Below are 230,686 nucleotides of genomic sequence, written 5' to 3' on the forward strand. Positions count from 1 at the left end.
AAAAAGGAAAGACCATTCAGTATTATCAAAATTGGGTTAAATACCGATAGAGCTGTTTTGTACAACAGAATTAATGAGCGGGTAGATAAAATGGTGGAAAATGGTTTATTGGAAGAAGTAGCCACTTTAACCCCTTTTAAACAGTTTAATGCCTTAAATACCGTAGGATATAGTGAAATTTTTGATTATTTTGATGGGAAAGTATCGCTAGAGGAAGCAATAACTGCTATTAAACAAAATACCCGCCGCTTTGCAAAACGCCAGCTTACCTGGTTTAGGAGGGATGAAGAAATTAAATGGTTTGAGCCTGATGAAAGTGCTCAAATTATTGATTTTATAGAACCCCAAATGAGCAACAAATAAAAGAGGTTGCATCAAAAATTTGATCGCAACTCAGAAGTTATCTTATTGATACAACCTCTCTTTAATTATTTCGTGTCAGGAAATTTTACTCCCGTATATTGTGTAATATCCACTGTCGGGACGGTAGAACCATACTTTGCATTAATTGCATCAATAAATACATTGGCAATTACCGCATTTCCACGTGGCGTTAAATGTATCCCATCCAAAAAGAAAAAGCACCACCCGAAAGAAAAGCAGAATTAGTACCAATACCCTGGATATTCATTCGGACTTTAACCTGGTTAAAATAAGTATAAGTATCAGCTATGGCCAAACCTTCACTTGTAGCTAAAGATTTAATACTGTCCTGTTGTAACTGTTTACGTAATCTTTCACTTTTATAACCTCATCTTTATCCAGTACCCAGTTACTGGTAATTGGATTTAGTGGGTGTAAGCCATAAGGAATAGCACCCTGACCAAACAAACCAGCTGTTTGAAATGGCAAACGGATTAAATCTTCAGCAGTTGCAGCCGTAACTGCACCTGTTCCGGTTTGGCTATAAATTGCTGCTGCCGCAGGATTCATTGCTTTGGCTGCATTTAATAAAGCTGCTACCGTTACTGTATTAAAATAAGGAATCGCAGTCACATCTGGTATCGTACCAACTATACCTTTTTGCCCACCTGCAGATAAAGCATTTACCAAATTAGCATATAATGATGAAAAAGTAACCTTATCTGTTAAAACCGTAGTTGGATCTCCGTTAACGGTAACCGCTCCATCAAAGCATACCCCAACACATCATTATTGCCCAACCAAAGTGAGAAAAAGGTGTGGTTTCTGCCCTGTATGTACTGAAAGTAATTCGTTTTACCAACTTGCGCATCAGTTAATAAACGCTCGAAATAAGGATTAGCCGCACTAAAAGTTAAAGATGGATCAAAAGATAAATCGACACGCATGCTGGGATACCTAAGTTTTGAATCTCAGTGGTGTATTTGGCTAAATGCTTTGCCGCATCAATGTAAGCCAATTTATCTGTTACCGGAGTTAAAGTTGGCGTACCATTAACCAATGCTGTTAATGCAACATACCCCGAACCATTAGCTTGTGCATCTGTAAAAAAAGGAGAAGTAAAGCTACCACCACCTACTGTAGCCATTTTGGCCGCAATTAGATTTGGATAAGCTACTTTTTGTCCCTCTAAATATAAGCCACCATCAGCAAAACCTGAAGGTTAAAGAGTTACCTACGGCAATGTATTTGCTAAAATTAGCTCTGGCCTGCTGTAGTACCCGCCGGTGTTTCAATTTCTGGTTTACAAGCCGCTGTAAAAAGAATGGCAGCAGCTACGAAACTATTTAATATATATTTTTTCATTTGTAATTTCTCCTACCATTTATAAGTTAACGAAAGCCCTGGTGCATAAACCAAAGTTTTAAAAGTACCATCTAAGCCTGTTTCAAGGTTTTTCTGTTTACGCGATTTTACATCTTCAAAGAAGAATGAGGCATTAACTTCGAAATGACTGGTTGGCGTATACCCTAAACCAGCACTTAAAATATAACGGTCGGCATCTGGTGCCTCAGGAGTTACGTAACCATCCTGTACCGGAGAAAAAGCATAACCTACGCCAGCTCTTAATGCTAATTTTTCAGAAGCCTGGTGATTAATTCCCAATTTGAATGAAGATCCATCCCGATAATTACGGGCTGATTTCGTATCGGCCAGCGAAGGCGTATTTGTTGCATAATCAAAAGATAAATCCTGATAAATATGCCATTGTACCCAACTTGCATCAAATGCTAAAACTGTACTTTTTGAAAGTGGAATACCAACTCCCAAACTGGTGGTAGCCGGTAAAGGCAGTTCAGCATTAAATGTATTTCCGGCTGGGAAAGATGAAGTTAAAGAACCTGGAACCTGGAAATCGGCTGTTCCACCATCAAGTTTGGTAATCACTTTAGATTTGTGAACCAACGCAAACGATATATTGCTTAAGGTTTTAATGTACAAACCTGCATTCCAACCATAACCCTTACCTGTACCATCCAAGGTAACATGGCCTGAGCGACTGTCGGGATAATTTACCGGTAATGCCCGCTGAAGATTTACATCGCCATGGTTATAAACAAAACCTGCACCAATACCAATACGATCTGTAATTTTAACGCTCAATGTTGGCTGGAAATAAATTGCTTTTAAATTTAACGAAGTTAAGGCATACTTACCAGACCAGTTATCACCCCAATCTACCAAACCACCAAATGGTGTATAAACACCTAAACCTAATTTCCATTTGTTAGATTTTGGACCCCAAACGGCATAAAATTCGAAAGGTGGAGCAACTTTGTCTTTTTACATTTTCTGTAATGTTGGAACCGCTTTGTTTGAAAGCTGATTTAAACAATAATGGGTTTACTCCTGCTGAAACTGAGTTTTTCTCTAAGAAAGTTACTGCACCGGGATTGTAAAATACGGAAGCCTCATCTAAAGCCAATGCAGAACCTGCACCTGCCATACCAATTTGTTTCTGACCTTGTAAATTAACCTGGAAACCCTGCCCCAAAACCCATAGAGGGGCAGAAAGTAATGCGCTCAATAAAATTTTTTTCATTTATAAATGGTTATATCACAAATATATACTATGCCAACATAGTAAACAAATATTTGTTTGTAAGAATTTTGATTGGCTTACGCCTGGGCAGTAGGCCCGCCAAAGCCCATCGGAAAAGGTGGCTCTTCCTGTGTTTTGATTCTTCCATTTACAGCTTCAAATTTCTGAATGTTATCTTCCAGTGCCGCCAATAAGCGTTTAGCATGTTCTGGCGTCAAAATAATTCTTGATTTTACCTTGGCCTTTGGTATTCCGGGCATTACACGAATAAAATCCAGTACAAATTCGGTATTTGAATGGGTAATGATGGCCAGGTTAGAAAAAATTCCTTCAGCAATTTCTTCTGATAACTCTATATTTAATTGATTTTCGTTTTGTTGTTCTTCCATAATGGCTCAAAATAAAAAATTCCGCTGCTTAATGGCGGAATTTAATATATAATGTTCGAAATAAAATTAATTATTGGTAGATCAAGCTTTGCTATTTCTCAACGAAATCAAGCTCGGCAATGGCTAAGGCTTTTTTATTTCCTGCTATTCCGGTTGCTTTTATCCGTATATATTGTGCGTTTATACTATTTTTAAAATAATGTGTTCTCGGCGTAGGGTCGTTAATCAGGTTACCAAATTCAAAAGTTTCAACATCTTGCCAGTTTTTACCATCACTACTGGTTTGTAGTATTCCTTTTTCAAGCATTCCATCAGCGAAATGAGTTGGTGGAGTATAAATAAAGCCTTTTAAATTGTAGATGTTACCCAAATTTATCGCAATATAATGCAAATTTTCAGTTGAGTTAGAAAGCCAGTAAGTTTGCTTATCGGCATCAAAGGCCATGGTGGCATTATGCTTTGCATCTTCACTATCCATATTCAGTAACTTCCAATCTTGCTTTACTATTCCAAATGTTTCAGCAGCTAAAGCACCTTTTTCCTTATCGGTTATCGCAATTGCCTTTACTTCTCCTTTCGCAATCTGTATCGGCCCTTTATATTTTTTAGCGGTTGCAGTAGGCAAACTGCCATCGGTAGTATAATAAATTTCTATGCCTTTATTCAGGTTGGCAGTTGCATTTTCTCCGTGTGGTTTCCAACCAAATTCATGTGTTTTAGGCGATATGGTGGTTAAACCATTTACATCTCTGTTGAACTGCAATTGAGGCGGGCGGGTACGGTAGTAGTGTGCAGAAATGGTCGCGATTGCAGGATTAGCCCTGGATGATAAAATGGTTAATCTGATTTTCGATGTCGTAATTTCAGGAAAACGTAATATTCTTTTGTAACTGATATTGCTTGCTTCGGGAATTCTTTATGCCATTTATTTCCAATCCAGGCGTCTAATTGATGTTGTACCACGCGTTCACTATGGCCTGCAATATCTTCCTGAACAACAATCCGGTTTACAGTAACCGGCTTTATTGTAGAAATTACAATACTTTTTTTGTTTATCAGCAAGTAAAACATAAGTATTCAAATCATTATCAAGCACTTGCTTTATTCCCCTGGCGCCCAAAAATAGATTTTTGCCATACGTTTCGTTAATGCGTTTCCCCACCTCCAGTTAATACGCTTACATCTTCTTTTGCAAAATTTTCCATCACGATTGGGCGGAATATTCAGCAAAAAAGTGGAGTTTCCCCCTACCGAACGTTGCATAAAATATCAAAAACATCATCAGCACTACGAACTTTTTGTTTATCATCATCGCGGTAAAACCAGCCCTCTCTTATTGAAGTATTGGTTTCTGCCTGTTGATAATGCAAGTATTTGGCGTTGTAAAGTTCATTATTGCTCCCTAAATCTTTAGCTGTTAAATCTGGAAAATGAGTAGCAGTATCCGGGTTTTCGCTATAAGGAAGTACATTCCATTCTGTTTCGCGGGTTCCTCCAGCTTCATTTCCGCACCAACGGATATCTTCTTTACCGAAAATAACGGCTTTTGGAGCCAATGTATGAATCAGCTTTTTCCAGGCAATATAATTATATTTTTGGCCGCCTTTGGTTTTAGGGTGTGCGCCATCAAACCACACTTCATCTACCGTACCATATTCTGTTAAAACTTCGAAAAGCTGGTTTAAGAAATATTCGTTATAGTCGTCAACTTCGAAATTAAATTTAGTTTTGTTTGCAAACGGTCGGCCGGCCACTTCGCGAGGTATGGTCCTGGTTGTTACTTTACTTAAATTCCCATACAAGCCTTCAGGATTTTCGATCTGATATAAATCTGCCGGAGATAAGTAAATGCCCAATTTTAGTCCGTACTTTTTGCAGGATGCAGACAGATTTTTTAAAATATCACCTTTACCATTTTCAAAACCTGTTGACATGATACCGTGGTTGGTGTACCTACTCTGCCAAAGTACAAACCCATCATGGTGTTTTACCGGTGATGATAACCATTGTCATCCCAGCCGATTTCATAGACTGGCACCATTGGTCGGTATGTAATTCTTTCAGGTCAAAAACTTTAGGATCTTCTTTACCGTTCCCCACTCCATCCTAGTAAAAGTATTAGGTCCGATGTGGATAAACGCGATAAATTCATTTTTTAAAGCACTTAACTGGTTTGAAGTGGGTACTACATGGCTTGCTTTTGCAATAATGGTGGCTTTGCTATCATCCGCTGCAACTGCAATGGTATTTTGCGGTTTTATACCATCACTTTGTGCAAAGGCATTTGCAATAAATGAAGCCATAATGGCCGATGTAAATATTAATTTTCTCATTTGTTTGTTTGGATGCTTAATTATATTTGATTTAAAATGGTTATGTAGTTATTAGCTATATTTAGATTACTAGCTTAACCGGAGTACAATCAATTATTTTTTTACCGCTAATATTTTGTTGATTATTTTCTCGTAGGCATCTGCATATTGCATCATGCCAAAATCGTTAGGATGGGTGCCATCAATGGTGCTGTCGTCAGTAAATCCAATTTCTTTAGCAGTTAAGATATAAAGATCTTTAATGCCTGATTTTTTAAGTTTTTGATAAGTATTGTTTAACACTTTAGAGGTCCAACTGTAATTACCTGTTAATACGCTATCCAGATTAACCTGATCCAAACCTGAGCTGTGTTCAACCAATAAAATAGGTGTATTGGGGTGTTTTGCCTTTAAACCTTGCACTGAACTGGTAATTCGCTTTTCAATTTCTTCAGCCGGATAAACTTTTTTATCAGTTAAATTAGGCTGACAGTCGAGCACAAATAACTTAGCATCTGTTTGATTCATTAAATCGATAAGGGGGCTTTCTAAACGGCCGTTACCCGAAAACCCAAGGTTAATAACGGGCTGAGCCAATTTTCTGCCCAAAATATTTAACCAGGCCATACCAGGGCGGCCAGCACTTGCACCTTGCATTATAGATGTACCGTAAAATACAAGAGGTGCTTTTTCGTTAGCTTCTTCAACCTTAAGCTCTGCATTAGTGTTCACGCCTAATTTTAACCATTTAGGGGCATTATACAAAGGCAAATACAAACGGAACCGCTTAATTTTTACGGATTGGTTGAAATTTCCATAAGCATAAGTAATAGTGTCTTTATAGCTGTAGTTGGCTTTGATCCAATGCCATTTATTTTGAAAATCCTGTGCATATAAATCTAATCCGCTTACCCCTAAAGTTGGCATGTTTTCTAAATTTTTACCCGCTTTCAATTGGTATTTTACTACGATTTGTTGCGCTGTGGTATAAAAATCTATATACTCACCTGCGGTATTTTTGGCCAGATCCCAAACTTCTTTACGAACATTTTTTTCGGCTTCAGTGGGTAAACGGTTAAAATAGTTAAGGCTGTCGGGGTTTTGCCAGGCTTTCCCCTTTAATGTCGGATAACTGTTCTCCATTGGATTAAACCACTTAATATTGTCGACACCCTGTGCGCAAATAGATTTACAAAAAGCCAAAGAGAAAAGTAAAGAGAGCAAAAAAAGATTAGGTTTCATTTTAGTTATTTATTTAATAATTGTTTCACGTTTTGTAAGGTTTCATCTGCTGTTATCGTTGATAAAGATTTGATTTCGAATTTCATTAAAGCTGTGTTCAACTCATTTAGAGATGCTGCATTTTTGGTTTTAATATAAAATAATTGAAGCTGTTTAATCTTTTCGAAATCCTGGGCACCCTCAATCAATTTTTCGAACCTTACCGAAGTTAATGGCCCTGGATAAACCTGATAAGTGTCGCCAGCTGGCCAAGCGGTGAAACGGGTATCTGTTAAAGGATTTTTCGTCCAGCTGTTATATGCCCACCTTACGTAACCATCCATATTTTTATATGCGGTATACCAGCCCATCCATACTTGTTCTGCAGGCGACGAAAAACTAAATGCATTGGGATAAGGCTCTGTACAACAGGTATACCAGGTGCTAATTTTACCTTCCTTGGTTCTTTTCTGTAATATTTCTGCCGGGAATTCCCATTTTGATGCGATGCAATAATTATCAATATCTTTTTCTATCTCCTGATGATATTCTCCAGCTAGTGCGATTTTCCAGTTCGGATCAATGCTTTTCAATAATTTTATTACTGCTTGCATCGCTTTCATCGGGCGTTCATCCATAGCAATGTATGTTTTAGCAAACCAGTTTTTTGTTTTTAAGTGTTTGGTAAAATCAGTAAGCATGGTTTTCCAAAATGCATCATAAGCAGGTGTACCAATGGCATCAGTAAAAACAGCTTCTTTTTGAGTAGCTTCATCCCAATAGTTAAAAGCGATTTTCCAAGGAACCATGCTATAACAATTAATGCGCTGGTTGATACCCGTAGTCATTACAAATGAGATATATTTATCAAACAAAGCATAATCATAGCTCCAGGAGCCATCTTTTTTCTTAGTCCAATTGATTAAACTCGGGTAATCATCATATGTTTGATGGCCCCATGCTTCGTTCACAATACTTGCAGTAATGGTTTTTTGCCCGGCATTGGCCAACATTTCATAATAGGGTTTCATTAGTGCGAAATGTTCATTACTCCACAACTTTACTTTATGCACCCTGGCAATAGCTGCAGGGTGCTGCCATAAGTCTAAGTCATATTTCCACTCATTTGGCGGTGGAAGTACTTTATCTATCACCTTAATTTCAATAGGTAATTTATATTCTTTTTCGGCAGTAATTTTAACTGTTCCGGAATAGGTACCGGCTTGAATATTTGAAGGAATTTTTATACTCAGCCAAACAGGTTGCGTATTTTGGGCTTTAACAGTAATATTATTGTTTTTTGTGTCGATCAGGTCAGCTACATAAGATGAATCAAAATCTGCAGCTTTGCGGTAACCACAGCCATCTCTAAACTCATCTGTAATGACATATTTTATTAAACCCGCGCTAAGATTTTCTTTCTTGATATGGTTTCCTGTTTGATCTTTAAGGTCTGAGAGCTGGATATTTATATGATCTAGATTGTTTTTGGTCCAAAGCAGTAATTGGGTATGTATCTTTTCGCCCTTCCAGGCTGAGGTGTTCCATGAATTTTGGATTGCAATCTGCGGCGGTAATTCTTTTGGATATCTTATATTGCTGTTGGCAAAACTAATATTTAATGAATTAATGATGCGCTGCCAATTATTATTTATGTTTTCTTTACTTGGCAGTATTGGTTTTTGGAGTGCCAAACTAACATCCTGGGCAGCACTGGTTAAGCCAAAACCCAGCAATAATATTACTGATAAAAACTTCATAAACCTAAGTTAATGAAACCGATCAGTATAAGGTTAAGAGATTACAGAGCGGGCTTTACGCAAACGTTTGATGGACTGTAACAAAATTGATAGCTTAACTATTCTAAGATTAGACCATTAACTTTCAAAAGTAAATAGATCTTAAATACTAATATGGGTTTTTAAGAATTATATAGTAAAGGAAATATTAAGTCTAATAACCCGATTATTTAATCATGAAGTTCACAATACCTATTACTGAACCAATGATAGCCAGGAACTGAATCAAACCAACAACATAAATGGTTTTCTGCATACCGGCAATATCTTCTTTGGTAGCTAAAACCTCACGCTTATTTTCAAATTCAGATTTAACTTCTGATTTAACAAAAGAAACCAACTGTTCTGCTTCCTGTTCGCCAAGCTTAGCTTTTAAGATCTGGAAAAGTTGAATTTCTGTAACACTCATGTATTTATTTTTTTATTAAAGTTACAAAATCTATTCCAAACAAAAAACTCCCTCACTAAGGTGAGGGAGTTTAAAATAAATATTAGAAAATACTAAGCTTCTACTTCTTCTTGTTTAGAAGCCAATAATTTATCGTATTCTTCTTGAGAACCAACAATGATTCTTTCGTAACCACGTACACCAGTACCTGAAGGGATTAAGTGACCAACGATCACGTTTTCTTTCAAGCCTAACATATTATCGCGTTTACCTGCAATTGCTGCCTCATTTAATACTTTCGTAGTTTCCTGGAACGAAGCCGCAGAAATGAACGATTTAGTACCTAATGATGCACGTGTAATACCTTGTAAGATAGAACTTGCAGTTGCTGGTCTGGCATCTCTAACCGTGATCTGTTTTAAATCCTTACGTTTCAATTGAGAATTTTCGTCTCTTAATCTACGTAATGAAACAATTTGACCTGGTTTTAAGTCTGTAGAATCACCTGCATCTTCAACAACTTTCTTGTCGTACATTGCATCGTTCTCGTCAGCAAAATCCCAACGGTCAACAGCATTGTTTTCTAAGAAAATAGTATCACCTGGATCTTCAATGTGAACTTTCTGCATCATTTGGTGAACAATTACCTCAAAGTGCTTATCGTTAATTTTCACACCTTGTAAACGGTAAACCTCTTGAATACCATTTACTAAGTATTCTTGAACCGCTGCAGGGCCTTTAATTGATAAGATATCTGCTGGAGAAATTGAACCATCTGATAAAGGCATACCTGCTTTCACAAAGTCGTTATCCTGTACAAGAATGTGTTTCGACAATGGAACTAGGTATTTTTTAACTTCACCATCTTTCGATTCGATTGTGATTTCACGGTTACCACGTTTAACGCCACCTAAAGTTACCACACCATCAATCTCAGTTACTACAGCTGGGTTAGATGGGTTACGTGCTTCAAATAATTCCGTTACACGAGGCAAACCACCTGTAATATCTCGGGTTTTACCAGTTGCACGAGGAATTTTAGCGATAATCTGACCAGTTTGGATAGCTTCACCTTCATCAACTGAAACGTGAGCACCTACCGGAATGTTATAACCTTTGATAAATTCACCTTTCTTATCAACAATTTGAACAGAAGGGTTTTTAGTTTTATCACGTGTATCGATAATTACTTTTTCACGGTGACCAGTTTGCTCATCTGATTCTTCACGGAAGGTTACACCTTCAATAATTGCATCAAATTGTGCTTTACCGGCAAATTCTGAAAGAATAACCGCGTTATACGGATCCCATGAACAGATTTTATCACCTTTTGAAAGTTTATCCCCTTCTTTAACGAATAAGAATGCACCGTAAGGAATGTTGTTGGTTACAATGATACGTCCGGTTCCTGGTTCAACAATTTTGAACTCGCCTGAACGACCCAATACTACCTGAACTGTTCCTTCTTCTGTTTGTGTATCAACAGTACGGATATTTTCGAATTCGATTACACCATCAAACTTAGCTACGATATTAGATTCTGCAGCAATGTTTGATGCAGTACCACCCACGTGGAAAGTACGAAGTGTTAACTGTGTACCCGGCTCACCGATTGATTGTGCTGCAATTACACCAACTGCCTCACCTCTCTGAACACGTTTACCAGATGCCAAGTTACGGCCATAACATAATGCACAAACACCACGTTTTGATTCGCAAGTTAATACTGAACGGATCTCGATGCCCTCTAAAGGAGATTCTTCGATCAATTTAGCAACATCTTCATTAATATCTTCACCAGCACCTACCAATAAAGTGTTATCCAAAGGATTGTACACATCATGTAGTGAAGTACGGCCTAAAATCCTGTCGTATAATGGCTCAACAATATCTTCCTGATCTTTTAAAGCGGTAGTATACATACCTCTTAAAGTACCACAGTCGTTATCATTAACAATCATATCCTGCGCCACATCATGTAAACGACGGGTTAAGTAACCCGCATCCGCCGTTTTTAACGCCGTATCTGCCAAACCTTTACGCGCACCGTGAGTAGAGATAAAGTACTCTAATACCGATAAACCTTCTTTAAAGTTTGATAAGATCGGGTTTTCAATGATATCACCACCTGAACCAGATTTTTGAGGTTTCGCCATCAAACCACGCATTCCGCAAAGCTGACGAATCTGCTCTTTAGATCCACGTGCACCAGAATCAAGCATCATGTAAACTGAGTTAAAACCTTGGTTATCGCTAGATAACTGAGTCATAACGAAAGTAGTTAACCTGTTGTTGATACGGGTCCAGATATCGATAATCTGGTTGTAACGTTCGTTGTTGGTAATGAAACCCATGTTATAGTTGTTTCTTACCTCTTCAACCTCAGCAGCTGCCTGCCTCTAATAAAGTATGTTTTTCTACCGGAATGTTTACGTCTTGTAAGTTGAACGATAAACCTCCCTGGAATGCCATTCTGAAACCTAATTCTTTGATATCATCCAAGAATTGTGAAGCACGGGCCATACCAGTCATTTTCACTACTTCACCAATAATATCCCTTAAAGATTTTTTGGTTAATAGTTCATTGATGTAACCTACTTCTTCAGGAACCATCTGGTTAAACAATACCCTACCTACAGTAGTTTCAGTTAATTTATTAACGATAGAACCGTCAGCTTGTTTAACATTTACCCTTACTTTGATAAATGCGTGCAAGTCTAATTCTTTTTCGTTATAAGCAATAATAACTTCTTCCGGAGAATAGAAATTTGAATCCTGTCCTTTTACAACTCTCGAATCATCAGTTCTGCGGCCTTTAGTAATATAATAAAGACCCAAAACCATATCCTGAGAAGGTACTGTAATTGGTGTACCGTTAGCAGGGTTTAAGATATTGTGTGCTGCAAGCATCAAAACCTGGGCTTCCAAAATTGCTGCATTACCTAGAGGTAAATGCACGGCCATCTGGTCACCATCAAAATCGGCGTTGAATGCAGTACAAACTAACGGGTGTAACTGGATTGCTTTTCCTTCAATTAATTTTGGCTGGAAAGCCTGAATACCTAGTCTGTGTAAGGTAGGTGCACGGTTTAATAATACCGGGTGACCTTTTAATACATTTTCTAAAATATCCCAAACTAGAGGATCTTTTCTATCAACGATTTTCTTAGCAGATTTAACTGTTTTTACAACACCACGCTCAATCATCTTACGGATAATGAATGGTTTGTAAAGTTCAGCAGCCATATCTTTAGGAATACCGCACTCGTGTAATTTAAGGCTAGGCCCTACAACAATTACCGAACGAGCTGAATAATCCACACGTTTACCCAATAAATTCTGACGGAAACGACCTTGTTTACCTTTCAAGATATCTGAAAGTGATTTCAAAGCACGGTTACCTTCAGTTTTTACCGCGTTAACTTTACGTGAGTTATCGAATAACGAATCTACAGCTTCCTGCAACATACGTTTTTCGTTACGTAAAATTACCTCTGGTGCTTTAATCTCGATCAAACGTTTTAAACGGTTGTTACGGATAATTACACGACGGTATAAATCATTTAAATCTGAAGTTGCGAAACGGCCACCTTCTAATGGAACTAAAGGACGTAACTCTGGTGGAATAACCGGAACAATTTTAACAATCATCCACTCAGGGCGATTCTCAATACGTGTATTAGCACCACGGAAAGCTTCAACAACCTGAAGACGTTTTAAAGCCTCATTTTTACGTTGTTGAGAAGTTTCGTTAGCAGCCTGGTGACGTAAATCATAAGATAAAGTATCTAAATCAATACGTTTTAATAAATCTTCTAATGCTTCAGCACCCATTTTGGCGATGAATTTATTAGGATCTTTATCATCTAAATATTGGTTTTCTTTAGGTAATTTATCTAAGATATCTAAATATTCTTCTTCCGTTAAGAAGTCCATATAGTTGATACCTTCTTCAGCCATTAAGCCTGATTGAATAACTACGTAACGCTCATAGTAGATAATTAAATCTAATTTTTTAGTAGGTAAACCTAATAAATAACCGATTTTGTTTGGTAAAGAGCGGAAGTACCAGATGTGTGCAACAGGAACCACTAAAGCAATGTGTCCCATACGCTCACGACGTACTTTTTTCTCAGTTACTTCAACACCACAACGATCGCAAACAATACCTTTATAACGGATACGTTTGTATTTACCGCAATGACATTCGTAATCTTTTACCGGACCAAAAATACGCTCACAGAACAAACCATCACGCTCAGGTTTGTAAGTACGGTAATTAATGGTTTCTGGTTTCAACACCTCACCGCTTGAACGTTCCAAAATAATTTCTGGAGACGATAAGCTAATCGTGATTGATGTGAAATTGCTTTTTAATTTATTATCCTTTTTGTAAGACATACTTATGTAAGGTTAAAGCGGAAAGCTTAAAGACCAAAGCTGCTTTGAGCTTTAGTCTTTAGTCTTCGGCTTAATTAATCTAATGTAATATCTAAACCTAAACCGCGTAACTCATGTACCAATACGTTAAACGATTCTGGTACACCTGGCGTTGGTAGGTTTTCACCTTTAACAATGGCTTCGTAAGTTTTGGCCCTTCCGATTACATCATCCGATTTAACGGTTAAGATCTCCTGAAGAATATTAGCTGCACCAAATGCCTCTAATGCCCAAACCTCCATCTCACCAAAACGCTGACCACCGAATTGAGCTTTACCACCCAATGGTTGTTGTGTAATTAATGAGTACGGTCCGATTGAACGGGCGTGCATTTTATCATCAACCATGTGACCTAATTTCAACATGTAGATAATACCTACAGTTGTAGTCTGATCAGAAGCGCTCACCTGTTAAACCATTATATAAGTAAGTTTTTCCTGAAGCAGGAACGCCAGCTTTAGCAATCCACTCTTCCACTTCATCATGAGTAGCACCATCAAAAATCGGAGTTGCAAATTTAACACCCAATTCCTGGCCAGCCCAAGCTAAAATAGTTTCGTAGATCTGACCAAGGTTCATACGTGATGGTACACCCAGTGGGTTCAACACAATATCAACCGGACTACCATCAGCTAAGAAAGGCATATCTTCATCACGTACAATACGTGCAACAATACCTTTGTTACCGTGGCGACCTGCCATTTTATCACCTACTTTTAATTTACGTTTTTTAGCAACATAAACTTTTGCCATCTGTACGATACCTGAAGGAAGCTCATCACCTACACTGATCGCGAATTTATCACGTTTGTAAGCACCAAGTTCTTCGTTAACACGGATACCGTAGTTGTGAAGCAACATTTTAATCAACTCGTTTTTATCATCATCAGTAGTCCATTTGTTAGGGCTAATGTGGTTATAATCAAGTTCTGCTAAAATTTTCTGAGTAAATTTAGCGCCTTTGGCAACCAATAATTCTTTGTAAATGTTAAATACACCTTGAGATGTTTTTCCGTTTACGATAGTGAATAATTTGTCAACAAGTTCTGCTTTTAATTTCTCAGTAATGTTGTTATATCCTTTGTCTAATTTCTCAATTGCCGATTTTTCTTCAGCTTTTGTAGTTTTCTTAGCACGGCTGAATAATTTAGTATCAATTACCACACCTTGGATTGAAGGAGGAGTTTTTAAAGACGCATCTTTAACATCACCTGCTTTATCACCAAAAATTGCACGTAGTAATTTCTCTTCAGGTGAAGGATCAGATTCTCCTTTTGGAGTGATCTTACCAATTAAAATATCACCTTCTTTTACATCAGCACCAATACGGATAATACCATTTTCATCAAGGTCTTTAGTTGCCTCTTCAGAAACGTTAGGGATATCTGGTGTTAATTCCTCTTCTCCACGTTTAGTATCACGTACTTCTAATTCAAACTCTTCAATATGCAGTGAAGTGAAAACGTCATCACGAACAATACGCTCGTTGATTACAATCGCATCCTCAAAGTTGAAACCTTGCCAAGGCATGAATGCCACTTTCAAGTTTCTACCTAAGGCCAATTCACCGTTTTGAGTTGCATAACCTTCGCAAAGTACCTGTCCTTTAGTAACTTTCTGACCTTTCTTAACGATTGGTTTTAAGTTGATACAAGTATTCTGGTTGGTTTTTTTGAATTTAATTAAACGATAAGTTTTGCTATCACCTTCAAATGAAACCAAACGATCATCTTCGTTACGCTCGTATTTAATGGTAATTTCGTTAGCATCTACATATTCTACAACACCGTCACCTTCAGCATTGATCAAAGTTCTTGAATCACGTGCCACGCGACCTTCTAAACCTGTACCAACAATTGGTGCTTCAGGACGTAACAATGGTACGGCCTGGCGTTGCATGTTCGATCCCATCAAAGCCCTGTTTGCATCATCATGTTCTAAGAACGGAATCAACGAAGCAGCAATTGAAGTAATCTGGTTAGGCGCAACGTCCATTAAGTCTAATTTCTCAGGCTCAATAATCGGGAAGTCACCTTCATAACGCGCTTTAACACGTGGTGTTGTAAAGTTACCTTTATCATCATATTCTGCATTTGCCTGAGCGATGGTTTTACCATCTTCATCTTCTGCAGATAAGTAAATCACGTCTGAATCTACAACTACTTTACCATCTTCAACACGTTTGTATGGTGTTTCAATGAAACCTAGATTATTGATTTTTGCATGCACACAAAGTGATGAAATCAAACCAATATTCGGTCCCTCTGGAGTTTCAATAGTACATAAACGACCATAGTGAGTATAGTGAACGTCACGCACCTCGAAACCGGCACGCTCACGTGATAAACCACCTGGACCTAAAGCCGATAAACGGCGTTTGTGCGTAATCTCGGCCAATGGATTGGTTTGATCCATAAACTGAGATAACTGGTTAGTACCAAAGAACGAGTTGATAACCGATGATAACGTACGGGCGTTAATCAAATCAGTTGGCGTAAACACCTCGTTATCGCGAATGTTCATACGCTCACGGATTGTTCTGGCCATACGGGCTAAACCAACACCAAATTGTGCGTACAATTGCTCACCTACCGTACGTACACGACGGTTAGACAAGTGATCGATATCATCTACCTCCTCTTTTGAGTTGATCAATTTGATCAGGTATTTCACAATTGCAATAATATCTGCTTTTGTTAATACTTTAACCTCATCAGGCGTATTCATTTTCAATTTACGGTTGATGCGGTAACGACCAACATCACCTAAATCGTAACGTTTATCCGAGAAGAATAAACGATCAATGATACCACGAGCAGTTTCCTCATCAGGTGGTTCTGCGTTACGCAAAGCACGATAGATGTTTTCTACTGCCTCTTTTTCTGAGTTTGATGTATCTTTCTGTAATGTATTATATATAATGGTATAATCAGCCTGACTTGCGCCATCTTCTTTTGATAAGATGATGCTTTTTACGCCAGCCTCGATAACCATATCAATGTGTTCGTCTTCTAAAACGGTTTCTCTTTCAAGAATCACTTCATTACGGTCGATAGAAACTACCTCACCAGTATCTTCATCAACAAAATCTTCAACCCATTTTTTCAATACCCTTGCAGCCAGTTTACGACCGATGTATTTCTTTAAACCAGATTTACTAACTTTTACTTCGTCAGCAAGATCAAAAAGTTCTAAGATATCTTTATCAGAATCGTAACCGATAGCACGTAATAAAGTGGTAACCGGGAATTTTTTCTTACGATCGATGTAAGCGTACATTACGTTATTAACGTCTGTAGCGAACTCGATCCATGAACCTTTGAAAGGAATTACACGTGCAGAATACAGCTTGGTTCCATTAGTGTGACGGCTTTGGCCGAAAAACACACCTGGAGAACGGTGTAATTGCGAAACGATAACACGTTCTGCACCGTTGATAACAAACGTACCTTTTGGTGTCATATACGGGATTGTACCTAAATACACATCCTGGATAATGGTTTCAAAATCTTCATGTTCTACATCATTACAAGAAAGCTTAAGCTTTGCTTTTAATGGAACATTGTAGGTTAATCCACGCTCAATACACTCGTGTATATCGTAACGTGGCGGATCAACAAAATAATCAAGAAACTCTAATACGAAGATATTTCTTGAATCTGTTATTGGAAAGTTTTCAGCAAACACTTTAAACAAACCTTCGCTAGAGCGATCGTCTGATGTGGTATCTATCTGGAAAAATTCTCTGAATGATTGCAATTGCACATCCAGAAAATCCGGATAGTCTATAATGTGCTTACTAGTTGCAAAATTTACTCTTTGTTCGACTGTCTTTGCCAATGGACTAAAAGATTTTAGTTTAAGAATAAACTATTTGTTTGGTTTCGGTTTCAAGCATTCTCATTAACCAAACAAAATGAGATGTTTATAAACAGGTAAAGACACCGACATTTTCAGTCGGTGTCTAATACATTTTTAGCTTAGCTAAGTTAAGTGATTACTTAATCTCAACTACTGCTCCAGCTTCTTCTAATTGTTTTTTAAGAGCTTCAGCTTCGTCTTTAGATACACCAGCTTTTAATTCTTTTGGTGCTCCGTCTACTAAGTCTTTTGCTTCTTTCAAACCAAGGCCAGTTAAGTCTTTAACAAGTTTCACAACTGCTAATTTAGCGCCACCAGCTTCTTTTAAGATAACATCAAATGATGTTTTTTCTGCAGCAGCAGCAGGTGCATCACCACCAGCAGCAGGACCAGCAACTACAGCAGCAGCTGCAGGCTCGATACCATACTCGTCTTTTAAGATTTGAGCTAATTCGTTAACTTCTTTAACGGTTAAGTTTACTAATTGCTCAGCAAACGATTTTAAATCTGCCATTTTATTAAGATTTTAAAAATTTACGTAAAAATAATTTTGTTTTATTGCGAACTTAAGGTGTTCGTTAACCTTCTCTCTCTTGTAGAGTTTTAACAATTCCTGCAATTTTGCCTCCGCTTGATTTAAGCGCAGATATAACATTCTTAGCTGGTGATTGTAATAATCCAACGATATCTCCGATAAGCTCTTCTCTTGATTTCAAGCTTACTAAGTTATTCAATTGGTCATCGCCAACATAAACTGATGAATCTATAAATGCTGCTTTAAGCAATGGTTTATCAGATGTTCTTCTCAAAGCTTTAATCAACTTAGCCGGAGCGTTTGCTGTTTTTGAGAATAATAATGATGATGAACCTTTAAGGGCTTCGTATATCTCAGAAGCGTCGCCGTCTAAACCTTCAATCGCTTTGCGAATTAAAGAGTTTTTAGCAACTTTCATGATGATATCACCTTCAAAACATTTGCGACGGATGTTATTAATCTGCTCAACAGAAAGGCTAGAAGTATCAGCAATATAAAAATTGCCATACTCTTGCATTTGTCCTTGTAGTTCTAAAACTACTTCGTTTTTTTCTTCTCTGTTCATGATTAAATCCCCGCTACTGATTTTGTTTCAATTGCAATTCCAGGACTCATTGTAGAAGACACGTGAATGCTCTTAAAATAAGTTCCTTTAGCAGCAGATGGTTTTAATTTTGAAATTACCTGAATGATTTCAAGTGCATTCTCATAAATTTTATCTGCTGGGAATGATACTTTCCCTATTGAAGCGTGTATAATACCGCTTTTGTCTACTTTAAAATCAATCTTACCTGCTTTAACCTCTGTTACAGCTTTACCAACTTCGTTAGTTACTGTACCAGATTTTGGGTTTGGCATTAAGTTCCTTGGACCTAAAACGCGGCCCAATTTACCTACTTTTGCCATACAAGCTGGTGTTGTGATAATAATGTCTACATCGGTCCAACCACCTTCAATTTTAGCCACATATTCGTCTAAACCTACGAAGTCTGCGCCGGCTGCTTTTGCTTCTTCTTCCTTATCAGGAGTTACTAAAGCTAAAACACGAACAGTTTTACCTGTACCGTGTGGTAAAGTAGCAATACCACGTACCATTTGATTCGCTTTACGCGGATCAACACCTAAAGATACATCAATATCAACTGATGCGTCAAATTTAGTGGTAGTGATTTCTTTTACCAAAGCAGCAGCAGCCTGTAAAGTATAAGCTTTACCAGCTTCTATTTTAGCGTGTGCCTTTTTTTGATTTTTAGTTAATTTCGCCACTGTTGTAAACTGTTTTTTAATTAATTGTTCCAGGGTGCGTCACCAGAAACGGTGATTCCCATACTGCGTGCTGTACCAGCAACCATACTCATTGCAGATTCGATTGTAAATGCATTTAAATCAGGCATTTTATCTTCAGCAATAACTTTAATGGACTCAGGTCACCGATCCAACTTTTTTACGGTTAGGCTCAGCAGAACCACTCTGTAATTTAGTAGCATCTTTTAATTGGATAGCTACAGGAGGGGTTTTGATGATGAAATCGAATGACTTATCAGCATAAACAGTAATTACAACTGGCAATACTTTACCTGCTTTATCTTGGGTACGAGCGTTGTACTGTTTGCAAAACTCCATAATGTTCACCCCTTTAGCACCTAATGCAGGTCCTACTGGTGGCGATGGATTTGCCGCTCCGCCTTTGATCTGTAATTTGATCATTGCACTGACTTCTTTTGCCATTTTGTGTTTTTTGTTTATTTAAAAACTCAATGTTAAATATTGGAAGCATGTAACATTTAATTCCTTATAGCTCCTATAAAGCTTAAAGGACTGCAAAGATATGGATAATCTTACAGTCCCACAATAGTTTGAGAAAAATATATTTATTTTGTATTCAACATATCCAAAACTTCCTTATGCCTTCCAACTATTTCATTATTTGATAATGCGGTGGAAGCATTCGGTCTTAATATAGCCTTTATCAATTTGTGATCATAAAGGTAATATCTGGTTTCGAACGTATTTTTAACTTTAGAATCCTTCAGGTACATCGGCTTATCGTAAAATGTTTCCTATCTGTAAAGAAAATATAAACCATTACCATTAACATAGTAATCTTCTTCTGTTTTTCCCATTTCGCCATAAAAGATACAATGGATCTTTTTTAGCGTTTGTTTATCGTAGTAACCTATTACCTCCCCACCTTCTGCCGACATCGATGAAGCGTTTTTAACTTTCTTTTTATAAAATCTTAAACGATTATTAATTGTAGAATAATCTGCTTGTATTTTCTTAAGGATAACCGCCGTATCAACTAACGGTGTAATTAAATAACGATCTGAACTAAAACCAGCTACAGCAAAGCAAAATATACAAATCAAAAATACAAGGAATCCTTTCAATGCTATCTGGATTATATTTTATTAAAGATATAAAAAACAACGAATCATAATTTTCTAAAGTATCTCAAATAAAAAAGCCTTAGAAAACAATTCTAAGGCTTTATATATTTTAAAATAAAATTTTACTCTTTTTCCACTTGCATGTAGTTAAGCTCAAGCGGTGTTTTACGTCCAAAAATCTTAACCATAACTTTCAGTTTTTTCTTCTCTTCGTTTACCTCTTCGATAATACCTGAGAAACCATTGAAAGGTCCATCCATTACTTTAATGCCTTCGCCAACATAATAAGGAACATTCATGGTTTCACCTTGTTCGCTCATTTCATCAACCACACCTAAAATACGGTTAACTTCTGCCTGGCGCATTGGAATTGGATTACCAGCTTTATCACCAAGGAAACCAATAACGCTATTAATTCCTTTAATGATGTGCTCTAACTCTCCGTCTAATGTAGCTTCGATTAAAACATAACCAGGGTAAAAGTTACGTTCTTTGGCAATTTTTTTACCATCTTTCATCTGGTAATATTTTTCCATCGGGATTAATACCTGCGGAACCAAATGAGAGAAACCTAAACGGCTGATCTCAGCATCTATGTACTGTTTTACTTTCTTCTCTTTTCCGCTAACAGCCCTTACAACGTACCACTTTAGATCGCTCATTAGTAAATATTAATTAGAAAGTGATTTATAAAAAGTATCTAACACAAATGTAGATCCTTTATCCATTGCAAAAATAACCAATGCAATAATTAAAGAAGCCACCAATACAAGAATTGCAGAACTCTGCAGTTCACCCCAAGTAGGCCATGTAACCTTATTGGTCATTTCATCGTACGATTCTTTTATAAACTCAACTACTTTAGCCATATTATAATGATTAAATGATTGAGTTAGTGAGCGAAAGAATGAAAAAACATTCAATCATTAAAACATTCACTAATTCAATCATTAATTTGAGCACGGGAACAAGGATTCGAACCCTGATCAAAGGTTTTGGAGACCTCTATTCTACCGTTGAACTATTCCCGTAATTAGAAAGCAAAGTGCTTAAGCGTGCTCAAACACTTTGCTTTTCTTATTTTTTTAAGTTCCGATAAATCGGAATTTAAAATTTATTTTAAAATTTCAGTTACCTGACCAGCACCTACTGTTCTACCACCTTCACGGATAGCGAAACGTAGACCTTTTTCCATTGCGATAGCGTTGATCAACTTTACAGTGATTGTAACGTTATCACCTGGCATTACCATCTCAGTACCTTCAGCTAGTGAAATCTCACCAGTAACATCTGTGGTACGGAAATAGAATTGAGGACGGTATTTGTTGAAGAATGGAGTGTGACGACCACCTTCTGCTTTTGATAATACATAGATCTCAGCTTTGAAATCTGTGTGAGGAGTTACTGAACCTGGTTTACAGATTACCATACCACGACGGATATCAGTTTTCTCAATACCACGTAACAATAAACCTACGTTATCACCTGCTTCACCATAATCTAAGATCTTACGGAACATCTCAACACCAGTTACTGTAGATTTTAAGTTCTCAGCACCCATACCTAAGATTTCAACCGGATCTCCAGAGTTGATTACACCACGCTCAATACGACCAGTTGCTACAGTACCACGACCAGTGATCGAGAATACATCTTCAACAGGCATCAAGAATGGAAGCTCAGTTAAACGTGGAGGAATTGGAATGTAGCTATCAACAGCATCCATTAATTCCATAATTTTTGCTACCCATTTAGCATCTCCGTTCAAACCACCTAAAGCAGAACCTTGAATAACAGGAATATCATCACCAGGGAAATCGTAGAACGATAATAATTCACGAACTTCCATTTCTACTAATTCTAATAATTCAGGATCATCAACCATATCCACTTTGTTCATGAATACAACCAATGAAGGTACACCAACCTGACGAGCCAATAGGATGTGCTCACGAGTTTGTGGCATTGGACCATCAGTAGCAGCAACAACGATAATAGCACCATCCATTTGAGCCGCACCTGTAACCATGTTTTTAACATAATCCGCGTGACCTGGACAATCTACGTGTGCGTAGTGACGGTTTGCAGTTGAATATTCAACGTGCGCAGTATTAATTGTAATACCTCTTTCTTTTTCCTCAGGAGCTGAGTCAATTGAATCGAATGAACGTGCCTCAGATAAACCTGCATCAGCTAAAACTTTTGTAATAGCTGCTGTTAAAGTTGTTTTACCGTGATCGACGTGACCGATTGTACCGATGTTTAAGTGCGGTTTACTACGGTCAAATTTTTCTTTTGCCATTTTATTTATAACTAATTAGTAGGTTAACTTTTTATTAATTTTTATTTATTGTTTTGATGCAATGCAACACAAAAAACCTTGTCTACACTGCATATTAAACAGATTTAACAAAGCTTTATTATCCTGAGCCAACTATGGGAATTGAACCCATGACCTCTTCCTTACCAAGGAAGTGCTCTACCGCTGAGCTAAGTCGGCTTTTTAGTTTCCAGTTCCAGCCTTTTAGTTTTAACCAAATTAAAACTGTAACCAATAACTGCCCACTTTTCTAATCTTATTGGAGCGGAAGACGAGGTTCGAACTCGCGACCTATAGCTTGGAAGGCTATCGCTCTACCAACTGAGCTACTTCCGCTTTTAAAAACTAGTGATTGATTGAATGAAAGAATGAGAGATTTATTCTATCATTAAAACATTTGGTCATTCATTTAAAGTGTGGGGAGAGAAGGATTCGAACCTTCGAAATCTTGCGATAACAGAGTTACAGTCTGTCCCATTTGGCCGCTCTGGAATCTCCCCATTTTCTACTTCAAAATGCTAACACTTTAAAATAAAAAGAGCCTCCTATCGGAATCGAACCAATGACCTACTGATTACAAGTCAGTTGCTCTACCAGCTGAGCTAAGGAGGCTTTAAATTTTGTGCAATGATACGAAAAATCTTCATTTTTCATACTATTAACGTGTTTTTTTAAAACTTTTATCTTTTTAAAGAACAACCCTTTTCTGATTGGCTTAACACCGTTTCCGAAAGGGAATGCAAATATACACACTTATATTTCACTTCAAAATAAATTTGAAAAAAAATAGAGAACTTTTTTAGTGTTTTAACCCAAAAGCCGCGATTTACAATAATAGATACTTCATAATCAGCCCCTTTGCTATTGTATAAAAATTTATTATTATTTTTAACTTTTAATACGTTTTAAGCAATGTGAATCGGTTTTTAGCCTTAACCCTTATTTTACGCTTTTACCTACTTGGTTAAAACATGCGTACATACTTACCTGATTAATTCAAATAGTATAAATATCTTAAAAAACTTCAAAACATTACTTAGCAAATCATTTTTCTGATTGATCATTATAACGGAGAAAATGTTTACCATGAAAATGTATTTTAATAAAAAAACGGCAACACCATGATGAATGATGTTGCCGTTTTATTTATAAAACCAGACTATGTTAGTAGTCAGCAGCTTCGCTTTCGGTTAAAATTGCTTTATGCTCGCTTAATTTTGCGCGCGTTTTATCTTTATGTTTAGTGATCTGCTTTCTTAAAGATTCGATCGCAAGATCTGTGGCTTCTTCAAATGATTTACATTGTTCCTTTGCAAAGAGGGTACCACCTGGTACAATGAGTTTTATCTCACTGATTTTATTGGCCTCGTCTTCTACGTTCTCTAACTTTAAATACACTTCTCCGCTAATGATCTGGTCGAAAAACTGATCTAGCTTGTTCGCTTTCTTCTGTATAAAATCTAACAACTTACTGTCTGCACTGAAGTGGATTGATTGAACTCCGATTTTCATTTTTCCTCCTTTTTTACGCCTTTGGATGGGCTTGTTTATAAATTGTTTTTAATCTTTCGATCGAATTGTGGGTGTAAACCTGGGTTGCTGCTAAACTTGCGTGGCCCAAAAGTTCTTTGATTGCATTTAAATCTGCTCCTGCATTTAGCAGACTTGTTGCATAGCTATGCCGTAGCACGTGGGGACTTTTCTTTTCATTGGTTGATATGTGGTTTAGATATGAGGTAACAATGCGGTATATTAATTTTGGATATGCCGCCGCACCTGTATTGGTAACGATTAAGATAAGCAAATTGTTATTAAAGTTTTGCAACTTTTTTAGGTTAATATAGGTATCAACCTGATTGATAAGCTGTTTATTTACAGGTATAATTCTTTCCTTATTTCTTTTACCCAATACCTTGATTGTTCCCGAATACACATCAATATCTGTTTCTTTTAACTGAAGTAACTCAGTTAAACGCATACCGGTACCAAAAAGCAGTTCAATTACCAGATGATCGCGTACTGAAGGAAAACTTTCATTGAAATAATTTTCAGAATCCAACAATTGATCCATCTTTTGCGAATCAATAAACACTGGAAGCCGTTTGGGAATTTTAGGGGCTTTAATTAATACAGTCGGATTTTGGTCAATCTTTCCGGCCCTTAATAAAAATTTGTAAAAGCTTCTTAAAGCTGAAATTTTGCGGTTGATGGTATTTTCGGATACTTCCTGCTCCATCAATTCTACCATATAACTTCTTAGATGTATATGCTTAACTTCAAGGAAGCTGAGTGTGAAACTATCATTGATGTATGCCTCAAACTGATCTAAATCTGTTTGATAAGCGCCGATGGTATGTTGAGAATAGCGCTTCTCGTGAGTTAAATATGTGATAAAACTTTTTAGCAACATTCAATATCTTTTTACGGGCATTGATATGAAGTTACAAATAGTTTTGATATAAAGAAATCATTAATTAATTGTTTATTGTAAAGTTTTGGATTCCTTTTAAAACAAAAAAGTCCTTCCGATTTTAATCAGAAGGACTTTTTATATTTATATCGTAAACAACTATGAAGTTGTATCTAGATTCATGTTCTGAATGTAAACAGCATGTTTAATTTCAGTACGGCGAGCAACGGATTTTTTCTCGTATGCTTGGCGACTACGTAGTTCTCTCAATACACCAGTTTTTTCAAACTTTTTCTTGAAACGTTTAAGGGCTTTATCTAATGATTCGCCGTCTTTAATGTTGATAATGATCATAACGCTGAAATACCTCCTCTCGTGGTTTTTAAATTCTTCCCCTGTTATCGGGGATGCAAATGTAAGCAAAAGATTGAAAATTAGAAAGATTTAGAAAAAAGAAATTTAATTTAAATCATTAAGCAAACTCATCTGTTGATTACCTACATTTATATATACATTATTATTTATGACTACAGGCAAAAAAGTTACCTCAATTATTGCAGTAATAATTGTTATTGCATTAATTGCAATTTGTTACTACCGTTATTTCTTTGTTTTTGGCGAAGGCGTTAAAGCAGGCGAATTAAATTATGTGGTAAAAAAGGGTTATGTGTTTAAAACCTACGAAGGAAAATTGATTCAAAGCGGTATAAAATCCAGACAAACAGGAACTTTACAGAATAATGAATTTGAATTTTCTATCGCAAATAAGGAAATAGCAGATAAAATGATGGCCAATAGTGGTAAGTTTTACGAATTACACTATAAAGAATACAAAAATTCGCTACCGTGGCGTGGATTTAGTGTATATGTAGTGGATAGTATTTTAACATCCAAAGATATACCGCAATAAGCTGAACATGAGCAGAAAGCGAAAAGCCCAAAGACTAAAGCTTAAAGATGTGGGAAGATAGTTTACTCACCTTGCCTATTCGCTTTGGTTTTTCGGCTTTAAGCTTTTAACCTTTCTTCGGCACCTTAGCTCCTTCTTTTCTTGCTTCTGATAATCCGATGGCAACTGCTTGCTTTTTGGATGTTACTTTTTTACCGGAGCCGCTTTTTAACTTGCCCTCTTTCATTTCGTGCATGGTTTTCTCAACTTTATCACCAGCTTTTTCTGAATACTTTGCCATATTTTAATTCATTAGTCAATGGTTCATTAATTTATCGGTTAATTGTTAAAATCGATTAAGTGACCTCTAGACATACTCAATTAACCTTTAATGTTAGTAAAACAAGGGCAATAAAGGGTTGGTTTGGGAAAATTGAACAAAAAAAATCCGGAGGAGGTTAAGCCGTCCGGATTGCTCATAATATATTTGGTTTGTTGTTTCTAAGGTTGAAGGTGTAGGGCGTAAGGTTTAGGGTGATCAACATTAGCCTTAAACCCTAAACCTTATACCTTTCTACCCTTGCAATATTTCTCGGGCAATTACAATTTTCTGTATTTCGGATGTGCCCTCACCTATGGTACATAATTTACTATCGCGATAAAATTTCTCAACTGGGAAATCTTTGGTGTAACCATAACCGCCAAATATCTGTACGGCATCGGTGGCCACTCTTACCGAAACTTCTGATGCAAAATATTTTGCCATTGCCGATTCTTTGGTCATAGGTAAATGCCTGTTTTTTAAATCGGCGGCCTGGCGGATCAATAATTCAGCGGCTTCAATTTCGGTAGCCATATCGGCAAGTTTAAAACTAATGCCCTGGAAGCTTGAAATAGGCTGCCCGAACTGCTGGCGCTGTTTCGAATAGGCTACTGCCGCATCAAAAGCACCTTTGGCAATGCCCAGGGCTAATGCTGCGATCGAGATTCTTCCACCATCCAAAACTTTCATGGCCTGTTTGAAACCTTCACCTACATTTCCCAATAAATTGGCTTTAGGTACCCGGCAGTTATCAAAAATCATTTCCGTAGTTTCCGACGCCCTCATACCCAGTTTATTCTCTTTTTTACCTGCTGTAAAACCAGGTGTACCCCGTTCAACAACAATGGCAGAAATCCCTTTCGAGCTCCCCTGCTCACCTGTTCTTACCATTACTACAGCGATATCGCCGCTTTTACCATGGGTAATCCAGTTTTTTGCTCCATTTATAATATAATCGTCGCCATCTTCAACAGCAGTGGTCATCATTCTAAGCGCGTCTGATCCTGTGTTGGCTTCGGTTAAACCCCAGGCACCAATCCATTCGGCTGTTGCAAGCTTTGGCAGCCATTTCTGTTTTTGTTCTTCATTGGCAAATGCTAAAATATGCCCTGTACACAAGGAGTTGTGTGCGGCCAGCGAAAGGCCAATTGAACCACAAACCCTGGCAACTTCTACAATCACATCAACATATTCCTGATAACCCAATCCGGAGCCACCATACGTTTCAGGTACCAAAACGCCCATTAAACCCAATTCTCCTAGTTGCTTAAACAGTTCTATCGGGAAATGCTGTGCCTCATCCCATTCCATGATATTCGGACGAATGTTTTTCTCAGCAAAATCGCGGACCATGGCCTTAACATTCTGCTGAGTTTCTGTTTCTGAAAAATCGAAGCTTACGCTCATTAAATTATATTTTAAGTTAGTTAAAGGCAATTATAAACATTTATTTCATAGTTAATTACCATAAAATATTTGTGCAGTTACAGAATGAAATGGTATTCGGTTCAATTAGTATATCGGTTAATTTTAAGCCCCGAAATTACCCGAAAAAGTTTTTTATATTTTTTCACACTATTGGGGAATAAACCGGTAATAAGATTTTGTTGATGAGAATAATTGCTTTCACCTTGTTGGGCTATGCGTATATATAAATTGAAAGATATACATCTCAATTAATTAACAGTCGAATGCTTGTGAAAAGCAATTAAGAGATTAATTAATCAACGTTTAAAAGGAAATATAAGGTAGAATCTTATCAATTACCTCTTGATTTAAGATTACGATCTTTTTTAAATCTGTTGAACCGGCATAACCACCGTGTTGATTTTCGATACTGGCGAATGGCGTCGATTTGTGTTGTATGATAAATAGGGATTTGCTTTTAAATCGTTAAAAGTTGCGGTATTGATATTGACTTGCTTTAAAGGTATGGCACTCATCGAAACTTGACTTTCTATTGCTGCATATTTATTAGCATCCAAACCATAAACCTCCATTAATTGCTCTTTTTTATAAAATCCGCCGAGTCGATTACGGTATTTAACAATTCTGCTTGCAAAAGCTCCCCCTATTCCTTTTATCTCGTCTACATTTTGCAGAATCAGCCAGATTTATATCCACAATAACTGCGGCTCTTTTTCACATATTCCTTTTTTTCAAATGGTGTAAACTTTTTTGAAAAATTACCTTGCTGATCAGCAATGTTTACATACGGCAACAGTTTTCCATACATTTTTGAAGAAATGGTATACATTTTCTTCAAATCTTCGGCTTTGTAAAATCTGCCACCTTTTTGGGTATAATTTACTATGGCTTGTGCCTGTTTAGGCGATAAACCTAAATGCTGCCAGCCAGTTGCATCCAAAGTATTAGGGTCGAACTTAAAAAGTTTACTTTTATCTTCCCGGTCAGGATTTTCAATCCGATCGCGGATCTCAGAAGCATATTTTTCGTCGGCTATGGTTATATTCTGTATCCTGCTCAACAGATTTGGATCATCTTTTTCAATGGGTTTATAGGCACTATATAATAAAGGTATAGCCTTTAATAATAAAATAATGGATACTAAAAACAGCAAGCCATTAAATTCTCCTTTGCTAAAACCAAAATTTTTATTGAGCCAAATTCTCATTGATGTGATATGACATGTGTATTATAAATATAAATCTTATTTTTGGGATTGCAAAACTGGAGGCAGGTTTTGCTTATCAACGCCATAAGAATTATATATGAAGATCATAACTACGTCTGAGTTTGCGAAAGCGACAAAGATAGATAAGCTAGGTGTACCAGGTTTAGCGGGTTTGATGATGGAGATCATGAAACTGAATGACATCAATGATGTATTCGCTCAAAATCAACACTTTAAAGGTTTAGAGTTTGTAGATAAGATACTGGAAACCATTGGCGTTTCTATCGAATTTGATGACGACGATTTAAATAGCATCCCAAAAACAGGTCCATTCATTGCCATTGCAAACCATCCTTATGGTGGTGTAGAAGGTTTGGCTCTTGTTAAAACTTTTATGCACCGTTAGGCCGGATGCAAAAGTGATGGTAAACTTTATTTTAAAGAAAATCCCAAATCTGGATGAGTTTTTTGTTGCCGTAAACCCTTTCGAAAATGTTCAGCACTCCTCAAGCATCAGTGGTTTAAAAACTACTTTCGATTTGCTGAGAAATGGCATTCCGATAGGAATTTTCCCTGCCGGAGAGGTTTCTACCTTTAAATTGGATGCGCAGCAGGTAACCGACAGAATGTGGCATCCGGTTGTTGGTAAGCTTATTGCCAAAGCCAAAGTTCCGGTTGTACCTATTTATTTTCATGGTAATAATGGTGTTTTCTTTAACATTTTAAGCTTCATCCACCCTACTTTGCGCACGGCAAAACTTCCTTCGGAGTTTTTAAATAAACATGGTCGCACCATTAAGGTAAGAATTGGTAAGCCCATTGCGATTTCAGAAATTTCGCACATGAACAGCAGCAATAAGTTGATGGACTTTTTAAGGGCCCGTACTTATGCGCTTGGAATTGGACTGGATACGGGAGAAAAAACTCTTCAATCCATTAAACTTATTTAAAATTAAAAAGAAACCTGCTGAGGTTATTGAAGAAACTTCGCGGTTATTGATTAAAAGTGAGGTTGAAAAGTTGGAGGATTTTAAGGTTTGGACGGAGAAAAACTATGAAGTTTATATTGTTCCGACACTAAAGATTCCTAATATTTTAAGGGAAATTGGCCGTTTGCGGGAAATTACCTTCCGCGAAGTGGGTGAAGGAACAAACAAAAAAATAGACCTTGATAACTACGATATTTACTATAACCATTTATTTATTTGGGATAGGGATTTAGAAAATATTGTAGGTGCGTACAGAATTGGTAAGGGCGACGAAATTTTAGAAAGCATGGGCCGCCGTGGGTTTTACCTTTCTGAACTCTTTAAAATGAAAGATCAGTTTTACCCAATGCTGCGCCAAGGGATAGAACTTGGCAGATCGTGGATCAGGAAAGAATACCAGGGCAAGCCACTTCCTTTATTTTTGCTTTGGAAAGGCATTTTAAAATACCTGATTGATAACCCACAGTACCGCTATATGTTCGGGCCGGTAAGTATCAGCAACAATTTTTCTAAATTTAGTAAAGCTTTAATTGTTGATTACATTACAAAAAACCATTTCGATTATGAGATGGCCAAATATGTTAAACCAAGAAACAAATTTAAAGCTGATCTTTTACCAATTTCTACTGATACACTGGTTGACAGTAGTGAATCATTTAAGGATTTAGACAGTATTATTGGTGACATTGAAAATTCGCACATTAAAATCCCTGTATTGTTAAGGCAGTATATGAATTTGAATGCAAAGATTATTTCATTCAATATCGATCCTAAATTTTCTGATTGCCTGGATGGGTTTTTAGTTGTAGATACACACAATATTCCACCAGAAATGCTGGAAAAACTTGGCAAGAACTTATAATTTCATTCAATAAAAAAACCCAGACATCCATCTGGGTTTTTTATTATCAACTAACCTAAACTTTATAAATACTAACCAAATATTTATGCCACAAAAGTATAGTGAGCTTGTTAAGTTGATATTAATGAAATGTTATTTATAGAATTAATTACAATACAATTTGTTAACGAATAAATACGCAGTTGTTCATATTATTCCGTTATCTTTAGCTACTCTGTATGAGCTATGATGAACATTCGACTTTGAAAAACAGGATGTTTCCCTCCCTTATATTTAGCTCAACTAAATAATCTTTTATTAGGTTGGTTTTCGAATAGAAATCAATCTTGAATTCTCATTATGACGGTCATTTCTAAAGAAAATTTTTCAAAAGCAACAGGTATTTGTAAAATTCCCATCCCTGGTTTGGCTTCCTTTTTAATGCGTTTTTTTAAAGATTAATGAATTTAACGGAATTATTAAAGATGCCGATACTTTAGAAGGTGAAAAATTTGCAAACCATATCCTTAAAGTTTTAGGTGTTACCATTCAGATCAGTGATGAAGACTTGGCCAACATCCCGAAAGAAGGCGCATTTATAGCTATTGCAAACCACCCTTATGGTGCAATTGAATCGCTTGCATTGTTGAGCACACTAGCCAATCAGCGTGCCGATACCATGTTTATGGGAAACTTTCTATTAAAGAAAATCCCGAACCTGGAAAAATGCATTATCGCCGTCAATCCCTTCGAAAAAGTTCAGGATGCATCAAGCATTAGTGGATTAAAAACAACTTTAAAAGTTCTAAAAGACGGGAGCCCTGTTGCTATTTTCCCCGCTGGTGAAGTTTCTTCTTATAAATTCAGAAAAAATCAGATTACAGACCGAGAGTGGCATCCTGTCGGTTGGAAAAATCATCTCAAAAGCCAATGTACCCATTCTTCCAGTCTATTTTCATGGCAATAACGGGATTTTTTTCAGTTTGCTAAAATTCATACATCCGTCATTACAAACGGCCAAATTGATTTCAGAATTATTCAATAAAAATGGCCATCAATTAAAAATCAGTATTGGTAAACCCATTCATTTAAAGGAGAATCGCCTGCAAAGATTGTAATACTTCTCTTTTGAAACACTTAAGAAAAGATCTTTACGCATTAAAAAACGATTAGGTTGGTTTTTAAAATTCAATGTTAATTCACGGTTAGCTAATGCGCCTCCTGTTAACATAAAGAAATTGTTGCTTTAACGTTAATAATAAGTAAATTTAATGTAACCAAATATGTTGTGGTTTGATACGAGGGATTTACATATTATTTTCGAGCATTATTTTATTTGCTTCTATAGTGATGAATAGCAACATCGCGATGGGGCAAAACTATTCGTTTGATTTTTATAACGGTACTTTCAATTTCAAACTGGATTCTACAACCGTAATACCCACAGCAAATACAGCTAGTGCTGCCGAAGTTTCGAAATTCTACAGCAGCATTTCTTCAGGTGATTATGAACCGCTTCTTTCTTCATTAAAAGAATATCAGAAAAAATACGACTTAAATGACTGGATTTATTACCAACTGATCCGTAAAACTGCTGAGCAGATCAGTCCTAAAGCAAACAATTATTTCAGGTATACCTTATATAAATGGTTTTTGCTCAGCAAATGTGGTTATGATGCCAGGCTGGCAGTTGGGAATAATCAGGTGATCTTTTATGTACGAAATGATGAAGATATTAGTGATATCCCCTTTTTTATGGTCGACGGTAAAAAGTTTGTCTGCTTAAATTACCACGATTACGGAAAACTATTTAAACAGACTGATACTTATAAGCCGGTTAAAATTTCCGTTCCGGAAGCAAAAAACGCCTTCTCTTATAAAGTAACGCGTATGCCCGATTTTAAACCGGATAGTTATCAGGAGAAAGATATCGCGTTTAGTTATCGACAAAAAGTACAGCATTTTAAACTTAAAGTGAATGAAAATGTACAAACCATTTTCAAAAACTATCCGGTAGTCGACTTTGAAAGTTATTTTAACATCCCACTGAGTAGAGAAACCTATAGTTCGCTCATTCCAACATTAAAAGAAAATTTGAAACACCTGGATAAGAAAAAAGGTGTTGATTATTTGATGAAGTTTACCCGATATAGTTTTTTATACGAAGATGATAGTGAGAATTATGGTGAAGAAAAACGTTTCTCGCCTGAGCAAACTTTATTAAGCACTTATAGTGATTGTGATGACCGGGCTGCCCTGTTTTTCTATCTGGTAAAGGAAATATACGATTTACCCATGATCGCTTTATTGTATCCTAAGCACCTTACCATTGCCGTACAATTTGATACACCTATAGGAAAGGCGATTACCTATAAGGGCAAAAAATATTCTTATTGTGAGCCTACACCACAGGCACAGAATTTAAAAATCGGACAGCTTTCTGCCAACCTGAAAGACAGTAAATACCAGGTAGTTTATGCTTATGAACCTATAAGGCGATAACAGCCTTATGGACTAATTCAATGTTAATTTAATATTTATTTAATGTTATCTTATCAATAACAAGCTGAATCATCAGCTAATAACAGTACTTTTATTTTTGAACTGATGTTTAAATTTAATTTGTCTTTATGTCTGCAACAATATATACCATTTTAAAAGAATTTTTTGTTGAGGCAAACGGCCATGCCATTAAGGCCAGAATTATGTCGCCAATTAATGATGAGAATATTTTTGTGTTCCAAATTAATTCTTTTTATAAAAGTAAAACCGACGCCGATGCTTACGAACCTGCATCTACATTTACCTCTTATGCAAATGCCGAGCGACATTTATTACAATACCTGGAGGGTTTTCAAAATACTTTAGATCTTGGTGGAGCCATTGCACCAGGCCATAACTTTTAGTTATTTTCGCTATTGTTTCTTCAGGATTGATCTCTGATGAGATTACATTTACATCAGTATTCGTTTTTCCTTTTGATTGCCAATAAGAATTAGCAGTTAAATAATCAAAAAAAACTTTAATGAAAATTGGACAAGTCAGGCTTTCCTGACTCCAAACGTCCTGATTTAAAATAAGTTAAAACAAATATTTTACATGTTAAGCGGGCAACCGACTGTTAACATAATGATAATATTAATTTAACTTTCCGATTCTCTATCTTTGAAAATACCCATTAATTTTAGATGAAAAAGAATAAATCGAAGTCGAAAAATCATTCGACAAGCAAAAAGTTACGTAAAGAATTAGAATCCAAATTAGTACTTGCATTTACAGATCTTCTTGATCAATATGGCAAAGCAAAAAAAACAGATAAGGTAATTGAGAAGTTTGCAAAGCAATTAGCAAAGAAAGTTACTTTCAGAATACAAGATGATTCTATAGCTCCATTTACAAAAGAAGAAATCACCAGTGCTGAACCTGCAAAAGCAAAAACAGCTAAACCGGTTGTAATAAAAAAAGCAAAAGTAATTGTTAAGGAAGAGGTTGAAGCGAAATAAATAAAAAAGGCCTTGTTGGTAACCCAACAAGGCTTTCTTAATGTGTAAATAAAAGCTTATCGTAAAACTCCTCTGATCTTCTGTAGATAATCGACTGCTAAAATTTAAAGTCGTTATTCAAAAATCTACCGGGTAGAGCCGCTCGCATTTTTAATATTTGTTTCAAAAAAAATAAGTATATTGGCTGTGTTAATTAAATAAACCGTTAACGAACCATTATAATCTGCCCGGATAAACTTAGCTTATCCTTAGCGGCAATAAAACTCATCCCATTTATTTTATTGGTAAATACGCAAGTTGATTAGGTAAATCAAGGTTGTGGCAATTTTCTGTGCTACCGCCCTGATTAAACCAGCCATTTCAAATTGTGTTTAGGTTGAAATTATTTTTTCAATTAAATAACATATAATCTATGAGTTTAAACAACAAAATCTCAGCAGAAATTACTGCCGAGCAAATGGCAAAAGTTACCGCACAATTACAGGAAGCAAGAACTACGCTTAAAGATGTGTTGATTTTTAACCTTTCGGCAGACGAGCGCCAGACCATGCTAAAGATGGGAGACAGAACGTTGGCCTTTGTAGGCAGGGCAATTACACACGCAAAACAATCGCCCAATTTGGTACCCTCTTTTTTAGATGTGACCGAAACCCAAAAAGACTATAAACTTGCAGCCGACCTGTATGAAATTTACCTCGAAGCAAGTAAGTTTTTACGAGCGGTAGATGACTGTATGATGGTAGCTGGTGGCGAAGCCTATGAATCAGCATTGGTTTTTTACAACGCTGTTAAAGGTGCAAATAAATCAAATATTGCAGGTACGCAAGATATTTATGATGACTTAAAGCAGCAATTCCCAAGAAACAAAAAGAACACCGAAACAAATATATAACAAAACGGTATTGGCAATGATTTTCGATTATTGCCAATACTTTTCTTTTTGTGCCAGTTAATTAAACCTGCTTACAGCAGTTATTGATAAATTAAAAACACCTGATTATACGTTCAACACATATATTATTTAACCAAAAACCTATAATTATTTGTTAGGAACATATACTATTTAAACCATAACCTATAATTATAGCTTCAGAACATATATTGTTTAGCCAATAACCTATAATTATAGCTTCGGAACATATATTGTTTAATCAAAAGCATATAATTATGGGTTTGGAACATATATTGTGTTTAGCCAAAAGCATATTTTAACCTAAGACATAATAAAGAGCCTGCTCATCTTTTTGAAAAATGAATCGAAAAGTTCGCAAAGCAATTAACTAAAAAAGTTACTTTCGTTACTCAAGATGATTTTATAGCTCCATATACAAAAGAAGATCAAGCTACATCTGCGGCTCTAAAAAGAAAAAGGTTAAACCGGTTGCAGAAAAAAGGCAAAAGTAATTATTAAGAAAGAGGTTGAAGTGAAATAAATTCCATAAAAAAAGGTCTCGATTTAAGAAATCGAGACCTTTTTTTATTACTTTAATTTAAGGATTATTTAACTGCTCCTGGAGTAGTATAAGCTAAAGATTGAGGATCAAAATGAGCCCAACCAGCAGCCCAGTTTTCAGAACCAAATGCACCTTTAAAGGCTACGCTGGTAAATCCAGTGGCTAACTTAGCATTGGTAAATGCCGCACCAGATGCTGCAGCTGAATTCGCTACAACTGTAAAGTTTGGAATTCCTACTCTTGCTGCTGCAACTAAATCTGCAGAATATTTGTATGGATCAGTAAAAATGCTTGCAGCTAATGCAGCACCATCAAATGTATTTACGGCAGTTAATAACGGAGTTATTACACCCAAAGCAGTTGTATTAGAGGCTTTTATTTGATTGCTTTTGCTATTGCTGTTATAAATTAAGTTGTTAGCAAAAACAGATGCAGTTGATGAAAGATTACCTGAGGCTGCATTTCCACCTGCTGGTAACGCATCATCATAGAAAACACCTTCTGTATAACCAACAATCACAGAATTAAATAAACTCATTGCAGAATTACGACGAATTTGTGCACCATGTTGGAAGTTAGCATTAATACTGCTACCACCTGAACCTACTGGCCCTAATATTGTCATATTTGAGAAAACAGCTGAGGTTTTAGGAGCATTAGAACTACCAGCAGCGTCATTGTCTGATTCGAATCCATTTGATCCAGAAACATCGGCAGTTACTGCTAAACGTTGTGCTAGACCAAACTGAACTTTACCAGAGAAACCGTTATCAGTATCAAAATCATCATCCCAACTATCAATTGCCAATAAGTGCGAACAGTTAACAGCACCGCCAAACCACTCAAAAGCATCGTCACCTGAACGATAAATTTCAACATAATCGACTACAGTACCAGAACCAACTGAACCAAAAGTTAAACCATTGATTTCGTTATCAGGACTTAAAGCAATACCTGCATATTCAATACGTACATATTTAATTACACCTGAATTATCTGCATTGTCTGTACCGCCATGTTTACCTTTATCTGTTGCATCAGAAATACCTTCAATAGCAACTGAAGTACCAACATTATTTACTGCTTTACCTAATACAATAACACCACCCCAATCGCCTTCTTTACGTGCACCAGCTGCAACACTAGAAGTAAATACAATCGGCTTATCAGCAGTACCCGTTGCGTTAATTTTAGCACCTCTTGTAATAATTAAAGCTCCTTTAGTTGCTTTATCACCTTTGATAATTGTACCTGGCTGAATCGTTAATGTAGCATTATTTGTAACAAAAACATTTCCTTTTAAAAGATATATTTTATCTGCGCTCCATGTTGTGCCTGCAGCTATATCACCAGAAACCTCAACAGTATTAGCTGCTACTGGCGGGTTAATTTCTTCATCAACAGTGTTCTTTGAACAACTTGCTAAGAAAACCAATACGCTCATTGCGCAAATTAATAATTGTTTTTTCATTTTATTTTTTTGTTTTACTTTTTTCAAATTTATTATCTAAATGTAACAGTGGGGTTAAGCAACGTTTAAGCTATTGTTAACTATTTAATTTTATTACTCGTATTAGAATGTGTAAGAAAATGATAATGAATAATTACCTCCTGGTTTATAGCTGGAAATTGTTTCATCTATCGTTGTGCTATCAAACTTCTTGTTTAAATCTCTATCATAGTATTGAGTAATACGCTTATTCGATATGTCTCCAGCATTAAATTTAATTTCTCCTTTGTTTTTAATTACTTTTAATGCCACTTGCAAATCAAGCACGTCTCTTGGAACATCCCAAATTTCTGGGAATAAAGCACCTCCAGCTACGATCAATCTACGGCCTACCCTATTATACAATGCATTAAAACTTAACCTATCATTTAAGAAACTATGTTGCAATCCTGCATTGATAATATAAGGGGCCTGCCCAACCATTGGCCTATCGGTATTTAATAGATTAATACCACTATTTGCAACTTTTACTTTTGATTTAATGATAGATAAATTAGTATAAAATGTTGTTTTCTTTAAGAAATCTGTATTTGAAATAAAGTCTAAACTTTTACGGAACTCAAATTCTACACCGTATACATTTACCTCATCAGTATTAATGTAAGTTACTATCCTGCTGGATCCAGAATCCTGATTATAAGATTCAATTGCATTGTGGAATTTTTTATAAAAACCTGATATGGAAATTATCTGACCTGCTTGCGGATAAAATTCGAAGCGAATATCGCCATTATCGATTTTTGCTTCTTTTAGATTTGGATTACCTTGTTGCAATGATAACAACTCATAATCATAAATTGAAGTCGAAGATAATTCTCTAAATTCTGGACGAGCTAAGGTACGGTAATATGATGCTCTTAAATTTACTTTAGGGGTTAGGCTATATGTATAGTTTGCCGATGGCAAAAAATCAATATAATTATCATCCACAGATGTTTGAGGTGAAGGGATTTTTGCATCCAAAACCACATTAAATTGTTCTACCCTTAAACCCCATACCAATCTAGATTTTTCACCAAATTTATTATCTAACATCAAATAACCGGCATTAGTCATTGAATGGGCGTCGTAAGAGTCAGCATCAGCAGATATATCAGATAAATAATATGCACCACTATTAATGGCGTCAGCTCCATAAAGTGTACTCAAAGATCTCCTGGCAATTTCATCTGCGTTAGCTGCTCCAGTGTTAGCAACTAACCCAACAAATCTAGCGTCGAAAGATCTGTTACGATAGATTGAGCTTAAACCAGTTTTAAAAGTAGCTATCTGCCCTAACATTTTAAATGGCAAAGTATAATTTGCGCTTCCACTATAGTTGTTCTCATTTAATTTTGAAAATAAAGTAGAGTTTTCTTTACTTAATGTCCCAGTACTTGCTACATATACATAATCAGCCGAACCGATATCTGACGGATTTCTTTGATAAGAAACTTTCTTTTGATCGGGTTGATCATTTAAGATATTAGCATAACTTACAGACCAATTAATTTTAGAATTATTTTCACCTAATGCATGATTACCTTCAATAGTAGATTTGAACAAAGATTTCTGCATTAAATCAAAAGCAAAATATTTCGTATCGCGATTTCTATCCTTATTGAAACCATTTCTCTCTAAATATGAATCATCATAGTTTCTATTATATATATTTTTGAAAGTGATCTTACTTTTTCCGTAGGTATAGGCAAAATTTGCCAATGCACCCAAGCTAGTAGAAAACCTATAAATATTATCATGATAATCAACATTCACGTAATCACGAATTACATCATTGTTTATTGTTTGCGAATTTCTATATGTTAGTGCAAATAAAGATCCAAACCTATTAGTACTATTTTTAAAACTTTTAACTCTACCTAACGTGAATTGATAGTTCTGAGTAGGTAATGCTGTATTATTATACACATTCCAGTTTCTAGGTAATGCTTTCATACCCGCCGCTTCCTCCGTAGGAGTTAAGCCATTATTAAATTTATTTCTTGAAGGGAAATTACTTGGCAGTGCTCTATCTCCATTGTCAAAAGCAAGGTAGTCAGTAAAGTTTCTTGCTCCACTTTTAAAATCCTTAAAAGTAGATTCTGAATTATAACCGGCACCAATTCCTAAACTTATAAAGTTACTATCAGGAATATCTTTAGTTAGAATTTGAATCGAACCACCTGTAAAATCTGCAGGCAAATCTGGAGTGGCAGTTTTGCTGATAATCAAGTTATCAACCAAATTTGAAGGTACAATATCAAATGAGAAAGCTTTTCGATTTGGCTCAGTACTTGGAAGTGATCCACCATCAAGCGACGCATTATTATATCTATCGCTTAAGCCTCTTATTACAACAAACTTATTGTCTTGAACCGTAGCACCGCTTACCCGCTTTAAAACGTCAGAAGTATTTCTATCAGGAGATTTTTTAATTTGATCGCTAGATACGCCATCAGAAATTACTGCACTATTTTTCTGCTTGGCATAAAGTGAATTTATTGATTCTTGTTTAAAACTAGCCTTAACTACAACCTCACCAAGATTTTGACCTCCGGCTTCATTAAGCACAACATTTAAACTGGTAACTGATGGCGATTTAACATCGATAGCGGATACCTCTTTAGTTTGGTAGCCAACATACGAAAACTCAAGTGTATATTGGCCGTTGGCCATAGCCTGTAGCAAATATTTTCCATCAACATCAGTAGATACACCCTTAGTTGTACCTTTAATTTTAACCGTAACCCCGATTAAGGTCTCGCCCGTTTTTTTATCGGTAACTGTTCCAGAAATTTTTCCAGTTTGCGCATACGAAAGTATGCTGATCGTTAAAGCGAACACTGTAAGTGCCGCTCTTTTAAAAGAGTTTTGTAAATCCAATTTGCCTTTATTTGATAAGGGCAAAAGTATTACCACAGTGTTAACTGTAGATTAGGTATTAATTAATGTTACTTTACCTTAAGGTTAATTACAGGTTAACAACTTTTATAACTCAGTACCTGATACCTGTTTTTTTGCAAATAAAGTGCAATAACCAGATCGGGCCTATTAACAAAAATTTAACATCATCAAGAAAAGATGGCTTTTTCCCTTCAATTTTATGCCCTATAAACTGACCTGCCCAGGCAGCCACAAATATTGCAGCATAAATGGCATAAGCAGTTCCACTCCCTAAACCTACGGCCTGTTCAATTTTAACAATGATGTAACTCATCAGGCCTACCACCCAAATCATCATAAAAAACAGTACAGGTGATAAAGTAAAGTAATAATACAGGCTAAATGCCAGCAGGAAAGATGCCCAGTTGAAAAAACCGTTATAGCTACCCAGAAAGCCAAGGTGCGGAAAAGGAATCTGCCAGATTAACCCCAATAAGCTAAATACAATTAATGGAACACAGATCCAATGCACCAGTTTGTTGGTTGGATTTTGGTGACTTTCGGCATACTTATCAAAAAGTACATCTACAGGCCGTTTCGGTTCTATTGTTATGGATTGCTTGCTCATTATGTAAAAATAAAAAAAAGCGATGGAATATCCATCGCTTAATATTTTGTTTGTTAAACCGTTCGTGATGCTGAATTTATTTTATCAGCAGTTTTTATCGTTTTAAAGGTCAGATAGCTACTTCGTGGTCAGCATCTTTTCTATGACTAAGATCCTGAAACGAGTTCAGGATGACGATTAACTTATTTAGCAAATGCTACTGAACGGGTTTCTCTGATTACCGTAACCTTGATCTGACCAGGGTAAGTCATTTCGGTTTGGATACGGGTAGAAATATCAGCAGCTAAAAGTTCTGCCTGTGCATCGGTGATGCGTTCGCTTTCTACAATCACACGTAATTCTCTACCTGCCTGGATAGCAAAAGTTTTCTCCACACCTGGATAAGATAAAGCCAGTTCTTCTAAATCCTTCAATCGTTTAATATAACTTTCTACCACCTCACGGCGTGCACCCGGACGGGCACCAGAAATCGCATCACATGCCTGGATAATTGGAGAAATCATTGAAGTCATCTCAATTTCATCGTGGTGGGCACCAATTGCATTGCAAATTTCAGGATGTTCTTTATATTTTTCGGCCAGTTGCATCCCTAAAATAGCGTGTGGCAATTCGGGATTATCATCAGGCACTTTACCGATATCGTGTAATAAACCTGCGCGTTTGGCCATTTTAGCATTTAAACCTAATTCTGCAGCCATTGTAGCACAGAAATTTGCAACCTCGCGCGAGTGATGTAACAAATTTTGACCATAAGATGAACGGTAACGCATACGGCCAACCATACGGATCAGCTCAGGATGCAAGCCATGGATACCTAAATCGATTACAGTACGCTCACCAATTTCAACGATTTCATCTTCAATCTGTTTTTTGGTTTTTGCAACAATCTCTTCAATACGTGCCGGGTGGATACGTCCGTCGGTTACCAAACGGTGTAAGGCCAAACGTGCAATTTCTCTTCTTACAGGATCAAAACCTGATAAAATAATAGCTTCCGGGGTATCGTCTACAATAATCTCAATACCGGTAGCAGCCTCTAAAGCACGGATATTTCTACCTTCTCTACCAATAACACGTCCTTTTATCTCGTCACTTTCGATATGGAAAATGGATACTGAGTTTTCAATAGCAGCTTCGGTAGCGGTACGTTGAATGGTTTGAATAACCACTTTTTTAGCTTCTTTACTTGCGGTAAGTTTTGCTTCGTCTACAATATCCTTTATCTGGATCATTGCTTGTGTACGGGCAACTTCTTTCAGGTTTTCTACCAACTGGTTTTTAGCTTCATCTGCTGATAAACCTGCAATGGTTTCCAATTGTGTTAAATGCTGATTTTTTAGCACCTCAACTTCTTCTTGCTTTTTAACGGCAATTTCAGTCTGTTTTTCGAGGTTAACTTTTTGTTTATCGAGTTCCTGCTCTTTTTTATTGAAATTTTCCATGCGCTGATTTACCGATTGCTCTTTCTGCTTCATGGTATTTTCGCGTTGGTTAATGTTGTTGTTTTTAGCATTCACTTCTTGCTCATGCTCAGCTTTCATTTGCAAAAACTTCTCTTTTGCTTCTAAAAGTTTATTCTTTTTTAAAATTTCTGCATTGTTCTCTGCATCTTTTAAAATCTTTTTCACTTTGTTCTGTGCAGCAACTTCCTGCTGTTTAAGCAAGTTGCGCAGGAGGAATCTTCCTACCACTACTCCGATAGCAATACCCGCTATAACGGCAAATACGTATCCTAATATTTCAACTATTTCCATTTTGTTTTTTAAGTAAAAAAAAACCGCAACTAATTTTTAAAGTCTCATACATTTTAAACCTCAACTAAGCATAATTAGGGTTTAAGCCATTTTCAGGTGCCATAGCAGATGAAATACGCCCTCTTAACCCTATAGATATTGAAGTGTTAAGTTTTATAAAATTTGAAACTCAAAAACTAGCTGCGGCTATGTTTTTATGCTAAATATTGGCCCCGTCATCCCGAACATATTTCAGGATCTTATAAATTTAGGCTCTGAAACGAGTTCAGAGTGACGAATTGCCGAAAGAACGAACCTTATTTTGAAAAGAAATTATTGAGTAAAACATCCAATTCTTCAACTTTATCAGCAACAGCAGTATCCTGATTTTGTACTTTATTTTCTGTTCTTAATACGGCGGTTGCATAATGCAAAACTGCCATAGAAAGAAGGTCCTGCTTATCTCTAACCGCATAATTATCCTGGTAATCTTTTATGCGCTCATTGATCATTTTTGCTGCCCGTCTCACAATTTCTTCCTCTTCCATATTCACCTTTAACGGATAAATACGGTCGGAAATGGTTATTTTAATCGAGATTTCTCCCATTGTTTAGCTTAGTTTCTGATTTCTTTGCATCATTTATTTTTTTAATAATGCAATACTTTTATCAATCTCACGCACAAAATCGTTAATTTTTTGTTTAATATCAAGCGACTTTTCACTTGTTCCCTCAATACTTTTTGCCAATTTTGTAACCCTCAGTTTTTCGTCGAGTTCTACATTTTTGCCTTTAGCCGTATCAAGTGCAACTTTTAACGATTGATTTTCAAGCTTTAATAAATCATTTTCTTCCTGTAGCGCATTACATAACTCAATTACCCGAGCCGTTTTTTGTAATACTTTATCTAATTGATCTGCAACAGAAGTCATGAATTTATTTCTAAAAATACGAATTTATATTTTATTTCCTAATTTCTGCACCAGCTTGTGCCGTTAAATTGGCAATTAGCTTTTGCATTGTATTTTCAATCTGCTTATCGGTTAAGGTTTGTTCCTCATCCTGCAAAATGAAATTTAAGGCATATGATTTTTTACCTTCAGGCAGTTTATCGCCAACATACACATCAAATACACCAACTTCTTTAATTAATTTTTTGTCAGTTTTGAAAGCAATTCCTTTCAAAGTATCAAACGTTACGTTTTGATCTATCAACAAAGAAAGATCACGACGTACCTGCGGGTATTTTGAAACTTCTTTATTTATGATTCTGTTTTTCTTCACAATATCCAACAAAGCAGCCCAGTCAAAATCTGCATAAAAAACTTCAGCATTTACATCCGCCACCTTACGGTCGGCTTTTGATGCAGCTCCGAAACTCACCAGCGTTTTATCTCCACGGAAATATTTAATGCCATATGCAAAATTTTCATCATTTAAAGTATCTGTCTGGTAGCTTGCAATGCCCAAACGGGAAATGATCGCATCTACAGCCGACTTTAAATTGTAAAAAGTAGATGATTTGGTATTATGGTTCCACTGCTCGCTTTGCTTTGCACCAGAAATTAACAACATTAACCTGGGCGCTCTACATACTTCTCATTAATTAAATGGTAGGTTTTACCGAACTCATAAAATTTAACATCAGCATTTTTACGGTTTTGATTATAAGCAACACTTTCTAAAGCAGGCATCAATAAATTTTGGCGCATTACATTTAAATCGCTGCTTAAAGGATTTAAAATAAATACAGCCTCATCTAAATTTTTAGAGTAGGTAGATTTTGTTAAAGAGTTACACATAATTTCTGCATAACCGTTAGCAGTTAGCATATCGGCAATTACATTGTGTGTATTTTCTTTTTCGGGCTTGGTACTGTATGAAAGTGATGCATTTACCTTTGCCGGAATTTCGATATTGTTATAGCCGTAAATACGCAATACTTCTTCTGTAATATCGCACTCACGGGTAACATCAACTTTAAATGAGGGTACTCTTAAGGCCAGGGTATCATCTGAGGTATTGGTTGCCGAAATACCCAAAGCAGTAATGATGTGTTTAATTTCTGCTGAAGGGATATTTGCGCCGATTAATTTATTAATATTGGTGTAACTCACCTCAAACTCAAACGGCTTGATGTGGCTTGGGTAGATATCAGAAATTGAAGATGAAATTTCGCCACCAGCAAGTTCTTTAATTAATAATGCGGCATATTTTAATGCTGTAACCGTAATTTCAGGATCGGTACCACGTTCGTAACGGAAAGAAGCATCGGTTTTTAAGCCATGCCTTTTAGAAGTTTTACGTACAGAAACTGAATTGAAATACGCACTTTCTAAGAAAATATTTTTTGTATTGTCATCAACTCCTGATGATTTACCACCAAAAACACCTGCAATACACATTGGTACTTCAGTATTACAGATCATTAAATCATCGGCACTTAACTTACGCTCAACACCATCAAGTGTTATAAAAGGTGTGCCTTCGGCAACTTTTTTTACGAGTACTTTTCCACCGGCAATTTTATCGGCATCGAAAGCATGTAGCGGCTGGCCTAAACCATGTAATATATAATTGGTAATATCAACCACATTATTAATCGGGCGTAAACCGATAACTTTCAATTTATCTTTTAACCACTCTGGTGATTCTTTTACTGTAACTCCAGAAATTGTAACACTACTATAACGCGGACAAGCAGCTAAATCTTCTACCTCTACCGGAATAACAAGATTTTCGTTGTCTGTTTTGAAAGCAGATAGATCCGGCATTTCATATTCGCTTCTGAAATAAGCTGCTAAATCTCTCGCCACACCTAAATGCGAAGCCGCATCGGCACGGTTTGGCGTTAATCCGATTTCGAAAACATAATCATCATCCATTTTAAAATGATCTTTTGCACGGATACCTACCTCAGTATCTGCCTCAAGAATCATAATTCCATCGTGAGATTTGCCTAAACCGATTTCATCTTCGGCACAGATCATGCCCTGCGAAAGTTCTCCCCTGATTTTAGATTCTTTGATTTTAAAAGGTTCGCCTTCCAAAGGATAAACAGTTGTACCAACAGTGGCCACAACCACTTTCTGACCAGCGCCTACGTTTGGTGCACCACAAACAATCTGAAGATTTTCGTTACCGCCAACATTTACGGTGGTAATGCGCAAACGATCGGCATTGGGATGCTGAACACAGGTTAAAACTTCGCCGATTACCAAACCCTCAAGGCCGCCAACTACAGGCTGCACTTTTTCTACACTTTCTACTTCCAAACCTACATTGGTAAGGATTAATGAAAGCTCCTGAGGTGTTTTATCAATTTGTACGAATTGTTTTAACCAGTTATATGATATTTTCATTTAATGAGATTTGAGATTCCAGACAGGAGATTTGAGACTTAGAAGGCCTGTAATCTTCAATCTGGATTTATAAAATGCAAAGATATTATTTAAAGCTTAAAGGAGAAAGCTAAATTATTGAGATTTGAGATTCCAGACATGAGATTGGAGACTTACGATGGCTAAAACCCTGATTCAGGCACACAATATAAATGATTAATGGTTAATATGCAGATTGGAAAGAATGACTGCGCATGCCCCTGCACCAATAACCAACATAATTACGGAGGCAATTACCAGTTTAAGGCCTGGTTTAACCGGCTGATTTTTTACTGCCTTAATGATGATCTGGATGATACCAACCACAAAAAGCAACACAGCAACTACCCAATAAACGATAAAAATTCCCATAATACTTAAGCTGGATATTAACTGTTGGCAAGCAATACGGCACAGGCCCCAAAACCGATTACCACCATAATCACTGAGATGATAATTAACTTTAATCCGGCTTTTACAGGCTCATTTCTCGATGATTTTACGATGATCTGGATAATGCCAACAATAAAAAGAACAATTGCGGTTAAACAATAAATTACAAATAAGCCGAACAAACCACCCATATCAATTCATATTTAATTTTTCCCTGATTAAATCTATTTTATTATCGCGATAAAAAATATTCATGGTTTCAAATGGAACTATTTTGTATTTATCGCTTACAATGTGCACACAGGATTTTTTAACTGCACGTACATCAAAATCCAAAGGATCCATAAAGTTCATAATGATGATGCGGAATAAATTATCATAACTCAAATTATCCGATTTCACTCTTGGCAAACAGCACATCAGCTCGCCAAAAGTATCTTCTGCACAATCTACCGAAACGCCTGTGCTAAAAAGATTAAGCATATGCGCTTTCAGTTTTTCATCATGTTCAAAAACGATTGTATTTTTTGAATTGTTCAATAAATCTTCCGGATTGATCAAATGTGTCATCGGAATTACTTCATCACCGATTTTTAAAGCGTAAGCCATGCAGAGCGCATCAGGGTTGCAAGGCACCGGAATTAAATCCTGTGGTGTAAAAGTTGGGTACTGCTCATAAATTTTTCTTCGTACCTCTGTCAGGGTAATCCTTCCCTGCTGATCGTTATAATCATCATTTCTACCTGCTACTTGTGTAGGCTGAAAAGTTACGCCACGCACGCATTTCTGCTTTAGTGCGTAATCCAGTATATCACCAATTTCGTGGTCGTTTAAACCGTTTTGCAAGGTAACCACCAGAGTTGTTGATACATTGAACTGGTTTAAATGATCAATGGCTTTTCTCCTTACCTCGGTTAGATCCTCACCTCTTAGCTTGGTTAATACTTCGGCACTAAAACTATCAAACTGGAGATATATTTCGAAATCGGGCATGTAACTGGCTAATTTCTCAACGAAGTTAATGTCTTTCGCAATTCTGATCCCATTGGTATTTACCATTAAATGTTTAATGGGTTTGGTTTTGGCAAGATCAAGGATCTTAAAAAATTCGGGATGAACAGTTGGCTCTCCTCCTGAAAGCTGAACCACATCCGGCTCGCCCTCATTGGCCACTACAACATCCATCATGCGTTCAATCTCTTCAAGCGTGCGGTGCCTGCCATAACTTGGAGATGACATGGCATAACAGGTTGGGCATGCAAGGTTACAGCGATCTGTTACTTCGATAACGGTTAAACAGGAATGCTGCTCATGATCGGTACATAAACCACAATCGTACGGACAACCATAATGCACTTTGGTATTAAACTTAAGTGGCATTTCGGATTGCTTATTGTAATTTCTGATCTGCTTATAATAATCTACATCATCGGCAATCATCACTTTGCTATCGCCGTGGGTTCTGCAGTTTTTCAGCATAAATACTTTTGCATCCTGAAAAACAATTTTGGCATCGCAAAGCTGTAAGCATTCCGGACAAAGACTTTTGGTGTAATCGTAGTATATATAATCCCTGGTATTGGCCATATTGCTTACTGCTGATGTATAATCTGTTTGGAAATTCTGATAATGAATTTATAATAATACATAAAAATAAACAATGCAGACCAATGAATACTGCTTAAATTTAAAAATAATGATTGGTAGGGTTTAAGAAATTCTATTAAAAAACGAAACAGGAAATAGAGTACCATGAGCAGCTTAAAGCGATCTCCGTTAATCATTTCGACCTTTTTTAACCTGTTGAAAAGTAAAATTAACAGCACAAGATAAATCATTTCATAGAGCATTATCGGGTGCCTGAGGATGCCGTCGCCCAAATCCATGCCCATAAAAAAATGAGTGGGAATTCCATAGGTTGGTTCGTCGATCCCCATAGAAAAGCAACCAATTCGGCCAATAATCAGCGCAACCAAAATGGGAATAACATAAATATCTCCTGAAGCTATATCAACACCGATTATCTTTTTAATCAGTTCTACACCGAAAAGGCCTCCCAACAAACCACCAATAATGGTTTTACTTTGATAAAGGATTGAAAAAGTAAGGTGATGGACAACTTCGGGCGTTTCGAGCACGGCAACCACCCTTGATCCGATTAATGCTCCAAGCATTGCTCCAAGCATAATCCATAACCTGTTTTCATCGGAAATTGGATCTACAATTCCTTTTTTATAGAAATAATAAAGCCTAACGCCAACAATAAAGGCAAGTGTTTCGAAAATATAATGATAATGGTACTCATTTCCGAAAAGTTCGAACTTAAAAGGAAATAATGATAGTGCTGTCAATACCATTTATTAAAAGAAGAGCTTACAATAAACAGGCAAATGATCTGAATAATATCTTTTATCCTTACTATCTGTAAGTACGGCAAACTTTTGCACTTTAAATCCTTTATTTACAAATACATAGTCGATTCTATCCTTCAAATCACTATCGAAATGAAAACCATTAAAGGTGCCGGCAGGCCCATATGGAGGTTCTACAGAAACCTCTTTTGCATCAATAAGAAAAGATTTAATTGTTGCAATGGCTTCAGTTTCTGGAGTTACGTTTAAATCGCCAGTAAAAACAACGGGTAAGGTTGGCGCAATTTCCTGTATTTTCCTTTTAAGCAATTTTGCCGATTCTATCCTGGCCTGCACGCCCATATGATCGTAATGGGTATTAAACACGATAAACGCTTTCTTATTTAATTTATCATACAGTTTAACCCAGCTACACACGCGGTTTAGTGCCGCATCCCACCCTTTAGAAGGCACATTAGGCGTTTCGGAAAGCCAAAAAGTGCCACCGTCTTTTTTAACAAATCTATCTTTATCAAAATACACTGCGGAAAATTCTCCTTTTCTTTTACCATCATCGCGACCAACGCCAACCACATCAAAATTTGAATTTTCCAACAAGGCATCAAACTGTTCAGGCAAAGCTTCCTGTACACAGAGGATGTCGGCATCATGAAATTTCACTAATGCTTTTACATTGTCTTTTCGGTTTGGCCAGGCATTAATACCATCTGAGGCCACATTTAAGCGGATATTGTAAGTTATAATATTGATTGGCACATTCGTTTTTTGAGCGAAGGCCATTACAGTTAGTAAAAGAAAAACTGGGATAATTTTTAAAGTATTCATATTGACTATTAATTTTGACATACCACAATTGGTAGCGTAAATAAAGTGCGATTATAACAATTTAAGCTTAATTACCCTTTAACAAGGAAATATCTTTAAATTAAATCTTCATCTTTATAACTATAATAACGGTTGTTGGCAAAAATGAGGTGATCTACTACGAACATACTAAGGAGATTTCCGGAAGAAACCATATTCCTGGTTAATATATCGTCGCTTTCGCTTGGCCTAACATTACCAGAAGGGTGGTTATGTGCCAATACAATATTTGCTGCATTATTTTCTAAAGCGGTTTTAAAGATAATTTTTGGATCAGCAACTGTTCCGGCTTGTCCGCCTTTACTGATTAAAAATTTCCCGATAATCCGGTTGGATCTATTGAGCAATAAAATCCAGAATTCTTCATGATTGAGATTGGCAAAGGTTTGATGTAGGTATTTATACACATCATTAGAGGTTGTAACCTGAGTAATGATCTCTTCGGTAATATCTTTTCGCCTTAAGCCAAGCTCTAAGGCAGCAATAATGGTTAAGGCTTTAGCTTCACCAATCCCTTTAAATTTTGAGAGCTCCTGAATGGATGCCCGACCAAGCTTGGCTAAACTATTGTCGTAAAAAGCTAAAATTTTCTTACTTAAATCTACAGCTGTTTCGTTTTTACTTCCCGAGCCGATTAAAATTGCAATCAGCTCGGCATCGGTTAAATGCCTTCGGCCATGCAGCAGAAGTTTTTCTGGGGCCGATCTTTCTTCTGCCCACAGTTTTATGCCAAGTTTTTGAACGTAGTTTTCCATTTTTAGATAAAAAAAAGGCATCCCAACTTTTGGTTGGGATGCCTTTACTAATATCGTAAAATAATTGGTTTATTTTAAACCGTTAACGAATTTCGTTAATTTTGATTTATTATTAGCCGCTTTGTTTTTGTGGATAATGTTCTTTTTAGCTAAACGATCTAACATAGAGATTACTTTAGGCAATAAATCAGATGCAGATTTTTTATCTTCTGCAGCACGTAATCTTTTAATAAAGGTACGTGTAGTTTTTGCCTGATATCTGTTACGTAAACGTTTTGTTGCGTTTGCTCTAATTACTTTTTAATGAAGATTTATGATTTGCCATTTCTATTTAGCCTTTTATTTTTCTTATTCGTTTCCTATAATTCGGGTTGCAAATATAGGATTAATGTTTTTAAATTACAAAACACTTTAAACTTTTTTTTTATTAAAGTTTAGCCCTATTTAGCAACCACAAAAATACGTTAAATTTATTCATTAATAATACTTTAACTTAATTGAATAAAATTTCTTTTCAATTGAAAAAACAGGCTTAAAAATACTATTTTTGGACAAAACGATTTTTGAGTGAAAAAACGAATAGCCATCTTTGCATCAGGTTCTGGCTCCAATGCCCAAAAACTGATGGAGCATTTTAAGCGGAGTAATGAAATAGAAATCTCTTTGGTGTTAACCAACAACGCCGATGCCTATGTACTACAAAGGGCTGATAATTTTGAAATCCCCACTCATGTTTTCGATAAAAACGAGTTTTATAAAACCGAAGAAGTAATCGATTTACTCAAAAACCTGGAAATAGATTTCATTGTGCTTGCGGGTTTCCTCTGGCTAATTCCTAAAAGCCTGATCAATGCTTACCCAGGTAGAATTGTGAATATACATCCGGCACTTCTCCCTAAATTTGGTGGCAAAGGCATGTACGGCGATCATGTACACAACGCTGTTATGGCTGCCGGTGAAGCAGAAGGCGGTATTACCATACATTATGTTGATGAAAACTATGATGAAGGCGAATACATTTATCAGGCCCGGTACAGAATCGATAAAAATGACAACCTGGAAATGGTTAAGTTTAAAGGGCAACAGCTCGAACACCAACACTATCCCAGGGTGGTAGAGACCATTGTAAAAAAGATAAAGAAGTAACCGGGATTTTTATACTAATCAATCTTAAAAATTTCGGATCTGTTTTAGCACATAATAACATTAAAGTATCTCCAATTTGTAAATCAGAGTTTCTGTTAATCACTTCCTGTGTCCAGATTTTATTATTTAATTTATAAGTAAATATAGCGTAGGGTGTTTTACTGCTTTTACTTCTTCTTAAGTATAAATCAGTTACTATTCCCTGAGCATGCACGCCATGGTTGGCCAATTGTTTTTCCGTAAAAGCTTTATGCATTTTAATCACAAAAAAACCTATCGGCCCGCCAACAAACAGCAAAAATAGAAAAGACTTCAGTTTATCCCACCTTCCCCTATCTCCTAACCATAAATCCCCTAAATAAAACAGCGCCAACATCGCTGAAATGCTTAGCCACATTATCCAGTTAAACCCAAAATAACGATGTGAATGGTAAATTCCAACGTAACAACATATAATAAGAAACACAACAACTATATAGGACCAAGTTGCTTTACGATTTGACTGAAACATTACTCTCCCTCGTGATAATTAATAACAATTTTTTGATGGCCTAAATTAGCAAAATTGAAATACCATTAGTAAATTTTAAAGCCTCACAGATTAATTCTGCTCAACCAGGTAAATATTACATATAATAATTAGAATGTGTAGAAAGTGAATATTTCCGCTTGCAATATGGAGATATAAGCATCTTTAAAATCTCATAGTAAAACAAAAAACACCCTGTTGAGAAAGATATAAGACTAATTTCATTTTTATTGATTTTATCCCCTTAATAAATGCCCCTGTTTTACTACCTTTGCGGCTCAAAATTTTCAGTAGAATGAGTCAATCCATTAAAATCAAAAACGCTTTAATCTCAGTATATTATAAAGATGGTTTGGAGCCATTGGTGAAATTATTAGCTGCACAAGGTGTACAGTTATTTTCTACCGGTGGTACAGAACAATTTATAAAAGATTTAAACCTTCCTGTTACGGCAGTTGAAGATTTAACAGGTTACCCATCTATTTTAGGCGGACGTGTTAAAACTTTACACCCGAAAGTATTTGGTGGAATTTTGAACCGTAGGGCTATAACTGGCGACCAGGAACAGATTGCTGAATATGAAATTCCTGAAATTGACCTGGTTATTGTTGATTTATACCCTTTTGAAGAAACTGTAAAAGCAGGTGGAACACCAGATGAAATTATCGAAAAAATCGACATTGGTGGTATTTCTTTAATCCGTGCTGCTGCAAAAAACTTTAACGATGTTGTAATCATTGCCTCAAAAAATGACTACCCTACTTTACAGGCTCAATTAGAGGCGCAAAACGGAGAAACTACTTTAGCACAACGTAAATCTTTCGCTAAAACAGCTTTCCATACTTCTTCTCATTACGATACTGCAATTTTTAATTACTTTAATACTGAAGAACCGCTTGATGTTTTTAAACAAAGTGTAACGCAAGCCAAAACTTTACGTTATGGCGAAAATCCTCATCAAGGTGGTGTATTTTACGGTGATTTAGATGCCATGTTTACTAAACTGAACGGCAAAGAGCTATCTTACAACAACTTGGTTGATGTGGATGCAGCTGTTGCGCTGATCGATGAATTTCAGGATCCAACTTTTGCGATCTTAAAACATACAAATGCTTGTGGTATTGCATCACGCGCTACCGTAAAACAAGCCTGGATAGATGCTTTGGCCTGCTGATCCTGTTTCTGCTTTCGGTGGTGTACTCATTACCAATGTTGAAGTGGATTTAGAAACGGCACAGGAGATTAACAACCTTTTCTTCGAAGTATTAATCGCACCTTCTTATCAGCAAGAAGCGGTAGAATTGTTCAGTAAAAAGAAAAACCGTGTTATTTTACAACGTAACGAGGTTGAATTAAGCAAAAAACAATTTAAAACATTATTAAACGGTGTAATTGAGCAGGATAAAGATTTAATTATCGAAGGGCCTGAACAAATGACAACCGTTACCGATAAAGCACCGACTGAACAAGAGTTAAAAGACTTGTTTTTCGCTAATAAAATTGTAAAACACACTAAATCAAATACCATTGTATTGGTAAAAGATGATGTTTTAATTGCAAGTGGTGTTGGGCAAACCTCACGTGTTGATGCTTTAAGGCAAGCGATTGAAAAAGCGGCTTCATTTGGATTCAGCGTTAAAGGTGCAGCAATGGCTTCTGATGCTTTCTTCCCTTTTCCTGATTGTGTTGAAATTGCTGCTGAAGCTGGAATTACAGCTGTGCTACAACCTGGCGGATCAATAAAAGATGCTGATTCTGTTGCAAAAGCAAACGAAAAAGGTATTGCAATGGTAACCACCGGGGTAAGACACTTTAAACACTAATTAAGCATAAAGTAGAAAGACTAAAGCAGAAGGACTAAAGCTTAAAGTAGAAAGACTAAAGTAGAAGGACTAAAGCTTAAAGTAGAAAGAATAAAGCTAAAAGCAGAAAGACTAAAGCTAAAAGCAGAAGGACTAAAGCTTAAAGCGGATATCTTATCTCCTTAGCGCACTCAAACTTTGGTCTTGTAACTTTGGTCTTTTAGCTTTTTTATTTTCTAAACATTTTAATTGCCTTAAAAACAATGGAATGAATGAAGAAAATAAAACTTAAAACAATAAAAAAGCTATTTTTACATTAGGAATAGTATAGATTTGACAAAATAAAGAAAACATACCTTATACATGGGATTATTTAACTGGTTTACGCAAGAAGTTGCCATTGATTTAGGCACTGCGAATACCCTGATTATACATAACGACAAAGTAGTTGTAGATGAGCCATCTATCGTTGCTTTCGATCGTACAACAAACAAAGTAATTGCCATTGGTAGGCAAGCCATGCAAATGGAGGGTAAAACCCACGATAATATTAAAACTGTACGTCCGCTAAAAGATGGTGTTATTGCCGATTTCAACGCGGCTGAAGCGATGATTAAAGGCATGATCCGCATGCTGAATGGCGGTAAAGGCTGGATGTTTCCATCATTGCGTATGGTAATCTGTATTCCTTCTGGTATTACTGAGGTAGAAAAACGTGCAGTACGCGATTCGGCAGAGATTGCCGGTGCAAAAGAAGTATATTTAATCCACGAGCCAATGGCTGCAGCTGTAGGTATTGGTATTGATGTAGAAGAACCTATGGGTAATATGATTATCGATATAGGTGGTGGCACAACAGAAATTGCGGTAATCGCATTATCTGGTATTGTTTGCGATCAGTCAATCCGCGTTGCCGGTGATAACTTCGACTCAGATATTGTAAACTACATCCGCCGTCAACACAACATTATGATTGGCGACCGTACGGCAGAAAAAATTAAAATTGAGGTTGGTGCAGCTTTACCTGAACTTCAGGATGCTCCTGCTGATTTTGCCGTTCAAGGGCGTGATTTAATGACGGGTGTACCCAAACAGATTACGGTTTCTTATACCGAAATTGCACATTGCCTGGATAAATCGATCTCTAAAATTGAAGAAGCGATTTTAAAAGCTTTAGAGATTACTCCACCAGAACTTTCTGCAGATATTTACCAAACCGGGATTTATTTAACGGGTGGTGGTGCATTGTTAAGGGGTTTAGATAAACGCGTAGCAGCTAAAACTAAATTACCTGTTCACGTGGCCGAAGATCCTCTTCGCGCGGTAGTACGTGGAACCGGCATCGCCCTTAAAAATATTGGTGGATATAAATTCTTAATGCAATAACATTCAGCTCGGAGTTTGGGGTTGTTGATTTGGTTTTTCCAATCATGCGCCAAACTATTACTCTTAACTCCGAACTTTTAACTCCAAACTCAAATGCGTAACCTTTGGATTTTTATCAGTAGATACAACGCATTTTTCTTATTTATCATTTTTTTCACCATTGGGATTTACCTAACGGTTAAAAACAATTCCTACCAGCGTAGCGTAACCCTAAACTCAACAAATGAGGTTGTGGGCACAGCGTACGAACGGTTAAATGTTTTTAAAAGATACCTAAACCTGGGCATGGTAAACGATAGCCTTGCTGCAGAAAATGCCAAACTTAAAAGTCAATTACTTGGATTAACCACTGTAGATACGGCTAAAGATGTTAGGGTTGTGGATACGGTAACCAATCAGGATTACACCTATCTTGCGGCCAAAGTGGTTAAAAATTCCATTACGCTGCGCAACAACATCATGACGATTAATAAAGGTACCGTTGATGGCATACAAAGCGGGATGGCCGTTATTGCACCACAAAAAGGTGTTGTAGGTTTCATTCGTGATGTTTCTGCGCATTTGGCCACTATACAATCACTATTACATAAAGATACCCGGATTAGTGTAACGCTGAAAAAAAACAATGCACTGGGTTCTTTGGTTTGGGGTGATGGAAATTTCGATATCAAAAAGGCGTTTATCAAAGAAGTTCCCAACCACATTAAAATGTACGTGGGCGATACCGTAGTAACTTCTGGCTTTGCCTCTTTCCCTGCCGGAATTTTAGTTGGAAAAATTACTAAACCCAATGTAGCCACCAATGATAATTTCTTATCGGGCGAATTGAATTTATTTACAGATTTTAGCACATTGCAATATGTATATGTGGTAAAAAATAAAAAAGCTGAAGAACAAAAAGCTTTGGAAAGCTTAGCTAAACCAAATGAATAGTAGAATCATTATAGTAAATGTGATCAGGTGGTTTTTACTACTTTTTGTGCAGATATTTCTGCTCAAGAATATGGGCTTTTATGACCTTTCTACGCCATTTATTTATGTGCTGTTTTTGCTCTTACTGCCATTTGGCATACCAAATATTCTATTATATGTTCTAGCATTCGCTACAGGCTTAACACTCGATGCCTTTTATGATACCATGGGCGTACATGCTACCGCTTGTGTTGTGCTGGCTTTTGTAAGAATCTCATTTATATCAATAAGCTTAAACCGCGACGCAATTGATGACCCTGAACCATCGTTAAGTTATATGGGTTTTCAATGGTTTTCTCTTTATGCTTTTCTTTGCGTTATTGCACACCATTTGGTGTTGTTTTTCTTAGAAACATTCAGGTTAACCGAAATTGGTTATACCTTAATGAGATGCGGCTTAAGTTGTATCTTTACACTGCTTATTATTTTATTGGTAGAGTTTATATTCTATAGAAGAACACCACGTTAATGGATCAATTATTTAATCGAAAATATATCGTTCAAGGATTATTTATTGTAATCGCCCTGATTTTATTAGGAAAGTTATTTTATATCCAGGTAATTAGCGATAAGGCCTTTGTTTCTGCAGAAAGTAACGTTTTAAGGAAAATCTACAAATATCCTGCCCGTGGAGCAATCTTAGATCGCAACATGAAGGTAATTGTGCAGAACGAACCTGTTTACGATTTGATGGTTACTCCAAACGAGGTGAAACCCTTTGATACTTTGGCACTGGCAAAGGCACTGGACATTAGTTTTGAAGATGTAAGGAAAAATCTCCGTAAAGCAAGAGGCAAATCATCATATCAGGCTACTCCTTTTCTCAAACAGATTTCTGTTCAGAGTTATGCCCGCCTACAGGAAACACTTTACCGCTTTCCAGGCTTCAGAACACAGGATAGAACCATCAGGCATTATCCTGATAGTGTTGGAGGGCAATTATTTGGCTATGTGAAAGAAGTTAGTCCGCTTGACATAGAAAAATCTGAAGGATTTTATAAACCCGGGGATTACAAAGGTAAAAGTGGATTGGAGTTTTCATATGAAGAAACTTTACGGGGTGAAAAAGGTGTAATCAATACCGTTTACGATGCCCATAATACTCCTCAGGGAAGTTATGCTGATGGAAAATATGATATAAATGCTGTTTCTGGAGAAAGATGGATTTCAGGAATTGATATGCGGATCCAAAAACTTGGAGAAGAATTAATGAAAAATAAAGTTGGTGCAATTGTGGCAATTGAACCTTCTTCAGGAGAAATTCTTTCTTTGGTAAGTAGTCCCGGATATGATCCTAATCTTTTGGTAGGACGAAACCAGGGTAATAATTACATGGAATTTATCGTTGGTAATCCTTACAGGCCATCTTTGGTAAGACCAATAATGGGTTATTATCCGCCAGGATCATCTTTTAAGCCGGTTGATGCATTAATTGCATTACAGGAAGGCGTAATTGACCCGAATACCACGTTTTTTTGTCCCCACTACTATCAGGCCGGTAATAGAAAAATAAAATGTGAGCACTTTGATGGTTCAATTGCATTGCGAAGAGGTATAGCACGCTCTTGTAACACTTATTTTTGCTATGTTTTTCAAAAGTTAATCACTAAAAATGGAATGAAAAACCAAAGGCAAACTTATCAGGAATGGCGGGATAAAGTGGCAAAGTTTGGATTTGGCTCAAAACTCGATATTGATATGCCTTACGAGCGGAAGGGATATTTTTATACAGCCGATCATTACGATAAAATTTATGGTAAAAGATGGGGATATACCAATGTGATTTCACAAGCCATTGGGCAGGGAGAAATTACCGCAACGCCCCTACAAATGGCAAATGCGATGGCTATTATTGCTAACCGTGGTTATTATATAAAACCGCATTTAATAAAAGGAATTGGCGATAAAAACCTGGTTAAAAAGGAATATGTGGTTAAAAATTATGTAGGTGTAGATGCCCAACATTTTGAACCCGTGATAGATGGTATGCAAGATGCGGTTAATAGCAGCTGGGGAACTGCAATTTTATCTCAGATCCCAGATATTTTACTTTGTGGAAAAACAGGAACCGTGCAAAACCCTCACGGCAAAAACCACTCTGTTTTTATTGGTTTTGCACCAAGAGACAACCCAAAAATTGCGATTGCTGTAATTGTGGAAAATGCTGGCTTTGGCAGTACATATGCTGCTCCTATAGCAAGTTATATGATCGAAAAATACCTGAAAGGAACTGTTACCGGAGCAAGGGCAGCACAAGCTGAATGGATGAAAAACCAAAACCTGCTGCCCGTATTAAAGGATAAAACAGCGGCAGTAAAACTTACAAAGGCAGATAGTTTGCTGATTAAAAAAGCAGATTCGACTAAAAGAATTAAAGATAGCTTGCGCATTAAATCGGCCATAATTAAACAAACGGTAACAACAAAACCTAAAGAATTGAAAACAGTTGTGATCGATAAACCTGTAACACAGAAATAAAATGCAGCAGCAACAGGGAAACCGTTTTTTTTTCAATGTAGACTGGATTACTGTTTTAATCTACATTGCTTTATGCGCTATTGGCTTTACCAATATTTATGCATCGATTTATAATCCTGATAAAGCCGGAGTATTCGATTTTACAAGCAGCTATGGCAAGCAGTTGATATATGTTATTACGGGTCTTATTTTAGGCTTATCGATTTTATTATTTGATGGCAGGTTATTTAACGTTTTTGCGCCTTTTATTTATGGCATGACAATACTTTTATTAATAGTGGTGTTGTTTGTAGGTAGAAATGTAGGTGGAAACCAGGCCTGGATTCCCATTGGCTCCTTTCGTTTACAGCCTTCTGAATTTGCTAAATTTGGTACAGCATTACTTTTAGCCCGGTATGTAAGTACGTTTAATCCCAAATTCCGGGATATAAAATCGATCTTGATTGCGGCCGCAATTGTACTTGCACCACTACTGCTTATTATGCTACAGCCGGATACCGGCTCTGCACTGGTGTTTCTTGCATTCATGTTTCCATTGTATCGCGAAGGTTTATCAGGTTATTTTCTGCTGATTTTTTTAGGAATGATTGTGCTCTTTATTGCAGACTTTTTAGTTCCAACTTACATTTTAATATTGATTATAACCATAATTGCAGGTTTATTTATTTACAATAACAGAAGAAAACAGAAAGTAATTTTTTCTACGGTTCTTGTTACAGTAATAGCGATAGCCTATTTATTTGTAGTAAAAATTGCTTACGAAAAAGTACTGGCACCACATCAACGCAGCCGTATTGAGTTGATGCTGGGACTAAAAACCGATAATAAAGGTGCGGGTTACAATGTAATCCAATCACAAATTGCCATTGGATCGGGGCAGGCAACTGGCAGAGGTTTTTTACAGGGAACCCAAACTAAATACGGTTATGTGCCTGAACAGAGTACCGATTTTATTTTCTCTACCATTGGTGAAGAATGGGGATTTATGGGCTGTTCGGTTGTAATTGGCTTGTATATATTTTTACTGCTTAGATTGATTAACCTGGCGGAAAGACAGCGGTCTACCTTTTCGAGGGTTTATGGTTATAGCGTAGCCTGTATTCTCTTTTTTCACGTTTTCATCAATATCGGAATGACTATTGGTATTATTCCTGTTATTGGTATTCCTTTGCCTTTAATTAGTTATGGAGGTTCGTCTCTCTGGAGTTTTACAATCCTGCTATTTATCTTTTTAAAACTGGGACTCTAACCGGATGGGATTTATTTAGGCCCAGTTTGGACTCGGCGTGCTGAAATAAATTCAGCAAGACGCATATGCTTGAGGTAATCGTCTTCCTCAAGAATTACGTCTTCCTGAACTTGTTTCAGGATCTTTTACTTAAGTTATTTTTATAAGAATAGATGCTGAAATAAATTCAGCAGGACGCATGGGGTTGAGGTAATCGTTTTCTTTCGGAATTTCAGCAGGACGCATGGGGTTGAGACATTCAGTACGATGAATTATGAATTAACTCTAACGCTTTACGCTAAACGCCTTACACATCCTGCCCCTACTTACTAAATCTTCTGTTCAGCAACTCATAAAACTGATCTACAGTAGCCTGTTTATTGGCCCAGTTATTTTTTGCGGCATAATTATTCTGAAGGAAGCTATCGGCAGCTTCGAAACTGTTCATTTTATTGATGATATCAAGCGCTTCTGAATAAGCCAGGTTATAGCCATTAAAAAGATCTTTAATAAAAAGCAATTTTTCATTCAAACTGATCGCCTGTTTTAAATCGGCAATTGGTGCTTTAACAGGCTCCTCTGCTTTACCATTGGTTCTGGCCAACAGATCATTCAAACTAGGGGCTGGTTTTGACGCTACTGGTTCTGGAAATGGTTTTACCGGAACTGCTTCGGGGGTAAATAAAGGACGTTCCTGCTCAACCGGTGGTGAAATTACAGGATCATCAAATTTTACATCCCTTAGGGCTTCAATCGGTTCGCTTGGCGCAGCAACTGTTGCTTCATTAAATTTAACTTCTTCTTCTTTTTCTTCTGCAATTACCGATGGTTCGTACTCTTCTTCTTTAGGAATTAAGAAAGGTTCAGGGCCAATTTCATCTTCTTCAGCAGGTATAACTTCTGGCTGAACAGCTAAAGCCTCTTCTTTCTCATGTATTTTCTTTTTCTGCGCTAAAATTTCTGCTTCTTCTTTACTCAAAGGACGGTCGAAAATTTCTTCTACAGATTTTGCCTCGTAATCAAACTGATCGCTTTCATCATGTGTACCCAATACAAATTCGAAAGTATGATCGTCTTGATCTGGTTTAAAAAAATCCTTATTTAAAATTGATTCAGCCTTTTCGAACTCAATGGTTTCATCATCCAAAATTTCTTGTTCCGGTTGTACATCCACACGCTCTTCTTCCTCCTGGGCTCTAGCAACTTCTTCCAGTTCTGGTGGATCAAAACAATCATCATCCTCTACATAACTTTTTTCAATTTCAGGGAGGATAATGGTATTTTGTTCGGCTAATAAGGCATGATTACCAGCTTCAGCAGATTTATCTTCTACAATGGTATTTAATTTTTTAACGATATTGACATGATCAGATAGGAAATGGGCATTTGCCAGAAAAAGCTCCAGCTCCAGATCGTTTAATTGTTGAGGATTTTGAGCTAAAAACTGATATTGCTCATTTAATTCTGTTAAAATATTGCCGATCTTTTTGAAAATATCCTGTTGGTTCATCATAAAATTAAAACGAATTTTTAGTCGATTTATGTTGGTAACTATGTGTTCAAAAATAACACATAATTCTCATATTTGTTCGGTTTAAAAATTATAGAACGGACATAGGGGCATAAAAAATCGGGCATGTTATTTAGCGAACAAAATTTTAGAAGAAGAGGCGAATTTTCGGGAAGTATAGAAGTGGTATGCGGTTCTATGTTTTCGGGAAAAACCGAGGAGCTCATCAGAAGATTAAAAAGAGCGCAGATTGCTAAATTAAATGTCGAAATTTTTAAGCCCCGTACGGATACACGCTACCATGAAACTGCTGTGGTATCGCACGATTTAAACTCCATCAATTCTACCCCTGTTGATAGTGCATCGGCCATTTTATTGTTAGGTACCAACACCCAGGTTGTTGGTATTGATGAGGCGCAGTTTTTCGATAATGAACTGCCAGAGGTTTGTAATAAGCTTGCGCTTAAAGGTATACGTGTGATTGTAGCCGGTTTGGATATGGATTTTACAGGTAAGCCTTTTGGCCCAATGCCTGCCCTAATGGCCATTGCCGAGCATGTAACCAAAGTAAATGCAGTTTGTGTTTGCTGTGGCAATCCGGCGTTATATAGCTTCCGAACAGCGGCAGATGAAGCAACTGTTTTATTGGGCGAAAAAGAAAGTTATGAGCCCCGTTGCAGGGCTTGCTATAATTTAGGAAAAGGATAAAGCGGTTTAATGGGTTAATTAAATGGCTCCAGTGTCAAACTGAAATTAATCAACTTTAACTGAAAATTGCAATCTACAAACTGATAATGGTTTCCCAACATCATCGCCTTGCGCTAAACACATATCATGAAAAAAAATAACATATCAATATTAGGCTGTGGTTGGTTTGGGTTGGCATTGGCAAAAAAACTGATCAGTTTAAATTATGCTGTTAAAGGCTCTACAACCAGCCGGGAGAAATTAGCTTTGTTAGAAGCAGCAAATATACAGCCTTATCTGGTCAATTTTACTGCTGATGAAATAGTAGCTGATGATGCATTTTTCGAAGCAGATGTGCTGTTTATCTGTATTCCACCAAAGCGGAATTCGACTGAACTGCTTGATTATCCGCAAAAAATCAATTCAATTTTAACAGCGGCAAAAGATAAATCGAAAAATATAATTTTGATCAGTTCTACGAGTGTTTATGCTGATGAGAACAAAATAGTAAACGAAACCAGTGAGACAAATCCGGATACTGATTCGGGAAAGGTGGTTTTAGCTGCTGAAATACTGTTTAAAGAACTTAATCCGGAAACTTTTACCATCGTTCGGTTTGCAGGATTAATTGGCCCTGATCGTAACCCGGGAAGATTCTTTGCCGGAAAAAGCAACGTCCCAAATGGCCTGGCTCCGGTAAATTTGATCCACCAGGCAGATGCGGTAGGCATTTCGCTTAAAATATTAGAGAAAAACGCCTTCGGCAGAATCTACAATGCCTGCTCGCCAAACCATCCTGCAAAAATGGATTTTTATATCAATGCAGCAACAACCACAGGACTTGCAGTGCCCAGTTTTATTGCAGAAAAAAAGGATTGGAAAATTGTAGAGAGTGTTAATGTACCAGAGTTTTTGGATTATACGTTTGAGGTTGGGATTTAGCTATACTTTCTTATGTCATTTTTACCGAAGCTAACTCAACAAGCCCAGTAACTCCTTCTTAGTTAAATGCTTAAATAAACTTCCATCAGTCTGGATCAAATCTTTTACCAGATCTTTCTTAGTGGCCTGAAGTTTCATAATTTTTTCTTCAATGGTATCAGGGCAGATTAAACGCACGGCCATTACATTTTTATGCTGGCCAATCCGATAAGCCCGATCTATGGCCTGGTTTTCTACAGCAGGGTTCCACCATGGATCGACGAGGTAAACATAATCGGCCTCGGTTAAATTCAGCCCGGTTCCGCCGGCCTTCAGGCTGATCAGGAAAACCGGTATATCAGCATTCTGCTGAAAAGAATTAACTGCTTCTTCCCTTTTACGGGTTTGCCCGGTTAAGTATGCGTATTTAATTCTCCGGTTTTCCAATTGCTTTTTTATGAGATCAAGCATCGTTACAAATTGAGAAAAAACAAGGATTTTGTGTTTTCCTGCCTTACATTCTATCTGTTCCATCAAAACATCAATTTTTGAAGAAGCCTGTAAATAAGATTTTCCATCGGCCAATAGTGCAGCCGAATTACAGATCTGCCTTAAGGTGGTAATGCTTTTCAACACATGCATTGAACTTTTTGGCAACTCGTCTTCCTGTTTACCTAAAATAAAATCCTGAATTTCCTTCTTGTTTGCTTCGTATACTTCGCGCTGTTCTTCGCCCATTTCGCAATACAGTACAATTTCTGTTTTATCGGGAAGTTCTTTAGCCACCTGTTCTTTTGTTCTGCGCAGAATAAACGGTCTGATTTTTTTCTGAAGCTCCTCTGCCCTCTTACTATCTTTAAACTGATCAATCGGGGTAGAGTATAAATCGGCAAACTGCTGCTTGCTGCCAAATAAACCCGGACAGGCAAAAGAAAGCTGTCCGTACAAATCAAAGGTATTATTCTCTATCGGTGTACCTGTCATAACTACCTTATTTCTTGATTGCAATATCCTTACTGCCTTATAACGCTGCGAATCAGGATTTTTAATCAGCTGTGATTCATCTAAAAAGATGTAATTAAAGCGGTAATCTTTTAAGAAACGGATATCAGAAAGCAGTGTTCCGTAAGAGGTTAAAATAATTTCGTAATCATCAAAAGTATCAGTTGTTTTGGTTCTTTGGCCTGCATAAATGGTTTTCACTTTTATTGAGGGCGCAAATTTTTCTACTTCTGTTTTCCAGTTAAAAATTAATGAGGCCGGAACAACTACTAAATTTGTATTGTGGGCTACTTTTTCGCGTTGAGATAATATGAAGGCCAAAACTTGTATGGTTTTACCCAATCCCATATCATCTGCCAAGCAAGCTCCGAAATTAAAATCATCTAAGAAGTTAAGCCAGTTTAAACCATCTTGCTGATAATGGCGCAATGTTGCAGTTAAACCTTTAGGCACTTCAACCTCCTGAATTGCATTAGTGCCTTCAAACTTCTGTTTGTAAAGTTTAAGCTCATTCTTTACCTCTCCATCCAGTAAAGCATCTTCGTAAAGTTCGTTTAATGATGCAAACTTAAGTTTTGGTGTAAGGATGGCATCTTCCGTTATTTCTCCTGCATTAAAATAGGCAGCAAATTTTTCGATCCACTCATGTGGCAATATGCCCTGAGTGCCATCATCGAGCGTTACAAACTTGCTTTTATTCCTGATGGATTTATGAAGATGCTTTAATGCAACCTGTTGCCTGCCAAATTTCACTTTAACTTTGGTTTCAAACCAATCGGTGCCACTCAAAACCTCAATATTGATTTTAGCTTGAAATTCGTTCAGTTTATTGTTTTTAAGCTGGTTGAAACCTAAAATATGAATGCCTTTGTTGCGCCATACTTCAAAGGCCTCTAGGAACCAGGCTTCTTCCAGAAACCGTTTACGGTGGAGGTAAAAAGAATCATTGGTTTCCTGATCATAAAAATAAGGATGCTGTTTTAATACGTTTCCGATAAACTGCAGTTCGGCATTTTCATCGCGGTGTAAAGTAAAAAGGTTGCCTAGTTTATCCTGTGCCTGAATCTGCTTTTTAGATAGGACAGGAATTTCTAAGTTTCCATAGCGCATTACGGGCGTTAGGAGAATATAATCTTCTGATTCTGACAGATAGATCAACTGTTCGTTTTCGAGATCAAACCCTTTTTCTTCTATCTGATTTTTGGTAGCGGGTTTTAAATAAGAATAATCTACGTGAATACTGCCCTCTAAAGGAACCAGAATGGCTTTTTGAAATGCCGGATACTTTGTTTTATGAAGGATTAATCTATTGCTTTGTTTTATAAAAAAACCGATTACGCGTAAAAAATCCAGCCTGCCAATTAAATAAAGCTGATCTTTTAGTTTAATGAAATACTGGTGTACCAAAAAAAGATTATCCAGTTCATAAGATTTTCCTTCGATGATCAGCCTACCTGTAATTTCGAAATAATCATCGCGCTGATTTACAGAAAGACGGAGATCTACTGCCAATAAATGAACCTGAACAGCTGTAATGCCCGAAGCCTGAATGGCAGCAGATTGCTTACTATCCTGCAGGAAAAATGGAAGCTGCTGAGGATTTTTTACGATTGCTTTTAAGGCTTCTATCTCTGCTTCGCTTTGATCGTTATTGTAATTTTGCTGAAAAGTTGTAATGCCACTAAAAAATTTAACCAAATCGTTATCATCAGTTTTAAAGAGCAAATCAGCTGGATTAATTGCTTTTATCGGGTTTTTAACCTTGCCGCTTTTGGTTGTTTCGGCTTCGAATAATGATACGGTTAAATTATTGTAATAACGATGCTGACCAAAAACCAGGATCATTTTACCCTGATCATTCTTGATTTTAATTTTTGATTTGGATGGAGGAACTGGTAATAAGAGTTCTTCTAAATTTTGCTGAGTTTCTTTATTAAATGGCTGTAGAGCGTCCATTTTTGGACGGATAACTACCTGACCATTTTCATAACGGAGGTTAAAGAGCAGATCAAGGTTTTCTTCTTTTTCCAATCCATAATCGACCGCTATTTTTAAAAGCTTTTGTTTCCGCAGGTTTGCATCAAAGAAAATCAGTAAATCCTGCCGCTGTAGAATGTTGTACAAAACCCTTGCCTGGTGCTCACATAATTTATTTTTGAGTGTGGCGCAACGACAAGAGAGTTTTACCGAATTTTCATGCTGTTGTATCTGAACAATGGGAAATTGCAATCCAGATGCATCATCGCTAAAGGCTGCGAAATCGATTTCAATCTGCTCAGGGTAAAGCTGAAAAAACCCTTTAACATCAGTGTGAACATGTGCGCTCAAATGTTTAAGGATCACGATTTGACTCAGATTTTTCAGGTTAAAATCTTTTAAGATATAATCATATGGATTTTGTTCTGATACCGGTTGCGTGCTTACCTGCTCACTCATTTAAACTAAAATAGCTAAGTGATAAAAGTAATGATTAATAAGTTTTCGCTAAAATGACTTGGTAGGTTTTTATGCACAATGGGTAATTTATTCTCAGAAAAAATTCAGAAAGTAGCTCATAAAATTATATAAATACGATCCGTCAGCCTGAATTTATTCAGGGTTTTTCTGGCTTAAAAAATGCTGAAATAAATTCAGCATGACGATTTAACTATAAAATTTTACTTACTATAACGACTTCCGCAAGTTCAAATAAAAAGGAACCTCCACTTTTTCTGTTTTTCCGTTTAATATAAATTCGGCAGCTTGTACTCCAAGTTGATTAAAATCAGTGGATATTGTAGTAATCCCATCTAAAATGATTCTTTTTAATGGTGTTTCGTTGTAAGAAATTACGCCAACATCTTTCCCTATTTTAAGCTTTTGGGCAATTAAACGTTCGATAAGCATCACCAGATCATCTTCCATCAGGTTAATGTAGACCTCGCCAGGATTAATTTCTTCATCTTTGATGTTGTGGATCACTTTGTGATCAAAAGCATATTGCTGGCAAAAACGGTAAAAGCCTGTTAATATCTCGTGCGGGAAATAGCTGTTTTTTGGAAAGATAATTTTTAGGGTTCGATAACTGGAAAGCCGATCCAATGCCTGTTCCAAAGCAGCATAAATATCCTGAGCAAAGTTTTCGTAAGCCGCAGCATAATCGCCTGTTACTCCCGGCAATAATTTATCAAGAATAACCAGCTTTTCTTTTGGGATGGTGTTGATGATTTCGTGTGCATTTTCTCCGCCTTCTAAAAAATGTGGTACAATCACAAAGTGCGAATAATCATCCCGTTTGGCCACGATCATTTTCTTAAACAATGCATAATCGTTGTTGTAAATATAAAAATCGATTGCTGCACGCTCTCCCAATGTTTTGGTAAACGAATCGTATATGATTTTTTTGTGTGTACTAAGCTTATTAAACAGTAAACAAACCTTTAACTTGCGCGAAAAATCGGTGTTGATAATAAAATAACCCTTACCCGGTACCGAATCTACTACTCCAAGCTTACGCAGGTTACGGTAACCTTTTTCGGCGGTATCTCTCGACATTTCCAAACTGAAACTCAGTTCGTTAATAGATGGCAATAAACTATTTTTGAGAAGTTTACCACTTTCAATAGCGGCCAAAATGGCATTGGTTAATTGCTTGTATTTTGGCGTTGATGAATACTCATCAACATTAAGATAGGGAATTAAATCTTCTGGTTTCAAAATGGTTTTATAGTCTAGGGATTTCGAATATAAGGAAATTCCTAAAAATCTAACGTACGTTGTATGGCTGAATAGTATTTTAACTGAATCATATCCGTTGGTGCAGGGTTTTCATTCCAGGCATCATTTATTGCTAAAGCGGTGCCTATTGCGGTTGCCTGCGATACTGAAGAGGCATAAACCTCAATATCAGGAATAGAAGTTGCGAGCAAATGCATATAAATCGCATTTTTACCAAAACCACCATCTACAAAAATTCTTTTCACACCTGAATTTAAAATCAGCCTTAATGAATAAATCTGCTGTTTGATCAGGTCGAAAATCAATTGGTGATAGGCTTCTTCTGCGGTTTGAAAAAGATTCAAATCTCGTTCAGGAAAGGTAGAATTTGCCGAAAAACCTTGCTGTTCCTGTTGGTTTTCGGGTATTTTATTGGCCAGTTTCAAAATCATTGAAGGGTTAAACTTCAAATGTTTAAACAGATAGGCAGCACGATCGAAATGTTCGGCAATCCGTTTAAGCTGTACCTCGTGTTCGTAACCTGCAAAAATACGCGAAGCTTTAACGGCTTTACCTTTGAAATGCATGTAACAAAGGCAATCTTGCTTAAGCTCATCGGCTGTTAACGGCTCTTGATTAAAAGGGTTTAAACTGATGCACCAGGTACCGGTTGAAATGAGTACAAATGGTGTATTAAAATTAGCAAGATAAGGGATTAATGCGGCTGAACTATCGTGCAAACCAACACCAACCTTTATACTGTTGCCTTCGAAATTAGTTGTAAGACTCGAATCTGCGGGGGTAAAAGTACCAAACTTACCCTCAATTTGCTCAGTAGTAACCCAATTGTGGTATTCACTTTTATTAAAATCCCAAAGCTGCGTATGGCAACCGATGCTGGTAATATCGGCCACGGCCTTACCCGTAATTAAATAACTTAAATATTGCGGCAGGTGTAAAGCCCACTTCACCTTTTTAAATATTTCGGGTTTTTCGTGCTTTAGGCGGTACAATTGCATGCCTGAGTTTAAGCTGCCCAAAATTGGTGAGGCTGTTTCCAATGAAATCTTCTCCTCACCACCATACTTGTTGTAAAAAGCTTTTTTAAGTGCTTCGGGGTATTCTTTTAAATAATTATAAAGTGGTGTTAAAGGTTCTCCATTTTCATCCAAATAAACAAAACTGGCACCATAAGTAGAAAAATTTATGGCCTTAACATCGAACTCTTTTAACTGCAAAACCTGATGCAGGGAATCGTAAACGGAAGAACGCAGGCTTTCGAGATTTTCGCATGGCTCTCCATCTTCATCAACTGTTTCTACAAAACGTGCAGACCGCTCGTAAACGATGCTGTAATTTTCGTCGATCAGAAACAGTTTTTTATTCGTTTTTCCTACATCAAATATGGCAACAACAGGTTTAGGCATTTCTATTTCTCTAATTATAAACCTGTGGCAACGGTATTTCCGCGGTGATTAACTAATTGATTTCTAACACCTAAATCACGGTATAATGCAATTGGTGATAATGCTGCTCCTGCCCTCAACCTGGCTTCGGCTACTAAAGCCCTTAAATCGCTACGGAAAGTATGTTGTAAAATTTCTTGGGCTTTGGCTACATCATTGTTGTTCTGCGCTTCGTTTAATGCTTTTCTATCTACCAGTAAAGCTTGTGCATAGGCAATCATAATGGCCTCTACCGATTGCAATAAATCTTCTAAAGGATCTTTTACATTGTGCGAAGCATCGATCATCCAACCCAGATCTTTTGCATGGTTCATTCCTTTAGCATCCATACCTTCTACCAGTTCATTAAATATCAAAAATAACTGGTAAGGCTTAATGCTTCCTGCGGTTAAATCATCATCGCCATACTTGGAATCGTTAAAGTGGAAACCACCCAGTTTTCCTTCCATTAAAAGTAACGCAACAATCTGCTCAATGTTTGCATTAGGCAAATGGTGACCCAAATCTACCAATGTATAGGCTTTTTTACCCAATTTACTCGCATACAGTAAAGACTGTCCCCAATCTCCAACCGTAGTAGAATAAAAGTTAGGTTCGAAAGCTTTATACTCCACAAATATCTTCCAATCTTCTGGCAGGGCGGAATAGATTTCGTGTAAACTTTCTAAAGTGTTTTCGAAAGCTTTACGGAAATTTAGTTGTCCGGGGAAACAAGAACCATCGGCAAGCCAAACGGTTAAAGCATCAGATCCCAGTGCAATACCATGTTTAATTACTTCTATATTGTGCTCAATTGCTTGCTTGCGGATATCTTTATTAACATTTTGCAATGAACCAAATTTATAGCTGTGTGCAGCACCTTTCTGATCCTGAAAAGTGTTGGAGTTCATGGCATCGAATTTTAAACCGTAGCCAGCAGCCAAAGTTTTTAAAGCTTCTGCATTTTGAGGGATATCCCATGGAATGTGAAGTGAAATTGCTCCACTGGCACCGTTCAGTGCATGCAACAAACCAACATCTTCAATTTTTTCTTCAATTGTACGCGGTTCCCCACCGGTAATGGCAAAACGGCCAAAACGTGTTCCGCCTGTGCCTAATGCCCAGCTTGGAATTGCAATTTGAAAATCGACCAGTTTCTGGATTACGCTTTCGACATCAACATGTGCCCAATCTTCTTTCAAAAAAGAAAGCTTACGCTGATGAGGGGTTAAAAGGGAGTCGTTATGTTTTTCTATTTGGTTCTGCTCGATATTCATAAGAATATTTGGTTTTTATTAGGTTAATTATTGTGGCGATACAATCGCCTTTCTCATTCATCCTCGTTATAAACGAGGACGATTATAAAAATTTAAAGTCATTTTCGGTCTGTGATTGAACACAGACCGGTTAAACAACTTACTAAAACTGATTTTAAAACTATTACATCGTGGGCTATGTCTTCGTAGAACACTATTTTATTTTGTTTTTCGGTCTGTGAGGACACAGACCGAGGTTTTTTTTCATTATTATTATCCATGGTCTGTTATCCATGGTCTGTGTCTCAACAGATCATTTACTTACTTCTTTTTCAGTCTGTGAGGACAAAGACCGAAGATTTTATTTCATTATTATTATCCATGGTCTGTTATCCATGATCTGTGTCTCCACAGACCATTTGCTTACTTTTTTTTCGGTCTGTGAGGACACAGACCGAGGAATTATTTTATTCTAATTATCCATGGTCTGTTGTCCATGGTCTGTGTCCTCACAGACCATTTACGTACATCTTTTTTAGTCTACGAGGACAAAGACCGAGGATTTTATTTCACTATTATTATCCATGGTCTGTGTCCCCACAGACCATTTACTTATTTCTTTTTAACCACCATTACCTCACAAATGCCATGGCTACCCCGCCATCAACATTTAGAACATTTCCGGTTGATTTATGCAGCAAGCCACCTACAAAAGCGAAGCAAGCATTAGCAATATCATCTGGTAAGATAATCTGATTTAACAATGTACGTTTTGCATAATAAGCCGGTAACTCTGCTACGGTAATTCCGTAAGCTTTCGCACGGCCTTCTGCCCAGCCCCCTGCCCAGATATTGCTATCGCTGATTACTGCATCAGGGTTAACCACATTTACGCGGATATTATCGGCTCCGAGTTCGGCAGCGTTTAATCTGCTTAAGTGCAATTGTGCTGCTTTTGCACTTCCATAACCGGCATTGTTTGGCCCGCTTACCAAGGCATTCTTGCTTACAATATTAATGATATCGCCACCAATATTTTGCTTTTGCATCGTATTTGTTGCAGCTTGGGTAATAAAAAACTGGCCTTTTACCAAAACATCATATAACAAATCCCAATCTTTCTCTGTATGATCGGCAATGGTTTTAGAAATTGATAATCCTGCGTTGTTTACAATAATATCTACCCCGCCAAAAGCGAGAGCGGCAGAATCAAAAGCAGCTTTAATATCAGTTTCGCTGGTTACATTTAAAACGGCTGTACTGTAAGAATCCTTACCATAAAGGCCTGCAAATTCGTTACCTGCTTCTTCTAAACGCTCAGCATTCATATCATTCAAAATCACCACTCCACCTTCAGCCACAAACTTCTTGGCAATTGCTTTGCCTATGCCGCCTGCACTGCCAGTTATCAGGGCAATTTTTCCTGTTAAAGGTTTTGGCTTAGGCATGCGTTGTAATTTTGCTTCTTCCAACAACCAATATTCAATATTAAATGCTTCCTGGTGTGGCAATGAAGTATATTGAGAAACGGCTTCAGCACCTTTCATTACGTTAATGGCATTGATATAAAATTCTGCAGCCACTCTTGCCGTTTGTTTATCTTTAGAAAAAGTAAACATTCCGATACCGGGATATAAAATTACTACTGGATTGGTATCCCGGATAGCAGGGCTGTTTGGATGTTTACAGGCTTCGTAATAAGCAGTATACATTGCTCGGTATGCTTCGAAAGCAGGTGTTAGTGTTTCTTTTAACGCTTTAACATCTGATAAATCGGCATTACTTTCCAATGTTAAAACCAGCGGACTGATTTTGGTTCTTAAAAAGTGATCGGGACAGCTGGTACCCATCGGTGCAAGACGATCAAGATCATTAGAATTGATGAACTCCAAAACACGGCTATCATCGGTAAAATGACCAATCATATGCTGTTTAGATGAACATAAACCACGTAAAACAGGCGCTAAAGCTGCTGCTTGTTTTTTACGTTGGTCTGCAGCTGCACTTTCAATTCTCTGTCCGCCAAAAACAGGACCTTTTTTACCATAATTCTGCTCAAGGTATTCAGAACAGATTTCGATTACTTCTAAGGTATTGAGGTAACTTTCGTAAGCGGTATCGCCCCAGGTAAACAAACCATGTGAACCTAACATGATGCCACGGATGCCCGGATTTTCATCTAAACATTGTTTTAATTGCAAGCCCAGTTCAAAACCTGGTTTTTTCCATTCTACCCAACCAATTGTTCCTCCGAATAGTTCTTCAGTAATCTTTTTACCATCTTTAGCAGCCGCAATTGCAATGGCAGCATCCGGATGCAAGTGATCAATATGTGCAAATGGCAAAAAACCATGCAAAGGTGTATCAATTGATGGTGCTTTGGAGCTTAAATCGAAAATACAGTGGTTAAACAATTCAACCATTTCATCTTCATAAGCTACGCCACGGTAAATATTTTTAAGGCTACGTAAACGGTCAACATATAATGCTGCAAGGCCACTTTTCTTTAGTGTACCCAAATCGCCACCTGATCCTTTTACCCACATTACTTCGGTTTCCAAACCTGTAAGCGGATCTTTTTCCGATAATTTGCATGAGGTATTGCCACCTCCGTAATTGGTTAAGCGTAAATCTGCTCCCAATAAATTAGAGCGATAAATTAAGAGGGCAACTTCATCTCCCGCAAGTTTTGCGGCTTCCTCTTCATCCCACAGATAGCTTACATGCTTATAACTTTTCGTATCGATTGACATTCTAATTTTATATTTAAATTTTATTATTATCCTTTAATTGAATTACCATAACCTACAATGAGTACTGAAATGATAATGGTTAAAATTCCTGCTAAAACGGTCATCAGGGTTTTTCTTGAAACGCCTTTCCATTCTTTTAACACTAGCCCCCAGATGTTGGCAATTAAGATGATAAAAGCCATGTGCAATATCCACGAACTGGCACCATTACCCATTTTGCTTTCGCCCATGCCATAGAAAAAGAACTGTAAAAACCAGGTTGTACCGGCCAGTGCAGAAAATATATAGTTTTTTAACAGTGGTGTTTTTGCATTGGTATAATCGCCAAATGTTTTGTTGCGGGCATTTAAAACCATACACCAGATAAAGTTTGTGGTTAAACCGCCCCAAAGTACAATGATGTAGGTTACGTTATTTGAGAATAGAAAGTTGCCCGCTTCAGCAGGGTTTGCAGCTTTCCAGATGGCGTTTGCAGCATCGGCCATAGGCTTACCAGCTTCGATACCGAAATTGAAACAAGCACTTAAAACACCTGAAACAATACCTACAAATAAACCCAAACCGAACTTGTATTCTGTTTTCACCTCCAGTCCGTGCGGATCGGTAACACCAGATTTTGTTTCCTTTTCTTTCATCATACCTGCCTTACCGCAGATTACAATACCGAAAATACAAACCAATAAACCAAGCAATACCATACGGCCCCAATCGGTATGCAGAAACATGGTAAATGTATCTTTACCGGCCTGAGGAAAAAAATCAAAATATATGGATGGCAGAATTGAACCCAGCACCATGCAAAGCCCTAAAATAATACTGCTCCCTAATGATACACCCAGATAACGAACGCCTAAACCATAGGTTAAACCGCCAATGCCCCAAAGAATACCAAAGAAATACGTTAACCATAAAATATTGCCATGTGTTGCAGTGATAATTGCACCAAAATTAGGAACGGTTAAATAAGCTGCTAATGGCGGAACGATTAACCAGGAGAAGATTCCTCCAACAATCCAATAACTTTCCCAGGCCCAGCCTTTAACTTTTTTGTATGGAATATAAAAACTTCCAGAGGCGAAACCACCGAAGAAATGAAAAATTACACCTAGAATTGCTTGCATGCGTGATTAATATATTTGGTTGGTCTAAAATAGAATTTACAGTAATTTTAACTGTTATGCACTGTTATGGATGAAAGGTAATTTGAAGTTTGGAGACGGGAAACGGAGGTAGGAAGAAAAAGTGTAAAATTAAGAGTGGCCTTTTGGTACTATCGGGGAATTGTTTTCCCGCATATTGAAGAAGATTTACGCAGAATTTTATGTAAGGTTGGATGGGAAACTTATTAGGAGCTTTAATGATTGCTTCACACTTGGCACATTCCTAAGCCTTCAGTTCGAAATAACGGTTTTTCATAAAATTACTTTGAAACCTTCCTGCCGTGGGCAGCGATAGATCATAGTTACTTTGAAACCTTCCTGCCGTGGGCAGCGATAGATCATAGTTACTTTGAAACCTTCCTGCCGTGGGCAGCGATAGATCATAGTTACTTTGAAACCTTCCTGCCGTGGGCAGCGGCAAATTATATAAAAATTGATTAATTAGTTCAAGGCTTCTACTTTGCAAACAATATCTTCGATTACCTCTACAGATTTGAGGATTTTATAATGTCCAACCTCTTCAAATGATTTTGTGCTGATGGCAGGGTATTTATCCAGGAATTCTTTAAGGTAAGTATAGGGCGAAATGTGGTCAGCAGGATCGTAAGCTAGAAAATGATCTAAATCAGGGCTTAACTGATAAAGGTTGGTAAGATTAAAATGGCTGGCTTTAACCGGGAACTCTTTGGCAAAATTGCTAAAAAATATTTCCTGATGTGCAGTTCCGATGCTTACAGTATCTAAACTTTGTTCGAAGTTTTCTTTAAGTCTGATTAATGGCGCAATGCTGATCAGCAAATCAGGTGTTAAACCCAGCTCCTGTAAAGCAATTACATTGGCCATGCCGCCTAATGAATGCCCGATTAATACATTGGGCTGTACATAATTTAAGGCAATTGCTTTTACTGAATCGGCATAAAGCATCAGGTTGGAAAATTCTGAAACTGAACTTCCATTTCCGGGTGCATCAAAGGCTATGATCTCCAGCTCTTCATTTTTTTGAAGTGCTACAATCAATTCATAAAAATCTAAAGCTTTTGATGCCCAACCATGGGTAAGCAGCACTTTGCGTTTGCCACTACCCCAGCTAAAACAGTTAACGGTTACTTCGGCATTGGTAAAATAAGTATCAAAAACACTCAAACTGAACTGTTTTGATTCGGCAATAAGCTGTTCCTGGTGCAAGCGTAAAGGCATTTTAGGGGAGTAAAAAATGAATTCACGCATTAAAGCTAAATCAGGATCTGCCTGTGTTAACCTAAGCTCGTTTACAATCTGTTTCAGCCTTTTCAATTCGAACTTATTTTATCGTTAAACCAAGTGAGATTTTAAATCTGCAGGAGAATAGTTGATCGATTTTAAGGTTTTGTCGTCCGATTTCCTGAATACGAGGAACAGTCCGTCTATTTCTTTGTAATAAGATTCTGTTTGATCTTTATCTAAATAAAACTGGATCGTTTGTTCTGCTTCTTCTATCGTTTTGCAGGCTTTGCTCATGTTTGAGCGGTGAACTTCATCAAACAAAGTCTTAAACTTTCCACCTAAACCAAATTCGTGGATGGCACCGGCAAGCACATATTGCAAATCGCAAAGCGCGTCAGCAACCTCTACCAAGTCATTATTTTCTACCGCTTCCTGTAGTTCTTTCAACTCTTCAGCTAAGAGTGAAATGCGGAGATTGGCCCGCTGCTTTGAAGGAATAACCGGGTTATCTAAAATGGGATGTTTAAAGGTAGTGTGAAATTCTGCAACCTGGTTAAGCGAATTGGTTTCTTGCATGGTAATAACTGATTTAATCTTTATGCAGCAAACTTAAAAAAAACGGGAGATATAATGGGGAGAATTTATGCACAATGGTGGTGGGTGGGGTTATTTTAATCGGATAGCTATCGGATTTATTTAAGGATTTTTGTGCTGATGTGTGCCAAGGAAACACGGATTGGACGGAATTAATTTTTTACCATTAAGGAGTTAAGAAGATTAAGAACGCGCATGTTTAACAACATAACAATTAACCAATCGATTAATTAGCCGTTTTTCTTGCCTTCCCTTACTACTTTGAAAAACTCTTCTTTATAGGTTTCGCCAATTGGAATCGCCTGGTCGTTAATGTAAACGGTATTACCATCAATCATTTTGATTTTTTCAATAGAGATGATGTACGATTTATGAATGCGGTAAAATGGTGGCTGAGGCAGTTCGGTTTCGAGCTCGCGCAGTGCCTGGTAAGTGATAATTCTTTGGCTGGCGGTATAAACCGAAACATAGTTTTTCAGTCCTTCAATGTACAGGATGTCTTCGTAATCTACCTTGATAAATTTATTCTTGGTATCGCCTTTGATGAAAATAAAATCATTTCCTTGTGCAACTTGCTGAACAATCGTTTCCTGCTGTACAGGTACCACAGGTGCTAAAATTTGCTGCGCCTTGGTGGCTGCCTTGTAAAAACGTTCGTAAGATATTGGTTTAAGCAGGTAATCCACCACGTCCAGATCAAAACCTTCCAATGCATATTCGGGATAAGCTGTGGTTAAGATTACCTTACACTTGCCTCCGCAGATTTTCAGGAACTGAATCCCCGTCAATTCAGGCATCTGGATATCTAAAAAACAAGATCTACTTTTCCTTCCTGAACCAGGTTAAGTGCTTCAAAAGCATTGGTAGTGGTTCCAACCAATTCTAAAAATGGTGTTTTATTGATAAAAGCAGCAATAATATCTGAAGCGTAAGCTTCATCATCAACAGCAAGGCAACGGATCATATTAGGGAGTTATGGTTTGGCGATTAGCAGTAATTAAACTTATATAACGATACAAATTATCATTTACAGATTTAAAATCAAAGTGCTTTTATAAGTATTGCTATTGTTAGAAATCAGTAACTCATGTTTATCAGGATAAATCAGATCCAATCTCCGGTGAATATTCACCATCCCTACCCCACTTGAATGGTCTTTTTGTGCATGGCTGATCTTATTGCTTACCTCAAAACTTAAACGTTTGTTTTGCACCTTTAATTTAATGCGCACTGGCTGGGTTTCATCATTTACCACGCCATGCTTAAAGGCATTTTCTACAAATGGAATTAATATCAGAGATGCAATTTTTTGATCGGTAATGCCTTCGGTAATAAAATCGACATAAAATTTTGGTTCGAAACGCATTCTGAAAAGGGCCACGTAACTTTCCAGATATTCAACCTCTTTATCTAAACTTACCTTCCCATCCGGACTATCGTTCAGGGTGTAGCGCATCAAATCAGACAAACGCAATACTGCATTGGCCAGTTTATCCGAAACGGGAATAGCCAATGAATACACATAGTTTAAGGTATTATACAGAAAATGAGGATTGATCTGCGATTTAAGAAACGACAGTTCTGCTTTAACCACTTCTTCTTTAAGTTTTCGGTTAACCTGCTCTGATTTAAAACTCTGTTCAATTCCATAAGCGGCGGCGGGGGTTACAATGAAACCTAAACTCCAATAAATATTATCAGAAATGTAGGCCCAGGCAGTTGTGCGGTCGTCGTAATTATGAAAACCAAACCATTTTAAATAAAGCACTTCTTCTATTAAGTACCTTAAGGCAATAAAAACCCCGATGGTAAGTATAATGCCTCCGATTAACTGGGGAACTTTATTTTTCTTTAAAAACCTTGGATATACCCATAGGTAGCAGATGTAGAACTCTATCAGTTGTATAAAATTCATAGAGATACTAAAGGCCGATTTGTTAAAAGTAATGCCATCAATTAAGTATCCTCCATAAAAATAACCCAATACAAGTACCCAGCACAGAATATGGATAGAAATGATTTTTATTGTTTTCATGTTCTAAAACTATGCAAAGCTTTTTTAACTGCCTATTTTCTTATTCCAAACCTGTAAATAATTATCCCAACCTCTACATTTTAAGGATCAACACCGTTTAGCAGTGAAAAAAGCATTGGGATAATATTTTAAGGGGTTGGGATTATATAATTTTCGGGCTGATGCAACCTCTTCATCTTTGAAACGTCAATTATAAAACAAACACGATGATGAATATTTTATTTAAAACTGCTCTTTTTCTATCCCTTATTTTCACTCTGCAATCTACCTTCGCTCAAAACATCAAAGTAAGCGGAACGGTTACCGATAAAAGCAATAAAGCACTCGATTATGCTTCTGTTGCTCTCATCCATTTACCAGATTCGGTTTCAATTGCTTTGCAGGCAACCAACCAACAAGGCTTGTACGAGTTTAATCATGTTAAAAGTGGCCGGTACCTGATAAAAGCGTTAATGATGGGTTACGGTAAAAATGAATCTGCTGTTTTTGAAGTAAAAGATTTGGCGGTTAAAGTGCCTTCAATTGTACTCACAGATCGTTCAGAAAATTTGAAAGAGGTAAATATTAGTTCCAAAATGCCTGTAATCGATCAAAAAGCGGATCGGGTTATTGTAAATGTGGAGCAAATGAATACTGCTGGCGATAATGCTTTGGAAGTAATCAGCAGATCGCCGGGTGTTAAACTGGATAAGGATGATAACATTGTGCTTAAAGGTAAAAAGGGTATTAACGTAATGATTGATGGCAAATTGAGCTACATGTCGGGCATGGAGTTAACCACCTACTTAAAATCTTTACCAGGTTCGGTGCTAAGCAAAATAGAGCTGATTTCTAACCCTCCATCTTCTTTTGATGCTGCCGGAACCGGAGGTATTATCAACATTAAACTGAAAAGAAATAAAATGCAGGGCTTTAACGGAAACGCAAATTTAGGCGGCGGTTATGGCCGTTACGAAAAAGTTTACGCAGGCACCAACCTTAATTATAACATTGGCAAAGTAAGCACTTATGTACGTTTAAATGCAGGCCACTATAACTCATTTAACAGGTTAACACTAAACCGTACCATCGGCGATGAGCAATACAACCAGGTAAATTTCTGGCACCCGGTAACAAACAGTTTAAATTACTCTACAGGTGCCGATTATTTCATCAATGAAAAACATACGCTAGGCGTTATGGTAAAAGGTTTCACTGCGCCTGAAGAAACCAAAGTAAACAGCAATTCGGTAAATTATAATGCAGCCGGGGCAAAAATGGGTGGAACATCAATGTTCAACCCGCAAAGCAACACCGAAAAAAACCATGCATTTAATTTAAATTACCGTTTTAAAACAGATACACTGGGTGGCGAACTGGGTTTTGATGCCGATTATGTTCAATACGATAACAGTAAAAACGAAACCTTTACCAACAATTACCTCAATGCCAATGATCAGTTAATTGGCAACCCGGTTGATCTCCGCAACAATGGCATGGGCAAGGTATCCATCTATTCGGTTAAGGCAGATTACAGCTTAAACTTTAACAAAACATTAAAAATGGAAACGGGTTGGAAAAGCAGCTGGGTAAAATCGCAGAGCGATGTGCGTTTTGATTCGTTAAAAACCGCTGGCTGGATTAACGATCCCCGCCGTACCAATTTGTTTTTGTATAATGAAAACATAAATGCGGGTTACCTTTCGCTTGATCAGAGTTTTAAAAACGTACAGATCAAAGCCGGCTTGCGTGCTGAGCAAACCTTGGGCGATGGCAGCTCATCAGGCACCAATACCACAATAGAACGAAAATACTGGAAGCTTTTTCCAACACTTTTTGTTTCATACAAAATCGATTCGAACAACCTGGTTACCGGAGCCTACCGCAAAAGCATTAACCGCCCTTCATACAGCAGTTTAAATCCTTTTACCTTTTATACCGATCCTTATACCGCATTACAGGGTAACCCACTGCTACAACCCTCTTATGCAAACAGCCTTGAATTTAATTATTCATTAAAAAATTTCAGGGTACTTACATTAAGTTATTCGGTTGGCAGCGAATCCATTTCGGAGGTGATTTACCAGAACAATACCACTAAAGAAAGTATCTCCAGACCAGAAAACCTTAACCGTACGGTAAGTTTTTATGTAGCCACAGGAAGCCCATTTGATGTAACAAAATGGTGGAACAACAATACAGAGGTTTCTGCCGCTTACAACAGTACTTCTTCGCCGGTACAGGGGGCAGGATACAATGCATCGTCATGGAGCTGGGGTTTTAGTACCGATAACACCATTACCCTACCCAAAAACTATAGTATTTCGGTTTTTGGTTTTTACGAATCGCCTTCGGTATCCGGATTGTTCCACAGTTTAGAAAGTTATCAGATTAATTTAGGTGCTAAAAAAACCTTTTGGAAAAAGAATGCAACGGTTTCATTTAAGGTGAATGATGTTTTTAACACGAGCAAGTTCAGGGCAAACCTGGCGTACAACAATATCAATACTTTTTGGCAGAACGAGTGGGAAAGCCGCAAGGTAAGCCTGAGTTTTACCTATAAATTTGGTAACATGAAAATAAAAACTGCCCGCAACAGAAGAACCGGAACAGCCGATGAAGAGAACAGGGTTGGTAAGAATTAAATCAGGTAGGTTTGGTATTGTCGCCATTCCGGCGCAGGCGCGAATATTAATGCAAAATGCTTTAAAATTCCCAACCCGATAGCTATCGGGTTGGGAAATGATGAATCACTCCAAATATCCTAAAGCTTAACTTTCACAAAATACAATCTGTTCCGATCAACTGAATTGGTTAATGGCAGAATTTTCTGTGCAAAACCACTAGCGCCATTATCTACCACACCAAAATCATCATCGTTAGAAATTACAAGGATATTGCCCGGTAATAAAGCCAGTCCTTCTGCTTTATCGTGGGGATAAACTGAAGGCAGGTCTTTTAAAAGGTCTAAAACAACAGTTTTACTAACAGGAGTTATGCCTGCGCCACTTAAACCGGCAGCATTATTTAACTCTTCTACCGTTTTGCCTCCATATAGTTTACCTGTAGCACCATTCGCAGCATCAGAAATATCGGTAGCTCCACTAATGTCAATTTTAAAAACCTTTTTAAATGCTGCCGGATTGGAAGCCGCACCACCATACAACCCATCACGCTCGATAGTTAAAAAAGTTGTACTGTTAACGGCCACAATATCGCTTACACCTGTTAAAGAAACATTATCCATTAGGTAAGCATATTGTTTAGTTGCTCCGCTTGCAATATCGAAAGTCAGAATCCTTAATACAACTGAATTGGCAACAGCATTTTTTGAAGGATTGTACATTGGCGACTGCATCATACCCACTAATGTTTTCCCATCAGGAGTAATGGCAAGGCCTTCCATACCACGGTTTGCTCTTCTATTGGCAAATACTGCCGGAATTCTTCGTCCACCTGTACCAGTTCCGAAGGGATTAATACGTTCTATGGTTTTGCCGGTAGCATCAAAATGTGCAATATGAGGACCATACTCATCACTGATCCAAAATGACCCGTCAGCAGCCCTTACCAAACCTTCAGAATCGATACCATCGGCACTTGGTGCAATTACCTGTCCGTTTAAGTCGTAGGCCGTTTCTCCCGAAGCACCCATTCCGGCGGGATTCGGAAGTCCGTTTAGTTTATCGCCACTGGCATTTTTCAGGTATATGGTTTCTTCAAGAATTAGTTTACCGTCTTTCAATCTGAATTTTCCGATCTGAGGATCAAAATCCGGCTTGCCGATGATGATTGAGTTTGCAATCTGCCCGGCAACATTCGAACCCCTATCGGTTAACATATAAAAAACATCAGGCGAATTGGGATCAGCAGCTACCGCCGAACCAAAGCCACCATTGTACACCTTTACGCCAGCAGCGGTAGTGAAAAGTACCGGAGGATCGGCAACTTCTGCTACATTGGGATAAGTGAGTGCTGTTGGGGTTTCTTCGTGGTTCTTTTTACAAGATACCATACCGATAGATGCCGCAGTAATTAGGGCAAGTAAATCTCTTTTCATTTAAATGGAATAATTTTTAAACAAAGCAAGGATGTAAATATGAAGGCAATGTTAAGTGAATAACAAGAATTGATGTGTATGCTTGTTACATTGGCAAGAAAAATTAATCTGTATTTCCGTGGCAAAAAACCAAAAAAGCCGTCAGTAATTCACATAATGTTCTTCAAAACTGCCATCATCGTATAAATCTATCAATCCATAACCTGGTGCGGTTTCTCTCCGGTTACCTTCCCACCAGGCACCAGATACTGCACCGTTGCAGAGATAGGTTACATTGTTGTAAACCACTTTATCGCGCATGTGCAAATGCCCGCTTAAACATAACTTTACATTTGGATGCTGATAAAACAGGTTGATGATTTTAGCGGTATCGGTGTGCATGTCGCCACCCAACATGGTCCATTTATTTACAATATTGTCTTCTATCATCAGGAGCGCAGTAAGTATAGGGATATGCGACATCACCATTACTGGCATACCTGCACTCGTTGTATCAAGTTCATTTTTTAACCACAGCAATTGTTCTTCGCCCAGCTTACCAATGTACCAGGTATTGTCGATATCAAGATGAGTACTGTCTAGCACAATAATTTTCCAGCCATTTTGCACCATACTATAATAAGGCTTGGCCAGCTGCAACTTATCCATGGCATATTTTTTTCCGTAAAAAGCATCACCTTTTGTGTTTTCATTCCACCAGATATCGTGGTTGCCCAAACAGTAGCGTACAGGCAAGCTACATTCGTTTTTCATCGTGTCGCCTACCAGTTTCCATTGATCGTTTATGGTAGCGATATTTTCTTTATTCATATCAAAAACGATATCACCTCCATTTAATACCAAATCTACTCTTGGCGATTGATTTTGCAGGTGGTGCAGGCATTTAATAAATTTTGCAGGTGCATTAAATTGGTTTTTCAGGTGTACATCCGTAATATGCGCTACCCTAAGCACGGGCTTTTTATAAGCTGCTGAGGAAATTGCGGGCAGCGTAGGCAACAAAAATAGCCCACCAATATTTTTGAGTGCAGATCTTCTTTCCATTATATTTTTTTATTGCTTCAAAATTAGCATTGCAATGTTGCCTTAACATTAAGCTAAAAAAAAGCGGTGCATGCCATTATACACATGCACCGCTTGGCTGATCTTACCAATTATTACCTGGCCAGATGATAAGCGTTTATGATTTTATGAAAAATCGTATTATTAGGGTAAACGCCGTTAAAATATTGCGACCCTGGTCCGTAGGCAAACACCGGAACCATTATACCCGTATGGTCATTGGTACTAAATTCGCCGCGGATCATCCCTTTTTCTGCTGAACCATCCAAAAGTGTCAACCCTCCGGTTTCATGGTCGGCGGTAACAATTACCAATGTTTCACCATCCTCATCAGCAAAGCGCAGTGCTTCGGCAATTGTGCGGTCAAAATCGTGCAGTTCTGTAACCAGGTAAGGTAAATCATTTGCATGCCCTCCGTAATCAATTTGTGCTCCTTCTGCCATAATGAAGAAACCGCGTTTGTTTTTTGCTAAAATTTCAATTGTATGCAAAAGTGATTGTTTCAGCATATCTCCTCTGCCTTTAATCACCGGTCGGGTAGCAGAATCAGCAAGCAATACCAACTGTTTACCCTGGTTTTGCTTTTTAAAATCAGTCAGATTATCTGACAACTGATAACCCTTTGTTTTAAGCTGCGGCAAAAGCTGAGCATTTTTATTCTGCTCAAAAGCTTTACGGTTGGAACCGACCAAAACGTCGGCTTTGCTGGTTAAGAGGTCGTTTGCAATAGCACCATTAAAAGCACGATCGAGCTGATGCGCATAAAAAGCCGCTGGCGTGGCATCTGTAAGATCGCCTGAGCTAATGATGCCACATTTTATTCCAAAACCGGCCAAAGTATCTACTAAATTCGTCTTTTTCTGATCATCAGGCCCCATTCCGATGTAGCGGTTATTGGTTTTAACACCTGTAGCCATTGCGGTACCACCCGCAGCCGAATCGGTGTTGCCGGCATCGGCCGCAGCAGTTTCTGAAAACCCGATTGCATGGAACTTTGCCATATTTAAATCACCATGGTTGGCAATTAACCCTGCGTGTATGGCTGCAAGGCCCATTCCATCTCCGATTAATAAAATGATGTTTTTGGCTGGCTTATCTGCTCCGTCGGTTTTGTAGGTTGGCGTATAGGGTTTGTAAGGAGTTTGATTGGTATAGCTTAACTTATCCTGATGAAGATAAAAATCTTTCAGTTTATTTGGGTTATCGGTATTAATCCAGTCTGCACCAAACCTTTCGAGCACAATCCAGGTATTTGGACTATCCTGAGTGGCCCAAAACCTGAAAGGCTTTCCTTTGCGGTGTGCCTGCATTATAGCTGCTTTCATCCTGGCCTCGTCGGTTTTGGTGGGGTTGCCTTTGCCATTCCATGTGGTATGGTTTTTAAGGTCATCACTGATCATTGCTACCCTGGCCAGTTGTGCCTCGGTATAAATGGTTGTCGGCCTTCCATCGAATGATAATTTCTCATCATAGTTTTTAAAATCTGCCGGAAGGGGCATATCACCGCTAATTACAATCTTTATGGCATCAGCATTGCTTTTCACATCAAATACCGCGGCATAATCATCTAATTCTTTCAGCAATACAGGCAAAACATGTTTATAATCTTCCTTCACATCAATAACAAGTTGCAGTTTCGAGGCTGCATTTGCATAAGGATGATTCCCATTTGCTTTAAAGCGTTGCGCCAGCGGATCGAGATAGATTTTTTTCAGTGTAAAATCAGGCTTAATTTCCGAAACTTCATGCGCTACATAGAGTGCTCCATCTTTTAAAAATACATCTGCTTCGATAGAGCCCATTCCGGCATAATATGCTGTTAAAAGGGGGATATCTTGTTTGTAATCATTGTGGCTATGTCCACGGTTTGCATCAAGTTTAAGCTGTGCAGATGCGCCCTGCAGCCCCAATAGTATTGCCAGGGCTGCAAGGTTTATCCATAATTTATTTACCATCCCGGGTTCTGTTTAATTACGCCAGCACTGTTGTCAATTTCTCTTTGTGGTACTGCCCAAACATCATGAACCTGTGGATTAAAGGTTCGGGCCGGCCAGATTACAGTTCCATCAAAATCGTGTAATGGTTTAGCATAAGTGGATTGCGCATCGCCCCACCTTACTAAATCGCGGTGACGATCTGCCCATTCGCCTGCCAGTTCGTTACGGCGTTCGCGTTTAAGATCTTCGATTGTCATTCCTGTTTTAGCACTTAAACCTGCACGCAGCCTGATTTTGTTCAGTTCAGCATCGCCTGCTCCAGCGCCACTAAGGTTAATTGCGGCTTCTGCTTTAATTAATAAGACCTCTGCATAACGCATTAGGGGTACATTTAAATCTGTTGTTCCGTTATCGCCATTCGGATTAACGTGTGTTGGAACTGGGTTGGCATAAGAAAACGGCTCCATGTACTTTTTAAACTGGTAGTTTGATGTTGCTCCTGCATCTTTGGTAAAACTGCGTTCGGCACCGAAAAACATAAATTTATCGCCAGGTTTTAAAATGGTGGCTTCACGGCGTTGATCGCCCGCTTCGTATGAATCGTAAAGCTCTTTGGTTGGCAGATAATAACCCCAGCCATTGTAAATTCCCCAGGCTTTGTTGGTTAGCATAACACCCGGAAGCTTGCTTCCCCAGCCTGTACCGCCACCACTTGGCGTACAAACCACCGACCAGATATATTCTTTAGACCAATTGTTTGAGGCTTTAAATACATCTGCAAAATTAGTTTTTACTAAATCATGCTGACCTGAAGTAATTACCATATCGGCATATTTTGCTGCATTGGTATAATCTTTTTTGTACAGATACACTTTAGCAAGGTAAGCCCAGGCTGCGGTTTTATGTGCTTTGCCATAATCGGCTGCTTTCATTGCTGAAAATAAAGGAAGGTTATCTGCTGCTTTTAATAAAAGCGAGATGATGTAGTCGTAATTTTCATTTACGTTTTTTGCACGGGCAATTGGTTTGGCAGCGTCGGTATCTGGCGTAACGATTGGCACCCCTGCTTTATCATTTCCATAGTTTGCAGCCAGCTGAAAATAAACCAAACCAGCATTAAAATAGGCATCGCCAATGATCTGTTTTTTTAGGCTTTCATCCATTGTAATGCCAGGCACATTGGTAATGATATCGTTGGCGCGTTTAATAATGGCATAACGCATACTCCACTGGGTTTCGGTATAACCTCCGCCAACATAGGTACGATTAAAGTTTTTAATGTTATCAGCCTCTGGTTTATTACGTCCGGTAACCATATCATCGCTGGCATTGATAAACCAGAACATTCCTCGACCGTAAAAATCTTCTGCATTATAGTTTTCATACATGCCGCCTTCAGCTTTCAGTGCATCTTCTTTTGTTTTCCAGAAATTCTGCGCTGAAGGAGATCCTTCTGGTACAATATCTAGTTCTTTTGTGCATGAAGAAAAAACAGCAAGTGCTGCAAATGCTATATATTTTAAATTCTTTTTCATTATTGTTGTGATTATAGATTTACACTTAAACCAAGGATAAAGCTTCGGGCCTGCGGATAGCGGCCAACATCTACCCCGTTATTGTCCATTCCGATTTCTGGATCAAAGCCTGAATAATTGGTGATGGTGAAAAGATTGTTTGCTGTAGCATAAATTCTTACTCCACCTGTTTTTAATTTGCCAGCAATAGATTTTGGCAAACTGTAACCAAGTGTTACGTTGCGGATACGCAGATATGAGCCGTTTTCTACATAAAAATCCGAAGCTGCAAAGTTTCCGTTGGCATCACTGGTTGATATTATCGGCACTTTGCCTCCTGGGTTTTCCGGCGACCAAGCATCCAAAATTCCTACCAGTTTGTTATAAGATGGTCCGGCAGCACTGTAAGTTGTACGCTTTACAGCATTAAACAACTTATTGCCCTGTACGCCCTGTGCAAAAATGTTGAAATCGAAGTTTTTATAGCTTGCATTAAAGCTCAAGCCATAAGAAAAATCCGGGTAAGCACTGCCTGCAAAATAACGGTCGTTACCATCAATTGATCCATCGCCATTAATATCTACGAATTTAAAATCACCTGCTTTTGCATTAGGCTGGATTTTAGTTCCCTTTGCATTTTTATAGTTATCAGCTTCTGCCTGACTTTGGAAAATGCCATCTGTTTTTAACACAAAATAACTATATAGCGGCTGGCCCACCCTATTGGTAAGTGGTGCAACCTCATTGCGGAAATTGGTAGCAACTACCTGGTTTTCTATACCGGGAATAAGTTCTTCTATTTTGTTGTTTATTTTTGTTAAGGTAGCATTTACCGAGTAGGTGAATGCTGCATTTTTATCACTGTTGTAAGTTAAACCCAGTTCGATACCTTTATCTCTTACTTTACCTGCATTAATAATTTGCGTATTTAAACCTGCGGTTCCGGGTAAAGTTCTGGTTAGGATCATTTTATCGATTTCTTTAATAAAATAATCTGCAGAAAGGTTTAAACGGCCCAATACGGCTACATCAACACCAAGATTGGTTTGTTTGGATTCTGCCCAGGCAATGTTAACATTGGCCAAAACGTTTTGAACATAACCATTTTGCAAAGTTGGCGTTTGCCCGAAGTAACTTTGTGTTGGTGCCAATAACGGGTTAACCGCATCGGAAGTTAGCGAGGCTAAATTGCCAAGAAAACCGTAGCTGCCCCTTAATTTCAGTTCATTTAACCAACTCACATTTTTAAGAAAATCTTCTTTGCTGATGATCCATCCGGCTGAAGCTGAACCATAATTCCTGGTTCTGTTATTTTGGGTAAGTAAAGATGAACCATCGCGGCGACCGATTAACGATACCAGATATTTTTCGCGGTAGTTATAATTTGCACGTAAAAATAAGGATGATAAGGCCTGCGCGGTATAACCGCTTGAGGATGGCTGTATTACTGTGGCATTCATTAAATACCTGTACTGCGGCGATTCATCATCAAAACCGGCACCTGAAGCGAATAAACTTCTATACTGTGTTTTTTGAAATGAATAACCTCCGGTAACATCCAGCTGGTGGTTACCAAAAGTATTTTTATAATTTAATACTTGTTCGGTTAAGAAATCATTATTGCGGTTACTGCTTTCCTGCAAACTATTGCTCAATACCGGCTTTCCTACTTCTGGCCTTTTAGGTGTAAAACTTTTAAAAGAAGCATCTGTTTTGGTAATGCTTAAGTTAGACCTAAATGTTAAACCTTTGGCCAGTTTAATATTTGCATAAGGATTAATTACCAATACATTTATAGGGTTATTGATATCGATGCGATTTAACTCTGCTACAGGGTTAACAATATCACCATAATCTCCGGCATATGGCCCTGGCAAACCGGCAAAGCTGCCATCGGCATTATACGGTGTTCCGTTGGTTGGATAATAAATTGCAGAAAGTAAGGCCCCCGTATAATCGCTGCTGGTGTTGGCACCATTTCCGTTGGTACTGCTGTAAGAGAGGTTTTCGCCAACTTTTAACCAATTGGTAACCTCATGCTCGGTATTAATTCTAAAGTTATAGCGTTTGCTTTTGGTATTTAATACAATCCCTTCTGCATTGCGGTAATTGAAGCTTAGGTAATAGTTGGATTTTTCGCTTCCACCGTTTATAGCAGCATTGTAATCCTGCAATAAACCTTCTCTAAATACTTCATCCATCCAGTTGGTGCGGGTAATCTGCCCATCGGGATATTTCGTAGCATCAAAGGCAGGCAAAATGGTGGTTCCGCCGTTTTTAGCAGCTGTTGCGGCCACTTGTGCACGTTGCTGTGCATTTAAAGGTTCTAGTTTTTTCCAGGCATTTTGCCAACCAACCTTTGCATCAAAACTGATCTGCATTTTGCCGCTTTTGCCCTTTTTGGTGGTAATTAATATTACGCCTCCCGAAGCTCTTGCCCCATAAATTGCTGCAGATCCGTCTTTTTAATACCGAAATGGATTCAATATCATTGGGATTTAGCTGTGGTGTACCTGTAAAAATAGATCCATCGATTACATAAAGTGCATTTTCACCGTTGATACCGCCAGAGCCACGAACGTTGATACGCGGCATAGATGTTGGATCACCACCCTCATTGGTAACAATTACACCTGGGGTTTTTCCGGCAAGTACCTCCCCTACACTGTTCAGCGATCGGGAAGAAAGTTTATCCATCCCTACAATGCTGATTGCGCCCGTTAACGTTTCTTTTTTCTGCGTTCCGTAACCCACTACCACTACATCGGCAAGTGTAGATCGTTCTTCACTTAAAACCATGTTAATCACCTGGCTTTCGCCCACTTTTATTTCTTTAGTACGGTACCCGATCATCGAAAATGAGAGTACGGCATCTGCCCCCACCTCAATGCGGTAAGCACCGTTGCCATCGGTTATGGTGCCGCTTTGTGTACCCAATACTTTAACTGAAACGCCAGGTAAAGAAATACCTGTAGAATCTTTTACTATCCCGGTAATTACTCTGTCGGGTTTATTAAATACTGCATTATTGAGTATGATGTAGTCGCCTTTTTCTAAAACCTGTAAACCAAGTCTATCAAGTAACGATCTTACGGGCTCAGTGGTAAAATCGCCGCTTACATACGTGTTTTTCTGCTGCAACTGGTCAGGGTTGTACACAAAACTCAATCCCGTCCGCAATTCGATTTCTTTGATAATTTCGGTCATCTTACGGCCTTTGCCAATCGTAATGCCCACCGTTGTTTGCGCTAACTTTTGCGCCATACCTGCCGAAGCCAGTATTGAGCTGCAAAATATGCAGAGAATTGAAAATGTTAAACATGAGTATTTCATGATCTTATGAAGCGCTGGAGTCCTCTTAGGGGAGGTTGTTTTCATTGTTTAATTTGTTTGATTTTATTTATTTGTAAAGCTTTAATTGTGCTGACTTTTTCTGCCAGAAAGAAAGATTACGGTGGCCGATCTGATCGGTACCGCAGATGATTGTTGTATCATATCCTTATCTCATCTGTATATATTAAATGTTTTATGGTTTTTGGATGCATTGAATTTTAGGTGGTGCAAACTGCAGATGATATCCAGAATTTCTTCGGGCGATTGCCTGCTGCTAAAAACGGCCGTAGTTTTAAGTTTATTCAAAGCGGTATCACTCAAAGAGATTTTAATGCTGTACACATATTGGAGTTTGTTGATCACCTGCCCCAACGTTGCGCCTTCAAAAGCAAGTTCTACAAAGGCTGCCGCTTTAAACTTGTGGATTGATGCACGGCCGCCATCTTTATCGTAGGTTAAAAATTCATCTTTAATCAGCGTGCCCAGATTTCCATTTTTGTTGCTTACCGAAACTTTTCCGGTAACTACAGCAACCTCGATGTGTTTACTGGCCTGATAGGATTTCACTTTGAACGAGGTACCCAACACCCTGATATCAACACCCGATGTGGTATGCACCGTAAATGGTCTTTGCTCTTGGTGGGCAATGTCGAAAAAAGCTTCGCCCTCTTTTAGTATGATGTGGCGACTGTTTGAAGAAAATATTTTTGGGTAGATAATTTTTGCTGAAGGGCCCAGCATAACCACCGAACCATCGGATAAGGTAATGCGTTTCTGCTCTTTACTCCCCGTAATTACGGTAAGTTGGTTTCCGTTTGAACTTACCGGTAAACTGCTTTTCCAAATGCTTAAACCAACTGTAATGATAATGAGTGCGGCTGCTGCAATCCTGACAAAAAATTTAAGCTTAAATACTTTGTGATGCTGAGTTTCATTACGCATTGCCGCCTTAAGGTTAACGAGTAGCTGCGCTCCAATTGCTGCTTTACGGTCGGCAGCCACTTCAACTTTTTGCTGATCGAGCGCGGCATACCATTCTTCAACTTTTTTTTGTTCTTCCGGATTTGCCTGCTTATCGAGGAATTTCTGCAGCAGCTCTTTTGCCTGTTCTTCTGTCATTTAAATACATGTCAGTTGAAAAGCAGATCGGTACTAACCAAAAATGTTATGGATACATTAACTTTATGTTAAACCAATCAGCATGGCGATTAACAGGATAAAGGAAAGGCTTTTTTTGAGCAGTTTTAAGGCTGCAGAGATTTGATTTTTCACCGTTTGTACAGAAACGTCAAGTTCTGAAGCTATTTCTTTTATGGATTTTTCCTGTTTCCTGCTCATCGAGAATACCAGTTGCATTTTCTCCGGGAGGAGCGCAATAGCGGCATCAACTTCTAAATGGAGCTCTTTTAAAATCAGTTTATCATCCGCAGCGGCTGTATGCTGTTTATCCATGAGCATGGAAAGTGCATTTTGATGCTGCGCTTTAGCACTGCCCGATCTGAAATAATTAATCACTTTATATTTTACTGCGCCATGCAGGTAGGCGCCTAAACTCGCTGTAAGGTTTAAGGAAGTGCGGTTTTCCCATAGGGAGATGAAAATTTCCTGTGTAATATCCTGTGCGAGTGCTTCATCACCGGTTTTTTTGAGGGCAGCATCAAAAACATCTTCCCAATAAACCTGGTAAATTTCTTCCATGGCCTGATGGCTTCCGCACTGTAAAGATGAAAGTAGGATTTCGCTCAAGGGATGCTGCTTTATTCGCAGCAAAGCTAGCGGCCTTATATTCCCTTATTATTAATAAATCTTAAAGTGTAGATGTTATTGATGGAAAATCTTCGATGGAGAATGAAAAGGATTCTGTGTTCACCCTAAATATCTGCGGGGGACTTTAGGCGATCGAGGTTGCCAAAGATTCAAGAAGTTGCCGCAGCTTCTCAATGGGTTTTATTCTGTGCCCTCTGTGATCTTTCTCTGTGAACTCGGTGGTTAATGGCGGAAAATGCACATTGAAAAGTATCCTGCGCTCAACCTTAATATCTAGATCATTAGGCGATCGAGGTTGCCAAAGATTCAAGAAGTTGTCGCAGCTTCTCAATGGGTTTTATTCTGTGCCCTCTGTGATCTTTCTCTGTGAACTAGGTGGTTAATGGAGCAAAATAACGACCTTTCTTTTACCCAAATAATGCTGCAAATATTTTATTCGAATGCAATTTTGCCTGATGATCGTAAATATGCGAGGTACTCATAATCTCATTTACACCATACTTTGTAACAAAAGCCTCTAAATTTTCTTTAATCGTTTCTGCACTGCCTATAAAAGAGTAATACAGCATTTGCTCTACTGCTTCTTTTTCCATGCGGTCCCAATATTGATTGATATCATCTATCGCTGGTTTTAACAACTCTCTTTTGCCTGTAATCACACCCAAAAACATGCGCTTTACCGAGCTTGATAAACGGTCTGCTTCCTCATCAGTATCGGCAGCCACAACATTTACACAAGCCATTACATATGGTTCCTGCAAAAATACAGAGGGCTTAAAATTATTTCTATAAATAGAGATGGCCTGTTCAAAATAAGTTGGCGCAAAATGACTCGCAAAGGCATAAGGCAACCCTTTTTCAGCTGCTAAACGCGCACTATCGGTACTAGAACCTAAAATCCATATCGGAATATTCAATCCTTCCCCAGGAATAGCCCTAACGCTTGCGCGGCTATTGCTGGCAGAAAACAATTGCTGCAATCTTTCTACATCTCTGGGAAAATTATGGGCCGCGTTAAAGTTTTCGCCACGGATAGCCATTGCAGTAACCTGATCGGTACCTGGTGCCCTGCCCAAACCTAAATCAATCCGGTTTGGATAAAGCGAAGCCAACGTACCAAACTGCTCGGCTACAATTAGAGGCGCATGGTTAGGCAGCATAATCCCGCCAGAACCCACACGGATACTTTCCGTTCCGCCTGCAATATAGCCGATGAGTATTGCCGTTGCAGAACTGGCTACACCAGCCATATTATGGTGCTCGGCAAACCAATAGCGTGTATAGCCTAAACTTTCAGCTTGTTTGGCCAGATCAAGACTGGTTTTAAAAGTATCAGCAGCAGTATAACCATCTAAAACAGTTGCAAGATCGAGTACAGAGTAAGGTATATTTTTTAATAAGTGATCAGCCATAACTTAAAAGGGATAAATGTAGATTGCAAAAATATCCTTAATTAAACCAACTCACCACCATCTTAATTATAAATGACGTTGAGCCAACACTAAAACATTGCAATGATAAATCAGACCTTATTGAGTTAGCTAGAGTACCAATAACATCCAAACATTGCAGGCAAAATGCCCCGAATTGCCCAAAGGAGCCGATAGCTTTTTGAAACCTGTTTTTTCATACATGGCAATAGCAGTGGTGAGTTCGGGAAACGATTCGAGATAAATTTCATTATAACCAAAATGCTGTGCAGACTCAATGCTCTTCTCCATTAGCATTTTACCAACGCCTTTTCCCCGTGAAGCTGCCGATGTGTATAACTTTACAAGTTCCACGCAGCCCGCAGGCAACCCTTCGGTAGGATAAATACCGCATCCGCCGATAATTTCACCATCTTCTTCTGCAAGCCAATAGGCCGATCCCGGATGTTCAAAAAGGAGGGATAACCGATCAGTTGTAGGGTCAGTATAAACCGTACCTGGTTTATCGATCTTAAATTCCTCTAAAATTGTCCTGATCATTGCTGCAGTAGCCACATTGTCTGCTGCTGTTATCTTTCTGATGTTAACGGCCATATTGTTTGATTTTTTTCGGTAAAGTTAAAAAATGAGACAAATGCTTCATAAAAATAGCAAACAAAATACACCTGGATTTGATTTATTAATATAAACAGATTTATACCATGGAAAACGAACAAGAAAAAACAACGGCCGAAAACAACGGTAACCATCCAAAACCCACTGATGATGTACAAATGAACATAGAAACGGTTATCCCCTCTACAGAAAAGGCGGTTAAAACTGAAAATGATGCTGAAGAAAATAATGATGAACAAACAGAAACAGGCAGCGATAACCAGCAAGAGGGGAATCAAAGTGATGATGGTAATGTAGAAACTGTTACGCCTGAAGCCTAACTTATTTTGTTAAAGCAGCAATGCAGCTGAAATAGTTTTACTATTTTGGCGTTATGAATAGCATGAAAGAAAAATTATTGCTTTTCCTGGTAGCCATCAGCATTTTTGGATGTGGGGTAAACAGGCAGGCACAGCAAATAAAAGCCCTTGAAAATTGCACCTATAAAATTACAGGTGTACAACAGGTAAGCGTTGCAGGCACAGATGTAAAAAAGTTAATGGACCAGCAGAGTTTTAGTTTAACCAGTTTACCGGGTGTGGCCTTGGGTTTATTGAGAAAAGACATACCGTTAAGGGCAAACCTTAATTTAGAGATCACCAATCCATCTGCTAACCTGGCGGCGATTAACCAGTTCGAATACAAAATACTGGTAAATAACACCGACCTGGCAGAAGGAACAGTAAACCAAAATGTAAGCATTGCACAGGGACAAACCGTTACGGTACCTGTTCAATTGGTGAGCAATATTTATGGATTGGTATCAAATGGAAATGTATTTAACGACATCATTAAAGCAGCCCAAAAAGGATCATCTTCTAAAGATGAGAAACTGGGTTTATTAACCATCAAAATAAAGCCCACTTTTATGTTAGGCAATACACCGGTTAAATATCCTGGATATATCACCATCAATAAAGACATTAGCAGTAAGATATTATTGTAATAAATAGCCAATTTAGCTATTAATTAAATGGGTCAGGTTTTAAAAAACTTGACCCATTTTGTTTGCCGTTACAATCAAACTTCCAGACGCTGAAGCTGAAAGTATTGAAATATTTTAGAAATACTCATCTTAAAAATTGGGGAAAAATTTCCCCACAAAACCTATTTGGGGAAAAAAGTTTAACCAGTTTACCGGGTGTGGCCTTGGGTTTATTGAGAAAAGACATACCGTTAAGGGCAAACCTTAATTTAGAGATCACCAATCCATCTGCTAACCTGGCGGCGATTAACCAGTTCGAATACAAAATACTGGTAAATAACACCGACCTGGCAGAAGGAACAGTAAACCAAAATGTAAGCATTGCACAGGGACAAACCGTTACGGTACCTGTTCAATTGGTGAGCAATATTTATGGATTGGTATCAAATGGAAATGTATTTAACGACATCATTAAAGCAGCCCAAAAAGGATCATCTTCTAAAGATGAGAAACTGGGTTTATTAACCATCAAAATAAAGCCCACTTTTATGTTAGGCAATACACCGGTTAAATATCCTGGATATATCACCATCAATAAAGACATTAGCAGTAAGATATTATTGTAATAAATAGCCAATTTAGCTATTAATTAAATGGGTCAGGTTTTAAAAAACTTGACCCATTTTGTTTGCCGTTACAATCAAACTTCCAGACGCTGAAGCTGAAAGTATTGAAATATTTTAGAAATACTCATCTTAAAAATTGGGGAAAAATTTCCCCACAAAACCTATTTGGGGAAAAAATTCAACACATTATTACTGATCTATTAACACCTATTTTAAAAATAAAAATTTTAAAATAATCTTTTTTAGTATCATTCAGCTGCGCTACGCTATATAAACACCTCAAAGTAAAGGAGATTACGAATTGGCAGCACCACGGTAAAATGTATGGTTTAACTTTTGTCTAGTTGATTAATGTCAGGCATGCAATCAAATCTTTTGGTTGTTTTAAATGGCAAAATTTCATGATCTAACTTTTAGACTTATTAAACATATTCAAAAATGAATTGGAGTACAGATCCTGAACCGGTTGACAGGCAAGAAAATGCCATAGATGATGATACTGATGAAATGGCTACATCAAAAGATCCTTTTGTACAAAAGGCAGAAGAGGCATCGGCAAAATGGTGAAATTACCGAATTGCTGGTGTGCCATGGTGCAAAATGCACTTGTGATAAGGCAGTAGATCCAAGCCCGAAACAATTAAAGGTTCTTAGTCATAACAAATATGTAATTAACGATAACGGGGAAAATAAATTAATCGCAACCACTTTAGAAAACAAGGTATTAAACATCAATTTCGGGCAATGCAAAGTACCTGATCCCAGTAAACCAGTGCCCTGTACAGCCCGTTTACAATGGAAAGATTTTTATGAAAAGGTAGAGCTGCCAAATGGAGCATATGTATTAACCGATAAAAGCACGGCTCTGTGCACGGCAAAAGGTGGAAATGTAAAAATTGTTCAACATGGTCAACAGGCACTTGTTACCCAGCAGGAACTGGAAAATGCAAAAGCAGGCAGTTGGTCTGCAGATGGTCCCCTGCTTACCGAAGAGCTTATTTATACCCAGCAGGAAGCCAAAGATGAAGATTTAGATGGTGCTACAGTGAAGTCAATATCACCATTGACTTACGGCGCACAACAGCCAATAAACACACCAATTACCTTTAAAGCAGATTTCGAAGGCGAACCAACAAAGGCCAATAAACAAGGTGTAAACTGGGTAGTTTACGATGTTAACGGCACACCCTTGCAATTGCGCAATGATGCGGGTGAAACACTGACAATAACTTTTAAAAAGGCAGGGGTTTACCTCATTGAAGCCTCTGGAAAAACAAATGGTGATAAAAAAGTAACCAGGCCTTTTACGGTTAAAGAAAATGAGATTGAAACCGTAACCACACTTGATGGGAGAACTAAAGTAAGGGTAAATATACCAGTAGAATTCAGACTTAAAAGCCTTTTCCAATCAGTTGTACTTGCGGGCGATATCAGTACCATCACCTGGTCGGTAACCAAAACCGGAGGTGTAGGCATTCCAAATCTGTTAATCCAAACCGGGAACCTCACCAGGGTTAGCTGTAATGATGAATGCAGTTATGTTGTATCGGCCTTTTTTAATGGTGTTGCTAAACAGTCTGAACAAATTTGGGCGCTAAAAAACGGGATTACATCGGTTGATACTTCCATTAACAGTACAAGAATAAAAGAAAATGTAGTTTTCAGTGTAAAACACCACTTTAAAATACAACCTGCATTACCACAGGAAATTGCCGCAATAAAATGGATCTGCAAAGATGGAGAAGGCAAGTTAGTCGAAGCTTTTAAATCTAAAACCGGTGAAACAATTTCGCATCAGTTTGACGAACCCGGAGAATATACCGTGCAGGCTTATATGGTTCAACCCAGCGCAAAAGCAGCTGTTAAAGTTATTGTAGCACAGCCCGAGATGATACTGGCGCAATGGGAATATCCCGAAGGCGGTAAAAAAACAAAAACAGGATGGGGAGAACCAAATCACGCATTTATTAAATTTAAAGCAGCAGATGGTATTACCGTTAATTTAGAATATGGTTATATAGATCACACAGGAAAAGCGATTGCCATACACATAATTTCAGGTTTTAAAATACACAACGACGAAATACCCGATCTTGCTAAATACCATTTTATCCCTAGTGCCGATCGATACAGGAAATTGTTAAAAGAAGGGACAGCGTTTTATTTCAAAGTATATTCTGCAGATAAAAAATACGAAATCTTAAACGGTAATTTTCCTCAGCCGCTGCAAAAACTGAAACTGGTAACCGGCGAAGAAATCGTCAGCATTGAGTTTTTGACAGACAATAGGCAGGTTATACAAGCATTGTATGGCAGTAAAATGAAATGCCGCATTCGCACGCGAAACCTAAGCGCAAAAAATGTTTCAGTTAAAATATATCGAAAAGAGAGTCGGTTAGGGCTTGATAACCTCAGAAAAGACGCATTAGTACATCATAAAGAGTATCCAATAAGTGCAGGCGGTGTAATCGAATTTGATTTTACACTGGCCAAAAGCTGGGAAAAAAGCTATAGCGAAAAACTGCACCGTTTTTATGCCGTAATAGATGAAATGGAATTTATGGGCATTAGCAATACTTTAATGGCCTTTAAAAATGATGTGCCTGCAAACGGCGGAAAAGCGTTAGTGGGGATTGGGCGACAGGAAGGAATTACCCATAGCAACTGTCCGAGATGTAACAGGGATATTACTACTGCCGAACTCAAGCAGATTTTTAAAGATGCAGATGCTGTTACACTCTCAACTGTTGCTGAAACTTATAACAAATATATGTCCGATCTGGGTATGAATACTTGTTGGGTTAAAGCACATTTTTTCGCCCAAATAAGGGTAGAATCAGGTTCCAAACTCCATGTAAAAAACGGAGAAGATATGAATTATAGCGCAGATACCCTTCTAAATGGCAACCTGAATAAGAATACAGGAAAAAGAGACAAACCACCTTTCTCCTATTTCACAAAACATCCTGAAGACGCCTATAAATACGGAAGAACCAAAACACAGGCTGCAAATCAACAAATGATCGCTAATCTCGCTTATGCAGATAAAAATCGAAATGTAAATAACAGGATCGGTAATACACAGGAAGGAGACGGATGGAATTTTAGAGGCAAAGGATTGATCCAACTCACAGGAAGAGAAAATTACAGCAAGGCAAATGCATATACTTTAAAATATGAAAAAGTAGACATTCTCAAAAACTCTGATCTTGTTGCCAAAGACATTAAAATTGCAGTACTAACCTCGATGGCATTTTATAAATGGAATGGGCTGATTGCGATGAGTAATGGTAAGATGAAAAATTTGAAAATTTCTAAAGGAGTAGGTAATAATGTTGGCGATAGTAATATTCAAAAAGCAAAATGCATTTAACGATTTTACTTCAAAAATATTTAACATCAGTAAATGCTCTTGGGGTAACACAATAAGTTTAAAGTCAACTGGAAAAAGGGCTCCTTGGATGATTTTTGCATTGAATGAGGTTGGTCAGAGAGCAATTAAAGGAACCGAAAATAATAAAAGAATATCAGAATACTTTAATTCATCAAGCAATGGAAAAGGTTCAGATGAGGGAACAAACTGGTGTGGGGCATTTGTTAGCTGGTGTTTTAAAAATGCAGGATATAATCCTCCTTCATTATCATGTAGAGCTTCTATGTGGCAGTTTTGGAAACAGTCTAAACCAATTTATGGAGCCGCTGCAGTAATCGATTGGGGTGCTAATGGTTTAGCAAAGCGAAACGGACAGAATTTTGCCGTAGGTGGTGATGGGCATATAACCTTCGTTATAGGCATTAGCAAAGATGAAAAATATTACTATTGTATAGGTGGAAATCAAGGTGGGGTAAAAGGGGCCCGAGAAGTCAGTATTTCGAAGTATCCAAAAACGGTAATTGATTGGTTTGTTATACCACCTGATTACTCACCCGAAAAAGAAGAATATAATTTAAAAATAATGAACAATGCGACGGATATAGGAACTGAATCAACAACTAGAACAATAAAATGAAAAGTGTAATAAAAAAAACAGCCATATACATAATCATAGTTATAATATCTTCTTGTCAAAATGAGAGGAAATCTTCCTTCAAAAAATTTAATAAGTTAACTATGGAAATTTTAAAGAAACAGATTGAGGCAGGAGCTTCTGCCGAGAAATTCGAAACCGACTTTCCATATTACAAATATTCAGAACAGGATCTTCTAGCTACTATTCCAATTTTAAAGGAAAAAATGAAATCTTCAGGATTTACCTTCCTAAATGAAAAAGAATTTAACTTGAGAATAAAAGAAATTTTTGGAGAAACAATTAATCAAATTTCTGATCATTCCATCCGTATTTTAAATTCAGAGAATATATGCAATAAAAAATTAATTTTTAGCAGAAACGATCTTTCAATCGAATCTACTCCTTATGTGTTTTATATTATTAAAGAAGATAAGATGTTAACTGAACTATATGCACTTCCTGAAATCCTGAACTATCAAAAGACTTTACCCGAGATATCTTCATTAGAGAATTCGTTACCTTTAATAAAAACTGATACAGATGGCGAAAAAATCAAAATATATCTATGGAAAGATGTTGAATTAATTAATTCAAAAAGAGAAAGTAATCTTCAGAGATTTGTGCACCGCAATAAATATCTTTTTAACAATGATAAAGCTAGTTTAGCTTGGTTATTAAATAATGATCAAGCTTTCTTAAAGATCCTACTTCTTAATTTTGGTTATGATAAAGAATCGAAGGTAAATAAAGTAGTGCTCTCATCTTTACTGGCTGAAAATAACAATTCTACAGAAATTATAGGTCAATTCTTTTTTAAGAAAGATTGTAATAATATACTGCAAATTAAAAGAGGATTATTAAAATATGTTGAAGATAATACAAGTTCGAATGATAATAAATTGATTTATGCGTTAGGTTACTTTATGGATGCTTTATATTCTGATGACTTAGATAAAATCTTCGAAGAAGATCCTTCAAAAAAATTCACTCCTTTAGAAAAAGCAGAAATTGTAGCCAACATTGCCAATATAGAAAACCCTGCAATAGAAAAATACAAATCTGTAGAATCATCGCTAGTATGGAACAAGGCTGGTTCTTCCTTATACAATCTATCCGTTTCGCACCCTGAAGTGATCAAATTAATAGAAGATAACAATTATTTTGGTTTGCCTAAGATGAAAGAAATCATAGCAAAACTTCAAGATGAAGCACCACCAACAGGCGCAGATCCCGAATAGATAAAAAAAATGCCCTAAAAGGGCATTTTTCATTAAAAAAGTAGTTAAAATCTTTTATCAGGTGTCATTATCATACCTTTAAATCCTTTAGGATCTAATTTCTCGTCCACAGCTTTTAATTCTGCTACCGATAATTTTGATGGCATTACTGTTGCAGTAGCACTTAAACTTGCAGTTTTAGCTCCCGTGGTTACAAAATTCCCTGTTTTTGCGTACAGTAATGCATAGGCCAATAAGGTTTCTGTTTCATCACCCCAGGCTTTTGTTAAATCTTCAGAAGATTCTTTATCAACAGTTAAACCCGAATAATAACCACCAACACCAAGCTTATTTTTTGTTTCAAACTCAGGGATATACATATCTAACTTATCTATTCTTATCGGAAAGAAACCAACCGGTTTTCCATAGGTTGTTCTGCCAATAAGTTTAACATCCATTACAGGTTTTAGGCTATTAATCGTTAATTCGCTTGCAGATGCTGTAGACCCAGATACAATAAAATAAATTCTGTTTAAAGCCAGTGATCCTGATTTAGCAAATTTCTCAATATTATCTGCCGATGTGGGAGAATAATTTAAATCCGCATAAGTGGCATACTTTCCATTTACACCAGTAGTAAAAGTTTGTAGTTTACCCGCATCATCAAGCAAAGGCTGGTGTGCCAATATCGAAGCTTTCCGCTGTGCAGTGGTAATCGATTGCAAATAGTTATTGTAATAGGAAGTAAACATTGTATTACCTGTTTCACCTGCAGGGGCAGCTAAATTAATCATTTGGGTTGCAGTAGAAACGTACCCTCCGCCATTATAGCGCAAATCAACAACCAATTCTGTTACGCCCTGTGTTGCAAAACTTGCGAAAGTGGTATTTATTGCTGCCGAAACATTATTGGTAAAACTATTGAAAACGATATAGCCCACCTTTTTTGCATCTACAGTATAAACATGGGTATACAAAATTGGATTGACCGTATAAAATGAACTGGACACAACAGCTGTTTTTGGATTGCCGTTTATATCATTGAACGCCAGCGTAATACTCGGATTTGTACCAAATATAGCAGTATTTAAAAAATTAATTGCATTAGGATAGCTCAGGTCTGTTCGTCCATTAACACCAGTTAACCTGCAACCGCGTGTTAAACCCTGCTGTGCTGCTGGCGAATTTGGATAAACATATTTTACACGCAAATCTGTTTCATTGTTGTACTGTACAGAAAAACCGTAATCATTTGCCGAACCATTTACATCTGCTTTAAGCGCACCCGTTTTACCAGTAGTTGCAGCGCTATAATCAAAAAACGAATACTTGGGCTCCGCAGAATTGCTCACAAATTCATATGGCTTTCCTGTTGATGGATCCGTAGAATATTGTGTCATAGCATACAGCTCCGTTTCGTTTGAGCTGAAGCTGCGCGGTTTAAATACATCATAAGCTGGAAGTGAAGTGTTCCAATAATAAAGTTCCTTACCATATAAAAAGATCGAATCCTTTGTCGAGCTCATCCCTTGTTCCAGATAGAGTAGGCGTTGTAGGAACTACGGGAGCTTCTGGCTCAGGCTCAATACTGCTTTTTTTACAAGCCGTAACCGCAACCAAGCTTAAAAAGCCCAGCATAGCCAAAAGGGTAAATTTATTATTTCTCATAGATTTTTTGTAGTAGTATTATTATTGATATATACGCATTAGCCAACGCTAAAGTTGTTAATCATTCGTATTTGTTTACCAACAAACTAAATTTAATTCAAAATATTGTGTAGTTGAACATATGTAACGTTCAACTAGGTAAATCTACCGATTAAATTACTTTATTCTGAGATAATTATGTTAAAAAACATTAAATTCAAAAAGTCCATATGCCCCCATAACTTGCCGCTTTTACACCCCTCAATTCAATCAAATCATCCGCAAATTTGAAATATAAAATACAGGTTATGAGCATTGCCAAAGTCAATACCTTTATGGATCAGTTGGATCATCCTTTAAAGAAGGAAATGGAAAAGGTGATCAATATCATTACAACTGCTAATCCGGAAATCGAATGCGATATTAAATGGGGCGGACCAAGCTTCAAGTTTAAAGAAGATATGGCCACTGTAAACCCAAAAATAAAAAACTATGTGGTAGTCATTTTTCATAAAGCGTCTTTATTAAATGATGATTTCGGATTTCTCGAAGAACAAACAAAAGGAAAGGCTTACGCTAAGTTTTATTCAATGGCCGATGTGGAGAAACACGAAACTGCTTTGAAAAAAGCTGTAAATGCCTGGGTTAGTTTAATGGAAAACTGATAAAAAAATAAAATCATGGAAAAGATTGAATTCAAAATCACAATTAACGCCACAGCGAAAAAAGTTTGGGAAGTTCTTTTTGGCGCAATAACCTATCCTAAATGGACCGCCGTTTTTGCAGAGGGATCACAGGTAAAAACCGATTGGCAAAAAGGAAGTACAGCACTGTTTCATGATAGTAAGGGGGATGGAATGGTAGCCATTATAGAAGAAAATATCCCCGATAAATATATGTCTATAAAGCACATCGGCGAAATAATGGACGGTAAACAGAAGCTGCATGACTGGGGTGAGTCGCTGGAGAATTACACATTAAATGAAAGAGAAGCTAAAACGGAGCTGATCATTGATATGGGAATCAACAAGGAATGGCTTGAATATTTCGAAAAAACATGGCCAAAAGCATTAGATAAAGTCAAAGAATTAGCCGAAAAACCGGATGACCATATCGAAACTTAAAAAATAACAGGTCCTTTAATAAATGGAAACTTCCTTTTAAGAATAATCCATAAACCAAAAAAGCCTTACATTGCTGTAAGGCTTTTTGAAGTGGTGCCACCTGGATTCGAACCAGGGACACAAGGATTTTCAGTCCTTTGCTCTACCGACTGAGCTATGGCACCCCCTTTTGGGAATGCAAATGTAGTATTCTTTTCATCAAATCCAAAAAAAGCATATCGGTTTTTTTCTTAAAAACAACCGTCAAAGACGCATCTTTTTGACATGCAATAAGATGCGTTGAAAAATATTTTTCTCCATAAATTAATTGGGACAAAAAAAAATTTCTTTACGCATTATGCCTGTATTAATGTAAACGAGAAAAAATTAACTGATCGGTTTAAGCTGTTTTGAACACTATAATCTTAAAAAAAGCCAACAAACCAAAAAAGCCTTACATTTCTGTAAGGCTTTTGGAAGTGGTGCCACCTGGATTCGAACCAGGGACACAAGGATTTTCAGTCCTTTGCTCTACCGACTGAGCTATGGCACCATCCGTTTGGGATTGCAAATGTAGTGTTCTTTTTTCAAAAGCAAAACTTTTTTTCAATTATTTCATTCTGATACTGATTATCAATTAATTAATTTTTTATCATACTAAAAATATGCCTTAACCAATGCTTAGAATGAGTCCAAACAAATAATTTTATATATTTTTTTATGCATGCATAGCAATTTATTTAGATTAATATCCTAATTTAGCGTAAACAATCTAATATTGCATGGTGGCACAGATCCTCTTTCTAGTACTTACACTTGCAGCAATTGCGCTGTTTACAGTAAACCTGCGTAAAATAATTCGCAATATCCGCTTAGGCAAACCGGTCGATCGCAATGATCAGCCACAAAAAAGGCTAATCACAATGCTTCGTGTAGCCTTTGGACAATCAAAAATGGTAGTGCGCCCCATCCCTGCTTTTCTACACTTTTTTGTTTACATCGGCTTTGTAATCATTAACCTTGAAGTGCTTGAAATTATGATCGATGGACTTTTTGGCACACACCGCATTTTTAATGGGTTAGGCGGTTTATATAACTTTTTAATCGGTTCTTTCGAAATACTTGCCTTTACCGTTTGGGTTTCCTGCGTTATTTTCCTGATCCGCAGAAATATCATTAAACTTAAGCGCTTTAGTGGTGTAGAGATGAAAAGCTGGCCAAAATCTGATGCGAATTACATTTTAATTACTGAGATTTTATTAATGAGTGCGTTTTTGCTCATGAATGCGGCAGATGCCAAACTGCAACTCCTTGGAGCCAGCCATTATATTAGCGCAGGTGCCTTTCCGGTGAGTCAGTATTTAATGAACATCCTGCCTTCAACTGAAAGTGCATTGATCATTGTGGAACGCAGCTGTTGGTGGTTTCACATCATCGGAATTTTAGCATTCTTAAACTATCTTCCCTACTCCAAACATTTTCACATCCTGTTCGCTTTCCCGAATACGTATTTTTCCAATTTGGAACCTAAAGGTGAATTTACCAATATGGCTTCAGTTACCAATGAGGTGAAAGCGATGCTCGATCCATCTTTTGTTCCGGCAGAAACTGAGCCTGGTAAATTCGGTGCAAAGGATGTAACCGATTTAAGCTGGGTAAATTTAATGAATGCTTATACCTGTACCGAATGTGGTAGATGTACATCTGTATGCCCTGCAAACATCACTGGCAAACTTTTATCGCCAAGGAAAATCATGATGGATACCCGCGACCGCATTACAGAAGTTGGCAAAAACATTGACAAACACGGGACTGAACATCAGGATGGAAAATCTTTATTGGACGATTACATCAGCAGAGAGGAAATATGGGCTTGTACCAGCTGTAATGCATGCGTAGAAGCCTGCCCGGTAAATATAGATCCTTTACAAATAATAATGGAGCTTCGCCGCTTTGCAGTGATGGAAGAATCGCAGGCACCTGCAAGCATCAATGCCATGTTGGGGAATATAGAAAATAACCAGGCACCCTGGAAATACTCACCGGCCGACCGCTTTAACTGGGCACAGGAAAGTTAACAAAAACAGTTTTCAGTTGGCATTGAATTAAAATAATAATTACATCAGGCTTAAACCTGATACTAGATAATACAACAATGGAATTTAAAGTACCTACAATGGCCGAATTAATGGCCGCAGGTGAAGAACCGGAAATATTATTTTGGGTTGGATGTGCAGGAAGTTACGATGAACGGGCGCAGAAAATTACCCGCGACATTTGTAAAATCCTTCATCATGTAGGTATAAAATATGCTGTTTTAGGAACCGAAGAGAGCTGTACTGGCGATCCCGCGAAAAGAGCAGGGAACGAATTTCTTTTCCAGATGCAGGCCATGACGAACATTGAGGTTTTGAATGCCTATAACATTAAAAAAATAGTAACCGGCTGTCCGCATTGCTTCAATACCATCAAAAATGAATACCCCGGCTTAGGTGGCTCTTACCAGGTGATTCATCATACGCAATTGATACAGGATTTAATTAACCAAGGAAAGCTTAAAGCCGAGGGTGGCGAAAGCTTCAAAGGTAAAAAAATCACCTATCACGATCCATGTTATTTAGGTCGCGGGAACGGAATTTATGAAGCTCCACGGAAAGCCCTGGAAGTTTTGGATGCACAGCTTGTAGAAATGAAACGTTGCAAAAGCAACGGTTTATGCTGTGGTGCAGGTGGCGCACAAATGTTTAAAGAACCGGAAAAAGGAAAAAAAGATATCAATGTTGAACGTATCGATGAAGCTTTAGAAACCAATCCACAGTTTATTGCAGCAGGATGCCCATTTTGCATGACCATGCTGAGCGACGGTATCAAATTAAAAGATAAGGAACAGGAAGTTAAGGTACTGGATATTGCAGAAATTACCGCACGGGCAAATGGGTTGTAAATAATTTTTCACTAAAATTCCTCTATGGTTTCGTCGTTTTGAGCGGAGTGGAAGGTAGTCGAAGAATCTCCATTAGGCGATGGCCACAGTTGAGAGGATGATTAGCCGCAATTAATCATCAGATTTTACTTCTGCTTTAGACACTTCAGCCGGCGGTAGCTTTGTAATATTTTCCAGGTTATTACGAATCTGATTCAATTCTTCCGCTTCCATATTTTTTACCGGTATAATGATCTGCGTAGCCATCGAATCTACATCACCTCCCCTATCTTTATAGGTCTGCACAATCACATCGTCTCCTTTGGTACGGATATACAGTTTACCTGAATTTGTTGTTCCATAATAATCCATATCTTTAAACTTAGCGAGCTTGAACGCGAAATATTCAGTTTTACCGTTATTAAAATAACGCTTATAACGGCAAAACCCATTGTTGGTAACATTAAGTTCATAACGTTTTACCTGGCTATTTTCCTGACTGGTATCGTAGTGATCGGTAAATGATTTTTGTAGAAAACTGGTGTATTGCTCCATAGAAGCCGGATCGGAAAAAGCACATAAAAACACACAAAAAGCCGAAATAAGGGATATTTTCAAGCAGAGTGTAAACTTTTTCATCAGGTTGGCGTTTTAAACACACCAATTTAATTAAAATCATAAATTTGTATATGAGTTTTTCTCCACAATCAAGAGTTTGGATATACCAAAGCGATCGAAAGTTTACTTCAACCGAAGAAAATGAGATCATAAACAAGTTATCATCTTTTACCAACCAATGGAAGGCGCATGGTAATGAACTGCTGGCTAAAGCAGAAATCCGTTATGGTTTTTTTATTATCCTGATTGTTGACGAAAGCAAGGCCGGTGTTACAGGTTGCTCTATCGATAGCTCTGTAAAGTTGATCAAAGAAATTGAGCAGGAATATCATGTCGATCTTTTTAACCGTTTCAATATGGCTTATAAAGTAAATGGCGAGGTTGTGGTTAACAGTAAAGAGGATTTTGAAACCTTGGTGAATATTAAACAGGTTACTCCAGAAACAATTGTATTTAACAATATGGTTCAAAATTTGGCAGAACTTGAAAGCAAGTGGGAAGTTCCATTTCAAAACAGTTGGCATGCTACTGTTTTTGCACATTTACTTTAATAATTATGTTCATTGTAGACCTTAAATATATCGTTCCACTTGAAGAGTTGGATGAACACATGAAAGCCCATGTGCAATATTTAAAGAAGTATTATGATAAAAACATTTTTATGGCTTCCGGCCGCAAAGTGCCACGGACCGGTGGCATAATCTTAGCCCTCGCTAAAGATGAAGATGCATTAAAAAAAATTCTGATGGAAGATCCCTTTTACAAGCACCGATTGGCCGATTTTACCATTACCCAGTTTTTAACCTCGCAATACCATCCTGATCTTGAAAGCCTCTTGGGCTAACCAATCGTAAAACGTATAGTGCTAATGCAGATTATTTTTAGTTCAGCACCAAACAATTAGCGCGCAAAAAACATTATATTGGTTAACTCAACTAATGTGTATGAAGCGCTGGCTCAAAATCTCTTTAAAAATCCTATCGGTTTTTGTTATCCTGATTATATTGACCTGGTTGGCAGGCGCATTTTACATTAGCAGAAATAAAAAGGAAGTACTCGCCTCCATCCTATCCCAGCTGAATAAAAACCTGAACGGAAAAATTACCGCAACGAGTATGGAACCCACGCTTTTGAAAAGTTTTCCGGGAGTTTCGGTATCATTAAACGGGGTTTTATTGAGAGACAGTTTATGGGCACAACATAAGCACGATCTATTGAAAGCGCAGGATATAGATGTATCCTTAAATGTACTTTCGCTTATTGTAGGCAACATTAACATTAAACAGATAGCCATCAACAATGCGGATATATACATCTACACTGATACTACAGGGTATAGCAATACCAGTATTTTTAAAAGTAAACCCAAAACAGAAGAGAAATCAAGCTCCAAATCATCTGCACTGGAAATCAAGAAAATAGATTTTAATAAAGTAAACCTGGTATTGGATAACAAAAAACGCTTTAAACTCTTTAATTTCAACATCGATCAGATCCAGGGTAGAATGGAGTATCCGGATAGCGGCTGGACAGGTAAAATTAAACTGTCCACGAAGGTAAATAGTTTCGCATTTAATACACGAAAGGGCAGCTTTTTGAAAGATAAAACCTTAAGCGGAACGCTCAAGGCACATTATAGTCGTGATTTGGATGCTGTTATATTGAGCCCTGAAATCCTGAATATAGACAACCATCCTTTCAAAATCGGTGCTAAAATTGAACTTGACAAGTCTGCATTCGCAATCAGCATCGCTGTGGATGATATATTGTTCAAAGACGTTGCTTTACTTTTATCCCCTAATATTTCTTCTAAATTGTTGAAATTCGGAATCGAAAAACCGGTAAACATCCGAGGCAATATTGTTGATGACGGTTCAGGGAAATATGGCGATCCTTTGATTAAGGTGGGGATAACAGTGCGGAATAATATCGTTTCAATTCCAGCGGGTAAATTAACAGACTGCAATTTTGATGGATCTTTTACCAACAGGGATACCGTTGGTGGTGTTATCGGGGATGAAAACTCGTCCATTAAGTTTCACAGGCTTACCGCAAAATACTTTAATGCACCGCTCAAAATCGATACTTTTACCGTTAATAATCTCTCGCGACCAATTGCCACCGGATTGGTTACTTCACAGTTTCCACTATCGAACCTTAACAATTCACTGGGTACGAATGACTTTGAATTTAAAAACGGAACCGCAAACCTAAGGTTATATTGCAAAGCCGATATTGATAATTTCAGGTTTACAAAGCCTGTTGTTTCAGGAAAAATAGCAATTGCAGATGCTGATATATTGTATATTCCCAGAAAGCTCCATTTGGTAAAAAGTGCCCTGAATATTAATTTCAACCAAAATGATTTATCAATACAGAACGGGCATTTCCAGCTGGGCAAAAGCGAGCTGAATGTAAGCTGTAGTATTGCCAATTTTGCCAACCTTTATTACACTGCTCCTGAAAAAATATTGGTTAACCTGAAAATGTCGAGTCCACAATTGTACCTGAAAGAATTTTTACCTTTTTTAGGTCCAAGAACTGCAAAAAAAACACAGTCAGGTGGAAATAAAAAGGTGGTTTCCAAAGAACTGAGCAATGTACTCGAAGTTTCGAAAATGAATATCCGCTTAACGGTCGATAAAGCCATTTACAATAATTTCCTAGCTAAAAACCTCGATGCAGACATCTCTTTACGTGGTGGCGGCATATTCTTTAATAAGATAAGTGTGGCCCATGCCGGCGGACAACTATCTTTAGACGGGAATATTATGCAGGAATCTGCCTCAAATAGTTTTAAGATCAATTCAAAGATTAGCCATGTGAGCGTTAAAGACTTCTTCTATTCCTTTGATAATTTCGGACAGAATACCATCACAAACAAAAATTTAAAAGGTTACCTGTCCTCGCTGGTTAACATTTCCGGCAAAATATCCCATACCGGAAAAATTCTTCCCAGATCAATCAATGGCAAAGTGGTTTTCAATCTGAACAACGCAGCACTGGTTAATTTTGATCCAATGGTTAAAGTTGGAAAGTTTGCTTTTGCAAACCGGAATTTATCAAATGTTGAAATTAAAAACCTGGATGGAACACTCACTATTAAAGGCGATAAAGTAGAAATCAGTCCGATGCTGGTAAATTCCAGCGCATTAAATTTTAATGTAAAAGGTACATATGCGCTGGGCGTGGGTACAAACGTAGCCATGGATATTCCGCTGAGAAACCCTAAAGGAGATGAAAATCTGACCAAAGCAGAAAAACGGGAAGCCCGAATGCGCGGTATCGTACTGCATTTAAAAGCTGTTGATGATGATAAAGGCGGAATAAAGATCAGATGGAATAAAGACCACGATTAATCAATTATTCACTGATTCACAATTCAATCATTAAAAATCAAGCGGTCCGAGCCTGTTCATATTTCTAAGAATGAGATACTGGCGGTGCCTGATGTACGGAGTTGCATTCTTTGGTGTCCACCTTCTTGGGTTTGGAAAACAGGAAGCGATTAATGCAGCTTGCTTTTTGGTTAATTTGGTACACGATTTACCATAATACTCCTGTGCAGCAGCCTCGGCACCGTAAATGCCATCGCCCATCTCGATAACATTTAAGTAAACCTCTAAAATTCTTTCTTTACTCCAAAAAATCTCGATCAATAGCGTAAAATAGGCTTCAAATCCTTTCCTGATCCATGATCTGCCAGGCCATAAAAAAACATTTTTAGCAGTTTGTTGTGAAATAGTACTTCCACCCTTTACTTTTTTACCTTTTGCGTTGCTGGCGAAAGCTTTTTCGATGGCCTTCATATCAAAACCGATATGCTTTAAAAAGAGTTGATCTTCTGCTGATACCGCTGCCCGTTTCATGTTATCAGACATATCCTCGAACTTTACCCACTTTTTTTCAGTTTTAAACGGCTTTCCGTCGGCCTTGCGCTCAATGTTGCGCAATACCATTAAAAGCGTAATTGGCGGATTGATAAAACGCAACGCAATTACCCAAAATACAGAAACCAGCAAAAAATATAAAAATACCTTTGTGGCAATGTTGGTAATCCTTTTAAGGAGGGGATGTTTTGTCTTATTTTTGGTTTTGCTTGTCCGGGTTTTCGCCATGGGGCAAAGGTAATTAAAGCGGTGGAAGATGGGAAGTACCGGAGCGGTGAATGATAAAAAAAATATTTAAAGCAACCAGAAATAAAACGCTCCTGCAAAATTATCGTTGTAAACCCTTAATTCAAATTAAAATCACTTTGTTTATGTATTTTGTGATTCAGATTTTCAAACTGACCCCAAAAAAAAATCAACCAAATGAAAAAACTATTTTACCTCATTCTTGCTGTTACTTTATGGAGCTGCAGTACAAGCAAAAATATCACCAACAGATCAGAAAAATGGATAACACTTTTTAACGGAAAAGACATTAAAGACTGGAATGTAAAAATTCACCACCACGATTACAACGTAAATTTTGGAAATACTTTTAGGGTGGAAAACGGAATAATACAGGTTCGTTATGATCAATACGGTGATTTTAACGATCAGTTCGGCCATCTTTATTATAAAACACCTTTTTCATATTATCACCTCAAATTAAAATACCGTTTTGTTGGCGAACTGCAAAAAGGTGCTCCAAGTTATACTTTACGCAACAGCGGGCTAATGTTTCACTCCCAAGATCCGAAAACAATGCCCAAGGAGCAGGATTGGCCAATTTCGATTGAAATGCAGTTTTTAGGAGGTTTGAGTGATGGAAGGCCCCGCCCTACCGGAAACATGTGCTCACCTGGAACTGATATTTTTTATCAGGGTAAATTATACGACGGCCATTGCCTTGATTCAAAATCCAAAACCTATGACGGCGATCAGTGGGTATCAGCAGAGCTAATTGTTATGGGCGATTCTCTGGTTACACACATTATCAACGGAGATACTGTTTTACAATACAGCAAACCTCAAATTGGCGGAGGTGTGGCCAACCGTTACGATCCTAAAATAAAGATTGATGGTAAAGCGCTTAAGCAGGGTTTCATTGCCTTGCAAAGTGAAGGTCAGCCTGTCGATTTTAAGGATATCCAGATTATGGAACTTCCTCACCAGGGCAACAAAAAATCTAATTAAACATTTTTCGATATCATACGTTACAAGAGCATGAAAGTTGCACTAATTACAGGAGGAAGTAAGGGAATCGGTTTTGGTATTGCCGAAGCCCTCCTAAAAAACGGTTACAAGGTAGCCATAACCAGCAGAACAATTGCAAGCGCAAATGAAGCCGCATCTCATCTTGTAGCTCATGGCGATGTATTGGCCATTGAGGCAGATGTTGCCAATTTCACTTCTCAGCAGGAAGCAGTTAACCTAATTCTGGAAAAATGGGGCCAGTTAGATGTACTCATCGCCAATGCTGGTATAGGTCATTTTGCGCCTATTGATGAATTAAGTATTGATTTATGGAAGGAAACCATTGATACGAACCTAACAGGTGTTTTTTACAGCATCAAGGCTACGGTTGATGAAATTAAAAGAACAAACGGACATATCTTTACCATTTCAAGCTTGGCAGGAACAAACTTTTTTGCCGGTGGATCGGCCTACAATGCCAGTAAGTTTGGTTTAACAGGTTTTACCCAATCGGTGATGCTTGATTTAAGGAAATATGGTGTAAAGGTAAGTACAATTATGCCGGGTTCGGTAGCAAGCCATTTCAATGATCATCAACCCGATTCAGAAAACGACGCCTGGAAAATTCAGCCGGAGGATATGGGCAAACTTATTGTTGATTTATTGGCTATGCCAGCCCGAACATTGCCTAGTAAGGTAGAAATCAGGCCAACAACGCCTAAAGGCTAACTGAAGGATAATTTTCTATACAGCTTATTCATTGAACTTGCGGGGATTTATTATTTCCGCAAGTTATTGTTTTCATTACTGCATCAATTTAATATTGACTTAAGTTTTGCAAATTCCATCAACTCAACATCAAATGCCCTGACTTTGTTACAAGATTAAAGCAAATATGCCCTGACTTTGTTACAAGATTTGTTAAAATATGCCCTGACTTTGTTACAAAAAAACTATATATTTGGGTTGACTTTGTTACAAAACATAAATAATGGCGTTTAAACGATCCCTTGAAGAAAATTTAATTCAATGGAAAAGGAGCACAAAAAGGAAACCTCTAATTATTCGAGGGGCACGTCAGGTAGGAAAAACTACACTGATAAAAAATTTTGCAAAAAACTATCCTAATGCTATTTTTCTTAATCTAGAGAAACCTGCGCACCGTCAATTTTTTGATGATTTTGACGATGTTCAAAGTATTGTTGAAGCACTACTCCTGGGGCATGGGATTCAATCGGATAAGGTTGCTGACACTTTGCTCTTTATTGATGAAATTCAGGAATGTGCAAAAGCAATACAAATGCTCAGATATTTTTACGAAGAAATCCCTGAACTGCATGTAATAAGTGCAGGGTCGCTTTTGGAGTTTGTATTGCATAAGGTAAAAAGTTTTCCGGTTGGCAGGGTTGAATTTTTATATTTATATCCGTTAAATTTTCAAGAATATCTTCAAGCTAACCAAAAAGATGATTTGTTGAAATATCTCTTTCAAACACCTGTAAAAGCAGTTGCGCATAAATTATTATTAAAAGCTTTTCATAGATATGCCATTATTGGAGGTATGCCAGAAATAATAAAAACCGATTTGGAAGAACATAATCTCTCAGATCTGCCTGTCGTTTATGAAAGCATCTGGGCAACTTACCAAAATGATATAGAAAAATACACGCAAAACGACACAGCGAGAAGAACGATTAATCACATCATGGGAACAGCCCACTTTTTTCTGGATAAACGTATTATTTTTCAAGGTTTCGGCAACTCAAATTATAAATCGAGAGAAGTTGGAGAAGCTTTTAGAATATTAGACGATGCAAAAATTATCCGGTTGATATATCCATCTACCAATACTGAAGTTCCAATCATTCCTGATTTAAAAAAATCACCAAGACTACAATTTTTAGATACAGGATTAGTCAACTATACTTTGGGTATTCAGGGAGAAATGCTTGCTTTAGATGATTTAAGTTCAGCGTATAAAGGTGCTGTTATTCCACATTTGTTTACTCAGGAACTGATATCAGTAGAACGAATATCTTCTCATAAACCTAACTTTTGGGTAAGAGAGAAAAAACAGTCTGATGCAGAGGTTGATTTAATTTATGCCTATAAAAAAATTGTAATACCGATTGAAATAAAATCGGGAAGTACAGGAAGCTTACGATCTCTTCATCAATTCATCGATATTTCAGATCATCCATTTGCCATTAGGGTGTATGGAGGTGACTTTAAGCTAGAAAAAACAATTACGCCTGCAGGTAAGCCGTATCTTTTGTTAAACCTTCCATACTATCTTGGTACACGTATAGGAGAATATGTTTCTTGGCTAACAGAACAAACCTTATAACACCATCCTAAATTCTATTTATTAGATCATAAAAAAAGTCCCGATTTGCATCGGGACTTTTAATTGATTCGTTAAAGAATGCTTATTCAGCAATTACTTCGAAAGGAACCTGAACTTTAACTTCTTTGTGTAAGTTTAAGTTAGCAACATATTCGCCAACAAATTTTGGTTCAGTTTCGAAAGTAATACGACGACGGTCTACATCAAAGCCTTGTGCTTTTAATGCTTCAGCAATCTGGATGGTATTAACCGCTCCAAAGATTTTTCCGCTTTCGCCAGCTTTAGCACCGATAGAAAGTTTAACATCAGTTAAACGCTCAGCAACACCTTCAGCATCTTTCTTAATTTTATCTTGTTTGAAAGCAGCTTGCTTTAAGTTTTCTGCTAAAACTTTTTTAGCAGAAGAAGTAGCCAATGCTCCAAATCCTTGAGGGATTAAATAGTTACGGCCATAACCTGGCTTTACTGTAACTACATCATCTTTCTCACCAAGGCCTTTAATATCTTGTTTTAAAATAATTTCCATATCTCTAGCCTCCTATTTTAATTGATCAGCAACGAAAGGTAACAAACCGATATGACGGGCACGTTTAACTGCCTGAGCCACTTTACGTTGGAATTTTAACGAAGTACCAGTTAAACGGCGTGGTAATAATTTACCTTGATCGTTAATAAATTTCAACAAGAAATTTGCATCCTTGTAATCGATGTATTTAATTCCGTTTTTCTTGAAACGGCAATATTTTTTACGGTTATCCTCTACTTTAGGGGCGGTTACGTATTGTATTTGTTCTCTTGCCATTACGCTGCAACCTCCTTAGTTTTTTTGTTAAAAGCACCACTACGCTTTTTCTCATTGTAAGCAATAGCGTGTTTGTCTAAACGGATTGTTAAGAAACGTAATACACGCTCATCGCGTTTTAATTCAAGCTCTAATTTTGCGATCAACTCACCTGAAGATTTGTATTCAGTTAAGCTGAAGAATCCGTTTGATTTTTTCTCAATTGGATACGCTAATTTTCTCAAACCCCAATTATCCTCTTGGACAATTTCGGCTCCATTATCAACAAGAACTGCTTTATATTTGGCTAATGCCTCTTTAGCAACTTCTTCTGATAACAAAGGGGTTAGAACGATAACAGTTTCGTACTGATTCATTGTTATAAATTATGTTTTTAATTTTTTAATCCCGAGGTATATTACGGGGATGCAAAAGTAACAATATATTTCTTAAAATCAAATGATTAATAAGATTTTATACCGAAAGAAATACTATTGGCCAGGAATGATGAGAGATAACCTAAGCGAATAGGTAAATTAAAGAATCGCAGTTGAGATATGTTAATATACAATGTCTCAAATCTTACATTCAACCACCTTAAATAAAAAAAGGGAGACTATCTATCCGACAATCTCCCAACATCAATTAGCTGTATTGTTTAATAAGTTTGAATCGTTTTAACAAAACTTTCATCTTTAAACTTAACCACAAAGGTTAATTCTTTTGAATCTGTTTTACTGATATTGAATTTTTTGGTCAACTGTGCTTTGTCTTTAAACACTTCGTTGTAAACCTCATCATTGTACTCGTTGTATACTTTAACTTCGATCGGGTTTTTATCCAGGTTATCCAGGTTAAGCGTAATCACCTGATCATTTTGAGTGTAAACAGGTTTAAAGATATTTGATAATTTTGGCTCAGATACAATTGCCTCACCATTTTTAATTGTTACTGTGTATTTGGCCAATTTTACATCCGACTCTACTTTAAGCACGTAGTTTCCGTCAGGAAGCGCATTTAAATCATAAATTTTGCTTGAAGCAGCCGAAGCATGAATCTTTTCTTCAAACAGAACTTCTTCATCTGAACCAATAAGTGATAAATTTACATCCTCTGCTTTATCTACAGAAAAACGGATATATTTATCTTTTTCACCTTTTACTTTTAAAGTAAAATTATCATCGTTAGCGTGAACACCCGTAGCAGTAAAAAATAAGGCTGCTATTAAACCGATTTTTAAGAACTTTTTCATAACCAATATTTTTAAAGAGTTAATCATTATATGATGGTACTAAGGTATAGAGGCAACTGAAATATAGATGATTGCATATTTTCCACTTTCTATGCTATATTACCCGCAATACATCACTATTTTGCCATAAATTAGAATGAAGCATATTTTTTCCTTATTTTAGTAAGATAAATTATAAAACAATGAAGCCAAGTTTCGAAGTGGTAGAGCCTTCTTTCGGAAGTTCGTTCTACTATTCTAAATATGTAGAAAATGCCAACAACATGGCGCATCTCTGGCATTACCATCCCGAAATAGAAATGGTTTTTGTAAATGGCGGGGCCGGGAAGCGGCAGATCGGTAGCCATGTTTCATACTATACAGAGGGTGACCTGATTTTAATCGGCAGCAACCTTCCTCATTGTGGTTTTACCGATACCAATACCGGGAACAAAAACGAAACCGTAATCCAGATGAAACCTGATTTTTTGGGCTCCGCTTTTTTAGGTCTGCAAGAAATTAAGGGAATCCAGGAATTGTTTGACAAATCAAAGGCGGGCATTGCTTTTGGCAGCGGTACCAAAAGTGCAGTTGGGGATAAAATTGAATTGATGGACGACCGAGTTCCATTTGAAAGGCTTTTAACGCTGCTGAGTGTATTAAAGGAACTTGAAAACGCCAAAGACTATAAAATTTTAAATGCCGATGGGTTCTCCATGGAAATGCAGGTGCAGGATAATGACCGCATTAATATGATTTTCAATTATGTAAAAGATCATTTTCAAGACCAGATCAGTTTACAGCACGTTGCCGAAATGTCGAGCATGACAGTGCCATCATTTTGCCGCTATTTTAAAAAAATTACCAAAAAAACCTTCACGCATTTTGTAAACGAGTACCGTGTGGTGCATGCTTCTAAGCTTCTGGCTGAAAAACCCATTAGCATTGCAAATATTTCTTACGAGAGCGGTTTTAACAATTTTAGTCATTTTAATAAATTGTTTAAAGAGTTCACCGGTAAAAGTGCATCAGAATACAGACATGAATTAAAATCAGTAATCAAATAAATAAAATATGAAAACGCTCTTTTTATTGTTATTATCTAATCTAATCGGCATAACGTTATATGCCCAATATGTAGAAATCAATCTGGTAAACTGCAAAATAAGTGATTCGGAACAGAAGAAAATAGAAAAACTGATTGCTTACGAGCGGATGTTCTGCAACGAAATTTTCGAAACCAGAGAAAATATCTCGGTACCGGTTAAAATAAATCTCTATGGAAAATCAAAGGATTACCGTGTAGAAAAAAGCAAGTACAATGCACCGTCAACCACTGGTTTTTATATTCCGGCAATAAACCAGGCCTTTATTATGAAAAGTGGCGATTTTATCCCCGTGGCATTGCATGAGGCCAGTCATAGTATTTTCCAGTATAATTATCAAAAAGCACCTAAATGGTTAAATGAAGGACTTGCCGAGTTTTTTGAAACCCTGGATTTTGACAGTGAAGGAAATTTATATTCTTACCCGCAGAGCAACCGGATTAAAGTATAAAGTCGGGTTTAGCTTATAAGGATACCGAGCGGTTAAAAACGTTTTTCAGGATTTATGATGGTGCTTTTTACGGGCATGGGATTGATGACAACTACAATACCGCATACAGTATGATCTATTATTTTGTTAAAAATAAAAGAACTGCAGCATTAAAAAACATCATTAAGTTAACTTCACAGGGTTATGATACCGAAAAAGCGATAGCACTCACTTACGGGAGTTTTGATGCATTTGATGCAAGCTATAAACAGTTTTATAACTTGCATTATTAAAAAAATCAGTATTGCTTAACCTTTATACGGTAGTTACCCTTATAATATTCTTTCATTTTAATCACCTCTTTCGATTTTTCGGTTAGCCAGAAAATGGCATAGCTGTCTTTACTGTAATTAATTTTAAGCAGCCAGCAATTAACTGATGCATCTGCATTCAATTTTAAATTATCCTTACCAGTTACTACATAGCGATGATAAGTTGCTGATTTTTCGTTGGGGTCAAAAAAGGAAATATCAAATTGCTGGCCAACTTTTTTAATTGGCAATAACGCATAAGTTTCTAAATCCTGCTCCCACGAAATGATCGGAATATCCAATTTAACAGGCCCTTTCTTAATTGCATCATTATTTTTCACGGTATCAGATGGCTGCATTATGCCAGTTTTATAATCGTAGGCAAAAACACCTCTGCGTTTATAATTGGCATAATGATAAATTGGCGCAAGCGTCTTTTTATCACAGATATTGGTTATTGTGGCCAAAAGTGAATCACCATGAAGCCATTTCCAACCAAATTCTACAACTTCATTTTTATCTCTCTTTTTAAAAGCAATTGTTCTTTCCCATAAATCTCCAACAGTACGTTTGGTTTCTAAAGAATCAGCCATATAAACCAGGTAGCTGTTTTTTCCTTCTTTCAGATTGCTCATCACCAGTTTATGGTTTTGAGCATTTATGGTGTCAACCTGTGCCATCAAAGTGCCCGAAAAAGACAACAACATTGCGCTAATAAAAATTAATATTCTCATTTATAAAGTTTTACGGCTAGATTAATTTTAGCCTTGAATGTTACGCAATCTTTTGTAAATCATTTCAGTATTCCAACTTTTCCACATTCCAACTTTTCAATCTTACAACACCTAAATTTTTCCTATTTTCGTGCCGATGGAAAATTTTATTGTTTCTGCCCGTAAATACCGCCCAGCCACCTTCGAAACCGTAGTTGGCCAGCAGCATATTACAGGTACGCTGAAAAATGCCATCAAAAACAATCAGCTTGCGCCAGGCATTTTTATTTTGCGGTCCGCGTGGTGTGGGTAAAACAACCTGTGCCCGTATCCTGGCAAAAACCATAAACTGTACCAACCCTACAGCAGAGATGGAAGCATGCGGGCAATGCGACAACTGTCTTTCTTTCCAGAACGGACATTCTTTCAATGTGCACGAATTAGATGCGGCATCAAACAACTCTGTTGATGATATCCGTAGTTTAATTGAGGCAGGTACGCATACCGCCACAAGCGGGGAAATATAAAATCTATATTATTGACGAGGTTCACATGTTATCGCAAAGTGCATTTAATGCCTTTCTGAAAACTTTGGAAGAACCGCCTTCTTATGCCATTTTTATATTGGCTACTACGGAGAAACATAAAATCCTGCCGACTATTTTATCGCGTTGTCAGATTTTTGATTTCAACCGTATTCAGGTAGAAGATATTGCCAATCACCTATCAACCATTGCCCAGCGCGAAAATATCGCATTTGAAAGTGATGGTTTACATATCATTGCTCAAAAAGCAGATGGCGGTTTGCGTGATGCACTTTCGATGTTTGATCAGATTGCCAGTTATGCCAATAAGAATATTACTTATAAGGCGGTAATCGATAACCTGAACATTCTTGATTACGATTACTTTTTTAAACTTACCTCTTATTTAACCGCCGCAGAAGTTAGCCAAACCTTACTTTTGTTTGATGAGATTCTGAATAACGGTTTTGATGGTAATAATTTTATCAATGGCCTGGCTTCTCACTTCCGTAATTTATTGGTGGGTAAAGATGCATCAACCATTAAACTTTTAGAGGTTAGCGAAAATATTAAGCAAAAATATCTTGATCAGTGCCGGCAAACAGAACTTTCGTTCCTTTTAACTGCCTTAAACCTGGCCAATACCTGCGATTTAAATTATAAAAACTCTAAAAACCAACGTTTACAGGTAGAACTGGCATTAATTAAAATGTGCCATATCCGGTCTGTCGTCAATTTAGCACAACAACCTTTAAATACGAGTAACACAGCAACTGACGGAGATCAGGATAAAAAAAAACTAATGTCGTAGCCGGGCAGGTTGAAACACCAAAGCCAAAAGCAGAAGGCGAAACCATTGCTGCTACGCCTACTCCAATAGCTAAAAATCCGGTTGCAGCCAGCATTGCTATAGCAGATAAAGCGAAAGAAACACCAAGGGTTAGTCCTCCACCATCTGCCACCTCCATTAGCATTAATATCCCAAAGGCAAATGCGATAAGCTCACTTATTCCTTCATTAAATGATCTGGAACGTGTAGCCCAGGGTGATGATGATGACGGACCTAAAAAAGTTACCGGCGATGCCAGAGAACCATTCAGTTACGACCGTTTACTGGAAGTTTGGAATGCCTTTACCCAAAAGATGAAGGCTACCGATCGGATTAATCTATTTACCATTTTAAATAATTTTGCCCCAACGCTTTTAAACCCCGAACTGATCGAAATTTCTGTTGAAAGCAAAACTCAGGAACACCTTGTGCAGCAAGAATCTGTAGAGCTGTTAAATTTCTTGAGGAATGAACTCCGCAATTTCGGTGTAGAAGTTACTTACAAACTAATGGAACGCAAAATTGAAAACAGGCTTTACGGTAATCGCGAAAAGTACGATTACCTGGTAAATAAAAACCCTAAGCTTGATGAATTGCGCAGAAGGTTTAATCTAGATATTAATCCGTAGTCAATTTTGCGTTATCAGCTTTAATTCCTAAGAGAATTTAGTTTAAATATTGATATGCCTAGTTAATTTCAGGGGTATCGTTAATAGGATAACCTTCCTCATCCAAATCATCGCGGTTATCTTCAGGTGTGCGGGCAAGAATTTCATCTTCAGGACTTAATTTTACACTTTCGCCATTATCCACATGCATACCCAACTCTTCTAAATTATCTTCAGCAACTTCTTCATCGCGTGCGTATTCATCACCAATGTAAGGGTTAGCTTCATCATAAGTAGAATCGTCATCTTTGGCACCAGCTGCTACCGTTTCATATCCCATCGGATGATCGTAATCTTCATCCGTACCTTTCACATCAAGTTCGTAACTCTGTTTATTCTCATCGTAAGAAAGGTTTTCCTTATTTATTTCGCTGTTTTCTGTAGTGCTGTGTATTTTATCCTGCGATCCTTTATTCTCGTTAATTTCCATGATATATATCTCCTTTAATTTATAGTGATATAACAAAAGGATTTAGATAAGGTTTGTTTGGCAATTAACAATACTAAAATTAAGGTGAATGCTACATGAAACTTGTCGATCTTAATCTGGCTGTGGAGGTTTTAGATTGTTTTTGAAGTACTTCTTTAGTTTAGATGGATAGATTTATTAATTGTTATATCATTTGGGCGTGCCCCAAGCTGCGCAAGGGTCGGGCTATACACTACAAGTCCTCGCCCGATGAATCCCGATTTAATATCGGGAGGGCTGTGGGCTTTCCGTTGCTATCCCTCACGCAGCAAAGCGTCTAAAAATTACTATCTTGAAAGTACATCATTCTGCTATCGGTCTGTGGGGAAACAGACCGAGGGATACGTCAACGCAAATAGTACCTTCTGGGCCAATCCACCTAAACCCGATCAAAGCGGGATGCTCCCGATTCTTCATCGGAAGCAGAAGCGGGACTGCTGCAACCCAAATGCTTCTGTATCCGCTTTCCAAATGCAATCAACTCGCTAACAAATAGCTATTAAAGCTGAAAAACCCATCATAAAAAAAGCGCCCTGATTTTTAAATCAGGACGCTAAATATTTCAAGAGTTGTCAAGCTTCCATGCCAGAAGCATATTAAAGTTGACGACTCAGCTTATAAACTAGCCAAAGAAGTATTTAAGGTTTCACTAGGGCGCATTGCCTTGCTTGCCAATTCATCATTAGGGTTGTAATAACCGCCAATGTTTTGAGGCTTACCTTGCGAACCGATTAATTCTTCATTGATTTTCGCTTCGTTTTCCAATAGCGTTTTAGCCAATGGCGCAAATCTAGCTTGTAAATCAGCATCCTTGGTTTGCGCTGCTAATGCTTCAGCCCAGTATAAAGCCAAATAGAAATGAGAACCACGGTTATCGATAGTACCTAACTTTCTGCCCGGAGATTTATCTGTTGCCAAGAATTTTGCATTAGCCTCATCTAAAGCATCGGCCAATACCTGCGCTTTTGCATTATTTTGTGTTTGAGACAAGTGCTCTAAAGAAGCCTGAAGGGCAAGGAATTCTCCTAACGAATCCCAACGTAAATAACCTTCTTCAATAAACTGCTCAATATGTTTTGGGGCAGAACCACCGGCACCGGTTTCAAACAAACCACCGCCATTCATTAAAGGAACAATAGAGAGCATTTTAGCAGATGTTCCCAGCTCTAAAATCGGAAATAAATCTGTCAAATAATCACGCAGTACGTTACCTGTAACCGAAATGGTATCCAAACCTTTACGGATACGCTCCAAAGTAAATTTGGTAGCTTCTATCGGTGCAAGAATACGGATATCTAAACCAGTAGTATCATGATCTTTTAAGTAAGTATTTACTTTAGCGATGATTTCTCTGTCGTGCGCTCTATTTTCATCTAACCAGAAAACGGCCGGAGTTTCAGATAAACGTGCCCTGTTAACAGCCAGTTTAACCCAATCCTGAATTGGAGCATCTTTGGTTTGGCACATGCGGAAAATATCGCCTTTTTCTACCTTTTGATCAAAAAATACTTTACCATCAGCATCAGTTACACGGATTGTTCCTGAACCAGCTGCCTGAAAAGTTTTATCATGCGAACCATATTCTTCAGCTTTCTGGGCCATTAAACCAACATTTGGCACCGATCCTATTGTGGTTACATCAAAAGCACCATGCGCTTTACAATCATCAATGGTTGCGGTATAAACACCAGCGTAAGAACGGTCTGGAATTAATGCGATGGTATCCTGCGCTTTACCTTCTTTGTTCCACATCTGACCCGAGGTACGGATCATTGCCGGCATAGATGCATCAACAATCACATCACTTGGTACATGCAGGTTGGTAATTCCCTTATCAGAGTTTACCATCGCTAAAGCCGGTCCGTTTGCAATAGCCTGCGCTAAAGCAGCTTCAACTTCTGCCTGTTTTTCGTTACCGGCAATTTTTGCATAAACATCACCTAAGCCGTTACGGGTATCAATGTTTAGTGCTGCGAAAAGATCAGCATATTTAGCAAAAACATCTGCAAAGTAAACTTCTACAATGGCTCCGAAAATTATCGGATCAGAAACTTTCATCATCGTAGCCTTTAAGTGTGCAGATAATAAAACGCCTTCAGCTTTTGCTTCAGCAATTTCTTTTGTTACAAAAGTTTTTAATGCCGATAAACTCAATGCAGAGCTATCAATCACCTCTCCTGCTTTTAATGGCGATAAACCTTTTAATTCGGTTACCATACCATCTTCAGCTACAAACTCAATTTTAAACTGACCTGCTTCTGCAACTGTTGTAGATTTTTCTGAACCATAAAAATCTCCTTCAGTCATACTGGCCACTTTCGTTTTCGAATCAGCCGACCATTTACCCATTGAATGTGGGTTTTGTTTAGCGTAATTTTTAACTGCTTTAGGTGCTCTACGGTCTGAGTTACCCTCACGTAAAACTGGGTTTACAGCCGAGCCTAAAACTTTTGCATATTTAGTTTTAATTGCTTTTTCTTCGTCGCTCTGCGCATTATCAGGATAATTTGGAATAGCAAAACCCTGTGCTTGTAATTCTGTAATGGCACCAACCAATTGTGGAATGGAAGCCGAGATATTTGGTAATTTAATAATGTTTGCTTCCGGAGTGGTAGCCAATGCACCAAGCTCTCCCAAAGCGTCACCAATTTTTTGATCGTCTTTTAAATACTCAGGAAAGTTTGCCAAAATTCTTCCTGCTAAAGAAATATCTCTGGTTTCTACATCAATACCAGCTGATGCGGTAAAAGCTTGTACGATAGGTAAAAGTGAATAGGTTGCCAACATTGGCGCCTCATCGGTTTTGGTGTAGATAATTTTTGATGTATTTGACATATTATATTGATTTTGCTTATTAAGGTTAACTATTCAACCGGTTTTAAAGTTTGCAAACCGGTATTTTTAAAATCGCCTAAAGATAAAATAATCGAATGAATTAAGGAACATCACAATGTTATTTATGATAAGCATAGTAGCAGAAAAATGATCCAGATAGAAACTAACCGATGCAATACCACAATTACTCACAAAAAATAAGAAAAGATCATATCCTATTGTGATTACAACAGAAATTGATTCATTAATATGATTTTTAGCTGCCCATGGCAGGAAGCTATTATGACCCTCATGATTTGTCGCTGCCCACGGCAGGAAGCTTTCCTGACCCTCATGATCTGCCGCTGCCCACGGCAGGGAGCTTTCATGACCCTCATGATCTGCCGCTGCCCATGGCGCGAAACTTTCATGACTTCATTATCTGTTGCCACCTATGGCGCGAAGTTTTCAGCATAAACAGACCTTACCCGCTTCATATTTTGGCTAAACTTTTGTAGGATCAAAAGCTTACATATCTATCTATTTTAAATTTTTTACTTGAAATGACCGAACCTACCCTAGATCAGCAGTTAAACGCCCGCAAATTCGAAGAGGCAAAAACACTGATGCAAAACGGCGAAAAGCTCCCTAAAAACATCCAAGAACATCAAAAATCATCTATTTTGGATAACCTCTTAAGAGAGAAACAATACGAAATCCTCAACATGATGGTAAAAGATAAAACCATCGAAACCGATATCTACGAATTCGATAATTTTGACAAAAGTGTTTTCCAGAGTATCGTCCGCAATCTAGGTGATAACGAAGATGATATCACATTTTTTAACGAATTTATTACGCATTTCGATAATTTAAATGATGAAGTAAATGCCAAAACATTATTAGGTTATCTGCTCGAAAATGGTGTAAGTTTAGCTGTAATTAAAGCGGCAATCAATGCGGGTTGTAGTACAGGTTTTAAAAATAATGCAGAAGAAAATTATCTCCATCAGGTAGTGAAAAGCAGCATTCGCAGGTACAACCTTAGTGATGAACAAATCACCGATCTACTAAAAGGTTATATTGATATCCTGATTAATGAAGGTGTAGACATTAATGAAGGCAATGTGGTACAGGAAACACCACTGATTGCTGCTATAAAATTTAACAAGAAAAATTTAATTGAACATTTGCTCGAAAATGGTGCCGATCCTAACCATACCGATAACGATGGTAATTCTGCTTTCTTTTATGCGGTGGCCCATTCGCAAAGCGAAAATATTTATGATATGCTACGAAATTCCGCTTCACCGGATTTCGACCAGATCAATAAAAATGGAGTAAGCCTGCTGTTCGAATATACAAGGATGATAGCGAACAGTGAAAGCAGTATTAATTTTCTAAAAAAACTGGTTGAGGATGGTGCAGATTTATACCAAACCAGTAAATGGTACAGCGCAGATAAAACACCATTGGATTTAATTGCCGAAAAACAGGCAGATGTATTGCAAGTTTTATTGGGAACCGGCCAGATAGATGTAAATAGAAGAGATGACCAGGGCAATACGCTACTGCATAAAGTTTGCGCCTATAATGTAAATTACGAAGCGGAAAAAGCCAGGGAAACGTACCGGAAAGTAAAGCTCCTAATTGAAAACGGTGCGGATGTTACTTTATCAAACGACAAGGATGAAACGGCTTTAATGCTTGCATCTGATGATAACCTGAAAATAAAAACTGTTGAACTGCTCATGAAACAATCTTAATATATGTCGATGTCATTTATAATTGCCTGCGAAAGCGGTAAGCGAAAAATTGCCGAACTTTTACTGGCAAATGGAGAAGTAGAAATTGGTTATACAGACGAAAAAGGCAGAACCGCACTCCATTATGCGGCCCATCGCGGTTATTTAGATCTTGTACAAATTTTAATCGACCGTGGAGCCGACCTGGATTATGAAGACCATGCCGGGGAAACACCTTTATATTTTGCCTGTTTACAAAAACAGAAACAAACTGCAATTTATTTAATTGATAAAGGCGCCAGGGTTAACATTAAAGACTTAAAGGGAAATAGCCTTTTGCATTTAACAGCGCAAAGCGGACAAATAGAAGTACTTGAAAAACTGCTTAACAAAGGGCTTGAGGTTGATGGCGAAAATAATGAAGCAGAAACACCATTACTTGTCGCCTCAGCATGGAGAAACAAAGAAATTGTGCAAAAGCTACTGGAATTTGGCGCCAATATTAACACCACTAACAAACATGGAGATTCTCCATTAATTTTTGCCGTAAAATCCAAAAATACACCAATGGTAGAGCTCATTCTGGATAAAGGGGCCAACATTAACCACATTAACCACGCGGGCGAATCGGCATTATTACTTGCCTGTTACGATGCCAACAGGATGCTTACCAAGATATTGGTAGAAAAAGGTGCAGATGTATTTGTTTCTTCTAAAGATGGCCTTTCGCCAATTTGGTATGCCTGTGCAAATAATCAAAAAGAAATCGTCGATTTATTTTTAGCCAACGGGGTTGATGTAAATTACGCAAAACCACTTTCGGGCAAAGATGATTCGATGTATTCGTATCTTGAATGGGTAGAAACCGCAAATAACATATCCATTTCAGCAAGTTTTTCTTTTGAAAACAGTTACAGTTACGGCGGCGAAAGCATGTTACATGTAGCAGCAAAAAGTGGCCATTTGAGTATGCTGAAAATGTTGATTGAAAAAGGTGCAAATGTGAACATTCAGGATGAAAGTGGTAATACTGCGCTACATTATGCCGCAGCCAATGGGAAAAAGGATGCCGTAAAATTTCTGCTCGAACAATTAGCAGATCCAGGCATCGTTAACGTAAAAGAACAAAAAGCAATCGATTATTCAAACATCAAAGGTTTTAACGAAATTACTGAACTTTTGTTAAACGCAGGGCCAAAAGGCGATCTGCATGCGCCTTTAAAAACGGTACCCGTAGAAAATGAAGTTCTGCCAATAAAAAATGATATATCAGCAAAAAAGCAAGCCCTTTTTGATTTGAAAGAACTACTGGATGCCGGAATATTATCGCAGGAAGAATTTGATGCCGAAAAAGCCAAAATATTAAACGGATAGCAGGTTTAGTGCGACAAATATTTGATTAAATTTTTAAGCTTAAATATTTAGTTATAAATTTATCATTAAGAATTTTCCTGGCCGGTGCTAACTCCGGTCAGGAAAGTTTGACATTAATGCTCCCAAAATGAAATCTACTACCAAAACACAGCTGCAATTATTTATCCTGCTTTTACTTTCAGTGTTGATCTACAGCTGCTCACCTAAGCTTTATGTGGATGAAGACAAGCGTTATCAAGCCGGAACATTAACAGATGCACAAGTAGATTCTCTCCATTTTTACCTGAAAGAGAACCAAAGATTAACGCTTAAAGATACGATCATCATCAAATATGACTTCAACAGGGATGACTGCTGGAAGGATTTAAGTTATCAGAATGCAGAATTTTTAAATAATGTAAGGTGGACATTCCAAAAAAACATCCTCGAAAAGGCAGAAGCCAGACCTAAAGTTGCCATTTACCAATACCGTGAAGTAGGCGAAAGTTTCAGTCCCATAAAATCAAAAGGCCTGGAAATAGAAACCGACTCCGGCTTTTTAAAAAAACTGTTGTTCAAAGAAAACACCTCATGTGGTACTTCGGCAATTATCCTTCCTAACGGCAAATTTTTATTGGTAAAATCAGATCCGCAATTTTCTGCGCTGCTTTTAAACGCGAAGGATATCGAAAAAAAACTGCTTGAAAACCTGGTGAAGTAAACCAGATAACGTATTTTTCTATAACAATCTAAAGTGGTTTAAAAAACCCTACTAAATGTTTTGTTGTGCCGTAATTTGGTTTCACTAACCGTCTATGAATCAAAATACAACTTTAAGCAAGTTATGTAGGGTACTTTCCTTTTATCTTTTATGGTTGTAGCAATTATGGTCTGACTGAAAACATCTAATTGATTTTCATGTTATATTTTTCGAAGATTAATTTAATCAAAACCGGTTAATATGAAAAATAAGATTTTTTACGCCTCAATGCTCTCAACCGCAGTAATTTTCGGTTGCCAATCGAAGTCGAATTCGCAAAAACAGGGAGAAGATACCACGCTTACAACTAAAACAGGCGCAATTAATTTACCAGCGCCCGATACCAATGCGGCAAAAAGCAAGTTTAGTAAAGTAATTGGCTGGCCCGAAGGTAAAACGCCTATCGCTCCAGAAGGGTTTGTGGTAACCAAATTTGCATCCAATATCAAAAGTCCGCGCAATACCTATATTGCCCCAAATGGCGATGTACTGGTTGCACTTTCAAATTCGGAAAGAAGCACTACTGAAAGCATTGCAAATACGGTATCAGGTAAAGCTAAATCTGAAGTTCCAGGAAAAAGTGCCAATACCATTTTACTTTACCGCGATGATAACAAAGATGGCAAACCAGAAACGGTTACTACATTTTTAAACGGCCTGAATCAACCTTTCGGGATGCTGATTATTGGCAACTCGTTTTATGTAGCCAATACAGATGGTTTATGGCAGTACCCATATAAAACTGGCGATACCAAGATTACCGCTACAGGGAAAAAGATTTTAAGTTTGCCTGCGGGAGGTTATAACAACCATTGGACAAGAAATCTGATTGCAAATGCAGATCAAAGCAAAATATATATTACTGTAGGTTCGGGCAGTAATGTTGGTGAAAATGGAATGGAAAATGAAGTTCGAAGAGCGAATATCCTGGAAATAAATCCTGATGGAAGTGGAGAAAAAATTTACGCCAGCGGTTTAAGAAATCCTGTTGGAATAGATTGGGCACCTTCAAGCAAGGTACTTTGGACAGCCGTTAATGAACGGGATGGATTGGGCGACGACCTTGTACCCGATTACATTACCAGTGTAAAACAAGGTGCTTTTTATGGATGGCCATTTTCATATTATGGTCAGAATGAAGACCCTCGTTTAAAAGGTAAAAACCCGGAGATGGTTAAAAAAGCAATAGCACCCGATGTAGCAGTTGGTGCCCATACTGCATCATTAGGATTGGCGTTTTATAAAGACACAAAATTTCCTCAAAAATACCAGGGAGGAGCATTTATAGGTCAGCACGGCTCATGGAACAGGTCGGCAATTTCAGGTTACAAAGTTGCTTTCGTGCCTTTTAAAGATGGAAAACCAGCAGGTAAACCTGAAGATTTTTTAACTGGCTTTGTAGCAGATGTTGATAAGGCCGATGTATATGGCCGCCCGGTTGGCGTTACCCTAACACCCGATGGCGCTTTATTGGTTGCCGACGATGTTAGCGGCGTAATTTGGAGAGTTGCTGCAAAATAATTAATACAATAGCCACAGATTCACAGAATACGTTAAATTTATCTGCCAAATCTGTGGCTAAACTTCCAATCCTTATCCTCTTGAAACCAAACCTTACCCTATTATTTACCCTAATTTCTGTTAGCTGCTTAGCACAAACCATCAAACCCGATTCAGTAAAAAAGCTTAGCGAGATTACAGTAAAAGGTTATTACAATCACCAACCCCTTCTAAGATCGGTATCTGCAGTAAATCTGATCGACAGCAGCGTAATCAGGAATCAACAGAGCAGTTCACTGGTGAGTACACTGAATTCCATTTCAGGTGTAAGAATGGAAGAACGTTCACCAGGCAGTTACCGCTTATCGCTTCGTGGCAGCTTATTACGTTCACCTTTTGGCATCAGGAATATTAAAATCTATATCGATGATTTGCCTTTAACCGATGCTGGTGGTAACACTTATTTAAATGCGTTGGATATGGCCGCCATCGGCAACATAGAAATCTATAAAGGACCGGAGGCCAGTATATTTGGAGCAAATACAGGAGGTGCCGTTTTAATTAGTCCACCAAATTTTGACAGAAATGAAATCAGTGTTTCTGCCATAACTGGTTCATACGGACTTTTCCACCAAACGGCCGCTATCAATCATCAATTTAAGAATTACAGCTTTAATTTTACAGAGGGTTATCAAAAAAGTGATGGTTTCCGCCAGAATAGTGCCATGGAAAGAAAGTATTTCCAAACGGCACACCAGTGGAATTATAGTACTGCCGGAAGTTTAAAAGCCTTTGCATTTTATAGTGACCTTGGATATCACACACCCGGAGGCTTAACCGCTGCTCAATTGGAACAAGATCCTAAATTGGCACGCCCTGCAACAGCCACCCTACCTGGTGCCATTGCACAACAGGCCGCCATTTATAATAAAACTATTTTCGGCGGGATATCCAACTCTTATCAGATCAATCCTCATTTTAAACATGTTATTGCGTTCTTTACATCATATACCGATTTCAAAAATCCATTTATCACCAATTATGAAAAACGTTATGAAAGTACATTGGGCTTGCGTACATTTTTAGATTATGAAAAGGAATATGACGATTTTAAATTTAATGCACAGGTTGGTTTAGAAAGTTCAGCAACCAAAAGCGAAATCAATAATTTTAACAACAACGGTGGTGAAGCAACTTCCATGCAAGCTTCTGATCGTTTAAAAGCAAGCCAGGATTTTGCCTATTTAAGATTAAACTTCGATATCAACAGAAAGTTGCTGATTGAACTTGCTTCAAGTCTTAATTTCTACAAGTATAAATACGAAAGTTATTTTCCTGTAGTGATCGCTTCACAACAACGAAAATTTGATCCACAATTTATGCCAAAGGTTACGCTATCTTATTTAATAACAAACGATTTTTCTGCCAGGGCTTCAGTAAGTAGAGGCTATTCGCCACCCACTATTGCAGAGGTAAGGTCATCAGATAATAACATCAACAATAATTTGCAGGCAGAATCTGGCTGGAATTACGAACTCGGCTTGCGTTACAAAACAAAAAACAACCGCTTTTATGCCAATGCAAACCTATTCAGCTACCAGCTTCAGGATGCAATTGTAAGAAGGCTGAACCAAAATGACACTGAATATTTTATCAATGCCGGCGGAACAAAGCAGAAAGGCATTGAACTTGAAACAGCCATTTGGATTATCAGAAACCCTGCTTCTTTTTTAAGCGGGTTACAATTTAAAAGCAATTATACTTTTAGTCATTTCAGATTTAAAGATTTTGTAAGCGGTAATACAACTTATAGCGGCAATAAACTGACTGGTGTTCCGGCAAATATCTTAATTAACAGTTTGGAATTTAACTTTCCAAAAGAATGTTACCTTTTCATGCAGCACAATTACACTTCTACCATACCATTAAATGATGCAAATACTGTTTTTACCAAAAGATACCACCTTGTAGAGGCAAAAGCCGGCATCCGTAATGTAAAGCTGAGTAAAATCCATTTCGAAGTATATGCAGGGGTAAATAATTTATTCAATGCTAATTATAGCCTGGGTAATGACTTAAATGCTGCAAACGGAAGATATTTTAATCCAGCGGCAGGAATCAATTTTTATACTGGCCTGGCTATAAAACTTTAACAATAAGAATTCCCACCAATAACTATTGTTATATGGTGGGAATCAGTGATGCTAAAATGCAGCAACTTTTTCGTTCGCTCTGATCACAAGGTCGTTGACAACGATATTAGTATTATAATGTCTTTTGCCATCCTTACCATCGTACGAAACTGCTTCCAGCCTACCCTCGATAGTCAAACCGGTACCTTTTTTAATTTGGTTGGCCAGTTCAGCTTTCGCATTCCAAAATGTTAGGGTAAACCAATTCACTTTTTTAATTTCAACGCCATTCGCGTCTTTGTACGATTCGTTTACAGCCATGTTAACTTTGGCAATTTTGTAATCTCCAACAATTTTAACATCGGCATCTGCCCCTGCAAATCCACTTAATACTACTTTGTTAGCTGCACTTTCCATAATCTTGAATTTTTATAAGTTTCTTAATGTTTAACGAACAGTCATCATAATCGATAACCGACAGGACAAAAGTGCAAGTAGATTCAGAAATTAGTCGGATTGTAAATATTTATAGTCGTTTATAAACGTTTATATTCGGATAAACCGTTCCTATAAGCTCAAATAAGGTTTTTTATTTTTTTTCTTTCGACCATTTTATTTTATAATTTAGAACATCATCCCATAATAAAAAGAAATTATTATGGAACGTTTATGTTTAGATTGCGGAACCCTCGTAAAAGGGAGAACGGATAAAAAATTTTGCAATGATTCTTGTCGCAACAATTACAACAATCATTTAAAGATTAAAGACGATCTTGTTCTCAAACGGATTAACAGCATTTTAAAAAAGAACCGCAATATCCTGATGCAACTTAACCCAAGTGGTAAGGCAAAGGTTACACGAAAAGAATTACTTGCTGCTGGCTTTAATTTTGATTACCATACTTATAGCTATACGGCTCAAAATGGAAATGTCTATATTTTCTGTTATGAATATGGGTACCTTGTTTTAAATGATGAGCGGTATCTGTTGGTAAAAAGAGAAGAAAAACTTTGGTTAGCTTAATTGGTTCAAATTACAGAACAAAAATTGCGGTATTTTTTATTTAAGCTTCAGATGTTTACATTTAACAGCTTATGATAAATTACAACAACAAAGTTTTCAAACCCGTTAGCAATACCGAAAATGGCGAAACTTCAGATGAAACTGTTTTTACCTATCAACAGACAGGAAATATTCTTACTGCCGGATATACTGGTGGAAAAATTGTCTCTGGACATTTAATCGGTCTTGTGGATGAGGCATGGCAATATCGAAATGAGGTATCACCAGGTAAATAATAAAGGAGAATTAATGACCGGAATTTGCCAGTCGGTACCAGAACATTTGCCGAATGGCAAAATCAGACTTCATGAAACCTGGCAGTGGACATCGGGTGACAGATCAAAAGGTAAATCTATTATTGAGGAACAATAAGGTTTCATGTGTCTGTACTATGATTACCACACCAGGTCGAGTAAAAATGCTACCAAACTTAATTTTGATCAGCAGCCAGCCATCCAGATTTTGAATAAACATGTCAATAACAGAAAGTCCGATTATACATTTGCCTCCTTTGCTAAAAACTGCTGCCAATTTGATATTCGATCCCTTAGGTTATCAAATCATTAACCTAAAAATGGAAAGCGAAAGTCAGGAATATTCAGCCTGCAGCTTCGAATTAAACAGTTTAAAAATTATCTACCGTATTTCAAAAATCACCCCTACTAAAACCGGGCAGTTTGTAACCATATGGAAACGGAATAAGACTGGGATTACTATTCCGTTTGATGAACAGGATGATTTTGACCTGATGATCATCACTGCAATAAGCGAGCACAACTTCGGTCAGTTTATTTTTCCGAAGAACACATTGGCACAACAAAAAATTATTACCAAAAATGGCGTGGGCGGAAAAAGAGGAATCAGAATTTATCCTCCATGGGATACCGTAACCAATAAACAGGCAGAGAAAACCCAGCAGTGGCAACTTGCATATTTTTTCCCTATTAATCTAAACCAATCTACCGATTTAGCATTGGCAAAGAAATTAATTAATACCTAGATTAAAATTAAACACAGCAAGTTTCGGGTAGGTTGCCCCATCACTAACGACTACTTTTGGTTATAATTTTTTTAAGACCATGAAAGCACAAGAAGATATTAATTTCAACAGGATAGCCGAGGCCATCAGTTACATCAGGGCCAACTTTAAAACGCAACCCGGCTTGGAAGAAATTGCAGAACAGGTAAATTTAAGTCCTTTTCATTTTCAAAGGTTATTTAGTGAATGGGCCGGTACCACACCCAAACGTTTTTTGCAATACATCAGTATCGGTTATGCCAAAGAAATGTTAAAAGGTAACCAGAGTTTATTTGATACCGCCCTCGAAACCGGATTATCAGGAACCAGCCGTTTACACGATCTTTTTGTAAATATTGAAGGCATGACGCCTGGAGAATATAAAAATGGTGGCGAAAATCTCCATATTAACTACAGCTTCGCAGAAAGCCCGTTCGGAAACATCATAGTAGCAAGTACACCCAAAGGAATCTGTCATATCGCATTTTATGAAGATGAAAATATTGCGTTTACCAATTTGCAAATGCAGTTTCCATCAGCCCTTTACCAACAGTTATTGGATAAGGAGCAACAGAACGCTTTGTATATTTTCAGTCACGATTGGAGCAAACTGCACAAGGTTAAGCTACATTTAAAAGGGACCGATTTTCAGTTAAAAGTTTGGGAAGCTTTGCTAAAAATACCAATGGGTAAATTGGCCACCTATGGTAACATTGCCAAACAATTGCGAAACCCAAATGCATCAAGAGCTGTTGGAACTGCAATAGGAGATAATCCGGTAGCTTTTCTTATTCCCTGCCATCGGGTAATTCAATCGAGCGGTGCTTTAGGGGGTTATCATTGGGGTACGGATCGAAAAACGGCTATAATAGGATGGGAAGCAGCACAAGCCAACAAGCAAAAATATGAGGAACAATAGCCTAAACACAATGGATTTATTCAGCACCACAATAGATACCAACAAGAACCTGCTACCTTACGGCGGAACCGTAAACTATTACGGAAAATTATTCACCTCATCAGAAGCTGACCATTATTTTAATATCCTGATGAATACCATAGAGTGGAAAAACGATGAAGCTTTTATTATGGGTAAACACATCATCACCAAAAGAAAAGTAGCCTGGTATGGCGATGAATCTTATTCGTATACTTACTCCAATAAATCGAAATTGGCTCTCCCCTGGACAAAAGAACTGCTGGAATTAAAAAAACTCTCGGAAGCGCAAACCGGCACTACATTTAATTCCTGTTTACTCAACTTATACCACAATGGTGATGAAGGAATGGCCTACCACAGTGATGACGAAAAAGCATTGGCTAAAGATTCGGCTATTGCATCTTTAAGTTTCGGTGCCGAAAGAAGATTTTTATTTAAACACAAACAGACCAAAGAAACGGTTGCTTTATTTTTGGAAAATGGAAGTTTACTGGTAATGAAGGATGAAACACAAACAAACTGGCTGCACCGTTTGCCTCCTACTAAAAAAGTAAATCAGCCAAGGGTAAACCTAACTTTTAGGACGATGGTGGTTTAGCTTGCTAACTTAAAATTAGTTAATTTTATGCTCAACCAAATAACAAATGAGCGCATAATCTTTAAAAGAATTATAGTTTAGTTTTTTGAAAAGTATGGTTCATCTCATTATAAAGGATGGATAATTTATTGAAATCTTAGAATTTCAGCCATTATTCATCATTTTGGTAAAATTTCTAAAAAATCTTTGAAGCAGTGAGCTTTCTTCAGTAATGATTTCAGCATCTGCCTGCATTCCATTCTTTAATATGATTTTGTGATCTTTATCTTTGTTCTCAAAATTAACAAAGCTTACCTTAGCAATAAACACACTGTCCCGATAAGCAACATCAGAAATATAAGTGAGCTTTCCCCTGATCATCCCGTACTGCTCGTAAGGATAACTGCGCATTTTCACAAGTGTACTTGCCCCCTTTTTAATTTTCCCCATGTTATACTGTGGTATCTGGATCTCGCCAAAAAAATCCGTATTCCCAGGATTTACAACAAACACTTCCTGACCTGACTGCAAATTTTGGTTTTCCTGGACGATGCCTGCAAAGCTTACCTTGCCGGCAACTGGAGCAACTAAAATATGCTGCATCATCCAGGTATTACTTTCGGTAATGCATTGATTTAATGCCTGAACAAATTTGGCCTGTTCTTCCGATATCGTATGGCGCAAATCTAAAAGCTCTTTCTCTTTGGCGCTGTAAGTCCCGGAATTATTAACGATGGCCGTTTCGCTCTGCTGTAAAGGATATTTTGAAGCTAAATATTTGTTTTCCTGTTGTGCAAATTCGCTTCTTGAAATTACTTTGTTTTTATACAGTTTTTGATAGGCTTTATATTCCTCTTCTTGATTTGCATATTCCAGTTGTTGTATTTTTTGCTGATGCATTATATGGCTATTCAACTTCTTGATATTGCCAAGGTCTTTTTCGAGAAATGACATACGGATAAGATAATAGCCATTTTTGGTGGTAGCCTGATACTGCAGGTACTGTTGGTAGAAATTCTGGTAACTACCTTGTATTTCACCGAGGTTCAGCCCTTCCGATAAAACGATCGCTTCGGCGTTACGCTTCATGACCTTTGATTGTACAGACTTTAGCTCACGGTTTAACTTTAATACGTCCTTGGCACTTGCAGTACTCTCAAAGTAGGCCAAGGGCTGTCCGGCCGCTACAGCTTGTCCTTCTGAAACAAGTAGGGTAGTCAGCTTTCCAGTTTGTCTGGCGAGGACCGGCTTTGGGGCGTTAAGGCAATTAACCTTCAGACTAGTTTTAACTATGTCAGGATAATTGATAGATGATGATAGCAAAATTATACTCCCCAAAATACAGAATATCAAGGTAATTCCCCACCGCAAAATCCACGATGGTACCGCTGTAATAATTTCATGTACTTCTTCACTATTAACCTCTCGTTCTGATATGTTCTCTGGCATAGTTTAAAAATTTAGTTTCCTAGCTCCAGCTGGTTTTTGACCAACTTATAATATTCACCCTTGCTCTTAGTCAATTCTGCATGTGTGCCCTGCTCTATAATCATACCTTTATCAAGTACTACGATATTATCGGCATTTTTGACCGTACTTAAACGGTGTGCAACTACAACAACCGTCCGCCCCTTAAAAAAGCCTTCCAGGTTTTCCATAATCACTTTTTCGTTAATGGCATCAAGTGCGTTAGTGGCTTCATCAAAGAAGATATAGCTAGGGTCCTTATAAATGGCCCGGGCAATCAAAATCCGTTGACGCTGGCCCTGGCTGATACCATTACCTTCGACACCGATTTTCGTGTTTAAACCCAAAGGCAAGTTTTCTATGAAGTCAGTGATGTTGGCCATTTCAATGGCGTGTTTAAGTTTTTTTAAATCCGGATATTCGTCTCCCGCAGCAATATTTTTGGCAATGCTGTCCGAAAAGATAAAGCCATCCTGCATGACTACGCCACATAGTCCACGCCAATAACGAAAACTGATCTGGTTGAGATAACTGTTCCCGACTTTTATGTCTCCTTTTCCCGGATCATAAAAACGGAGTAAGAGTTTCAAGATGGTTGTTTTACCGCTGCCGCTCATCCCTACTATAGCCGTTGTTTTTCCTTCTGGTATGTTAAGGTCAATTTTGGATAAAACGGGCTCATTGCCTGCACCTGGATAAGTAAAGGTTAAATTCTGAAGGGAAATGCTCTTACCAAAAGGCAATTCTTTAATGAAAGTTTTGCTAACTGGTTCTTCATCATCCATTTCCCGGATCTCATTGAGTCGTTCCAAAGAAATCTTTGCATCCTGTAGTTGTTGTATAAAACCGAGCATCTGTTCAATGGGGCTGTTTAGCTGACCAATGATATACTGCACCGCCATCATGGCCCCTAGCGTTAACTGGCCGTCTATTACAGATTTGGCCACCAAGAATGTAATGAGGATATTTTTACCTTCGTTGATAAAAAAGGTTCCTGCCTGTTGGTACTGGCTCAACTTCAGGCTCTTGATATTGAAACGAAAGAGACCGGCCTGTAACCGTTCCCATTCCCACCGTTTCTGTTGCTCACAGTTGTTTAGCTTGATCTCCTGCATCCCATTTATAAGCTGTACGATAGAACTCTGGTTCTTCGATGAAATATCAAACCGTTTAAAATCCAAGGTTCGGCGCTTTCTTAAAAAAAGGATTACCCAAAGGCTGTACAGCATACTGCTTACAATAAAAATAATAAAGATGCTTACATTATAATATGCCAGTACAACACCAAATACAATGAGATTAAACAATGAAAAAACCACAGTAAGTGTAGATCCCGTCAGGAAATTTTCAATCCTTTTCTGGTCGCTCATCCGCTGCATGATATCACCGGTCATCTTGCTATCAAAGAAGCTCATCGGCAATTTCATCAGCTTAATCAAAAAGTCGGTTAAAATAGAAATATTGATTCGGGTACTGATGTGCAATAGTATCCATGAACGGATAAAGTCTACACTCATCCTGCCGACAAACAACATACTCTGAGCGATAAGAATGATGTAAATAAAGTTCAGGTTCCGTGTATTGATCCCGATATCTACCACAGACTGGGTTAGAAATGGCAAGACAAGCTGTAGCAGGCTGCCTACCCCCAGCCCTACAAAAAGCTGGACGATAAGTTGTTTATACCTGTATAGGTATTTAAGGAGGTAACTTAGGTTTAGGTCGACATTTTTATCTCCTTCCGTAGTATAAAAATCAGGAGTAGGAGAAAGCATCAGTAGAATACCTTTGTTCCGATCTTCTCCTGTACCAGTTGCCCAGCCTCTGGTAAATTCCTCTTCTGTATATTTTATCCGTCCTTTTGAGGGATCTGAAACATAATAGAAACGCCGTGCTTTTTTGGAACTCACTGCTTTAACCTTGTAGAGTACCACAAAATGATTATGGTTCCAGTGGGCAATAACCGGTAATTCAATATCCCTAAGCTGGTCAATATCAATCTGGGCTCCTGTAGTCCTGAAACCTACTTTTTCAGCTGCTTCACTAAGTCCAAGTAAAGTGACACCTTCACGGTTGATACCACTAATATCCCGGAGTCGCTGTAAGCTGAAATTTTTACCATAGTATTTGGCTATCATGCGTAGCGACGTAGGCCCACAATCAGCCTGATCGGGTTGCGTATAATGAGGAAAGGTTTTCAATGAATATTCTTCTAAATTTCTGCGACACTAAGGGTAAAACTTTAACCTCCTAATTCTTTAACAATTTTTCAATTTCTAGCTTTAGTTTGGCATCACTCGGTCGTGGAGCGTCTAGGCAAAACAATTTTACCGGACTTACTGATAGTAGATAACGGGGAATTGAAGTGACTTTAAGATCACGCGCCAGTTTGGCTTCAAAATCACCTTCAGCCAGATAGCTGTTTCCTTCCGGAAGTTTCAGGCTGGCTGCACTGCTTTTCCAATCTGCTTGTTTCTCATCAAGCGATAAGTAAATAAAAGTAATGGCCTTATTGGCATATTGCTTTCTTAACAGGTGTGATGCAGGCATTTCCGCTTTGCATGGGGCACACCAACTGGCCCATAAATCAACATAAACTACTTTTCCCTTGTTCTTGGTGATCAGGTTTGCCCAGGTAGACTTATTGCCTTTAGTGTTGATCAGTACAGTGGCCGTGTTAGTGGATGCGTTTTTAACAGCTACCCCGTTTTGATAATATTCTGATAACTTGGTTTTATAAATACCTTGCGGGAAATTGTTATTATATGCTTTTACATATTCTCCTGCTGTTGCAGCAGATAGTTTACCACCCTTTATTAATTTTATTAAGCGGTAAGACAATAGGAATTCCTTATCCCTTCCACTAAAATGATCGGAAATGATCGTGCTAATATTGGAGTAGTTGTCTTCACCCTTATTATTTGTCAATAGATAACTTAGACTGATCAATGCCTTCTGATATTCGATATTATTAATTGCAGGCAAGCATGCAATAAGTTCTTTTTTTAATCTGTCTGCTTCAGGGTAATACTCCTTTACAGACAATGGATTAATTGTTTCCGATTTCCTGCATAAGATTAGGATATCCTGTACCAGAATACCACTAAATAGTGATCTGCAATACTGGGTAAACGCATCGGACATCTTATATTTAGTTCCATAATCTTTCAGATATTTAAGCCTTGCCTGGTACATCATCCTGATCTTTTGTTCACGCTCTTGCTTGGTGGTTTCCTTTGTGAATTCTGGAGGGCATTTAAAAGGGAACCGCATTGGGCCAATCTCTTTAATAAGCCTCGCAAAAAAAAGAAATTCATCGTTCTGAACTTTAGTGTATTTTTTATTGGTGCGAGTTACTGTTGTTGCGCTCGTGCCTTTTATTTTTGTCAGCACAAGCGTGTCACCTGGATTGACGAGGTAACAATTTTGGCTGGATTCTGCCTCTACAAGTAAAACAGGTTTACCAATTGCGATAGCCTCGGTGCCTTTAATTCCAAAATGTGGATGCCCCATCGCCACTTCATCTGTGTAATAGAAGTTATATTCCGAATGCTTGTTACCATTACCTAGCTTAAGTACGAGATTCTGTGCAAGCGAATTCAAACAGATAAACAATAAAAGTGACAGTGATAGTGCTTGTTTCATAAAATCTTTTTTTAAATATAAAAAAATAGAGCCGACATTTATCGGCTCCATTTTAGTTTACGCCATTAGGGCTTCTTCTCTTGATGCATGACATGAATCACAGCACCATTTTTCTCCTGCACCTGCACCGCCTTCTGCTTGATCTCTGCTCATTCCGCAATCACTGGATGACCAGTCAGAATTATGGACACAACAAGTTCCGCTACCTACTACATTTTTCATTTCTGCTTTGCTCAATGTTTTAAAATTTTTCATTTTGTTTTTCGATTTGATTGAATATTTATTTTGTGCTGTACATTCACGTAGAACAGCTTCAACGGCAAAAGTTTTATAACATCATGCTGGTTACCTGACCGCCCGTTTGCAACCGCACGCCCAGTCATTGTACAATATTTTATTTATTACCTTAAAAAATAAGGTGCCGAAGGTCTTCAATACGGTAAGGATCTGGAAGCTTATAGCCATTGACCAGGATCGTTGGTGTCAGAATAACGCCAACCATATCGCACCATGCTTTCTGCCTTAAAGCGATATACTCTGTACCTGGAATGGTATCAATAGGAAACCTGACTGACCAGGATTCATATTTTCTTTTAGGATCACCATACCAATCTTCCAGGGCAGCTTGTATCCTGTCCCTTTGGTCTGAATATGCAATTTTTGTTACATGTTGCTGAAACTTTACAGCCGGATCATCCGCTTCCGCGGAAGTTGCAAAAACCAATTTAAACTGCAAATCAGAATTATAATAAAGTAGGTCCTCCATCACGCGGTGTGCTGCCGCACATGGTTCGCAAAAGGGATTGCTGATAACCGTAATGATGATTTCAGGTTCTTTGCTGCCTAACACAATAGGGTAAAGTGTATGATCTACAGCATAGCGTGGCTGTTTTGATAGTATTTGATGGAATAACTCCTTATTGTATTTAAACGCTTTTAGCTGTGTACGCAACGGCTCCAGCTTTATCCAATCGCTAAAAACAGGTTTTAAGGAGAACCATATGCTTACGGGGAACAGAAAAGTTAATGCGAGAATAATAACATCGGCGTTGCTTAATATCGGTATGCTATATTCAAATGCAAATAAAAAGTAAAAGAACTCCGCCCAGAGCAGACCTTGCACACAACAGCATAAAATGCACCAGTTTTTGTTGGTGTATTGGTATCCAATCGACCAAACCGTATAGGGAAGACACAAAAGATTAAGCATGGCTAAAAAAGGGATATAGGCAGGAGAAACCAGCACTGCTATCAGGCTACCTGAGAAATAAAAAAAACCGACTTCAGACCAACTAAGCCATGAATTGATCCGGGCCGCACCAGAATTGAGTGTCTTATTGCAGTTAGCCTTGCTGCCAAACCTACACAGACTATTTACAAGGGTATTATTGCCATTAACGGTATGGATCAGTAGCAGGGTGCTGATGGCTACGCCTGCAAGTTTGATCAGTACTAGGATAAGAGATTCTGCTGAGCGCTGCTGTGTTAGAAAAATAGAAAGGACAGCACTAAACATTAAGGCCATCAACATCGGAAGACCAAGGGTATTTGAATATTTATTAGATAGATTCTTCAGCTCCATGCGCGGACCACTCTCTGCCCCGGCTTCAGCATGAAGGAAAATCCCATTCCATTGCTCAAGAAAATCACTTTCTGCAATTGTTGCAGAGATCTGTTTAGCATCAGAGTACGTCACCATTCCATCTTCAATCGCTTCTATAACAATAAAATCTTTTTTTGGCATATAAGCCAATAAAGGATATTCCAAAAACTTTGGATCATATTCATCCTTACCTATGCGATAAGTTGCGTTCTCTATACGCCACTCATCAAGGCAGTCGCTAACAGCACGCATGCTTGGATAATCTGGGTGTCTCCGCACGCAGGCATCACTGGTACTCGTATTTATTGGAACTTTTAAGCTTCTCAAAAGAGCAGTTAAAATGATTTCCAGGTTTTGTCTTTTTAGTGTGAAAATATTCATCAGGTAGATTAGGTGTTCACAATTTGCGCAGATCTATCGATCGTGACTCATTAATTTATTTTCCTTGGTTATATGTTTTCGATCAGTGCATGCAAATGCTTATGAAACAAATCAGACTGATCCATTATTTCTCATAATTTCTTCATTGTATTCTGCTGTAATGTTGTTTTACTAAGTTTCAGACTTTTTACCGGTAATCAAAGTCCATAAAACGACTATTACACCAAATCCTTTTGGGAATGGACGACTTACCCCCTCGTCGTTGACCAATAGGGAAAAAAAGAAAAAATAAATGATGGTTGTATTGGAGAAAATCAGCCAGAAGACTTGATTTATATGTCAAAAATTGGGATAAAAAATCCTGAATGGCTCCTTGTTACGCAAAATTTAATCACTTCGTAGGGCGTTGTAGTTCAAATGGAGAAGACAAAATATCCTTTCTCTTTTACCTTAATCCATTACACGCTGAACCAAATAGAGTCTTTGGGATTATTGTCCGTTTAATGATAGTAAGTAAGACTCCTGTCTCATCTATAGATATTATGGAAAGAGATAATGAAAGCTGTCAATTAGCATATGTACTGACCATATAAGGGTTTCGTCCGTTAAATAACCCATTTGGTGTATTACACTTGGAAACTATACTAATAAATTATACTTTTAAATAATTTCAAAGCTACTTTACACATATTACTATGAACAACAAGAAAATAATAAAAAGAGTACAATTCGTTTTCAAAAGGAAGCCGATCATGAACCTTACAAAAGAGCAAATGCGACAAATTTATGGTGGAGACACTACGGGAACAACCGCAGGTCTATCTACCGAACCTACTTGTGTGGAAAACAAACCAACGGTTGGTACTGTCAGCAACTAATAAAGTCAGGCAGGCATTATTAAATCATAAAAACTGAATACTGATTAAAATTAATATGTCCAATTATGTAAGGAATTTCGTTCCAATTTTTTTTTATTTTCATTTTTTTTTCTTCAAAAGCCCAAGACTGCAATTGTGGGAACAATTTTAAGTTCGTTGTCGAAAGAATAAAAAAAAATTATGCTGGTTATAGCGACAAGGTAAACTTCTCAAACAAACACAAATTTGAAAAATTTACCGATAGTCTACAGAATGAAGCCAATAAAGCAGCTACCTATCAGTGCCTGCCGGTTTTGAGAACATGGCTTGCTTTCTTTAGTGATAAGCACCTTGGTATCACTTACGACGATAGTGCCTACAGCAAGGAACAAATTAGAGCCTATTATTCGAAAGAGGAGAAAACGAATTGGACAGATTCGCTGTTCGCTTCTTATCTAAACAAAAAGCAAAGTGGTCGGGACAGCCTGGAAGGCTTGTGGAAAGACCAGTCTGGAGCTTACCAGATAGGGATAGTCAGGGACAAAGGAAACAAAAATGATTTCATTGGCTTTATTATTAAGGCTGACGGTGCACGATGGGTGCCCGGGCAGGTGAAATTAAAGATATCCAAAAAAAACAAGACCTATTTTCTTAAATATTACAGAGCTATTGATCACTCTCTGAATTCTCTTTCATTTAATAAAAGAAAAGACACATTAATACTTGGCGATGCCAATGTTACCGCAAAATGGTATAGAAACTCAGTTATTGTTCCTCAGCCCTTTCAAAATGAGCAGAACTCTTCAGTATCTTCGGTATTTAGGATTTTGGATGACAAAACCTGTTTATTTGAGATGCCTGCATTTGCATCCTTAGAGAATGTAAAAGTAATGGATAGTCTTATCAAAAAAAACGTTGGTGAACTGGACAAACGAGATCATTTAATAATCGACATTAGGAACAATTATGGCGGCTCAAGTGCTCGGTTATGACAAATTGATTCCGTATCTCTATACAAATCCTATTTTAACTGAAGGTGCAAGTGTACTCGCCACCGAAGAAAATATCCAGGATTATTATGGCAAGATCCCATCAAATGCTTCCGACACCAGAAAAAAGGTACTGGAGAGAAATCTCAGTATTCTCAAAGCACACGTCGGTGAGCTTTATCCCTTATATCCTGTAGATACCGTCAGAATGCCTAAAGTATTAAGCTATCCAAAATATGTATCTGTGATCGTCAACAAGAGCACGGCAAGTGCTGCAGAACTTTTCATCTTACAGGCAAAACAAAGCTCCAAGGTAAAAATTTACGGCACTAACTCATCGGGGGCTATAGACTATCTAGAGGTGGTAAGGGCTGAACTGCCTTGCGGCTTTTATCGCCTGGGTTATCCTGCCTGTAAATCATTAAGATTGCCCGGGCAGCCACTGGATAACATTGGAATCAAGCCTGATATAGAAATTCCACTCAAAACATCTGCCTGGATAGATTTTGTAAGAACGCACAGGAAAAAATAAAAAAAATGAAAAAAAATCAAAGAATAGTACTATTCCATGTCATTTTTTGGTTGGTGTATATGCTGATAAGTACCCTTATTGAATTTGCCCTTAATCCGAATGACTATGCATTTAGTATCGGAGATTTTTTCTTTAGCCAGTTTCCCAAATATCTGTACCTTCTACCTATGCATTTTTGTCTTCGCAAAATATGTCAGTCCATTAAAAATCTTTCCCCTAATAATTGCGATAATTGCTGTTTACCTGTTTTCATATTTACACTGGTTTGTAACGGCTTACCAGATCCGGCCTTTGATAAAAGCCAATGGTGGGCCTACCACCACTTTTCATATTTGGACGTTTGCAATTGCCGTTCTTTGGTTATATATTAAATATTCATTTTTTGCGTTCGGGTATTATTACTCCAACGAAACCATTAAACATCAAAAAAGGCTTCGCATTATCGAAAAAGAAAAGCACCACGCGGAGTATGCCTTTTTGCGTGCCCAGATCAATCCCCATTTTTTAAACAATACACTTAATTTTTTCTATGCTAAATCCTTACCGTTGTCGGCAGAACTGGCTAACGGCATTATGACCTTGAGTGAGATTATGCACTACTCGTTAAAACAGGACCGTGAAGATCAGACTACCCTGCTGGATGAAGAGATTGCACACATCAAAAACGTAATCGCCATCAATCAATTGCGTTTCAACCATGAGCTGCAGATAAGTTTTGAGGTTTATGGACGTTCAGCAAATGTCCGTATTATTCCGCTTATCCTGATTACCATTGTAGAGAATGTATTGAAACATGGCGATTGTAGCGACGCCTCAAACCCCGCCAAAATCATCCTGAACATTAATGAAGAAAATAGCCTTGTGCATCTGAAAACCAATAATACAAAGCAAAAAGGCCCTAAAGAGCTAACCAGCGGCATAGGCATGGAAAATATCAGAAAGCGACTAACCCATCATTATGGAAAAAACTGCATCCTCTCTATCCGTGAAACAGAAACCGATTATTCAGTTGAATTGATATTATATCAACCCCCATTATAATAAACTAAAAATATATAATGCCAATGATCTTCCCACCTTAAGTCAGCAAGTAAATATTAAACCACGACAATACCCATTACCATGATAAACTGTATTATTGTTGATGATGAAGCGCATGCTATAGAAGTTCTACATCATTATATCAAATCTATTCCCCAACTGAACCTTATCACCAGTTTTACAAAACCATCCGAGGCGATTACGTTTCTGAACGGACAGCAGGTAGACCTTATATTTTTGGATATTCATATGCCAGCGATATCTGGAATAGAGTTCATTCAGACCGTACGCCATGAAAGTTACCATTTTATCCTGACCACGGCCTATCGCGAATTTGCTGCCGAGGGATTTGATCTCGATGTGGTTGATTACCTTATTAAACCCATCTCCTTGACCCGCTTTTTGCAGGCTGTCACAAAAGCACAGAAAGCTATCGGTCTACAAAACTCAGATCGGGTTAGGGATTCTGTAGAAACGGATTATTTCATGGTCAAAGGGCAGATAAAAGGCAAAATGATCAAAATAAATCTCATCGATATTGACTATATCGAAGGCATGAAAAATTATGTTGCATTCCATCACAATGGTAACCGCACCGTCGCTACTGACCACTATGAAGGATGTCGAAGGAAAATTGCCAGAGCAGTATTTTATCCGGGTTCAAAAATCGTTCATTATTGCGCTGAGTAAAGTAACAGCAGTCAATGGAAACCGTGTCATACTAAAAGATGTTTCATCCGAAATTTTGATTGGTGAAACATATAGGCAACACTTCTTAGAGAAAATTAAGAAAAACCAGATTGTGTAATACTCGCACTTTTGTGCTCAAAAATTATAATAGATTAAAAATAAACTAATTTTACTTTCCTTTCAACTTATCAAAAATATCAAGAAATGATTATAGCAAAATAAATTTTGGTAGGGCTTGAGAGACAAATGAAATAAAAAAAGCAGTTACTATTTACAAAGATGTAATAGTAACTGCCATTATAACAAACTATTCTATATTAATGCTTAAATTCTTTAATATCTACAATACGGTCGTCATCTGCATTTTTCTTTAAAAAGGATGTGCCGTTTGCATTAGCCACCCAGGTATAACCGTTTTGAATATTTCCAACCAGGGTTTCAGGCGCATTAATTAAATCGGCAGGCAAAGGCAGGTTAAAGCTTTCACCTGTGGCGGTATTAACCTGGTATAAAGAATTAGCGGTTAAAAAAACCAAAGTGGTTTTATCCTTCGAGTACATAAAAAACTCCCCCTGGATCCGTTCGTCCGGGTTTTGTCTTTTTACAGGATATACCCTTGAGTTTATGGTGGTAATAAAAAAATCATTGTTGATCAGAATATTACTCCGTGTTAATTCTTCAAGGCCATTGGTATATTTTTTATCTTCAGCACCTTTTGATGCCTTATTTAAACTCACCACTTCAGTTACGCCATCCTTAACTGTGATGATATAAAATGGAGCCATTTTACCGGCATTATTGGCAACCTGTACCAATGCCGCTGTTTTTGGGTATTGATAAAAGAGGCAAGGATAAATTTCTTTGCGGGTGCACTTGGTGCATCATCAATGGTAATGGTGGTATCTTTGTATTGAATGGCGAAACGATCGGCAGCAGCTGAGGCACCTGAATCTGTTTTCACAATGGTAAGAATGTTCTTTTTCGATTTAGGAAAAACGTTAAAATCTTCAGTGGCAGCAAATGCTTTTGCTTTGTAGGTTTTTTCTGAACTGCCACAACCGAATAAAACAACGGAAAGGAAGAGTGCATAAAGCGTAATTTTCATAGGTATATTTATTTATATATTTTTTGCTAATTTATAATCTTTATTGCTTCCTTATAATCAAAGTCACCATAAAATTACTTGCCGATAAACTGTAAACAACTGCGGTGGAAAGACGGGATGTACATAGGAGTTCTCCGCCGCTTTCAAAATCCATAGTTTAAAAAAACTCAACTCCCGACTTATCGCTAAATTACTTATTTTTGATCTGAGAGATAAACAATGGCGAACCCTTCAAATTTTCTAACCAGGAATAAAAGTATAATCTTATACGGTTTGTTTCTGGCATTATTGTTATTTCTATTAAAATGGCTCGAATTTCGCCTAATTATCATCAGCCATGCTTTCGAAATTTATGCAGGTTCGATAGCCATTATTTTTACTGCTTTAGGGATCTGGCTGGCACTTAAATTAACCAAACCGAAAACCATCCTGATCGAAAAAGAAGTTTTTACACAAAAGCCGGAAATTTTTATTCTCAATGAAAACGCACTTGCCAGGTTAAACATTAGCAAAAGGGAACTAGAAGTTTTGCAGCTAATGTCCACAGGCTTAAGTAACCAGGAAATTGCATTAAAATTATTTGTTTCGCTTAATACCATAAAAACGCATAATGCAAGGCTTTTCGAAAAACTTGAGGTTAAACGCCGAACACAAGCCATAGAAACTGCAAAAGATTACATATTATTCCTTAACCGACTTATACTTTGGGGCTAAATTAGATGACTTCGAAAAATCACCCTTAAGTATGAAGGATAAAAAGAATGTTCCAACCAACTTCAGGTACAAAATTTAAAAAATTTATAGAAATATAAAGAACGTAATCATATTCGGGCTCATTGCAGGATTTATCGTATCCGTTTTGATGGTGCTCTCTATGGCAAGATGCTATGGTGATCCTAACCTTGAGCACAGCATGCTTATTGGCTATGCCTCTATGGTGCTGGCATTCTCATTTATTTTTGTGGGCATCAAAAACTACCGCGATAAATACAATCACGGCTCAATCAGCTTTGGTAAAGCTTTCAAAATCGGGCTTTTTATCAGCTTAATTGCCTCTACCATATATGTTGTAGTTTGGTTTGGTATGTGTTAGATTTTATGGACAGATATGTAACGCAGGCCTTAAGAGAAGCCAAAACGAATGGCGCCTCAGCAGCTGAAATTGCAAAGCAGACAAAAGAGCTGGCCGCTAATCAGCAGTTATACAAAAACCCTGTAATGGTTGTATTATTTACCTATATGGAAATTTTACCTGTGGGCATAGTGGTATCGCTTGTAGCTGCACTCATTTTAAAAAGAAGACCCGTTGCTTCCGTGGCTTTCCAATCGTAAAAAAAAGCTCATTTTGTAAATTACCTTAACTTTGATTGAGAAAGCCCTTAGATAAATGAAAATCTATATAGAAACAGCGCGTTTAATTTTGCGTGAATTGGTTACTGAAGATGCGGATGGAATGTTTGAAATGGACAGCGACCCTGAGGTACAGCTTTACCTCGGTAACAATCCTGTAAAATCCATTGAGCAGAGCAAAGCAGATATAGCCCTTATTCAAAAACAATATGTTGAAAATGGCATCGGCCGATGGGCAGTAATTGAAAAGAAACAGGAAATTTTACAGGCTGGTGCGGCCTGAAAACTGGTTAAGGAAACCAATAATAACCACACTAATTATTACGATTTGGGCTATCGGTTCAGCAAAAAGTACTGGGGAAAAGGATACGCCACGGAAACCGCAATGGCAACCAGAAATTATGGATTTGAGGTATTAATGCTTGATGAAATTATTGGCATTGCAGATACTGGTAACCGAGGATCAATCCATGTTTTAGAAAAAACGGGTTTAAAGCGCATTAATATTTTTGATTACCACGGCATACCGCACCATTGGATGAAGATTTCAAACCCAGTTTAGCGCGATTAAAGCTGATTCTTGCTTTTTATGGTTTAGTTTTTGATGGTTAAAGGAAAATTATTAAAACCATCGTTATGGAACACCTTATCTTCTGCGGAATGCTGATCTTACGATTGAGTTCTTGTAGAGAAAAATTAGATCCAGCATCCTTTCCCAATACCAAATGGGAATTAACTGAGCTGCCGGGCTTAACGCTACCAAACTCATCAAAAGCAACCTTAAACTTTGCCGATAGCCTTAAAGTAAGCGGAAAATCTTTTTGTAACAATTATGGCGGGCAGGCCGAAATTGCCGATCATAAAATAATGGTTAAAAATGTTTTCGGTACTAAAATGTTCTGTCAGGAAACCGATGCGGCCGAGCGTTCGTACTTACATGCATTAAACCAGGTAAACAATGCAAAAGTAACAGACAATAAGCTTTACCTGCTTAACGGTGATAAAACACTGCTTGTTTTTACCAAAACGAATTAGAAAATTACAATCAAAAAGGCTGAACGAAGTATTTTTACTATTTTCGGCCTTTTGAGTTTAACGCAGAAGTAATGCCATCCATAAAAGAAAACCTTAGCTTTTTTTCTCCACCGTAAGAAATGCATTTAGTTTATTTCAACAGAATGACCCCTTACGGCTGGCAGGTGCAACTGCATTTTTTACCAATTTTGCCCTCCCCCCTATTTTAATTATCCTGATCAGGCTTTTCGGAATGTTTACCGACAGAAGGCTGCTGGCTACGCATCTGTTTGAGCGTTTGGCCAGCATACTGGATAACGAAAGTATTTTGCAGATCAGAACCACGCTAAGAAATATCAGGGGGGCCGATCAGGCCTGGTATGTTACGCTGTTCAGTTTTATATTTTTCCTTTTCGTTGCAACAACATTATTCAATGTAATTAAAAATTCACTTGAACAGATTTGGAACATCGGTCAAAAAGACAAGAAAGGGATTATCAATACCCTTAAATCCAGGGCGATTTCGGTTACCATTATCCTTTTGGCCGGAATATTGTTTTTTATTGGTTTACTGGCCGATAGCGTGCAGGCCTTTATCGGTGCATATTTAAAAAACGGCTCACCATCTTTCGGCTTAGTGCTTACCTCCATTATCAACCAGTTGGTATTTGTGGTGATTGTAACTACTTGGTTTACAATATTATTCCGTTATTTAACCAACGGAAGGCCAACCTGGCGTGCTGCCATTTCGGGTGGATTGTTAACAGGTTGTTTATTTACCGCGGGTAAGTATATTTTAAGGATCTTTTGCCATTGAGCAACATCAGTAACATTTATGGATCAGCAGGCTCCATAATCGTAATTATGCTTTTCGTGTTTTACTCCTCACTGATATTTTATTTCGGAGCATCGTTTATAAAAGCCTTAAGTGTAGGCAGGGCTACGCCGATTATACCAAAAAACGGATCATTTGCATACGAACTTACCGAAGTTGAACCGGAAAAAAAGCACTGATTTCGCTCAGTAACCAAGGGTTGCAAAACCATTTATTTGTTCAGGTTCAGAATCAATTTATCAAGGAGGTTTTTTAACTGGTTAATTTCTTCATGGCTGACCCCGAGATTATCTGACAGCTGAGCACGCAATACGGGAGCCTTTTCTTTTAAAGCATGTCCCTTTTCAGTAAGTGATATTACAATACTTCTTTCATCTTTTAATGACCTCACGCGTTCAACCAGTCCTGTTTCCTGCATGCGCTTAAGCAAAGGCGTTAAGGTATTGGATTGAAGCATCAGTTTCTGTGAAAGTGTGGTTAAGCTAACCGAATCAGTTTCCCAAAGCACCATTAACACAAGGTACTGCGGATAGGTAATTCCAAAACTATCCAGCACTGGCTGATAGCATTTGGTAACCAACCTGGAAGCAGCATACAGCGGGAAACACAGTTGATTTTCCAGTTTAATCGCATCATTTATTTCCATCACAACTTTCTTTACTAATCACAAAAAAATATTCAGCTAAGTAAATAATTTTTAACTGAAATTTTTAATCACGAATTTAATCATTAAAAAATCGTTATTGCAGGGTATGCAATAACGATTCTATTTTAATTCTATTAAATTACTTCCAGCTTCACATCAACGTTGCCGCGTGTGGCATTGGAGTATGGACAAATTGTGTGGGCTTTTTCTACCAGTTCATGGAGCTTGCGCTGCTTCAACTCCTGGTATATGCACCTGTAGGGATACACCAAGTGCAAAGCCTCCCTGCCCATTGGAGTGGAGCGAAACATTTGCTTTAACGCTAGAGGGTTCTTCAGGTTTAACTTTTGCCTGGCCCATAATTAAATTGAGCGCACTATCAAAACAAGCGGCATAGCCCGCAGCAAAAAGCTGTTCGGGGTTGGTATAGCCTTGTTCGCTTCCACCTAATTCTTTTGGCATTCTAACTTCCAATTCCAACACACCATTTTCACTTGTTATTTTTCCATTACGTCCACCGGTTACAGTAGCACTAGTTTCATACAACGTTTTCATATTATGCCTATTTTTAAAATCGTAAACGATTATATCGTTTACGATACAAATGTAAACATCTATTTTTAAAATGCAAATTTTATTGCCAAAACTTATTTAATTAAAATGTTGGGCACAAAAAAGGTGTTCATTATTACATGAACACCTTTTAAATTTTTGACGAGTAAGCTTACAAAATCCTATAACCTAAGCCAACTGTAAACAAGTTTAGCTTGGTACCAGGATAACCGGCTTTATTAATTTTTGATAAACCAAGTTCGTAACGTGCATCAAAGCTTAACTTTTTAAGATCCAAGCCTGCACCGAACTGCCAGGCCAAAGCCTGGTTTTTAAAATCGGCTCTGAAAACATTTCCAGCAGCCTGACCAAAACTTTGGTTTTCATCCAATATTAAGGAAAACATTGGTCCGGTGTTTAATCGAAGACCAATACCAGCGGCACCAAATTTAGTACCTACCAATAAAGGAACATCCAAACTTGTAAAACGAACTTTATTTACTTCTCCCGTTGCATCACTTACCAAATCTGCTTTCTTACCTGAAACATAAAGTTCTGGCTGGAAATAAACACCTGCCGCTCCAACCCTGGCCCATAAGCCACCGTAAAAACCAGTACGGTTGTTACTGTTAAAAGTGTTTTCACTATCAAATTTCGAAAAATTTGCACCAGCTTTAATGCCCAGCTGGAATGATGGCAATACCTGTGCGCTGGCAAATAGGCCAACAAGCAAAAAGGCAACGGTTAAAGATAAAAATTTCATATGCGTTTAATTTTAGCTGGTGGCATTGTTGATCGCTTCCTGTTCTTTTAAGGCGTCAACATTGTTTTTATCACCAAAGTTTTGTGTTTTACCTGCAAAGTAATCTAAAATTCCTGAAATAGTATCTAAGTTATCAGCTAAATTTTGATGTATATCTGGTAGGTCTTTTTCTAAACGGCCATCACCAAGTTCAATATTATCAACTTCGATTTTTCCAATTTTCTGAATAAGTGCCTGTTGAGAGTTTTGTAAATCTTCCAATTCACGCACAATCTTCTCCATTAATTCAAACTTCTTTAAAGTGTTCATAGGTCTTATTTTTTAGTTCAACTATTTCTTATAAACCCACAGCCACTCATTTTGTTTTACACAGCATTTTTTTAACAGATAGATTTGGAATTACCAAAAACAACTAATAAATTAGTTTGATAATTAATTATGATGAAAAGACTTTGCTATTTATTGATTTTTGTTTGCTTGCATCAAGTAACTTTCGCACAAACGGCCGCTGTTGTAGATAAGGAAAAACTATTTGAATTTTATCAAAATCAACGTTATGCCGATGCTGGGCAGTATCTAAAAGAGATTTATGGTGAAAATATAAATGATATCAAAATCCTTAATCAGATGGGGTATTGCTTTTTAATGGGAGGTAACACTGTTGAGGCAGAAAAATTTTACACCAGGGCCTATGCACTTCAACCACAAAATCTTCCCGTTCTTTTCAGTCTCGGCAACATCAGTACAAAGAGGGGAAATACCGAAAAGGCCAGGCGCTATTATGGAGAAATTCTTAAAATTGACACCAATAACTTTAATGTACACAAACTAATGGCAAATCTGTACAGTTCGCCAAAAGATGATTCGATAAAACGCATATATCTTTTAAAAGCAAACCAGATCAATCCAATTGAAGGTGATGTGGCAACCGACCTTGCAGAGGTACTTTCCAACTATCAGGAATATGAGAAGGCTTACAGTGTACTTGATATTGCCATTAAGGGTGACAGCGATAACCTGGTATTGCAACGTACAAAACTGCCCATTGCCAATCAGTTAAAAAAATACGCTGAGGTAATAGCCGCAGGAGAAAAATTATTAAAAGATGGTGCCGATGCGGGGGTAATAAAAGATGTAGCAAAGGCTTATTATTACACCAAAAAATATCAGAAGGCAATTGATCTGTTTAAATTACTGGAAGCAACCGCTATGCAAAATGAGGCCACTTTATATTATACCTCACTCAGTTACCGGGCAATAAAAAATTATCCTTTGGCAGCTAATTATACCAAAAAAACAATTGATGAGGCTATTTCGCCAAATACCTCCAGTTACTATTCACTTTTAGGGCTGGTTTATGAAGAAAACAATCAATTGACGCTCGCAAACGGAGCTTATAAAAAAGGGCTGCAATTTAAAGCGAACGCTACCTTATATTACCGCCTTGCAGTATTTTACGATACCCGGTTAAAACAAGGTAAAAACGCCCTTAAATATTATAATCTTTATTTAAAAAGCAAACCGAGTTTAACGGATGATAAGGAAGAAATCAAGTTTACCAAAGATAGGATAGCGCAATTAAACCTGACTGATTAAACCAGATCCTCGAAAACAGGTTTTACATTATCCCAAAATTCATCAAGTGCAATCATCCTGGGCTTAAAAAAGGAAATCAGTTCCGGCCAGTGCTGTTGGTTAAAAATGCTCACCCCGGTAATGCTGATGGAAATCTGAGATACTGTTTTACCGAAATCATCGTCGGCATCTCTTATCCAATCCCATTCTTCGCCAACCGTTTTGGTAAACAGCAGTTTAAATTCTTCGAACTGTTCAAATATGAGGTGCCTGATATCGGCATCTGAATGCGAAAGTTGAATGCTGATAAAAGCCTTTTTATTGTCGACATCCATTTTAAAAAAGATGTTCTTCACCCCTGTTTTGTAATTTGTCCAATTTACAGTAGAACCACTTGCAGAAGGAACAGGTTTCATGTATTGTCCGAAACTGATCCAAAATTGTTGACGTAAACGGGCTGATTCTTCTTTACTGTACATTTAATTTTTACTGCATCTGATGGAAAGTGCATCACAATTCAATTAATCTGTCTCCCCTTTAGCCTGTCGGAACGCCTGATCATGCATTTAAGCAAGTCCTTCGACAGGCTAAAGGAGACAAATTTGTATGTTGATACAACTTTCTGTGAAGCCGCAATATTAAGCGATTAATATTTATATTCAAAATGATAGCTGCCAGAGCCAATCTGTTCTTTTTTATCGCTTTTTGGCAAAACGACGGTTGCAGAGGCATTTGGCGGAATCGTTACATCAAGTTTAAAAAGGCCATCGGCAATTGTCCATGATGATTTAACAGCCCCATAAACAGTTTCCAGTTCAGCAGATGCAGCTGTTAATTTTCCACCTGGCCGGGGCGCAATAACAACCGATTTATAGCCCGGTTGATCTGCTACCGTGTTAATGCCGGCAATATTTTTATACATCCAGTCGCCAATAGCACCATATGCATAGTGGTTAAAACTATTCATATCTGCCGTTTGAAAAGATCCATCTTGTTTGATGCCATCCCATCGTTCCCAAATGGTGGTGGCCCCCATTTTTACAGGGTAAAGCCATGAAGGGTAGCTTTCCTGCATTAAAAGATCATATGCAACATTTTCATGCCCAAAGCGGCTTAGTACATGGCATAGGTATGGGGTGCCCAAAAAACCTGTTGTTAAATGATTTCCGTAATCTCTTACATTATCTACCAACCTTTGAGCAGCCTGCGCACGCAGATTTTCGGGCAGCATATCAAACTGTAAAGCTAAAACATAGGCCGTTTGTGTATTCGAAATCAATTTGCCGCTCGGCGTCATATTTTCTTTGATATAAGCGGCTTTTATCTGTTCGAGCAGCGTAGTGTATTTGGCCACATCATCAGCTTTGCCCAAAACTTTTGCAGCATTTAGCAACAATTGTGTGGAGTGTGCATAAAAAGTTTGAGCGATCATGTATTTATCGGTAACAGCAGCACGGCCGTCGTTATCATCATTAGGGCGGTAAAACAACCAGTCGCCAAAGTGGGACCCAGTATTCCAAAGGTTGTTTTTTGATACAGATGTGATATAATCGACCCACTTTTTCATGCTGCCATATTGCGTTTCCAGTATGCCTTTATCACCATAAGCTATATACATATCCCAGGGGATGATCGTGGCTACATCTGCCCAGCCGGCCGATCCGGCATCACTTTGATTTAGCACATTGGGTACCACAAAAGGTACACTCCCGCTAGGAAGCTGATCGGCAGAAACATCTTTCAACCATTTGGTAAAAAAGCCCGATACATCCATATTGTAAGCGGCCGTTGTTGCAAAGGCCTGCGCATCACCCGTCCAGCCCAAACGTTCGTCCCTTTGAGGGCAATCTGTTGGTACATCAACAAAATTTCCTTTTTGCCCCCATGAAATGTTGTGTTGCAGCTGGTTTAAAAGTGCATTGGAAGTGCTAAATTTTCCGCTGGTTTTCATATCAGAATAAACAGCCACAGCGGTGAGGTTTTCGAGTTTAAGTTCGCCCGGATAACCTTCAATTTTAACATACCTAAATCCCTGAAATGAAAAATGTGGCTCGAATACCTGTTCGGTTTCACCCTTTAAAATATAGTTATTCTGCTGTTTGGCCGATCGAAGGTTAGTGGTGTAAAAATTGCCTTCTTTGGTTAATACTTCTGCATGACTGATGGAAATTTTTGTCCCGGCAGCACCTTTTGCTTTCACCATTACCCAGCCTACCAAATTCTGCCCAAAATCAACAACAGTTTCTCCAAGTGGGGTTTTGAATATTTTCAAGGCCTTAAATTCTTCATGTTTAATTACTTGCGGCCCACTCATTCCGATCAGTTTCTCTGGTCCGCTGGCTAATTCCTGAACTGGTTTCCAGCTGGCATTTTCTTTAAAACCGTAAGTATTCCAACCCGCAATTTCCAATCTTGCATCATAGGTTTCTCCATCATATATGTTTGATGAACGTATTGGCCCGTAAGCGGTTTTCCAACTGTTATCAGTGATAAAGGTCTCTTTGCTTCCGTCGTTATATTCTACTTCAAGCTGTAACAATAAAGCCCTGGTATCGCCATAAAACTGCTTTTGGTTGGCAAAACCTATCCGGCCTTTATACCATCCATCGCCAAGCGAAACACCAATTACGTTCCCACCTTTTTTCAATGATTTTTTAATATCGTAAACCTGGTACTGAATGTGGTCTTTATAACTCGTCCATCCTGGTGCAAAATATGCATTTCCCACACGCGCGCCATTGATGTGGGCCTCATATAAACCTTTTGCAGTAATATATGCCATTGCAGATTTAACTTCTTTTTTGAGCGTAATTTCTTTTTTAAAAAGCGGACTTGCCAAAGCAGTATCCCTTCCTTCTACAGAAATCCATTTCGCGCTCCAGTCCTCAGGTTTTAAGCCTGTTTGAAAATACTGAACCGGAGACCATGCAGAAGTGTTTCCATGATTATCCTTTACCCTTACCTGCCAGTAATACTTGGTTTTTGAGGAAAGTGCAGGGCCATTGTAGGCAACAAGCACAGATTGATCGTTATTAACAGCTGCTTTCCATAAAACCCGATCAATTTTTGCTGAGGTACCCAGTCTTATTTCGTAATTATTCTGTTTGGTATTTTTGATATCCGAGTTGATCTTCCAGCTAAACCTGGGTTTTGGATTATCAATACTAAAAGGATTTACTAAATGCTCAACAGTTAAATCTCTTACTGAAATTTTCTGTGCAAATATTTGTGTGGTAAATAACAACAAAAATGCAGTGTTTAGCACTGCAAATGAGTGACGGAAAATCTTGTTCATAAATGGTTAGCGTTAATTTTTAGTCTTAACACCACGATATTGAGAAATATTATCCGCTCAACCATCCTGCACTGTCATGAAAAATTAAGCGTTACATCTACGCCAATAAGCACCTAAAAAACTAATTAACAGTTAATTATTAAATAAAAAATTAATTAAAATTAATGTTAGCGGTTCATTAAACGGGCTACATATTTTCCAATGATATCGAACTCTAAATTTACAGTATCGCCAACTTCAACTTCCTGTAAATTGGTATGTTCAAAAGTGTAAGGAATGATGAATACTGAAAACTCATCATCTGCCGAATTTACAACCGTTAGGCTGATTCCGTTTACGCAGGCCGATCCTTTCTCCACGGTTACATTTCCGGCAGAAGCATCGTATTTAAAACGGTATTCCCAGCTTCCATCCAGTTCTTCGCGTTTGATACAAACCGCAGTCTGGTCTACATGGCCCTGCACAATGTGCCCGTCCAAGCGTGCATTCATCTGCATACAGCGCTCCAAATTAACCTTGCTGCCTACTTTTAAAGCATCAAGATTGGTTTTGTTTAGCGTTTCATCTATTGCCGTAACAGTATGTGTTCCATCATTTAATGCCACAACAGTTAAACAAACTCCGTTGTGCGCAACGCTCTGGTCTATTTTCAGCTCATGGCTGATGGATGATGAAATGGTAAAATGAATGTTTGTGTGATCGTTTTTAATGGCGGTAACCTCGCCAAGTGTTTCTATAATTCCTGTGAACATTTATAATGTATTTTTTTTTCATCGTCATTCCCGCGCAGGCGGGAATCTTAATCCTCAATACAAATCCTGCTGAGGCATCGCGATTCCCAATCAAGTTGATAATGACGATCGCGCTAAATCTATTTGTTAATATTTCAATCTATTTTTTCTCCAGTCTGAAGTTTTTTTAACCACGCCACCTCCTACCGTAACCGCTTGTTTACTAAAAAGTTGTGCAGCGATCAACGCAGCGATCAGTGCTTCTGTTTCATCCTGTACCTTCAAATTTTCAGCTTTAAAGTATTTCCCTACAAAATGGGTATCAAAGTTGCCACTTTTAAATGCTTCGTGCTGCATTACAAATTTACCAAAACCCAAGGTAGTTTCTATCCCGGTAATATCATATTCGTCAATGGCCCTAACCATACGTTCAATGGCCTCTTCCCTGTTTTTACCATAAGTAATCAGCTTGGCGATCATCGGATCATAATAAATCGGAATTTCCATGCCCTGCTCAAAGCCATCATCAACCCTTACGCCATTGCCTTTAGGTGTATTATAGGTTTGCAGGGTACCGATATCGGGAAGGAAATTATTCGCCGGATCTTCTGCATAAACCCTGAGTTCAACCGCATGACCACTTATTTTTAAATCTTCCTGAGAAAAACTCAATTTTTCGCCCGAAGCGATTTTAATCTGCTCTTTTACCAGATCAATACCTGTAATCAGCTCCGTTACCGGGTGCTCCACCTGTAAGCGGGTATTCATTTTCCAGGAAAAAGAAATCCAGGTTTTCATCCAGAATGAATTCTACTGTACCTGCCCCGGTGTAATTTACCGAACGGGCCACATCTACAGCACACTTACCCATCTGCTGCCTTAATTCTTCAGTTAAAACAGATGAGGGTGCTTCTTCCACCACTTTCTGATGACGGCGTTGCACGGAACATTCCCGTTCAAAAAGATGAACAATACTGCCATGGGTATCGCCCAATACCTGTATTTCGATGTGCCTTGGCGAGGTAACATAGCGTTCGATAAAAACCGCGCCATCACCAAAGGCTGAAGTAGCCTCACTAACGGCAAGCTGCATCTGCTCTTCAAAATCATCAGCACGCTCTACAATCCGCATTCCTTTTCCGCCACCACCTGCCGCAGCTTTAATCAAAATTGGAAAGCCAACCTCGATAGCGCGTAGTTTTGCCTCATTTACATCCTCAATGGCTTCTTCTGTTCCAGGCACCATCGGAATGTTATATTTTAATGCCGCAGCCTTTGCCGATAATTTATTACCCATCGTTTCCATGGCCTGCGGAGATGGACCGACCAAAATCAACCCTGCATCAGCAACCTTTTGTGCAAAACCGGCATTTTCAGATAAAAAACCATAACCTGGGTGAATGGCTTGGGCACCTGTTAGTTTGCAGGCATCGATAATTTTTTCACCAACCAGATAACTTTGATTGGAAGGTGCTGGTCCGATAAAAACTGCTTCATCCGCATAACGAACATGAAGTGCATTCCGGTCGGCTTCAGAAAAAACAGCTACGGTTTTTATTCCCATTTCCTTTGCAGAACGCATAATGCGCAAAGCAATTTCACCACGGTTAGCGATGAGCAGTTTTGAGATTGGAGCTAGAGGTTTGGAGGAATCAGGCATTTTGGTTAGACTTTATATATATTCAGATTGAGCGATGAGCCATCTGACTATTGACCATAAACTATAAAACTATTGAATAAAAATCGGACTCCCGTTTGCCGGCTTCCGACTGCACCTACAAATGTAATATTATTTCAATAGCCTGATCGATCATTTCGGCACTGAGATCCAGGTGTGTTACCAGGCGGACGGTACTGGCACTCGTGGTATTGCAATGCAGGCCCTTCTCTTTCAACTGGTGTACAATTTTTTCTGCTGAACCTTTTTCCACTTCAAAAATGACAATATTGGTCTCAACAGGCATTACCGATTTTACATATTTTGCCGAGCTTAATGCATCGGCCAAGGCTTTTGCATGGGTATGATCATCCTTTAAACGCGTTACATGATTATCGAGCGCATAAATGCCTGCAGCTGCTAAAAACCCTGCCTGACGCATTCCGCCACCAAAGGCTTTCCTGATTTTCCGCGCTTTATGGATCATTTCCTTATTACCAAGTAAAACTGATCCTACCGGTGCGCCCAGTCCTTTAGATAAACAAACTGAAATACCATTAAAATACTTCCCATATTCAAAGGCCTGATCTCCGGTTGCAACTAAAGCATTAAAAATGCGTGCACCATCCAGATGTAGCTTTAATCCCTTTATATTACATAAGTGATGAATCGGCGCAATCTGAGCCAATGTATAACAGCTTCCGCCACCCTTATTTACCGTATTTTCTAAAACCACCAAACTGGAATTGGGGTAATGAATATTGTCTTCATTAATTTCAGGCTCAATCAGCTCCGGAGTTAAAATACCGCGTTCGCCGTGCAACAGCCTGACCGATGCTGCCGAGTGATAGGCAATACCTCCGATTTCGTAACGGTAAACGTGGGCAGTCTGATCGCAGATTACCTCATCCATCGGCTGGGTAAAACACTTAATGGCTATCTGGTTGGTCATTGTACCGGAAGGACAAAATAATCCGGCTTCCATATTAAAGGTAGCAGCGAGTTTTGTTTCCAGTGCATGCACGGTTTCGTCTTCCCCAAAAACATCATCTCCCACTTTTGCATTCATCATGGCCTCCAACATTCCGGCGGTTGGCCTGGTTACCGTATCACTCCTGAAATCTAAAAATCTGTTGTTCATTATGCTATCTTGTTGTAAAATATTGCTGACGTTTAAAAAAAAGACCAATGCCTTTTCTGGTATAATTTTAAGGTTTTTCGCGGATTAAACACCCTATATAGTGTATTTTTTACACACTTAAAATCACACAACAACAAATTGTTAAAAAATTATTAAAAAAAAGGATACAAAATATAAGAGTTTTTATACTTTTATCGTGCTAAAACCAAAAATAAATAAAATGATAGTAATTGCAGACGGTGGATCTACCAAAACAAATTGGTGTTTGATTAACGAGGCCGGCAGAAAAATTTACTTTAACACCGAAGGTTACAATCCATATTTTTCAAAAGGAGAGTACATTGTAAAGTCTTTGAATGAGACTCTTCCAGACCACTTGGAAAGAGAGAAATTAACAGCAGTTTATTACTACGGCGCCGGTTGTTCTACACCTGCAAACGTAAAAATTGTGGCTGATGCCATGCAACAGATTTTTACCAATGCAACCATATTTGTAGGTCATGATTTACTTGCCTCTTCTAGGGCACTTCTTGGAAACGAGCCAGGATTTGCTGCTATATTAGGTACAGGAACCAATTCATGTTTGTACGACGGATCTGAAATTACCATGAACATCGATTCATTGGGTTACTTCCTGGGTGATGAAGGTAGCGGTTCGTATATCGGTAAACGTATTTTAAGCGATTACATGAAAGGTTACATGCCAAAAGGTTTACGTGAGGCTTTTTACGACAATTACGCTTTAACCAACGAGGATATTTTCGATAACATTTACAACAAGCCATTGCCGAACCGTTTCTGCGCGAGCTTTAGTAAATTCTTATACGACTTTAAAGATAACTACGAAGATTATGCTTTTGCAACCATTGATTATGCCTTTACTGCATTTTTCGAAGCCCTGGTAATCCACTATCCAAACTACAAAGACCATAAATTAAACTGTGTGGGTTCTGTAGGTTATAGTTTCCGTGATATTTTAAGTATTGTAGCAGACCGTTACGAAATGGGTGTGGGTAAAATTATCCGCTCACCTATAGATGATCTGGTTCATTATCATCTTGGAGCTAGCGCCTAAGGCATAGTTTCAGTTTGGAGTTTCCAATGCTGAATCCCTAATTGATCTGAACTCAGATTATACAAAAAATCCCCGGTTTTAAATTTAAAACCGGGGATTTTTATATTTATAAAAGGCCGTTTGCTTGGTCTTTCATTGCACTGCGATTTCAAATCCCAGTTCACAGATCTCTTTTCTCAGCCCGCTAAAACGAAATTTCCTTACCAAAAAGCTTTGCGTATTTACGTTTATCAAAGCGGTACAAAGTAGCGGCACGATAAGAAACCCCTTTCTGTTTTTCATCCAGCTCTTTTAATACGCCAAAACTTACAATCTTCTTTCTGAAATTTCTTTTATCAAGTTTTTTACCAAGCACCAATTCATATACATGCTGCAATTGGGTCAAGGTAAATTTTTCTGGCAGAAGTTCAAAAGCGATGGGCTGATGTTTAATCCGCCTTTTGATTTTTTCTAAACCTTTATCGTAAATTTTCTGGTGATCGAAAGCCAGTTTAGGCAGATCGGTTATAGGCAGCCAATTGGCACGTTTTGCATAAGTACTAATCGGGCGTAGTTCCTTATCACCACCTAAACGGATCAAAGCATAGTAAGCCAAAGTAATTACCCTACCCTGAGGGTGCCTGTGCGGATCGCCAAAAGCGTAATATTGCTCCATGTAAATACCGCGTAAGCCGGTAAGTTCGTATAAAATGCGTGAGGCAGACTGATCTAAACTCTCATCAGGACCAACTATATTACCGGGCAGTGCCCACCAATCTTTAAACGGTTCTTCATTCCTTTCAATGAGCAAGATTTTTAATTCCTTACCATCAAATCCAAACAAAACGCAATCTATAGAGAATACAGAATCTAAGTGGGGTAAAATTTGTTCCAAAGTAAAATTTAGTTATTTTAAGCAGATAAAGGTATGACTTTCAATATTAAGTAAAAAAAATAAAATAAATTACTTAGTGTAAAAAATACACACTATATTCGTATTATAAAGATGGAGCCAAATATAAAAAATATAGCTGTACTAACTTCTGGAGGCGATGCCCCAGGAATGAATGCCGCAATCAGAGCTGTTGTTCGTACCGGAATTTACCATGGCATTAATATGTTCGGGGTAATGCAAGGCTACCAGGGTTTAATTACCGACAACATAAAACCTATGGACGCCCGTTCTGTAAGTAACATTTTACACTTGGGCGGCACCATATTAAAAACAGCACGCTGTTTAGAGTTTAAAACAGACGAAGGTCAACAGATTGCATATAATAATTTAAAGAAAAACGGTATCGACGGATTAGTGGTAATCGGTGGTGATGGAACATTCACCGGAGCAAAGCGTTTTTCTGAAACTTTTGGAGTTAAGGTAATCGGTATACCGGGCACAATTGATAACGATTTAGTAGGATCGGATTTTACATTAGGTTACGATACGGCAATAAATACAGTAATCGAGGCCATCGACAAAATCAGAGATACTGCCGATGCGCACGACCGCCTGTTTTTTATAGAGGTAATGGGCCGCGATTCTGGATGTATTGCATTGAGAAGTTCGATTGCCAGCGGTGCCGAAGCAGTGTTATTGCCTGAAAAGGAAACCAGTGTAACCGAATTGATTGAAAAGCTTGCGCTCGGTGCAGCAACAAAAAAATCGTCGAGTATTGTTATTGTAGCCGAAGGCCATAAACAGGGCGGTGCATACGACATTGCCAAAAGGGTAAAGGAAACTTTTGATCATTATGATACCAAAGTAACCATACTTGGCCACCTGCAACGGGGCGGTAGTCCGAGCAGTTTCGACAGGATTTTAGGCAGCCGTTTAGGATTTGCGGCAGTAAATGCGTTAATTGCGGGCGAAACGGAGCAAATGGTTGGTTTAAAAGGAAATGAAATAAAATTAACCAGCATAAGAGAGGCTTTAACCGCTCATTCTTTTAAACTCGAGCCTGATTTAATGGAAATGACAGAAGTACTTTCAATATAATATGGTAGCAGTTGTTTATAGCGGATCAAAAACAGCATTCTGGAAAATAACCCAAAATGGACAGGTTGTTGCACACTGCAATACTACCGGCTTAAACCCCTGCTTTGTTGATCCTAAAACGATCTTACAAATCTTAAATAAAAAAGTTGCCCTGGTCAACAATGCAGAAAATATTAAGAAAATTTATTTTTTTGCAGCCGGAGCATCATCAGCAGATAGAAAAGAAGAGCTGTCTAAAACATTGGCTTCATTTTTTAAATACAGTAAAATTGTTGTAGAAAATGATCTTTTCGGAGCTGCTAAAGCTGCCTGTTCCGATCAACCCGGTATTGTAGGGATGTTGGGCAGCGGTGCACACTGCGCTTACTTTGATGGTAAAAAGCCAGTGAACAATAACTTTGGCTTGGGCTATATTTTAGGCGATGAAGGCTCTTCAAATTACTTCGGAAAAATTTTGCTTAAAGAATTTTTAAGCCTTAAAATGCCGAAAGATATTGAAACCAAGTTTTTGTTGACGCACAATTTAGACCGTCCACAAATATTAGAACGCATTTACAATAAGCCTCAGGCCAATATATTTCTAACCTCCTTTTTCGATTTCATTACCCAAAACAGCAAACACGAATACATCCGTGGGCTGATTGATCAAGGATTTGAAAAATACATGGAAACTTATGTTCTTCCGATGGCAGAAAAATATAACGACCGCGAAATACATGTTGTAGGCAAGGTTGCTGCTGAGCTCGAAGACCGCTTAAGGTTTGTGGCTGAGAGATACGATATAAAAATTAAAAGCATTATTAAAGAACCAATACAAAATTTATTAAAACATTACATTAATTAACAAAACAATGAGCAAAATTGGAATAAACGGCTTTGGCCGTATCGGCCGCTTGGTTTTCAGAGCCGCATTAAAAAGAGGATTGGATATTGTAGCGATTAACGATTTGATCGAGCCAGATTATATGGCATACATGTTGAAATATGATACTACCCACGGTAAATTTGATGGTACTATCGAAGTTGTTGATGGTAACTTAGTTGTTAACGGTAAAACTATCCGTGTTACTGCAGAAAGAAATCCTGCTGATTTAAAATGGGATGCTGTAGGTGTTGAAGTTGTAATTGAATCTACAGGTTTATTTTTAACACGTGCTGATGCTGAAAAACACATCGCTGCGGGTGCTAAAAAAGTTGTTTTCTCTGCTCCGGCTAAAGATGGCGATATCCCTACTTATGTAATGGGCGTTAACCACCATAAATTAACTGCAGATCAGACTATTGTTTCGAATGCATCTTGTACTACAAACTGTTTAGCACCAATTGCCAAAGTATTAAACGATAACTTTGGTATTGTTGAAGGTTTAATGAGCACAATCCACGCAGTAACAGCAACTCAAAAAACAGTTGATGGTCCTTCTGCTAAAGATTGGAGAGGTGGCCGTGGTGGTTTCTCTAACATCATCCCTTCATCTACAGGTGCTGCAAAAGCAGTAGGCATGGTTTTACCTGAATTAAAAGGTAAATTAACTGGTATGTCTTTCCGTGTTCCTGTTGCTGATGTTTCTGTAGTTGATTTAACTGCACGTTTAGAAAAACCAGCTACTTACGAGCAAATCAAAGCTGCTATGAAAGCTGCTTCTGAAGGTGAATTAAAAGGTGTATTGGCTTATACTGAAGATGAAGTTGTATCATCTGATTTCATCGGTGATGATCACGCTTCTATCTTCGATGCAAAAGCAGGTATCTCATTAAATGATAATTTCGTTAAAGTTGTATCTTGGTACGACAATGAGTGGGGATATTCTTCTGCATTAGCTAAATTCGTAGAATATTACGCAAGTTTATAATATAAAAAAGCGCTAAGCGCTTTTTTATTCAATTAAAAGGCAACATTAATCAAATAATGTTGCCTTTTTGTTTTGAAGATGTTTTTCACCTATAAAAAATATTTTATTAAGGCCATTAAAAATATTTTTTAATCAAAAAGATCACTGAAAAACACATAAAAAATTAAATTAGGTTATAAAAGCACCTTAAAAATTGATAAAAATCATTTTTAAACCAAAAATTGATAGGATTTGACTATATCATATCATAATTTGACAATATTTAACAATTAGTTAACATATTTTTGCCTTATATTTGCAATACAGTCGTTTTAAACCCCAATATCTTCAAGAAAAAGATCGGTAAATAAAAAATGACAAAAAAAATACTTAAAATTTTCTTAGTGTATTTTTTACACTATCAAATTTTTTACTATATTTGTAGAGTAATAAACGGAACGATGTTTATCACCACTAAAAAAGATAAATCATTTTCCTGAGAAACCCCGGTTTAGATGGAAGATTAAAGACAAAGCCTGGCTCATAACAGGTTTATATTTGGTTAGAAAAAAGAGACAAGTCTGGATAGATTGTCTCTTTTCTTATTTTAAGGGTATTTGTATCGCAAATCATGAACTACCCTTCCTTATACTTAAAATTTTAGATTTCCTTCCCGAGCTTTCATCATATTTATCTTTCAATCATTTTTTCCGAATTTACTATCATAACACTTAAGTCTATTCAGCTTTTTACTTCAGCTTCTTAAAAATTCAATTCTTGTTACTACAGCTATTCCTTATAGAATCTTTTTTCTAAAATCCATATAACTATCGGCCTTAAAATTACCAAACCATCAAATGGCATGGAAACTTCGAGCAAGGGTTTCATAGGCGAATATTATAATGATGGCATTCAAAAACCTAGCTTTAATAATTTTACCCATAAAAAAAGGGCGTAGCCACTGGCTACACCCTCTATCTAAATTAACGCTCTCAACTATGAAGTTGATATAAGGCTCTCACCCCTTATAGGGAACAATATTACTACAGAAAGATTAAGATTTGATGAAGATTTGAATTTAAAAGCATAAAAATATTAATCTTCGCCGCAGCTTCCATACGATGGCTGCCAGTTACAAGATTTTTTATACTCCAGCACTGCTATTTCAGTTAAATCTGCTGTTCAACGGTTTTCACAGTCAAACCTGACCGAAAAAGGATATCTCCAGATGGCTGATTAAGATATTGCTCCAGGCTATCCCAGAGCGGTTCATTCATACCTAACTGAGTATTATTTTTCGATTTCCAACCACTTCCCAAGTTTTTTCCATGGGATGGATAATATTATCATTAAAAATCCAAGTAAGAGTTCCATATTTAAATATAATAAAACTTATTGTAATAAACCTAAAAATGGCCGGTTGGCCTAAATAAAGAAGCCTCCCTTAATAGAGAGGCTAAAAGTTTAATCTAAATCGTCCCGTTGATTTAATTTTTACTTACCCAAATCTAAATACAAATGATGTAATTAAGACATCAAATTTCATCTTGTAAATCAATATGTAAATATGTATAATACTATGTAAACATAGGTTTTACTTATTTACAGTGCATTAACATCAAGCCATTTCTTTAACCAGCTTACTGCGGATGCGGCTCAATGTTTCTAAACGCATACCAAGATAGCTCGCAATACAGCGGAGCGGAACTTTAGAAACATCAAAATGATTCATTTCCAAAAATTTCTCATATCGCCTTTCTGCCGACGGAATCCGGGCTATAATGGCGCGTCAGAAGCGGCATGGTATTGAAGTGCTAAAATTTTTCTACCTATAATGTTGGTTTCGTGGTAGTTTTCGTAAAGCTTATCAATCAGCAGGTTAGGAATTGCAACCAATTCTGAATTTTCCAATGCTTGTAAATACTCTATAGATGGTTGAATATTTTCTTCCGGATGCTGAATGGCACCAACAAATTCGTTTCCTAAACTAATCCATGTGGTAATTTCTTTGTCGTCATCTTTAATAAAACCTCTAACGATACCTGTTGCCACAAAAAAAACATAATCATTGTTGTCAATCGGGGATAAAATGTATTTATTTTTTTTGACTAGCAGTGGTTTTACATTTTTTTCCATTTCCTGGATAAATCCAGGCGTTATCGAACATAAAGTGCTGAAATAATTCAATACAGCATTAACCAGAAATTGCTTTCGCGATTCAAGCATACAAACAGGGATAGACTTTAGACCCCTAATTATAGCGAATTCTGTTGAAACATTAAAATAAAGTCGATTATTGAGACAATTGTGCTGTTAAAAGCATGTTATCAAGCGATTTGTTTGATATTTTTAATAGCAATCTGATTAATCCATGTAAAAATCCTAAGCTTCTTCTCATCAAATGACGAAAAACCGGAGAAAACTTCCGCAAAAGTCTGAATTAGAATTGTTTTTGCTGTTTCCTCATCATTTATCTTTCTGATAATTGATCCGTAAATGGCCGCCGAATATTGTGAATAGAGTATTTTGAAAGAAGTACTATCTTGATTTCTCAAACTTCTGAAAAGTATTTCCTGATCAGACAGCCATACCTGTAAGCCCTCATTTTGGTTTTGATCTTCAATACGATTCATTGATACATACATGATAAACTGATAATAAAGGTTTAACATGCTGAGGCATCATTTGTTTAGTAAACCATCTAATAATCAAACAACTAAATAGAGTATTCCAAAAAGCACTATCTGTAATAAGTATTATTTATATTTCTTTTCTATAACCAATGTTCAGCGTTTGGTGTTAAAAATAACATTTAGGCCTCCGGCTTTTTGCCGTTTGAAGGTAGTAGCCGATAGAGATTTCATGTGACCCGTAATCATAATTGCCTAATTTATTTAAACTGTAATCGTAACCATAACCGATGCGAAGGTTTTCGCGGACAAAAAATTCTGTAATCAGTCCGATAGCACTCCTTGCCCGTATGTCGCTCTGTAATTCTGGTTTTGGGTAAAGTTTAACTGATGTTCTGTATACACCGCCAAGCCATAATTTTTGTTTTATCATTAAAAAAGCATTCAAATCCAAAGATGTAGGCCCGTTAAGGTCATCTTTAATCAAAAAAGCAGGCTTGAACATAAAATCATTGTTTACCGGGAATACCATCCCGGCCGAAAGGTAAAAATGCGGCTTTGAAGTAATGCTAAGCAGATTGTTATCTCTAAAAACAGGCAGGTACTGACTTAGGAGATTATTAGCGGAGAAACCTATAAAAAACTTTTCGTTGGAATAATGAACCCCAGCCCTGATATCAGGAACCAGTCTGCTTTCATAACCTGTAGGAATTCTGTTATCTCCTGTTTCAGTAGGATCTAACAAACTTCCGTTCAGTCCCATTTGCATGATGCCCAATCCTACGCCAAAGGCCAGTACATTGGTTTCAGTGCGATCGAAGCTAATGCGGTAAGCAAAATTACCGGATAAGTTAAGTGAACTTTGGGCCCCGATCTTATCTTTTGATACCAACAGGCCAAGACCTAAACTTTCATCTTTAACGGCTTCATCGACAGATATTGACAATGTTTGTGGCGCACCTTGAATCCCTGCCCACTGTGCCCGTACAAATGCCTGCATATAAAGTTCTTCCTTATAACCTGCATATGCGGGATTGATGTATAGGCCGTTGAATACATACTGCCCGAATTGCGCATTCTGCTGTGCAAAAAGGCACAAAACAAATAAATTAAAAAATGCCGTTAAAATTATCTTTTTCATATCCTCACCTTTTAACTTGCGTTTACCTCATTACGGTTACATAACCTTTAAATTCCTGCCATTTTGCTGTTTCAGTTTTCACTTTAAGCACATAGAAATAGGTTCCATCTACTAAACCATTGGCTGTCCAATCATTGAGATAGCCAGCTTTCTCATAAACGGTGCTTCCCCACCGGTTAATAACGGTAAGTTGGTTTTCGCTGAACCGATCGAGGCGTTCGATAAAAAAGGTTTCATTCTTTCCATCTCCGTTTGGCGTAAAAACATTGGGAATCTTCAATCCTGTAATTTCTTTTGTATCAATGGATGTATTGTTTGATGGATCAGGATCAGTTTCATTAATGGTTACCGTTGCGCTATTTATAATGTTACCGGGTTTCATTGCCCTAACATTAATGACGAGTTCCACAAAACTGCCATTTGCAAGGGATGGTATGCCCCATGAAACTGTTTTTGTTTGGTCGTTATAACTTGCAGTGCCCACAATAGTTGGATCCAAACTGACAAATGTCAGGTTTTCGGGAAGATCATCTTTTACACGAACATTGGTGGCCATGCCCAGTCCATTATTGCGTACCAGCAAATTATATTTAAATACCTCTGTATTGATCACTGGTCTACTTTCGGATCTTTTAACGATAGAAACATCAGCTGAAAGTTGTGCTTCCATAATCACTTCCATCTCCTCTGAAAGATCAGAACTACAGCCACCCAAACTAAAGGTAATTACGGTGTATTTCCCAGCTGAATTTACTACATAATCCTGCGCGGTGGCACCTGCAATTGCGTCGCCATTTTTGAACCATTGGTAAGCGGTGGCACCCGTTCCATTGGCCCTTAGTTTAACAGTAACACCGGGTTTGAGGTTTAGGGTATTGGCACTGTTAGATTGCGCAAAGCATGCCGCTGCAGGAAACAGCAGCATACCTAACACAGTGATGCCTAACTTATTAAACCTCATGATTGTTAAACCTACCCTTTTGAATCCTTTATGGGGCTACAGCAATAGTTGCTTTACCAGGTTTAACAGTAACGGTAATGGCTTTACTTGCAGTTGCGGTACAGCTGGTAGATGGTACAATAACAGCGGTACCCACCGAATACTTACCTTCGGCAGTAAATACGTAAGCATCAGGAGTAACCCCTGCTTTCAAAGTAAAAAGTTCATTATTTGTTCCCGATTGCGCACCCAGGGTGGTAAGATCGGTTACTGCAACACCTGCTTTGGTTGCTGCCCATGTGTAAACTAACGATACGCCGGTTGGCAATGCCAATGCCGGATCTTTACTTGCAGTAATTACGGTGCTTGCAGTTTGATCTGTACAATAAACGCTTCCAGGTGCATTTACAGCAATTGCTGGTGGAGGCAATTTTTCAACAACAGTATTATCTGATGCATCACTAGGACAAAGATTTGCATCTGCTGGTACAACCTGAACAGAATAAGTGTGGGTTCCTGTTGCTAGCGTTGCAGGCACATTAAAAATAGCATCAGTAGCTGCAGCATAGGTTACAGGTGCTTGTGCTGTCCCATCAACAGTCCAAATTATTTTATCATTAGCAACTGGGGTGTACCCGGTAAATGTTGGGGTAAGTTTTACAGTACCGGTTCCACACAGGTATACGTTGGGTGTTGTTTGGGCCAAGGCACCCAATGGAAATAGGAACATCAAGAATACAAAGATCCTTAGATGGTGTTTTGTAGATTTTTTTGTCATGGTTTGATTTGTTAGGGATGAATGATTTATTTTCTTTTTAGTTAATCGCTACAGTTGGTTTATGCGGCACGAGTTTTACCCTAAAATTGAAAGGGATTGCCCGCTCGCAGCCATTGGCATTTTTAATGGTTAGCACGCCCTGATAAACTGCAACAGGGGTTGTTGAAGGAATATTTATTGTGATTTCGGCAGGTGGTAAACTTTGGCTTGAAACCGAAGGGAGTAAACCGCCAACCCAGGAAATACTATACGTTATTGGATTGAATACAGGGTTGGTATAAGCAACTTTTGTACTGGTAAGCCCTTCACAAATGCCAGGATCAAGACCTAATGTTAAATTGGGTTGAGGGTTTACAGTAACGTTAAAATCTACTTTTTTGCCGCAATACGTAGCATCATCTGCAACGTTGTAACTAATGGTGGCATTACCACTGGCAATTGCTGTTACTTTCCCCGCGGCATCTACTGTTGCAATAGCAGCATCGCTGGTGCTCCAGGTTCCGTTTGGATAGGCATTTGTAAAGGTTGCGGTTGTTCCCCGCACATGGTTGCCGCACCAACAATTGCTGGCACGGGAGCATATTGCTTTACTTTTACTTCTACAGCCTGTGCACCTCCTACATTTTTACAGCGCGTAATTGTATTTACTGCCTCTACATAATAATTTGTTGTGGCCGTTAAAGCTGGCGTTGTAAAAGTAGTACCGGTTTTAAGTAGTGTACCACCTGTTTGTAAATTGTACCAGTTATACGTAAATGCTGCATCGGGATTAGTTATAGCAAGCGTGGCAGATAATCCGCTACAGATTATTGCACCTGGTACAGCAAGCGTTGGTAAGGGATTCACTTTAAGCTTTACCCTCAAACGTTCGGAAACTGCGGTAACACAATAAGTTCGACTGGCCTGAACATAGTAATTGTAATCTCCAGCAGGAAGTGTAGCTGGAGGCGTAAAAGTTAAACCTGTATACACTAAATTACCTCCCGTTTGGGCATCATACCATTTATATTCGGTACAGGCTTGTGCATTTTGAACTGAAAAGCTTGCAGTTTGCCCCTGACATACCGTTTTTTCATCTGTTGTTGAAGGATCGACCAATGTCCGCGGTTTTGCCAGCTTGCGTTTGATATCGTAAATTCTTAAACGGCTAAATGCCCCTGTAATTCCGCCCATAGTAATTTCCAAACGGTCGTAAACATCTGTTACCAAAAAAGTGAGCGCATATTTACTATTTGAACCGGGTAAAAGCTTCAGGTTTAAAAATGTACCCGTATTTTGGAATGCTGGTCCGGCTGCAATACCATTTAAATAAGGCTGTATGGTAAAGCCGGTTAAAAGACTTAAATCCAAAATTCCACCTCCTGGGTTCTCGAGGATAATGGTAACCGAATCTGCAGGCTGTGAGGGCTTGTTGAAAATGGTTGTCAGGTAAACCTGATTTAACACAGATGCACCAACATCAATCAATGCAAAACTATTGGGGTCTGAATCAATGGCATTAAATGGATCAGTTACACTACCCGTTAAGTTTGCGATACCGCCTAAAGGTGTTGGTTTTACGCCAGAGAGCACATCTATGGCCTCATCGCAATTAATTGATCCTGTGCTGAGTTCCATGATATAGGCATGAAAAACTTTCATCGATAAGGCTGTAGATGCCACTGCCCCTGCAATCTTGATATAAATCCCATTAAAAGCTTGTGTAGGGGTTACGGTAATTTCGATCTCACCGCCACCTCCTATTACGCCCGCAATATTTGCCGAGGTATAAACCGGATTCCGTGTTGCATCGTAGCCAGCTGCATTACCCAATCCCAAACCAGGATAATTATTTGCAGGTACGGTGTGCAGATTGGTAAAACTCCCGATTTCAAAACTGCTTACCAACCCCAATAATTCTTTCGGCAGTGCCAACTTCAATGTAACCGGTGTGTTTGCAGCTATAGTACGCTTGGTAGTATTGGTACCATCGGTGGTAAATTCTAAAAATTGGGTTGCTGATCCTGTGAGGCCTAAAAGCCCTATATCTACAGATAAAATTGAAGCATCTTTAACCTGTCCGTTCACTGCATTAGATGGATCAGTAACCTTGCCATATAAGGAGCCAAGGATACCTAAATCCAATCCATCAAGGTATGATCCTTGAAAGTTTGCATAAGTCCGTGCTGTATTTTCGCACTGCGCATATAAATAAGCAGGCATAAAATAAAGCGCAAACACCAGGAAGGATAGACAAGAGCGTCTTTTCAATTGTGGGTTCGGGATAATAGAAGTAAAAAATAGTTTGCTTGCTCGTTGATACAAAAGTACAGCGGGCAAACATCAGATTATCCGTTCACTTTATTCATTAAGGCCATTTGCAGCCTGTAAACCCCTGTTTTATTGATATTTATCAACAAACCCGCAATTTATATTTAAACATGAAAATGCCAGCGGTTATTTTACCGCTCAAGGAAAGGGATTTAAAATGATCTTAATTGTAAAGTATTATATGGAAAAGAGGGAAAATATTTAGCAGATAATACTTGCAGGAGAAAAGACTTATTGTATCTTTGCACCCTCTCTGGAAGCTTCCACTCCAGAGTTTAAGAAAGCTTTCCAGCAATGGGAGGCTTTTCTTATTTTAACTGGCCGGGTTAATCGGAAAACAGCACATCCATTGTAATTTCTTTTTGTACTAAACCTGGGTAACGATCGCTATTTGCAACACCATAGGTGGTTATCATGGTCAGAAATAATGCTTTTCTTGTTTTGGTTTGGTATTGAAACACCTTTAATTTATTGTTTAATTCTTTTTCATAAGATTTGGTGATTTCGAAAGGTGCTACAGCGAATTTAACTTCACATATATTAATACAAGAGTCATTTCGATCAATAAGCAGATCAATCTGTGCGCCTTGCTCTGTTTTGGTTTTAGGTAAATAACGCCAAACAGATATTTCCGCATAAACATTATCTATTCCTATTGCTTTTTTGATCTGTGGAATATGTTTCATGCAAATACTTTCAAAAGCAAAGCCGCTCCAGCTTCTCCATGAGGTACCCGAATAAAATTTTAACCACGTTCCGGCACCCATCGCTTTATTACCATCAATAAATTTGAGGTAAAATATCGAATATTCATCAGTCAACTTGTACAATGCATCCTTACTGCTTTTACCAAATGGAACATAAGGTGTAATAAAGCCAGATTCAGCAAGTTCTGCAAGTAACTGTGTAGCATAGCCCCCACTGCTTAGTTTGCAGGCATCAATAATTTCGGTTCGTGTTAGCCCTTTGCCTTTTTTTGCCAGTGCCTGAACAATATCAATATGGTTCTCTGCCTTATCGAATAGCGAATGGTAGAGGTTTTTAAATTCTTCAAGGAGTAGCCCGTCTTTTGTAAAAAATAACCTGTCGATGATTTGCGCAACACTCTCGCCGGGTTCAATTTCTTTTAGGTACTGTGGGATCCCTCCCATTGCCATATATACCTGTAGGAGCTGGTATTTATCGAGTTTTATTTTTCTATGTTTAAGGTATGCTGCTGTTTCACCTACCGTAAACGGAAGAAGCCTGATTCTTTTGGTTACCCGGTTGTGCAATCCTCCGCGGTTGTTAATCACTTTATTGATCATCCAGGAAGCGGCTGAACCACAAATTACTACAATAAGTTTTTTCTCTTTGGATGCCCAACTGTTCCAAAAATTTTCGAAGGCAGGCATAAATCCCGACCGGGGCGTATTAATCCAAGGAAATTCATCTATAAAAATGACTGTTCGTTCTTTTTTTACCAGGGGGGTGAGGTATTGAATCAACATCTCAAAAGCGGCAATCCAACTCTGCGGTTTAGCTAATGGGAAACCACCGGTTACTTTGGTAAGTGCCACACTAAAATTTTCCAGCTGCTGATCTAATGTTGCATGATGAATGCCTGAAAATTCAAATGCAATTTCTTTTGTAAATCCATTCCTGATTAAGTAGGTCTTCCCTACCCGCCTACGGCCATATACAGCAATGAGTTCACTTTCGCCGGATTTCTCAGTCTTTTTAAGCAGCAATTTTTCTGCAGTTCTTCCTACTACCTGTTGCATAAACATTTAATTTACAGCAGCAAAGGTAGTAAAAAATTGAGTTTTGGCGTAATATAAAAAGCCATATCACGCCAAAAGTATGTATTAAAGTATAGTTTTGGCGTAATATAAAAAGCTATATCGCGCCAAAACTATACATCTGGATGGTGTTTTGGCGCAATATAAAGTACTCTACTTTACTTACTCTTAAATATTGTTACAGCCAAAGGCGGCAAATCGACAGTTATTGAGTACTCTTGCCCGTTATATTCTTTTAAATCGGGAGTAAGGTCTCCCCTGTTGTTAATACCGCCTCCATAATATACGATATCATCTGTATTAAATATTTCTGTCCATTTGGTTTTGAAAGGTACACCAATCTTATAATTTTCGCGTACCACCGGTGTAAGGTTTACCGCAACAACCAAGGTATCTTTTGCTTTTGGACCTTTGCGCATATATGTAAACACCGATTCATTTGCATTATCTGCATCCAGCCATTGAAAGCCTTCATAACTAAAGTTGAAATGATATAGCGCAGGCTCTTTCCTATACAAAAAGTTTAAGGCTTTAACGGTTTCCTGCATACCTTTATGAGGGGGGTATTGCAGTAAATGCCAATCCAGCGATTGGGTAAAATTCCACTCATTAGTTTCGCCGAACTCGTTTCCCATAAACAGCAGCTTTGCCCCCGGATGGGTAAACATATAGCCGTAAAGCGCCCTAAGGTTCGCAAATTTCTGCCAATCATCACCAGGCATTTTATATAGCATAGGAGATTTGCCATGAACAACCTCATCATGGGAAAACGGCAACATAAAGTTTTCGGTAAAGGCGTAGGTCATGCTAAAGCTCAACTGATGGTGATGGTGTTTTCTACCGAGCGTTTCTACCTTAAAATATTTCAGGGTATCATTCATCCAGCCCATCATCCATTTCATCCCAAAGCCCAAACCACCCTCATGCACAGGATGGGTTACTCCGGGATAGGTGCTGCTTTCTTCGGCAATGGTTTGCACGCCATCGTAATTTCCATAAACGGCAACATTAAGATCCTGCAGAAACTTTATTGCACCAAAGTTCTCACTTCCACCATATTCATTAGTGGCTGCATCACCGTCTTCTCTCGAAAAGTTAAAGTATAACATAGATGCCACTGCATCCACCCTCAAGCCATCTGCATGGTATTGGTCAATCCAAAACAAGGCATTGCTAATTAAAAAGGAGCGTACTTCGTTTCTGTCGTAATTGAAAATGTACGATTTCCAATCGGGATGAAATCCTTTGCGCATATCCGCATGCTCGTACAAATGTGTGCCATCAAATTCATACAAACCATGCCTGTCGCCAGGGAAATGAGAAGGTACCCAATCTAAAATTACGGCAATGTTGGCTTTGTGGAGTTCATCAATGAGGTACATCAGATCCTGTGGAGAGCCATAACGCGAGCTTGCGCCAAAATAGCCCGTAATCTGATATCCCCAGCTTGGAAAATACGGGAACTCCATTATAGGCATCAGTTCTACGTGTGTAAAACCCATTTCTTTTACGTAAGGCACAAGCCTGCCAGCTACCTCTCTGCAGTTCAACACCCGCTCAGGATTACCCGGATCGCGCTCCCAGGAACCTAAATGTATTTCATAAACAGAGATTGGTTGATCCAATGCATTAATTTTGGCTCTTTTGTTAAGCCATGACTTATCTTTCCAGTTATAATCAGTATCCCAAACAATAGATGCCGTTTGTGGCGGATGTTCCCATCTTCTGGCATAAGGATCGCCTTTTAAATGTTCTGATTCATCAAATCCTTTGATAAAATACTTATAAACCTCACCTTTTGATATATTAGGGATAAATCCTTCCCAAACACCCGACTTATCCCATCGTTTGTTTAAGGGGTGCGCAGTGTTGTTCCAGTCGTTAAAATTACCAACTACATTAACATGAATTGCATTGGGTGCCCACACTGAAAAATAAGTACCCGCCACGCCATCAACAGAAATTAAGTGGGAACCCATTTTTTCGTAAAGCCTAAAATGTTTTCCTACCAGGAAAAGATCAATGTCGTAATCGGTGAATAAACTGTGTACCCAAACGGATTTCTTTTTATCAATTTTTGGTAACGCTGCTTTTTTTGCAGGAACTTTTTTTGCTGCTGACATAGATATTGGCTAGATAGATGAAGCCCCAAACACTAAACAGTATTTGGGGCTAAATGCTTACAGACTTAGAATCTGTATATCGGTAAAGTTTTTATTGCATTTAAAATGCAGAATGTTGTTATCGTCGGTATAGAAATCGGTAACTTCTTTATTATCAACAACAATCTTTTTCACCTGGAATTTTACACCGATTACATTACAAACATAAAATTCGTAGTTTGGTGTATATAATCCTTCGTTACGCTGATTTACTTTAATGGATTGTGTATCGCCTTTTACAGTAAATTTCTTTTCCAGATAAATATCCTGTTCATAAGCGAAGGTATCTCCATGATCTTCGTACATGTAGGAATTTACCTCATAATCACTATGATAGATGTTTAAGGTAACTTCGGTAATCGATTTTTCGTCAACATACTGCATTACCGGATATTCTGGCAATACGGTTCCTGCACGTACAAACATCGGCATGCTGTCTATCTTTGCATCCACGGTATATTCATTACCGCCCTCAAGAATTTCGTTGGTCCAGAAGTTATACCAGGTTCCTTTTGGAAGATAAACTTTTCTTGATATGGCACCTTGCTCCAAAACCGGGCAAATTAACAGTTTATCACCATAACAGAATTCATCCTGACGGAAGCTATTGCTGATATTTTCCTGCTCAAGCATTACCAAGGGCCTTAAAATTGGAAAACCATAACGGTGATGTTCCCAGAAAACCGAATACAGATAAGGCATTAAACGATACCTTAATTCGATAAATTTACGGTTAATGTCTTCAAAAAATTCGCCAAAGCTCCATGGTTCGCGTTCGGCGGTATCACCAGCGGAGTGCGCGCGCATAAAGGGTGAGAATGTACCCAATTGAATCCAACGGGTAAATAATTCGCCATCCGGCTCGCCACTAAAACCACCTATATCTGTTCCACAAAAAGGAACTCCTGAAACGGATAGGCGCTGGCATTGGATATTTCCGATTTTTAAATGTTCCCAGGTGGCAATGTTATCACCTGTCCATACACTGGCATAACGTTGCATACCTGCATATCCTGCCCTCGTGATGGTAAACGGACGTTTATTGCGCATCAGTTTTTTAAGGCCTTCATAGGTAGAACGTACCATCTGCATGCCATAAACATTATGTGCTTTACGGTGCGAGCCACGGTAACCGTCATAATTATGGCGTACATCATTAGGGAAAGTGCCTGAACCAAAAACTGCTGGTTCGTTCATATCATTCCAGAAGCCCGCAACGCCCATATCTACCAGTTCTTTGTAGAGATTGCCCCACCAGGTGCGTACTTTCGGGTTGGTAAAATCAGGGAATTGGCAGCGGCCAGGCCAAACATGCCCCTCCATATAATAATCGTCGCTGCGGCGACAGAAAAATCTTTTCTCTTTACCTTCTTTAAAAACCCAGTAATCATCATCAACTTTAATTCCCGGATCAATCATCACCACGGTTTTAAAACCATCATCAGAAAGTTCTTTGATCATTCTGCGTGGATCGGGAAAATATTTTTTGTTCCAGGTAAAACAGCGGTAACCATCCATATAATCGATATCCAGATAAATGGCATCGCATGGAATTTTACGTTCGCGGAACTGTTTGGCTATTTCTTTAACCTTTGTTTCAGGATAATAACTCCAGCGGCATTGCTGATACCCCAAAGTCCATTTTGGTGGCATTGGGTGCGTACCTGTAAGGGTTGCATAACGCTTAACCACATCCATAATGTGCGGCCCATGGATATAATAGTATTGCAATTCGCCACCATCGGCCCAGAAACTTGTTTTATTTACATCTTCTGCACCAAAATCGAAATAGGATTTAAAGGTGTTATCAAAGAAAATGCCATAAGCAGCCTGGTTATGCAAGCCGATATAAAAAGGTATTGTACGGTAAAGGGGATCCTGGTTCCAGCCGAATGAATAGGCATCGGTGTTCCAGTTTTCAAACCGACGGCCACGGAGGTTAAAATTGCCCGACTTATCTCCCAGACCGAAAAAGTTCTCTTCTGGATGACATTTTTTGGTTGCATAAATGTAATAGCCTCCAAAATCCACGTTTTCTTCCCAGTGCATGGAGTTGGCTTCATCTACCATTACCACGTTTGTAATGTTATCAGAAAAGGAAACATGAAAGTTTGCTTTTTCTATTTTACAGGTTACTGAGTGGGTAGAAATGGTGTAGTGATCTTCATGCTCCTGCATTTTAAAAACAGAAACTTTTTGATCTACTTCTGGAACTGCATAAGAAAAATCATCGAGGAAAACACCATGCGGTGCAAGGCGGACACGTATTATATCGTCGCTTACCACCCTTACCTCTACCCTGGCATCGCCATCGGAAAAATAAAAGCGGTTACCTTCTTTTTTTACTTTTTTAACTGCCCCAAGGTATTGTTTAACTATAGGTTTTACCGATATATCAACCGGGTTGTTTAAATGCTGTATTTCTTGTTCCTTTTCGATCAGATCACTGGTTTCGATAGGTTTGTCGTTTTGCGCTTCCATCCTTATTTATTCAAAATTTAAAATTCGTTACTCTTAAACTGGGATGTGCTTAAGAAAGTACTATAATACAAATATTTTATAAAAGGGCTGTAGCTTTTTTTGAAAAGATGCATTTAATAGTGTAAGTTTTACACTAACTATCATTTTAATGCTTTTTTTGATGAAAGATATTAGGCTGAAATCGATGGAAATTGTAATTTTAAAACAGGATAAACGGCAAATAACCGTTTATCTTGTTTAGATTTGACAAAATTAGGGACATAATACAATCAAATTAACGCAACTATCATTTTTGAATACCTGAAATATATTCGGGCGCTTACAGCCCATTTAATTGTATGATGCAAACCAGGTTTCATATTCGCCATCTATTTTGATTATCATTATTTGATTTTTCAAAAGTCTTTCTTCCCCGATCGTCTTACTGAACTTGTTTCAGTATCTTTTAGAATATAGACCCTGAAATAAATTCAGGGTGACGCATACAAATCAAATATCGAAACAGCATTTCTTTTCATGTATTGAATTCTTAATAAAACATTAGAATAATAAAAATACCCCAAGGAATTATCCATTAATAAAAAGCCCTCTCTACTTCTTTTAAAAGTAGAGAGGGTCTGTAACAGAATATAAAAACTGTTATGGATTAAAGGCAATTCCCAAATAATAAATAGCCCCTGCCATAGGGTTGCCGTACGAGGTGAGGTAATATTTATTCAACACGTTGGAACCACCCAGTTTAATTACCGATTGAACAGAAGGAATTCTTAAACTTACCTCGAGCATCTAAAGAAGAGTAGGCTGGTACCTGACCGGAGGTAAAAGAAGAATTCCAGTAAAATTGATCCTGCCAACGGTAGGAAACGTTGAAACCAAAATTTTTGATAATTTCCTTATTTCCCAATCCCAAATTATAACGGATTTTTGGGGTGTTGAAATCGTTGATGTAATTTACCGGGAGGTCTCCTATTTCGTTATAAGAAACGTTACCGCTAATGGTATACTTGCCCATGATATAATCTAAACCCAACGCTGCACCATAAGAGGTTACTTTACCCGCAGCATTAACAGGCACACCAAATTTAACAAAGCTACCGCCCACATTCTGATATACATCTACTGCAGTGATGAAATCTTTATAAATGTTGTAATAACCATAAGCATCTACCAATAGATTAGGAAGAAGCAGGCCTTTATAACCTAACTCGTAAGATTGTACGCTTTCGGGACGGACACCCTTTGCATCAAAAGTATATTGTTGCAACAACGCTGGATTCGGCGTACCTGTTGCAGCTGCCGAAGCTAAAAATGCACGGTAACTTACATCAGTATAAGGTTTGTTGGTATCAAAATGGTATTTATCGAATATAATTTCAGGCAAACCTCCGATCAGCCTTTGTGAACCGCCTCCAACGGATAAATCTATATATTGGTTTTGTGTGGTTGGATTACGGTAACCTGTTTGGTAAGAAACCCTGATATTGTTATTTTTAGCTACCGTAAAAACTCCGGTTATCCTTGGCGTAAACCTGCCTTCAAAATTCTGGCTTTTATCATAGCGGCCTGCAAATGTTAATTTAACCTTATCGTTGAAGAATTTTTTCCCGATCTGGCCGAAAGCACCATATTCTTTAATATCGATGGAATTTGTTAAATCGTTAAAAATTGTTCCTGCTGAATTCAAATCATATAAACGGTAAGATGCGCCAACTTGAAATTCGACAACTTTATCAAATAAATTGGTAAAGTTGTACATCCCTTCGTAATGATAAAGATTTGATTTGTCATCAAATTTAGCTCCATAAACACTTTTCGAGGGATCGGTAGAATTGATGCTGGTTGCGCTGATGGTTGTGTTCATTACTTTATCTTTTGCCACCTCAAATTGCGGACTGCCTGGCACAAAACGTCCCTGATCGGCAACACTTCTGGCAAATGCCTGTGCAGCGGCATCATTTTGTCCGGCTGCTCTAGCACCCACATAATTTCCAATATATTGCGGAAACCAGGTTGTTGATGGCTTAGATATCTCATTAACATAGCTACCCAGGATAGATGAAATGTAAGAATCACCCGATCGTTCCTGAGTGGTGTAGGCTTTCACAAAAAAATCCTCGCCTTTTACCTCAAGTTTATACTGGCCAATATTAAAATTTCGCAAAGAATAGCGGTCAGACCCGGTATAAACAGAGGTTCCGGTGCCCCAGTTAGCCTGTGCTACTGCCTGCACGGTATTACTAATATTATAATAAAGAGCACCCGAAGCTTTTAATGATTTGGTACCATAATCAACTAGGTTTTCTTCATTATAACCTGTTCTTGAAATATTCTGATCGGGAATAAGTCCGGCTTTTAAACCCACATAAAAAGGAAGGTAATTCTGCACTGCCGGACGTAATCCGGCTGGCAAACCTGCCAAAAATCCGGCCTGTTGGGCGGCATTGGGGATTGCGGCCGCAAAAGTACCGTCGAGTGTTGATTTGATATTCGGTATTAAACCACCAGAACCTGTATTGATGCCTGCAATGGTTGCGTTTTGAACGCTTAAGGCTACGTTGCGCATATTCTGACTTACTTCATCTCCATAAACATTAACGCCATCGTAATTTGGATCGCTGCTTCTATCGCCACCTTTCACGCTTCTCGAGATGCGATCGAAATTTGAATAATTATTTCCGAACCAATCTTTGGCCTGCAAAAATGAAAACGCAGCTTTTACGCCAAATTTATTGTTCCATGATTTTGCCATACGCACATCTAACTGATTAAATGGCTCTACCGCACTATTATCATCATTAACATGATTTACACCGGTTTTATACTGAAAACTTGCCCCGGGATATTTGAAGGGATCTTTTGAAGTCATTAACAATGTACCGTTGATACCACCTGCACCATAAAGTGCTGATGAAGCTCCAGGTAAAAGTTCAACATTATCTACATCAAGTTCGGTAATCCCAACAATATTGCCTACAGAGAAGTTTAATCCAGGAGCCTGGTTATCCATCCCATCGATATATTGATTAAAACGGGTATTGCCATTTGAATTAAAACCGCGGGTATTGATTGATTTAAAAGTTAAACTCTGCATGCTGCTTTCCACACCTTTCATATTGTTTAAGGCATCGTAGAAAGAAGGTGCTGCGATTTCTCTGATTGAAGCTGCGCTCATCCGTTCGATAGAAACGGGCGATTCTAAAATACGCTCAGGCGTACGCGAAGCCGATACAACCACATCTCCACCCAATACAACTGCTGTTTCCAGCTCCAGGCTGATACCTGACGTACTTCCATTCACCTGCTGTTCTACCGAACCATAACCTACGTAAGATGCCACCAAAGTAAAGGGCACCTTGGCCGTAGTTGTAAATGTGAAACTCCCATTTGCTGTAGAGGCGGTTCCGCCAGACTGGCCTTTGATCGTCAAACTTACGCCTGCTAATCCCTCTTTCGATTGCTTATCTTTCACGGTTCCGCTCACCGTAATGCTTTGTGCCTGCGCAGCAATATTGATTGTGCACATCAGCAACAACACAAAGAAGATCTGTGTTAAAATTCTGCTCATAAACGAATGTTAATTTTGGTTAGGGATGATTGGTTAATTCGGTTGTTTGTATTATTAGTTATATAAACTTAAATTCTTTTTTTGAATAATACAAATTATGTCAGCATAATAATTTTCTGTTCAAATTATAATTTTGGATTGATATACAGTTTGTTGTATTTTGCATCAAACATAAACCGTCATTTTGCCCTATCTTAGTAAACTGACTTGTTAGCTAACCATGATGAATAAAATTAAAGCCCTGTTCTGCGTCATTATTCCGATAGCATTAGCTTTTTTATTTAATACCAAATTAGGTAGTACGCCTCCACTGTTGAAATTCCTAAATCCTTTTATGGGTTTTTGGCAAAATGCAGAGAATAATCATTTTATGTTTAACCATAAAGCGAAAATAACCGGGGCCATAGATAAAATTGAAATCGTTTTCGATGACAGAATGATTCCGCATATTTTTGCACAGAATGATCACGATCTATACCTGGCGCAAGGTTATGTTACGGCCATGCACCGGCTTTGGCAGATGGATTTCCAGACCCGTTTTGCAGCAGGAAGAATTAGCGAGGTGGTTGGTGATAAGGCTATTGAGGTTGACCGTTACCAGCGCAGGATGGGCATGGTTTACGGCGCAGAAAACTCGTTGAAGGGTATGATGGCCGATCCAAAGGCAAAAGAAATGATACTGGCCTATACCGAAGGGATTAACGCCTATATTAAAACCTTATCGAAAGCCAACTATCCACTGGAATATAAAATACTCGATTTTAAGCCTGAAGATTGGACGCCGGTGAAATGCGCTTTGTTGCTTAAACAGATGTCGGCTGTATTGGCAATGGGCTCAGATGAATTCTACATGACCAATATCCTGAAGAAATTCGGCCCGGAAGTGACTAAAGATCTTTTTCCAGATTACCCCTTCCGTGAAGACCCTATTATCCCGGTAGGCACAAAATGGAATTTCTCGCCTTTGCCAATACCTAAAACACCTCAAAGTTTTACAGCAGCACAAACCGGCGAGGTAAAAACCAAAGAAAAAGTTGAGGGTATCGGGAGTAACAATTGGGCTTTATCAGGATCAAAAACTGCGTCTGGCTATCCGATTTTAGCAAACGACCCGCATTTGGATTTAACACTTCCTTCCATCTGGTACCAGATCCAGCTACATGCACCTGGCGTAAATACTTATGGCGTTTCCTTGCCCGGCGCACCTGGCGTAATTATTGGCTTTAACCAAAAAATAGCCTGGGGCGTAACCAATGTTGCTGCCGATGTATTAGATTTTTACCAAATTAAGTTCAAAGATTCTTCGCATAACCAATACTGGTACAATAACCAATGGAAAGCAACTACAAAACGGTTGGAAACCATTAAAATCCGCGGTGGAAAAGATGAGATAGATACGGTTTATTATACCCATCATGGTCCGGTGGTTTATTTCCAGAAACCAAAATATGGCAGGGCCGATAATGTTCCTGTTGGTGATGCCTTAAGGTGGATCGCTCATGAAGAATCAAACGAATTGATGACTTTCTACTACCTTAACCGTGGTAAAAATTACAACGATTACCGCAAGGCTTTAACTTTTTACACTGCACCTGCGCAGAACTTTGTTTTTGCAAGTGTAGACAATGATATTGCCATTACGCCAAATGGCAAGTTTCCGCTGAAATGGAAAGATCAGGGTAAATTTATTCTAGATGGGACTGATCCGGCATATGATTGGCATGGATGGATTCCGAATGCGCAGAACCCGACGGTTAAAAATCCACCTCGTGGTTTTGTTAGCTCGGCCAACCAATCATCCACTGATACCACCTATCCTTATTACATTAACTGGGAGTTTTCTCCTTATGAACGTGGTAAGCGGATTAACGACCGCCTATCGGCCATGAACAAGGCTACCTTAGACAGTATCCGCCTGATGCAGACCGATAACTATAGCATCATGGCACAAAATCTTGTGCCTGCTTTAATACCGCTGTTAAACAACGAGCAATTAAATGCCACTCAAAAAGAAGCTCTGGCTTACTTGAACAAGTGGAACAAACGTTACAACGCAAATGAAATTGCAGCCAGCGTGTTCGAAATATGGACCAAAAGGCTAACATATGACATTTGGGCTGATGAATTTGAGGTTAAGGGAATCCCGATGCGTTATCCATCTCGCGACCGTACCGTTGAAATGATCTTAAAAGAACCAAATGCATCCTGGTACGATAACATTAATACACCTAAAAAAGAAACATTGACTGATCTGGTTAACGAAGCTTTTAAATATAGCTGCGACAGTTTGGAAAAGCGTTTTGGACCGATAAACAAAGATTGGGACTGGGCAAACGTAAAACAGAGCAATGTACCACACCTGGCTAAAATTCCCGGTTTTGGATCGAAAGTGTTGCAAATTGGCGGTGCTAAATCCACTATAAATGCCTTAAGCGAAACCAATGGCCCATCATGGCGAATGGTAATCGAACTTGGTAAAACACCAAAGGGGCATGGCGTTTATCCTGGAGGCCAATCTGGTAATCCGGGAAGTAAATTTTATGACAATATGATCGATACCTGGGCCAATGGCAAACTTTACGAACTGTTTTACATGCAAAGTGCTGATGATAAATCGGGCACAATTATTTCTCGTTTAAAAATATCTAAATAAGCAAAAATGGTTTTCATTGTTATAGCAGTAATCTGTTTTCTCCTGCAAATGATCGCCCCCTGGTGGATCATCATTGTAATTTCCTTTGCTACCTGTGGCATCATTGGTAAAACAGGCAAAATAGCTTTCTGGCAATCATTTCTTGCCATTTTTCTGCTGTGGATCGGTTATGCCCTATTTAAAAGTTTACCTAATGACAATGTTTTAGCAGGCCGCGTAGCGGTAATGACGGGCATAAAAATATGGTGGTTGCTTTTACTGGTTACCGGGTTTTTAAGTGGTTTGGTTGCCGGAATAAGTGGCTATTGTGGTTACCATTTCCGTATGGCTATGCTGGCAAAAAAAACTGACGAAAAAATAGCATAATGCTTTGTACTTTTGCAGCGTGAATATAACAGCTGAAGAAATATTTTCGATAAATGGCCAGGATGAGTTTAATACACTGGCTTTAAAAATTTTTAACTCACAGGCGCAAAACTGTAATGTATACCGCGAATATATTTTTCATCTGGGGATTGATGCTGAAGAAATAACCAAAGTTGAGCAAATTCCGTTTTTGCCAATAAGCTTTTTTAAAAGTCACCAGGTTTTAAGCAATACCAATCCTATTGAAGTCACTTTCAGCAGTTCGGGTACAACCGGCATGGTACAAAGCAGTCACCACGTTACCGATGTACGCTTGTATGAGCAAAGTTATTTGCAGGCATTTACTACGTTTTATGGGCCTGTAACTGAATATTGCTTTCTGGCACTGCTGCCTTCCTACCAGCAACGTTCGGGCTCATCTTTGATTTACATGGTGAATGATCTCATCAAAAAGAGTAACCATCCACAAAGCGGTTATTTTTTGTACAACCATGATGATCTGCTGCAAACCCTGCTCAAACTCAAATCCCAAAACCAAAAAACAGTATTGATAGGGGTTACTTATGCCTTACTTGATTTTATAGCGCAATACGACATCGATTTCCCCGGGCTGATTGTAATGGAAACCGGAGGAATGAAGGGAAAACGTAAAGAAATGGTACGCGAAGAGTTGCACCAGCAATTGACTAATGGATTCGGCGTGAACGCCATTCACAGCGAATATGGGATGACTGAACTGCTTTCTCAAGCTTACTCTTTGGGTGAAGGAGTTTTCAACTGCCCATCGTGGATGAAAATTCTGATACGTGATACCAATGATCCTTTAAGCTTAATCAATCAAGGGAGAACCGGAGGAATCAACGTGATCGACCTTGCAAACGTTAATTCATGCTCTTTTATTGCAACGCAGGATTTGGGGCGGCTAAACCCTGATCAAAGCTTTGAAGTATTGGGCAGATTTGATAATGCCGATATCAGGGGATGCAACCTGTTGGTACAGTAAAGTATTTTAATTTACCTTATCAGCGCAACTGGCGCAAATACCGGTAGCAATAAGGTTTAAATGTTCTACTTTAAAACCCGAAGGAACTTTTAAAGCAGGAATTTTTACGGTATCGAGGCAATAAATTTTATGGCAGTTATCACAGTTAAAGTGAACATGTTCATCATGGTGCTCATGCGCACTGCAACCATCAGAACAGATGGCATAATTGGCAGTTCCCTGCTGATCCAAAACTTTATGGATTATGCCCTTTTCTTCAAAAGCCTGTAAAACGCGGTACAAAGTAACACGGTCTGCATCTTTGCCCATCACCTGCTCCAAATAAGGTTGAGAGGTTGCAGAATCTCTTCCGCTCAAGATCTCCAGTACCTGTAAACGGGGAGTGGTTCTTTTGAGTCCGTTTTTAACCAAAAGTTTTTCGAAACGCTCTGTATTATTTTCCATAGCCATACAAAAATAAACAATTAATTAATGATTTTGGCATTTTTGATGCTTATCGGCGGGGCATAACCCGCATCTTTTTGTTCCAATTTTAAAATTCCTTTTACATGGATCGGTTTTTCCTTATAGGGTATGGCACTTTCCATCTCGATCATGATCATTACCGGAACGCCGTTCTGTCCACAAAAATAACATTGATTAACCGGCAAAGTGGCGAGCAGGAATTTCTGTTGTTTTTGTCCGCTTTTTATCGGAATGAGGTAACCTGTGAGCTCAAATTCTCTGTTTTCAAAACGTTTAATGGATTCAGAAAACAAAGGCAAAAGTTCATTCCTGGCGGTAAGTTCAAACTTTACCGAACCGATTACATCCCAGTTCAAAGATCGCAACTGATCGCTGGGATTATGTTTTTGCATTTGTGACAGCACTACATTGCTCCACATTATAAAGAAAATAAAAAGCAAATTTTTCATTTTTTAGCAGCATCTAATAAAAAAAAGACCGATCGGTTATCTCCAGAATCGTTTATGATAAATTTCCCCTTTAAAATAACCGGATCTTCCGTCCAGGCAAGCGGCTTTAATGTTTTAACCTCTATCATGGAGGGAATATCGCCTGAACCACAGTAAGGACAGGAGGCAATGGGAACAATAGAAAACAGAAATTCGTTAAAACTATTGCCTACTTTAGTGGGAATGATGTATCCTGGAAGCTCAATGATTTTATTGTTGATTGCTTTTAATGCAGGTGGAAAAACCGGTTGCCAAACCAGAGGTTTAACCTGTTTGTCGTATTTTAATCCGATCAGGTTCCAGGTTGGTGTACGCATGTCGGTATGAACGTTTACCTGCGCAACTGCTTTATAAGAGGCTAAACAAAATAAGAATAAAATAATTTTTCTCATTATAACTGCTTCGCATCTAGTAAAAAAAATTCACTTCTGTCATCACCAGAACCATTAATTACAAACTTTCCTTTGAGCTTAACCGGTTTTTCGGTAATGGGAATTGCAGACAACATTTTTACCTGTACCATTGATGGTATGTCGCCTGCGCCACAATATGGGCAAGAGGCAACAGGCACAATAGAAAACATAAACTCCGTAAACTTTGCGCCCACCTTTACAGGAATGATGTAGCCTGGCAGTTCGATCACTTTATTGTTTAGCGCTTTTAATGCCGGCGGGAAAACACTTCCCCATTTCCCGGGTGAAATCTCTGCATCATACCGTAACCCGATTACATTCCAGGTAGGCGTGCGCATATCGGTATGCACCTTAACCTGCGCTGCCGCAACGTTTACATTTAGATATAAAGCAATTGATAAAGCTAAAATCTTCATTATATTAACGGTCTTTTGTTAAAGTTTCGGCAATATCAACCTTATAAATTTGCATGGCGGGTATAAGCGATGCCACTGCACCGATAAGCAAACCGATCCATATTAAATACCCTTCCTGTGGAATTACGGTAAGCCCGGTTAATTTTGCCTGTGATGATTGCTGGAAAGTTCCGATTACCTCCAACGCCAAGTGGCCTGCCAGTAAGCCAAAACAAGCTCCAATAAAGGTTATTAAAATACCTTCGAACAGCACCAGAAAAAACAGCTTTACCTTTGATGCTCCCAAACAGCGCATGATTGCCAAATCGTATTTTCTTTCTTTCATTGCATTATATAAACTGATGAAAATACTCAATGCTGCAATGCCCATTATCAATATGGCGAACCATTTTAGGGTGTCAATTCCAACTCCGATAAGTGAAAATAACCTTGCACTTTCCATCGCTGGGGATGCTGCCTGCATATTGGTGCTTTGATTAACCATGCGAGGAAAGAGGATAACAGACATCGGGGATTTATACTGGATCAAAAGTGCCGTAATCTGTTTATCATTTATCTCTTTTTTATCCGGCAGGTTTGGATGAAGATCGATTTCACCATGTTTTTCTTCATGCATTTTATACACGCTGCCAATATTGGTCAATATCAGGTTATCGGTTATGTTTCCCTGCGGTTTCAATATGCCTTTTACCAGGTAAGCATGTTGTTTGTGGATATCGCCGTTGCCCGTTAAACCATGTGCGCCGAAAAAAGTATCTCCAATTTTTAAATTCGAAGTTGAAGCGACTGTACTTCCTATGGTTACCTCCAGATCCTTTTGCCAAAAAACTCCTTTTTGCACGGACAAACCGTAAAGATTAACAAAAGCGCTATCTGTGCCTACAATCCTAAACCCGTTAAAGTTATCACCCAAAGCCAACGGAACGGCCCGTTTAACCATCGGGTGATGTGCTAATTTGTAAGCATCTTTTGCCGGAATATTTCCTGTAGGATAATCGATATGGTAAATACTGCTCAGGATTAATTGTAAGGGACTGCCCTTTGCGCCTACAACCAGATCAATATCTTTGGCATTTTTTTCCAGTTTATTGCTGATCTGATCAGAAGCTAGAAAAAGAATGGAAAGAATGGCCACACCAAAAGCCACCAGAACAATGTTAAGTATGGTAGTCAGTTTATTCCTTGCGAGATTTTTGTAGCTGATTTTAAAAATATTCATTAGAGCAGATAGGTTTTGGTAAAGTGTTCACTAACCCTTTGATCGTGCGTGGCAATAATTAATGCAGCTCCGTTTTCTTTTGCCTGTGAGGTGAGCATCTGAACTACCTGAGCAGCATTTTCATCATCCAAACTTGATGTTGGTTCGTCGGCAACCAACAGATCCGGTCTGTTTACCAATGCCCGGGCTACTGAAACCCTCTGTAATTGCCCCTGACTTAGTTGATCGGAATATTTTCTGGCCAGATCGGCGATACCAAGATCATTTAAAACTGCAAGATTACGTTCATGATCAATTTTTAAACCGGCCATTACTGCGGCAAGCTCAAGGTTATCGAGCACATCAAGAGATCGGATGAGATGCGGCCGCTGAAAGACAATCCCAATATGCTTTCCCCTAAAACGGTCCATTCTTTTTGCAGATAATTCATATAATTCGGTTTTGTTAATCAAAATTTTGCCTTCGGTAGGTTTCAACAAGCCAGAAATTATGTTCAATAAAGTACTTTTCCCACTGCCCGATGCACCAAGTAAAAGCCATTGCTCCATATCTGCAACCTCCCAATCAGGAAAATTTATCTTCCTCCCCTTTTCATATAAATGCGTTAATGATTGAATATTAATCATGATGTGCAACTTTTTTTATTTTCTTAATAATGATGTTTTTAATCGCATAACGCCGATAAAGTTCAATCCCATCGTTGGTACCATGTTTACAAGCTGGGTTTAACATTGTGATGAACAGCAGTGCAGGGATAAAAAAGATTTTATAATTCTTGATCATGTTGGTGGTTAAGGATGATTTTAAAATTGATGGTTTATCGGGCAGGATTTAAGCAATCTCAGATTAATGAAATGAGCGATTGCAATTGTAAAACCTCCAAGCGGGATCATTATTGGCTCGAGCAGTTCAATCCCCGATAAATGGCCGAAAGCAATACAGGCAAAACCTAAAACAAGCACTATAATCGGCGCAATGCGGTGGTGCTGCTTTCGATATGCACTGCTCAAGCTCCATATGCCCAGGATTAACGAAACCGCAATCATAGTAACTTCTACAGCCTCGTTGGCCAAAAATCCTATGCCCCACATGGGCAAAACGGTGATTAAAAATGGTAATGCAGCGCAATGTATGGCGCAAAGTGTTGAGGCAGTAATGCCAATCCGATCCAGGTTGATCTTGTAACTCCGTAATTTCATTGAATAATTTTAGCAATCAAATATAAAAGCAATATAGTTGCATTTAAAATATTCAACGCTTTATTTGCAACATAATTGCATTAATATGATGAAGAATTTAATAGCAGTCGTTTTGAGCGGTTTTTCAGGCTTGGTAAAACCACCTTAATAACGCTATGCTAACAGAGATAATCAGCCTGGATTTTCCACAAAATATACGCTAACTCTCAAGAAACAAGACGAAAATACTTGTTGGCAGGGATCAGGATTTTAGTGCCTGCAAAAAGAGCTTGTTTTTTAATAAGGGGAATGCTTAGAAAAAGCGCCCAAATTGCGTCTGTTAATTCTTACAGAATGGTTAAATTATAAAAACAGCACGTTGCTTAAAACCCTTTTAAGAATATTTATAGTTAAAATCAGCAATTTTGGGGAAATTAGTAGATTAAATGAACAAAAAGGTAGTTTTTTGATAATAAACTTAGCTGTTATTTTATGTAAATTTGATTTCCCTACAAACTAAGGCTTAATATGACATCTCCTAAGGACTTAACAATGGCTAAAACCTGTCCACCTTGTCCAAAATGCAAAAATTTTGAGACTTACGAGTGTACGAGAGGTTTTATCTTTAAAACACTTATGCCCTGGGTATCAATTAAACGATACAAATGCTACAAGTGTTTTAACAAGTTTTACCTATTCAAGTAGCGCCGTATTTATTAACTCCCTCATCTTAGCCACCTTAAAAGTGGCTTTTTTGTTTAAAGTAAATCTTCAAGCCCAATAAACAGATATTAATCCTTAATTATCGGGCTTGAGAATTTTATTCAGCGATGAGAAGAAAATAATTTTTCTTTCCTTTTTGTACCACTATGAATTTATCGTTAATAAGGTGATCTGCAGTAAAAACCTGTGCCATTTCAGCAACCTTTTCTTTATTTACAGAAACACCGCCACCCTGAATGTTTTTTTTCGCCTCTCCTTTTGATGGGAAAATAGCAGATTTTTCGGCAATCAAGGTTGCGGCATCAATACCGGCACCAAGTTCTTCAATTAAAATTTTGTACTGTGGTATGCCATCAAAAATATCGAGTACTTCTTTATCAGGTAAGCCTCTTAAAAACTCCAGTGATCCGTTTCCAAACAAAAATTCAGAAGTTTTAATGGCAGTTACCAAAGCTTCTGCTGAGTGTGTTTTAACGGTAATATCTTCAGCCAAAGCTTTTTGAAGAATGCGCAGATGCGGAGCCGCATCATGTTCTCTTTCTAAGGCCTCTATTTCTTGCTTATTTTTCAACGTAAAAATACGGATCCATTTTTTCACGTCATCATCTGATGCGTTTAACCAAAACTGGTAAAATTTATAGGGAGATGTTTTCTCGGGATCTAACCAAACTGCGCCGCTTTCGGTTTTACCGAATTTGGTTCCATCGGCTTTTTTAATTAACTGTGTAGTAATGGCATAAGCGGTTCCTGCATCTTTTCTTCTGATCAATTCTGTTCCGGTAACGATATTCCCCATTGATCGGATCCACCCATTTGTACCAAACAGTTTTCATTTTTCCATAAATGATAAAAATCATACCCTTGAATTAACTGGTAGCAGAATTCGGTAAAGGAAAGTCCGGAATCTCCTTCCAAACGTCTTTTAACACTATCTTTCGCCATCATGTAATTAACGGTAATGTGTTTACCTACATCCCTGATAAAGGTAAAAAGATTCATATCCTTAAACCAATCGGCATTGTTCACCATTACCGCGCCATTACCACCTTCTTCAAATTTTAAGAATTTGGCCAGTTGCTTTTTCATCCCTTTCAGGTTATCCTCAATCATTTCCGGTGTTTGTAGATTACGCTCATCAGATTTTCCAGATGGATCGCCCACCATACCTGTAGCACCACCAACCAAAGCAAAAGGTTTGTGCCCGGCATTTTGAAAATGAATCAGGGTCATGATCTGAGTCAAGTGCCCAACGTGCAACGAATCTGCTGTAGGGTCGAAACCGATATAACCAGAAGTCATACCTTCGTTTAACTTTTCTTCAGTATTCGGCATAATATCATGCAGCATGCCACGCCATCTTAACTCTTCAACAAAATTCGTCATTGTACAAACACTTTAATAATGTGCGTGCAAAGATAAAATTTTAGCTTAGTTTAAAGCAAATTAGTTGGTTTTGTAAACCAGTTCTTAAAATCTGTCTTGGCTGTTTCAAAATCGGCATGCCCGATGAGGCAATTTAAGCTGGCATTACTCCTGATAGATTGATTTGGAACCCCGCCACCGCTTAACCAGTTATCACATAGTTTTTTGATCAATGAAACTTCGCCGTCTTCCACAGCATCCATATCCATCGAATTTAGTGTTACATAATCATCTTTGTTTATCCCCGCAGGAAGATCCCAGTATTTACCGCCGGCATCATCTTTTAAAATCGGTCGTAGGGCCGGGTTCATGCGGATAAAATCAACAGGTTTTGCCGGCATATCAGGATTAAGAATCATGTAAGCCACAAAAGCCGCGGTATCGGGTGGGTCGTTTAATATACTTGTTCCCATTTTCTGAATATCTTTAATCAAACCCGGCGCTTCGTGTTTGGCCTTAAGTTCTTCATATTTTACGGGGATTTCTTCGTCATATTGCAACTGTGAAACAGTTCCTGTACCGATGGAAAGCACCTGTACATTTTCAATTCCATATTGCGCCCTGTTGCAAATTGCTTCGGTAACGGCAACAAGAACAGGATTGTTATTACCGGTAACTCCCCCATCCCAATAATATTTGGGCTTGTTGTTTACTAAAAATGTAGCCGGCTCATTAAAATAATTAACCGGGGCAGTGCTGGAAGCATGTATTGCATCAACCAGACTTACTAAACAATCTGATGGTGTTGAAGCCTTTGGCGCCAGGTTCTGAAGTTTTCTTTCAATCACGGATGTGGAGGCCATACTACTGCAATCAGACCTGAACAGCTCGGCCCTATTGCGGTAATAATCATAACCGATGATCAGAAACTGGGTTTTCACCTCACCGTTTATAGCTACATGTGCAGGAATATCCATCATGTCTATTTGGGCAATTCCCGGCAAAATCTCCTTTAGGGCAGCATGTTTCCTTTTGGTGGCGTATTTTGCACCAATTTTAAAAATCCGCGCGACGCTCGCCAGTAAACTTTTTTCAAAAAAACTTAATCTTGAGAATACTTTGCTCCTTAGTTTTTCATCATCAAATATCTTTTCTATTTCAGAAAGCTTAAAGTTTTCGGCCATGGCGGCGGCAACCAAACTGCCACCACTATTTGCCGATACCAGATCGAACTGCGCCAGCACTTCATGACCGGTTGGATCGGGATTGTTAAAAGTTTCGGCGAAGAGTTTACGCAGGCATTTTACCTGGATAAGTGCCCAGGAGCCTCCTCCATCGAGCGATAATATCCTGTAAGTTTTAGCATTAGGCATGATGCATCAGATTAGGTACAATTAAAGCTATACATTATTCGCCTGCAAAACAATATCGATTTATGTACAATATTTCCACTTCGGTTTTTACAACCTAACAGAAAACATTAACTTGCAGCATGAACTTTTTATCCCATTATTACTTCGACCGGGCAAACAGTAATGCCAATGTGGTAATGGGAACGGTTTTGCCTGATCTGATTAAAAATGCCGCGAAAGAAGCCAATCTGTATCCTCAAAAAAATGAATTTTTATTTAAGGGCAATCCAGATGAAGAACATTTACTTCTTGGCTGGAAAAGGCACCTTGCAGTTGATCTTTTTTTCCATTCTTCTGATTTCTTCCTCGAAAAAACCTCAGTGCTTAAACAGCTCATTAAACCCATAGTAGAAAATACACCGGTACGCCCATCTTTTCTTGCACATATCGGTTTGGAACTTTTGCTGGATCATTTACTTGTAGAACGCAACCTGATCCAGGTAGACGATTTTTATGAGCAGTTAAATGCGGTTAAAAAGGAATCGTTAAGTGATTTTCTGGAGCATTGCAATTTAAAAAACCCGGAGATTTTTTTCAATTTCCTCGAAAAGTTTATTAGCAGCAAATATCTTTTAAGCTATCAAAAGCTCGAAAACATCAGCTACGCCCTAAACCGGATCTGTATGCGTTTGTGGCCTGAAACGCTGAACGAAAAACAGCTCGAGCTACTCACTTTTGAACTTGCGATTTTTAAAACAGCATTGGAAAAAGATTTTATGGACATTTTTGAAGAGATTGAAGAAAAACTACAATAATATTCTTGATTATTATCAGTTAAGTGTATTCAACCATTCTTTTATTAAATACAGCCTTTAAGCAGCTATAATGTTTAGTTAAATCAATTTATCCTCAGGATTTATTTCTCACCGTCATAAAAACCAATTCTTCATTTTTCTATATTTGTCTTATGTCGCTTACTGCAATAAAACAAGAAATGGATGCCCTGGTGGCCGAATTAAACCAGCACAATTATAACTATTATGTGCTGGCCATGCCTACCATCGGTGATTATGAATTTGATAAAAAATTAAAACACCTGGCAGAACTAGAGAAAGCAAACCCGGATTTTGCCGACCCGAATTCCCCTACACAGCGCGTAGGAGGCGATATTACCAAAAACTTCATTACAGTAAACCATAAATACCCGATGTTATCGTTGGGGAATACCTACAACGAGCAAGATTTGCGCGATTTTGACGAACGCATCCGTAAAGCAATCGGTGATAATTTCCAGTACGTATGCGAACTTAAGTTTGATGGTTTATCCATCAGCCTTACTTACGAAAACGGCAAACTGTTAAGGGCAGTAACCCGTGGGGATGGCACAAAAGGTGATGATGTAACCAATAACGTTAAAACCATCCATACCATTCCCCATCAAATTAAATCGGATGTGGCACCTGATCATTTCGAAATCCGCGGCGAAATATTTATGCACAAAGCGGCCTTTTTACGTTTAAACGCTGCCCGCGAAGAATTGGGCGAAATTCAATACGCTAACCCGCGGAATTTTGCCTCCGGAACAATTAAAATGCAAGACAGTAAGGAAGTAGCCAAACGCCCGTTGGATGGATTTATTTATTTCCTGTATACCGATAAAAATGAATTTAAAACCCATTGGGAAAGTTTAAATGCCGTAAAAGAATGGGGTTTTCATGTATGTGAGCACAACAAACTGGTTTCGGACATTGATGCAGTTTTGGAGTTCATTCACCACTGGGAAGATGAGCGTTTTAAATTGAGTTACGACATTGATGGCATAGTAATTAAAGTTAACAGTTATGCCCAGCAACAGGAATTAGGTTTTACTTCCAAGTCGCCACGCTGGGCAATATCATATAAATACAAGGCTGCCGAGGTGGAAACGGTATTGGAAAAAGTAACTTACCAGGTTGGCCGGACGGGTGCGGTAACACCGGTTGCCAATTTAAAACCGGTATTACTGGCTGGCACAACTGTTAAACGGGCCACCTTGCACAATGCCAACGAAATTGAACGTTTGGATCTGCACGAAGGGGATACAGTATATGTGGAGAAAGGTGGAGAAATTATTCCCAAAATCATCAAAGTAAATCTTGATAAACGTTTGGCAGGTGCAGCAAAAGTGCATTATTTGCACAATTGCCCTGAATGTGGTACCGAACTGGTTAGAAAAGAAGGCGAAGCGGTACATTATTGCCTGAATGATGAAGGTTGTCCGCCGCAGATTGTTGGGAAAATACAACATTTTATTTCGCGCAAAGCGATGAATATTGATGGACTTGGCGACGAAACCATCGAAACTTTCTACAAGCATGGTTTAGTTAACCACATCAGCGATTTATATACTTTGTATCAAAAATCAGATCAGTTAAAAACTCTCGATCGTTTCGGTGAACGTTCAATAGAAAACATGCTTACAGGGATTGAAAAATCAAAGCAAATGCCTTTTGAAAAAGTCCTCTTCGGACTTGGAATACGTTATGTTGGCGAAACAGTCGCTAAAAAAACAGCAGCCGGAGTTAAAAATATTGATAATCTTTCTAAAGCAACTGTAGAGGAATTAATAGCTATTGATGAGATCGGGCAACGGATTGCAGAGAGCATTGTTGAATATTTTGGAAAACCGGAGCACTTACAGCAGGTAGAATTATTAAAATCAGCAGGATTACAGTTTGAAATTGAAGAAAAAGTAATTACGCTTGATAGTGATAGACTTATTGGAAAAACATTCGTAATTTCGGGCGTTTTTGAAAACTTTAGCCGCGATGAGCTGAAAGATATGATTGAAGCAAACGGAGGCAAGATGCTGAGCGGTATTTCGGGTAAGCTTGATTACCTGGTTGCGGGTGATAACATGGGGCCATCGAAATTGGAAAAAGCAAATAAACTGAATGTTCCGATTATAAGTGATGCTGAGCTTTTAGAAATGATAAAATAGATAGTTTACCACAAAGACACCAATAACACCAAGCAAATTAATTTAAAGCATCCCTAATGCTTAAGAATGAAGAATAATCTAAATTACTAAGGGATGACAGAAGATGAAATTGCTAAATTAGTTGTTAACGCTGCGTATCAGGTTCATGTAGAACTTGGTCCGGGATTATTGGAGTCGGCGTATGAAAATGTCTGGTTTATGAACTGACTAATGTAGGATTAAGGGTTGCAAGCCAATTAGAACTGCCTGTTATTTACAAAAACACCAGGTTAAATTGTAATTACAGAATAGATATTTTAGTTGAAGAAAAGTTGATAATTGAAGTGAAAGCGGTAAATATTCTTAAAGATGTTCACCTGGCACAAACAATAACTTACTTAAAGCTTTCGAAATGCAAATTAGGATTACTCATTAACTTTAATGAGGCAAAGATAAAAGATGGAATAAAAAAGAGTTATAAATGGTTATTTATAACAAAAAAACCTTTGTGCCCTTGGTGGCTCTGTGGTAAAAAACAAAAAGTAAATTATATAATGAACAAATTTCAGGGTACTGGTGTAGCATTGGTTACGCCTTTCAACACAGATGGATCAGTTGATTATAATGGCTTAAAAAACCTGATTAATCACATGGTAGACGGAGGGATAGATTACCTCGTTTCTTTAGGTACAACCGGCGAAACTGCCACAATGACTAAAGACGAGAAGAAGAAGGTGTGGGCCTATACTGCTGAAATTAACAATAACAGATTACCTTTGGTTGCCGGTATTGGAGGCAATAATACTTTGGCGGTTGCCGAAGATATCAAATCATTCGATAGAACTGGTTACAGTGCCATTTTATCGGTTAGCCCTTATTATAATAAACCTACGCAGGAAGGAATTTATCAGCACTACAAATATCTGGCTGAGATTTCTCCTTTAGATTTAATTTTATATAACGTACCTGGCCGTACAGGCAGTAACATGAGTCCGGAGACTACATGCAGGCTGGCACATGATTTCAAAAACATCATTGCTACAAAAGAAGCTTCGGGTAGTTTTGATCAGTTTAACCAGATTATGAGAGATAAGCCTAGGATTTTCTTTTAATCTCTGGCGACGATCCGATTACTTTACCAATGGTTGCTTTAGGTGCATCAGGGCTAATTTCGGTGATTGGCAACGCATTACCGAAACAACTGTCCGATATGGTTAAACAGTGTTTAGCCGGCGATTTCAAAAGTGCAGTTCCGGCGCATTTAAGTTTAATCGAGTTTACACGTTTGGCCTTTGCAGAAGGTAACCCGGCCGGTATTAAAGCAGCATTAAAACATTTGGGAATTTGTGGAGACACAGTAAGATTGCCATTGGTTAAAGCTTCTTCATCATTGGAGAAATTGATTATCGCAGAAATAGAAAAACTGAGTGTAGTGGCTTAAATCACTTCATATATTTAAATTTTTAGAACAGATTGTTTGATTTTGCTGAAAAGCAAATGATGGCAATCTGTTTTTTTGTGTGTAAATAAAAAACAACGAAAATAAAATTACTGATAATCAGTAGATTATAGATCACATCTAAAATCTCTAATCTTTACAATTTTTAGGAATATTAAGGGCATCATTATTGAATTGGCATCCATACACACAAATAAACACACACATGAAAAAATTATTGTTAATTGGCCTGGCATTGGTTATGCTGAGCTGTAGGGCCTTTGTTGGCTTCGAACCTACATTTACGATGGGCATGTCGGAATCTGATTTTAAAAAGAAAAACAAGCCCGAATTGGTGGCTGCTAAAGAAGATGGAACCAGAATTTACAGCACTTATCATGCCTCTACTGATTTCAAATTTTTCTTTTTCCGCAATGAAAAACTTGTACGGTTCGAAAAAGGGAAAAATGCAGATGATTATCAGCTATTGAGATACTAGCAAAAAAGGGGCTTCGAATACATTCCGAAGCCCTTTTTTATCATGCTATCAATTTATTTCTTCTTTCAACCAACAGGTTATCCTGCCATACGCCATTGGCCTTACCTATTTTCTCTCTATAACCTACTACCCTAAAGCCAGCTTTTTCATGAATTTTTAATAGTGCTGAATTTTGCAAAAATATTCCTGCCTGAAGCATCCATATTCCATTTTTTTCACTTTCCTTCACCAAAGCCTCCAATAATAAGGAACCGATTCCCTGGCCTTTGTAACCTTGCTTTACATATACTTCTATTTCTCCAACTCCATCCATATCATAATTGGCAGATACTGGTAAAAGTGCACTCCAACCTACAATTTGCTTATCCTGATAAGCTACAAACCTACATGTTTTAAGGTGCGATGAATCCCAGTCTTTCCACGAAATTTCCGGCGTTCTAAAACTTGCTGTTCCCGTATCGATACCTTCCTGATAGATTGCCCTTACCGCTTCCCAATCTCCCGAGCGCATCATTTTTATCATATCTTTAATCAATTTTGACCATTGAGAGCGTTTGAACCAATAGTAAATGTATAATACATTTGAAATTAACTAAACATACCTTATATAAGATGGAATCAGGAAGTAAGTTTGTCCTGTATTATAAATCGACACAATTAAACAATCCAAAATGCATATCGGGTGCTGTTTCGTAACAAAAACGTTAAGGTAACGTTTTAACAGACCGAAGCTTTTTCGCATATTCGAGCGGACTCATTCCAACCAGCTTTTTAAATGAATTATAAAACGCACTACGCGAAGAAAAACCAGCACTGTAGGCAAGTGCTTCCAATGTAAAATTCTGTACAATGTCTTGGTTCCGGAGACTTTCTTTAATCCAATTAACTCGGTATTGATTAATATAATCAATAAAACTTTGGTTAAAGTAACTGTTTAAAACTGTAGAGAGTTTATGGCTGCTTATATCCAGGTCTTTGAGCGACGAATTAAGCCTGATCTCCTTATTTCTGAAAGATTGATATTTGACAACATAGTTTTCCAACTGCTTACCATATTTTTCGAGCTCAAGGTTGCGCTCTTTTGGGGTAGCGTAATTTTTCTTGATGGCTAATAATGTGGAGGGTTTAATGTTTAGCAATGAAGCTACAAGTTCGGCAGGAAGGCGGTCGAGATAGTTTGGATTGGTTTGCGCGAAATATAAATACCTTTCTTTTGCGTTACCCACCCTGATAATGTGCGCCCTTTGCTGAGCATCTTTATAGTATTTCTCCAATACTACCCTAAAAATGTAATTAAGTTCAAAATGATGCTTAAAAAGACGGTTGAGTTCGCTGTTGTGCATGGCCAGTAGTTCGGTATCTTCAACAGCTACAACATATTCCTGAGAGTTGGCCGATCCGTGCAGGCCGGATATGGAACTTACAAAATCGTTTTCTACAGAAATATAAGTGGTTATTTTTTGCTTGTTATGGGTAGTGCAACCCATCAATGCACCTCTTACAATATAATACATGTATTGGCATACTTCATTCTCCTTAAAAAGGATCTGATCTTTCTTGATTTTAAGCTTTAAAAGATGTTTCTTAAATTCTTCGGCCAATTCATTATCAATCTGATGCACCGTATTCATGACATGGAGCACGTGGCCAATATCCTCACTGTTTGCACGGGTATATTGCAAATGTATCGACACTTATTACCTGTTAATCATGTAAAACTTCATTTAATTGTTGGATGAGCAAATAAATGTTAGGGAGCAGCTTTATTGTATAGATGCTGTAAAAGTAGAAAGCTTAGGCAAATTTATGTAATGAATGGTAATTTGTGCTATAAATTTTATGGATTAAAATTTATGAATAGGTGATCATCTCCACAAAAAAAGCCTCAGAAAATATCCTGAGGCTTCATATTCTTAATATCTTTATTGTTTAAGCTTTGTTTTTAGTTTCCTGAACTTCTAAACGGATGGCCTGAGCTAAATTTTTCAAATCCTGCATACCTTTACGTATACGGGTTCCAGCTGCGCTGTTACCTTTGTTATAAAATTTGTCTGCATCAGCTTCCAAAGCTGTCACTAAACTTTTTACTTCTTCGAATTTTTTCATTTTTAATTACTCCTATGGTTCTTTAAGGTTTTAGTTTTTTAATTATCTACTCTAATTTAAAGTGTTTGACGAAATAAAAAAATTTTTAAGGGAATAAAAAGCTACCTGCTAAATCGTTTTTTTCCACAATTGATGTACTTATAAACATACTTTACCTGAAAAAACAAACATAACAGACTGAAATAAAGCATTATACGAAAAACACAGAAATAAAAAAGCCCTTTAAACTGATTTAAAGGGCTTTGTAAAATTTTAATTGATCTTAAACGGTTGCGAAAAGATTCTCTTTATAATAGCCGTTTTCCAATTTTTCTGCTACTTCACTAAAAGCATGCGACGTTCGTTGAACATCTTCCAAAGTATGAACAGCTGTAGGAATTAAACGCAATTCGATCATTCCTTTCAGGAATTACAGGATAAACCACGATTGAACAGAAAATACTGTAGTTTTCGCGCAAATCGTAAGTAATTGCAGTGGCATCAGAAAGTTCTCCTTTTAAGAAAACCGGTGTTACTACAAGTCTGTTACTCCTAAATCGAAACCACGTTCGCGCAAGCCTTTTTGCAAGGTCATCGCAATTTCCCAAAGTTTATCTTTTAATTCAGGTTGGCTTTTCAGCAGTTCCAAACGTTTTAATAAACCGATTACCATTGGCATAGGTAATGCTTTGGCGAAGGTTTGAGAACGCATGTTATACCTTAAGAAATTGGTAATTTGTTCGGTTGATGCTACAAATGCACCAATACCTGCCATAGATTTAGCAAAGGTTCCGAAATAAACATCAATTCCTTCAATGCAATCCTGAGCTTCGTGTGTACCTGCACCAGTTTTACCCATTGTACCGAAACCGTGGGCATCATCAACCAAAATACGGAAATTGAAATCTTTTTTAAGCTCAACAATCTCTTTTAGTTTACCTTGTGCACCGCTCATTCCGAAAACACCTTCGGTAATTAATAAAATGCCTCCGCCGGTTTCTTCTACCAGTTTGGTTGCACGCTCTAACTGTTTGCGGGCACTTTCTATATCGTTATGTTTGTAAACGAAACGTTTACCCATATGCAAACGTAATCCATCTACGATACAGGCATGAGATTCTGCATCATACACCACTACATCGTTTCTATCAACCAAAGTATCGATAATTGATACCATGCCCTGATAACCATAGTTTAATAAAAATGCATCAGGTTTACCTACAAATTCTGCAAGTTCCTGTTCTAACTGCTCGTGATAATTGGAGTTACCGCTCATCATACGGGCACCCATTGGGTAGGCCATACCAAAACGTGCAGCAGCTTCTTCGTCTGCTTTTCTAACTTCCGGGTGATTGGCTAAACCTAAATAGTTATTTAAACTCCAAACTAAATGTCTCTTTTCCACGAAACTGCATGTGAGGTGCAATTTCTCCCTCTAATTTTGGAAATGAGAAATACCCATGAGACCATTTCTGGTGTTGCCCAAGTGGCCCCATGTGCTTTGCTATCTTATCAAATATATCCAATGTAATATGTGTTTTTTATAATAAAAATTTTGCGAATTTAAGCTTTATTCGTCTTAAAATCAACCTATTCGTCTACAGGTGTTAATTATGGCTTTTAACGTGCTAATTTTATGCCAAAAAAGCCCCGATTTGATATCGGGGCTTTAAAATTATATTTGGTTTACTTTAGTCAACATTATCGTGCAGGAAAGAATTGTTGCGGTCTGATTTCTGTACCGCCGTCCTGATCGTTGCTTAAAGTAAAGCGGCTAACCTGTGATTCAGAAGAATGCTGAACTTGTTGCAACTGCATTTGTTTGCGTTTGTAAGCTGGTTCGTTCTCCAATTCCTGTAAACCATTGGTGGTACGCAATTTCATGCTTAAATCCTTTAAACGCAAAATACGTTCTTTAGATTTTTCAATTGCTCTTCCATTGATTCATCGCTTTTGTCATCATCCAAACCAACAACCGGCATTTCGATTTCTGGCTCAGGCTCTGGCATTGGCGGTATTTGAGCCGCAGGTGTTTCAAAAACAAAATTAGTTTCGGCTAATTTCACTTCAAATTCAAATCCTGTTTCTTGCGCTTCTTCTACCTGGGCTCTTCTTCCATCAAGGTATGGCGAACCACATTGTTATCTGGCTCCTGAACTTTTTGCGGTTCAGATTTATTGAACATACCACCAAAAAGATCTGCCTGAGAAACTTCTTCTTTTGTTTTTAAAACAGGCTCGTAAGACGGTACTGCTTTAGGTTGAATAAAAGAGTTTACTGGTTCAACGGGACGAACTAGCGGCGCTTCCTCTGGTGTTAAAAGTGATATTTTCTTTTTATTTTTTTCTTCGTGTACGCGTTCTTCTGATGTTTGGAAACCTGTAGCGATAATGGTTACTGATAATTTATCGCTTAACGATTCATCTGTACAGTTACCCCAGATCAGATCAGCAGATAAACCAGCTTTTTCCTGAATGTAATCTGTAATGATTGATACTTCATCCATGGTTACCTCACGTAAACCCGAACTGATATTCAATAAAATGTAACGTGCACCTTCTATTTCATTATCTTTCAATAACGGTGAAGCCAAAGCACCTTCCACGGCCTGCAATGCACGATCTTCGCCCTCAGCGGCAAAGCTACCCATTATTGCAACGCCGCTATCTTTCATTACGGTACGCACATCTTTAAAATCCACGTTGATATAACCTGGCACTGTAATGATCTCTGCAATACCTTTTGCAGCAGTAGTTAAAATATCATCTGCCTGACCGAATGCTGAACCAAGGGTTAGGTTTCCGAAGATTTCGCGCAGGCGATCATTGGAGATTACCAGGTAAGAATCTACATATTTTTTTAACTCCTCCATACCTTCGTCGGCCTGCAGCTTACGCCTCTTCCCTTCGAAAGAAAATGGGGTTGTAATAATGGCAACAGTTAAAATATCAAGCTCTTTAGCGGCTTTCGCAATGATGGGAGAAGCACCTGTTCCGGTTCCACCACCCATACCTGCTGTAATAAAGAGCATTTTGGTTGTGCTGCCTAACATTGCTTTAATATCATCTATATTTTCTATAGCTGAGTTTTTACCAACCTCAGGAATAGAACCTGCACCCATTCCTTCGGTTAAACTCGCACCCAATTGTACCTTGTTTGGGTATCGGGCTAGATTCCAAAGCTTGGGCATCTGTATTACAAATAATAAAATCCACACCAGTAATACCAGAAAGGTACATATGGTTCACTGCGTTGCCGCCACCGCCTCCAACACCAATTACCTTGATGATTGAAGACTTATCTTTTAACATTTCGAACTGCATATCTTTATGAATCAGTTGTTTAATAATTCTTAAATTCTGTTCATTACTCAATGTAATATTAACACTTTTTCAACAGACGTTTTCCACAACTGTTGATAATGTGGAAAACTCTTCTTTTGTGGAAAAATAGTTAGCTTTTCAAGTAATCCTCATCACTTACATTCATATCATCCTGAATGAAAGTTCTTGTTTTTGCAAGTAATTTATCGAACAAACCTGGTCCGCGTTTTTCTTTTTCTTTAGCTGTTTTTGGTTTTTCTACAAAAACGCCTGGTTGTTTCATTTCTTCAATCAGCTCTTCAGCTTTTTCGAATTCCTTTAATCAATAAGCCAACACTGGTTGCGTACATCGGACTTTTAAGATCATCGTAAATGGTTTTAGGCATATCTTCGTATTTAGATAAATGCTCATTGGGATAACCGATACGGCAATCTAAACCGGTTACATATTCTACCGCCTGAGATAAGTGTTTCAATAAAGCACCACCACCGGTAATTACAATACCACCGATCAGTTTTTTCTCATAGCCCGATGATTTGATTTCGTAATACACATGCTCAATAATTTCTTCCATACGGGCCTGGATTACATAGGCAAGGTTTTTAACTGAAATCTCTTTCGGTTCGCGGCCACGAAGACCTGGAACGCAAATGATTTCGTTTTCTTTATTCTCCTCAGCAAGTGCAGAACCGAAACGCGTTTTCAATAACTCTGCCTGGTTGCGCATCACTGAACAACCTTCTCTGATATCTTCGGTAACACTGTTGCCACCAAAAGGAATTACTGCTGTATGTCGGATAATGCCTTCGTGGAAAATGGCAATATCTGTAGTACCACCACCAATATCAACCAATGCAATACCAGCTTCTTTTTCTTCCTCGCTCAACACCGATTCGGAAGAAGCCAATGGCTCAAGTATTAAATCCTGAGTTTGTAAACCTGCATTGTTTACACATTTGATGATATTTTTTACTGCGGTAACCTGACCGGAGATGATATGAAAGTTGGCTTCAAGGCGTACTCCTGCCATACCAATCGGATCTTTGATTCCCGGCTCGTTATCGATGGTAAATTCCTGTGGCAATACATGGATGATTTCCTCACCCGGCGGCATTACCAGTTTAAACATATCATCAATCAACTTATCGATATCTTTTTTACCGATTTCGTTGTTTAATTCTCTTCTTGTTAAAATTCCTCTGTGCTGTAAGCTTTTGATGTGCTGACCAGCAATACCCACATTTACCACCTGTATTTCTACATTGGATTGTCCGCTTGCTACTTCAACTGCTTGAGCAATACCCTGCACGGTTTTTTGAATGTTAGAAACCACTCCACGTGTTACCCCCGCTGATTCTGCCTTGCCTATTCCTAAGATTTCTATCTTGCCGTGTTGTGTTCTACGACCAACGATAACACAAATTTTTGTAGTACCGATATCCAATCCTACTACAATGGGCGACTGACTGGTAAATTTTGCCTTGTCCATATTCGTTAATTTTGCTGAGTTTTATACTGTTTTTCCAAGGCTTTGATCTCTTTCTCTCTTGCTTCCTTCTCTTTTTTCAATTGAGCCTGGGATTTTGCCGGCTTTGGCTGTGTTGCTACCGTTTGCTTCGGTTTTTCTTTTTTATCCGCAGGCTTTGTTTCCTTTGGTTTGGTTGCTGGTGTTGTTACAGGTTTTTTTATTTCTGTTTTAACTGCTACAGTTTTTTTAGGCGCTACCTTTTTAGGTTCGGCTTTTTTTGGTTCTACTTTTTTGACTTCTACTTTTTTTGGTGCAGCCTTTGGAGCCTCAACCTTTTTTGGTTCTTCTTTTACAGCCGGATCTGCTTCGGGCCTGTCGTCCATAGCAGCAACTATTGTGCTATTGATTAATGAATCGGCAACACTTCGCTGTATCCTCAAACTATCAGCGGCAGAAAATGTTTTTGCTTTTTTTGCTAAAGCTGAAGAATCTCTTTTTTCGCAGACAATCTGGTTGGTGTATTTAATATTTATGGTTTTATAAGTATCCCAACCTACCTGCGGCATTGCTTTTTTATAAAACAGCAACAGGTTTTTCATTTTCTTTTCGAGCGAATCGGCATTACCCAAAACAATACGTTGGTTACCCACTCTTGGAATGAGTTCTATATCGCTTTTCTGATCTACCACAATCTGTTCTATCTGTGCATCCCAAAGGGTATCTTTTTTAATGTATTGTGCCGTTTTATATAAATCCCTTGCAAGCTGAGTGTGTAGAGTATCTACTCTACTGCCAAAAACTTCGGCAATGTTTCCTGTTGCTACGAGCACATTCGCAGTGAAATTTGATGAAATGGGCATTTTTAATCCATCATTATCAATGTAAAAATCCTGTCCGTTATCATTTAGGATACGCAGAATGGGCTGCCTTTGCTTTACTTCAATGTGCAGTACGCCATCCATATCGACATAAACTTTTGCGAAACCGATATAAGGGTTTGACTGAAGTTTCTTCTCAATTTTATGAATATTGATATTTTCGAGATTCCGGCCTAAAAGTATCCCTTGATCTTCTTTTAAAATGGCATCTATTTCTTCGCGCTCTATAAAGTTATCGGCACCGGGAATTAAGATTTTAACATCAGTGCATTTAACGGTCTGCTTTTTAACGTTGATGAAACTTAAAAGCACCACCACTCCTGCCAGGCTGATCAGCCAGGCAAAGCCGGTAAAAATTGCGCTCCAGTTTATCCGTTTAAGCATTATTCAATATATTTTTAAGTGGCTCAATAATCGTATCGATATCTCCGGCACCAACAGTTAAAATTAATTCAGGTTTTGTATCCTTAACATGCTGAACCACAAATTCTTTTCCACATATTTTTTTATCCGAAAGGGTAATCTTATCCAATAAAAACTGCGAATTAATACCTTCCAGCGGCAATTCCCTGGCAGGATAAATCTCCAAAAGCATCAGTTCATCAGCTGTGCTTAAAACTTTTGCAAATTGATCGGCAAAATCCCTAGTCCGCGTAAAGAGGTGCGGCTGAAAAATGACGGTCAGTTTCTTATCAGGATATAAAGTTCTAACCGCGTTGAAACAGGCCTTTAATTCTTCAGGGTGATGTGCATAATCATCAATATAAATCTGATTACCATTGTTAACAACGTACTCAAATCGGCGTTTAACACCCTTAAAATTTGCTATAGCCTGCTTTATTTTATCAGCATCTATCCCCAGCTGCAAAGCAATGGCTATGGCAACTGTTGTGTTTTCTACATTGTGCTTACCAGGCAGCATTAAACTGATATCGTTTATCTGATGCGAGCCATCAGCATAATCAAATACAAATTTAGATCCTTCCACTCTCAGGTTCTCAGACCTTGCTGTAGCCGTTGAACTTGCCGCGTAACTTATACTGTTTTCAAGTGGCAACCCTTCGTGGGCATATAGCGTACCTTCTGCCTTCAGTTGACCTGCAAATAACCTGAACGATTCTTCGAGATGGCTTTTATCACCATAAATATCCAAATGATCGGCATCCATTGAGGTTACCACAGCTACATCGGGATGAAGTGTCAGGAATGATCGGTCGTACTCATCGGCTTCCACTACTACCACATTATTATCTCCAAAAAGCACATTGCTGTTGTAGTTACTGGTGATGCCTCCAAGAAAAGCTGTGCAATCGTAGCCGGTATCCTTTAAAATATGGGCAACGATTGATGAGGTTGTTGTTTTGCCATGTGTACCCGCAATGGCAACACAGAACATCCCTTTACTGATGATGCCCAGCACTTCTGAGCGTTTTTTAAGTGAGAAGGATTTATCTATAAAATGATTTAAAATTTTTGACTCTTTCGGAATGGCCGGCGTGTAAACAATCAGTGTTTCTTCGTGATTATCCAAAAATGCAGCTGGCAGTGAAGCGGTTTCATCAAGATAGGTAATTATAATACCCTCACCTTCTAAAGTCTCAGTTAGCTTAGTCCTGGTTTTATCGTAACCACACACCACCTGACCTCGTTTAGCAAAATAACGGGCAATAGCACTCATGCCGATACCACCGATACCTACAAAGAAAACCCTATTTATTTTACTTAATTCCATTTTTTTTAAGCTAAAAGTAGAAAGACCAAAGCCTAAAGCTGCCTTTCTACCGTTTTAAGCTGAAAGTTGAAAGACTAAAGCTTAAAGCTTCCTTTCTATACTCCAGTTATGTTATTTATTTTTATTCTCTATTTATTTTTGCGTTCAGGCTTTGGTCTTTTTACTTTAGTCTTTCCGCTTTATTAATTTCAACACTTCGCCGGCAATAATCTCGTCTGCTTTTGGAAGTGCCATTTTTCCTATATTTTCAACAAGCTTTGCGCTTTGTTCTTTATTATTTAATAATGATAACGCTTCTTTAACAAGCGTATCTTCTGCAGAACGGTCGTTAATTAAGATCGCAGCTCCATTTTTAACTAAGGCCATCGCGTTTTTGGTTTGATGGTCTTCTGCCACATTTGGAGAAGGAACCAGAATTACCGGCTTTTTAATCAAGCAAAGCTCTGCTATTGTTCCTGCCCCTGCCCTGCTGATAATTACATCTGCAGCGGCATAAGCCAGGTCCATTTTATTTAAAAACTCAAGTATCCTCACATTGGGATGGTATTCCAGGCCCAATCTTTCAATTATTCCCTTATAGTAATATTTACCCGTCTGCCAGATGACCTGTACATCCTGCGCTAAAATTTCGGGCAGGTGTTTTTCTATTGCCTTGTTCAGTGTGCCTGCGCCCAAACTTCCTCCTGTAACCATAATGGTCTTTTTTAACGGATCGAGCTTTAAAAGTTCTGCGCCCTGGTAGTGTTTACCTTTAATATCAATTACTTCCTGACGGACTGGATTTCCTGTTTTTAAAATCCGATCGGCTGGAAAAAACTGATCCATATGATCAAAAGCCACACATATTTTAGAAGCTTTTCTACCCAGCCATTTATTGGTAACCCCTGCGTAAGAATTCTGTTCCTGAATGAGGTATGGAATTCCTTTTAGGGAGGCAGCATACAATAATGGCCCTGACGCATAACCACCTACTCCCACAACTGCATCTGGTTTAAAGTCACTGATGATCTGCATGGCCCTGCGCACACTCCCTATCACCTTGAATGGTAGCGCTAGGTTTTTAACAATTGAACCACGCTGCATTCCACTGATATTCAAACCTATTATTTTATATCCGGCCGCCGGAACTTTTTCCATCTCCATACGGCCTGTAGCCCCCACAAACAAAATTTCACAGGCCGGCACCAAGCGCTTAAGCGCATTGGCTATGGCTACGGCGGGAAAAATGTGCCCGCCGGTGCCACCACCTGATATGATAATTTTTGGGGAATTATTCATTTTAATCCTTTTATGTCTTCCACCCACTTTTAAGAAGGCTGAATTTTGTTTACGCTATTGCTGGAATTTCTCCAACTATAACTTTATTTTTTACTTTTTCTTTTTCTTCTTTTATTGATGCGCTTGCATTCTCTTCAACATCGCGGCTTACGCTTAAAATAATACCGAAGGCAACGCTGGTAAAAATCATTGATGTACCACCCATGCTTACCAATGGAAGCGGAACCCCTGTTACAGGGCCCAAACCAACTGCTACGGCCATATTGGCAAAAGCCTGTATCGTTAAACTAAAACTTAGTCCGGCAGCCAATAGCGCGCCGAAGGCCTTGGGCGCCCGGGTTACGATCTTTATACATCGGTATAAAAGCACCAGGTAAAGCACCATAATTACAATTCCTCCCAGGGTTCCCCATTCTTCAATAATAATGGCGAAAATAAAATCGGAATAAGGGTGTGGCAGGAAGTTGCGCTGCGTACTATTACCTGGTCCTTTACCAAAAACACCACCAGTGGCCAAGGCAATTTTTGCCTGGTCGGCCTGGAAAGTTTTATCTGAATGCTGCATCTCCGGATGCATAAAGGTATTGATACGTGACATGTAAGTTTTTCTCCGCGGTCCCAAAAAGAACACGAACAGCAACAGGACGAATCCACCTGCACAAACAATGGCAATCTGTTTGATACTGATCCTACCTATGATCAACAGCAATATACTTACACCAAAAAGCATTAAAGCTGTAGATAGGTTGGCGAGTGCAATTAAAACAAACACCACGCAAACCGAACCCATAATCGGTATAAATGACTCTTTAACATTTTTAATGTTTTCCTGCTTTTTAGTGAGCATACGTGCTAAAAAGGTAATCAATGCCAGTTTTGCCAAATCGGAAGTTTGGAAAGTAAGTCCGATCACCGGTATTTTTACCCACCTGGAAGCATCGTTCAAATTGGTACCGAATATTAGCGTGTAAAACAACAGCGGAATAGTTACAATCATCAGCACTTTGGAAATTCCGGCGTAATATCGGTAATCAAGTAAGTGGGCGATATAAATCATCCCGATACCCATCAGCACAAAAATCAAATGCTTGGTGAGCAAAAGTTTTTCTACCGCTTCACCTTTTTTATATGCCAAGGTACCTGTCGCACTGTACACTGCCATTACCGATATAAGCGAAAGCAGGATGATGATCAACCAGATCCATCTATCGCCTTTTGTTTTATTAAGTAGTGCTTGGAACATATATTCAGCCTCCTTTTATAATTCTCTAACTGCCGCCTTAAACTGATTGCCGCGGTCCTCGTAATTTTTAAACAGATCGAAACTTGCACATGCAGGAGAAAGCAGTACCGCATCTCCACGCTTGGCCAGATGGAAAGCAATCTGCGCGGCCTCATCTGCTGAAAAAGTGTTTACAATTACCTCAACATCATCTTCGAATGCATCATGGATGCGCTTATTGTCTTTACCTAAACAAACAATGGCTTTCACCTTACTTTTTACAAGGTCTTTAAGCATATTATAATCGTTCCCTTTATCTACACCGCCCATGATGAGTACCACATCGCTTGTCATGCTCTCCAAAGCATACCATGTGGAGTTTACGTTTGTAGCCTTGCTGTCGTTTATGAAATCAATGCCTGAAATTTTGGCCACGTGCTCTAACCTATGCTCAATATTTTTGAAATTGCCCATGCTTTCGCGAATGGTCTCATTTCTCAACTCTAAAACTTTAGCTACAATGCCTGACGCCATAGAATTGTAAATGTTGTGCTTGCCTTGTAGGGCTAAATCTGAAATCGTCATGGTTAGTGGGTTATTAGGTTCTGTAAGGATATGGATAGTAGTTTCTTCTAAATACGCGCCCAGTTCAACTTTATTTACAATTGAAAAAGGATAGGTTTTGGCTGATGGCCTGGCAATTGTTATGGCCTTTAGGCTCTCTTCGTCATCTGCACAGTAAATAAAAATATCTTCTGCGGTCTGGTTTTGAACAATGCGCATTTTTGATGCCGCATAATTCTCCAGCTTGTATTCGTACCGGTCTAAATGATCGGGTGTAATGTTTAATAAAACAGCGATATCGGCCTTAAATTCAAACATGTCATCAAGCATAAAGCTCGAAATCTCAAGTACATAATATTCATAATATTCTGTAGCCACCTGAGCAGCAAAACTTTGTCCGATGTTACCGGCCAAGCCTACGTTTAAACCTGCATTTTTAAGAATGTGATAGGTTAATAAGCTGGTGGTGGATTTACCGTTTGAACCTGTAATGCAGATGGTTTTAGCAGCAGTATATCTTTTGGCAAATTCTATTTCGGATACAACAGGAATTCCTTTTGCAACCAGTTTTTTAATAATTGGTGCTGTAGGTGGAATGCCAGGACTTTTGATCACTTCATCAGCATTTAAAATCAGTGCTTCGGTATGCTGCTCGGATTCGAATGTGATAACAAGTTTTTCTAAAGCCGCTTTATATTTATCGGCAATGATTCCGAAATCGGATACAAAAACATCAAAACCTTTGGCCTGAGCCAGTTTTGCTGCACCAACCCCACTTTCGCCGGCACCCAAAATAACCACACGGCGCTGCCCGGTCATCGCTGACTTAGTATTGCTTGATGTGATATTATTTGTGCTCATTATTTTTAATTTATTTTTTAAATTGTTTTTTCGGCTATCTTAATTTCAATGTTACAATGGTCATAATTGCAAGCATAATCCCGATAATCCAGAACCTTGTTACAATTTTGGCTTCATGGTATCCTTTTTTCTGGTAATGGTGGTGTAATGGTGACATTAGAAAAATCCTTCGCCCTTCGCCAAACTTCTTTTTGGTATACTTAAAATACGATACCTGCATAATTACCGAAACGAGTTCTACCAGAAATATTCCGCATAAAATCGGGATTATCAATTCTTTGCGGATCATGATGGCAAATGAAGCAATGATTCCTCCAATGGCCAAACTTCCGGTATCCCCCATAAAAATCTGTGCAGGATATGAATTGTACCAGAGGAAACCAACACAAGACCCTACAAAGGCACCTGCAAAAATCATCAAGCTCTGCGGAGTTGGGTATGTACATGATGTTAAGGTAATCGGCCATAATGGTATTACCAGATACATAAGCCAAAATACCAAGCGTAATCCCGATCACCGCAGATGTACCTGTAGCCAAACCATCTATACCATCGGTGATATTTGCACCGTTTGACACGGCGGTTATAATAAATACCGTTACGATAAGAAAGATGAAAAAGGCATATTTTTGATAATCACCACCCAAAAACTTAAGCACCTTTGCATAATCGAACTCATTGTTCTTATAAAAAGGCATGTTGGTTTTGGTTGATTTTACATCCTGCGTATAATAAAAGGTTTCACCCTTCTGGCGTAACACCATCGGTGCGGATGAAGTATTTTTTACATCATCCTGCACGGTTTCTCTTACCACAATATTTGGGTGAAAATACATCGTACAGCCAACGATCAGGCCCAAACCTACCTGACCAACCACTTTAAAACGGCCTGCTAAACCTTCTTTGTTCTTTTTGAAAACTTTAATGTAATCATCCAGGAAACCAACAGCACCCATCCATACTGTGGTGATGATCATTAAAATCACATATATATTGGAAATATTGGCAAATAGTAATGTTGGAATAAGGATACCCAGCAAAATAATAATACCACCCATTGTAGGTGTGCCTTGCTTTTGCATCTGCCCCTCTAAACCTAAATTTCTTACAATTTCACCAACTTGTTTTTTATGCAGATAATCAATCAATCTACGGCCGTAAACAGTGGTAATTACCAATGATAAAATAATGGAGATAGATGCGCGGAAGGTGATGTACTGAAACAACCTTAAACCAGGTATATCGTAATGCTTATGCAGGTATTCGAATAATAAATATAACATTAGCTGATTGGTTTTAATTGTTCAAGTAAAATTTCCTTATCATCGAAATGGTTCCTTACCCCATTAATTTCCTGGTATTTTTCGTGCCCTTTGCCGGCAATTAAAATAATGTCACCTGGTTTTGCCAAATGGCAGGCCGTTTTTATTGCTTCTTTTCTATCTAAAATGGAGAGGGTTTTGCGTTTGTTCGTTGGTGAAACGCCTTCTTCCATTTCATTAATAATCGTTTGCGGATCTTCGGTACGTGGATTATCAGAGGTAAGAATTACTTTATCGCTCCAATCGCAAGCCACCTGAGCCATTATCGGGCGTTTGGTTTTATCCCTGTCTCCGCCACAACCAATTACCGTAATTACCTGTTCAGTGCCTTTTCGGATGTTGGCAATAGTGCTCAAAACATTCTGAACAGCGTCAGGAGTATGCGCATAATCTACAATACCGATAATTTTAACTGCTGAGGTGATATAATCAAATCTTCCTTCGGCACCTGACAAACGGCTTAACAATGTCAATACCTTTAGCTTATCCTGTTCCAGTAAAACTGCTGTTCCATAAACTGCCAAAAGGTTATAGGCGTTAAAAGAACCCACCAGTTTGAAGTAAACGTCTTCGTTATCAATATCCAAATGCAATCCGCTGAACTGGTTTTCGATAATTTTCGCTTTAAAATCTGCCAGTTGTTTAAGTGCATAGGTTTTTTTGTACGCTTTTGTGTTCTGCAACATCACCATACCGTTTTTATCATCGAGATTGGTGAGTGCGAAGGCAGATTTAGGCAAACCATCAAAAAAAGCCTTTTTAGCTTTTAAATAGGCATCAAAGGTTTTATGGAAATCCAAATGATCATGCGTCAGATTCGAAAATACGCCACCTGCAAAACTCAGCCCTTCAATTCTGTGTTGAGAAACCGCATGCGAACTTACTTCCATAAAACAATAATCGCAGCCTGCATCAACCATTTCTCTTAAAAGCTGGTTTAAGGCAATTGGATTTGGTGTAGTATGTGTAGCGGCAACAACAGTATCGTTGATGTAATTTTCTACCGTTGATAAAAGGCCTGTTTTATAACCTAAATCTTTAAACAGTTTGAAAAGGATTGTTGCAATAGTTGTTTTGCCATTTGTTCCGGTTATACCGATCAGCTTTAAATCAGCAGATGGATTTCCAAAATAATTTCCGGCCATGATACCCAAAGCCACCGCAGTATTTTCTACTTTAATATAGGTAATTGTAAAATCATGAACCTCTGGTAAATTTTCGCAAACAATCACTGACGCGCCCTGTGCAATAGTCTGTTCGATGAACAGGTGCCCATCGGCTGCAGTGCCTACTACCGCAAAGAAAACATCATCCTTAGCTACTTTACGCGAATCGAAATTAAGCGCATTGATTTCCCTATCGGTTTTTCCAACCAATTCTTTAATCGTTATGCCGTAAAGTAAATCCTGTAATTGCATTTTTTATTCTTTTATTAGCTGGCAATAGTTATCCAGTATTAAACCTTTAAACTTTTCTACCTTCTACCTTAATTCAACTCTATTTGTACGCCCAAACCTTTACCCACCTTTGTTCCGGCAATTATGGATTGACTGATTACTTTCCCAGAACCCAGAACTTTGGTTTTTAATCCTGCATTGCCCAAAAGGTATAATGCATCTTTAAGGCCCATGCCGGCAACGTTTGGCATTACTCCTTTACGCTCGTTGTTCTCCTGAAAAATTGTACCTGCACTGGTATCTATAATATTGTAGTACTCGGATTTCGAAGCAAAAAGCGGTTTAAAACCAAATGCCTTATACACTTTCTGAGTAGCTTTACTTTGCCCCGCCTTTGTAGGCGGATTACCTGTATTGCCTACCAAACGGGTTGGCATATCGTTATACATCTGCATATCGCTTGCATAAATACGGTCGGCAATTTCTCTAAAAACCGGACCGGACACCGTAGCACCATAATAAGCCCCTTTTGGATCGTTGATTACCACGATCAAAGAATATTTAGGCTTATTTGCAGGAAAATAGCCCACAAAAGATGCCTGATATTGTTTATTGGCTTTATATCCTTTATTTGCATCAGCTACCTGCGCAGTTCCTGTTTTACCAGCAATTGGATATAAGGGATTGTAAACCACCTGCTTTCCACTTCCTTCAGTTACCACCCCTTCAAGCATTTTTTTGATTTTGCTTAAAGTAACATCTGAACAGATTTTATCATTGATTACCCTGGCTTTAAACTGTTCAATTGGGTTCCCCAGTCTTCTGATCTCTTTTACAAAAATTGGCGCTACCATTTTTCCATTATTTGCAACCGCGTTGTACATGGTCAGCATCTTTAATGGTGTTAACTGCATTTCATAACCATAAGCCATTTGTGGCAGGGTCATGTTTTTATTCCAGCTTCTGTTGGTTTTAGGATTTTTTACCACCGGCATTGCCTCTCCAGGAATCTGTAAATCCATTTTCTGGTTCAAATGCCAATCATATAGGTGATCGGTAAATTTTATCGGATCGTTGCCATAATGCATATTGATCAGCTTTGCAATTGCAGCATTTGAAGAAGTTTCAAAGGCTTTTTTCGCCGTAACGGTTTCAATTTTCGGGTGAGAATCTGTAATCAGCTTTCCAGGGATCTGGTAGTAACCCGTTCCGATCATCGTATTGGTATCGATAAGCTTATCTTCTAAAAGTGCCATGTAAGAGGCAAGTTTAAAAGTTGATCCAGGATCCTGGTTACCGGCAATAGCATAATTAAACTTCTCTTTATATACGCCTTCTTCTACTTTAGAGAAATTGGCTACCGCACGGATCTCTCCGGTTGCCACTTCCATCAATATTACCGTGCCATGATCGGCCTGTGATTTGATCAGCTGTTTTTCCAATGCACTCTGTGCCAGATCCTGCATGTTCACATCAATGGTCGAAATAATATCTGCCCCATCTTTTGGTGCCACCTCGGCCTCTTCGTTCACCGGAATATAAACACCCCCGGCAATACGCTGCATTAATCTCTTTCCGGTTTCACCGTTAATGTATTCTTTATACGCCCCTTCTAAACCTACACCGTTTTTAACATTTTCGTTTTTGTAACCGATGGTACGGGCGGCCAAAGCCTGAAAAGGAAGAATCCGTTTGTTCTGTTGAACCGCGATTAAACCACCACTGAACTTACCGATGTTATATAAAGGAAAAGTCCTGATGGTTTTAAGATCAGCATAGCCCACTTTACGGTGGATCAATAAATAACGGGCACTATCCTGACGGCCTTTACGCAGATAACGGGCATATTCTTTAGCTGTTTTATCTTGGAATAGCTGCGAAAGTTTAAAACCCAGCGAATCTACTTTTTCGTTGAATACTTTATCATCAGCAATACCACCAGCGAACATATCCATACGGAGTTCATATTCCGGTATGGAAGTAGCGAGCAAACTGCCGTCGTTGGAATAAATATTCCCACGGGTGGCCTCTACGTTAACATAGCGTGTAGAAAGGCTATCGGCCATTGCCTTCCATTTTTTTCCTTGTACAAACTGCACCTGACCGAGGCGTAAAAACACCGCGAAAGCAAAAAGCACAATTAAGCCAAATGCCAGATATACACGAAGCAAGATGTTTGCTCTAATATTCATCGCTTTTAACAATTATTTTTTTTGGTGGTTCAATCAGTTCTTTTATTCCAAGGGTATCTACCTTTTTGGCAACCTCTGTCAATTTGCTTTTAAACATCAGGTCGGCCTTTAGCGATTTATACTCCCATCTTAATTCTTTTACTTCTTTATTTAATTTATCAATACGGCGAACATTGTTTACCGCAAAGTGGCTGTTGGCTATATAAACCATGCCTAATAGGGCCAAAAAACACAAATAAGGCAAAGCATCAGTTGCCGCCTCCTTACTTACCAATCCATCATTAAAAAGCTTGCTGATAAAGGAATTACTGTCCATTTTTTCTTCAGCAGTTTTTGGCCTTTTGGGCGCCGCCTTTAGCTCCGGTTCAGGCCCTATCTCCTCTTCTTCTATCTCTTCCCTGAACCTGTTCATATCTTTTCGGCAATTCTTAGTTTCGCACTGCGTGCCCTGTTGTTTTGGGCAATTTCCTCATCAGTGGCAATAATCGCTTTGCGTGTAATTACATTAAAGGGCTTTTGTTGATTTCCGAAGAAGTCTTTTTCTACCTCGCCCTGAAATTTGCCTTTTGCCATAAAGTTTTTTACCGGTCTATCTTCCAATGAGTGGTAAGACATCACCACCAAATGACCTCCGGGCTTTAAAACATCGGCAGCCTGCAATAAAAAATCTTCAAGCACCTGAATTTCAGCATTCACTTCTATACGCAAGGCCTGAAAAACCTGTGCTAAATATTTATTTTCTTTTCCTTTTGGGATGTAACCTGCAATAGCAGTTTTTAAACTATTGATATCGGTAAATGGCTGCTCCAAACGTGCGGTAACAATGGCACGCGCTAAAGACTTTGCATTTTTTACCTCGCCATAAATTCCAAAAATTTTATGTAGCTTATCTTCCGTATAGGTATTTAGAATTTCGGCAGCGGTTAAATTGCGGTGCTGATCCATACGCATATCCAGATCGGCATTATGGCGGATGGAAAAACCACGCTGTGGCACATCAAACTGATGCGAGGAAACACCAAGATCGGCAAGAATTCCATCAACTTGCTTGAAACCTTTTAAACGAAGATTATTTTTAAGAAAACCAAAGTTCTGATCGATAAAAATGAAACGTTCATCAGCAGGGATATTTGCCTGCGCATCAGGATCCTGATCAAAGGCAATTAACCGCCCTTTCGGACCTAAATGTTTCAAAATCTCTCTGGAGTGCCCGCCACCACCAAAAGTAACATCAACATACACACCTTCAGGATCGATATTTAAACCATCGATACAAGGCTGCAACATTACCGGCACATGGTAATTATTCTCCATCTGCGCCTCCCTTCTTATCGCCCATTACTTTTTGGGCCAGGTTTGCAAAATTTGCAGGTACATCATCAAAAATATCTTCGTAAGATTTTTTGTCCCATACTTCTATACGGTCTAGCTGACAAGCCAAAACAAGATCACTTCCGATGCCTGCGTATTCTACCAATGATTTCGGCAAAAGCACACGACCGGCAGCATCAAGGGAAAGCTCGGTTGCCCCGCGGGTAAATGCCCTTACAAATGCACGGTTTTCCTGATCGTAGATATTAAGTTTGGCAAGATCGGCCACAACCGCATCCCAAACATTTTTAGGATAGATAACCAGGTTTTTCTCAAAACCACGGTTAATAATGAGCCCATCATTCTCAGCATTAGGCAATTGTTTCTTAAGCGCAGCAGGTACCATAAGGCGGCCCTTTGCGTCAAGTTTACAATCGAATTCTCCTAAAAGTTGGGTCATAGTGGTATCTACACTTTTTATCTAGTGTAAAAGTAAATAGTTCTACCACTTTTTACCACTTTTTACCACAAAAAAGTTTTCCACATCCTTTTTGTTACATTTAGGGTGAGGTAAGATAGATAGAATATCCCATTCAGCATACATAAAAACACATTAATCACTGATAATTAACGGATTAAAAATATTTGGGATTAAAGTGTCAGGCTGTCCCATTTTTCTTCGAAATTCTGTATTTTAACTAAAAATTGCTGATTTACAGTGATTAATCGGTGGGAAATCTGCCCAGTTTTTATTCAGAAAACTGGTTGGAAATTAAAAATGAAGCAACGGAAGAATTGTCCTTTAAGAAATCGAATTCAATTGGAATTCATCATTTATATTGTCTTTTTTGTTAGCCACTATTGCTGCTTTTAGTTTTTAATACACAGAATTGCCTTATGCTGAATAATGTCAACAATCCAAACGAAGCATATAGTGTGATGAATGTAAAAACGGAGGAAGAAACTTTCATTAATCTCTATACCGGGATTGCGGGTGGTAAAAGAATCCGCACCAGTTCTTTTGTTCATGTGGTTACCGATCATAAGGATAAAAGTGAAAGCACTGGATTTTAATTATTGGTAAATTTTATTACTTTAGGTTAATCCCATAAAATATGTCAAGAATTTTCATCTTCCTTGTTTCGCTATTTTGCATCCTATCTTTTACTTCTTCCGCACAACAGGACAGCGCTCGAACAAAGCCTGACAGTTCAGCCATAAAAAGACTGGATAATGATTTGGATAGGGTGAGATCAATTATCTGCAGAACGCCTTTCAGATTCGCTAAAAAGGTCCGAACTTGAAAGACGCGTGAATACTTTGGGTGCTTCTGAAAAATCTGAGCGGGCGGCATTGCTTTCGGAACTTTCTTTATTAAAGAAAAAGGATTCGGTACACCGTTCACGCCAGCAACATCAAATAGATTCGCTCCGGGCTATTATTAAAGGTGTTCCGGTTGTTTTTCATTCAGATACGCTTTATTACGTTTATGCCAAACTTGGAAGTTTCAGTGCTCTCGACCGCGCGCGGGCTGTTGTGGAAAGGCTGGAACGTATTGGAGATGCCCCGGAGTTTTCGATGGATTCGCTCAGATTAAGTTCTGCCGAACAATCTACCGATTTACTTTATGGCCGCAACCTCTTATTATCCATTACCGAGCAGGATGCGTTATGGGCAAGAACCGATCTTACCATTTACGCGAACGGGATTAGAAAAAAAGTATCATCAGCAGTACAACAATATAGAAAAGACAATAGCTGGCGGGTTATTCTTGAAGAAATTTTACTCACCATATTGGTTATTGTTGTGGTGATTACACTCATTTACCTGATTAACAAACTCTTTAAAAAGCTGTCAAAAAAAATTCTTTCCATAGAAAGATTTTCAGGGAAAGGGATTAGGATTAAAAATTACGAGCTATTGGATGCTGCGCATCAGCAACATGTTATTACATTGATTTTAAAGATTGTCCGGTTTGCTGTCATCCTGATTGTCATTTATTTAGCTTTTCCTGTTTTGTTCGGTATTTTTCCCTTCACCCGCGATCTTTCCGTGAATCTACTGGGTTACATTCTCAGTCCGCTAAAGAAAATCGGAATTTCCGTATGGAATTATATCCCCGATCTGATGACGATACTGGTGCTGTTGGTGGTTTTTCGCTATGTGATCCGTTTTGTACACTTTATCAAAGTAGAAATTGAGCGTGGAAAACTAACTTATTCCAGGCTTTTATAAGGATTGGGCAAATCCGACCTACCAGATCATCAGGGTGTTGATTTTAGCTTTCATGCTTATTGTTATTTTCCCGTATTTGCCAGGCTCTGATTCAGGTGTTTTCAAAGGTGTATCAGTATTTATGGGCGTACTTTTTACTTTTGGATCGGCAGGTGCACTGGGGAATGTGGTTGCAGGGCTTGTACTTACTTATATGCGGGCATTCAAAATTGGCGATCGTGTAAAAATTGGTGATGTTACGGGTGATATTACTGAAAAAACATTATTGGTGACGCGTGTTCGGACCATTCAGAACGAAATCGTATCAATACCGAACTCCACCGTAATGAGTAACCATACCGTAAATTTTAGCATAGAAGCTGCCGACAAGGGACTTATTGTAAATACTACAGTTACCATTGGTTATGACGTTCCCTGGAGACAGGTACATCAACTGCTAATAGATGCGGCGCTTGCCACTCCGCTTATTGAAGCTGAACCGTTGCCTTATGTACTCCAAACCAGCCTTGACGATTATTATGTTAGCTACCGTTTAAATGCCTATACAAAATCACCAAATAAACAGGCGGTAATTTATTCAGGGCTTCATGCCAATATTCAGGATAAATTTAATGAGGCCGGGGTGGAAATCATGTCGCCACATTATAAAGCACTCAGAGACGGAAATGCAACAACGATACCGCAGGATTATTTGCCTAACAATTATCAGGCTCCGCCTTTTCGTACTGAAACCAAGAAAGGTAAAGACGATAAGACCGAATGAGTTGATGGATAGTTTTTAATGTATGAAAGGGATATTCATCACATCAAAATCTCCCTTTATAGTCGAGCCTGCAGATGTGTTGTTTAATATCTGCAACACTTCCACCAGGCTCGAAATAACAAATTAAGTTCTTCTTCGCTAATCAATACAACTAATTATTGTGCAGGCGTAATTACGATTTTACGGTATTCAATCGGGGTATGATCTCCCTGAAGATAAATAGGCCCGGCTTCTGCTTCATTGCTATCCAGCGCACCTCCAGTAATACCTGGGATTTCCTGATTACTGATGATTGTTTTGCCATTGGCAACTACGGTTACCAGGCGGCCAACAAGGGTAATATCGTAACTTTGCCATTGATCAGGGACCGAGCGTGGCCATTTCGTTAGGGGCTAGAAATCCATAAACACCGCCGAACAATACGTTATTGGGATGGGCATCCTTCTTACTGTCTTCAATTTGTACCTCATACCGCCCCCTTAAATAGATGCCACTGTTTCCCCCCTCAGTATACTTGAATTCGACATGAAGTTTAAAATCATTGTATTTCTGCTCTGTGATGAGATTTGATCCTGCATTTGGACTGGTTAAAACACCATTTTTTACCACCCATTGGTTTGGTCCATGGGTTTTCCAACCCGATAGGTCTTTACCATTAAATAAGGTGATTGCTTTGCCCCATGCAGGCGGAGTCGTTCTTTTCAGGTACGGTGCTTTTACGCCTTTCCAGTTGTATTGTTTACCATTGCAATCGAGCATAATGCCTTCTATACCGTTATTGGTCAATGATCCATTGATGACAAGATTTGAGTTACCTCCCTCCCATTGTGGTGGGATTTCGAATTTAAACTTTCCATCCATAAATTTCACTTCAGCTACCGGGCGCGCACTTCCTGCTGTTGATACGAAATAACCTACCAATGTTTTCACACCGGAAAGTTTAACTTCTAACCAGGCCGGAGCCGGTTTTCCGTTGATGTCAACAGTAATGTCCCAACGGCCAATCAGTTCTTTGGGTGCTGCAGGCAGATGAACGCGATCTGCTTTTATTGCAGCAAAGGTTTTTGCAGGGATGCCTGCAACGAGCAGACAACCTAACGCAGCTAAAAATATTTTTTTTCTCATAGGTGTAATTAATTTAAGCTATTCACAGTTATCCAAAAAACCTTAAAAGTTCAGACTGAAGATAATGTTGAGTAAGGTAAAACTTATTTTTTGAAGTTTAATATCGTTTTCCTGTTAAACAAACCTAAAATTCCTTAACCGAAAAGCTCCTTAACTATTATTAATTCAAGCATACATATCAAATCATGATTGGGAAGTATGCCTGAACATTAAAAATATTAATGAATTGATTTTATTGTATCAATATTTTTACTAAATTACCCCGACAAAATTAAATATCGTCTAATCAGCCTAAAAACAAATAACCACAAACAAAAATCATAAAACACTTAGCAATACAGATTAAAATATTTTTTTTTAAATAGACATTCAAATACTATATCTGAGCATGTCTAAAACGTTTTATCTCTTATTCAACAGTGCGGAAGATTATTTTGTAGCGGGTTAAATGCGTGATCGACAATTTAATGGAGAAAACATTAAACTAAACTAAACCAACAAATTTGTATGAAAATGAGGAACCTTTATTCCGCCATTAATGCGCTAGAAATTAAAATTCCTAGCGCAACAAGAGGCCTGCGGAACCTAGCACTCGTTGCTGTAGCTGGCCTTGGCTTACAAAATGTAGCCCAAGGTGCAGGCACTGTAAAAAGTAAAACCATCATTACAATTCCATTCAAAATGGTAAACATTTCAAATGGTGTTAACCACAGTTTCGCTAAAACGATCAGCGGATTAGTAGTTGATGATAGTGGGCTTCCCCTCCCGGGTGCAACTGTAGTGGCTAAGGGAACTAGTGCCAAAACACTTACTGGAAATGACGGTAAGTTTGTGCTGAACATTCCTGATGAGGCCACGATTTTGGTGGTTTCGTATGTTGGCATGGATTGGCAGGAGGTAAACATTAGTAATTTAACCACAGTAACAGTTAAGTTAAAATCTTCGGGTAATGCTAATTTAACTGAAGTAGTGGTAACTGCTTTAGGGGTAAAACGTGAAAAAAGAGCACTTACATTTGCTGCCTCAGCAACTCTACGGCCAGAATTAACCAAGGCTGGCAGCCCCAATTTCATGGAAGCTTTAAGCGGCAAGGCTGCTGGTGTAGATGTGGGGATCAGTAACTCGGGGGTTGGGGGATCAACAAAAACAGTATTAAGGGGTTCAAAATCAATTACAGGAAACAGCGAGGCACTTTTTGTAATTGATGGAGTACCGGTTGTTAATAATAAAGGCGGGCAGCCGGGATCATATGGCGGTACCGACGGTGGTGATGGTCTTTCTGCGCTAAACCAAGATGATTTTGAATCGGTTACCATCTTAAGGGGTGCAAATGGAGCTATTTTATATGGCAGCCAGGGTGCAAATGGAGTAATTTTAATCAACACGAAAAAAGGTCAGAACGGCAAAATCGCTATAGCGTTAAATTCAACCCTGAATTTTAGCCAGGCCGCAACATTGCCTGAATTTCAGTTTGACTATGGCGCAATAGCAGGTAGTGATTACAGCTGGTCTAAAACAAAAGGGGATTACCAGCGCAACTATATTGATGATTTTTTTCAGACTGGTGTGAACACGATCAATTCAATATCGGTTTCTGGAGGAAATGAGCGAACAACTACCTATTTTTCCTATGGAAACAATAACGCCTCAGGGATTGTGCCAACCAGCACTTACAATAAACATAATGTGACCTTAAGTCAGGAAACAAAATTATTTGATGATAAACTTACACTCAGTGGCAACGTACGGTTCTCTTACGAAAATTCCAAAAACCGACCTGGCGCAGGTTTATTACAACAACCCATTAACAGGATTATACTTATTTGCCAGGGAAAGAAATTTTGATGATTACAAAACCAATTATCAAATTTTTGATGCTACCCGGAACCTGTTTAAACAAAACTGGTATTCCAGTGAAGAAAAACAAAACAATCCTTATTGGGAATTAAACAACGACCCAAAACTATCTACCAGCAAAAGGGTAATTGCTACTGCAAAAGCCTCTTACGCATTTTTGCCGCATTTTAAATTTGATGTTCGTGGAAACATTGACTATAACGACAGACTATTGGATTATCGATATGCTGCAGGTGGCAATTCAGTAAGCGTAAGTTCTAACGGCACCTGGAATTACGCCAAGTATAATGATCAGGCTTTGTATGGCGATGCCCTTTTGAGTTACGACAACACTTTTGGCAAATTCAGTTTGAATGGTGTAGCAGGAGGAAGTATCCAGGACTACACATTTAATGATGGGATGATTTTTGCCAACGGGACAACGCCATTACAGTACCCAAATTTTTTCAGTTTTGCAAACCTGCCTTATAACCTGGTTATAAACCAAACTTATAGCAGAGTTCAAAAACAAGGCTTATTTGCTAACGCATCTGTTGGCTTTAAAGATATGATTTATGTAGATTTATCAGGTCGTAACGATTATGCATCTACACTGGCAACGACCGGAAACGATTCTTATTTCTATTATTCGGCCGGACTATCTGCTATCATCAGCCAGATGTTAAGCTTGCCTAAAGAAATCAGTTTCTTGAAATTAAGGGCATCTACATCGCAAGTTGGAAACGAGGTACCTTATAATATTGTAAACCCCGGCAATACTATTGGTGGCGCAGGTGGACCGAATGGCATAGGTGGAATTACCAGAAATACTCAAACACCTTTTGCCACACTGGTACCGGAAAAAATAACCAGTAACGAAATTGGGCTGGAAGGACGTTTTCTAAACGATAGATTAAGTTTCGATTTTACTTATTATAAAAACACAAGTACCAATCAATTTTTATCCCTTCCAGCTCCTTCGGGTTCTGGTTATACCTTTTATTATGTAAATGCCGGAAAGGTTACCAACCAAGGGTTTGAATTAACATTAGGTGGAGATCCCATAAAAAATGAAAATTTTAAGTGGAATACATCTCTTAACTTATCGCAAAACAAGAATAAAATTATAGAGTTGATTGCCGATAATCCGAATTATCAGGTAGGGAGCGACAGCGAGGGATTTAATTCAATTATTAAAGCTGGTGGTTCTTTCAATGATTTATATATTTTCAAATTTGCACGAAACGCATCAGGTCAGATTATCCTGGATGAATCAGGTAAACCAACCAAAGCTGCAACGCAGGAATATGTTGGAAATGTAAATCCAAACCTCATAACGGGCTGGAATAACACATTTACCTATAAAAACTTTAGCTTAAGTGCTTTAGTGTCAGCTAAATTTGGTGGCGTTGCTTTCTCTAAAACAGAGGCATTTCTTGATTCGTATGGTGTAAGTAAAAGAAGTGGCGACGCGAGAGATGCAGGAAGTATCCCAATCAATGCAATCAAAGGCACTACTGCTCAAACATCAATAGACCCGACATTATACTATTCTACAATAGGTGACAGGAACGGGATTATGGAGCCTTATGTATTCTCAAGAACCAATGTTCGTTTAGCGCAGGTATCACTCGCATATACTGTGCCCGTTAAAGGCTCGGCTATTAAATCGGCATCTGTTTCTTTGATCGGCCGTAACCTGTTCTTCTTTTACAAAAAGTCACCTTTCGATCCGGAGCAAGCAATGAGTACGAGTAACAGCATGCAAGCCAACGACGTTTTTGCGGTACCTGGAACACGTTCTTATGGTTTAAATCTAAAGTTAAACTTCTAATATCTTAAATAATGAAAAAATTATGTTTAATGGTGCTTGCTTTGATATTATTCAATTCTTGCACTAAGAATTTCGAAGAGATAAATACAAATCCGAATCAAATATCCGACAAAATGTTGGAGCAGGATTTCAACCTGGTAGGATCTTCATTCTCAGGGATGTTATTTAACCTTATGGGGCACCAGATTGAGGAAGACCTGTGCTACGATAACTGGATGGGATATATGGGTACACCAACGCCATTTGTGGCAAATGTTAACAATACAACCTATTACCTGCGCTGGATTGATGCCTACTGGAACCGTATATATGGAAGTGTAATGTCTCCTTCAAAACAGGTAATAGAACTTTCGGTGGAAAAGAAATTACCACTTTTTGGAGATTGGGCAAAACTTGTGAGGATATTGGCAATATCTAAATTAACAGCCATTTATGGCCCTGTTATTTATTCGAACTATGGCACCTCGGGTTTAGGTTCTATTAAATATGACAAAGAATCTGATTTATACAACAGCATGTTTACCCAGTTAGATCAGATTGAAGCAAACCTTAAGGCCAACACATCGTATTTAGGTTTTACCAAATTCGATCCAAGCTACAAAGGCAGTATCCCTTCCTGGCTAAAATTACTCAATTCAGTACGCCTGCGTTTGGCCATGCGTATCGTTAAGATCAACCCTACGGTTGCAAAAACACAGGAGAAAAAGCCCTGGCCGATCCTGTTGGATTGATTACGGCAAATGCTGATAATTTTCTGATTTCTTTAAATGGGGAGGTAATGCCTGTTTCGATGATCAGTTTTGATTGGAATGATACCCGCATGGGTGCAACCATGGAATCGTTTATGGTAGGATTAAAAGATGGGCGCATTGCAAAATATTTTGCAGAAGTAAACGACGCTACTTTAGCTGCTGATCACCCTACCTATAAATATAAAGGTATTCGCGGAGGTGCATACATCAATGCCAAAGATGACCGGGTTCCATATTCAACCGTTAGCACAGATTTTAAATCAGCTCAAAACAGAAGGGGATTCACCGCATCGGAGGTTGCCTTTTTAAAAGCGGAGGCAGCTTTAAGAGGATGGGCAGGTGCTGGCGATGCCAAAACAAATTATGAAAATGGGGTACGCCTTTCGTTTGCCGATTGGGGAGCAGCAGGTGTAGATGCCTATCTGGTTGATGCGACAAGTAAACCGATCAACTACGTTGACCCAAAGGATAGCAGGAATAATTTCACACCACTATCCACCATTACTGTAGCCTGGAATGATGGTGACACCAATGAGCTGAAACTTGAAAAAATCATCACCCAGAAGTATCTGGCCACATTTACCAATACTTTAGAGGCATGGGTAGATTTTAGAAGAACAGGCTATCCTAAAATCCCACATGTTGCCAAAAATGACAGCAGCCCTGATTGGGGTGTGATCACCCCTGATCAATGGATTAAAAGACTTGTATTTGTACCTGCGGAAAGAACGGGTAACACTGCTGCAGTTGCAGAAGCAGCTACCTTTTTAAATTCGGGCAAAGACGACATTGCCTCACGATTATGGTGGGATACAAGCAGCTCAAGTAATTTTTAAACCTTAAATACGTAATAAAAAAGGCCTTGCAGGTTAATCTGCAGGGCCTTTTCAATTTGAAATTTATTTTCTATCCGTTAATGGCTTTTACGCCTGGCAACTCTTTACCTTCCATATATTCAAGTAAAGCACCACCGCCTGTAGACACATAGCTTACCTCGTCTTCCATGCCGAACTTTGCAATGGCCGCGGCAGAATCACCACCACCAATTAATGAGAACGCACCATTGTTTTTAGTAGCGGCTACCACTGCTTCAGCAACTGCCTTGGTGCCTACCTGAAAACTTTCCATTTCAAAAACACCCATCGGGCCGTTCCATAATAATGTTTTTGAGTTTTTGATCACATCCTGGAACAGTTCAACTGATTTTGGACCGATATCCAATCCCATCCAATCTGCAGGGATCTGGCCTGAGGTTACATCTTTTTTATCAGCATCGTTTGCAAATTTATCTGCAATTACGGTATCAACTGGCAAAATGAGGTTAACGCCTTTTGCTTTTGCTTTTTCAATCAGTTCTAAAGAAAGTTCCTGCTTATCAGCTTCTAATAATGAAGTACCTATTTCGCCGCCCTGTGCTTTGGCAAAGGTATATGCCATACCGCCACCGATAATCAGGTTGTCTACCTTATCCAATAATTTCTCAATCAAAAGAATTTTATCCGATACTTTGGCACCACCCATAATCGCTGTGAAGGGTCTTTCTGCATGGTTCAGTATCTTTTCTGCATTTTCCACTTCTGAGGCCATTAGGTAACCGAAGTATTTGGCATCAGGAAAGAACTGAGCGATAATTGAGGTAGAAGCATGTGCACGGTGCGCAGTGCCAAAGGCATCGTTTACATAAACATCGCCTAATTTTGATAATTTCTCTGCAAATGCAACATCGCCTTTTTCTTCTTCTTTATAAAAACGAAGATTTTCCAATAATAAAACTTCACCTGCTTTTAAATCTGCGGCTTGTTTTACTGCACTTTCACCGATACAATCATCAGCAAATTTAACATCAACACCAACAAGTGAGGATAAATCAGCCAAAATGTGTTTTAAAGAATATTTATCAGTTGGTCCATCTTTCGGGCGGCCTAAGTGCGACATTAAAATCACTGCACCACCATCTTTTAAAATTTTAGATATGGTAGGTAATGCCGCCCTGATCCTTTTATCATCTGTAATTTTAAATTCATCATCCAAAGGCACGTTGAAATCTACCCTGATTAATGCTTTTTTATCTTTAAAGTCAAACTGGTCAATAGTATTCATGTTATTATTTTTGATTTAAGTTTAATTTCATTTCATAGTGGAACCCGATTCCTGGGATATCGAATTCTGGTGATTCGGTGGTAAAGCCGATTTTTTTATAAAAGGCTGCAGCTGTTGATCGGGCATTGCACCATAAGT

The 230,686-nt window shown here is 38.2% G+C and carries 204 protein-coding genes, 7 tRNA genes and 19 pseudogenes (2 of these 230 cut by a window edge); 84 read left to right on the forward strand and 146 right to left on the reverse strand.

The window, feature by feature from the left end; all coding sequences use genetic code 11:
- A protein-coding gene (gene miaA, locus AC0IWE_RS12705; protein ID WP_471793347.1) for a tRNA (adenosine(37)-N6)-dimethylallyltransferase MiaA crosses the window boundary here: on the forward strand, positions 1-363 show its 3' portion. 573 nt of this gene lie to the left of the window's left edge; the window shows 363 of its 936 coding nt (coding positions 574-936); its start codon lies off the left edge, out of view; its stop codon occupies positions 361-363.
- Between the two features lie 65 nt (positions 364-428).
- On the opposite strand, the gene AC0IWE_RS12710 is transcribed toward miaA, so the two are convergent.
- From AC0IWE_RS12710 to rpsU, 32 genes and pseudogenes are all read right to left on the reverse strand, one after another.
- Positions 429-572, reverse strand: coding sequence for a hypothetical protein (locus tag AC0IWE_RS12710; RefSeq protein WP_471793348.1), 144 nt, complete (start codon positions 570-572; stop codon positions 429-431).
- A 121-nt stretch (positions 573-693) separates the two neighbouring features.
- Positions 694-1,053 carry a hypothetical protein gene (locus AC0IWE_RS12715; RefSeq protein WP_471793349.1) on the reverse strand — a complete coding sequence of 120 codons (360 nt, stop codon included), beginning with the start codon at positions 1,051-1,053 and terminating at the stop codon, positions 694-696.
- Positions 1,054-1,088: 35 nt separating this feature from the next.
- Positions 1,089-1,310 (reverse strand): hypothetical protein, encoded by a 222-nt coding sequence (locus tag AC0IWE_RS12720; protein WP_471793350.1) that lies wholly within the window; start codon positions 1,308-1,310, stop codon positions 1,089-1,091.
- Entirely contained in the window at positions 1,277-1,510 is a 234-nt protein-coding gene (locus AC0IWE_RS12725; RefSeq protein ID WP_471793351.1) for a hypothetical protein, read from the reverse strand. Before AC0IWE_RS12725 ends, AC0IWE_RS12720 begins: the two co-directional genes overlap by 34 nt.
- Positions 1,511-1,740: 230 nt before the next feature.
- A pseudogene (locus AC0IWE_RS12730) lies at positions 1,741-2,616 on the reverse strand (OmpP1/FadL family transporter); the annotation flags it as partial.
- Between the two features lie 34 nt (positions 2,617-2,650).
- A complete protein-coding gene (locus AC0IWE_RS12735; protein ID WP_471793352.1) occupies positions 2,651-2,965 on the reverse strand; it encodes a hypothetical protein in 315 nt (104 codons plus the stop codon).
- Between the two features lie 77 nt (positions 2,966-3,042).
- Positions 3,043-3,354 carry a DUF3467 domain-containing protein gene (locus tag AC0IWE_RS12740; protein ID WP_055914859.1) on the reverse strand — a complete coding sequence of 104 codons (312 nt, stop codon included), beginning with the start codon at positions 3,352-3,354 and terminating at the stop codon, positions 3,043-3,045.
- Between the two features lie 91 nt (positions 3,355-3,445).
- Complete coding sequence (locus AC0IWE_RS12745; protein WP_471793353.1) at positions 3,446-4,117, reverse strand: discoidin domain-containing protein; 672 nt, start codon at positions 4,115-4,117, stop codon at positions 3,446-3,448.
- A gap of 74 nt (positions 4,118-4,191) precedes the next feature.
- A complete protein-coding gene (locus tag AC0IWE_RS12750) occupies positions 4,192-4,416 on the reverse strand; it encodes a hypothetical protein (protein WP_471793354.1) in 225 nt (74 codons plus the stop codon).
- Positions 4,417-4,601: 185 nt separating this feature from the next.
- A pseudogene (locus tag AC0IWE_RS12755) lies at positions 4,602-5,330 on the reverse strand (alpha-L-fucosidase); the annotation flags it as partial.
- A gap of 84 nt (positions 5,331-5,414) precedes the next feature.
- Positions 5,415-5,687, reverse strand: coding sequence for a hypothetical protein (locus AC0IWE_RS12760; protein WP_471793355.1), 273 nt, complete (start codon positions 5,685-5,687; stop codon positions 5,415-5,417).
- A 93-nt stretch (positions 5,688-5,780) separates the two neighbouring features.
- Entirely contained in the window at positions 5,781-6,908 is a 1,128-nt protein-coding gene (locus tag AC0IWE_RS12765) for an SGNH/GDSL hydrolase family protein (protein WP_471793356.1), read from the reverse strand.
- Between the two features lie 5 nt (positions 6,909-6,913).
- Positions 6,914-8,647 (reverse strand): DUF4091 domain-containing protein, encoded by a 1,734-nt coding sequence (locus AC0IWE_RS12770; RefSeq protein ID WP_471793357.1) that lies wholly within the window; start codon positions 8,645-8,647, stop codon positions 6,914-6,916.
- A 205-nt stretch (positions 8,648-8,852) separates the two neighbouring features.
- Positions 8,853-9,095: a hypothetical protein gene (locus tag AC0IWE_RS12775; RefSeq protein WP_471793358.1), complete on the reverse strand. Its 243-nt coding sequence runs from the start codon at positions 9,093-9,095 to the stop codon at positions 8,853-8,855.
- Positions 9,096-9,187: 92 nt separating this feature from the next.
- A pseudogene (rpoC, locus tag AC0IWE_RS12780) lies at positions 9,188-13,475 on the reverse strand (DNA-directed RNA polymerase subunit beta').
- Positions 13,476-13,549: 74 nt separating this feature from the next.
- Positions 13,550-17,354 (reverse strand): annotated as a pseudogene (rpoB, locus tag AC0IWE_RS12785) (DNA-directed RNA polymerase subunit beta).
- A 157-nt stretch (positions 17,355-17,511) separates the two neighbouring features.
- A complete protein-coding gene (gene rplL / locus AC0IWE_RS12790) occupies positions 17,512-17,889 on the reverse strand; it encodes a 50S ribosomal protein L7/L12 (protein WP_029283246.1) in 378 nt (125 codons plus the stop codon).
- Positions 17,890-17,953: 64 nt separating this feature from the next.
- Positions 17,954-18,475 (reverse strand): 50S ribosomal protein L10, encoded by a 522-nt coding sequence (gene rplJ / locus AC0IWE_RS12795; RefSeq protein WP_108200815.1) that lies wholly within the window; start codon positions 18,473-18,475, stop codon positions 17,954-17,956.
- Positions 18,476-18,477: 2 nt separating this feature from the next.
- Positions 18,478-19,176, reverse strand: coding sequence for a 50S ribosomal protein L1 (gene rplA, locus AC0IWE_RS12800; RefSeq protein ID WP_029279316.1), 699 nt, complete (start codon positions 19,174-19,176; stop codon positions 18,478-18,480).
- Positions 19,177-19,196: 20 nt separating this feature from the next.
- Positions 19,197-19,638: pseudogene (rplK, locus tag AC0IWE_RS12805) on the reverse strand (50S ribosomal protein L11).
- A 332-nt stretch (positions 19,639-19,970) separates the two neighbouring features.
- A complete protein-coding gene (locus tag AC0IWE_RS12810; protein ID WP_471793359.1) occupies positions 19,971-20,300 on the reverse strand; it encodes a hypothetical protein in 330 nt (109 codons plus the stop codon).
- Positions 20,301-20,422: 122 nt separating this feature from the next.
- Positions 20,423-20,962 (reverse strand): transcription termination/antitermination protein NusG, encoded by a 540-nt coding sequence (gene nusG, locus AC0IWE_RS12815; protein ID WP_025143263.1) that lies wholly within the window; start codon positions 20,960-20,962, stop codon positions 20,423-20,425.
- 9 nt (positions 20,963-20,971) lie between these two features.
- Positions 20,972-21,169: a preprotein translocase subunit SecE gene (gene secE, locus AC0IWE_RS12820; protein WP_025143264.1), complete on the reverse strand. Its 198-nt coding sequence runs from the start codon at positions 21,167-21,169 to the stop codon at positions 20,972-20,974.
- 91 nt (positions 21,170-21,260) lie between these two features.
- Positions 21,261-21,331 (reverse strand) — tRNA-Trp (locus AC0IWE_RS12825).
- A gap of 83 nt (positions 21,332-21,414) precedes the next feature.
- Positions 21,415-22,602 (reverse strand): elongation factor Tu, encoded by a 1,188-nt coding sequence (gene tuf, locus AC0IWE_RS12830; protein WP_029279334.1) that lies wholly within the window; start codon positions 22,600-22,602, stop codon positions 21,415-21,417.
- A gap of 126 nt (positions 22,603-22,728) precedes the next feature.
- Positions 22,729-22,800, reverse strand: a tRNA-Thr gene (locus AC0IWE_RS12835).
- 80 nt (positions 22,801-22,880) lie between these two features.
- Positions 22,881-22,956 (reverse strand) — tRNA-Gly (locus AC0IWE_RS12840).
- An 81-nt stretch (positions 22,957-23,037) separates the two neighbouring features.
- Positions 23,038-23,120: transfer RNA gene (locus AC0IWE_RS12845), tRNA-Tyr, on the reverse strand.
- Between the two features lie 39 nt (positions 23,121-23,159).
- Positions 23,160-23,232: transfer RNA gene (locus tag AC0IWE_RS12850), tRNA-Thr, on the reverse strand.
- A 552-nt stretch (positions 23,233-23,784) separates the two neighbouring features.
- On the reverse strand, positions 23,785-24,132 hold the full coding sequence (gene hpf / locus AC0IWE_RS12855) for a ribosome hibernation-promoting factor, HPF/YfiA family (RefSeq protein WP_055914885.1): 348 nt from the start codon (positions 24,130-24,132) through the stop codon (positions 23,785-23,787).
- A 13-nt stretch (positions 24,133-24,145) separates the two neighbouring features.
- A complete protein-coding gene (locus tag AC0IWE_RS12860) occupies positions 24,146-25,030 on the reverse strand; it encodes a tyrosine-type recombinase/integrase (RefSeq protein WP_471793360.1) in 885 nt (294 codons plus the stop codon).
- A gap of 159 nt (positions 25,031-25,189) precedes the next feature.
- Positions 25,190-25,384 (reverse strand): 30S ribosomal protein S21, encoded by a 195-nt coding sequence (gene rpsU, locus AC0IWE_RS12865; protein ID WP_025143268.1) that lies wholly within the window; start codon positions 25,382-25,384, stop codon positions 25,190-25,192.
- Positions 25,385-25,553: 169 nt separating this feature from the next.
- Here rpsU and AC0IWE_RS12870 point away from each other — a divergent pair, with 169 nt between their 5' ends.
- Positions 25,554-25,940: a hypothetical protein gene (locus AC0IWE_RS12870; RefSeq protein WP_471793361.1), complete on the forward strand. Its 387-nt coding sequence runs from the start codon at positions 25,554-25,556 to the stop codon at positions 25,938-25,940.
- Between the two features lie 106 nt (positions 25,941-26,046).
- On the opposite strand, the gene AC0IWE_RS12875 is transcribed toward AC0IWE_RS12870, so the two are convergent.
- From AC0IWE_RS12875 to AC0IWE_RS12890, 4 genes are all read right to left on the reverse strand, one after another.
- A complete protein-coding gene (locus tag AC0IWE_RS12875; protein ID WP_200912349.1) occupies positions 26,047-26,220 on the reverse strand; it encodes a DUF6496 domain-containing protein in 174 nt (57 codons plus the stop codon).
- A 273-nt stretch (positions 26,221-26,493) separates the two neighbouring features.
- Positions 26,494-27,648, reverse strand: coding sequence for an acyl-CoA dehydrogenase family protein (locus tag AC0IWE_RS12880; protein WP_055914896.1), 1,155 nt, complete (start codon positions 27,646-27,648; stop codon positions 26,494-26,496).
- Positions 27,649-28,034: 386 nt separating this feature from the next.
- Complete coding sequence (locus AC0IWE_RS12885) at positions 28,035-28,355, reverse strand: ComEA family DNA-binding protein (protein WP_471794036.1); 321 nt, start codon at positions 28,353-28,355, stop codon at positions 28,035-28,037.
- The gene (locus AC0IWE_RS12890; protein ID WP_471793362.1) at positions 28,346-28,876 is read right to left on the reverse strand and encodes a ComEA family DNA-binding protein; all 531 of its coding nucleotides are present in this window, start codon (positions 28,874-28,876) and stop codon (positions 28,346-28,348) included. The genes AC0IWE_RS12885 and AC0IWE_RS12890 overlap by 10 nt, the downstream gene beginning before the upstream one ends.
- A gap of 97 nt (positions 28,877-28,973) precedes the next feature.
- Here AC0IWE_RS12890 and AC0IWE_RS12895 point away from each other — a divergent pair.
- The 6 genes and pseudogenes from AC0IWE_RS12895 (at position 28,974) to AC0IWE_RS12920 (ending at position 35,101) form a co-directional block, all read left to right on the forward strand.
- Positions 28,974-30,727 (forward strand): annotated as a pseudogene (locus AC0IWE_RS12895) (lysophospholipid acyltransferase family protein).
- A 502-nt stretch (positions 30,728-31,229) separates the two neighbouring features.
- A complete protein-coding gene (locus AC0IWE_RS12900; protein WP_471794037.1) occupies positions 31,230-31,673 on the forward strand; it encodes a 1-acyl-sn-glycerol-3-phosphate acyltransferase in 444 nt (147 codons plus the stop codon).
- Positions 31,674-32,056: 383 nt separating this feature from the next.
- Positions 32,057-33,208 (forward strand): hypothetical protein, encoded by a 1,152-nt coding sequence (locus AC0IWE_RS12905; protein WP_471793363.1) that lies wholly within the window; start codon positions 32,057-32,059, stop codon positions 33,206-33,208.
- Positions 33,209-33,336: 128 nt separating this feature from the next.
- Positions 33,337-33,612 carry a hypothetical protein gene (locus AC0IWE_RS12910; RefSeq protein WP_055914911.1) on the forward strand — a complete coding sequence of 92 codons (276 nt, stop codon included), beginning with the start codon at positions 33,337-33,339 and terminating at the stop codon, positions 33,610-33,612.
- 282 nt (positions 33,613-33,894) lie between these two features.
- Positions 33,895-34,209 carry a hypothetical protein gene (locus tag AC0IWE_RS12915; protein ID WP_463493104.1) on the forward strand — a complete coding sequence of 105 codons (315 nt, stop codon included), beginning with the start codon at positions 33,895-33,897 and terminating at the stop codon, positions 34,207-34,209.
- A 412-nt stretch (positions 34,210-34,621) separates the two neighbouring features.
- A complete protein-coding gene (locus AC0IWE_RS12920; protein ID WP_055914918.1) occupies positions 34,622-35,101 on the forward strand; it encodes a hypothetical protein in 480 nt (159 codons plus the stop codon).
- Between the two features lie 605 nt (positions 35,102-35,706).
- Here the strand turns inward: AC0IWE_RS12920 and AC0IWE_RS12925 are convergent.
- From AC0IWE_RS12925 to rpsT, 14 genes and pseudogenes are all read right to left on the reverse strand, one after another.
- Positions 35,707-37,134 carry a hypothetical protein gene (locus AC0IWE_RS12925; RefSeq protein ID WP_471793364.1) on the reverse strand — a complete coding sequence of 476 codons (1,428 nt, stop codon included), beginning with the start codon at positions 37,132-37,134 and terminating at the stop codon, positions 35,707-35,709.
- Between the two features lie 102 nt (positions 37,135-37,236).
- Entirely contained in the window at positions 37,237-40,035 is a 2,799-nt protein-coding gene (locus AC0IWE_RS12930) for a TonB-dependent receptor (RefSeq protein ID WP_471793365.1), read from the reverse strand.
- Positions 40,036-40,147: 112 nt separating this feature from the next.
- Positions 40,148-40,663 carry an Mpo1 family 2-hydroxy fatty acid dioxygenase gene (locus AC0IWE_RS12935; RefSeq protein ID WP_055914977.1) on the reverse strand — a complete coding sequence of 172 codons (516 nt, stop codon included), beginning with the start codon at positions 40,661-40,663 and terminating at the stop codon, positions 40,148-40,150.
- A gap of 182 nt (positions 40,664-40,845) precedes the next feature.
- A complete protein-coding gene (gene rny / locus AC0IWE_RS12940) occupies positions 40,846-42,417 on the reverse strand; it encodes a ribonuclease Y (RefSeq protein ID WP_055914924.1) in 1,572 nt (523 codons plus the stop codon).
- Positions 42,418-42,713: 296 nt separating this feature from the next.
- Entirely contained in the window at positions 42,714-43,004 is a 291-nt protein-coding gene (locus tag AC0IWE_RS12945) for a cell division protein ZapA (protein ID WP_025143281.1), read from the reverse strand.
- Between the two features lie 33 nt (positions 43,005-43,037).
- Positions 43,038-43,328: a hypothetical protein gene (locus AC0IWE_RS12950; protein WP_055914926.1), complete on the reverse strand. Its 291-nt coding sequence runs from the start codon at positions 43,326-43,328 to the stop codon at positions 43,038-43,040.
- 31 nt (positions 43,329-43,359) lie between these two features.
- Positions 43,360-45,758, reverse strand: a pseudogene (gene pheT / locus AC0IWE_RS12955) (phenylalanine--tRNA ligase subunit beta).
- A 195-nt stretch (positions 45,759-45,953) separates the two neighbouring features.
- Entirely contained in the window at positions 45,954-46,148 is a 195-nt protein-coding gene (locus AC0IWE_RS12960; protein WP_055914932.1) for a hypothetical protein, read from the reverse strand.
- 17 nt (positions 46,149-46,165) lie between these two features.
- Positions 46,166-46,360 carry a hypothetical protein gene (locus AC0IWE_RS12965; RefSeq protein ID WP_055914935.1) on the reverse strand — a complete coding sequence of 65 codons (195 nt, stop codon included), beginning with the start codon at positions 46,358-46,360 and terminating at the stop codon, positions 46,166-46,168.
- 1 nt (position 46,361) lies between these two features.
- Complete coding sequence (locus tag AC0IWE_RS12970; protein ID WP_463493097.1) at positions 46,362-47,756, reverse strand: radical SAM protein; 1,395 nt, start codon at positions 47,754-47,756, stop codon at positions 46,362-46,364.
- 5 nt (positions 47,757-47,761) lie between these two features.
- Positions 47,762-48,520, reverse strand: coding sequence for a prolipoprotein diacylglyceryl transferase (locus tag AC0IWE_RS12975; RefSeq protein ID WP_471793366.1), 759 nt, complete (start codon positions 48,518-48,520; stop codon positions 47,762-47,764).
- A gap of 9 nt (positions 48,521-48,529) precedes the next feature.
- Entirely contained in the window at positions 48,530-49,366 is an 837-nt protein-coding gene (locus AC0IWE_RS12980) for an endonuclease/exonuclease/phosphatase family protein (RefSeq protein WP_471793367.1), read from the reverse strand.
- 95 nt (positions 49,367-49,461) lie between these two features.
- On the reverse strand, positions 49,462-50,160 hold the full coding sequence (gene radC, locus AC0IWE_RS12985) for a RadC family protein (protein ID WP_471793368.1): 699 nt from the start codon (positions 50,158-50,160) through the stop codon (positions 49,462-49,464).
- A gap of 69 nt (positions 50,161-50,229) precedes the next feature.
- Positions 50,230-50,485: pseudogene (gene rpsT, locus AC0IWE_RS12990) on the reverse strand (30S ribosomal protein S20).
- 242 nt (positions 50,486-50,727) lie between these two features.
- Here rpsT and purN point away from each other — a divergent pair.
- The gene (gene purN, locus AC0IWE_RS12995; RefSeq protein ID WP_055910555.1) at positions 50,728-51,306 is read left to right on the forward strand and encodes a phosphoribosylglycinamide formyltransferase; all 579 of its coding nucleotides are present in this window, start codon (positions 50,728-50,730) and stop codon (positions 51,304-51,306) included.
- Here purN and AC0IWE_RS13000 read toward each other — a convergent pair.
- The gene (locus tag AC0IWE_RS13000; protein ID WP_471793369.1) at positions 51,233-51,682 is read right to left on the reverse strand and encodes a hypothetical protein; all 450 of its coding nucleotides are present in this window, start codon (positions 51,680-51,682) and stop codon (positions 51,233-51,235) included. The genes purN and AC0IWE_RS13000 overlap by 74 nt on opposite strands.
- A gap of 448 nt (positions 51,683-52,130) precedes the next feature.
- On the opposite strand from AC0IWE_RS13000, the pseudogene purH reads away from it, so the two are divergent.
- From purH to rodA, 6 genes and pseudogenes are all read left to right on the forward strand, one after another.
- A pseudogene (gene purH / locus AC0IWE_RS13005) lies at positions 52,131-53,658 on the forward strand (bifunctional phosphoribosylaminoimidazolecarboxamide formyltransferase/IMP cyclohydrolase).
- Between the two features lie 342 nt (positions 53,659-54,000).
- On the forward strand, positions 54,001-55,023 hold the full coding sequence (locus AC0IWE_RS13010; RefSeq protein ID WP_010601761.1) for a rod shape-determining protein: 1,023 nt from the start codon (positions 54,001-54,003) through the stop codon (positions 55,021-55,023).
- A 93-nt stretch (positions 55,024-55,116) separates the two neighbouring features.
- Positions 55,117-55,956 carry a rod shape-determining protein MreC gene (mreC, locus tag AC0IWE_RS13015; protein ID WP_471793370.1) on the forward strand — a complete coding sequence of 280 codons (840 nt, stop codon included), beginning with the start codon at positions 55,117-55,119 and terminating at the stop codon, positions 55,954-55,956.
- Positions 55,949-56,464, forward strand: coding sequence for a rod shape-determining protein MreD (locus tag AC0IWE_RS13020; protein WP_471793371.1), 516 nt, complete (start codon positions 55,949-55,951; stop codon positions 56,462-56,464). Before mreC ends, AC0IWE_RS13020 begins: the two co-directional genes overlap by 8 nt.
- Complete coding sequence (mrdA, locus tag AC0IWE_RS13025) at positions 56,464-58,473, forward strand: penicillin-binding protein 2 (RefSeq protein ID WP_471793372.1); 2,010 nt, start codon at positions 56,464-56,466, stop codon at positions 58,471-58,473. Before AC0IWE_RS13020 ends, mrdA begins: the two co-directional genes overlap by 1 nt.
- A gap of 1 nt (position 58,474) precedes the next feature.
- Complete coding sequence (gene rodA / locus AC0IWE_RS13030) at positions 58,475-59,722, forward strand: rod shape-determining protein RodA (RefSeq protein WP_471793373.1); 1,248 nt, start codon at positions 58,475-58,477, stop codon at positions 59,720-59,722.
- Between the two features lie 301 nt (positions 59,723-60,023).
- Here rodA and AC0IWE_RS13035 read toward each other — a convergent pair whose 3' ends face one another.
- Positions 60,024-61,214, reverse strand: a complete 1,191-nt coding sequence (locus tag AC0IWE_RS13035) for a hypothetical protein (RefSeq protein ID WP_471793374.1) — start codon at positions 61,212-61,214, stop codon at positions 60,024-60,026.
- A gap of 123 nt (positions 61,215-61,337) precedes the next feature.
- Here AC0IWE_RS13035 and AC0IWE_RS13040 point away from each other — a divergent pair, with 123 nt between their 5' ends.
- Together AC0IWE_RS13040 and AC0IWE_RS13045 are read left to right on the forward strand one after the other, a co-directional pair.
- A complete protein-coding gene (locus tag AC0IWE_RS13040) occupies positions 61,338-61,919 on the forward strand; it encodes a thymidine kinase (RefSeq protein WP_055910530.1) in 582 nt (193 codons plus the stop codon).
- A gap of 126 nt (positions 61,920-62,045) precedes the next feature.
- The gene (locus tag AC0IWE_RS13045) at positions 62,046-62,840 is read left to right on the forward strand and encodes an SDR family oxidoreductase (RefSeq protein ID WP_471793375.1); all 795 of its coding nucleotides are present in this window, start codon (positions 62,046-62,048) and stop codon (positions 62,838-62,840) included.
- A 30-nt stretch (positions 62,841-62,870) separates the two neighbouring features.
- On the opposite strand, the gene AC0IWE_RS13050 is transcribed toward AC0IWE_RS13045, so the two are convergent.
- The 11 genes from AC0IWE_RS13050 to AC0IWE_RS13100 form a co-directional block, all read right to left on the reverse strand.
- Entirely contained in the window at positions 62,871-66,257 is a 3,387-nt protein-coding gene (locus AC0IWE_RS13050) for a DEAD/DEAH box helicase (protein WP_471793376.1), read from the reverse strand.
- Between the two features lie 228 nt (positions 66,258-66,485).
- Positions 66,486-67,517 (reverse strand): GntR family transcriptional regulator, encoded by a 1,032-nt coding sequence (locus AC0IWE_RS13055; RefSeq protein ID WP_055910521.1) that lies wholly within the window; start codon positions 67,515-67,517, stop codon positions 66,486-66,488.
- A gap of 41 nt (positions 67,518-67,558) precedes the next feature.
- Complete coding sequence (locus AC0IWE_RS13060) at positions 67,559-68,944, reverse strand: FGGY-family carbohydrate kinase (RefSeq protein ID WP_471793377.1); 1,386 nt, start codon at positions 68,942-68,944, stop codon at positions 67,559-67,561.
- A gap of 14 nt (positions 68,945-68,958) precedes the next feature.
- Complete coding sequence (locus AC0IWE_RS13065; RefSeq protein ID WP_055910508.1) at positions 68,959-70,239, reverse strand: sugar isomerase; 1,281 nt, start codon at positions 70,237-70,239, stop codon at positions 68,959-68,961.
- 611 nt (positions 70,240-70,850) lie between these two features.
- On the reverse strand, positions 70,851-72,971 hold the full coding sequence (locus AC0IWE_RS13070) for a bifunctional aldolase/short-chain dehydrogenase (RefSeq protein ID WP_471793378.1): 2,121 nt from the start codon (positions 72,969-72,971) through the stop codon (positions 70,851-70,853).
- A gap of 26 nt (positions 72,972-72,997) precedes the next feature.
- A complete protein-coding gene (gene rhaT / locus AC0IWE_RS13075; protein WP_471793379.1) occupies positions 72,998-74,092 on the reverse strand; it encodes an L-rhamnose/proton symporter RhaT in 1,095 nt (364 codons plus the stop codon).
- 480 nt (positions 74,093-74,572) lie between these two features.
- The gene (locus AC0IWE_RS13080; RefSeq protein WP_471793380.1) at positions 74,573-75,424 is read right to left on the reverse strand and encodes an alpha/beta fold hydrolase; all 852 of its coding nucleotides are present in this window, start codon (positions 75,422-75,424) and stop codon (positions 74,573-74,575) included.
- Positions 75,425-75,442: 18 nt separating this feature from the next.
- Complete coding sequence (locus AC0IWE_RS13085; protein WP_471793381.1) at positions 75,443-75,910, reverse strand: pyrophosphohydrolase domain-containing protein; 468 nt, start codon at positions 75,908-75,910, stop codon at positions 75,443-75,445.
- A 248-nt stretch (positions 75,911-76,158) separates the two neighbouring features.
- Positions 76,159-76,725: a LytR/AlgR family response regulator transcription factor gene (locus tag AC0IWE_RS13090; protein ID WP_471793382.1), complete on the reverse strand. Its 567-nt coding sequence runs from the start codon at positions 76,723-76,725 to the stop codon at positions 76,159-76,161.
- Positions 76,726-76,733: 8 nt separating this feature from the next.
- On the reverse strand, positions 76,734-76,892 hold the full coding sequence (locus AC0IWE_RS13095) for a hypothetical protein (RefSeq protein WP_471793383.1): 159 nt from the start codon (positions 76,890-76,892) through the stop codon (positions 76,734-76,736).
- A gap of 63 nt (positions 76,893-76,955) precedes the next feature.
- Positions 76,956-77,963 carry a sensor histidine kinase gene (locus tag AC0IWE_RS13100; protein WP_463493079.1) on the reverse strand — a complete coding sequence of 336 codons (1,008 nt, stop codon included), beginning with the start codon at positions 77,961-77,963 and terminating at the stop codon, positions 76,956-76,958.
- 206 nt (positions 77,964-78,169) lie between these two features.
- Between AC0IWE_RS13100 and AC0IWE_RS13105 the strand changes: the two genes are divergently transcribed.
- The gene (locus AC0IWE_RS13105) at positions 78,170-80,587 is read left to right on the forward strand and encodes a TonB-dependent receptor domain-containing protein (protein ID WP_471793384.1); all 2,418 of its coding nucleotides are present in this window, start codon (positions 78,170-78,172) and stop codon (positions 80,585-80,587) included.
- A 119-nt stretch (positions 80,588-80,706) separates the two neighbouring features.
- On the opposite strand, the gene AC0IWE_RS13110 is transcribed toward AC0IWE_RS13105, so the two are convergent.
- The 10 genes from AC0IWE_RS13110 to AC0IWE_RS13155 form a co-directional block, all read right to left on the reverse strand.
- A complete protein-coding gene (locus tag AC0IWE_RS13110; RefSeq protein WP_055910480.1) occupies positions 80,707-82,002 on the reverse strand; it encodes an esterase-like activity of phytase family protein in 1,296 nt (431 codons plus the stop codon).
- 141 nt (positions 82,003-82,143) lie between these two features.
- A complete protein-coding gene (locus AC0IWE_RS13115) occupies positions 82,144-83,046 on the reverse strand; it encodes a metallophosphoesterase family protein (RefSeq protein WP_471793385.1) in 903 nt (300 codons plus the stop codon).
- 113 nt (positions 83,047-83,159) lie between these two features.
- Positions 83,160-85,019, reverse strand: coding sequence for an alkaline phosphatase (locus AC0IWE_RS13120; protein ID WP_471793386.1), 1,860 nt, complete (start codon positions 85,017-85,019; stop codon positions 83,160-83,162).
- Positions 85,013-86,536, reverse strand: coding sequence for a RagB/SusD family nutrient uptake outer membrane protein (locus AC0IWE_RS13125; protein ID WP_471793387.1), 1,524 nt, complete (start codon positions 86,534-86,536; stop codon positions 85,013-85,015). The genes AC0IWE_RS13120 and AC0IWE_RS13125 overlap by 7 nt, the downstream gene beginning before the upstream one ends.
- A gap of 11 nt (positions 86,537-86,547) precedes the next feature.
- On the reverse strand, positions 86,548-88,962 hold the full coding sequence (locus AC0IWE_RS13130; protein WP_471794038.1) for a SusC/RagA family TonB-linked outer membrane protein: 2,415 nt from the start codon (positions 88,960-88,962) through the stop codon (positions 86,548-86,550).
- Positions 88,880-89,848 carry a carboxypeptidase-like regulatory domain-containing protein gene (locus tag AC0IWE_RS13135; protein WP_471793388.1) on the reverse strand — a complete coding sequence of 323 codons (969 nt, stop codon included), beginning with the start codon at positions 89,846-89,848 and terminating at the stop codon, positions 88,880-88,882. Before AC0IWE_RS13135 ends, AC0IWE_RS13130 begins: the two co-directional genes overlap by 83 nt.
- A 171-nt stretch (positions 89,849-90,019) precedes the next feature.
- Positions 90,020-90,967, reverse strand: coding sequence for a FecR family protein (locus AC0IWE_RS13140; protein WP_471793389.1), 948 nt, complete (start codon positions 90,965-90,967; stop codon positions 90,020-90,022).
- 63 nt (positions 90,968-91,030) lie between these two features.
- Positions 91,031-91,594, reverse strand: a complete 564-nt coding sequence (locus AC0IWE_RS13145) for an RNA polymerase sigma factor (protein WP_471793390.1) — start codon at positions 91,592-91,594, stop codon at positions 91,031-91,033.
- A gap of 428 nt (positions 91,595-92,022) precedes the next feature.
- Entirely contained in the window at positions 92,023-93,027 is a 1,005-nt protein-coding gene (locus AC0IWE_RS13150; protein WP_471793391.1) for an LLM class flavin-dependent oxidoreductase, read from the reverse strand.
- Between the two features lie 129 nt (positions 93,028-93,156).
- A complete protein-coding gene (locus AC0IWE_RS13155; RefSeq protein ID WP_471793392.1) occupies positions 93,157-93,639 on the reverse strand; it encodes a GNAT family N-acetyltransferase in 483 nt (160 codons plus the stop codon).
- Between the two features lie 107 nt (positions 93,640-93,746).
- Here AC0IWE_RS13155 and AC0IWE_RS13160 point away from each other — a divergent pair, with 107 nt between their 5' ends.
- From AC0IWE_RS13160 to AC0IWE_RS13190, 7 genes are all read left to right on the forward strand, one after another.
- Positions 93,747-93,980 (forward strand): hypothetical protein, encoded by a 234-nt coding sequence (locus tag AC0IWE_RS13160; protein ID WP_471793393.1) that lies wholly within the window; start codon positions 93,747-93,749, stop codon positions 93,978-93,980.
- A 62-nt stretch (positions 93,981-94,042) separates the two neighbouring features.
- A complete protein-coding gene (locus AC0IWE_RS13165; protein ID WP_471793394.1) occupies positions 94,043-94,645 on the forward strand; it encodes a hypothetical protein in 603 nt (200 codons plus the stop codon).
- 104 nt (positions 94,646-94,749) lie between these two features.
- Positions 94,750-95,250: a hypothetical protein gene (locus AC0IWE_RS13170; protein WP_471793395.1), complete on the forward strand. Its 501-nt coding sequence runs from the start codon at positions 94,750-94,752 to the stop codon at positions 95,248-95,250.
- Between the two features lie 438 nt (positions 95,251-95,688).
- Positions 95,689-95,817 (forward strand): hypothetical protein, encoded by a 129-nt coding sequence (locus AC0IWE_RS13175; protein WP_471793396.1) that lies wholly within the window; start codon positions 95,689-95,691, stop codon positions 95,815-95,817.
- Entirely contained in the window at positions 95,780-98,623 is a 2,844-nt protein-coding gene (locus tag AC0IWE_RS13180) for a PAAR-like protein (RefSeq protein WP_471793397.1), read from the forward strand. The genes AC0IWE_RS13175 and AC0IWE_RS13180 overlap by 38 nt, the downstream gene beginning before the upstream one ends.
- Positions 98,583-99,260, forward strand: coding sequence for a CHAP domain-containing protein (locus AC0IWE_RS13185; RefSeq protein WP_471793398.1), 678 nt, complete (start codon positions 98,583-98,585; stop codon positions 99,258-99,260). Before AC0IWE_RS13180 ends, AC0IWE_RS13185 begins: the two co-directional genes overlap by 41 nt.
- The gene (locus tag AC0IWE_RS13190; protein WP_471793399.1) at positions 99,257-100,498 is read left to right on the forward strand and encodes a hypothetical protein; all 1,242 of its coding nucleotides are present in this window, start codon (positions 99,257-99,259) and stop codon (positions 100,496-100,498) included. Before AC0IWE_RS13185 ends, AC0IWE_RS13190 begins: the two co-directional genes overlap by 4 nt.
- A 44-nt stretch (positions 100,499-100,542) precedes the next feature.
- Here the strand turns inward: AC0IWE_RS13190 and AC0IWE_RS13195 are convergent, their stop codons facing one another.
- Together AC0IWE_RS13195 and AC0IWE_RS13200 are read right to left on the reverse strand one after the other, a co-directional pair.
- A complete protein-coding gene (locus AC0IWE_RS13195; protein ID WP_471793400.1) occupies positions 100,543-102,003 on the reverse strand; it encodes a S41 family peptidase in 1,461 nt (486 codons plus the stop codon).
- A complete protein-coding gene (locus tag AC0IWE_RS13200; RefSeq protein ID WP_471793401.1) occupies positions 101,966-102,145 on the reverse strand; it encodes a hypothetical protein in 180 nt (59 codons plus the stop codon). The genes AC0IWE_RS13195 and AC0IWE_RS13200 overlap by 38 nt, the downstream gene beginning before the upstream one ends.
- 287 nt (positions 102,146-102,432) lie before the next feature.
- On the opposite strand from AC0IWE_RS13200, the gene AC0IWE_RS13205 reads away from it, so the two are divergent.
- Positions 102,433-102,789, forward strand: coding sequence for a DUF1801 domain-containing protein (locus AC0IWE_RS13205; RefSeq protein WP_471793402.1), 357 nt, complete (start codon positions 102,433-102,435; stop codon positions 102,787-102,789).
- 15 nt (positions 102,790-102,804) lie between these two features.
- Positions 102,805-103,248 carry an SRPBCC domain-containing protein gene (locus AC0IWE_RS13210; RefSeq protein WP_471793403.1) on the forward strand — a complete coding sequence of 148 codons (444 nt, stop codon included), beginning with the start codon at positions 102,805-102,807 and terminating at the stop codon, positions 103,246-103,248.
- Between the two features lie 91 nt (positions 103,249-103,339).
- Here AC0IWE_RS13210 and AC0IWE_RS13215 read toward each other — a convergent pair.
- Positions 103,340-103,412, reverse strand: a tRNA-Phe gene (locus AC0IWE_RS13215).
- A 295-nt stretch (positions 103,413-103,707) separates the two neighbouring features.
- Positions 103,708-103,780, reverse strand: a tRNA-Phe gene (locus tag AC0IWE_RS13220).
- A gap of 229 nt (positions 103,781-104,009) precedes the next feature.
- On the opposite strand from AC0IWE_RS13220, the gene AC0IWE_RS13225 reads away from it, so the two are divergent.
- Positions 104,010-105,305, forward strand: a complete 1,296-nt coding sequence (locus AC0IWE_RS13225) for a 4Fe-4S dicluster domain-containing protein (RefSeq protein ID WP_471793404.1) — start codon at positions 104,010-104,012, stop codon at positions 105,303-105,305.
- Positions 105,306-105,382: 77 nt separating this feature from the next.
- A complete protein-coding gene (locus AC0IWE_RS13230; protein ID WP_471793405.1) occupies positions 105,383-106,171 on the forward strand; it encodes a (Fe-S)-binding protein in 789 nt (262 codons plus the stop codon).
- 111 nt (positions 106,172-106,282) lie between these two features.
- On the opposite strand, the gene AC0IWE_RS13235 is transcribed toward AC0IWE_RS13230, so the two are convergent.
- Complete coding sequence (locus tag AC0IWE_RS13235; protein ID WP_055914987.1) at positions 106,283-106,789, reverse strand: hypothetical protein; 507 nt, start codon at positions 106,787-106,789, stop codon at positions 106,283-106,285.
- A gap of 50 nt (positions 106,790-106,839) precedes the next feature.
- Between AC0IWE_RS13235 and AC0IWE_RS13240 the strand changes: the two genes are divergently transcribed.
- The 3 genes from AC0IWE_RS13240 to AC0IWE_RS13250 all read left to right on the forward strand — a co-directional run bounded on the left by AC0IWE_RS13240 (position 106,840) and on the right by AC0IWE_RS13250 (position 110,127).
- The gene (locus tag AC0IWE_RS13240; protein ID WP_471793406.1) at positions 106,840-107,319 is read left to right on the forward strand and encodes an ABC transporter ATPase; all 480 of its coding nucleotides are present in this window, start codon (positions 106,840-106,842) and stop codon (positions 107,317-107,319) included.
- A gap of 5 nt (positions 107,320-107,324) precedes the next feature.
- Positions 107,325-107,612, forward strand: a complete 288-nt coding sequence (locus AC0IWE_RS13245; protein WP_471793407.1) for a YciI family protein — start codon at positions 107,325-107,327, stop codon at positions 107,610-107,612.
- A gap of 100 nt (positions 107,613-107,712) precedes the next feature.
- Positions 107,713-110,127, forward strand: coding sequence for an AsmA family protein (locus tag AC0IWE_RS13250; protein ID WP_471793408.1), 2,415 nt, complete (start codon positions 107,713-107,715; stop codon positions 110,125-110,127).
- 30 nt (positions 110,128-110,157) lie between these two features.
- Here the strand turns inward: AC0IWE_RS13250 and mtgA are convergent, their stop codons facing one another.
- A complete protein-coding gene (gene mtgA, locus AC0IWE_RS13255; RefSeq protein WP_463493057.1) occupies positions 110,158-110,886 on the reverse strand; it encodes a monofunctional biosynthetic peptidoglycan transglycosylase in 729 nt (242 codons plus the stop codon).
- A 195-nt stretch (positions 110,887-111,081) separates the two neighbouring features.
- Here mtgA and AC0IWE_RS13260 point away from each other — a divergent pair, with 195 nt between their 5' ends.
- From AC0IWE_RS13260 to AC0IWE_RS13270, 3 genes are all read left to right on the forward strand, one after another.
- Entirely contained in the window at positions 111,082-111,891 is an 810-nt protein-coding gene (locus AC0IWE_RS13260; RefSeq protein ID WP_471793409.1) for a 3-keto-disaccharide hydrolase, read from the forward strand.
- A 30-nt stretch (positions 111,892-111,921) separates the two neighbouring features.
- Entirely contained in the window at positions 111,922-112,620 is a 699-nt protein-coding gene (locus AC0IWE_RS13265; RefSeq protein ID WP_055915005.1) for an SDR family oxidoreductase, read from the forward strand.
- 262 nt (positions 112,621-112,882) lie between these two features.
- Positions 112,883-114,238, forward strand: coding sequence for an ATP-binding protein (locus tag AC0IWE_RS13270; RefSeq protein WP_471793410.1), 1,356 nt, complete (start codon positions 112,883-112,885; stop codon positions 114,236-114,238).
- 82 nt (positions 114,239-114,320) lie between these two features.
- Here the strand turns inward: AC0IWE_RS13270 and rplI are convergent, their stop codons facing one another.
- From rplI to AC0IWE_RS13290, 4 genes are all read right to left on the reverse strand, one after another.
- Positions 114,321-114,764: a 50S ribosomal protein L9 gene (gene rplI / locus AC0IWE_RS13275; protein ID WP_025144599.1), complete on the reverse strand. Its 444-nt coding sequence runs from the start codon at positions 114,762-114,764 to the stop codon at positions 114,321-114,323.
- 12 nt (positions 114,765-114,776) lie between these two features.
- Positions 114,777-115,040, reverse strand: coding sequence for a 30S ribosomal protein S18 (gene rpsR / locus AC0IWE_RS13280; RefSeq protein WP_010599582.1), 264 nt, complete (start codon positions 115,038-115,040; stop codon positions 114,777-114,779).
- Positions 115,040-115,396 (reverse strand): 30S ribosomal protein S6, encoded by a 357-nt coding sequence (gene rpsF, locus AC0IWE_RS13285; RefSeq protein WP_055915007.1) that lies wholly within the window; start codon positions 115,394-115,396, stop codon positions 115,040-115,042. The genes rpsR and rpsF overlap by 1 nt, the downstream gene beginning before the upstream one ends.
- A gap of 281 nt (positions 115,397-115,677) precedes the next feature.
- Positions 115,678-116,271: a hypothetical protein gene (locus tag AC0IWE_RS13290; RefSeq protein ID WP_463493055.1), complete on the reverse strand. Its 594-nt coding sequence runs from the start codon at positions 116,269-116,271 to the stop codon at positions 115,678-115,680.
- Between the two features lie 182 nt (positions 116,272-116,453).
- Here AC0IWE_RS13290 and AC0IWE_RS13295 point away from each other — a divergent pair, with 182 nt between their 5' ends.
- From AC0IWE_RS13295 to AC0IWE_RS13305, 3 genes are all read left to right on the forward strand, one after another.
- Positions 116,454-117,317: an AraC family transcriptional regulator gene (locus AC0IWE_RS13295; protein ID WP_471793411.1), complete on the forward strand. Its 864-nt coding sequence runs from the start codon at positions 116,454-116,456 to the stop codon at positions 117,315-117,317.
- Between the two features lie 7 nt (positions 117,318-117,324).
- Entirely contained in the window at positions 117,325-117,807 is a 483-nt protein-coding gene (locus AC0IWE_RS13300) for a hypothetical protein (protein WP_471793412.1), read from the forward strand.
- Positions 117,808-117,917: 110 nt separating this feature from the next.
- Positions 117,918-118,079 (forward strand): hypothetical protein, encoded by a 162-nt coding sequence (locus tag AC0IWE_RS13305; RefSeq protein WP_471793413.1) that lies wholly within the window; start codon positions 117,918-117,920, stop codon positions 118,077-118,079.
- 5 nt (positions 118,080-118,084) lie between these two features.
- Here the strand turns inward: AC0IWE_RS13305 and AC0IWE_RS13310 are convergent, their stop codons facing one another.
- On the reverse strand, positions 118,085-118,831 hold the full coding sequence (locus AC0IWE_RS13310) for a DUF3108 domain-containing protein (protein ID WP_471793414.1): 747 nt from the start codon (positions 118,829-118,831) through the stop codon (positions 118,085-118,087).
- A gap of 227 nt (positions 118,832-119,058) precedes the next feature.
- On the opposite strand from AC0IWE_RS13310, the gene AC0IWE_RS13315 reads away from it, so the two are divergent.
- The 3 genes from AC0IWE_RS13315 (at position 119,059) to AC0IWE_RS13325 (ending at position 120,792) form a co-directional block, all read left to right on the forward strand.
- Entirely contained in the window at positions 119,059-119,337 is a 279-nt protein-coding gene (locus AC0IWE_RS13315) for an AAA family ATPase (RefSeq protein WP_471793415.1), read from the forward strand.
- A 25-nt stretch (positions 119,338-119,362) separates the two neighbouring features.
- On the forward strand, positions 119,363-120,145 hold the full coding sequence (locus AC0IWE_RS13320) for a hypothetical protein (RefSeq protein WP_471793416.1): 783 nt from the start codon (positions 119,363-119,365) through the stop codon (positions 120,143-120,145).
- Between the two features lie 332 nt (positions 120,146-120,477).
- The gene (locus AC0IWE_RS13325) at positions 120,478-120,792 is read left to right on the forward strand and encodes a hypothetical protein (protein ID WP_463493051.1); all 315 of its coding nucleotides are present in this window, start codon (positions 120,478-120,480) and stop codon (positions 120,790-120,792) included.
- A gap of 58 nt (positions 120,793-120,850) precedes the next feature.
- Here AC0IWE_RS13325 and AC0IWE_RS13330 read toward each other — a convergent pair whose 3' ends face one another.
- Positions 120,851-121,261 carry a hypothetical protein gene (locus tag AC0IWE_RS13330; protein WP_055915025.1) on the reverse strand — a complete coding sequence of 137 codons (411 nt, stop codon included), beginning with the start codon at positions 121,259-121,261 and terminating at the stop codon, positions 120,851-120,853.
- 654 nt (positions 121,262-121,915) lie between these two features.
- Positions 121,916-124,135, reverse strand: coding sequence for an NADP-dependent isocitrate dehydrogenase (locus AC0IWE_RS13335; protein WP_471793417.1), 2,220 nt, complete (start codon positions 124,133-124,135; stop codon positions 121,916-121,918).
- Positions 124,136-124,677: 542 nt separating this feature from the next.
- Here AC0IWE_RS13335 and AC0IWE_RS13340 point away from each other — a divergent pair.
- The 5 genes from AC0IWE_RS13340 (at position 124,678) to AC0IWE_RS13360 (ending at position 131,625) form a co-directional block, all read left to right on the forward strand.
- The gene (locus AC0IWE_RS13340) at positions 124,678-125,880 is read left to right on the forward strand and encodes an ankyrin repeat domain-containing protein (RefSeq protein ID WP_471793418.1); all 1,203 of its coding nucleotides are present in this window, start codon (positions 124,678-124,680) and stop codon (positions 125,878-125,880) included.
- Positions 125,881-125,889: 9 nt separating this feature from the next.
- A complete protein-coding gene (locus tag AC0IWE_RS13345) occupies positions 125,890-127,233 on the forward strand; it encodes an ankyrin repeat domain-containing protein (RefSeq protein WP_471793419.1) in 1,344 nt (447 codons plus the stop codon).
- A 127-nt stretch (positions 127,234-127,360) separates the two neighbouring features.
- Positions 127,361-127,933 (forward strand): hypothetical protein, encoded by a 573-nt coding sequence (locus AC0IWE_RS13350; protein WP_471793420.1) that lies wholly within the window; start codon positions 127,361-127,363, stop codon positions 127,931-127,933.
- A gap of 240 nt (positions 127,934-128,173) precedes the next feature.
- Positions 128,174-129,493: a PQQ-dependent sugar dehydrogenase gene (locus tag AC0IWE_RS13355; RefSeq protein WP_471793421.1), complete on the forward strand. Its 1,320-nt coding sequence runs from the start codon at positions 128,174-128,176 to the stop codon at positions 129,491-129,493.
- A gap of 80 nt (positions 129,494-129,573) precedes the next feature.
- Positions 129,574-131,625 (forward strand): TonB-dependent receptor, encoded by a 2,052-nt coding sequence (locus tag AC0IWE_RS13360; RefSeq protein WP_471793422.1) that lies wholly within the window; start codon positions 129,574-129,576, stop codon positions 131,623-131,625.
- 51 nt (positions 131,626-131,676) lie between these two features.
- On the opposite strand, the gene AC0IWE_RS13365 is transcribed toward AC0IWE_RS13360, so the two are convergent.
- Complete coding sequence (locus tag AC0IWE_RS13365) at positions 131,677-132,021, reverse strand: single-stranded DNA-binding protein (RefSeq protein ID WP_471793423.1); 345 nt, start codon at positions 132,019-132,021, stop codon at positions 131,677-131,679.
- A 241-nt stretch (positions 132,022-132,262) separates the two neighbouring features.
- Between AC0IWE_RS13365 and AC0IWE_RS13370 the strand changes: the two genes are divergently transcribed.
- The 6 genes from AC0IWE_RS13370 (at position 132,263) to AC0IWE_RS13395 (ending at position 135,223) form a co-directional block, all read left to right on the forward strand.
- A complete protein-coding gene (locus AC0IWE_RS13370) occupies positions 132,263-132,628 on the forward strand; it encodes a hypothetical protein (RefSeq protein WP_471793424.1) in 366 nt (121 codons plus the stop codon).
- Positions 132,629-132,699: 71 nt separating this feature from the next.
- Positions 132,700-132,903: an avidin-fold protein gene (locus AC0IWE_RS13375; RefSeq protein ID WP_471793425.1), complete on the forward strand. Its 204-nt coding sequence runs from the start codon at positions 132,700-132,702 to the stop codon at positions 132,901-132,903.
- A 13-nt stretch (positions 132,904-132,916) separates the two neighbouring features.
- On the forward strand, positions 132,917-133,039 hold the full coding sequence (locus tag AC0IWE_RS13380; protein ID WP_471794039.1) for an avidin-fold protein: 123 nt from the start codon (positions 132,917-132,919) through the stop codon (positions 133,037-133,039).
- Positions 133,040-133,139: 100 nt separating this feature from the next.
- A complete protein-coding gene (locus AC0IWE_RS13385; RefSeq protein WP_471793426.1) occupies positions 133,140-133,667 on the forward strand; it encodes a MepB family protein in 528 nt (175 codons plus the stop codon).
- 79 nt (positions 133,668-133,746) lie between these two features.
- The gene (locus tag AC0IWE_RS13390) at positions 133,747-134,604 is read left to right on the forward strand and encodes a methylated-DNA--[protein]-cysteine S-methyltransferase (protein ID WP_471793427.1); all 858 of its coding nucleotides are present in this window, start codon (positions 133,747-133,749) and stop codon (positions 134,602-134,604) included.
- A gap of 10 nt (positions 134,605-134,614) precedes the next feature.
- A complete protein-coding gene (locus AC0IWE_RS13395) occupies positions 134,615-135,223 on the forward strand; it encodes an alpha-ketoglutarate-dependent dioxygenase AlkB family protein (RefSeq protein WP_471793428.1) in 609 nt (202 codons plus the stop codon).
- Between the two features lie 144 nt (positions 135,224-135,367).
- On the opposite strand, the gene AC0IWE_RS13400 is transcribed toward AC0IWE_RS13395, so the two are convergent.
- The 5 genes from AC0IWE_RS13400 to AC0IWE_RS13420 form a co-directional block, all read right to left on the reverse strand.
- A complete protein-coding gene (locus AC0IWE_RS13400) occupies positions 135,368-136,651 on the reverse strand; it encodes an HlyD family secretion protein (protein WP_471793429.1) in 1,284 nt (427 codons plus the stop codon).
- Between the two features lie 11 nt (positions 136,652-136,662).
- Positions 136,663-138,870 carry a peptidase domain-containing ABC transporter gene (locus AC0IWE_RS13405; RefSeq protein WP_471793430.1) on the reverse strand — a complete coding sequence of 736 codons (2,208 nt, stop codon included), beginning with the start codon at positions 138,868-138,870 and terminating at the stop codon, positions 136,663-136,665.
- 49 nt (positions 138,871-138,919) lie between these two features.
- Positions 138,920-140,314 carry a TlpA family protein disulfide reductase gene (locus tag AC0IWE_RS13410; RefSeq protein ID WP_471793431.1) on the reverse strand — a complete coding sequence of 465 codons (1,395 nt, stop codon included), beginning with the start codon at positions 140,312-140,314 and terminating at the stop codon, positions 138,920-138,922.
- Between the two features lie 57 nt (positions 140,315-140,371).
- Entirely contained in the window at positions 140,372-140,569 is a 198-nt protein-coding gene (locus AC0IWE_RS13415) for a bacteriocin-like protein (RefSeq protein WP_471793432.1), read from the reverse strand.
- A 151-nt stretch (positions 140,570-140,720) separates the two neighbouring features.
- A complete protein-coding gene (locus tag AC0IWE_RS13420; RefSeq protein ID WP_471793433.1) occupies positions 140,721-142,298 on the reverse strand; it encodes a hypothetical protein in 1,578 nt (525 codons plus the stop codon).
- Positions 142,299-142,993: 695 nt separating this feature from the next.
- Here AC0IWE_RS13420 and AC0IWE_RS13425 point away from each other — a divergent pair.
- From AC0IWE_RS13425 to AC0IWE_RS13450, 6 genes are all read left to right on the forward strand, one after another.
- Positions 142,994-143,176, forward strand: a complete 183-nt coding sequence (locus AC0IWE_RS13425) for a hypothetical protein (RefSeq protein WP_471793434.1) — start codon at positions 142,994-142,996, stop codon at positions 143,174-143,176.
- A 293-nt stretch (positions 143,177-143,469) separates the two neighbouring features.
- Positions 143,470-144,147: a hypothetical protein gene (locus AC0IWE_RS13430; protein WP_471793435.1), complete on the forward strand. Its 678-nt coding sequence runs from the start codon at positions 143,470-143,472 to the stop codon at positions 144,145-144,147.
- Positions 144,122-144,676: a S41 family peptidase gene (locus AC0IWE_RS13435; protein WP_471793436.1), complete on the forward strand. Its 555-nt coding sequence runs from the start codon at positions 144,122-144,124 to the stop codon at positions 144,674-144,676. Before AC0IWE_RS13430 ends, AC0IWE_RS13435 begins: the two co-directional genes overlap by 26 nt.
- Positions 144,677-144,967: 291 nt before the next feature.
- Positions 144,968-145,717 (forward strand): sensor histidine kinase, encoded by a 750-nt coding sequence (locus tag AC0IWE_RS13440; RefSeq protein ID WP_471793437.1) that lies wholly within the window; start codon positions 144,968-144,970, stop codon positions 145,715-145,717.
- An 81-nt stretch (positions 145,718-145,798) separates the two neighbouring features.
- Positions 145,799-146,407: a LytR/AlgR family response regulator transcription factor gene (locus tag AC0IWE_RS13445; protein ID WP_471793438.1), complete on the forward strand. Its 609-nt coding sequence runs from the start codon at positions 145,799-145,801 to the stop codon at positions 146,405-146,407.
- Positions 146,331-146,525 (forward strand): LytTR family transcriptional regulator DNA-binding domain-containing protein, encoded by a 195-nt coding sequence (locus tag AC0IWE_RS13450; RefSeq protein WP_471793439.1) that lies wholly within the window; start codon positions 146,331-146,333, stop codon positions 146,523-146,525. Before AC0IWE_RS13445 ends, AC0IWE_RS13450 begins: the two co-directional genes overlap by 77 nt.
- Before the next feature lie 199 nt (positions 146,526-146,724).
- On the opposite strand, the gene AC0IWE_RS13455 is transcribed toward AC0IWE_RS13450, so the two are convergent.
- Together AC0IWE_RS13455 and AC0IWE_RS13460 are read right to left on the reverse strand one after the other, a co-directional pair.
- On the reverse strand, positions 146,725-147,192 hold the full coding sequence (locus AC0IWE_RS13455) for a hypothetical protein (protein WP_471793440.1): 468 nt from the start codon (positions 147,190-147,192) through the stop codon (positions 146,725-146,727).
- Positions 147,153-147,512, reverse strand: a complete 360-nt coding sequence (locus AC0IWE_RS13460; protein ID WP_471793441.1) for a hypothetical protein — start codon at positions 147,510-147,512, stop codon at positions 147,153-147,155. The genes AC0IWE_RS13455 and AC0IWE_RS13460 overlap by 40 nt, the downstream gene beginning before the upstream one ends.
- Positions 147,513-147,731: 219 nt before the next feature.
- Between AC0IWE_RS13460 and AC0IWE_RS13465 the strand changes: the two genes are divergently transcribed.
- The 7 genes and pseudogenes from AC0IWE_RS13465 to AC0IWE_RS13495 all read left to right on the forward strand — a co-directional run bounded on the left by AC0IWE_RS13465 (position 147,732) and on the right by AC0IWE_RS13495 (position 150,890).
- On the forward strand, positions 147,732-148,226 hold the full coding sequence (locus AC0IWE_RS13465; RefSeq protein WP_471793442.1) for a response regulator transcription factor: 495 nt from the start codon (positions 147,732-147,734) through the stop codon (positions 148,224-148,226).
- Positions 148,227-148,347: 121 nt separating this feature from the next.
- A complete protein-coding gene (locus tag AC0IWE_RS13470) occupies positions 148,348-148,605 on the forward strand; it encodes a DUF4199 domain-containing protein (protein ID WP_471794040.1) in 258 nt (85 codons plus the stop codon).
- A gap of 5 nt (positions 148,606-148,610) precedes the next feature.
- Complete coding sequence (locus AC0IWE_RS13475) at positions 148,611-148,844, forward strand: DUF4199 domain-containing protein (RefSeq protein ID WP_471793443.1); 234 nt, start codon at positions 148,611-148,613, stop codon at positions 148,842-148,844.
- 55 nt (positions 148,845-148,899) lie between these two features.
- Positions 148,900-149,424: pseudogene (locus AC0IWE_RS13480) on the forward strand (GNAT family N-acetyltransferase).
- Positions 149,425-149,498: 74 nt separating this feature from the next.
- Positions 149,499-149,897, forward strand: a complete 399-nt coding sequence (locus AC0IWE_RS13485; protein ID WP_471793444.1) for an META domain-containing protein — start codon at positions 149,499-149,501, stop codon at positions 149,895-149,897.
- A gap of 202 nt (positions 149,898-150,099) precedes the next feature.
- Positions 150,100-150,693, forward strand: a complete 594-nt coding sequence (locus tag AC0IWE_RS13490) for a YihY/virulence factor BrkB family protein (RefSeq protein ID WP_471794041.1) — start codon at positions 150,100-150,102, stop codon at positions 150,691-150,693.
- Positions 150,690-150,890, forward strand: coding sequence for a hypothetical protein (locus AC0IWE_RS13495; RefSeq protein WP_471793445.1), 201 nt, complete (start codon positions 150,690-150,692; stop codon positions 150,888-150,890). Before AC0IWE_RS13490 ends, AC0IWE_RS13495 begins: the two co-directional genes overlap by 4 nt.
- Positions 150,891-150,922: 32 nt before the next feature.
- Here AC0IWE_RS13495 and AC0IWE_RS13500 read toward each other — a convergent pair whose 3' ends face one another.
- From AC0IWE_RS13500 to AC0IWE_RS13515, 4 genes are all read right to left on the reverse strand, one after another.
- A complete protein-coding gene (locus AC0IWE_RS13500; protein WP_471793446.1) occupies positions 150,923-151,357 on the reverse strand; it encodes a MarR family winged helix-turn-helix transcriptional regulator in 435 nt (144 codons plus the stop codon).
- A 216-nt stretch (positions 151,358-151,573) separates the two neighbouring features.
- Positions 151,574-151,912 (reverse strand): Ohr family peroxiredoxin, encoded by a 339-nt coding sequence (locus tag AC0IWE_RS13505; RefSeq protein ID WP_471793447.1) that lies wholly within the window; start codon positions 151,910-151,912, stop codon positions 151,574-151,576.
- A gap of 169 nt (positions 151,913-152,081) precedes the next feature.
- Positions 152,082-152,672 (reverse strand): porin family protein, encoded by a 591-nt coding sequence (locus AC0IWE_RS13510; protein ID WP_055915085.1) that lies wholly within the window; start codon positions 152,670-152,672, stop codon positions 152,082-152,084.
- Between the two features lie 12 nt (positions 152,673-152,684).
- Positions 152,685-152,981 carry a hypothetical protein gene (locus tag AC0IWE_RS13515; RefSeq protein WP_055915088.1) on the reverse strand — a complete coding sequence of 99 codons (297 nt, stop codon included), beginning with the start codon at positions 152,979-152,981 and terminating at the stop codon, positions 152,685-152,687.
- A 129-nt stretch (positions 152,982-153,110) separates the two neighbouring features.
- Between AC0IWE_RS13515 and AC0IWE_RS13520 the strand changes: the two genes are divergently transcribed.
- Positions 153,111-154,268, forward strand: coding sequence for a tetratricopeptide repeat protein (locus AC0IWE_RS13520; RefSeq protein ID WP_471793448.1), 1,158 nt, complete (start codon positions 153,111-153,113; stop codon positions 154,266-154,268).
- On the opposite strand, the gene AC0IWE_RS13525 is transcribed toward AC0IWE_RS13520, so the two are convergent.
- From AC0IWE_RS13525 to AC0IWE_RS13545, 5 genes and pseudogenes are all read right to left on the reverse strand, one after another.
- Positions 154,265-154,726: a DUF4268 domain-containing protein gene (locus tag AC0IWE_RS13525; protein ID WP_471793449.1), complete on the reverse strand. Its 462-nt coding sequence runs from the start codon at positions 154,724-154,726 to the stop codon at positions 154,265-154,267. The genes AC0IWE_RS13520 and AC0IWE_RS13525 overlap by 4 nt on opposite strands.
- 167 nt (positions 154,727-154,893) lie before the next feature.
- Positions 154,894-157,542: a family 78 glycoside hydrolase catalytic domain gene (locus AC0IWE_RS13530; protein WP_471793450.1), complete on the reverse strand. Its 2,649-nt coding sequence runs from the start codon at positions 157,540-157,542 to the stop codon at positions 154,894-154,896.
- 167 nt (positions 157,543-157,709) lie between these two features.
- Positions 157,710-158,294 carry a riboflavin synthase gene (locus AC0IWE_RS13535; protein WP_055915101.1) on the reverse strand — a complete coding sequence of 195 codons (585 nt, stop codon included), beginning with the start codon at positions 158,292-158,294 and terminating at the stop codon, positions 157,710-157,712.
- A gap of 126 nt (positions 158,295-158,420) precedes the next feature.
- A pseudogene (gene accC, locus AC0IWE_RS13540) lies at positions 158,421-159,933 on the reverse strand (acetyl-CoA carboxylase biotin carboxylase subunit).
- A gap of 115 nt (positions 159,934-160,048) precedes the next feature.
- Positions 160,049-161,071 (reverse strand): threonine aldolase family protein, encoded by a 1,023-nt coding sequence (locus tag AC0IWE_RS13545; protein WP_463493030.1) that lies wholly within the window; start codon positions 161,069-161,071, stop codon positions 160,049-160,051.
- 220 nt (positions 161,072-161,291) lie between these two features.
- Here AC0IWE_RS13545 and AC0IWE_RS13550 point away from each other — a divergent pair, with 220 nt between their 5' ends.
- Positions 161,292-162,146 carry an N-acetylglucosamine kinase gene (locus AC0IWE_RS13550; protein ID WP_471793451.1) on the forward strand — a complete coding sequence of 285 codons (855 nt, stop codon included), beginning with the start codon at positions 161,292-161,294 and terminating at the stop codon, positions 162,144-162,146.
- A 184-nt stretch (positions 162,147-162,330) separates the two neighbouring features.
- Here AC0IWE_RS13550 and AC0IWE_RS13555 read toward each other — a convergent pair whose 3' ends face one another.
- Positions 162,331-163,020: an NUDIX hydrolase gene (locus AC0IWE_RS13555; protein WP_051692040.1), complete on the reverse strand. Its 690-nt coding sequence runs from the start codon at positions 163,018-163,020 to the stop codon at positions 162,331-162,333.
- A gap of 111 nt (positions 163,021-163,131) precedes the next feature.
- Between AC0IWE_RS13555 and pfkA the strand changes: the two genes are divergently transcribed.
- Genes pfkA through gap form a run of 3 tightly spaced genes read left to right on the forward strand, consistent with a single transcriptional unit; the run spans position 163,132 to position 165,968 of the window.
- The gene (gene pfkA, locus AC0IWE_RS13560) at positions 163,132-164,118 is read left to right on the forward strand and encodes a 6-phosphofructokinase (RefSeq protein WP_055915113.1); all 987 of its coding nucleotides are present in this window, start codon (positions 163,132-163,134) and stop codon (positions 164,116-164,118) included.
- Between the two features lies 1 nt (position 164,119).
- A complete protein-coding gene (locus AC0IWE_RS13565; protein ID WP_471793452.1) occupies positions 164,120-164,962 on the forward strand; it encodes a hypothetical protein in 843 nt (280 codons plus the stop codon).
- Between the two features lie 7 nt (positions 164,963-164,969).
- The gene (gap, locus tag AC0IWE_RS13570) at positions 164,970-165,968 is read left to right on the forward strand and encodes a type I glyceraldehyde-3-phosphate dehydrogenase (protein ID WP_029280245.1); all 999 of its coding nucleotides are present in this window, start codon (positions 164,970-164,972) and stop codon (positions 165,966-165,968) included.
- A gap of 1,755 nt (positions 165,969-167,723) precedes the next feature.
- Here the strand turns inward: gap and AC0IWE_RS13575 are convergent.
- The 11 genes from AC0IWE_RS13575 to AC0IWE_RS13625 all read right to left on the reverse strand — a co-directional run bounded on the left by AC0IWE_RS13575 (position 167,724) and on the right by AC0IWE_RS13625 (position 183,735).
- On the reverse strand, positions 167,724-168,083 hold the full coding sequence (locus AC0IWE_RS13575; RefSeq protein ID WP_471793453.1) for a Crp/Fnr family transcriptional regulator: 360 nt from the start codon (positions 168,081-168,083) through the stop codon (positions 167,724-167,726).
- Between the two features lie 191 nt (positions 168,084-168,274).
- Positions 168,275-168,580, reverse strand: coding sequence for a hypothetical protein (locus AC0IWE_RS13580; RefSeq protein ID WP_471793454.1), 306 nt, complete (start codon positions 168,578-168,580; stop codon positions 168,275-168,277).
- 166 nt (positions 168,581-168,746) lie between these two features.
- Positions 168,747-169,718, reverse strand: a complete 972-nt coding sequence (locus tag AC0IWE_RS13585; RefSeq protein WP_471793455.1) for a PorP/SprF family type IX secretion system membrane protein — start codon at positions 169,716-169,718, stop codon at positions 168,747-168,749.
- A 22-nt stretch (positions 169,719-169,740) separates the two neighbouring features.
- Positions 169,741-170,679, reverse strand: coding sequence for a T9SS type B sorting domain-containing protein (locus AC0IWE_RS13590; RefSeq protein WP_471793456.1), 939 nt, complete (start codon positions 170,677-170,679; stop codon positions 169,741-169,743).
- Between the two features lie 28 nt (positions 170,680-170,707).
- A complete protein-coding gene (locus tag AC0IWE_RS13595) occupies positions 170,708-171,436 on the reverse strand; it encodes a hypothetical protein (protein ID WP_471793457.1) in 729 nt (242 codons plus the stop codon).
- Positions 171,437-171,473: 37 nt separating this feature from the next.
- Entirely contained in the window at positions 171,474-171,980 is a 507-nt protein-coding gene (locus AC0IWE_RS13600; protein WP_471793458.1) for an Ig-like domain-containing protein, read from the reverse strand.
- On the reverse strand, positions 171,899-173,638 hold the full coding sequence (locus tag AC0IWE_RS13605) for an immunoglobulin domain-containing protein (protein ID WP_471793459.1): 1,740 nt from the start codon (positions 173,636-173,638) through the stop codon (positions 171,899-171,901). Before AC0IWE_RS13605 ends, AC0IWE_RS13600 begins: the two co-directional genes overlap by 82 nt.
- 434 nt (positions 173,639-174,072) lie before the next feature.
- Positions 174,073-175,509 (reverse strand): AAA family ATPase, encoded by a 1,437-nt coding sequence (locus AC0IWE_RS13610; protein WP_471793460.1) that lies wholly within the window; start codon positions 175,507-175,509, stop codon positions 174,073-174,075.
- Positions 175,510-175,685: 176 nt separating this feature from the next.
- Positions 175,686-177,650, reverse strand: a complete 1,965-nt coding sequence (gene glgB / locus AC0IWE_RS13615) for a 1,4-alpha-glucan branching protein GlgB (RefSeq protein WP_471793461.1) — start codon at positions 177,648-177,650, stop codon at positions 175,686-175,688.
- Between the two features lie 57 nt (positions 177,651-177,707).
- Positions 177,708-180,170: a glycoside hydrolase family 31 protein gene (locus AC0IWE_RS13620; protein WP_471793462.1), complete on the reverse strand. Its 2,463-nt coding sequence runs from the start codon at positions 180,168-180,170 to the stop codon at positions 177,708-177,710.
- A gap of 739 nt (positions 180,171-180,909) precedes the next feature.
- Positions 180,910-183,735: a TonB-dependent receptor domain-containing protein gene (locus AC0IWE_RS13625; RefSeq protein ID WP_471793463.1), complete on the reverse strand. Its 2,826-nt coding sequence runs from the start codon at positions 183,733-183,735 to the stop codon at positions 180,910-180,912.
- Between the two features lie 220 nt (positions 183,736-183,955).
- Between AC0IWE_RS13625 and AC0IWE_RS13630 the strand changes: the two genes are divergently transcribed.
- Genes AC0IWE_RS13630 through AC0IWE_RS13640 form a run of 3 tightly spaced genes read left to right on the forward strand, consistent with a single transcriptional unit; the run spans position 183,956 to position 187,757 of the window.
- Complete coding sequence (locus AC0IWE_RS13630) at positions 183,956-186,388, forward strand: penicillin acylase family protein (RefSeq protein WP_471793464.1); 2,433 nt, start codon at positions 183,956-183,958, stop codon at positions 186,386-186,388.
- Positions 186,389-186,394: 6 nt separating this feature from the next.
- A complete protein-coding gene (locus AC0IWE_RS13635; RefSeq protein WP_055915149.1) occupies positions 186,395-186,754 on the forward strand; it encodes a hypothetical protein in 360 nt (119 codons plus the stop codon).
- Positions 186,755-186,773: 19 nt separating this feature from the next.
- On the forward strand, positions 186,774-187,757 hold the full coding sequence (locus AC0IWE_RS13640; protein WP_471793465.1) for a LuxE/PaaK family acyltransferase: 984 nt from the start codon (positions 186,774-186,776) through the stop codon (positions 187,755-187,757).
- 6 nt (positions 187,758-187,763) lie between these two features.
- On the opposite strand, the gene AC0IWE_RS13645 is transcribed toward AC0IWE_RS13640, so the two are convergent.
- From AC0IWE_RS13645 to AC0IWE_RS13690, 10 genes and pseudogenes are all read right to left on the reverse strand, one after another.
- The gene (locus AC0IWE_RS13645) at positions 187,764-188,201 is read right to left on the reverse strand and encodes a Fur family transcriptional regulator (RefSeq protein WP_055915153.1); all 438 of its coding nucleotides are present in this window, start codon (positions 188,199-188,201) and stop codon (positions 187,764-187,766) included.
- A gap of 20 nt (positions 188,202-188,221) precedes the next feature.
- On the reverse strand, positions 188,222-188,671 hold the full coding sequence (locus tag AC0IWE_RS13650) for a hypothetical protein (RefSeq protein WP_471793466.1): 450 nt from the start codon (positions 188,669-188,671) through the stop codon (positions 188,222-188,224).
- A complete protein-coding gene (locus AC0IWE_RS13655; RefSeq protein WP_471793467.1) occupies positions 188,668-189,102 on the reverse strand; it encodes a hypothetical protein in 435 nt (144 codons plus the stop codon). Before AC0IWE_RS13655 ends, AC0IWE_RS13650 begins: the two co-directional genes overlap by 4 nt.
- The gene (locus AC0IWE_RS13660) at positions 189,102-189,539 is read right to left on the reverse strand and encodes a hypothetical protein (protein ID WP_471793468.1); all 438 of its coding nucleotides are present in this window, start codon (positions 189,537-189,539) and stop codon (positions 189,102-189,104) included. Before AC0IWE_RS13660 ends, AC0IWE_RS13655 begins: the two co-directional genes overlap by 1 nt.
- Before the next feature lie 4 nt (positions 189,540-189,543).
- Positions 189,544-190,758 (reverse strand): ABC transporter permease, encoded by a 1,215-nt coding sequence (locus AC0IWE_RS13665; RefSeq protein ID WP_471793469.1) that lies wholly within the window; start codon positions 190,756-190,758, stop codon positions 189,544-189,546.
- Entirely contained in the window at positions 190,758-191,384 is a 627-nt protein-coding gene (locus AC0IWE_RS13670) for an ABC transporter ATP-binding protein (RefSeq protein WP_471793470.1), read from the reverse strand. Before AC0IWE_RS13670 ends, AC0IWE_RS13665 begins: the two co-directional genes overlap by 1 nt.
- Positions 191,377-191,541 carry a hypothetical protein gene (locus AC0IWE_RS13675; RefSeq protein WP_471793471.1) on the reverse strand — a complete coding sequence of 55 codons (165 nt, stop codon included), beginning with the start codon at positions 191,539-191,541 and terminating at the stop codon, positions 191,377-191,379. The genes AC0IWE_RS13670 and AC0IWE_RS13675 overlap by 8 nt, the downstream gene beginning before the upstream one ends.
- A gap of 20 nt (positions 191,542-191,561) precedes the next feature.
- Positions 191,562-191,957, reverse strand: a complete 396-nt coding sequence (locus AC0IWE_RS13680) for a MerC domain-containing protein (RefSeq protein WP_471793472.1) — start codon at positions 191,955-191,957, stop codon at positions 191,562-191,564.
- A gap of 799 nt (positions 191,958-192,756) precedes the next feature.
- Positions 192,757-194,042, reverse strand: a pseudogene (gene tyrS, locus AC0IWE_RS13685) (tyrosine--tRNA ligase).
- Between the two features lie 50 nt (positions 194,043-194,092).
- A complete protein-coding gene (locus AC0IWE_RS13690) occupies positions 194,093-195,394 on the reverse strand; it encodes a patatin-like phospholipase family protein (RefSeq protein WP_471793473.1) in 1,302 nt (433 codons plus the stop codon).
- A 119-nt stretch (positions 195,395-195,513) separates the two neighbouring features.
- Here AC0IWE_RS13690 and AC0IWE_RS13695 point away from each other — a divergent pair, with 119 nt between their 5' ends.
- From AC0IWE_RS13695 to AC0IWE_RS13715, 5 genes and pseudogenes are all read left to right on the forward strand, one after another.
- Positions 195,514-196,188 (forward strand): ACP phosphodiesterase, encoded by a 675-nt coding sequence (locus AC0IWE_RS13695; protein ID WP_471793474.1) that lies wholly within the window; start codon positions 195,514-195,516, stop codon positions 196,186-196,188.
- A gap of 152 nt (positions 196,189-196,340) precedes the next feature.
- Complete coding sequence (ligA, locus tag AC0IWE_RS13700) at positions 196,341-198,353, forward strand: NAD-dependent DNA ligase LigA (RefSeq protein ID WP_471793475.1); 2,013 nt, start codon at positions 196,341-196,343, stop codon at positions 198,351-198,353.
- Between the two features lie 93 nt (positions 198,354-198,446).
- Positions 198,447-198,745, forward strand: a pseudogene (locus AC0IWE_RS13705) (GxxExxY protein); the annotation flags it as partial.
- A 141-nt stretch (positions 198,746-198,886) separates the two neighbouring features.
- Positions 198,887-199,773: pseudogene (gene dapA / locus AC0IWE_RS13710) on the forward strand (4-hydroxy-tetrahydrodipicolinate synthase).
- 223 nt (positions 199,774-199,996) lie between these two features.
- On the forward strand, positions 199,997-200,269 hold the full coding sequence (locus tag AC0IWE_RS13715; RefSeq protein ID WP_471793476.1) for a hypothetical protein: 273 nt from the start codon (positions 199,997-199,999) through the stop codon (positions 200,267-200,269).
- A gap of 40 nt (positions 200,270-200,309) precedes the next feature.
- Here AC0IWE_RS13715 and AC0IWE_RS13720 read toward each other — a convergent pair whose 3' ends face one another.
- The 17 genes and pseudogenes from AC0IWE_RS13720 to mraZ all read right to left on the reverse strand — a co-directional run bounded on the left by AC0IWE_RS13720 (position 200,310) and on the right by mraZ (position 220,363).
- A complete protein-coding gene (locus AC0IWE_RS13720; RefSeq protein ID WP_471793477.1) occupies positions 200,310-200,783 on the reverse strand; it encodes a GNAT family N-acetyltransferase in 474 nt (157 codons plus the stop codon).
- Between the two features lie 190 nt (positions 200,784-200,973).
- On the reverse strand, positions 200,974-201,963 hold the full coding sequence (locus AC0IWE_RS13725; protein WP_471793478.1) for a helix-turn-helix domain-containing protein: 990 nt from the start codon (positions 201,961-201,963) through the stop codon (positions 200,974-200,976).
- A gap of 235 nt (positions 201,964-202,198) precedes the next feature.
- Positions 202,199-202,375 carry a hypothetical protein gene (locus AC0IWE_RS13730; RefSeq protein ID WP_055915195.1) on the reverse strand — a complete coding sequence of 59 codons (177 nt, stop codon included), beginning with the start codon at positions 202,373-202,375 and terminating at the stop codon, positions 202,199-202,201.
- Positions 202,376-202,637: 262 nt separating this feature from the next.
- Positions 202,638-203,880 (reverse strand): annotated as a pseudogene (locus AC0IWE_RS13735) (aminotransferase class I/II-fold pyridoxal phosphate-dependent enzyme).
- Positions 203,881-204,045: 165 nt separating this feature from the next.
- Positions 204,046-205,677, reverse strand: a pseudogene (gene ftsZ / locus AC0IWE_RS13740) (cell division protein FtsZ).
- Positions 205,678-205,807: 130 nt separating this feature from the next.
- Positions 205,808-207,167: pseudogene (gene ftsA / locus AC0IWE_RS13745) on the reverse strand (cell division protein FtsA).
- A 5-nt stretch (positions 207,168-207,172) separates the two neighbouring features.
- Entirely contained in the window at positions 207,173-208,408 is a 1,236-nt protein-coding gene (locus tag AC0IWE_RS13750) for a cell division protein FtsQ/DivIB (protein WP_471793479.1), read from the reverse strand.
- On the reverse strand, positions 208,401-209,756 hold the full coding sequence (gene murC, locus AC0IWE_RS13755; RefSeq protein ID WP_471793480.1) for a UDP-N-acetylmuramate--L-alanine ligase: 1,356 nt from the start codon (positions 209,754-209,756) through the stop codon (positions 208,401-208,403). Before murC ends, AC0IWE_RS13750 begins: the two co-directional genes overlap by 8 nt.
- Positions 209,757-209,921: 165 nt before the next feature.
- Positions 209,922-211,034, reverse strand: coding sequence for an undecaprenyldiphospho-muramoylpentapeptide beta-N-acetylglucosaminyltransferase (murG, locus tag AC0IWE_RS13760; RefSeq protein WP_055915213.1), 1,113 nt, complete (start codon positions 211,032-211,034; stop codon positions 209,922-209,924).
- A 49-nt stretch (positions 211,035-211,083) separates the two neighbouring features.
- A complete protein-coding gene (locus AC0IWE_RS13765; RefSeq protein ID WP_055915216.1) occupies positions 211,084-212,277 on the reverse strand; it encodes an FtsW/RodA/SpoVE family cell cycle protein in 1,194 nt (397 codons plus the stop codon).
- Between the two features lie 15 nt (positions 212,278-212,292).
- The gene (gene murD / locus AC0IWE_RS13770; RefSeq protein ID WP_471793481.1) at positions 212,293-213,681 is read right to left on the reverse strand and encodes a UDP-N-acetylmuramoyl-L-alanine--D-glutamate ligase; all 1,389 of its coding nucleotides are present in this window, start codon (positions 213,679-213,681) and stop codon (positions 212,293-212,295) included.
- Between the two features lie 34 nt (positions 213,682-213,715).
- Positions 213,716-214,964: pseudogene (mraY, locus tag AC0IWE_RS13775) on the reverse strand (phospho-N-acetylmuramoyl-pentapeptide-transferase).
- The gene (locus AC0IWE_RS13780) at positions 214,964-216,421 is read right to left on the reverse strand and encodes a UDP-N-acetylmuramoyl-L-alanyl-D-glutamate--2,6-diaminopimelate ligase (protein WP_471793482.1); all 1,458 of its coding nucleotides are present in this window, start codon (positions 216,419-216,421) and stop codon (positions 214,964-214,966) included. The pseudogene mraY and the gene AC0IWE_RS13780 overlap by 1 nt, the downstream one beginning before the upstream one ends.
- A 68-nt stretch (positions 216,422-216,489) precedes the next feature.
- Positions 216,490-218,592, reverse strand: a complete 2,103-nt coding sequence (locus tag AC0IWE_RS13785; protein ID WP_471793483.1) for a penicillin-binding protein — start codon at positions 218,590-218,592, stop codon at positions 216,490-216,492.
- Complete coding sequence (locus tag AC0IWE_RS13790) at positions 218,582-219,004, reverse strand: FtsL-like putative cell division protein (RefSeq protein ID WP_025144488.1); 423 nt, start codon at positions 219,002-219,004, stop codon at positions 218,582-218,584. The genes AC0IWE_RS13785 and AC0IWE_RS13790 overlap by 11 nt, the downstream gene beginning before the upstream one ends.
- Positions 219,001-219,906: a 16S rRNA (cytosine(1402)-N(4))-methyltransferase RsmH gene (rsmH, locus tag AC0IWE_RS13795; RefSeq protein ID WP_055915233.1), complete on the reverse strand. Its 906-nt coding sequence runs from the start codon at positions 219,904-219,906 to the stop codon at positions 219,001-219,003. Before rsmH ends, AC0IWE_RS13790 begins: the two co-directional genes overlap by 4 nt.
- Positions 219,896-220,363: a division/cell wall cluster transcriptional repressor MraZ gene (gene mraZ, locus AC0IWE_RS13800; RefSeq protein ID WP_055915237.1), complete on the reverse strand. Its 468-nt coding sequence runs from the start codon at positions 220,361-220,363 to the stop codon at positions 219,896-219,898. Before mraZ ends, rsmH begins: the two co-directional genes overlap by 11 nt.
- A gap of 437 nt (positions 220,364-220,800) precedes the next feature.
- Between mraZ and AC0IWE_RS13805 the strand changes: the two genes are divergently transcribed.
- The 3 genes from AC0IWE_RS13805 to AC0IWE_RS13815 all read left to right on the forward strand — a co-directional run bounded on the left by AC0IWE_RS13805 (position 220,801) and on the right by AC0IWE_RS13815 (position 222,901).
- Positions 220,801-220,977, forward strand: coding sequence for a hypothetical protein (locus AC0IWE_RS13805; RefSeq protein ID WP_471793484.1), 177 nt, complete (start codon positions 220,801-220,803; stop codon positions 220,975-220,977).
- A gap of 237 nt (positions 220,978-221,214) precedes the next feature.
- A complete protein-coding gene (locus AC0IWE_RS13810; protein WP_471793485.1) occupies positions 221,215-222,138 on the forward strand; it encodes a hypothetical protein in 924 nt (307 codons plus the stop codon).
- 37 nt (positions 222,139-222,175) lie between these two features.
- Positions 222,176-222,901, forward strand: a complete 726-nt coding sequence (locus AC0IWE_RS13815; RefSeq protein WP_471793486.1) for a mechanosensitive ion channel family protein — start codon at positions 222,176-222,178, stop codon at positions 222,899-222,901.
- Between the two features lie 155 nt (positions 222,902-223,056).
- On the opposite strand, the gene AC0IWE_RS13820 is transcribed toward AC0IWE_RS13815, so the two are convergent.
- Entirely contained in the window at positions 223,057-223,242 is a 186-nt protein-coding gene (locus AC0IWE_RS13820; protein ID WP_471794042.1) for a 3-keto-alpha-glucoside-1,2-lyase-like domain-containing protein, read from the reverse strand.
- 19 nt (positions 223,243-223,261) lie between these two features.
- Positions 223,262-224,026 carry a 3-keto-disaccharide hydrolase gene (locus AC0IWE_RS13825; protein WP_471793487.1) on the reverse strand — a complete coding sequence of 255 codons (765 nt, stop codon included), beginning with the start codon at positions 224,024-224,026 and terminating at the stop codon, positions 223,262-223,264.
- A gap of 507 nt (positions 224,027-224,533) precedes the next feature.
- Between AC0IWE_RS13825 and AC0IWE_RS13830 the strand changes: the two genes are divergently transcribed.
- From AC0IWE_RS13830 to AC0IWE_RS13840, 3 genes and pseudogenes are all read left to right on the forward strand, one after another.
- On the forward strand, positions 224,534-225,871 hold the full coding sequence (locus AC0IWE_RS13830; protein WP_471793488.1) for a carboxypeptidase-like regulatory domain-containing protein: 1,338 nt from the start codon (positions 224,534-224,536) through the stop codon (positions 225,869-225,871).
- Positions 225,762-227,696, forward strand: a complete 1,935-nt coding sequence (locus tag AC0IWE_RS13835; protein WP_471793489.1) for a TonB-dependent receptor domain-containing protein — start codon at positions 225,762-225,764, stop codon at positions 227,694-227,696. Before AC0IWE_RS13830 ends, AC0IWE_RS13835 begins: the two co-directional genes overlap by 110 nt.
- 113 nt (positions 227,697-227,809) lie before the next feature.
- Positions 227,810-229,284 (forward strand): annotated as a pseudogene (locus tag AC0IWE_RS13840) (SusD/RagB family nutrient-binding outer membrane lipoprotein).
- A gap of 70 nt (positions 229,285-229,354) precedes the next feature.
- Here the strand turns inward: AC0IWE_RS13840 and AC0IWE_RS13845 are convergent.
- Both AC0IWE_RS13845 and AC0IWE_RS13850 read right to left on the reverse strand, forming a co-directional pair.
- Positions 229,355-230,548 (reverse strand): phosphoglycerate kinase, encoded by a 1,194-nt coding sequence (locus AC0IWE_RS13845; RefSeq protein ID WP_471793490.1) that lies wholly within the window; start codon positions 230,546-230,548, stop codon positions 229,355-229,357.
- A 4-nt stretch (positions 230,549-230,552) separates the two neighbouring features.
- Positions 230,553-230,686: the end of a GNAT family N-acetyltransferase gene (locus tag AC0IWE_RS13850; RefSeq protein ID WP_162235841.1), read on the reverse strand. It continues 304 nt past the right edge of the window; 134 of the gene's 438 nt are visible here — the last part of the coding sequence; its start codon lies off the right edge, out of view; its stop codon occupies positions 230,553-230,555.

The organism is Pedobacter sp. AC402, assembly GCF_979252805.1.

Excerpts from the sequence above, each read along its gene's own strand:
- AC0IWE_RS13095 (WP_471793383.1), bottom strand. The coding sequence starts at position 76,892 with ATGATCCGTTGCCTTGCTGTTGATGATGAAGCTTACGCTTCAGATATT.
- AC0IWE_RS12970 (WP_463493097.1), bottom strand. The coding sequence starts at position 47,756 with ATGGCCAATACCAGGGATTATATATACTACGATTACACCAAAAGTCTT.
- AC0IWE_RS12915 (WP_463493104.1), top strand. The coding sequence starts at position 33,895 with ATGAAAAAGAATAAATCGAAGTCGAAAAATCATTCGACAAGCAAAAAG.
- AC0IWE_RS13050 (WP_471793376.1), bottom strand. The coding sequence starts at position 66,257 with ATGAGTGAGCAGGTAAGCACGCAACCGGTATCAGAACAAAATCCATAT.
- AC0IWE_RS12880 (WP_055914896.1), bottom strand. The coding sequence starts at position 27,648 with ATGAGCGTAAGCTTCGATTTTTCAGAAACAGAAACTCAGCAGAATGTT.
- AC0IWE_RS13410 (WP_471793431.1), bottom strand. The coding sequence starts at position 140,314 with ATGAAACAAGCACTATCACTGTCACTTTTATTGTTTATCTGTTTGAAT.
- AC0IWE_RS13320 (WP_471793416.1), top strand. The coding sequence starts at position 119,363 with ATGTTATCGCAAAGTGCATTTAATGCCTTTCTGAAAACTTTGGAAGAA.
- AC0IWE_RS12725 (WP_471793351.1), bottom strand. The coding sequence starts at position 1,510 with ATGGCTACAGTAGGTGGTGGTAGCTTTACTTCTCCTTTTTTTACAGAT.
- AC0IWE_RS13695 (WP_471793474.1), top strand. The coding sequence starts at position 195,514 with ATGAACTTTTTATCCCATTATTACTTCGACCGGGCAAACAGTAATGCC.
- rplJ (WP_108200815.1), bottom strand. The coding sequence starts at position 18,475 with ATGAACAGAGAAGAAAAAAACGAAGTAGTTTTAGAACTACAAGGACAA.
- AC0IWE_RS13425 (WP_471793434.1), top strand. The coding sequence starts at position 142,994 with ATGAACAACAAGAAAATAATAAAAAGAGTACAATTCGTTTTCAAAAGG.
- rpsF (WP_055915007.1), bottom strand. The coding sequence starts at position 115,396 with ATGAATCAGTACGAAACTGTTATCGTTCTAACCCCTTTGTTATCAGAA.
- AC0IWE_RS12870 (WP_471793361.1), top strand. The coding sequence starts at position 25,554 with ATGACTACAGGCAAAAAAGTTACCTCAATTATTGCAGTAATAATTGTT.
- radC (WP_471793368.1), bottom strand. The coding sequence starts at position 50,160 with ATGGAAAACTACGTTCAAAAACTTGGCATAAAACTGTGGGCAGAAGAA.
- AC0IWE_RS13035 (WP_471793374.1), bottom strand. The coding sequence starts at position 61,214 with ATGATGAACCAACAGGATATTTTCAAAAAGATCGGCAATATTTTAACA.
- rny (WP_055914924.1), bottom strand. The coding sequence starts at position 42,417 with ATGGAAATAGTTGAAATATTAGGATACGTATTTGCCGTTATAGCGGGT.
- AC0IWE_RS13630 (WP_471793464.1), top strand. The coding sequence starts at position 183,956 with ATGATGAATAAAATTAAAGCCCTGTTCTGCGTCATTATTCCGATAGCA.
- AC0IWE_RS13590 (WP_471793456.1), bottom strand. The coding sequence starts at position 170,679 with ATGAGGTTTAATAAGTTAGGCATCACTGTGTTAGGTATGCTGCTGTTT.
- AC0IWE_RS13545 (WP_463493030.1), bottom strand. The coding sequence starts at position 161,071 with ATGAACAACAGATTTTTAGATTTCAGGAGTGATACGGTAACCAGGCCA.
- AC0IWE_RS13250 (WP_471793408.1), top strand. The coding sequence starts at position 107,713 with ATGAAGCGCTGGCTCAAAATCTCTTTAAAAATCCTATCGGTTTTTGTT.
- AC0IWE_RS12905 (WP_471793363.1), top strand. The coding sequence starts at position 32,057 with ATGAATAGCAACATCGCGATGGGGCAAAACTATTCGTTTGATTTTTAT.
- AC0IWE_RS13125 (WP_471793387.1), bottom strand. The coding sequence starts at position 86,536 with ATGAAAAAGAATTTAAAATATATAGCATTTGCAGCACTTGCTGTTTTT.
- AC0IWE_RS13210 (WP_471793403.1), top strand. The coding sequence starts at position 102,805 with ATGGAAAAGATTGAATTCAAAATCACAATTAACGCCACAGCGAAAAAA.
- AC0IWE_RS13370 (WP_471793424.1), top strand. The coding sequence starts at position 132,263 with ATGGAACGTTTATGTTTAGATTGCGGAACCCTCGTAAAAGGGAGAACG.
- AC0IWE_RS13000 (WP_471793369.1), bottom strand. The coding sequence starts at position 51,682 with ATGTTGGCGCTGTTTTATTTAGGGGATTTATGGTTAGGAGATAGGGGA.
- AC0IWE_RS13460 (WP_471793441.1), bottom strand. The coding sequence starts at position 147,512 with ATGAAAATTACGCTTTATGCACTCTTCCTTTCCGTTGTTTTATTCGGT.
- AC0IWE_RS13200 (WP_471793401.1), bottom strand. The coding sequence starts at position 102,145 with ATGAGAAATAATAAATTTACCCTTTTGGCTATGCTGGGCTTTTTAAGC.
- rplI (WP_025144599.1), bottom strand. The coding sequence starts at position 114,764 with ATGGAAATTATTTTAAAACAAGATATTAAAGGCCTTGGTGAGAAAGAT.
- mraZ (WP_055915237.1), bottom strand. The coding sequence starts at position 220,363 with ATGACCCAACTTTTAGGAGAATTCGATTGTAAACTTGACGCAAAGGGC.
- AC0IWE_RS13485 (WP_471793444.1), top strand. The coding sequence starts at position 149,499 with ATGGAACACCTTATCTTCTGCGGAATGCTGATCTTACGATTGAGTTCT.
- AC0IWE_RS13340 (WP_471793418.1), top strand. The coding sequence starts at position 124,678 with ATGACCGAACCTACCCTAGATCAGCAGTTAAACGCCCGCAAATTCGAA.
- AC0IWE_RS13375 (WP_471793425.1), top strand. The coding sequence starts at position 132,700 with ATGATAAATTACAACAACAAAGTTTTCAAACCCGTTAGCAATACCGAA.
- AC0IWE_RS13390 (WP_471793427.1), top strand. The coding sequence starts at position 133,747 with ATGAAAGCACAAGAAGATATTAATTTCAACAGGATAGCCGAGGCCATC.
- AC0IWE_RS13295 (WP_471793411.1), top strand. The coding sequence starts at position 116,454 with ATGAAGCCAAGTTTCGAAGTGGTAGAGCCTTCTTTCGGAAGTTCGTTC.
- AC0IWE_RS13185 (WP_471793398.1), top strand. The coding sequence starts at position 98,583 with ATGTTGGCGATAGTAATATTCAAAAAGCAAAATGCATTTAACGATTTT.
- AC0IWE_RS13465 (WP_471793442.1), top strand. The coding sequence starts at position 147,732 with ATGGCGAACCCTTCAAATTTTCTAACCAGGAATAAAAGTATAATCTTA.
- AC0IWE_RS13535 (WP_055915101.1), bottom strand. The coding sequence starts at position 158,294 with ATGTTCACAGGAATTATAGAAACACTTGGCGAGGTTACCGCCATTAAA.
- AC0IWE_RS13190 (WP_471793399.1), top strand. The coding sequence starts at position 99,257 with ATGAAAAGTGTAATAAAAAAAACAGCCATATACATAATCATAGTTATA.
- AC0IWE_RS13310 (WP_471793414.1), bottom strand. The coding sequence starts at position 118,831 with ATGAGAATATTAATTTTTATTAGCGCAATGTTGTTGTCTTTTTCGGGC.
- rplL (WP_029283246.1), bottom strand. The coding sequence starts at position 17,889 with ATGGCAGATTTAAAATCGTTTGCTGAGCAATTAGTAAACTTAACCGTT.
- AC0IWE_RS13045 (WP_471793375.1), top strand. The coding sequence starts at position 62,046 with ATGAAAAAAAATAACATATCAATATTAGGCTGTGGTTGGTTTGGGTTG.
- AC0IWE_RS13525 (WP_471793449.1), bottom strand. The coding sequence starts at position 154,726 with ATGTACAGTAAAGAAGAATCAGCCCGTTTACGTCAACAATTTTGGATC.
- AC0IWE_RS13345 (WP_471793419.1), top strand. The coding sequence starts at position 125,890 with ATGTCATTTATAATTGCCTGCGAAAGCGGTAAGCGAAAAATTGCCGAA.
- AC0IWE_RS13115 (WP_471793385.1), bottom strand. The coding sequence starts at position 83,046 with ATGGAAAGAAGATCTGCACTCAAAAATATTGGTGGGCTATTTTTGTTG.
- AC0IWE_RS13400 (WP_471793429.1), bottom strand. The coding sequence starts at position 136,651 with ATGCCAGAGAACATATCAGAACGAGAGGTTAATAGTGAAGAAGTACAT.
- AC0IWE_RS13595 (WP_471793457.1), bottom strand. The coding sequence starts at position 171,436 with ATGACAAAAAAATCTACAAAACACCATCTAAGGATCTTTGTATTCTTG.
- AC0IWE_RS13205 (WP_471793402.1), top strand. The coding sequence starts at position 102,433 with ATGAGCATTGCCAAAGTCAATACCTTTATGGATCAGTTGGATCATCCT.
- AC0IWE_RS13060 (WP_471793377.1), bottom strand. The coding sequence starts at position 68,944 with ATGCCTAAACCTGTTGTTGCCATATTTGATGTAGGAAAAACGAATAAA.
- AC0IWE_RS13825 (WP_471793487.1), bottom strand. The coding sequence starts at position 224,026 with ATGAGAAAAAAAATATTTTTAGCTGCGTTAGGTTGTCTGCTCGTTGCA.
- AC0IWE_RS13300 (WP_471793412.1), top strand. The coding sequence starts at position 117,325 with ATGAAAACGCTCTTTTTATTGTTATTATCTAATCTAATCGGCATAACG.
- hpf (WP_055914885.1), bottom strand. The coding sequence starts at position 24,132 with ATGAAAATCGGAGTTCAATCAATCCACTTCAGTGCAGACAGTAAGTTG.
- AC0IWE_RS13450 (WP_471793439.1), top strand. The coding sequence starts at position 146,331 with ATGAAGGATGTCGAAGGAAAATTGCCAGAGCAGTATTTTATCCGGGTT.
- AC0IWE_RS13150 (WP_471793391.1), bottom strand. The coding sequence starts at position 93,027 with ATGGCTGATCACTTATTAAAAAATATACCTTACTCTGTACTCGATCTT.
- AC0IWE_RS13645 (WP_055915153.1), bottom strand. The coding sequence starts at position 188,201 with ATGGAAAATAATACAGAGCGTTTCGAAAAACTTTTGGTTAAAAACGGA.
- tuf (WP_029279334.1), bottom strand. The coding sequence starts at position 22,602 with ATGGCAAAAGAAAAATTTGACCGTAGTAAACCGCACTTAAACATCGGT.
- AC0IWE_RS13585 (WP_471793455.1), bottom strand. The coding sequence starts at position 169,718 with ATGAAAAAGATAATTTTAACGGCATTTTTTAATTTATTTGTTTTGTGC.
- AC0IWE_RS12920 (WP_055914918.1), top strand. The coding sequence starts at position 34,622 with ATGAGTTTAAACAACAAAATCTCAGCAGAAATTACTGCCGAGCAAATG.
- AC0IWE_RS12965 (WP_055914935.1), bottom strand. The coding sequence starts at position 46,360 with ATGGGTGGTTTGTTCGGCTTATTTGTAATTTATTGTTTAACCGCAATT.
- nusG (WP_025143263.1), bottom strand. The coding sequence starts at position 20,962 with ATGAGCGATCTAAAGTGGTACGTTGTAAGGGCTGTTAGCGGAAAAGAG.
- AC0IWE_RS13245 (WP_471793407.1), top strand. The coding sequence starts at position 107,325 with ATGTTCATTGTAGACCTTAAATATATCGTTCCACTTGAAGAGTTGGAT.
- AC0IWE_RS13265 (WP_055915005.1), top strand. The coding sequence starts at position 111,922 with ATGAAAGTTGCACTAATTACAGGAGGAAGTAAGGGAATCGGTTTTGGT.
- AC0IWE_RS13550 (WP_471793451.1), top strand. The coding sequence starts at position 161,292 with ATGATAGTAATTGCAGACGGTGGATCTACCAAAACAAATTGGTGTTTG.
- AC0IWE_RS13830 (WP_471793488.1), top strand. The coding sequence starts at position 224,534 with ATGAAAATGAGGAACCTTTATTCCGCCATTAATGCGCTAGAAATTAAA.
- AC0IWE_RS12760 (WP_471793355.1), bottom strand. The coding sequence starts at position 5,687 with ATGAGAAAATTAATATTTACATCGGCCATTATGGCTTCATTTATTGCA.
- AC0IWE_RS13530 (WP_471793450.1), bottom strand. The coding sequence starts at position 157,542 with ATGAACAAGATTTTCCGTCACTCATTTGCAGTGCTAAACACTGCATTT.
- AC0IWE_RS13715 (WP_471793476.1), top strand. The coding sequence starts at position 199,997 with ATGAAAAAATTATTGTTAATTGGCCTGGCATTGGTTATGCTGAGCTGT.
- AC0IWE_RS13010 (WP_010601761.1), top strand. The coding sequence starts at position 54,001 with ATGGGATTATTTAACTGGTTTACGCAAGAAGTTGCCATTGATTTAGGC.
- AC0IWE_RS13690 (WP_471793473.1), bottom strand. The coding sequence starts at position 195,394 with ATGCCTAATGCTAAAACTTACAGGATATTATCGCTCGATGGAGGAGGC.
- AC0IWE_RS12945 (WP_025143281.1), bottom strand. The coding sequence starts at position 43,004 with ATGGGAGAAATCTCGATTAAAATAACCATTTCCGACCGTATTTATCCG.
- AC0IWE_RS12775 (WP_471793358.1), bottom strand. The coding sequence starts at position 9,095 with ATGAGTGTTACAGAAATTCAACTTTTCCAGATCTTAAAAGCTAAGCTT.
- AC0IWE_RS12925 (WP_471793364.1), bottom strand. The coding sequence starts at position 37,134 with ATGAAAAAACAATTATTAATTTGCGCAATGAGCGTATTGGTTTTCTTA.
- rsmH (WP_055915233.1), bottom strand. The coding sequence starts at position 219,906 with ATGGAGAATAATTACCATGTGCCGGTAATGTTGCAGCCTTGTATCGAT.
- AC0IWE_RS13750 (WP_471793479.1), bottom strand. The coding sequence starts at position 208,408 with ATGCTTAAACGGATAAACTGGAGCGCAATTTTTACCGGCTTTGCCTGG.
- AC0IWE_RS13395 (WP_471793428.1), top strand. The coding sequence starts at position 134,615 with ATGGATTTATTCAGCACCACAATAGATACCAACAAGAACCTGCTACCT.
- AC0IWE_RS13350 (WP_471793420.1), top strand. The coding sequence starts at position 127,361 with ATGAAATCTACTACCAAAACACAGCTGCAATTATTTATCCTGCTTTTA.
- murG (WP_055915213.1), bottom strand. The coding sequence starts at position 211,034 with ATGAATAATTCCCCAAAAATTATCATATCAGGTGGTGGCACCGGCGGG.
- pfkA (WP_055915113.1), top strand. The coding sequence starts at position 163,132 with ATGGAGCCAAATATAAAAAATATAGCTGTACTAACTTCTGGAGGCGAT.
- AC0IWE_RS13195 (WP_471793400.1), bottom strand. The coding sequence starts at position 102,003 with ATGAGCTCGACAAAGGATTCGATCTTTTTATATGGTAAGGAACTTTAT.
- AC0IWE_RS13510 (WP_055915085.1), bottom strand. The coding sequence starts at position 152,672 with ATGAAATTTTTATCTTTAACCGTTGCCTTTTTGCTTGTTGGCCTATTT.
- AC0IWE_RS13355 (WP_471793421.1), top strand. The coding sequence starts at position 128,174 with ATGAAAAATAAGATTTTTTACGCCTCAATGCTCTCAACCGCAGTAATT.
- AC0IWE_RS13635 (WP_055915149.1), top strand. The coding sequence starts at position 186,395 with ATGGTTTTCATTGTTATAGCAGTAATCTGTTTTCTCCTGCAAATGATC.
- AC0IWE_RS13805 (WP_471793484.1), top strand. The coding sequence starts at position 220,801 with ATGCTGAATAATGTCAACAATCCAAACGAAGCATATAGTGTGATGAAT.
- ligA (WP_471793475.1), top strand. The coding sequence starts at position 196,341 with ATGTCGCTTACTGCAATAAAACAAGAAATGGATGCCCTGGTGGCCGAA.
- mtgA (WP_463493057.1), bottom strand. The coding sequence starts at position 110,886 with ATGGCGAAAACCCGGACAAGCAAAACCAAAAATAAGACAAAACATCCC.
- rpsR (WP_010599582.1), bottom strand. The coding sequence starts at position 115,040 with ATGGCAAGAGAACAAATACAATACGTAACCGCCCCTAAAGTAGAGGAT.
- AC0IWE_RS13230 (WP_471793405.1), top strand. The coding sequence starts at position 105,383 with ATGGAATTTAAAGTACCTACAATGGCCGAATTAATGGCCGCAGGTGAA.
- AC0IWE_RS13720 (WP_471793477.1), bottom strand. The coding sequence starts at position 200,783 with ATGATGCGCTCGGGAGATTGGGAAGCGGTAAGGGCAATCTATCAGGAA.
- AC0IWE_RS12720 (WP_471793350.1), bottom strand. The coding sequence starts at position 1,310 with ATGCGTGTCGATTTATCTTTTGATCCATCTTTAACTTTTAGTGCGGCT.
- AC0IWE_RS12980 (WP_471793367.1), bottom strand. The coding sequence starts at position 49,366 with ATGAATACTTTAAAAATTATCCCAGTTTTTCTTTTACTAACTGTAATG.
- AC0IWE_RS13165 (WP_471793394.1), top strand. The coding sequence starts at position 94,043 with ATGAAAGAAAAATTATTGCTTTTCCTGGTAGCCATCAGCATTTTTGGA.
- AC0IWE_RS13620 (WP_471793462.1), bottom strand. The coding sequence starts at position 180,170 with ATGGAAGCGCAAAACGACAAACCTATCGAAACCAGTGATCTGATCGAA.
- AC0IWE_RS12960 (WP_055914932.1), bottom strand. The coding sequence starts at position 46,148 with ATGGGAATTTTTATCGTTTATTGGGTAGTTGCTGTGTTGCTTTTTGTG.
- AC0IWE_RS13435 (WP_471793436.1), top strand. The coding sequence starts at position 144,122 with ATGGCGGCTCAAGTGCTCGGTTATGACAAATTGATTCCGTATCTCTAT.
- AC0IWE_RS13575 (WP_471793453.1), bottom strand. The coding sequence starts at position 168,083 with ATGGAAAAAAATGTAAAACCACTGCTAGTCAAAAAAAATAAATACATT.
- AC0IWE_RS13455 (WP_471793440.1), bottom strand. The coding sequence starts at position 147,192 with ATGGCTCCATTTTATATCATCACAGTTAAGGATGGCGTAACTGAAGTG.
- AC0IWE_RS13105 (WP_471793384.1), top strand. The coding sequence starts at position 78,170 with ATGATGAATATTTTATTTAAAACTGCTCTTTTTCTATCCCTTATTTTC.
- AC0IWE_RS13135 (WP_471793388.1), bottom strand. The coding sequence starts at position 89,848 with ATGAAATACTCATGTTTAACATTTTCAATTCTCTGCATATTTTGCAGC.
- AC0IWE_RS12735 (WP_471793352.1), bottom strand. The coding sequence starts at position 2,965 with ATGAAAAAAATTTTATTGAGCGCATTACTTTCTGCCCCTCTATGGGTT.
- AC0IWE_RS13305 (WP_471793413.1), top strand. The coding sequence starts at position 117,918 with ATGATCTATTATTTTGTTAAAAATAAAAGAACTGCAGCATTAAAAAAC.
- AC0IWE_RS13780 (WP_471793482.1), bottom strand. The coding sequence starts at position 216,421 with ATGCAATTACAGGATTTACTTTACGGCATAACGATTAAAGAATTGGTT.
- AC0IWE_RS12875 (WP_200912349.1), bottom strand. The coding sequence starts at position 26,220 with ATGGCAAAGTATTCAGAAAAAGCTGGTGATAAAGTTGAGAAAACCATG.
- AC0IWE_RS12740 (WP_055914859.1), bottom strand. The coding sequence starts at position 3,354 with ATGGAAGAACAACAAAACGAAAATCAATTAAATATAGAGTTATCAGAA.
- AC0IWE_RS12890 (WP_471793362.1), bottom strand. The coding sequence starts at position 28,876 with ATGAGAATTTGGCTCAATAAAAATTTTGGTTTTAGCAAAGGAGAATTT.
- AC0IWE_RS13270 (WP_471793410.1), top strand. The coding sequence starts at position 112,883 with ATGGCGTTTAAACGATCCCTTGAAGAAAATTTAATTCAATGGAAAAGG.
- AC0IWE_RS13160 (WP_471793393.1), top strand. The coding sequence starts at position 93,747 with ATGGAAAACGAACAAGAAAAAACAACGGCCGAAAACAACGGTAACCAT.
- rpsU (WP_025143268.1), bottom strand. The coding sequence starts at position 25,384 with ATGATCATTATCAACATTAAAGACGGCGAATCATTAGATAAAGCCCTT.
- AC0IWE_RS13475 (WP_471793443.1), top strand. The coding sequence starts at position 148,611 with ATGGACAGATATGTAACGCAGGCCTTAAGAGAAGCCAAAACGAATGGC.
- AC0IWE_RS13625 (WP_471793463.1), bottom strand. The coding sequence starts at position 183,735 with ATGAGCAGAATTTTAACACAGATCTTCTTTGTGTTGTTGCTGATGTGC.
- AC0IWE_RS13240 (WP_471793406.1), top strand. The coding sequence starts at position 106,840 with ATGAGTTTTTCTCCACAATCAAGAGTTTGGATATACCAAAGCGATCGA.
- rodA (WP_471793373.1), top strand. The coding sequence starts at position 58,475 with ATGCAGCAGCAACAGGGAAACCGTTTTTTTTTCAATGTAGACTGGATT.
- AC0IWE_RS12770 (WP_471793357.1), bottom strand. The coding sequence starts at position 8,647 with ATGAAGTTTTTATCAGTAATATTATTGCTGGGTTTTGGCTTAACCAGT.
- rhaT (WP_471793379.1), bottom strand. The coding sequence starts at position 74,092 with ATGCAAGCAATTCTAGGTGTAATTTTTCATTTCTTCGGTGGTTTCGCC.
- AC0IWE_RS12765 (WP_471793356.1), bottom strand. The coding sequence starts at position 6,908 with ATGAAACCTAATCTTTTTTTGCTCTCTTTACTTTTCTCTTTGGCTTTT.
- murD (WP_471793481.1), bottom strand. The coding sequence starts at position 213,681 with ATGAGCACAAATAATATCACATCAAGCAATACTAAGTCAGCGATGACC.
- AC0IWE_RS13520 (WP_471793448.1), top strand. The coding sequence starts at position 153,111 with ATGATGAAAAGACTTTGCTATTTATTGATTTTTGTTTGCTTGCATCAA.
- AC0IWE_RS13110 (WP_055910480.1), bottom strand. The coding sequence starts at position 82,002 with ATGAAAAGAGATTTACTTGCCCTAATTACTGCGGCATCTATCGGTATG.
- AC0IWE_RS13655 (WP_471793467.1), bottom strand. The coding sequence starts at position 189,102 with ATGAGAAAAATTATTTTATTCTTATTTTGTTTAGCCTCTTATAAAGCA.
- AC0IWE_RS13315 (WP_471793415.1), top strand. The coding sequence starts at position 119,059 with ATGCCATCAAAAACAATCAGCTTGCGCCAGGCATTTTTATTTTGCGGT.
- AC0IWE_RS13335 (WP_471793417.1), bottom strand. The coding sequence starts at position 124,135 with ATGTCAAATACATCAAAAATTATCTACACCAAAACCGATGAGGCGCCA.
- AC0IWE_RS13730 (WP_055915195.1), bottom strand. The coding sequence starts at position 202,375 with ATGAAAAAATTCGAAGAAGTAAAAAGTTTAGTGACAGCTTTGGAAGCT.
- AC0IWE_RS13785 (WP_471793483.1), bottom strand. The coding sequence starts at position 218,592 with ATGAATATTAGAGCAAACATCTTGCTTCGTGTATATCTGGCATTTGGC.
- AC0IWE_RS13765 (WP_055915216.1), bottom strand. The coding sequence starts at position 212,277 with ATGTTCCAAGCACTACTTAATAAAACAAAAGGCGATAGATGGATCTGG.
- AC0IWE_RS13065 (WP_055910508.1), bottom strand. The coding sequence starts at position 70,239 with ATGAATATCGAGCAGAACCAAATAGAAAAACATAACGACTCCCTTTTA.
- AC0IWE_RS12860 (WP_471793360.1), bottom strand. The coding sequence starts at position 25,030 with ATGTTGCTAAAAAGTTTTATCACATATTTAACTCACGAGAAGCGCTAT.
- AC0IWE_RS13420 (WP_471793433.1), bottom strand. The coding sequence starts at position 142,298 with ATGAATATTTTCACACTAAAAAGACAAAACCTGGAAATCATTTTAACT.
- mrdA (WP_471793372.1), top strand. The coding sequence starts at position 56,464 with ATGGATCAATTATTTAATCGAAAATATATCGTTCAAGGATTATTTATT.
- AC0IWE_RS13290 (WP_463493055.1), bottom strand. The coding sequence starts at position 116,271 with ATGAAAAAGTTCTTAAAAATCGGTTTAATAGCAGCCTTATTTTTTACT.
- AC0IWE_RS13225 (WP_471793404.1), top strand. The coding sequence starts at position 104,010 with ATGGTGGCACAGATCCTCTTTCTAGTACTTACACTTGCAGCAATTGCG.
- AC0IWE_RS13385 (WP_471793426.1), top strand. The coding sequence starts at position 133,140 with ATGTCAATAACAGAAAGTCCGATTATACATTTGCCTCCTTTGCTAAAA.
- AC0IWE_RS13040 (WP_055910530.1), top strand. The coding sequence starts at position 61,338 with ATGTTATTTAGCGAACAAAATTTTAGAAGAAGAGGCGAATTTTCGGGA.
- AC0IWE_RS13505 (WP_471793447.1), bottom strand. The coding sequence starts at position 151,912 with ATGAAAACGTTGTATGAAACTAGTGCTACTGTAACCGGTGGACGTAAT.
- AC0IWE_RS13415 (WP_471793432.1), bottom strand. The coding sequence starts at position 140,569 with ATGAAAAATTTTAAAACATTGAGCAAAGCAGAAATGAAAAATGTAGTA.
- AC0IWE_RS13515 (WP_055915088.1), bottom strand. The coding sequence starts at position 152,981 with ATGAACACTTTAAAGAAGTTTGAATTAATGGAGAAGATTGTGCGTGAA.
- AC0IWE_RS13610 (WP_471793460.1), bottom strand. The coding sequence starts at position 175,509 with ATGCAACAGGTAGTAGGAAGAACTGCAGAAAAATTGCTGCTTAAAAAG.
- AC0IWE_RS13650 (WP_471793466.1), bottom strand. The coding sequence starts at position 188,671 with ATGAAAAATTTGCTTTTTATTTTCTTTATAATGTGGAGCAATGTAGTG.
- AC0IWE_RS13100 (WP_463493079.1), bottom strand. The coding sequence starts at position 77,963 with ATGAAAACAATAAAAATCATTTCTATCCATATTCTGTGCTGGGTACTT.
- AC0IWE_RS13500 (WP_471793446.1), bottom strand. The coding sequence starts at position 151,357 with ATGGAAATAAATGATGCGATTAAACTGGAAAATCAACTGTGTTTCCCG.
- AC0IWE_RS13235 (WP_055914987.1), bottom strand. The coding sequence starts at position 106,789 with ATGAAAAAGTTTACACTCTGCTTGAAAATATCCCTTATTTCGGCTTTT.
- AC0IWE_RS13120 (WP_471793386.1), bottom strand. The coding sequence starts at position 85,019 with ATGGTAAATAAATTATGGATAAACCTTGCAGCCCTGGCAATACTATTG.
- AC0IWE_RS12910 (WP_055914911.1), top strand. The coding sequence starts at position 33,337 with ATGTCTGCAACAATATATACCATTTTAAAAGAATTTTTTGTTGAGGCA.
- AC0IWE_RS13260 (WP_471793409.1), top strand. The coding sequence starts at position 111,082 with ATGAAAAAACTATTTTACCTCATTCTTGCTGTTACTTTATGGAGCTGC.
- mreC (WP_471793370.1), top strand. The coding sequence starts at position 55,117 with ATGCGTAACCTTTGGATTTTTATCAGTAGATACAACGCATTTTTCTTA.
- AC0IWE_RS13155 (WP_471793392.1), bottom strand. The coding sequence starts at position 93,639 with ATGGCCGTTAACATCAGAAAGATAACAGCAGCAGACAATGTGGCTACT.
- AC0IWE_RS13085 (WP_471793381.1), bottom strand. The coding sequence starts at position 75,910 with ATGCAAGAAACCAATTCGCTTAACCAGGTTGCAGAATTTCACACTACC.
- AC0IWE_RS13580 (WP_471793454.1), bottom strand. The coding sequence starts at position 168,580 with ATGAATCGTATTGAAGATCAAAACCAAAATGAGGGCTTACAGGTATGG.
- AC0IWE_RS13330 (WP_055915025.1), bottom strand. The coding sequence starts at position 121,261 with ATGGAAATTAACGAGAATAAAGGATCGCAGGATAAAATACACAGCACT.
- AC0IWE_RS13680 (WP_471793472.1), bottom strand. The coding sequence starts at position 191,957 with ATGAAATTACGGAGTTACAAGATCAACCTGGATCGGATTGGCATTACT.
- AC0IWE_RS13565 (WP_471793452.1), top strand. The coding sequence starts at position 164,120 with ATGGTAGCAGTTGTTTATAGCGGATCAAAAACAGCATTCTGGAAAATA.
- AC0IWE_RS13605 (WP_471793459.1), bottom strand. The coding sequence starts at position 173,638 with ATGCCTGCTTATTTATATGCGCAGTGCGAAAATACAGCACGGACTTAT.
- AC0IWE_RS12935 (WP_055914977.1), bottom strand. The coding sequence starts at position 40,663 with ATGAGCAAGCAATCCATAACAATAGAACCGAAACGGCCTGTAGATGTA.
- murC (WP_471793480.1), bottom strand. The coding sequence starts at position 209,756 with ATGGAATTAAGTAAAATAAATAGGGTTTTCTTTGTAGGTATCGGTGGT.
- glgB (WP_471793461.1), bottom strand. The coding sequence starts at position 177,650 with ATGTCAGCAGCAAAAAAAGTTCCTGCAAAAAAAGCAGCGTTACCAAAA.
- AC0IWE_RS13380 (WP_471794039.1), top strand. The coding sequence starts at position 132,917 with ATGACCGGAATTTGCCAGTCGGTACCAGAACATTTGCCGAATGGCAAA.
- AC0IWE_RS13670 (WP_471793470.1), bottom strand. The coding sequence starts at position 191,384 with ATGATTAATATTCAATCATTAACGCATTTATATGAAAAGGGGAGGAAG.
- AC0IWE_RS13175 (WP_471793396.1), top strand. The coding sequence starts at position 95,689 with ATGAATTGGAGTACAGATCCTGAACCGGTTGACAGGCAAGAAAATGCC.
- AC0IWE_RS13660 (WP_471793468.1), bottom strand. The coding sequence starts at position 189,539 with ATGAAGATTTTAGCTTTATCAATTGCTTTATATCTAAATGTAAACGTT.
- AC0IWE_RS13675 (WP_471793471.1), bottom strand. The coding sequence starts at position 191,541 with ATGATCAAGAATTATAAAATCTTTTTTATCCCTGCACTGCTGTTCATC.
- AC0IWE_RS13325 (WP_463493051.1), top strand. The coding sequence starts at position 120,478 with ATGAAGGCTACCGATCGGATTAATCTATTTACCATTTTAAATAATTTT.
- AC0IWE_RS12950 (WP_055914926.1), bottom strand. The coding sequence starts at position 43,328 with ATGACTTCTGTTGCAGATCAATTAGATAAAGTATTACAAAAAACGGCT.
- AC0IWE_RS13365 (WP_471793423.1), bottom strand. The coding sequence starts at position 132,021 with ATGGAAAGTGCAGCTAACAAAGTAGTATTAAGTGGATTTGCAGGGGCA.
- AC0IWE_RS13020 (WP_471793371.1), top strand. The coding sequence starts at position 55,949 with ATGAATAGTAGAATCATTATAGTAAATGTGATCAGGTGGTTTTTACTA.
- gap (WP_029280245.1), top strand. The coding sequence starts at position 164,970 with ATGAGCAAAATTGGAATAAACGGCTTTGGCCGTATCGGCCGCTTGGTT.
- AC0IWE_RS13445 (WP_471793438.1), top strand. The coding sequence starts at position 145,799 with ATGATAAACTGTATTATTGTTGATGATGAAGCGCATGCTATAGAAGTT.
- AC0IWE_RS13665 (WP_471793469.1), bottom strand. The coding sequence starts at position 190,758 with ATGAATATTTTTAAAATCAGCTACAAAAATCTCGCAAGGAATAAACTG.
- secE (WP_025143264.1), bottom strand. The coding sequence starts at position 21,169 with ATGGCTAAAGTAGTTGAGTTTATAAAAGAATCGTACGATGAAATGACC.
- AC0IWE_RS13070 (WP_471793378.1), bottom strand. The coding sequence starts at position 72,971 with ATGTCAATCGATACGAAAAGTTATAAGCATGTAAGCTATCTGTGGGAT.
- AC0IWE_RS13140 (WP_471793389.1), bottom strand. The coding sequence starts at position 90,967 with ATGACAGAAGAACAGGCAAAAGAGCTGCTGCAGAAATTCCTCGATAAG.
- AC0IWE_RS13845 (WP_471793490.1), bottom strand. The coding sequence starts at position 230,548 with ATGAATACTATTGACCAGTTTGACTTTAAAGATAAAAAAGCATTAATC.
- AC0IWE_RS13090 (WP_471793382.1), bottom strand. The coding sequence starts at position 76,725 with ATGCCTGAATTGACGGGGATTCAGTTCCTGAAAATCTGCGGAGGCAAG.
- AC0IWE_RS13790 (WP_025144488.1), bottom strand. The coding sequence starts at position 219,004 with ATGAACAGGTTCAGGGAAGAGATAGAAGAAGAGGAGATAGGGCCTGAA.